Source organism: Marivivens donghaensis (genome assembly GCF_030410045.1).
In the GTDB taxonomy this organism is placed as follows: domain Bacteria; phylum Pseudomonadota; class Alphaproteobacteria; order Rhodobacterales; family Rhodobacteraceae; genus Marivivens; species Marivivens donghaensis.
Map to the genome: position 1 here is coordinate 170,387 of NZ_JAUFRA010000005.1, position 225,616 is coordinate 396,002.

General features: G+C 58.3%; 227 protein-coding genes, 1 tRNA gene, 1 other RNA gene and 2 pseudogenes (2 of these 231 cut by a window edge). 94 read left to right on the plus strand and 137 right to left on the minus strand.

Annotated elements, in window-relative coordinates; genetic code table 11:
* Together QWY83_RS06410 and lexA are read left to right on the plus strand one after the other, a co-directional pair.
* A protein-coding gene (locus QWY83_RS06410; RefSeq protein WP_249945599.1) for a molybdopterin molybdotransferase MoeA crosses the window boundary here: on the plus strand, positions 1-784 show its 3' portion. Its footprint begins 389 nt before the window's first position; the window shows 784 of its 1,173 coding nt (coding positions 390-1,173); its start codon lies off the left edge, out of view; its stop codon occupies positions 782-784.
* Positions 785-868: 84 nt separating this feature from the next.
* Positions 869-1,561 (plus strand): transcriptional repressor LexA, encoded by a 693-nt coding sequence (gene lexA, locus QWY83_RS06415; RefSeq protein WP_105234901.1) that lies wholly within the window; start codon positions 869-871, stop codon positions 1,559-1,561.
* Here lexA and QWY83_RS06420 read toward each other — a convergent pair.
* A pseudogene (locus QWY83_RS06420) lies at positions 1,555-3,630 on the minus strand (ComEC/Rec2 family competence protein). The gene lexA and the pseudogene QWY83_RS06420 sit on opposite strands and share 7 nt — an antisense overlap.
* 24 nt (positions 3,631-3,654) lie before the next feature.
* Between QWY83_RS06420 and gltX the strand changes: the two are divergent.
* Both gltX and QWY83_RS06430 read left to right on the plus strand, forming a co-directional pair.
* The gene (gene gltX, locus QWY83_RS06425; RefSeq protein WP_105234899.1) at positions 3,655-5,058 is read left to right on the plus strand and encodes a glutamate--tRNA ligase; all 1,404 of its coding nucleotides are present in this window, start codon (positions 3,655-3,657) and stop codon (positions 5,056-5,058) included.
* 91 nt (positions 5,059-5,149) lie between these two features.
* Positions 5,150-6,445 carry a citrate synthase gene (locus tag QWY83_RS06430; protein ID WP_105234898.1) on the plus strand — a complete coding sequence of 432 codons (1,296 nt, stop codon included), beginning with the start codon at positions 5,150-5,152 and terminating at the stop codon, positions 6,443-6,445.
* A 74-nt stretch (positions 6,446-6,519) separates the two neighbouring features.
* Here QWY83_RS06430 and QWY83_RS06435 read toward each other — a convergent pair whose 3' ends face one another.
* The 10 genes from QWY83_RS06435 to QWY83_RS06480 form a co-directional block, all read right to left on the minus strand.
* Positions 6,520-7,296 carry an enoyl-CoA hydratase-related protein gene (locus QWY83_RS06435; RefSeq protein ID WP_249945598.1) on the minus strand — a complete coding sequence of 259 codons (777 nt, stop codon included), beginning with the start codon at positions 7,294-7,296 and terminating at the stop codon, positions 6,520-6,522.
* A 66-nt stretch (positions 7,297-7,362) separates the two neighbouring features.
* A complete protein-coding gene (locus QWY83_RS06440) occupies positions 7,363-7,809 on the minus strand; it encodes a cytochrome c-type biogenesis protein (RefSeq protein WP_105234896.1) in 447 nt (148 codons plus the stop codon).
* A complete protein-coding gene (locus QWY83_RS06445) occupies positions 7,806-9,785 on the minus strand; it encodes a heme lyase CcmF/NrfE family subunit (RefSeq protein ID WP_249945597.1) in 1,980 nt (659 codons plus the stop codon). The genes QWY83_RS06440 and QWY83_RS06445 overlap by 4 nt, the downstream gene beginning before the upstream one ends.
* A gap of 86 nt (positions 9,786-9,871) precedes the next feature.
* Positions 9,872-10,081 carry a pseudouridine synthase gene (locus tag QWY83_RS06450; protein ID WP_105234894.1) on the minus strand — a complete coding sequence of 70 codons (210 nt, stop codon included), beginning with the start codon at positions 10,079-10,081 and terminating at the stop codon, positions 9,872-9,874.
* Positions 10,071-10,613 (minus strand): holin family protein, encoded by a 543-nt coding sequence (locus tag QWY83_RS06455; protein ID WP_249945596.1) that lies wholly within the window; start codon positions 10,611-10,613, stop codon positions 10,071-10,073. The genes QWY83_RS06450 and QWY83_RS06455 overlap by 11 nt, the downstream gene beginning before the upstream one ends.
* Complete coding sequence (locus tag QWY83_RS06460) at positions 10,604-11,215, minus strand: holin-associated N-acetylmuramidase (protein WP_249945595.1); 612 nt, start codon at positions 11,213-11,215, stop codon at positions 10,604-10,606. The genes QWY83_RS06455 and QWY83_RS06460 overlap by 10 nt, the downstream gene beginning before the upstream one ends.
* 44 nt (positions 11,216-11,259) lie before the next feature.
* A complete protein-coding gene (ccmE, locus tag QWY83_RS06465) occupies positions 11,260-11,718 on the minus strand; it encodes a cytochrome c maturation protein CcmE (protein ID WP_067546560.1) in 459 nt (152 codons plus the stop codon).
* 5 nt (positions 11,719-11,723) lie between these two features.
* Positions 11,724-12,752, minus strand: a complete 1,029-nt coding sequence (gene argC / locus QWY83_RS06470) for an N-acetyl-gamma-glutamyl-phosphate reductase (RefSeq protein ID WP_249945594.1) — start codon at positions 12,750-12,752, stop codon at positions 11,724-11,726.
* 68 nt (positions 12,753-12,820) lie between these two features.
* Positions 12,821-13,633: a glutamate racemase gene (locus QWY83_RS06475; protein ID WP_105234890.1), complete on the minus strand. Its 813-nt coding sequence runs from the start codon at positions 13,631-13,633 to the stop codon at positions 12,821-12,823.
* Positions 13,633-14,520, minus strand: coding sequence for a lysophospholipid acyltransferase family protein (locus QWY83_RS06480; RefSeq protein WP_105234889.1), 888 nt, complete (start codon positions 14,518-14,520; stop codon positions 13,633-13,635). The genes QWY83_RS06475 and QWY83_RS06480 overlap by 1 nt, the downstream gene beginning before the upstream one ends.
* Before the next feature lie 229 nt (positions 14,521-14,749).
* On the opposite strand from QWY83_RS06480, the gene QWY83_RS06485 reads away from it, so the two are divergent.
* The 5 genes from QWY83_RS06485 to grxD all read left to right on the plus strand — a co-directional run bounded on the left by QWY83_RS06485 (position 14,750) and on the right by grxD (position 19,266).
* Positions 14,750-15,658, plus strand: a complete 909-nt coding sequence (locus QWY83_RS06485) for a LysR family transcriptional regulator (RefSeq protein WP_105234888.1) — start codon at positions 14,750-14,752, stop codon at positions 15,656-15,658.
* Positions 15,659-15,911: 253 nt separating this feature from the next.
* Positions 15,912-18,071 carry a phosphoribosylformylglycinamidine synthase subunit PurL gene (gene purL / locus QWY83_RS06490; protein WP_249945593.1) on the plus strand — a complete coding sequence of 720 codons (2,160 nt, stop codon included), beginning with the start codon at positions 15,912-15,914 and terminating at the stop codon, positions 18,069-18,071.
* A 48-nt stretch (positions 18,072-18,119) separates the two neighbouring features.
* Positions 18,120-18,602 carry a hypothetical protein gene (locus tag QWY83_RS06495; RefSeq protein WP_249945592.1) on the plus strand — a complete coding sequence of 161 codons (483 nt, stop codon included), beginning with the start codon at positions 18,120-18,122 and terminating at the stop codon, positions 18,600-18,602.
* 57 nt (positions 18,603-18,659) lie between these two features.
* A complete protein-coding gene (locus QWY83_RS06500; RefSeq protein ID WP_067545563.1) occupies positions 18,660-18,896 on the plus strand; it encodes a BolA/IbaG family iron-sulfur metabolism protein in 237 nt (78 codons plus the stop codon).
* A gap of 10 nt (positions 18,897-18,906) precedes the next feature.
* A complete protein-coding gene (grxD, locus tag QWY83_RS06505; protein ID WP_105234884.1) occupies positions 18,907-19,266 on the plus strand; it encodes a Grx4 family monothiol glutaredoxin in 360 nt (119 codons plus the stop codon).
* Between the two features lie 46 nt (positions 19,267-19,312).
* Here the strand turns inward: grxD and QWY83_RS06510 are convergent, their stop codons facing one another.
* The 3 genes from QWY83_RS06510 to QWY83_RS06520 are packed head-to-tail and all read right to left on the minus strand — an operon-like array spanning position 19,313 to position 20,526.
* A complete protein-coding gene (locus QWY83_RS06510) occupies positions 19,313-19,648 on the minus strand; it encodes an MliC family protein (protein ID WP_249945591.1) in 336 nt (111 codons plus the stop codon).
* Positions 19,649-19,651: 3 nt separating this feature from the next.
* Positions 19,652-20,023 (minus strand): cell division protein ZapA, encoded by a 372-nt coding sequence (locus QWY83_RS06515; protein WP_249945590.1) that lies wholly within the window; start codon positions 20,021-20,023, stop codon positions 19,652-19,654.
* A complete protein-coding gene (locus QWY83_RS06520; RefSeq protein WP_249945589.1) occupies positions 20,023-20,526 on the minus strand; it encodes a hypothetical protein in 504 nt (167 codons plus the stop codon). Before QWY83_RS06520 ends, QWY83_RS06515 begins: the two co-directional genes overlap by 1 nt.
* Before the next feature lie 218 nt (positions 20,527-20,744).
* Here QWY83_RS06520 and tkt point away from each other — a divergent pair, with 218 nt between their 5' ends.
* On the plus strand, positions 20,745-22,766 hold the full coding sequence (gene tkt, locus QWY83_RS06525; RefSeq protein ID WP_249945588.1) for a transketolase: 2,022 nt from the start codon (positions 20,745-20,747) through the stop codon (positions 22,764-22,766).
* A gap of 73 nt (positions 22,767-22,839) precedes the next feature.
* Here the strand turns inward: tkt and QWY83_RS06530 are convergent, their stop codons facing one another.
* Positions 22,840-23,808 (minus strand): DUF808 domain-containing protein, encoded by a 969-nt coding sequence (locus QWY83_RS06530; protein WP_249945587.1) that lies wholly within the window; start codon positions 23,806-23,808, stop codon positions 22,840-22,842.
* A 213-nt stretch (positions 23,809-24,021) separates the two neighbouring features.
* Between QWY83_RS06530 and gap (QWY83_RS06535) the strand changes: the two genes are divergently transcribed.
* The 3 genes from gap (QWY83_RS06535) (at position 24,022) to gap (QWY83_RS06545) (ending at position 26,314) form a co-directional block, all read left to right on the plus strand.
* Positions 24,022-25,023 (plus strand): type I glyceraldehyde-3-phosphate dehydrogenase, encoded by a 1,002-nt coding sequence (gap, locus tag QWY83_RS06535; RefSeq protein ID WP_249945747.1) that lies wholly within the window; start codon positions 24,022-24,024, stop codon positions 25,021-25,023.
* 41 nt (positions 25,024-25,064) lie between these two features.
* Positions 25,065-25,205, plus strand: a complete 141-nt coding sequence (locus tag QWY83_RS06540; protein WP_105234878.1) for a glyceraldehyde-3-phosphate dehydrogenase — start codon at positions 25,065-25,067, stop codon at positions 25,203-25,205.
* 107 nt (positions 25,206-25,312) lie between these two features.
* On the plus strand, positions 25,313-26,314 hold the full coding sequence (gene gap / locus QWY83_RS06545; RefSeq protein WP_249945586.1) for a type I glyceraldehyde-3-phosphate dehydrogenase: 1,002 nt from the start codon (positions 25,313-25,315) through the stop codon (positions 26,312-26,314).
* 168 nt (positions 26,315-26,482) lie between these two features.
* Here the strand turns inward: gap (QWY83_RS06545) and QWY83_RS06550 are convergent, their stop codons facing one another.
* Together QWY83_RS06550 and QWY83_RS06555 are read right to left on the minus strand one after the other, a co-directional pair.
* Complete coding sequence (locus QWY83_RS06550; protein WP_249945585.1) at positions 26,483-27,028, minus strand: peptidylprolyl isomerase; 546 nt, start codon at positions 27,026-27,028, stop codon at positions 26,483-26,485.
* Positions 27,021-27,530, minus strand: coding sequence for a peptidylprolyl isomerase (locus QWY83_RS06555; RefSeq protein ID WP_105236333.1), 510 nt, complete (start codon positions 27,528-27,530; stop codon positions 27,021-27,023). The genes QWY83_RS06550 and QWY83_RS06555 overlap by 8 nt, the downstream gene beginning before the upstream one ends.
* 146 nt (positions 27,531-27,676) lie before the next feature.
* On the opposite strand from QWY83_RS06555, the gene QWY83_RS06560 reads away from it, so the two are divergent.
* The 6 genes from QWY83_RS06560 (at position 27,677) to QWY83_RS06585 (ending at position 34,244) form a co-directional block, all read left to right on the plus strand.
* Positions 27,677-28,852, plus strand: coding sequence for a phosphoglycerate kinase (locus QWY83_RS06560; RefSeq protein WP_249945584.1), 1,176 nt, complete (start codon positions 27,677-27,679; stop codon positions 28,850-28,852).
* Between the two features lie 148 nt (positions 28,853-29,000).
* Entirely contained in the window at positions 29,001-29,891 is an 891-nt protein-coding gene (locus tag QWY83_RS06565) for a fructose bisphosphate aldolase (RefSeq protein WP_249945583.1), read from the plus strand.
* Between the two features lie 149 nt (positions 29,892-30,040).
* Positions 30,041-30,343, plus strand: a complete 303-nt coding sequence (locus QWY83_RS06570) for an FtsB family cell division protein (protein ID WP_105234873.1) — start codon at positions 30,041-30,043, stop codon at positions 30,341-30,343.
* A 214-nt stretch (positions 30,344-30,557) separates the two neighbouring features.
* The gene (gene pdhA, locus QWY83_RS06575) at positions 30,558-31,547 is read left to right on the plus strand and encodes a pyruvate dehydrogenase (acetyl-transferring) E1 component subunit alpha (RefSeq protein WP_067545602.1); all 990 of its coding nucleotides are present in this window, start codon (positions 30,558-30,560) and stop codon (positions 31,545-31,547) included.
* A gap of 21 nt (positions 31,548-31,568) precedes the next feature.
* Complete coding sequence (locus QWY83_RS06580; RefSeq protein WP_249945582.1) at positions 31,569-32,933, plus strand: pyruvate dehydrogenase complex E1 component subunit beta; 1,365 nt, start codon at positions 31,569-31,571, stop codon at positions 32,931-32,933.
* A 12-nt stretch (positions 32,934-32,945) separates the two neighbouring features.
* The gene (locus tag QWY83_RS06585) at positions 32,946-34,244 is read left to right on the plus strand and encodes a pyruvate dehydrogenase complex dihydrolipoamide acetyltransferase (RefSeq protein WP_249945581.1); all 1,299 of its coding nucleotides are present in this window, start codon (positions 32,946-32,948) and stop codon (positions 34,242-34,244) included.
* Positions 34,245-34,292: 48 nt separating this feature from the next.
* On the opposite strand, the gene QWY83_RS06590 is transcribed toward QWY83_RS06585, so the two are convergent.
* Complete coding sequence (locus QWY83_RS06590) at positions 34,293-34,799, minus strand: GNAT family N-acetyltransferase (RefSeq protein ID WP_249945580.1); 507 nt, start codon at positions 34,797-34,799, stop codon at positions 34,293-34,295.
* Between the two features lie 148 nt (positions 34,800-34,947).
* Between QWY83_RS06590 and QWY83_RS06595 the strand changes: the two genes are divergently transcribed.
* On the plus strand, positions 34,948-35,295 hold the full coding sequence (locus QWY83_RS06595; protein WP_105234869.1) for a carboxymuconolactone decarboxylase family protein: 348 nt from the start codon (positions 34,948-34,950) through the stop codon (positions 35,293-35,295).
* On the opposite strand, the gene cysE is transcribed toward QWY83_RS06595, so the two are convergent.
* From cysE to fabF, 21 genes and pseudogenes are all read right to left on the minus strand, one after another.
* Positions 35,292-36,110 carry a serine O-acetyltransferase gene (gene cysE / locus QWY83_RS06600; protein WP_249945579.1) on the minus strand — a complete coding sequence of 273 codons (819 nt, stop codon included), beginning with the start codon at positions 36,108-36,110 and terminating at the stop codon, positions 35,292-35,294. The two genes, QWY83_RS06595 and cysE, sit on opposite strands and share 4 nt — an antisense overlap.
* 80 nt (positions 36,111-36,190) lie before the next feature.
* Positions 36,191-36,481 carry a DUF7742 family protein gene (locus tag QWY83_RS06605; RefSeq protein WP_249945578.1) on the minus strand — a complete coding sequence of 97 codons (291 nt, stop codon included), beginning with the start codon at positions 36,479-36,481 and terminating at the stop codon, positions 36,191-36,193.
* Positions 36,481-40,317, minus strand: a complete 3,837-nt coding sequence (locus QWY83_RS06610) for a baseplate multidomain protein megatron (RefSeq protein WP_249945577.1) — start codon at positions 40,315-40,317, stop codon at positions 36,481-36,483. The genes QWY83_RS06605 and QWY83_RS06610 overlap by 1 nt, the downstream gene beginning before the upstream one ends.
* Entirely contained in the window at positions 40,317-40,751 is a 435-nt protein-coding gene (locus QWY83_RS06615; RefSeq protein WP_249945576.1) for a C40 family peptidase, read from the minus strand. The genes QWY83_RS06610 and QWY83_RS06615 overlap by 1 nt, the downstream gene beginning before the upstream one ends.
* Positions 40,748-41,617 carry a phage/gene transfer agent baseplate hub protein gene (locus QWY83_RS06620; protein ID WP_249945575.1) on the minus strand — a complete coding sequence of 290 codons (870 nt, stop codon included), beginning with the start codon at positions 41,615-41,617 and terminating at the stop codon, positions 40,748-40,750. Before QWY83_RS06620 ends, QWY83_RS06615 begins: the two co-directional genes overlap by 4 nt.
* Entirely contained in the window at positions 41,614-42,246 is a 633-nt protein-coding gene (locus QWY83_RS06625; protein WP_249945574.1) for a DUF2460 domain-containing protein, read from the minus strand. The genes QWY83_RS06620 and QWY83_RS06625 overlap by 4 nt, the downstream gene beginning before the upstream one ends.
* A 10-nt stretch (positions 42,247-42,256) precedes the next feature.
* Complete coding sequence (locus QWY83_RS06630; RefSeq protein ID WP_249945573.1) at positions 42,257-42,916, minus strand: RcGTA-type gene transfer agent tail tape measure protein; 660 nt, start codon at positions 42,914-42,916, stop codon at positions 42,257-42,259.
* Positions 42,913-43,098, minus strand: coding sequence for a rcc01693 family protein (locus QWY83_RS06635; RefSeq protein ID WP_105234861.1), 186 nt, complete (start codon positions 43,096-43,098; stop codon positions 42,913-42,915). Before QWY83_RS06635 ends, QWY83_RS06630 begins: the two co-directional genes overlap by 4 nt.
* Positions 43,099-43,413, minus strand: a complete 315-nt coding sequence (locus QWY83_RS06640) for a gene transfer agent family protein (protein WP_105234860.1) — start codon at positions 43,411-43,413, stop codon at positions 43,099-43,101.
* Positions 43,413-43,829 carry a phage major tail protein, TP901-1 family gene (locus tag QWY83_RS06645; RefSeq protein ID WP_105234859.1) on the minus strand — a complete coding sequence of 139 codons (417 nt, stop codon included), beginning with the start codon at positions 43,827-43,829 and terminating at the stop codon, positions 43,413-43,415. Before QWY83_RS06645 ends, QWY83_RS06640 begins: the two co-directional genes overlap by 1 nt.
* A 23-nt stretch (positions 43,830-43,852) precedes the next feature.
* Positions 43,853-44,248: a tail completion protein gp17 gene (gene gp17, locus QWY83_RS06650; RefSeq protein ID WP_249945572.1), complete on the minus strand. Its 396-nt coding sequence runs from the start codon at positions 44,246-44,248 to the stop codon at positions 43,853-43,855.
* Positions 44,245-44,583 (minus strand): head-tail adaptor protein, encoded by a 339-nt coding sequence (locus QWY83_RS06655; protein ID WP_249945571.1) that lies wholly within the window; start codon positions 44,581-44,583, stop codon positions 44,245-44,247. Before QWY83_RS06655 ends, gp17 begins: the two co-directional genes overlap by 4 nt.
* Positions 44,580-45,173: a head-tail connector protein gene (locus tag QWY83_RS06660; protein WP_249945570.1), complete on the minus strand. Its 594-nt coding sequence runs from the start codon at positions 45,171-45,173 to the stop codon at positions 44,580-44,582. Before QWY83_RS06660 ends, QWY83_RS06655 begins: the two co-directional genes overlap by 4 nt.
* 132 nt (positions 45,174-45,305) lie before the next feature.
* Positions 45,306-46,487: pseudogene (locus QWY83_RS06665) on the minus strand (phage major capsid protein).
* Between the two features lie 24 nt (positions 46,488-46,511).
* Positions 46,512-47,042 (minus strand): HK97 family phage prohead protease, encoded by a 531-nt coding sequence (locus QWY83_RS06670; RefSeq protein ID WP_249945569.1) that lies wholly within the window; start codon positions 47,040-47,042, stop codon positions 46,512-46,514.
* 4 nt (positions 47,043-47,046) lie between these two features.
* On the minus strand, positions 47,047-47,235 hold the full coding sequence (locus tag QWY83_RS06675) for a hypothetical protein (RefSeq protein ID WP_249945568.1): 189 nt from the start codon (positions 47,233-47,235) through the stop codon (positions 47,047-47,049).
* Complete coding sequence (locus QWY83_RS06680; RefSeq protein WP_249945567.1) at positions 47,225-48,403, minus strand: phage portal protein; 1,179 nt, start codon at positions 48,401-48,403, stop codon at positions 47,225-47,227. The genes QWY83_RS06675 and QWY83_RS06680 overlap by 11 nt, the downstream gene beginning before the upstream one ends.
* Positions 48,404-48,508: 105 nt before the next feature.
* Positions 48,509-49,882: a DNA-packaging protein gene (locus QWY83_RS06685; protein ID WP_435404504.1), complete on the minus strand. Its 1,374-nt coding sequence runs from the start codon at positions 49,880-49,882 to the stop codon at positions 48,509-48,511.
* Complete coding sequence (locus tag QWY83_RS06690) at positions 49,788-50,117, minus strand: hypothetical protein (protein ID WP_249945565.1); 330 nt, start codon at positions 50,115-50,117, stop codon at positions 49,788-49,790. The genes QWY83_RS06685 and QWY83_RS06690 overlap by 95 nt, the downstream gene beginning before the upstream one ends.
* 133 nt (positions 50,118-50,250) lie before the next feature.
* Positions 50,251-51,405, minus strand: a complete 1,155-nt coding sequence (gene mltG / locus QWY83_RS06695) for an endolytic transglycosylase MltG (protein WP_105234851.1) — start codon at positions 51,403-51,405, stop codon at positions 50,251-50,253.
* Positions 51,405-52,664, minus strand: coding sequence for a beta-ketoacyl-ACP synthase II (fabF, locus tag QWY83_RS06700; protein ID WP_067545659.1), 1,260 nt, complete (start codon positions 52,662-52,664; stop codon positions 51,405-51,407). The genes mltG and fabF overlap by 1 nt, the downstream gene beginning before the upstream one ends.
* A gap of 133 nt (positions 52,665-52,797) precedes the next feature.
* On the opposite strand from fabF, the gene QWY83_RS06705 reads away from it, so the two are divergent.
* Positions 52,798-53,733: a PilZ domain-containing protein gene (locus QWY83_RS06705; RefSeq protein WP_249945564.1), complete on the plus strand. Its 936-nt coding sequence runs from the start codon at positions 52,798-52,800 to the stop codon at positions 53,731-53,733.
* Here the strand turns inward: QWY83_RS06705 and QWY83_RS06710 are convergent, their stop codons facing one another.
* From QWY83_RS06710 to QWY83_RS06735, 6 genes are all read right to left on the minus strand, one after another.
* Positions 53,734-53,967, minus strand: a complete 234-nt coding sequence (locus tag QWY83_RS06710; RefSeq protein ID WP_067545664.1) for an acyl carrier protein — start codon at positions 53,965-53,967, stop codon at positions 53,734-53,736.
* A 160-nt stretch (positions 53,968-54,127) separates the two neighbouring features.
* A complete protein-coding gene (locus QWY83_RS06715; RefSeq protein ID WP_290245766.1) occupies positions 54,128-54,418 on the minus strand; it encodes a hypothetical protein in 291 nt (96 codons plus the stop codon).
* Positions 54,419-54,499: 81 nt separating this feature from the next.
* Positions 54,500-54,718, minus strand: a complete 219-nt coding sequence (locus tag QWY83_RS06720; RefSeq protein WP_249945562.1) for a TetR/AcrR family transcriptional regulator — start codon at positions 54,716-54,718, stop codon at positions 54,500-54,502.
* 123 nt (positions 54,719-54,841) lie between these two features.
* Positions 54,842-55,579, minus strand: a complete 738-nt coding sequence (gene fabG / locus QWY83_RS06725) for a 3-oxoacyl-[acyl-carrier-protein] reductase (RefSeq protein ID WP_249945561.1) — start codon at positions 55,577-55,579, stop codon at positions 54,842-54,844.
* A 39-nt stretch (positions 55,580-55,618) separates the two neighbouring features.
* Positions 55,619-56,557 carry an ACP S-malonyltransferase gene (gene fabD / locus QWY83_RS06730; protein ID WP_249945560.1) on the minus strand — a complete coding sequence of 313 codons (939 nt, stop codon included), beginning with the start codon at positions 56,555-56,557 and terminating at the stop codon, positions 55,619-55,621.
* Positions 56,558-56,679: 122 nt separating this feature from the next.
* Entirely contained in the window at positions 56,680-57,267 is a 588-nt protein-coding gene (locus QWY83_RS06735; RefSeq protein WP_249945559.1) for a hypothetical protein, read from the minus strand.
* A gap of 291 nt (positions 57,268-57,558) precedes the next feature.
* Here QWY83_RS06735 and rpsF point away from each other — a divergent pair, with 291 nt between their 5' ends.
* From rpsF to rplI, 3 genes are read left to right on the plus strand one after another with little or no spacing between them, the layout of a single operon-like run.
* Complete coding sequence (rpsF, locus tag QWY83_RS06740) at positions 57,559-57,939, plus strand: 30S ribosomal protein S6 (protein ID WP_067545679.1); 381 nt, start codon at positions 57,559-57,561, stop codon at positions 57,937-57,939.
* 25 nt (positions 57,940-57,964) lie between these two features.
* Positions 57,965-58,192, plus strand: coding sequence for a 30S ribosomal protein S18 (gene rpsR / locus QWY83_RS06745; protein WP_067545682.1), 228 nt, complete (start codon positions 57,965-57,967; stop codon positions 58,190-58,192).
* 12 nt (positions 58,193-58,204) lie between these two features.
* On the plus strand, positions 58,205-58,786 hold the full coding sequence (gene rplI / locus QWY83_RS06750; RefSeq protein ID WP_067545686.1) for a 50S ribosomal protein L9: 582 nt from the start codon (positions 58,205-58,207) through the stop codon (positions 58,784-58,786).
* Positions 58,787-58,849: 63 nt separating this feature from the next.
* Here rplI and QWY83_RS06755 read toward each other — a convergent pair whose 3' ends face one another.
* From QWY83_RS06755 to QWY83_RS06765, 3 genes are all read right to left on the minus strand, one after another.
* Positions 58,850-59,323 carry a hypothetical protein gene (locus tag QWY83_RS06755; RefSeq protein WP_249945558.1) on the minus strand — a complete coding sequence of 158 codons (474 nt, stop codon included), beginning with the start codon at positions 59,321-59,323 and terminating at the stop codon, positions 58,850-58,852.
* Positions 59,324-59,468: 145 nt separating this feature from the next.
* A complete protein-coding gene (gene tig, locus QWY83_RS06760; RefSeq protein WP_249945557.1) occupies positions 59,469-60,794 on the minus strand; it encodes a trigger factor in 1,326 nt (441 codons plus the stop codon).
* A 239-nt stretch (positions 60,795-61,033) separates the two neighbouring features.
* A tRNA-Leu gene (locus tag QWY83_RS06765) sits at positions 61,034-61,118 on the minus strand.
* A 207-nt stretch (positions 61,119-61,325) separates the two neighbouring features.
* Here QWY83_RS06765 and QWY83_RS06770 point away from each other — a divergent pair.
* Positions 61,326-61,790, plus strand: coding sequence for a Hint domain-containing protein (locus QWY83_RS06770; RefSeq protein ID WP_249945556.1), 465 nt, complete (start codon positions 61,326-61,328; stop codon positions 61,788-61,790).
* Positions 61,791-61,841: 51 nt separating this feature from the next.
* On the opposite strand, the gene QWY83_RS06775 is transcribed toward QWY83_RS06770, so the two are convergent.
* Positions 61,842-63,386: an NAD(P)H-hydrate dehydratase gene (locus tag QWY83_RS06775; RefSeq protein WP_249945555.1), complete on the minus strand. Its 1,545-nt coding sequence runs from the start codon at positions 63,384-63,386 to the stop codon at positions 61,842-61,844.
* Positions 63,387-63,528: 142 nt separating this feature from the next.
* Between QWY83_RS06775 and QWY83_RS06780 the strand changes: the two genes are divergently transcribed.
* The 3 genes from QWY83_RS06780 (at position 63,529) to QWY83_RS06790 (ending at position 65,647) form a co-directional block, all read left to right on the plus strand.
* Positions 63,529-63,867: a P-II family nitrogen regulator gene (locus tag QWY83_RS06780; protein WP_067545695.1), complete on the plus strand. Its 339-nt coding sequence runs from the start codon at positions 63,529-63,531 to the stop codon at positions 63,865-63,867.
* Between the two features lie 35 nt (positions 63,868-63,902).
* The gene (glnA, locus tag QWY83_RS06785; protein ID WP_249945554.1) at positions 63,903-65,309 is read left to right on the plus strand and encodes a type I glutamate--ammonia ligase; all 1,407 of its coding nucleotides are present in this window, start codon (positions 63,903-63,905) and stop codon (positions 65,307-65,309) included.
* A gap of 155 nt (positions 65,310-65,464) precedes the next feature.
* The gene (locus tag QWY83_RS06790) at positions 65,465-65,647 is read left to right on the plus strand and encodes a hypothetical protein (RefSeq protein WP_249945553.1); all 183 of its coding nucleotides are present in this window, start codon (positions 65,465-65,467) and stop codon (positions 65,645-65,647) included.
* Here QWY83_RS06790 and QWY83_RS06795 read toward each other — a convergent pair whose 3' ends face one another.
* On the minus strand, positions 65,648-66,373 hold the full coding sequence (locus tag QWY83_RS06795) for a heme-dependent oxidative N-demethylase family protein (RefSeq protein WP_249945552.1): 726 nt from the start codon (positions 66,371-66,373) through the stop codon (positions 65,648-65,650).
* A gap of 8 nt (positions 66,374-66,381) precedes the next feature.
* Positions 66,382-67,266 carry an endonuclease/exonuclease/phosphatase family protein gene (locus QWY83_RS06800; protein WP_249945551.1) on the minus strand — a complete coding sequence of 295 codons (885 nt, stop codon included), beginning with the start codon at positions 67,264-67,266 and terminating at the stop codon, positions 66,382-66,384.
* Positions 67,267-67,463: 197 nt separating this feature from the next.
* On the opposite strand from QWY83_RS06800, the gene purB reads away from it, so the two are divergent.
* The 3 genes from purB to QWY83_RS06815 all read left to right on the plus strand — a co-directional run bounded on the left by purB (position 67,464) and on the right by QWY83_RS06815 (position 70,884).
* Positions 67,464-68,768: an adenylosuccinate lyase gene (gene purB, locus QWY83_RS06805; protein WP_249945550.1), complete on the plus strand. Its 1,305-nt coding sequence runs from the start codon at positions 67,464-67,466 to the stop codon at positions 68,766-68,768.
* A gap of 90 nt (positions 68,769-68,858) precedes the next feature.
* Entirely contained in the window at positions 68,859-69,890 is a 1,032-nt protein-coding gene (locus QWY83_RS06810) for a FliG C-terminal domain-containing protein (protein ID WP_249945549.1), read from the plus strand.
* A 67-nt stretch (positions 69,891-69,957) separates the two neighbouring features.
* Positions 69,958-70,884, plus strand: coding sequence for a lysophospholipid acyltransferase family protein (locus QWY83_RS06815; protein ID WP_249945548.1), 927 nt, complete (start codon positions 69,958-69,960; stop codon positions 70,882-70,884).
* On the opposite strand, the gene QWY83_RS06820 is transcribed toward QWY83_RS06815, so the two are convergent.
* Together QWY83_RS06820 and QWY83_RS06825 are read right to left on the minus strand one after the other, a co-directional pair.
* Positions 70,836-71,540: a DUF1223 domain-containing protein gene (locus QWY83_RS06820; RefSeq protein ID WP_105234835.1), complete on the minus strand. Its 705-nt coding sequence runs from the start codon at positions 71,538-71,540 to the stop codon at positions 70,836-70,838. The genes QWY83_RS06815 and QWY83_RS06820 overlap by 49 nt on opposite strands.
* Before the next feature lie 133 nt (positions 71,541-71,673).
* Positions 71,674-72,765: a Hint domain-containing protein gene (locus QWY83_RS06825; RefSeq protein WP_249945547.1), complete on the minus strand. Its 1,092-nt coding sequence runs from the start codon at positions 72,763-72,765 to the stop codon at positions 71,674-71,676.
* A gap of 219 nt (positions 72,766-72,984) precedes the next feature.
* Here QWY83_RS06825 and QWY83_RS06830 point away from each other — a divergent pair, with 219 nt between their 5' ends.
* A complete protein-coding gene (locus QWY83_RS06830) occupies positions 72,985-73,449 on the plus strand; it encodes a DUF7684 family protein (RefSeq protein WP_105234833.1) in 465 nt (154 codons plus the stop codon).
* Here the strand turns inward: QWY83_RS06830 and QWY83_RS06835 are convergent, their stop codons facing one another.
* From QWY83_RS06835 to yajC, 9 genes are all read right to left on the minus strand, one after another.
* Positions 73,450-73,989 carry a DsbE family thiol:disulfide interchange protein gene (locus QWY83_RS06835; protein ID WP_105234832.1) on the minus strand — a complete coding sequence of 180 codons (540 nt, stop codon included), beginning with the start codon at positions 73,987-73,989 and terminating at the stop codon, positions 73,450-73,452.
* Positions 73,982-74,131, minus strand: a complete 150-nt coding sequence (gene ccmD, locus QWY83_RS06840; protein WP_105234831.1) for a heme exporter protein CcmD — start codon at positions 74,129-74,131, stop codon at positions 73,982-73,984. The genes QWY83_RS06835 and ccmD overlap by 8 nt, the downstream gene beginning before the upstream one ends.
* Positions 74,128-74,859, minus strand: coding sequence for a heme ABC transporter permease CcmC (ccmC, locus tag QWY83_RS06845; protein WP_249945546.1), 732 nt, complete (start codon positions 74,857-74,859; stop codon positions 74,128-74,130). Before ccmC ends, ccmD begins: the two co-directional genes overlap by 4 nt.
* Positions 74,860-74,878: 19 nt before the next feature.
* The gene (gene ccmB / locus QWY83_RS06850) at positions 74,879-75,535 is read right to left on the minus strand and encodes a heme exporter protein CcmB (protein WP_105234829.1); all 657 of its coding nucleotides are present in this window, start codon (positions 75,533-75,535) and stop codon (positions 74,879-74,881) included.
* The gene (gene ccmA, locus QWY83_RS06855) at positions 75,532-76,149 is read right to left on the minus strand and encodes a heme ABC exporter ATP-binding protein CcmA (RefSeq protein ID WP_249945545.1); all 618 of its coding nucleotides are present in this window, start codon (positions 76,147-76,149) and stop codon (positions 75,532-75,534) included. The genes ccmB and ccmA overlap by 4 nt, the downstream gene beginning before the upstream one ends.
* A complete protein-coding gene (locus QWY83_RS06860; protein ID WP_249945544.1) occupies positions 76,149-76,502 on the minus strand; it encodes an Mth938-like domain-containing protein in 354 nt (117 codons plus the stop codon). The genes ccmA and QWY83_RS06860 overlap by 1 nt, the downstream gene beginning before the upstream one ends.
* Before the next feature lie 78 nt (positions 76,503-76,580).
* Positions 76,581-77,549, minus strand: coding sequence for a protein translocase subunit SecF (gene secF, locus QWY83_RS06865; RefSeq protein WP_249945543.1), 969 nt, complete (start codon positions 77,547-77,549; stop codon positions 76,581-76,583).
* A 3-nt stretch (positions 77,550-77,552) separates the two neighbouring features.
* Positions 77,553-79,214, minus strand: coding sequence for a protein translocase subunit SecD (gene secD / locus QWY83_RS06870; RefSeq protein WP_249945542.1), 1,662 nt, complete (start codon positions 79,212-79,214; stop codon positions 77,553-77,555).
* A gap of 15 nt (positions 79,215-79,229) precedes the next feature.
* Complete coding sequence (gene yajC, locus QWY83_RS06875) at positions 79,230-79,511, minus strand: preprotein translocase subunit YajC (RefSeq protein WP_105234824.1); 282 nt, start codon at positions 79,509-79,511, stop codon at positions 79,230-79,232.
* Between the two features lie 260 nt (positions 79,512-79,771).
* Here yajC and serS point away from each other — a divergent pair, with 260 nt between their 5' ends.
* A complete protein-coding gene (gene serS / locus QWY83_RS06880) occupies positions 79,772-81,064 on the plus strand; it encodes a serine--tRNA ligase (RefSeq protein WP_249945541.1) in 1,293 nt (430 codons plus the stop codon).
* A 40-nt stretch (positions 81,065-81,104) separates the two neighbouring features.
* Positions 81,105-81,809 carry a TspO-related membrane protein gene (locus QWY83_RS06885; protein ID WP_249945540.1) on the plus strand — a complete coding sequence of 235 codons (705 nt, stop codon included), beginning with the start codon at positions 81,105-81,107 and terminating at the stop codon, positions 81,807-81,809.
* Here the strand turns inward: QWY83_RS06885 and der are convergent.
* The 3 genes from der to QWY83_RS06900 are packed head-to-tail and all read right to left on the minus strand — an operon-like array spanning position 81,787 to position 85,287.
* Complete coding sequence (gene der / locus QWY83_RS06890; protein ID WP_249945539.1) at positions 81,787-83,259, minus strand: ribosome biogenesis GTPase Der; 1,473 nt, start codon at positions 83,257-83,259, stop codon at positions 81,787-81,789. The genes QWY83_RS06885 and der overlap by 23 nt on opposite strands.
* 48 nt (positions 83,260-83,307) lie before the next feature.
* Positions 83,308-84,615 (minus strand): PQQ-like beta-propeller repeat protein, encoded by a 1,308-nt coding sequence (locus QWY83_RS06895; protein WP_249945538.1) that lies wholly within the window; start codon positions 84,613-84,615, stop codon positions 83,308-83,310.
* 33 nt (positions 84,616-84,648) lie between these two features.
* Complete coding sequence (locus QWY83_RS06900; protein ID WP_249945537.1) at positions 84,649-85,287, minus strand: hypothetical protein; 639 nt, start codon at positions 85,285-85,287, stop codon at positions 84,649-84,651.
* A gap of 246 nt (positions 85,288-85,533) precedes the next feature.
* On the opposite strand from QWY83_RS06900, the gene QWY83_RS06905 reads away from it, so the two are divergent.
* Positions 85,534-86,631 (plus strand): efflux RND transporter periplasmic adaptor subunit, encoded by a 1,098-nt coding sequence (locus QWY83_RS06905; RefSeq protein WP_249945536.1) that lies wholly within the window; start codon positions 85,534-85,536, stop codon positions 86,629-86,631.
* A complete protein-coding gene (locus QWY83_RS06910) occupies positions 86,628-90,275 on the plus strand; it encodes an efflux RND transporter permease subunit (protein ID WP_249945535.1) in 3,648 nt (1,215 codons plus the stop codon). The genes QWY83_RS06905 and QWY83_RS06910 overlap by 4 nt, the downstream gene beginning before the upstream one ends.
* A gap of 59 nt (positions 90,276-90,334) precedes the next feature.
* On the opposite strand, the gene QWY83_RS06915 is transcribed toward QWY83_RS06910, so the two are convergent.
* Both QWY83_RS06915 and QWY83_RS06920 read right to left on the minus strand, forming a co-directional pair.
* Positions 90,335-92,152 carry an ABCB family ABC transporter ATP-binding protein/permease gene (locus QWY83_RS06915; protein ID WP_249945534.1) on the minus strand — a complete coding sequence of 606 codons (1,818 nt, stop codon included), beginning with the start codon at positions 92,150-92,152 and terminating at the stop codon, positions 90,335-90,337.
* A 63-nt stretch (positions 92,153-92,215) separates the two neighbouring features.
* Entirely contained in the window at positions 92,216-93,568 is a 1,353-nt protein-coding gene (locus tag QWY83_RS06920) for a LysM peptidoglycan-binding domain-containing protein (RefSeq protein ID WP_249945533.1), read from the minus strand.
* Between the two features lie 113 nt (positions 93,569-93,681).
* On the opposite strand from QWY83_RS06920, the gene QWY83_RS06925 reads away from it, so the two are divergent.
* Positions 93,682-94,227: an LOG family protein gene (locus QWY83_RS06925; RefSeq protein WP_249945532.1), complete on the plus strand. Its 546-nt coding sequence runs from the start codon at positions 93,682-93,684 to the stop codon at positions 94,225-94,227.
* Here the strand turns inward: QWY83_RS06925 and rarD are convergent.
* The 4 genes from rarD to QWY83_RS06945 all read right to left on the minus strand — a co-directional run bounded on the left by rarD (position 94,164) and on the right by QWY83_RS06945 (position 98,827).
* Positions 94,164-95,069, minus strand: a complete 906-nt coding sequence (rarD, locus tag QWY83_RS06930; protein ID WP_249945531.1) for an EamA family transporter RarD — start codon at positions 95,067-95,069, stop codon at positions 94,164-94,166. The genes QWY83_RS06925 and rarD overlap by 64 nt on opposite strands.
* 79 nt (positions 95,070-95,148) lie before the next feature.
* Positions 95,149-96,978 (minus strand): methyl-accepting chemotaxis protein, encoded by a 1,830-nt coding sequence (locus QWY83_RS06935; protein WP_249945530.1) that lies wholly within the window; start codon positions 96,976-96,978, stop codon positions 95,149-95,151.
* Between the two features lie 137 nt (positions 96,979-97,115).
* Positions 97,116-97,715, minus strand: a complete 600-nt coding sequence (locus tag QWY83_RS06940; RefSeq protein ID WP_249945529.1) for a superoxide dismutase — start codon at positions 97,713-97,715, stop codon at positions 97,116-97,118.
* Between the two features lie 83 nt (positions 97,716-97,798).
* On the minus strand, positions 97,799-98,827 hold the full coding sequence (locus QWY83_RS06945) for a glycosyltransferase family 2 protein (protein WP_249945528.1): 1,029 nt from the start codon (positions 98,825-98,827) through the stop codon (positions 97,799-97,801).
* A 262-nt stretch (positions 98,828-99,089) separates the two neighbouring features.
* Here QWY83_RS06945 and QWY83_RS06950 point away from each other — a divergent pair, with 262 nt between their 5' ends.
* From QWY83_RS06950 to QWY83_RS06960, 3 genes are read left to right on the plus strand one after another with little or no spacing between them, the layout of a single operon-like run.
* Complete coding sequence (locus tag QWY83_RS06950; protein WP_249945527.1) at positions 99,090-100,424, plus strand: glycosyltransferase family 25 protein; 1,335 nt, start codon at positions 99,090-99,092, stop codon at positions 100,422-100,424.
* A gap of 13 nt (positions 100,425-100,437) precedes the next feature.
* Entirely contained in the window at positions 100,438-102,606 is a 2,169-nt protein-coding gene (locus tag QWY83_RS06955; RefSeq protein WP_249945526.1) for a hypothetical protein, read from the plus strand.
* Positions 102,603-104,744: a sulfatase-like hydrolase/transferase gene (locus QWY83_RS06960; RefSeq protein ID WP_249945525.1), complete on the plus strand. Its 2,142-nt coding sequence runs from the start codon at positions 102,603-102,605 to the stop codon at positions 104,742-104,744. Before QWY83_RS06955 ends, QWY83_RS06960 begins: the two co-directional genes overlap by 4 nt.
* Here QWY83_RS06960 and QWY83_RS06965 read toward each other — a convergent pair.
* On the minus strand, positions 104,741-106,354 hold the full coding sequence (locus tag QWY83_RS06965) for a class I SAM-dependent methyltransferase (RefSeq protein WP_249945524.1): 1,614 nt from the start codon (positions 106,352-106,354) through the stop codon (positions 104,741-104,743). The genes QWY83_RS06960 and QWY83_RS06965 overlap by 4 nt on opposite strands.
* A 96-nt stretch (positions 106,355-106,450) precedes the next feature.
* Positions 106,451-108,742, minus strand: coding sequence for a glycosyltransferase family 2 protein (locus QWY83_RS06970; protein ID WP_353958943.1), 2,292 nt, complete (start codon positions 108,740-108,742; stop codon positions 106,451-106,453).
* Between the two features lie 215 nt (positions 108,743-108,957).
* On the opposite strand from QWY83_RS06970, the gene QWY83_RS06975 reads away from it, so the two are divergent.
* Positions 108,958-109,944: a phosphoadenosine phosphosulfate reductase gene (locus tag QWY83_RS06975; protein WP_290245795.1), complete on the plus strand. Its 987-nt coding sequence runs from the start codon at positions 108,958-108,960 to the stop codon at positions 109,942-109,944.
* A 2-nt stretch (positions 109,945-109,946) separates the two neighbouring features.
* On the opposite strand, the gene QWY83_RS06980 is transcribed toward QWY83_RS06975, so the two are convergent.
* The 4 genes from QWY83_RS06980 to QWY83_RS06995 are packed head-to-tail and all read right to left on the minus strand — an operon-like array spanning position 109,947 to position 115,049.
* The gene (locus QWY83_RS06980) at positions 109,947-110,510 is read right to left on the minus strand and encodes a sarcosine oxidase subunit gamma (protein ID WP_249945522.1); all 564 of its coding nucleotides are present in this window, start codon (positions 110,508-110,510) and stop codon (positions 109,947-109,949) included.
* Positions 110,503-113,466, minus strand: coding sequence for a sarcosine oxidase subunit alpha family protein (locus tag QWY83_RS06985; RefSeq protein ID WP_249945521.1), 2,964 nt, complete (start codon positions 113,464-113,466; stop codon positions 110,503-110,505). Before QWY83_RS06985 ends, QWY83_RS06980 begins: the two co-directional genes overlap by 8 nt.
* Positions 113,463-113,792 (minus strand): sarcosine oxidase subunit delta, encoded by a 330-nt coding sequence (locus tag QWY83_RS06990; RefSeq protein WP_067545822.1) that lies wholly within the window; start codon positions 113,790-113,792, stop codon positions 113,463-113,465. Before QWY83_RS06990 ends, QWY83_RS06985 begins: the two co-directional genes overlap by 4 nt.
* Before the next feature lie 12 nt (positions 113,793-113,804).
* Positions 113,805-115,049: a sarcosine oxidase subunit beta family protein gene (locus tag QWY83_RS06995; protein WP_249945520.1), complete on the minus strand. Its 1,245-nt coding sequence runs from the start codon at positions 115,047-115,049 to the stop codon at positions 113,805-113,807.
* A gap of 225 nt (positions 115,050-115,274) precedes the next feature.
* On the opposite strand from QWY83_RS06995, the gene ccmI reads away from it, so the two are divergent.
* Genes ccmI through QWY83_RS07010 form a run of 3 tightly spaced genes read left to right on the plus strand, consistent with a single transcriptional unit; the run spans position 115,275 to position 117,212 of the window.
* Positions 115,275-116,498, plus strand: a complete 1,224-nt coding sequence (ccmI, locus tag QWY83_RS07000) for a c-type cytochrome biogenesis protein CcmI (protein WP_249945519.1) — start codon at positions 115,275-115,277, stop codon at positions 116,496-116,498.
* Positions 116,495-116,965 carry a Holliday junction resolvase RuvX gene (gene ruvX, locus QWY83_RS07005; protein ID WP_249945518.1) on the plus strand — a complete coding sequence of 157 codons (471 nt, stop codon included), beginning with the start codon at positions 116,495-116,497 and terminating at the stop codon, positions 116,963-116,965. Before ccmI ends, ruvX begins: the two co-directional genes overlap by 4 nt.
* A 1-nt stretch (position 116,966) precedes the next feature.
* Positions 116,967-117,212, plus strand: a complete 246-nt coding sequence (locus tag QWY83_RS07010; protein ID WP_082959358.1) for a DUF1289 domain-containing protein — start codon at positions 116,967-116,969, stop codon at positions 117,210-117,212.
* On the opposite strand, the gene QWY83_RS07015 is transcribed toward QWY83_RS07010, so the two are convergent.
* The 4 genes from QWY83_RS07015 to QWY83_RS07030 form a co-directional block, all read right to left on the minus strand.
* A complete protein-coding gene (locus QWY83_RS07015; RefSeq protein WP_249945517.1) occupies positions 117,209-117,955 on the minus strand; it encodes a phytanoyl-CoA dioxygenase family protein in 747 nt (248 codons plus the stop codon). The genes QWY83_RS07010 and QWY83_RS07015 overlap by 4 nt on opposite strands.
* On the minus strand, positions 117,952-118,776 hold the full coding sequence (locus QWY83_RS07020; protein WP_435404511.1) for a sulfite exporter TauE/SafE family protein: 825 nt from the start codon (positions 118,774-118,776) through the stop codon (positions 117,952-117,954). The genes QWY83_RS07015 and QWY83_RS07020 overlap by 4 nt, the downstream gene beginning before the upstream one ends.
* Before the next feature lie 31 nt (positions 118,777-118,807).
* Positions 118,808-119,797, minus strand: coding sequence for a tRNA dihydrouridine(20/20a) synthase DusA (gene dusA / locus QWY83_RS07025; protein ID WP_249945515.1), 990 nt, complete (start codon positions 119,795-119,797; stop codon positions 118,808-118,810).
* 77 nt (positions 119,798-119,874) lie between these two features.
* Entirely contained in the window at positions 119,875-120,771 is an 897-nt protein-coding gene (locus QWY83_RS07030; RefSeq protein ID WP_249945514.1) for a LysR family transcriptional regulator, read from the minus strand.
* 135 nt (positions 120,772-120,906) lie between these two features.
* On the opposite strand from QWY83_RS07030, the gene ygiD reads away from it, so the two are divergent.
* The 6 genes from ygiD to QWY83_RS07060 all read left to right on the plus strand — a co-directional run bounded on the left by ygiD (position 120,907) and on the right by QWY83_RS07060 (position 129,207).
* Positions 120,907-121,731 (plus strand): 4,5-DOPA-extradiol-dioxygenase, encoded by an 825-nt coding sequence (gene ygiD, locus QWY83_RS07035; protein ID WP_249945513.1) that lies wholly within the window; start codon positions 120,907-120,909, stop codon positions 121,729-121,731.
* A gap of 69 nt (positions 121,732-121,800) precedes the next feature.
* Positions 121,801-122,625, plus strand: coding sequence for an arsenate reductase/protein-tyrosine-phosphatase family protein (locus QWY83_RS07040; protein ID WP_249945512.1), 825 nt, complete (start codon positions 121,801-121,803; stop codon positions 122,623-122,625).
* On the plus strand, positions 122,622-123,620 hold the full coding sequence (locus tag QWY83_RS07045) for an ArsJ-associated glyceraldehyde-3-phosphate dehydrogenase (protein WP_249945511.1): 999 nt from the start codon (positions 122,622-122,624) through the stop codon (positions 123,618-123,620). Before QWY83_RS07040 ends, QWY83_RS07045 begins: the two co-directional genes overlap by 4 nt.
* Positions 123,617-124,864: an organoarsenical effux MFS transporter ArsJ gene (arsJ, locus tag QWY83_RS07050; protein ID WP_249945510.1), complete on the plus strand. Its 1,248-nt coding sequence runs from the start codon at positions 123,617-123,619 to the stop codon at positions 124,862-124,864. Before QWY83_RS07045 ends, arsJ begins: the two co-directional genes overlap by 4 nt.
* Positions 124,865-125,030: 166 nt before the next feature.
* A complete protein-coding gene (locus QWY83_RS07055) occupies positions 125,031-126,002 on the plus strand; it encodes an efflux RND transporter periplasmic adaptor subunit (protein ID WP_249945509.1) in 972 nt (323 codons plus the stop codon).
* Complete coding sequence (locus QWY83_RS07060; protein WP_249945508.1) at positions 125,995-129,207, plus strand: efflux RND transporter permease subunit; 3,213 nt, start codon at positions 125,995-125,997, stop codon at positions 129,205-129,207. Before QWY83_RS07055 ends, QWY83_RS07060 begins: the two co-directional genes overlap by 8 nt.
* A gap of 47 nt (positions 129,208-129,254) precedes the next feature.
* Here the strand turns inward: QWY83_RS07060 and QWY83_RS07065 are convergent, their stop codons facing one another.
* The gene (locus QWY83_RS07065) at positions 129,255-130,382 is read right to left on the minus strand and encodes a zinc-dependent alcohol dehydrogenase family protein (protein ID WP_249945507.1); all 1,128 of its coding nucleotides are present in this window, start codon (positions 130,380-130,382) and stop codon (positions 129,255-129,257) included.
* A gap of 79 nt (positions 130,383-130,461) precedes the next feature.
* Positions 130,462-131,655: a glycerate kinase type-2 family protein gene (locus QWY83_RS07070; protein WP_249945506.1), complete on the minus strand. Its 1,194-nt coding sequence runs from the start codon at positions 131,653-131,655 to the stop codon at positions 130,462-130,464.
* A gap of 127 nt (positions 131,656-131,782) precedes the next feature.
* Here QWY83_RS07070 and QWY83_RS07075 point away from each other — a divergent pair, with 127 nt between their 5' ends.
* From QWY83_RS07075 to QWY83_RS07085, 3 genes are read left to right on the plus strand one after another with little or no spacing between them, the layout of a single operon-like run.
* A complete protein-coding gene (locus QWY83_RS07075; protein WP_105234790.1) occupies positions 131,783-132,400 on the plus strand; it encodes an ImuA family protein in 618 nt (205 codons plus the stop codon).
* Complete coding sequence (locus tag QWY83_RS07080; RefSeq protein WP_353958944.1) at positions 132,397-134,025, plus strand: Y-family DNA polymerase; 1,629 nt, start codon at positions 132,397-132,399, stop codon at positions 134,023-134,025. The genes QWY83_RS07075 and QWY83_RS07080 overlap by 4 nt, the downstream gene beginning before the upstream one ends.
* Positions 134,025-137,324, plus strand: a complete 3,300-nt coding sequence (locus QWY83_RS07085; protein ID WP_249945505.1) for an error-prone DNA polymerase — start codon at positions 134,025-134,027, stop codon at positions 137,322-137,324. Before QWY83_RS07080 ends, QWY83_RS07085 begins: the two co-directional genes overlap by 1 nt.
* Here QWY83_RS07085 and QWY83_RS07090 read toward each other — a convergent pair.
* From QWY83_RS07090 to QWY83_RS07110, 5 genes are all read right to left on the minus strand, one after another.
* Positions 137,321-138,280 (minus strand): LysR family transcriptional regulator, encoded by a 960-nt coding sequence (locus QWY83_RS07090; RefSeq protein ID WP_249945504.1) that lies wholly within the window; start codon positions 138,278-138,280, stop codon positions 137,321-137,323. The two genes, QWY83_RS07085 and QWY83_RS07090, sit on opposite strands and share 4 nt — an antisense overlap.
* Positions 138,281-138,345: 65 nt before the next feature.
* Positions 138,346-139,518, minus strand: coding sequence for an Aq_097 family APC-type transporter (locus QWY83_RS07095; RefSeq protein ID WP_249945503.1), 1,173 nt, complete (start codon positions 139,516-139,518; stop codon positions 138,346-138,348).
* 18 nt (positions 139,519-139,536) lie between these two features.
* Positions 139,537-140,088 carry a polyhydroxyalkanoate synthesis repressor PhaR gene (phaR, locus tag QWY83_RS07100; protein WP_105234787.1) on the minus strand — a complete coding sequence of 184 codons (552 nt, stop codon included), beginning with the start codon at positions 140,086-140,088 and terminating at the stop codon, positions 139,537-139,539.
* Positions 140,089-140,233: 145 nt separating this feature from the next.
* Positions 140,234-140,677 carry a phasin family protein gene (locus QWY83_RS07105; protein ID WP_249945502.1) on the minus strand — a complete coding sequence of 148 codons (444 nt, stop codon included), beginning with the start codon at positions 140,675-140,677 and terminating at the stop codon, positions 140,234-140,236.
* Between the two features lie 159 nt (positions 140,678-140,836).
* On the minus strand, positions 140,837-142,648 hold the full coding sequence (locus tag QWY83_RS07110; protein ID WP_249945501.1) for a PHA/PHB synthase family protein: 1,812 nt from the start codon (positions 142,646-142,648) through the stop codon (positions 140,837-140,839).
* Positions 142,649-142,752: 104 nt separating this feature from the next.
* Between QWY83_RS07110 and phaZ the strand changes: the two genes are divergently transcribed.
* Positions 142,753-144,024, plus strand: coding sequence for a polyhydroxyalkanoate depolymerase (gene phaZ / locus QWY83_RS07115; RefSeq protein WP_249945500.1), 1,272 nt, complete (start codon positions 142,753-142,755; stop codon positions 144,022-144,024).
* Positions 144,025-144,120: 96 nt separating this feature from the next.
* Here phaZ and QWY83_RS07120 read toward each other — a convergent pair whose 3' ends face one another.
* Both QWY83_RS07120 and QWY83_RS07125 read right to left on the minus strand, forming a co-directional pair.
* Entirely contained in the window at positions 144,121-144,828 is a 708-nt protein-coding gene (locus QWY83_RS07120) for an alpha/beta fold hydrolase (protein WP_249945499.1), read from the minus strand.
* Between the two features lie 124 nt (positions 144,829-144,952).
* A complete protein-coding gene (locus tag QWY83_RS07125; RefSeq protein ID WP_249945498.1) occupies positions 144,953-145,696 on the minus strand; it encodes an alpha/beta hydrolase in 744 nt (247 codons plus the stop codon).
* Positions 145,697-145,855: 159 nt separating this feature from the next.
* Between QWY83_RS07125 and thrS the strand changes: the two genes are divergently transcribed.
* Entirely contained in the window at positions 145,856-147,802 is a 1,947-nt protein-coding gene (thrS, locus tag QWY83_RS07130) for a threonine--tRNA ligase (RefSeq protein ID WP_249945497.1), read from the plus strand.
* 32 nt (positions 147,803-147,834) lie between these two features.
* Here the strand turns inward: thrS and QWY83_RS07135 are convergent, their stop codons facing one another.
* Together QWY83_RS07135 and QWY83_RS07140 are read right to left on the minus strand one after the other, a co-directional pair.
* A complete protein-coding gene (locus QWY83_RS07135; protein ID WP_249945496.1) occupies positions 147,835-148,203 on the minus strand; it encodes a hypothetical protein in 369 nt (122 codons plus the stop codon).
* A 59-nt stretch (positions 148,204-148,262) separates the two neighbouring features.
* The gene (locus QWY83_RS07140; RefSeq protein WP_249945495.1) at positions 148,263-148,589 is read right to left on the minus strand and encodes an arsenate reductase family protein; all 327 of its coding nucleotides are present in this window, start codon (positions 148,587-148,589) and stop codon (positions 148,263-148,265) included.
* A gap of 176 nt (positions 148,590-148,765) precedes the next feature.
* Here QWY83_RS07140 and QWY83_RS07145 point away from each other — a divergent pair, with 176 nt between their 5' ends.
* Positions 148,766-148,975 carry a cold-shock protein gene (locus QWY83_RS07145; RefSeq protein WP_067545895.1) on the plus strand — a complete coding sequence of 70 codons (210 nt, stop codon included), beginning with the start codon at positions 148,766-148,768 and terminating at the stop codon, positions 148,973-148,975.
* Positions 148,976-148,981: 6 nt separating this feature from the next.
* On the opposite strand, the gene QWY83_RS07150 is transcribed toward QWY83_RS07145, so the two are convergent.
* Both QWY83_RS07150 and thyX read right to left on the minus strand, forming a co-directional pair.
* Positions 148,982-149,479 (minus strand): BLUF domain-containing protein, encoded by a 498-nt coding sequence (locus QWY83_RS07150; protein ID WP_249945494.1) that lies wholly within the window; start codon positions 149,477-149,479, stop codon positions 148,982-148,984.
* A 219-nt stretch (positions 149,480-149,698) separates the two neighbouring features.
* Positions 149,699-150,607 carry an FAD-dependent thymidylate synthase gene (gene thyX, locus QWY83_RS07155; protein WP_249945493.1) on the minus strand — a complete coding sequence of 303 codons (909 nt, stop codon included), beginning with the start codon at positions 150,605-150,607 and terminating at the stop codon, positions 149,699-149,701.
* Between the two features lie 185 nt (positions 150,608-150,792).
* On the opposite strand from thyX, the gene QWY83_RS07160 reads away from it, so the two are divergent.
* From QWY83_RS07160 to QWY83_RS07175, 4 genes are all read left to right on the plus strand, one after another.
* The gene (locus QWY83_RS07160) at positions 150,793-151,767 is read left to right on the plus strand and encodes a thymidylate synthase (protein WP_249945492.1); all 975 of its coding nucleotides are present in this window, start codon (positions 150,793-150,795) and stop codon (positions 151,765-151,767) included.
* Between the two features lie 97 nt (positions 151,768-151,864).
* On the plus strand, positions 151,865-153,139 hold the full coding sequence (locus QWY83_RS07165; protein ID WP_249945491.1) for a hypothetical protein: 1,275 nt from the start codon (positions 151,865-151,867) through the stop codon (positions 153,137-153,139).
* Positions 153,140-153,197: 58 nt separating this feature from the next.
* The gene (locus QWY83_RS07170) at positions 153,198-153,626 is read left to right on the plus strand and encodes a VOC family protein (protein ID WP_249945490.1); all 429 of its coding nucleotides are present in this window, start codon (positions 153,198-153,200) and stop codon (positions 153,624-153,626) included.
* Positions 153,568-154,296 (plus strand): DUF1194 domain-containing protein, encoded by a 729-nt coding sequence (locus tag QWY83_RS07175; protein WP_249945489.1) that lies wholly within the window; start codon positions 153,568-153,570, stop codon positions 154,294-154,296. The genes QWY83_RS07170 and QWY83_RS07175 overlap by 59 nt, the downstream gene beginning before the upstream one ends.
* Here the strand turns inward: QWY83_RS07175 and QWY83_RS07180 are convergent.
* The 3 genes from QWY83_RS07180 to QWY83_RS07190 form a co-directional block, all read right to left on the minus strand.
* Entirely contained in the window at positions 154,290-154,742 is a 453-nt protein-coding gene (locus QWY83_RS07180) for a MarR family winged helix-turn-helix transcriptional regulator (RefSeq protein WP_074039062.1), read from the minus strand. The genes QWY83_RS07175 and QWY83_RS07180 overlap by 7 nt on opposite strands.
* A 163-nt stretch (positions 154,743-154,905) precedes the next feature.
* Positions 154,906-155,181 carry a succinate dehydrogenase assembly factor 2 gene (locus tag QWY83_RS07185; RefSeq protein ID WP_249945488.1) on the minus strand — a complete coding sequence of 92 codons (276 nt, stop codon included), beginning with the start codon at positions 155,179-155,181 and terminating at the stop codon, positions 154,906-154,908.
* A gap of 2 nt (positions 155,182-155,183) precedes the next feature.
* Positions 155,184-155,564 carry a helix-turn-helix domain-containing protein gene (locus QWY83_RS07190; protein ID WP_249945487.1) on the minus strand — a complete coding sequence of 127 codons (381 nt, stop codon included), beginning with the start codon at positions 155,562-155,564 and terminating at the stop codon, positions 155,184-155,186.
* A gap of 79 nt (positions 155,565-155,643) precedes the next feature.
* On the opposite strand from QWY83_RS07190, the gene QWY83_RS07195 reads away from it, so the two are divergent.
* On the plus strand, positions 155,644-156,846 hold the full coding sequence (locus QWY83_RS07195) for a pyridoxal phosphate-dependent aminotransferase (RefSeq protein WP_249945486.1): 1,203 nt from the start codon (positions 155,644-155,646) through the stop codon (positions 156,844-156,846).
* Positions 156,847-156,852: 6 nt separating this feature from the next.
* Positions 156,853-157,278, plus strand: a complete 426-nt coding sequence (locus QWY83_RS07200; RefSeq protein ID WP_249945485.1) for a hypothetical protein — start codon at positions 156,853-156,855, stop codon at positions 157,276-157,278.
* Here QWY83_RS07200 and QWY83_RS07205 read toward each other — a convergent pair whose 3' ends face one another.
* Positions 157,279-158,631, minus strand: coding sequence for an MATE family efflux transporter (locus QWY83_RS07205; RefSeq protein ID WP_249945484.1), 1,353 nt, complete (start codon positions 158,629-158,631; stop codon positions 157,279-157,281).
* An 83-nt stretch (positions 158,632-158,714) separates the two neighbouring features.
* On the opposite strand from QWY83_RS07205, the gene QWY83_RS07210 reads away from it, so the two are divergent.
* Both QWY83_RS07210 and QWY83_RS07215 read left to right on the plus strand, forming a co-directional pair.
* Positions 158,715-159,386 carry a DUF2461 domain-containing protein gene (locus QWY83_RS07210; protein ID WP_249945483.1) on the plus strand — a complete coding sequence of 224 codons (672 nt, stop codon included), beginning with the start codon at positions 158,715-158,717 and terminating at the stop codon, positions 159,384-159,386.
* Positions 159,383-160,270, plus strand: coding sequence for a LysR family transcriptional regulator (locus QWY83_RS07215; RefSeq protein WP_249945482.1), 888 nt, complete (start codon positions 159,383-159,385; stop codon positions 160,268-160,270). Before QWY83_RS07210 ends, QWY83_RS07215 begins: the two co-directional genes overlap by 4 nt.
* Here QWY83_RS07215 and QWY83_RS07220 read toward each other — a convergent pair.
* The gene (locus tag QWY83_RS07220) at positions 160,267-160,776 is read right to left on the minus strand and encodes a DUF2867 domain-containing protein (RefSeq protein WP_249945481.1); all 510 of its coding nucleotides are present in this window, start codon (positions 160,774-160,776) and stop codon (positions 160,267-160,269) included. The genes QWY83_RS07215 and QWY83_RS07220 overlap by 4 nt on opposite strands.
* A gap of 156 nt (positions 160,777-160,932) precedes the next feature.
* Between QWY83_RS07220 and parE the strand changes: the two genes are divergently transcribed.
* Both parE and QWY83_RS07230 read left to right on the plus strand, forming a co-directional pair.
* Entirely contained in the window at positions 160,933-162,891 is a 1,959-nt protein-coding gene (gene parE, locus QWY83_RS07225) for a DNA topoisomerase IV subunit B (RefSeq protein ID WP_249945480.1), read from the plus strand.
* A 15-nt stretch (positions 162,892-162,906) separates the two neighbouring features.
* A complete protein-coding gene (locus tag QWY83_RS07230; protein ID WP_249945479.1) occupies positions 162,907-163,683 on the plus strand; it encodes a hypothetical protein in 777 nt (258 codons plus the stop codon).
* Here QWY83_RS07230 and QWY83_RS07235 read toward each other — a convergent pair.
* Positions 163,674-164,042 carry a c-type cytochrome gene (locus tag QWY83_RS07235; RefSeq protein WP_249945478.1) on the minus strand — a complete coding sequence of 123 codons (369 nt, stop codon included), beginning with the start codon at positions 164,040-164,042 and terminating at the stop codon, positions 163,674-163,676. The genes QWY83_RS07230 and QWY83_RS07235 overlap by 10 nt on opposite strands.
* A 118-nt stretch (positions 164,043-164,160) precedes the next feature.
* Between QWY83_RS07235 and QWY83_RS07240 the strand changes: the two genes are divergently transcribed.
* Positions 164,161-164,595: a DMT family transporter gene (locus tag QWY83_RS07240; RefSeq protein WP_249945477.1), complete on the plus strand. Its 435-nt coding sequence runs from the start codon at positions 164,161-164,163 to the stop codon at positions 164,593-164,595.
* Here QWY83_RS07240 and QWY83_RS07245 read toward each other — a convergent pair.
* The 3 genes from QWY83_RS07245 to proS form a co-directional block, all read right to left on the minus strand.
* On the minus strand, positions 164,579-165,262 hold the full coding sequence (locus tag QWY83_RS07245) for an ABC transporter ATP-binding protein (protein ID WP_249945476.1): 684 nt from the start codon (positions 165,260-165,262) through the stop codon (positions 164,579-164,581). The genes QWY83_RS07240 and QWY83_RS07245 overlap by 17 nt on opposite strands.
* Complete coding sequence (locus QWY83_RS07250) at positions 165,255-166,556, minus strand: ABC transporter permease (protein WP_249945475.1); 1,302 nt, start codon at positions 166,554-166,556, stop codon at positions 165,255-165,257. The genes QWY83_RS07245 and QWY83_RS07250 overlap by 8 nt, the downstream gene beginning before the upstream one ends.
* 128 nt (positions 166,557-166,684) lie before the next feature.
* On the minus strand, positions 166,685-168,040 hold the full coding sequence (proS, locus tag QWY83_RS07255; RefSeq protein WP_105236323.1) for a proline--tRNA ligase: 1,356 nt from the start codon (positions 168,038-168,040) through the stop codon (positions 166,685-166,687).
* A gap of 227 nt (positions 168,041-168,267) precedes the next feature.
* On the opposite strand from proS, the gene QWY83_RS07260 reads away from it, so the two are divergent.
* Genes QWY83_RS07260 through QWY83_RS07275 form a run of 4 tightly spaced genes read left to right on the plus strand, consistent with a single transcriptional unit; the run spans position 168,268 to position 173,872 of the window.
* A complete protein-coding gene (locus tag QWY83_RS07260; protein WP_249945474.1) occupies positions 168,268-169,392 on the plus strand; it encodes an AI-2E family transporter in 1,125 nt (374 codons plus the stop codon).
* Complete coding sequence (locus QWY83_RS07265; protein ID WP_249945473.1) at positions 169,389-170,054, plus strand: P-loop NTPase family protein; 666 nt, start codon at positions 169,389-169,391, stop codon at positions 170,052-170,054. The genes QWY83_RS07260 and QWY83_RS07265 overlap by 4 nt, the downstream gene beginning before the upstream one ends.
* A 49-nt stretch (positions 170,055-170,103) precedes the next feature.
* A complete protein-coding gene (locus QWY83_RS07270; protein WP_249945472.1) occupies positions 170,104-172,272 on the plus strand; it encodes an RNA degradosome polyphosphate kinase in 2,169 nt (722 codons plus the stop codon).
* 46 nt (positions 172,273-172,318) lie between these two features.
* Complete coding sequence (locus tag QWY83_RS07275; protein WP_249945471.1) at positions 172,319-173,872, plus strand: Ppx/GppA family phosphatase; 1,554 nt, start codon at positions 172,319-172,321, stop codon at positions 173,870-173,872.
* Here QWY83_RS07275 and QWY83_RS07280 read toward each other — a convergent pair.
* Both QWY83_RS07280 and QWY83_RS07285 read right to left on the minus strand, forming a co-directional pair.
* A complete protein-coding gene (locus tag QWY83_RS07280) occupies positions 173,867-174,871 on the minus strand; it encodes an endonuclease/exonuclease/phosphatase family protein (protein WP_249945470.1) in 1,005 nt (334 codons plus the stop codon). The genes QWY83_RS07275 and QWY83_RS07280 overlap by 6 nt on opposite strands.
* Entirely contained in the window at positions 174,868-175,548 is a 681-nt protein-coding gene (locus QWY83_RS07285) for a molecular chaperone DjiA (RefSeq protein WP_249945469.1), read from the minus strand. Before QWY83_RS07285 ends, QWY83_RS07280 begins: the two co-directional genes overlap by 4 nt.
* Before the next feature lie 134 nt (positions 175,549-175,682).
* Between QWY83_RS07285 and nhaA the strand changes: the two genes are divergently transcribed.
* A complete protein-coding gene (gene nhaA, locus QWY83_RS07290) occupies positions 175,683-176,861 on the plus strand; it encodes a Na+/H+ antiporter NhaA (protein WP_249945468.1) in 1,179 nt (392 codons plus the stop codon).
* A 48-nt stretch (positions 176,862-176,909) separates the two neighbouring features.
* Here nhaA and scpA read toward each other — a convergent pair whose 3' ends face one another.
* On the minus strand, positions 176,910-179,036 hold the full coding sequence (scpA, locus tag QWY83_RS07295) for a methylmalonyl-CoA mutase (RefSeq protein ID WP_249945467.1): 2,127 nt from the start codon (positions 179,034-179,036) through the stop codon (positions 176,910-176,912).
* Positions 179,011-180,042 carry a hypothetical protein gene (locus tag QWY83_RS07300; RefSeq protein WP_249945466.1) on the minus strand — a complete coding sequence of 344 codons (1,032 nt, stop codon included), beginning with the start codon at positions 180,040-180,042 and terminating at the stop codon, positions 179,011-179,013. The genes scpA and QWY83_RS07300 overlap by 26 nt, the downstream gene beginning before the upstream one ends.
* A gap of 102 nt (positions 180,043-180,144) precedes the next feature.
* On the opposite strand from QWY83_RS07300, the gene QWY83_RS07305 reads away from it, so the two are divergent.
* Positions 180,145-180,612, plus strand: a complete 468-nt coding sequence (locus QWY83_RS07305) for a DUF4174 domain-containing protein (protein ID WP_249945465.1) — start codon at positions 180,145-180,147, stop codon at positions 180,610-180,612.
* Here the strand turns inward: QWY83_RS07305 and QWY83_RS07310 are convergent.
* The 3 genes from QWY83_RS07310 to QWY83_RS07320 all read right to left on the minus strand — a co-directional run bounded on the left by QWY83_RS07310 (position 180,602) and on the right by QWY83_RS07320 (position 183,072).
* Positions 180,602-180,772, minus strand: coding sequence for a hypothetical protein (locus QWY83_RS07310; RefSeq protein ID WP_290245834.1), 171 nt, complete (start codon positions 180,770-180,772; stop codon positions 180,602-180,604). The genes QWY83_RS07305 and QWY83_RS07310 overlap by 11 nt on opposite strands.
* Before the next feature lie 2 nt (positions 180,773-180,774).
* Positions 180,775-182,775: an acetyl-CoA carboxylase biotin carboxylase subunit gene (locus QWY83_RS07315; RefSeq protein WP_249945463.1), complete on the minus strand. Its 2,001-nt coding sequence runs from the start codon at positions 182,773-182,775 to the stop codon at positions 180,775-180,777.
* Between the two features lie 93 nt (positions 182,776-182,868).
* Positions 182,869-183,072: a hypothetical protein gene (locus QWY83_RS07320; RefSeq protein ID WP_105234751.1), complete on the minus strand. Its 204-nt coding sequence runs from the start codon at positions 183,070-183,072 to the stop codon at positions 182,869-182,871.
* 162 nt (positions 183,073-183,234) lie between these two features.
* Here QWY83_RS07320 and QWY83_RS07325 point away from each other — a divergent pair, with 162 nt between their 5' ends.
* Positions 183,235-183,387: a hypothetical protein gene (locus QWY83_RS07325; RefSeq protein ID WP_249945462.1), complete on the plus strand. Its 153-nt coding sequence runs from the start codon at positions 183,235-183,237 to the stop codon at positions 183,385-183,387.
* 10 nt (positions 183,388-183,397) lie between these two features.
* Here the strand turns inward: QWY83_RS07325 and QWY83_RS07330 are convergent, their stop codons facing one another.
* The 5 genes from QWY83_RS07330 to QWY83_RS07350 form a co-directional block, all read right to left on the minus strand.
* The gene (locus QWY83_RS07330; protein ID WP_105234750.1) at positions 183,398-183,766 is read right to left on the minus strand and encodes a hypothetical protein; all 369 of its coding nucleotides are present in this window, start codon (positions 183,764-183,766) and stop codon (positions 183,398-183,400) included.
* Positions 183,767-183,832: 66 nt separating this feature from the next.
* The gene (locus QWY83_RS07335; RefSeq protein WP_167668772.1) at positions 183,833-183,982 is read right to left on the minus strand and encodes a hypothetical protein; all 150 of its coding nucleotides are present in this window, start codon (positions 183,980-183,982) and stop codon (positions 183,833-183,835) included.
* 211 nt (positions 183,983-184,193) lie between these two features.
* Positions 184,194-184,565 (minus strand): DUF6497 family protein, encoded by a 372-nt coding sequence (locus tag QWY83_RS07340; protein ID WP_249945461.1) that lies wholly within the window; start codon positions 184,563-184,565, stop codon positions 184,194-184,196.
* A gap of 7 nt (positions 184,566-184,572) precedes the next feature.
* Complete coding sequence (locus QWY83_RS07345; RefSeq protein WP_249945460.1) at positions 184,573-184,926, minus strand: hypothetical protein; 354 nt, start codon at positions 184,924-184,926, stop codon at positions 184,573-184,575.
* A 22-nt stretch (positions 184,927-184,948) separates the two neighbouring features.
* Complete coding sequence (locus tag QWY83_RS07350; protein WP_249945459.1) at positions 184,949-186,481, minus strand: acyl-CoA carboxylase subunit beta; 1,533 nt, start codon at positions 186,479-186,481, stop codon at positions 184,949-184,951.
* Between the two features lie 216 nt (positions 186,482-186,697).
* Between QWY83_RS07350 and QWY83_RS07355 the strand changes: the two genes are divergently transcribed.
* Positions 186,698-187,924, plus strand: coding sequence for a multidrug effflux MFS transporter (locus tag QWY83_RS07355; RefSeq protein WP_249945458.1), 1,227 nt, complete (start codon positions 186,698-186,700; stop codon positions 187,922-187,924).
* Between the two features lie 47 nt (positions 187,925-187,971).
* Positions 187,972-189,369: a helix-turn-helix domain-containing protein gene (locus QWY83_RS07360; protein ID WP_249945457.1), complete on the plus strand. Its 1,398-nt coding sequence runs from the start codon at positions 187,972-187,974 to the stop codon at positions 189,367-189,369.
* A gap of 32 nt (positions 189,370-189,401) precedes the next feature.
* Here QWY83_RS07360 and QWY83_RS07365 read toward each other — a convergent pair whose 3' ends face one another.
* Positions 189,402-189,650 carry an HP1242/YdcH family protein gene (locus QWY83_RS07365; RefSeq protein WP_249945456.1) on the minus strand — a complete coding sequence of 83 codons (249 nt, stop codon included), beginning with the start codon at positions 189,648-189,650 and terminating at the stop codon, positions 189,402-189,404.
* A gap of 283 nt (positions 189,651-189,933) precedes the next feature.
* Here QWY83_RS07365 and QWY83_RS07370 point away from each other — a divergent pair, with 283 nt between their 5' ends.
* Positions 189,934-190,344: a hypothetical protein gene (locus QWY83_RS07370; RefSeq protein ID WP_245918131.1), complete on the plus strand. Its 411-nt coding sequence runs from the start codon at positions 189,934-189,936 to the stop codon at positions 190,342-190,344.
* A gap of 32 nt (positions 190,345-190,376) precedes the next feature.
* Here QWY83_RS07370 and betA read toward each other — a convergent pair whose 3' ends face one another.
* Genes betA through betI form a run of 4 tightly spaced genes read right to left on the minus strand, consistent with a single transcriptional unit; the run spans position 190,377 to position 195,633 of the window.
* Complete coding sequence (gene betA / locus QWY83_RS07375; RefSeq protein WP_249945455.1) at positions 190,377-192,035, minus strand: choline dehydrogenase; 1,659 nt, start codon at positions 192,033-192,035, stop codon at positions 190,377-190,379.
* Positions 192,035-193,495 carry a betaine-aldehyde dehydrogenase gene (betB, locus tag QWY83_RS07380; RefSeq protein ID WP_249945454.1) on the minus strand — a complete coding sequence of 487 codons (1,461 nt, stop codon included), beginning with the start codon at positions 193,493-193,495 and terminating at the stop codon, positions 192,035-192,037. Before betB ends, betA begins: the two co-directional genes overlap by 1 nt.
* A 45-nt stretch (positions 193,496-193,540) precedes the next feature.
* Positions 193,541-195,055 (minus strand): choline-sulfatase, encoded by a 1,515-nt coding sequence (gene betC / locus QWY83_RS07385; protein WP_249945453.1) that lies wholly within the window; start codon positions 195,053-195,055, stop codon positions 193,541-193,543.
* A complete protein-coding gene (betI, locus tag QWY83_RS07390) occupies positions 195,052-195,633 on the minus strand; it encodes a choline-binding transcriptional repressor BetI (RefSeq protein WP_156529503.1) in 582 nt (193 codons plus the stop codon). Before betI ends, betC begins: the two co-directional genes overlap by 4 nt.
* A gap of 92 nt (positions 195,634-195,725) precedes the next feature.
* Between betI and choX the strand changes: the two genes are divergently transcribed.
* The 3 genes from choX (at position 195,726) to choV (ending at position 198,611) form a co-directional block, all read left to right on the plus strand.
* Positions 195,726-196,640, plus strand: a complete 915-nt coding sequence (choX, locus tag QWY83_RS07395) for a choline ABC transporter substrate-binding protein (RefSeq protein WP_249945452.1) — start codon at positions 195,726-195,728, stop codon at positions 196,638-196,640.
* A 121-nt stretch (positions 196,641-196,761) separates the two neighbouring features.
* Complete coding sequence (choW, locus tag QWY83_RS07400) at positions 196,762-197,598, plus strand: choline ABC transporter permease subunit (protein WP_105236322.1); 837 nt, start codon at positions 196,762-196,764, stop codon at positions 197,596-197,598.
* Positions 197,598-198,611 (plus strand): choline ABC transporter ATP-binding protein, encoded by a 1,014-nt coding sequence (choV, locus tag QWY83_RS07405; RefSeq protein ID WP_249945451.1) that lies wholly within the window; start codon positions 197,598-197,600, stop codon positions 198,609-198,611. The genes choW and choV overlap by 1 nt, the downstream gene beginning before the upstream one ends.
* A 51-nt stretch (positions 198,612-198,662) precedes the next feature.
* On the opposite strand, the gene QWY83_RS07410 is transcribed toward choV, so the two are convergent.
* Together QWY83_RS07410 and QWY83_RS07415 are read right to left on the minus strand one after the other, a co-directional pair.
* Positions 198,663-199,571, minus strand: a complete 909-nt coding sequence (locus tag QWY83_RS07410; protein WP_245918130.1) for a DMT family transporter — start codon at positions 199,569-199,571, stop codon at positions 198,663-198,665.
* A gap of 45 nt (positions 199,572-199,616) precedes the next feature.
* A complete protein-coding gene (locus QWY83_RS07415) occupies positions 199,617-200,219 on the minus strand; it encodes a LysE/ArgO family amino acid transporter (protein ID WP_249945450.1) in 603 nt (200 codons plus the stop codon).
* Positions 200,220-200,288: 69 nt separating this feature from the next.
* Here QWY83_RS07415 and QWY83_RS07420 point away from each other — a divergent pair, with 69 nt between their 5' ends.
* Positions 200,289-201,152 carry a LysR family transcriptional regulator ArgP gene (locus QWY83_RS07420; RefSeq protein WP_249945449.1) on the plus strand — a complete coding sequence of 288 codons (864 nt, stop codon included), beginning with the start codon at positions 200,289-200,291 and terminating at the stop codon, positions 201,150-201,152.
* A 48-nt stretch (positions 201,153-201,200) separates the two neighbouring features.
* Here QWY83_RS07420 and QWY83_RS07425 read toward each other — a convergent pair whose 3' ends face one another.
* From QWY83_RS07425 to mgtE, 5 genes are all read right to left on the minus strand, one after another.
* Complete coding sequence (locus QWY83_RS07425) at positions 201,201-201,944, minus strand: YebC/PmpR family DNA-binding transcriptional regulator (protein WP_067546034.1); 744 nt, start codon at positions 201,942-201,944, stop codon at positions 201,201-201,203.
* 69 nt (positions 201,945-202,013) lie between these two features.
* The gene (locus QWY83_RS07430; protein ID WP_105234736.1) at positions 202,014-203,795 is read right to left on the minus strand and encodes an SLC13 family permease; all 1,782 of its coding nucleotides are present in this window, start codon (positions 203,793-203,795) and stop codon (positions 202,014-202,016) included.
* Positions 203,796-203,857: 62 nt separating this feature from the next.
* Positions 203,858-204,682: a TIGR00282 family metallophosphoesterase gene (locus QWY83_RS07435; RefSeq protein WP_249945448.1), complete on the minus strand. Its 825-nt coding sequence runs from the start codon at positions 204,680-204,682 to the stop codon at positions 203,858-203,860.
* A 124-nt stretch (positions 204,683-204,806) separates the two neighbouring features.
* Complete coding sequence (locus tag QWY83_RS07440) at positions 204,807-205,361, minus strand: 5-formyltetrahydrofolate cyclo-ligase (RefSeq protein ID WP_249945447.1); 555 nt, start codon at positions 205,359-205,361, stop codon at positions 204,807-204,809.
* Complete coding sequence (gene mgtE / locus QWY83_RS07445; protein ID WP_249945446.1) at positions 205,358-206,731, minus strand: magnesium transporter; 1,374 nt, start codon at positions 206,729-206,731, stop codon at positions 205,358-205,360. Before mgtE ends, QWY83_RS07440 begins: the two co-directional genes overlap by 4 nt.
* A 109-nt stretch (positions 206,732-206,840) precedes the next feature.
* On the opposite strand from mgtE, the gene guaD reads away from it, so the two are divergent.
* The gene (gene guaD / locus QWY83_RS07450) at positions 206,841-208,127 is read left to right on the plus strand and encodes a guanine deaminase (RefSeq protein ID WP_249945445.1); all 1,287 of its coding nucleotides are present in this window, start codon (positions 206,841-206,843) and stop codon (positions 208,125-208,127) included.
* On the opposite strand, the gene QWY83_RS07455 is transcribed toward guaD, so the two are convergent.
* The 5 genes from QWY83_RS07455 to QWY83_RS07475 form a co-directional block, all read right to left on the minus strand.
* Positions 208,124-208,603, minus strand: coding sequence for a CAP domain-containing protein (locus tag QWY83_RS07455; RefSeq protein WP_067546051.1), 480 nt, complete (start codon positions 208,601-208,603; stop codon positions 208,124-208,126). The genes guaD and QWY83_RS07455 overlap by 4 nt on opposite strands.
* A 25-nt stretch (positions 208,604-208,628) precedes the next feature.
* On the minus strand, positions 208,629-209,960 hold the full coding sequence (locus QWY83_RS07460; RefSeq protein WP_249945444.1) for an 8-oxoguanine deaminase: 1,332 nt from the start codon (positions 209,958-209,960) through the stop codon (positions 208,629-208,631).
* 58 nt (positions 209,961-210,018) lie between these two features.
* The gene (locus QWY83_RS07465) at positions 210,019-210,330 is read right to left on the minus strand and encodes a hypothetical protein (protein ID WP_249945443.1); all 312 of its coding nucleotides are present in this window, start codon (positions 210,328-210,330) and stop codon (positions 210,019-210,021) included.
* 150 nt (positions 210,331-210,480) lie between these two features.
* Positions 210,481-211,218: a Bax inhibitor-1/YccA family protein gene (locus QWY83_RS07470; RefSeq protein ID WP_105234729.1), complete on the minus strand. Its 738-nt coding sequence runs from the start codon at positions 211,216-211,218 to the stop codon at positions 210,481-210,483.
* 93 nt (positions 211,219-211,311) lie between these two features.
* A complete protein-coding gene (locus QWY83_RS07475; RefSeq protein WP_249945442.1) occupies positions 211,312-211,539 on the minus strand; it encodes a DUF1127 domain-containing protein in 228 nt (75 codons plus the stop codon).
* A 113-nt stretch (positions 211,540-211,652) separates the two neighbouring features.
* Between QWY83_RS07475 and QWY83_RS07480 the strand changes: the two genes are divergently transcribed.
* Complete coding sequence (locus QWY83_RS07480; RefSeq protein WP_105234727.1) at positions 211,653-212,510, plus strand: LysR family transcriptional regulator; 858 nt, start codon at positions 211,653-211,655, stop codon at positions 212,508-212,510.
* On the opposite strand, the gene QWY83_RS07485 is transcribed toward QWY83_RS07480, so the two are convergent.
* Positions 212,500-213,456 (minus strand): NADPH:quinone oxidoreductase family protein, encoded by a 957-nt coding sequence (locus QWY83_RS07485; RefSeq protein WP_249945441.1) that lies wholly within the window; start codon positions 213,454-213,456, stop codon positions 212,500-212,502. The two genes, QWY83_RS07480 and QWY83_RS07485, sit on opposite strands and share 11 nt — an antisense overlap.
* Before the next feature lie 271 nt (positions 213,457-213,727).
* Here QWY83_RS07485 and QWY83_RS07490 point away from each other — a divergent pair, with 271 nt between their 5' ends.
* Together QWY83_RS07490 and hisN are read left to right on the plus strand one after the other, a co-directional pair.
* Positions 213,728-214,096, plus strand: a complete 369-nt coding sequence (locus QWY83_RS07490; RefSeq protein ID WP_067546062.1) for a helix-turn-helix domain-containing protein — start codon at positions 213,728-213,730, stop codon at positions 214,094-214,096.
* A 59-nt stretch (positions 214,097-214,155) separates the two neighbouring features.
* Positions 214,156-214,968, plus strand: coding sequence for a histidinol-phosphatase (gene hisN, locus QWY83_RS07495; RefSeq protein ID WP_249945440.1), 813 nt, complete (start codon positions 214,156-214,158; stop codon positions 214,966-214,968).
* Here hisN and QWY83_RS07500 read toward each other — a convergent pair.
* The 3 genes from QWY83_RS07500 to rnpB form a co-directional block, all read right to left on the minus strand.
* Positions 214,965-215,465, minus strand: coding sequence for a GNAT family N-acetyltransferase (locus tag QWY83_RS07500; protein WP_249945439.1), 501 nt, complete (start codon positions 215,463-215,465; stop codon positions 214,965-214,967). The genes hisN and QWY83_RS07500 overlap by 4 nt on opposite strands.
* Before the next feature lie 77 nt (positions 215,466-215,542).
* A complete protein-coding gene (gene rpmG, locus QWY83_RS07505) occupies positions 215,543-215,710 on the minus strand; it encodes a 50S ribosomal protein L33 (RefSeq protein WP_007814563.1) in 168 nt (55 codons plus the stop codon).
* A gap of 124 nt (positions 215,711-215,834) precedes the next feature.
* Positions 215,835-216,205, minus strand: an RNA gene (gene rnpB / locus QWY83_RS07510) — RNase P RNA component class A.
* 102 nt (positions 216,206-216,307) lie between these two features.
* Here rnpB and QWY83_RS07515 point away from each other — a divergent pair.
* The 5 genes from QWY83_RS07515 to QWY83_RS07535 all read left to right on the plus strand — a co-directional run bounded on the left by QWY83_RS07515 (position 216,308) and on the right by QWY83_RS07535 (position 221,086).
* On the plus strand, positions 216,308-217,843 hold the full coding sequence (locus tag QWY83_RS07515) for an FAD-binding domain-containing protein (protein WP_249945438.1): 1,536 nt from the start codon (positions 216,308-216,310) through the stop codon (positions 217,841-217,843).
* A 71-nt stretch (positions 217,844-217,914) separates the two neighbouring features.
* A complete protein-coding gene (gatC, locus tag QWY83_RS07520; RefSeq protein WP_249945437.1) occupies positions 217,915-218,202 on the plus strand; it encodes an Asp-tRNA(Asn)/Glu-tRNA(Gln) amidotransferase subunit GatC in 288 nt (95 codons plus the stop codon).
* Complete coding sequence (gatA, locus tag QWY83_RS07525; protein ID WP_249945436.1) at positions 218,202-219,680, plus strand: Asp-tRNA(Asn)/Glu-tRNA(Gln) amidotransferase subunit GatA; 1,479 nt, start codon at positions 218,202-218,204, stop codon at positions 219,678-219,680. The genes gatC and gatA overlap by 1 nt, the downstream gene beginning before the upstream one ends.
* Before the next feature lie 33 nt (positions 219,681-219,713).
* Positions 219,714-220,424 (plus strand): hypothetical protein, encoded by a 711-nt coding sequence (locus QWY83_RS07530; RefSeq protein ID WP_249945435.1) that lies wholly within the window; start codon positions 219,714-219,716, stop codon positions 220,422-220,424.
* Between the two features lie 8 nt (positions 220,425-220,432).
* The gene (locus QWY83_RS07535; RefSeq protein WP_249945434.1) at positions 220,433-221,086 is read left to right on the plus strand and encodes an N-acetylmuramoyl-L-alanine amidase; all 654 of its coding nucleotides are present in this window, start codon (positions 220,433-220,435) and stop codon (positions 221,084-221,086) included.
* Here the strand turns inward: QWY83_RS07535 and QWY83_RS07540 are convergent.
* A complete protein-coding gene (locus QWY83_RS07540) occupies positions 221,083-221,532 on the minus strand; it encodes a nucleoside deaminase (RefSeq protein ID WP_249945433.1) in 450 nt (149 codons plus the stop codon). The two genes, QWY83_RS07535 and QWY83_RS07540, sit on opposite strands and share 4 nt — an antisense overlap.
* A 167-nt stretch (positions 221,533-221,699) precedes the next feature.
* On the opposite strand from QWY83_RS07540, the gene QWY83_RS07545 reads away from it, so the two are divergent.
* The 4 genes from QWY83_RS07545 to QWY83_RS07560 all read left to right on the plus strand — a co-directional run.
* Positions 221,700-222,506 (plus strand): pseudouridine synthase, encoded by an 807-nt coding sequence (locus QWY83_RS07545; RefSeq protein WP_249945432.1) that lies wholly within the window; start codon positions 221,700-221,702, stop codon positions 222,504-222,506.
* Positions 222,507-222,725: 219 nt separating this feature from the next.
* On the plus strand, positions 222,726-223,604 hold the full coding sequence (locus QWY83_RS07550; RefSeq protein WP_249945431.1) for a 5-bromo-4-chloroindolyl phosphate hydrolysis family protein: 879 nt from the start codon (positions 222,726-222,728) through the stop codon (positions 223,602-223,604).
* Positions 223,605-223,630: 26 nt separating this feature from the next.
* Positions 223,631-224,821 (plus strand): toxic anion resistance protein, encoded by a 1,191-nt coding sequence (locus QWY83_RS07555; RefSeq protein ID WP_249945430.1) that lies wholly within the window; start codon positions 223,631-223,633, stop codon positions 224,819-224,821.
* Positions 224,822-225,616 carry the 5' portion of a DUF2927 domain-containing protein gene (locus QWY83_RS07560; protein ID WP_249945429.1) on the plus strand. 153 nt of this gene lie beyond the right edge of the window, so the window shows 795 of its 948 coding nt (coding positions 1-795); it begins with the start codon at positions 224,822-224,824; the stop codon falls past the right edge of the window. It abuts the gene before it with no gap.

Here is a 225,616-nt window from a genome sequence, read left to right on the forward strand (position 1 = left end):
TCCGCTCGGCGTCGATTTCGCGGCCGATTTCACCCTCTCCGCTCCGCGCCGTTTGAAATCCGCGGACCTCGCGCTTTTGGCGGCGATGAACGTGCCGACGGTGACAGTGTCGCGCAAACCACGTGTGGCGTTCCTTGCCACGGGGGACGAATTGGTGATGCCGGGGCAGACCCCGACCGACGACCAGATCATCGCGTCGAACGTCTATGCGCTCAAGGCGATGGTCGAAGATGCAGGCGGTGAGGGCATCATCCTCCCCATCGCGCCCGACACCGAGGACGGATTGCGTGCAGCGATGACCGATCTATTCCAATACGATGTGGCCGTGACAATCGGCGGCGCATCGGTTGGCGATTATGATCTGGTGGGTAAGATCGGCGGCGAGTTGGGCCTCAACCGATCCTTCTACAAAATTGCCATGCGCCCCGGTAAACCACTGATCGCAGGCGATTTTCAGGGCCGCCCTTACCTCGGCCTACCTGGAAATCCCGTCTCTGCCATCGTCTGCGGGATCATGTTCCTGATCCCCTTGGTCCGAAAATTACAGGGCCTGTCCGATGTTCTACCAGAGACAACCCCTGCCCGACTTGCCGCCGACATCGGCAAAAACGGGCCGCGCGAACACTACGAACGCGGCACGCTGAAAAACGGCGCAGTCACGGCGGCGAGGTCCCAAGACAGCTCTCTTTTGTCGATCCTCGTGCAATCCAATTGCCTGATCGTGCGTCCGCCCAATGATCCGCCCCGCAAGGCAGGCGAAATGGTCGAGGTCATCGCCCTCTGACAGGTTCCCGTTGACACAAAATGAGAACACATGTAGAACAATGGCGAAACCTATGCGAACATTCGCTGCCATTGGGGACGAGCCATGCTGACAAAGAAACAGCTCCAACTACTCGAATTCATTCACGCTCGCGTTCAGAAAGAGGGCGTTCCACCGTCTTTTGACGAGATGAAAGAGGAACTTGGTCTTCGGTCGAAATCGGGCATTCACCGCCTGATCACAGGGCTAGAGGAACGCGGGTATATCACCCGCCTCGCCCACCGTGCCCGTGCGCTGGAAATCACCCGCCTGCCTGATGCGCTGGCGAAAAAATCGGGCGGGTTCCAACCACGCGTGATTGATGGCGACCGTCCCGACAGCATCCCGCCTGCCGCGAAATCGGTGGAAAGCGTGGGCGCTCTCGAACTGCCTGTCATGGGTCGCATCGCCGCTGGTGTGCCGATTGCCGCGATCCAAGAGATTTCCCACAACGTCGCTGTCCCGCAGAGCATGATTGGCCAAGGCGAACATTACGCGCTCGAGGTTAAGGGCGACTCGATGATCGACGCGGGCATCAATGACGGTGACATCGTGATCATCCGCGAAACCCAGACCGCATCGAACGGTGACATCGTGGTCGCTCTGGTCGAAGACGCCGAAGCGACGCTGAAAAAATTCCGCCGTCAGAACGGGATGATCGCGCTAGAGGCTGCGAACCCAGCCTATGAAACCCGCATCCTGCACGACCATCAGGTTAAGGTTCAGGGCCGTCTCGTCGGATTGATCCGCACTTATTGACGCCCATTACCAAAATTCCAAAGCCGCTCGCCAGTCACCTGTCGGGCGGTTTTGAGTTGCCCATCAGGCATAATCGCCGCGGACCCGACGTGCTGGAGCCTCTCTAGATCAAACACCTCACAAGGTCGCTCCACCTGATCACGTTGGTTCGTCACAACAATATCGGCACCATCGCAGCCCTCTAACTGGTCGAGCGCGGTTTGGCCTCGCACCAATAACACCTCCCACCCAGCGGCCTCGGTTCGATAAGTCCGCCCAATCACCTCGAACCCACCACGCACCGCCGCCCCCTGTTGGGTCGCCCCATCCCCATCGCCGCGCAACCATGCCTCCGCCGCGAAACCATCGCCTGTCCCGCGCGAAAGGCTCCGCCCGTTATCGGTCATCACGCCCAGCAACCCGCCCGTGTCCGAGATCATCAAGGCAGGTCGTTCGCCCCACGACCACAGTGCCAAACTGACCAACACTGGCACGCCGCCAAACCATCGCCAGCGTCCCTGCCAAAGCACCACGAAAATCGCACCAAACGCCAATAAGGGTAAAACAACGGGCGGCGGGCTGACCACAAACCCAACCGCATCAGGCCAGCCCGCGACGGTTGCGGACACCCATAGGATCCAGCCGATCCCCTGCTCCATCAGCCACAACCCGATCCAGTCGAACCCGAGCGGCGTTAGGACGACGGTCAGCACCACCGCAGGCATAACGACGATCCCCATCACGGGCACCGCCATCAGGTTCGCGATCAACCCATAGTGAGAAAATTGGTTAAATTGCGCGGCTGAGAACGGCGCCGTCGCCAGCCCCGCGACCAAGGACGACAGGAACACCGCACCGACACCGCGCAAGGCCCTTGGCAGCAAATACCCGCGTCCGCGCAAGGCTCCGAACACTGCGACCAATGCGGTGGTTGCGGCAAAGGACATCTAGAAACCGGGGCCTGCGATTTCCTCTGGTCGGGTAACGATCACGATGGTCGCGGCAAAGGCCACCGCCCGCAGCGTCACGGCCCGACGGTCGAGGAGCACCGCCACGAACATCACCGCGATCATGATGAACGCCCGTTCTGTCGCGACCGCCCGACCTGACAGCAGCAAATAGAATGCCCCAACGCAGAGCGCGGCGATGGCTGCAATTTTCTTCACGGGCAGACGCAAGGCCACAAAAGGGAACAGAGCCGCCCCCATGCGGATCGCGGCAAAGACAACACCCGTCAGCAGCCCCATGTGCAGCCCTGAAATCGCCAACAAATGCGCGAGATTTGTGGCCCTCAGACCTTCGACGACCTCTGCATCAATGGACGACCGATCGCCCGTGAGGATCGCCGCCGCAAAAGCACCGCTATCGCCTTCGAGCCGCGTTCGGATATGGTCGCCAACCCTCATGCGCAGCACATCAATACCCGGCCCGCGCGGGTCGTCATCCAGCGCCAAAACGGGCGTCCGCGTGTAACCGACCGCCCCCAACTGATCGAACCATGCTGAGAGGCGGAAATCGAATCCCCCCGGCTCGACCGGACCAGAGGGCGGCGAAAGGTGCCCTGTGAAGATCACAACCAGACCCGGCACGGGATCTATCCACCCCTGTTGACCATGCAGCGACACCCTGACACGGGCGGGCGTTCGATCTGGCGCGAGGTTCTCCAACACCAAATGATCGAGCGTCAGACGCACCGCATCGGACTGGGATCGGTCGATTTGCACGATACGCCCCTCTATCGGGCCGTAGTAGCGAAATCCCAATTGCGGGGCTGCGACCGCATTCGCCCGAACGCCTGCGATCAGAAAGCCAAACAAAATCAGCGCAATACCTATCCACACAACGCGCATCGACCGCCAGACCACAGCGCAAAGCACCGACAGAACGATCCCGCCGCAAACCATCGCCCAGTGAACCACGCTCGGCTCAGCCACCCCCGCGAAATATCCTGCGACGCCCATGCCCAGACCGACGGGCACCCAGTTCACGGAATGTCCACGCTGTAACGCGAGGTTTGCCCTCACCCATCCCATCACGCGCACTTGTCCTGCCCCCGTCCGGCCTATATCCCCTTCACTTGAGCCGACCATGGTTAGCGAAAGGTTAAATTGCCCATGTCCCAAACGCCCGTCGTCACCCGCATCGCGCCGTCTCCGACCGGATACATGCACATCGGAACCGCCCGCACTGCGCTGTTCAGCTGGCTCTATGCCCGTGGACGGGGTGGGAAATTCCTGCTGCGGATCGAAGACACCGACCGTGAACGCTCTACGCCCGAAGCGACCGAGGCGATCCTCAAGGGGATGGAGTGGCTCGGTCTAGACTATGATGGCGAGGCGATCAGCCAGTTTGAACGCGCGGACCGCCACGCTGAGGTTGCGCATGAAATGCTGGCCTCTGGTCACGCCTACAAATGCTTCGCGACCCAAGACGAAATTCAAGCCTTCCGCGATGCGGCCAAGGCCGAGGGCAAATCGACCCTCTACCGCAGCCCATGGCGTGACGCTGATCCGTCCACCCACCCTGACCTGCCCTATGTGATCCGTGTGAAGGCTCCGCTTGAGGGCACCACCGTGATCCACGATCAGGTCCAAGGCGACGTGACCATCCGCAACGATCAGCTCGACGATATGATCGTTCTACGTTCGGACGGAACACCGACCTATATGCTCGCCGTTGTGGTCGATGACCACGATATGGGCGTGACCCACGTGATCCGGGGCGACGACCACCTCAACAACGCGGCACGTCAGATGCTGGTCTACACCGCGATGGGCTGGCCACTGCCCGTCTACGCACACATCCCGCTGATCTTTGGTCCCGATGGTAAGAAACTGTCGAAACGCCATGGTGCAACGGGCGTCGATGAATATCAGACGATGGGCTACCCTGCCGCTGGTATGCGCAACTACCTCGCCCGTCTGGGGTGGAGCCACGGCGACGACGAATTCTTTACCGATGCTCAGGCTATGGAATGGTTCGATTTCAATGGAATCGGCAAATCCCCGTCACGCTTTGATTTCAAGAAACTCGAAAACCTCTGCGGCCAGCACATTGCTAACGCTAACGATGCCGCACTGCTGCATGAACTCGAGGCATTTTTGGCCTCCACAGGGGCAAACCCGCTGACAGACGACCAACGCGACGCAATGACGCGAGGGATGTATTGCCTCAAGGAACGGGCTAAGACTTTCCCAGAACTCCTTGAAAAAGCGCACTTTATCATGGCTTCGCGCCCACTAGAAATGGACGAGAAAGCGGAAAAGGCCCTCGATCCTGTATCCCGTGGTATACTGTCAGAATTGACGCCGCAGTTGCAAAATGCTAGCTGGGACCGAGACACGCTGGAGGGGATCGTCGCAGCAGTCGCAGAAGCAAACGACACGAAGCTGGGCAAACTTGCCGCGCCGCTTCGGTCGGTTCTCGCAGGCCGCGCAGTAACCCCTAGTGTTTTTGATATGATGCTTGTCCTGGGGCGGGACGAAACTGTTGCACGTCTGAAAGACGTGACCGCCTAACACGACGTTTACATTACGTCGTTATATACTGGGATTACGACCAACGTCTCGGCGCGACACGCGCGCCGAGCTCCTAAACAGGGGAAAGAGAATGGCCGAGAACACAAGAAACGCCACACTGACAATCGACGGGACCTCTTACGAGCTGCCGATCCTGTCGCCGAGCCAAGGTCCGGACGTCATCGACATCCGTAAACTCTATGGTCAGGCAGGTGTGTTCACCTACGATCCAGGCTTCACGTCGACCGCGTCGTGCGATTCCACCATCACCTACATCGACGGTGACAAAGGTGAACTGCAGCACCGCGGCTACTCGATCGAGGATCTGGCCGAGAACTCGCACTACCTCGAAGTGTGCTACCTCCTGCTCTACGGTAATCTCCCGTCGAAAGAAGAACTGGAAGAGTTCGAAACCACGATCACCCGTCACACGATGATCCACGAACAGATGCACATGTTCTTCCGTGGCTTCCGTCGTGACAGCCACCCGATGGCGACCATGGTGGGCGTTGTTGGTGCGATGTCCGCGTTCTACCACGACTCGACCGATGTGAACGACGAACGTCAGCGTGAAATCGCGTCGCACCGCCTGATCGCGAAAATGCCGACCATCGCTGCGATGGCGTATAAATACTCGATCGGTCAGCCGTTCGTGTATCCGCGCAACGACCTCGACTATGCGGCAAACTTCATCCACATGTGCTTCTCTGTGCCTGCAGAAGAATACAAGGTTGACCCGATCCTTGCTCGCGCAATGGACCGTATCTTTACCCTGCACGCTGACCACGAACAGAACGCGTCAACATCGACCGTGCGTCTGGCGTCGTCCTCGGGCGCAAACCCGTTCGCATGTATCGCAGCAGGCATCGCATGTCTCTGGGGTCCGGCCCACGGCGGCGCAAACCAAGCATGTCTCGAAATGCTCAAGGAAATCGGCACCGTTGACCGCATTCCTGAGTTCATCGCTCGCGCAAAAGACAAGAACGATCCGTTCCGTCTGATGGGCTTTGGCCACCGCGTTTACAAGAACATGGACCCGCGCGCGACCGTTATGAAACAGTCCGCAGACGAAGTTCTGGAACTCCTCGGCGTTGAAAACAACCCGCTCCTGCAGGTTGCCAAGGAACTCGAGCACATCGCTCTGAACGACCCTTACTTCAAAGAGAAGAAACTGTTCCCGAACGTCGACTTCTACTCGGGCATCATCCTCGAAGCGATGGGCTTCCCGACCTCGATGTTCACACCGATCTTTGCGCTGTCGCGCACCGTTGGTTGGATTTCGCAGTGGAAAGAACAGCTAGGCGATCCGCAGATGAAAATTGGCCGTCCGCGCCAGTTGTTCCTCGGCGAAACGCAGCGCAAATACGTTCCAGTCGAAGAACGCTAAGAACACAAAAGGCCACCCAATCGGGTGGCCTTTTTCTATGACGATCGGGCCGTCAAACGACGGCCCGTTTTTCGTTACCGTCCTTCGAATTTCGCGGGGCGCTTTTCGAGGAAGGCCACGACGCCCTCGCGGAAATCGCGGGTCTTACCGCATTTGCCCTGCAGCCGTGCCTCAACATCCAACTGCTCCGCCAGCGTGTTCGACTGGCTCGCCCGTAGTGCTTCTTTCAGGTGGCGGTAAGTCTCAGTCGGACCATTGGCAAGGTGCGCCGCACGCGCACGCCAATGCGCCTCAAACCCCTCCGCGGGCACCGCTTCATAGATCATGCCCCAGTCAGAGGCTTGCTGCGCGGTGATCTTATCCGCAAACATCGCCATGCCCATCGCCTTGGCCATACCGACCTGACGCGGCAGCAACCACGTGCCACCCGCATCGGGGATCAACGCGATCTTTGAAAACGCCTGCATGAAATAGGATGTGTCAGAGGCGATCACCACGTCCGCGCCGAGCGCAAGGTTCGCCCCTGCCCCAACAGCCCCGCCGTTCACCGCAGCGATCACAGGCACAGGGCAGTCATACATCGCGTTCAGCATCGGCACATATTCGTCGCGCAGCACCCGCGCGAGGTCGAGGTTCGCCGCATTGCCACCGTCGCCCAGATCTTGACCCGAACAGAACGCAGCCCCCGCGCCAGTCAGCACGATGACCCGCGCACGGGTTTCAGCGTCCTTGATCGCATGGGTGACCTCTGCCCGCATCTGCGCGTTCAGGGCGTTCATTTTGTCAGGGCGGTTCAGGGTGATCACCGCGATATTGTCGGTGATGTCCAGCGTGATGGCGGAATAATCCATGAGGGCTCCTCTGTGTCTCGGGCAGAGACTAGCAATGCCCAAGTTACAGAAAAGCAAAACCGTGCGTCACGACTTCATTATTTCCTCAAGACGCGCTTTTTCCGCGTCCGTCAGGGCATCAGATGATGCCGTGCCCTTGCGCCGCACCGTGGCAAAGCCAGCGCCAAGCGCGAGGATCAACATCCCAAGGGGCGCGACCCAGAGGATCATATTGAACCCGTCTTTCGTGGGTTCGAGCAGCACATATTCACCGTAACGGGCCACGATGAAATCCACGACCTCTTCGTTCGTGTCGCCCTCAATCAAACGATCCCGCACCAAAAGCCGCAGTTCGCGGCTGATGGCAGAGTTGGAATCGTCGATGTTTTCGTTCTGACACACAGGGCAGCGCAGCCCCTTTGAGATGTCTCGCGCACGTGTCTCTAGCACTTGATCGTCGAGCACCTCATCAGGTTGCACCGCCATCACAGGCGTCGATAGGGTCAGCAGAGCTGCAAGCAAAAGCCGTTTCATTCTGCCGCCACCATATTCGCTTTCGCCTTTGATTTCGCACCACCTGCGGCCACGCGCAAACGACGATCCGACAGCGAAATCGCACCGCCCAAGGCCATCAGCAACGACCCCGCCCAAATCCAGTTGGCAAAGGGTTTGATGTAGGTGCGCACAGCCCAGCCGCCGTCGTCCTGCGGATCACCGATGACAACGTAGATGTCCTCAAACACGCCGTTGCGAATACCCGCTTCGGTCGTTGGCATCGCTGCGACCTGATAGAACCGTTTTTCAGGATGCAAGGTGGTCAGGAACTCACCGTTTTCTTTGACGGTAAAGGTTCCCATTTGGCTCAGGAAGTTCGGCCCCTCAACACGGTCCACCGCATCCAAGGTCAGCTCCCATTTGTCGATGGTAAAGGATTCACCGACATTGAGCGTGCGAATGTCCTCTTGCTGCCACGCCATGAGCGTCGCGATTGCAAACATCGTGATGCCCAGTCCAGAGTGCGCCGTGAACTTGCCCCAATCGGCCCGCGGCAGATTCCGGATACGGCGCAGACGGTCAGCGACCGAGGCATTCCCTGCCCGCTGCCACAGGTCCATCATCGCACCGAACACGACCCACGCACCCAAGATCACACCAATCGGCCCCATCGCGGAATTGCCCGTTTGCACAGCAAAAGCCAAACCGCCCAAGGCCACGGCGAGGATCAGAACGGCCCACATCGGCTTCATCGCTTTGGCGACCGATCCGCGTTTCCACGCGAGAACCGCACCCGGCGGCAGGATCACCGCGAGCGCGACAAAGAACGGCGTGAAGGCCGCGTTAAAGAACGGCGCACCGACCGACAGGGTCCGCCCCGTTGTCATCTCAGCCACCAGCGGCCAAAGCGTGCCGACAAAGACCACGAATGCCGACACCGCGAGGAGGATGTTGTTCAACACCAGCGCACTTTCGCGACTAACGAGAGAGAACACGCCTTTTGCCTCTAGGCTGCCTGCACGGAACGAGAACAGCGTCAGCGCCCCGCCGACAAAGACGAACAGAATGGCGAGGATAAACACCCCACGCTCTGGATCGTTGGCAAATGCGTGGACCGATGTAATGACCCCAGACCGCACGAGGAACGTGCCCAAGAGCGAGAAGCCAAAGGCGAGGATCGACAGAAGGATCGTCCAGCTTTTCAGGCTTTCACGTTTCTCGGTCACGATGGCCGAGTGCAAGAGTGCCGCTGCGAGAAGCCACGGCATAAACGATGCGTTTTCAACAGGGTCCCAGAACCAGAACCCGCCCCAGCCAAGTTCGTAATAAGCCCACCACGACCCCAGACCGATGCCGATGGTCAGGAAAATCCACGCAGCCAGCGTCCACGGACGCACCCAACGCGCCCATGCCGCATCAACGCGACCTTCGATCAGAGCGGCCACCGCGAATGAAAACGCCATCGAGAGGCCCACATAACCGAGGTAGAGGAACGGCGGGTGGAACGCCAAACCTGGGTCTTGAAGCAGCGGGTTGAGGTCTTGACCATTGAACGGGGGCACCTGAAGCCGCAAAAACGGGTTCGAGGTAAAGATGATAAAGGCGTAGAACGCGACCGAAATCGTCGACTGAACCGCCAGAACCCGTGCCTTGAGCGTGTCGGGAAGGTTGCCGCCAAACCAGCTCGCGCACGCACCAAACAAGGTCAGGATCAACAGCCACAAGAGCATCGACCCCTCGTGGTTGCCCCAAACGCCCGACACTTTGTAGAGCATCGGTTTGTCGCTGTGAGAGTTCATCGTGACCAGTTTCAGCGAAAAGTCAGAGGTGACAAACGCATAGGTCAGGGCCGCAAAACTAAACCCCACAAGGATCAGTTGCGAGGTGGCCGCGGGGTCCGCGACCGCCATCCAGTTACGCCAGCCCTTTTGGGCGCCGATCATAGGGATCACCATCTGGATGATAGCGATGCCAAAGCCCAGAATCAGGGCAAAGTGTCCGAGTTCAGTAATCATGCGATCTTTCTAACGTATTCGGGCGGTCTGCCCAATCACAACGGGGCGATTGGGCGTCGTTTATGCTGATGCACCTTGACGCAGGGCTAGACGGACAAAGCCATGCCACCGGCAACAACATAGGCCACCATCGCCATGATCAACCCGCCCATCACCAAACGGATCAGCCATTTCAGCATATCCTCAATCGCATGGAGGCGAGATTCCACCGTTGCACGGACCACTTCATCCACCGCGTTCGACGTCTCCAACCGTGCAATCCGTTGGTCCACGAGCTGCGCCCATTCATCGGTCATGATCTGCCCTCCAATCCTCTAACGCGGGGTTCGGCTCTGCTGCGGGGGCGGAAAACGTAGCCCCCGCGCCTAACGCTTCGATCGCTTTGACCCGCGAGGTCACAACGGCGGCTTGGGCGGCGGTTTCTGCGACGGACTGCTGAAAATCCTGCGCCTTGGCCTGATGGCGGGCCCCGAAATAAAAGGACACAATCGCGCCCATCAACCACCAGAGTGGCTCTGGCACCAGTGCGATCCCCTGCATCCGACCCGCAAACCAGATCGGATCGACCATCGCCATAACGAACAGCCCCAGCGTTCCGAATGCCAACAAGGGACGGGGCAGACGGTTGAGCCCGTCTATCACCCGATCAAACAGTCCCTTGCGGTCCCCCCTGAACTCTGCTGCGAACTGGTCGCGCGCCTGAGCCTTGGCCGAGGCATCACGCACAGCGCCTGCCTCTGTGTTTTCCGCAAATATTCCAACAGTTTCCGTGACGATGTTGCGACCATTCCCGAACAGAGCATCCATGATGCGTGCGATTACCCCCATGCCGACACCCGTTGTTTATGTGCCTCATCCGAGAGGTGATACCGTGCGCTGACAAAGGCTTCGGCGCGGAGAATCCAGCCGCCTTTCCCACCATCCCTGCGCGTTGCGAATTTGCGCAACGACGGGCGTCCATCGGCCAAAGCGTAGTAATAATTGCGCCGTGCGATCCCATATGCATCGACGATATGATCAGGTGCAGCGTCATATCCGCGATGTGCCGCCGCAATCGTCTGCGGCCCAAGAACCCCGTCAATCGCAACAGGGATCCGCATATCGCACAAGAGCCGCTGCAGGATACGCACCGCCCCCGCGCCAGAGTTCACATACATATCGAACACGCTCGCTTGTAGCGGCTCTGGCAATTCGCCGATCCGTGGCTGGTTGAAGTAGTGTTCGACGAAAATATCGACGGCGTCCGTGTCGCGCAGCGCCCGCACATCGCGGTCGTCAATGCGCCCGTCCCCCGTCACATCACGCCGCAACCGTTGCAGCGTAGCGAGGGTCACACCGTATTTCGTGGGACCACCGGGATCGGCGGGATCGTTTACATAGCCACCCTCACGGGCGACGATGCCTTTGGCAATCTCTTGGACAGTTTGCATAGCTCGGCCTCTTTTTGATTGAGGCCAAGCATGACAGACAAAGGTTAACTCTCGCCTGCAGCAGCGTTCGGATCAACGTAGAGGCCCGAATCCTTGAGGCTGTCGAGCACTTCTTTGGGCATGTAATCCTCGTCGTGTTTCGCAAGGATTTCAGAGGCTTCAAAGGTGCCATTCACGTATTTACCCGTGCCGATCATCCCCTGATTTTCACCAAAGAGATCAGGCAGGATGCCCGTATAGGTTACTGGAATAACCTCTGCACCGTCCGTTACGTTAAAGGTGATTGTCTCGCTCTCACCACGGACCAACGACCCCTCTTCGACCAGACCACCGAGGCGGAACACTTCGTTAGCGGGGGGCGGTGCCGCGATCACATCGGTCGGATCGCGGTAGAAGTTGATGCCATCGCGGAACCCGTAGCCGATCAATCCAGCCGAGAGCGCAAGCGCGACAAAGGCCAGAACGATGATCTGGATACGACGTTTCTTTTTCAGGCTTTTCAGACCACTCATGGGAATACCGGTGCCAATAGCAGGCCTTCGGTCTCAGGCAGCCCCAGCATGAGGTTTGCGTTCTGCACAGCCTGACCCGACGACCCTTTGTTCAGGTTATCGAGCGTAGAGACAACCATCGCCCGTCCGGACTTGCGGTCGCCTACCACACCAATATGACAATAGTTCGAACCCGTCACATTGCCCATCGACGGAGCCGCGCCAAAAGGAAGCACCACGATGAACGGCTCGTCTTTATACTGTTCAACCAGCGCCGCATGGATCGCCTGAGCATCGCCGCGCACATAGCAAGACGCGAGGATACCACGGTTCACAGGCACCAGATGCGGGGTGAACATGATCTCGACAGGGCGACCAGCCAGCAGGCTGAACTCCTGATCGAACTCGCCCAAGTGACGGTGTTTGCCGCCTTGGCTATAGCCCATCACATCGGTCGACCGTTCCGCAAAGAGCATGTTCTCTTTGAGGCTCCGACCAGCGCCAGAGATACCGTTTTTCAGGTCACAGATGATATCATCAAGGTCGATCAACCCGCCAGAAATCAACGGACGCAGCGCAAATTGCACCGTCGCCGCGTTACAGCCCGTGCCCGCCACAAGACGCGCGTTTTTGATGTCGTCGCGGTAGAACTCTGTTAGACCGTAAACGGCCTCTTTCTGGAGGTCGGTCGCCACATGCGGTGCACCATACCATTTTTCATAAGCCGCAGGATCGCGCAGACGGAAATCCGCGCCGAGGTCCACGACCTTAACGGTCTTCGGCAAATCACGGACGAGCGCTTGGCTCAGGCCATGGGGGAGTGCTGCAAAGGCGAGGTCGATCTTGTCAAAGTCGATCTCATCAATCGTGCAAAGCGTCGGCAGGTCGAGATGGCGCAGGTGCGGGAACACGTCCGACATCTGCATGCCAGCCTTACGATCCGCAGAAAGAGCGGCAATCTGCAGGTTCGGGTGCGTTGCGATGATCCGCACGAGTTCGGCGCCTGTGTAGCCAGAAGCGCCAAGAATAGCGACGTTATAAGTCATAGGGGTCTCCCGTTTGAGGAGTGAGATAGGTAAGGATGAGCCCCACCGCAACCGGCGGGTTTGCCGAATTAGGCCGAAATGAATTCGACTTTTCGTCGCAAGAACTGTGTGGCGCGATCAGAGACTTTCGACGGATTGCCCGTGGTCAGGTAAACGGTATCCGTCCCTGCCCCCAACATTTCAGGCCGACGCTGCAGGTAATCCTCAAGGCTCGCCGCAACGAGGTTCGCTTGGGAGAAGACCTTCACATTCGGACCCAGCGCGTCTTGGAATTCTTTTTCCATGATCGGGTAATGGGTGCAGCCAAGGATCGCAGCATCAGGTTCGGGCATCTTGCGCTGAAGCGCCTCAACATGGCTCCGAACGAGAGCTTCGGCGAGGATCATATCCCCGTCCTCAATCGCATCCACAACACCGCCGCAGGCTTGGGCTTCCACGTCCACGCCGATGGCACGGAACGCTAGTTCGCGCTGGAACGCACGGCTCCGCACGGTTGCAGGGGTCGCAAAGAGCGCGACGTGTTTCACCTCAACCTCGCGCGGCGGCGAGTTATCACCCCACTGCCGTTCGGTCAGCGCCTCGATCAGCGGCACGAAAACGCCCAGCACACGTTTGTCACGCGGTACCCATGATTCTTGCATTCGACGCAGCGCAGCCGCAGAGGCTGTGTTACAGGCGATAATCACGAGGTCGCAGCCTTCGTCCCACATGCGGGCGACGGCTTTGGTCGTTAGGTCATAGATATCGTCGGCATCCCGCACACCGTAAGGCGCGTGGGCGTTATCCCCGAAATAAACAAAGGGAACATCAGGCAGGCGCTTCTGGCATGCATCCAGAACCGTTAACCCACCCAAACCACTATCAAAAACCCCGACCGCCATTAGCGTTTCCTGTATTTCGCCTCGAATTCAAAGCCCAGACGGTTGGTCCCATCGGGGCGTTCACTTAATGCATACGTCCGTTCCCGAAGGAAATCCATCATCGCTTTAGGGTCAGAGGCATATGGGGCGAGCTCCTGTGGCGAAATCGGCGCGCCCACGGCGACTTTGACCCGTGATCCGACGCGCGCACGAAATTCACGGATCAATAGCCCCATGCGCAGAGTGTAGTGCAAACGACTGGCAAGCTGGAACAGGCGGCTGTTCTGCCCATCGAAATAGAGCGGCACCACAGTCGCCCCCGATTTCGCGACCATCTTAGCGGTGAAATTGCGCCACATCGGGTCCAAAGGCCGATCAAACCCACGGTGCGCGGTCGAAACGGTGCCCCCTGGGAAAATCCCAATCGCCCCTCCCTGTTTCAGGTATCGGATCGCTTCAGCGCGGGTTTCGAGGTTCAGCCGCGCGCCCTCTTTGGTCTCGTCAAAGCTAATTGGCAGGATCACCCGTTCGAGGTCGGCAGAACGGCGAAACACCTGATGGGCCAAGACGCGGAAATCACCACCGCGCCGTTCGGACAGGATCAACCCCATCATCATCCCATCTAGGATACCGTAGGGATGGTTCGCCACAACGACCACTGGCCCCTCAGCGGGAATATCACTCAGCGATCCTTTGGTGACCTCTAGCCCCAGTCGATAGCGTTCGACCATCACCTGCCAGAAATCGCGACCCTCAGCGACCTCGCGGTCATAGCCCTTGGCCTGCCGAATGAGCTTTAACCGCCCAGTGACATTTTCCATCGTGCGAACGAGGACGCGGCCCCCTCTGTTCGCCACGGCGCTGGCATAACTGATATCGCGGGCCACATGGCGGTCGGAACGCTGCATTTTGGATCGTCTCGGCTGATTCCCTAAAAGTGAAACAGGTATATCCAGCGGCTCACCAAAAAGGCACCGGATATGGGCAAACTGCCTTTAATTTCGCATTTCCGTTACAAATTATCTGTTAGCGCACCTACTCCTATGTTTTTCATGGCCTATCAGGTTGCATAGCTGTTATGACCGTAGGTAATGGGCACATTGTAGTGAGCGGTAAAACAGGCGGGCACAGAGTACGATGGATTGGGATAAACTTCGGATATTTCACGCAGTTGCGGATGCTGGGTCGCTGACCCACGCTGGCGAAACCCTGCACCTGTCCCAATCTGCGGTCAGCCGTCAGATTCGCTCGCTCGAGGAATCTCTGAACACCACACTGTTTCACCGCCATGCCCGTGGTTTGATCCTGACCGAACAGGGCGAACTGCTGTTCGACGCCACCCGCGCGATGAACAAACGGCTCGAGGCTGCAGCGGCGCGTATCCGCGACAGCGAAGAAGAAGTGTTCGGTGAGTTGAAAGTGACCACCACCACGGGCTTTGGCACCATGTGGCTCGCGCCGCGTTTGCCGAAACTCTACGAGAAATACCCCGAGCTCAAAATCGACCTGATGCTCGAAGAGCGGGTGCTCGACCTGCCCATGCGTGAAGCCGACGTTGCGATCCGCATGAAAGAGCCGTCACAGGCCGACCTGATCCGCAAACGTCTGATGAACATTCGGATGCGTCTCTATGCGACTCAGGACTACCTCGACACGCACGCGCCACTCACCACGGTCGAAGAAATCTCTGCCCACCGTCTGATTTGCCAGAGCCCCAATTCGGCTCAGGTCTCGGCGGGCGCGACACTGGTGCAGCATTTGCTTGGCTATGATGTGCTTAGCACGCTCACCGTGAACAACTACTTTGGCGCATTGCAGGCCGTTTTGGCGAATTTGGGCGTCGGCGTGCTGCCCGATTACCTGACCGAAGACTTCCCGCAACTCGTCCGCGTGCTGCCAGAAATCGAATCCGGTGAGGTTCCTGTGTTCCTCGCCTACCCCGAAGAACTGCGCCAATCGAAACGCGTCGCCGCATTTCGGGACTTCGTTCAAGAAGAAATATTCAACCACCGCCGTAAGATACGCGATAACGAGACCCCCTCCTGATCCCAGCTATGCTGTGAGTGCATAACGGGCATGTCTCAAGTTGATAGGGTTTTTCCTTGATCGTTAACAAACTGCTGCCTATTTGAGCCTTCGAAGCCGATGATGCTTATACGCTCATCACTTCAACCTCCCTGTTGGACTTCGCCGGGCATCGTCCCGGCGATTTTTTTTTGCCCTCGCGTCACCTGCGGGCCTTCCCCCCAAAGCCTGCTTGCCCTAATAGGACGGCACTTCCAGCCTGCGGGGAAAGACCATGGACGATCCGAAAATCACCGAAGACCTGATTGCTGCTCACGGCCTCAAGCCAGATGAGTATGAACGTATCCTCGAGATTATCGGACGAGAGCCGACATTTACCGAGCTCGGCATCTTCTCTGCGATGTGGAACGAACACTGTTCTTATAAGTCGTCCAAGAAATGGCTCCGTGGTCTGCCGACCAAAGGCCCGCAAGTGATCTGCGGTCCGGGCGAGAACGCTGGTGTTGTCGATATCGGCGACGGTCAGGCGATCGTGTTCAAAATGGAAAGCCATAACCACCCGTCCTACATCGAACCCTATCAGGGTGCGGCAACGGGCGTTGGCGGCATTCTGCGCGACGTATTCACCATGGGCGCCCGTCCGATTGCAGCGATGAACTCGCTCTCGTTCGGTGCTCCGGATCACCCGAAAACCAAACAGCTCGTCAACGGCGTGGTTGAGGGCGTTGGCGGCTACGGCAACTGTTTCGGCGTTCCGACCGTTGGTGGTGAGGTTCGCTTCCACCCTGCGTATAACGGCAACTGCCTCGTGAACGCTTTCGCGGCTGGACTCGCTGACGCGGACAAGATCTTCTACTCGGCGGCCTCTGGCGTCGGCATGCCTGTTGTGTACCTCGGTGCGAAAACAGGTCGCGACGGTGTTGGCGGTGCGACCATGGCATCGGCTGAATTCGACGACACCATCGAGGAAAAACGCCCCACCGTTCAGGTTGGTGACCCGTTCACTGAAAAACGCCTGATGGAAGCCTGCATGGAACTGATGCGCACGGGCGCTGTGATCTCCATTCAAGACATGGGTGCGGCTGGCCTCACCTGTTCCGCCGTTGAGATGGGCGACAAAGGTCACTTGGGCATTAAGCTGGAACTGGACCGCGTTCCCCAGCGTGAACCCAACATGACCGCCTACGAGATGATGCTCTCTGAATCCCAAGAGCGGATGCTCATGGTTCTGAACCCAGAGCTTGAGGCCGAAGCCCGCGCTGTGTTCGAAAAATGGGACCTCGATTTCGCAATCGTCGGTGAAACCATCGCCGAAGACCGTTTCGTCATCCTCCACGGCAACGAAGTCAAAGCGGACCTGCCGCTCTCAGAATTGTCGTCCTCGGCACCTGAATACGACCGTCCGTGGGTTCCGACTCCAGCTGCGGCACCGATGGCAGACGTTCCTGGCGTTGACGCGATTGACGGCCTGAAGGCGCTGATTTCGTCCCCGAACTACGCTGGCAAACAGTGGGTCTACGAACAATACGACAGCCAAGTTATGGGCGACACCGTTCGCAAACCGGGCTTGGGCGCTGGCATCGTGCGCATCCACGGCACCAATAAGGCTGTCGCCTTCACCTCGGACGTGACCCCGCGCTACGTGAAGGCAAACCCTGTTGAAGGCGGCAAACAAGCCGTTGCCGAAGCCTACCGCAACCTCTCTGCCGTTGGGGCAAAGCCGCTGGCAACCACCGACAACTTGAACTTTGGCAACCCTGAGAAGCCAGAGATCATGGGTCAGTTCGTTGGCGCTCTTCAGGGTATCGGTGAGGCCTGTATCGCGCTCGACACCCCGATCGTTTCGGGCAACGTATCGCTCTACAACGAAACCGATGGTCAAGGCATCCTGCCGACCCCGACCATCTGTGCTGTTGGCCTGATCGAGAACCTCGATGATGCGATCCTCGGCACTGCACGTGACGGTCACGTTCTGCTCTTGTTGGGCGAAACCGCTGGCCACCTCGGTCAGTCGGCCCTGCTCGCTGAAGTGTATAACCGCGAAGACGGCGATGCACCGCATGTTGATCTGGCTGCAGAAGCAGCCCACGGCGATTTCATCCGCGCAAACCGCGCGCTGATCAACGCTTGCACCGACCTTGCTGACGGTGGTCTGGCTCTGGCTGCGTTCGAGATGGCCGAAGCCGCTGGCGTTGGCGTCTCTCTAGACGCATCCGACACCCCGACCCTCTTTGGTGAGGATCAGGGCCGTTACCTGATCGCTTGCAGCTTTGATAAGGCCGAGGCGCTGATGATCGCCGCAGGTCAGGCAGGTGTGACCCTGCAGACCGTTGGTAAATTCGGTGGCACGGACGTGAGCTTTGGCGGGTCCTCCGCTCCGCTCGCAGAACTGACCGAGACCTTCCGGTCGTCGTTCTACACCGCGATCCACTAAGTCCGATCAGGCCCGCCACCGCGCGGGCCTTTTCGCCTCTGCCCATTGATGACGCTCCCTGACCTGAAATCCGACTGCATGAACTGCGCAGCGCTCTGCTGCGTGAGCCTCGTCTTGGACAAAGGCCCGATGTTCGCCATTGATAAGGCCGCAGGCACGCCCTGCCCCAATCTGGGCAAACACCTCTGCACCATTCACGACGATCTGGAACCACGCGGGTTCAAGGGCTGCACGCTCTATGACTGCGCGGGCGCGGGTCAGCGCGTCACCCAAGAACGCTTCAACGGCGAAAGCTGGCGTGATGCACCCGAACTGTTGCCCGCGATGATGCGTGATTTCGCGAACCTGCGTCCCGTCCATGAACGCATGACGATGCTGGTTGCCGCTGAAACCTACAATCTACCGCCGGAATTAGAGGCCCGCCGTGCAGGCCTCTTGCGGAAACTCTCGCGCCTTTGGGCCGATACCGCAGAGCAAAAAGCCGCCTTTGACGCCTTCCTCAGCGACATGCGTGAATTTGTCGACCGCTAATCGCTTGCGGCCCGTCCCGCGCCGTCCTACATCTAAGGTAAGACAGGAGGCCCACGAATGGCGATCACCGCAGAAGAAATCGAAAGCCTAATCCGCGAAGCATTCCCTGCTGCCAAAGTGCAGGTTCAGGGCGACGACGGTCAGCACTTTGCTGCCTACGTCGAAGACGAAAGCTTCCGCGATATGAACCGCGTCCAGCAGCAGCGCGCTGTCTACGCGGCGCTCAAGGGCAAAATGGACGGATCACAAGGCGAATTGCATGCTTTGGCACTGACCACCAAGGCACCGGACTAAGGAAAGACAGATGTCGACAGCTGACAAAATCAAAGAAACCGTCACCTCCAATGATGTTGTGCTCTATATGAAAGGCACAAAAACCATGCCGCAGTGTGGGTTCTCGTCCCGCGTTGCTGGCGTCCTGAACTTCATGGGCGTTGATTATGCCGACGTGAACGTTCTGGCTGACGAAGAAATCCGTCAGGGGATCAAAGAATACTCCGACTGGCCGACCATCCCGCAACTCTACGTCAAAGGCGAGTTCGTCGGCGGTTGCGACATCATCACAGAGATGACCCTCTCGGGCGAACTGGATGAGCTGTTTGAAAAAGAAGGCGTTGCCTTCGACAAAGAGAAAGCGGACCAAATCCGCGCTGCGAACCAGTAAATCGCAGACGATCTAATAGAAAAGGCGCCCAGTGAGGCGCCTTTTTTCATTCCGTCGATACGCGACTACAGGATTGGTAAACGACCGCTTCGTTGCCCGTGCCCGCATCATACCAGCCGAGCATCGCCTCGCGGTCCTTGACCCACCAGACATAGTCAGAAGCCACTGGCGAATTGCGGTAGCGTTTGCCTTCAGAGCTTGGCACGGCAGAGAGCATCGCAATATGCCCTTCGGCCATCACAACGGCCTGATCGGGGCCATCGGATTGCACATAGACCACATCCAATTTGATCTCGCGGTCGCAAATATAAATCGAATGGCTCAGCCCTGCGGCCTGCCCTGTTGCTGGCAACAACGCCAAAAGGGCCGCCGCAATACGCATGAGTTATGCCTTTAGTTTGTCGTCCACTTCATCCGCCAACGCTTCGGCTCGCGCAGCGAGTTCCTTGAGCGTGTCGGTCACAGCTGTTGGAACGACAGGAACCGCAACTTCTTTAGGGTTCGCGACTTTAAGTTCCAATTCCGCGATCTTGTCCTCGGCCTCGCGCAGACGGTCCTCAATTGCGACGGTTTTATCCGCCAGCAACAACCCCGACATCAGAAGAAGCTGCGATTCAGGCATACGCCCCGCTTGCGCGGCAAAGCTTGATGCTTCGGCGTCCAACAACGCAGCAGCCGATTGCAGGAACGATTCCTCGCCCTCCTGACAGGCCACTTCAAACGAACGACCCCCGATTTTAATCTCGACTTGCGGCATTATTTCGCCTCCTCGATCAAAGGTTTCAATTCGGCCAAAATGGTCGCGACCTCAGCCGCCTCAGCAGCACGCAGCGCCCGCAGTGCATCCAGTTCGGCTTGCATCGCGCGGTTGATCATCGCGGCATCAATCCCATCCGCCTCTGCCGCCTTCCGCAGATTTTCGCTCACATCCCGAAGGGCGGCATTTTCTTCGCGCAATTTTTCCAGGTCGGCCTCAAACGATTGAAGCTGTTCTTTCGCACGCTCAGCGCCACTGTTCAGGTCCGCAATCACGGTGTCCTGACGGGATTTGAGCACCTTAACGCGCTCTTCCAGCTGGGCGTTCACGTCCTTTTGGGCCGCCAATTCCGCCTCAAGCTGGGCCACACGGTCATCCCCTACAGGCGCCGCCGCAGGTGCATCACCCGTTACTACCGCTTTGTTTTCCAAGGCAGAAACGCCGCTGCGAATCCGGTCGAGGGCAGCGGAAATGCGCCCTTCAAGCTCTGATATCTCGGTCATCTGCGCGTCCTCCTAGGGCTTCTATAGCGTCGTTGGGGTCCATTGCCCCCGCGACAGGCCCGAATCGTGATCTCTTCTCCAAAGCCTAAGTCAATCGAGGCCAAGGGCAAAGGCCCAGCCTACGAACATCGCCAATGACTTAACGGTCCTGCTTGATCTTGTAGGACACCCTGTTATGACGCTGTAAACCAATCGCCCAACAGCAAAGGACCGGACACTTGGATATTGCTGCCCTGCGCGCCGCGCACCCCGATCACTGGATGAAAGCTGCGGCTATCCGCACCCTGACGCTCGATGCCGTTACGGCTGCGAACTCGGGCCACTCTGGTATGCCGATGGGCATGGCCGACGTGGCAACTGTGCTGTTCGAAAAGCACCTGAATTTTGACCCCAAGGCTCCGCTCTGGCCGAACCGCGACCGTTTCATTCTGTCGGCAGGTCACGGCTCTATGCTGATCTACTCCCTGCTCTACCTCACAGGTTACGCAGAAGTATCGCTCGACGAGATCAAGAACTTCCGTCAGTGGGGCGCGAAAACCGCTGGCCACCCAGAGAACTTCCTGCTCGACGGCGTTGAAGTGACCACTGGTCCGCTCGGCCAAGGTATCTCGAACTCTGTCGGTTTCGCGATGGCTGAAGAAATCCAGCGCGCACGTTTCGGCAAAAAGATCGTTGACCACTACACCTATGTGATCGCTGGCGACGGCTGCCTCATGGAAGGCGTGTCTCAAGAAGCTCTCGGTCTGGCTGGCAAACACGAACTGTCGCACCTGATCGTGTTCTGGGACAACAACAACATCACCATCGACGGTACTGTAGAGCTCTCCGACAAAACCGATCAGGTCGCACGTTTCCGCGCGTCTGGCTGGCATGTCGTTGAAATCGACGGCCACGATCCTGTTGCGATCGACGCAGCCATCGTTGAAGCGAAAAAAGACCCGCGTCCGTCGATGATCGCGTGCAAAACCCACATCGCACTGGGCCACGCTGCGCAAGACACCTCTAAAGGTCACGGCGCACTGACCGACAAAGAGCAACTCGCTGCTGCCAAAGCAAACTACGGCGTCAACTGGGGTTCGTTCGAAATCCCAGCAGACGTTAAGGCACAGTGGGAATCCTTCGGTGAACGCGGTGCTGCGGCTCGCGCTGACTGGGAAGCTGCATTTGCTGCGCTCTCGGCCAACAAACAAGCTGAATTCAACCGTCAGCTCGCTGGTGAAGCGCCGAAGAAACTCGCTGCTACCATCCGCGCCCTGAAAAAAGAGATCAGCGAAAAAGCACCCTCCGTTGCGACCCGTAAGTCGTCGGAAATGGTTCTGGCTGCTGTGAACCCGATCATGCCTGAAACCGTTGGTGGTTCGGCTGACCTCACCGGTTCGAACAACACCAAAACGGGCGATCTGGGCGTATTCGATCCTGAAAACCGCGCTGGCCGTTATGTCTACTGGGGCATCCGTGAACACGGTATGGCTGCTGCAATGAACGGTATGGCGCTGCACGGCGGCGTGCGTCCTTACGGCGGCACGTTCATGTGCTTCACCGACTACGCCCGTGGCGCAATGCGTCTCTCGGCTCTGTCGCACCTGCCTGTTGTCTATGTCATGACCCACGACTCCATCGGTCTGGGCGAAGACGGCCCGACCCACCAGCCCGTTGAACACCTCGCGATGCTGCGCGCGACCCCGAACACTCTCGTGTTCCGTCCTGCAGATACCGTGGAAACCGCTGAGGCATGGGAAATCGCGCTCACTCAGGACAAGACCCCATCGGTCCTCGCCCTGTCGCGCCAGAACCTGCCGACCGTTCGTACCGAACACAAAGCAAAGAACCTCGTCGCTCAGGGTGCATATGTCCTGAAAGACGCAGAAGCTGGCAAACGTCAGGCGATCCTGATGGCTACGGGTTCCGAGGTCGAAATCGCGCTCAAAGCGCGTGACATCCTCGAAGCCGCTGGCATCGGCACCCGCGTCGTGTCCGTTCCCTGCATGGAACTCTTCGACCAGCAGGACGAAGCCTACCGCAAAAAAGTGCTGCCCGCTGGACCCGTCCGCGTGGCTGTCGAAGCTGCCGTGCGTCAGGGCTGGGACAAATACCTGCTCGGCGAACGTGGCCGCGAACAGAAGGCTGGCTTTGTTGGTATGGACAGCTTTGGTGCCTCTGCTCCGGCAGAGACGCTCTACGAAAAATTCGGCATCACTGCCGAGGCTGTTGCAGAAAAAGTCAAAGCTCTCTTGGGCTAATCTGCACATCCCCGAAAACAAGAACGCCGCGCAGATCCTGCGCGGCGTTTTTATTTGTCTGGGTCGCTTTGGATTAATGCGCTGCCGAGGATCCTGTGACCTTGGCAATCAGTGGCCCGACCACTTTGGTCGCCACAGGGATCAGCGCCATGCCGTAGATCACCCCGATCACACCGTCACAAGCCGCCGTCACTGCCCACGCGACAAAGCCCGTAGCGACGCCAACAGCCTCAGACGCCACCGCTGCCAAATGATGGATGGCGTCATACGGCGCGTGCAGACCCAGATCGTGCAGCCCGTGGATCATGATGTTCCCACCAACCCAAAGCATCGCAAGCGTCCCGATAAACGACAGCGCCTTTAACAGCGGCGGCATCGCCTTCACGATCCCACGGCCAAACCCACGCGTCACCGACAGCCGTGCGTTCTGCGCGATATGCAGGCCCACGTCGTCCGCTTTTACGATCAGCGCAACGGTGCCATAGACCGCAAAGGTGATCCCAACAGCGATCACAGCCAGCGTCGCGGCCTCCATCCAGATGCTGCTCGCCTCAAGCGTCGAGAGCGCGATGGTCATGATCTCAGCCGAGAGGATAAAGTCGGTCTTGATCGCCCCCGCGACCTTTTCCTCTTCGAGGTGGGCGGGGTCTTTGATGTCCATGTCCTCTTCGACGCTATGATCGCCGTGCGGGAAGAAATGGTGGAACACCTTCTCTGCCCCTTCAAAACACAGATACGACCCGCCCAGCATCAGCAATGGCGTGATCGCTTGCGGTAGGAAATTCGACAGCAACAGCGCGATAGGCAGCAAGAACACCAGTTTGTTCTTCAGCGACCCAAGCGTGATCTTTCCGATCATCGGCAGTTCGCGGTCGGGCTTGAAACCCGTCACATAGCTCGGCGTGACAGCGGCATCGTCGATCAAAACACCCGCCGTTTTCGTCCCCGCCTTTGCCGCCGCTGACGCCACATCATCAACGCTCGCTGCTGCGACTTTGGCGATACCCGCCACATCGTCGAGCAGTGCCAGTAAACCACTCATGCCCACACCCCTATAGATTCGTTCTTCAATTGGATCGTTATCCTCACGGTATGACAACCCCGCGCTGTTGGCGCAAACCGTTAGCGCCAACCCCTGCGCCAACCACACTTTTATCGCTAACATATTAAACGCATTGCAGATTTTTCTTTGCCGCAAGGCAGCATGCCAGTACAGACCCTGCAAACGCTGACGCTGCAGAGGATGAAAAACGACATGACCGTTACCATCGGCATCAACGGGTTCGGCCGCATTGGCCGCTGCACCCTCGCCCACATCACCGAAGCTGCCCGCAATGACGTGCAAGTTGTCAAAATCAACGCCACTGGCCCGATTGAAACCAACGCACACCTGCTGAAATATGACAGCGTCCATGGCCGCTTTGGCTCTCCGGTTAAGGTGAGCGGCAACACCATGGATCTGGGCCGCGGCCCAATCGAAGTGATGTCGACCTACAACCCCGAAGAACTGGACTGGTCTGGCGTCGACGTGGTTCTGGAATGCACTGGTAACTTCAACGACGGTCAAAAATCGGCTGTTCACCTCGATCGCGGCGCGAAAAAGGTTCTGATTTCGGCGCCTGCGACCAACGTTCAGCGCACCGTTGTATATGGCGTCAACCACCGCCAATTGCTGGCTGACGACCGCATGGTATCGAACGGCTCTTGCACCACCAACTGCCTCGCTCCGCTGGCAAAGGTTCTCAACGACGCGATTGGCATTGAATCGGGCATCATGACCACGATCCACAGCTACACCGGCGACCAACCAACGCTCGACCGTCGTCACAAAGACCTCTACCGCGCACGCGCTGCGGCAATGGCGATGATCCCGACCTCCACGGGTGCGGCTAAGGCGCTGGGTGAAGTTCTCCCTGAAATGAAGGGCAAACTGGACGGTTCCGCTGTCCGCGTCCCGACCCCGAACGTATCCGCCGTTGACCTGTCGTTCATCGCAGAAAAATCGGTCACCGTTGATGAAGTAAACGAAATCGTCCGCGAAGCCGCCCAAGGCTACATGGGCATGGTTCTGGGCTACGACGCAGAACAGAAGGTTTCCATCGACTTCAACCACACCACTGAATCGTCGATCTTTGCCCCCGACCAGACCAAAGTCGTCGGCCGCATGGTTCGCGTCATGGCATGGTATGACAACGAATGGGGCTTCTCGGCACGTATGGCCGACGTTGCCGCCGCAATGGGCCGCCTCATTCACTAATCAATTGCATAGCGTCATGGCTGCGGGGTAAACCCGTGGCCATGAACAGCACAACGACCTACACGCTTTTCGCGTTGATCGTGACGGGTTTCGTCATCGATATGGCTCTCGGCCTCGGGGGCACCCTGTTTATCCTCAAAGAACTGTTTGATCTGACAGAATGGTTGGCATTCTGGCGCTGATTGCGCTGGTTTTGCCCTATTCACTGTTGACCTTTGGCGAGAAATCGCAATGTTAGCGCCAACGGAGAGAGTTAGCGCCAACATTACCCCGTTCTGGAGGACATCTTATGGCAGTCAAAGTCGCAATTAACGGTTTCGGTCGCATCGGCCGCAACGTCCTGCGCGCAATCGTTGAATCCGGCCGCACCGATATTGAGGTTGTAGCGATCAACGATCTGGGTCCGGTTGAAACCAACGCACACCTGATCCGCTTCGATTCTGTTCACGGTCGTTTCCCGAGTGAGGTGACCACCACCGAGGACACCATCGACGTCGGTCGTGGCCCGATCAAAGTGACCGCAATCCGCGATCCCAAAGAATTGCCTTGGGGCGATGTGGACATCGCGCTGGAATGCACTGGCATTTTCACCGACCGTGAAAAAGCAGCGTTCCACCTCGAAAACGGCTCGAAGCGCGTTCTCGTCTCGGCTCCATCGAGCGGTGCAGACAACACCATCGTTTACGGTGTGAACCACAACTCGCTGAAAGCTGACCAACTGGTTGTCTCGAACGCATCCTGCACCACGAACTGCCTGTCGCCTGTTGCCAAAGTGCTCAACGACAAGGTTGGAATCGTCAAAGGCTTCATGACCACCATCCACTCCTACACGGGTGACCAGCCGACGCTCGACACCATGCACAAGGACCTCTACCGCGGACGTGCGGCAGCAATGTCGATGATCCCGACCTCGACTGGCGCTGCTAAGGCCGTTGGCCTCGTGCTGCCGGAACTGAACGGCAAACTCGACGGCGTTGCGATCCGCGTGCCGACCCCGAACGTTTCGGTCGTTGACCTAACGTTCGAGGCCGCTCGCACCACCACCGTTGCTGAAATCAACGAAGCGATCATTGAGGCCTCGAACGGCGGGCTCAAAGGTATCCTCGGCTACACCAGCGTTCCAAACGTTTCGATCGACTTCAACCACGACCCACATTCGTCGACCTTCGCGCTCGACCAGACCAAAGTTATGGACGGCACCATGGTCCGCATCCTGACATGGTACGACAACGAATGGGGCTTCTCGAACCGCATGGCAGACACTGCCGTCGCGATGGGCAAGCTGATCTAATCAGCCCCTCTCAGAATACCAAAGGCCGCCCCGTCAATCGGGCGGCCTTTTTCGTTGCCCCTTTGTGCCTGAAATATCCCGGGGGTTTGGGGGCAGCGCCCCCATCACTTCAAATAAAAACGGGGGCCACTGCCCCCCGCTCTCAATCTCTCAGGTCTGAAGAACCGATCACTCGGTAACAGTCACCGATGCCATCATGTCAGGCTGACCGATCACGGCGCCGTTTGCGCCTTCACCGCGCTTAATCGCATCAACGATCTCCATGCCTTCGGTCACAGTGCCCACGACGGTGTAATCCCCGTTGAGGAAGTAGCCAGGCTGGAACATGATAAAGAACTGGCTATTGGCCGAGTTCGGATCAGCCGCGCGCGCCATACCAACGACACCACGGTCGAATGGCAGGGCCGAGAACTCCGCCGGAAGGTCAGGCAGGGTCGATCCACCCATACCCGCCATCGACATATCGCCGCCCATACGGCCGAACTCTACGTCACCCGTCTGCGCCATAAAGCCGTCAATCACGCGGTGGAACACCACACCATTGTAGAGCCCTTGGTTCGCCAGTTCGGTGATCCGCGCCACGTGCTGAGGCGCGACATCGTCGAGAAGGTCGATATGGAACGTGCCGTTTGCTTGACCCGAAACGGTCACATCCAACCCAGTTGCCAGCGCAGGGCCAGCCACCAAAGTCAGAACACACGCGAGCTTATACATCTGCGGCTACTTTCACGCTGATCATTTTGTCGGGATCGACGGGCGGTTCGCCACGAACGATCTTGTCGACAAATTCCATGCCCGACAGCACACGACCGTAGACGGTGTATTGGCCATTCAGGAAATGGTTGTCTTTGAAGTTGATAAAGAACTGGCTGTTGGCCGAGTTCGGGTTCATCGAACGGGCAGCACCCAGCGTGCCGCGATCGTGCGGCAGACGCGAAAACTCTGCAGGAAGGTCAGGCAGATCCGAACCACCCGTGCCGGCGCGGTTTTTGTTGTAGGCATCGCTGTCGATGTTGCCGTGCTCTACGTCGCCAGTTTGCGCCATGAAACCGTCGATCACGCGGTGGAACACAACGCCGTCATATTTGCCAGCGCGTGCCAGCTCTTTCATGCGGGCGGTATGTGCGGGCGCAACGTCAGCCAGAAGTTCAATCACAACCTGACCGTCTTTGAGCTCGATGATCACTGTGTTTTCAGGGTCTTTGATATCGGCCACGGGGACCTCCTTGATTTCGCGTTCTTTGCACACTGACATAAGCCTCTTGCACGTCCTTGCCAAGGGATGCTCCCAGACCTTGCGTTGAAAGGCGATAACGAGGATACCGCTATCAGATATCAACCCAAGATTTGACGGAGGCGCAGATGGCTTGGAAAACACTCGACGATATGGACCTCAATGGAAAACGCGTTCTGGTGCGCGTGGATATCAACGTCCCCGTCGAAAACGGCGTTGTGACCGACACAACCCGCATTGACCGCATCGTGCCCACCGTCAAAGACATCGTTGCCGCTGGCGGTATTCCGATCCTCCTCGCCCACTTCGGTCGCCCCAAAGGCAAAGTCGTGCCAGAGATGTCGCTGCGCGTGACCCTGCCCGCGCTTGAGGCCGCACTGGGATCGTCTGTGACCTTTATCGAAGTGCCCAACGCGGACGAGATGAAAGCCCTCACCCACGGCACCATCGTGCTGGTTGAGAACACCCGCTTCACCCCGATGGAAGAAGAGAACAACCCAGAGATGGCGAAATACCTCGCGACCTTGGGCGATATCTACTGCAACGACGCCTTCTCTGCCGCGCACCGCGCCCACGCCACCACCGAAGGCGTGGCTCACCTCCTGCCCTCTTGCGCGGGTCGCCTGATGGCCGAAGAACTCAGCGCATTGGAAAAGGCTCTCGGCTCGCCCGTGCGTCCCGTTGTGGCTGTTGTTGGCGGCGCGAAAGTCTCGACCAAGCTCGACCTCCTTGGCAACCTCGTGGGCAAAGTCGATCACCTCGTGATCGGCGGCGGTATGGCGAACACCTTCCTCGCCGCCCAAGGCATCAATGTCGGCAAATCGCTCTGCGAACATGATCTGGCCGATACTGCCCGCGACATCCTCGCCAAAGCCGCCGATGCTGGCTGCGAGATCATCCTGCCCCGCGATGTCGTCGTCGCCCGCGAGTTCAAAGCCAACGCTGACAACGAAACCGTTGCGCCAGAGTCGGTCCCCTCTGACGCGATGATCCTCGACGCTGGCCCCGAAACCGTCGCCTACATCAGCGAAGTTCTCGACCGCGCCGAAACCCTGATCTGGAACGGCCCTCTCGGTGCCTTCGAAATCGAACCCTTTGACGCCGCCACCAACGCCGCCGCGAAAAAAGCGGCAGAGCTGACCAAGGCTGGCAAACTCGTCTCCGTCGCGGGCGGGGGTGACACCGTCGCCGCCCTGAACAAAGCCGGCGCCGCAGAGGCCTTTACCTACATCTCCACCGCTGGCGGTGCCTTCCTTGAATGGATGGAAGGCAAGGTCCTCCCTGGCGTCGCAGCCCTCGAATGAAGCATTTTGAAAGAAAGTGAACAGTGATAGCGTTATCCTAAAAATCGTTATCGCTATCACATTTGCAACCTGCGCCCCGCTTTCCTACAAGCGGGGCGCAGGCCGTTTAAGGCCTTAAAAATTCTTAATATTTCACGAGGATTTAGTAATGAACCCGCAGATGGCCGCTAAGGTATCCGAAGGCAAAGGCTTTATCGCAGCTCTCGACCAGAGTGGCGGCTCGACCCCCAAGGCCCTGCGCCTCTACGGTGTTGAAGAAAGCGAATACAACGGCGACGCCGAGATGTTCGACATGATCCACCAGATGCGGTCGCGGATCATCAAATCCCCCTCCTTCACAGGCGACAAAATCGTCGGCGCGATCCTCTTTGAAATGACCATGGACCGCGACATTGACGGCACCCCGACCGCTGAATTCCTCTGGAACGCAAAATCGGTCGTGCCCTTCCTGAAAATCGACAAGGGTCTCGCAGACGAGGCAAACGGCGTTCAACTGATGAAACCGATGCCAGAGTTGGACACCCTGCTCGCGCGCGCCGTGACCAAAGGCATCTTTGGCACCAAAGAACGCTCGGTCATCAACGCTGCCAACGCCGAAGGCATCAAAGCCGTCGTCGCGCAGCAGTTTGAAATCGGTATGCAGGTTCTCTCGCACGGCCTGATGCCGATCATCGAGCCCGAAGTGAACATCACCATCGCCGATAAGGCCGAGGCCGAAACCATCCTGCGCGACGAAATCCTCGCTCAGCTGGACGCTCTGCCCGCCGACAAACAGGTGATGCTGAAACTCTCGCTCCCTTCGGTCGAAAACTTCTACAAACCGCTCGTCGATCATCCCCGCGTGATGAAAGTCGTCGCCCTCTCTGGTGGCTACTCCCGCAAGGACGCAAACGACCTCCTGTCGAAACAAACAGGCATGATCGCCTCCTTCTCGCGCGGCCTGACCGAAGGCCTCTCGGCCAAACAGTCTGATGCAGAATTTGACGCCATGCTCGCCGCATCGGTTGGCTCGATCTATGACGCTTCGGTTGCAGGCTAAAGACAAAGCGGGGCGCCTTCGGGCGCCCTGTTTCTTTCCTGACTCTACTCAAAAAAACTTTGCGAAATAACCCTTTGGGGGATTCACAAAACGAATCAGATGTGCGAATCTAGCGTCAACACCCGTCAGAGGTGATTTTGAGGCATGTTATGAATCGCAGCGCACGGCCCGCTATGGGCTCTGTTATTTACTTTACTGTTTTGATCCTTCTGGGTCTCTACTTCACCTTTGCCGCTGTGCAGGGTGAATACGGTGTCTTCCGCCGCGCTGAAATTGATGCCCAAGCCCGTGAATTGCAGGCCGACCTCGACGCGCTGAACGTCGAAGTGGCGCATATGCAAAACCTCACCCGCCGTCTCTCTGACAATTACCTCGACCTCGACCTTCTCGACGAACGCGCCCGCGATGTTCTCGGCATGGTCCGCTCGGACGAGATCGTAATCACCCGATAATCCTGCCTTTGTGCCCCCAATATCCCGGGGGTGAAGGCGCAGCCGAGGGGGCAGAGCCCCCTTTTCGCCCTTTGTTTACAGGGGCGTAACGCTGCCTTGCACGCCGTGCAACCCACCTATCCAACTCTGACCGATATTGACACTCGCTTTATAAATCCCAATCCTGTATAGATAGTTTAACACTAAACTATCGCCATCACAGGACGGAGGACCTATGGCCGCTAGAAAACCAGCCGCACAGGCAAACGTGTCCAAGGAAGAGCTGCTGAGCTACTACCGTGACATGCTTCTCATCCGCCGCTTCGAAGAAAAGGCCGGCCAGCTTTATGGCATGGGTCTTATCGGCGGCTTCTGTCACCTCTACATCGGTCAAGAAGCGGTCGTCGTCGGCCTCGAAGCTTGCACCAAAGAGGGCGACAAACGCGTCACCTCCTACCGCGACCACGGTCACATGCTCGCATGTGGTATGGATGCAAACGGTGTGATGGCAGAACTTACCGGCCGCGAAGGTGGCTACTCCAAAGGTAAGGGCGGCTCCATGCACATGTTCTCCAAGGAAAAGCACTTCTACGGCGGCCACGGCATCGTTGGCGCTCAGGTGCCGCTTGGTGCAGGTCTGGCCTTCTCGGACAAATACCGCGGCAACGACAACGTCACCTTCGCCTACTTCGGCGATGGCGCTGCGAACCAAGGTCAGGTTTACGAGACCTACAACATGGCGGAACTCTGGGACCTTCCGGTGATCTTCGTCATCGAGAACAACCAATACGCTATGGGCACCTCGGTGGCACGCTCCACCAAATCGACCTCGCTCTACGGTCGCGGCGAAGCTTACGGCATCAAAGGCGAAGAAGTTGACGGCATGTCCGTCCTCGCCGTCAAAGAGGCTGGCGAACGCGCTGTTGCGCACTGCCGCGCAGGCAAAGGCCCCTACATCCTAGAGGTCAAAACCTACCGCTACCGTGGCCACTCCATGTCGGACCCTGCGAAATACCGGACCCGCGAAGAAGTGCAGAAAATGCGCGAAGAGCGTGACCCGATCGAACAGATCCGCGCGATGTTGCTCACGGGCAGCCATGCTTCCGAGGACGATCTGAAAAAGATCGACAAGGAAATCAAAGACATCGTGAACGAGTCCGCCGAATTCGCGAAAACCAGCCCGGAACCAGCTCTTGATGAGCTGTGGACCGACATTTACGCGTAAGATCGAGAGAGGACATCACACATGGCAACCGAAATTCTCATGCCCGCCCTCTCTCCGACAATGGAAGAAGGCACTCTGGCCAAATGGCTGAAAAAAGAGGGCGACACCATTTCTGCGGGTGACATCATCGCAGAGATCGAAACCGACAAAGCTACGATGGAGTTCGAGGCCGTCGACGAAGGCATCATGGGCAAAATCCTGATCGCTGAAGGCACCGAAAACGTCAAAGTGAACACCCCTATCGCCGTTCTCGTTGAAGAAGGCGAAGAGGTTCCTGCGGACGCTGGCCAATCGGCACCTGCGGCTGAGGCTGCGGCCCCTGTTGCAGCGGCCCCTGCCCCTGCGGCGGCTGCTCCTGCAGTACCGAAGGTTGACCAGTCCCCCGACTGGCCCGAAGGCACCCCAATGAAGACTCAGACCGTCCGCGAAGCTCTGCGCGACGCGATGGCCGAAGAAATGCGCCGCGACCCCGACGTATTCCTCATGGGTGAAGAAGTTGGCGAATACCAAGGGGCGTATAAAATCTCCCAAGGTATGCTGGACGAATTCGGCTCTAAGCGCGTCATCGACACGCCGATCACCGAACACGGCTTTGCAGGTATCGCAACGGGTGCTGCATTCGGCGGTCTGAAACCGATCGTTGAATTCATGACCTTCAACTTTGCAATGCAGGCCATCGACCACATCATCAACTCGGCTGCTAAGACGCTCTATATGTCTGGCGGTCAGATGGGTGCGCCGATGGTGTTCCGTGGCCCGAACGGTGCAGCGGCTCGTGTGGGCGCGCAGCACTCTCAGGACTACGCAGCATGGTATGCGCAAATCCCTGGCCTCAAGGTCGTCATGCCCTACTCGGCTGCTGACTACAAAGGTCTGATGAAACAGGCGATCCGCGATCCGAACCCAGTGATCTTCCTCGAGAACGAAATCCTCTACGGTAAATCGTTCGAGGTTCCGGTGCTCGACGATTTCACCATCCCGTTCGGCAAGGCCAAAATCTGCCGCTCTGGTAACGACGTGACCATCGTGTCCTTCGGCATCGGCATGACCTACGCCCTCGAAGCCGCTGAAAAGCTGGCCGAAGAAGGCATCGACGCCGAAGTCATCGACCTGCGCACCCTGCGTCCATTGGACTACGACACCGTGATTGCTTCGGTGATGAAGACCAACCGCATGATCACCGTCGAAGAAGGCTGGCCCGTTGGCTCTATCGGCAACCACCTGTCGGCATATGTCATGACACACGCGTTCGACTACCTCGACGCGCCTGTCCTGAACTGCACCGGCAAGGACGTTCCGATGCCCTACGCGGCAAACCTCGAAAAGCACGCTCTTGTCACCACGGCTGAAGTCATCGACGCCGTGAAGCAAGTCACCTACCGCTAAGGAGACAGAGAAATGGCTACAGAAATTCTCATGCCCGCCCTGTCCCCCACGATGGAGGAAGGCACGCTGGCCAAATGGCTGGTCAAAGAGGGCGACGAAGTAAAATCGGGCGACATCATCGCTGAGATCGAAACCGACAAAGCCACCATGGAATTCGAAGCCGTGGACGAAGGCGTCGTTGGCAAGATCGTCATCGCTGAGGGCACCGAAGGCGTAAAGGTCAACAGCCTGATCGCAATCCTCGTCGAAGAGGGCGAAGAGGTTCCAGCAGCGGGCGCGTCTGCACCTGCTGCGGCCCCTGCGGCGGCGGCTCCTGTCGCGGCGACGGCTCCTGCGGCTGCGGCACCTGCCCCAGCAGCACCTATCAAAGACGGCAACCGCGTCTTTGCATCGCCGCTCGCGCGTCGCATCGCTGGTCAAAAAGGTCTCGACCTGTCTGCTATCGCTGGCTCTGGCCCGCGTGGTCGCATCGTGAAATCGGACGTTGAAGGTGCCACCGCTGCACCCAAAACTGCCGCTCCTGCTGCCGCTGCGACCGAGGCTCCCAAGGCTGCGGCTCCTGCTGCTGCCATGGCCCAAGGCCCGTCCACCGATGCCGTGCTCAAAATGTACGAAGGCACCGATTTCGAGGAAGTCAAACTCGACGGTATGCGCAAAACCATCGCTGCTCGCCTCACCGAGGCAAAGCAGTCGGTTCCGCACTTCTACCTGCGCCGCGACATCGAACTGGACGACCTGCTTGCCTTCCGCGCCCAGCTCAATGCGAAACTCGGCGACCGTGGCGTCAAACTCTCGGTCAACGATTTCATCATCAAAGCCTGCGCATTGGCCCTGCAACAGATCCCAGAAGCCAACGCTGTTTGGGCTGGCGACCGCGTGCTGAAGTTAAAAAACTCCGACGTGGCTGTGGCTGTAGCCATCGAAGGCGGCTTGTTCACTCCAGTTCTCAAAAACTCGGACAGCAAATCGCTCTCGGCTCTGTCGGCAGAGATGAAAGACCTCGCCAAACGTGCCCGCGACCGCAAACTCGCGCCGCATGAATATCAGGGCGGCTCCTTCGCGATCTCCAACCTCGGCATGTTCGGCATCGACAACTTCGACGCCATCATCAACCCGCCGCACTCTGGCATCCTCGCCGTTGGCGCGGGCGTGAAGAAACCTGTGGTTGGCGCTGACGACCAGATCAAAGTGGCGACAGTCATGTCCGTCACCCTCTCCGTTGACCACCGCGTGATCGACGGCGCACTGGGCGCACAACTCCTCGAGGCGATCAAAGCGAACCTCGAAAACCCGATTGCAATGCTAGCTTAATCAGCAGTCGATTGATACGAAAACGCCCCCGATTTCGGGGGCGTTTTTTTATGGGGCGGGCCGATCATCCAAGGTCAGTTGCAAGAACAACATATCCAGCCATCGCCCGAATTTCTTACCGACCTGCGGCATCCGCGCGACCTCTACAAACCCCATGCGTTCATGAAGGAGGACGGACCCTGTGTTCCCCGCCTCAACACTCGCGATCATCGCATGGAGGCCCTGTTCCCGTGCCCGATCAATGATCGCCTGCATCAGTTTCGGCCCCAGTCCCTGCCTTTGATACTCTGGCAACAGATAGACCGAATGTTCGACGGTCAGATCATAGCCATCCTTGCCGCGAAACGTGCCGTAGGTCGAATATCCTGCCGCCACGCCATCAACCTCTCCGACAAACACGGGGAACCCCGCCGCGCGACGATCAGCCAGAAACGCCAGACGGTTCGCCTCATCCACGAGGATATCCGTCCAGAGAGCGGTGCCATTCAGAACCTCATGGTTATAAATCTGCGTGAGAAAGCCCGCATCGGCATCGGTGGCGTCGCGAATGATCATCTGGTGTCTCCGTCTTTTTCCCGAACTGAACCCCGTTTTCACCGCCCCCGCAAGGGCCGTCGAAAAACATTCCAACTCTTTGATCTATCGCAAGGTTTACCCCCACCAGACTGCTATGCATCGGGTGACCAATCAAATGAGGCGCGACATGGACTGGAAAGACTACCTAGCCAACACCACCAAACTGACCAAAGACTTCCGCAAGGCCCAACCCGACGTGGGCAAGGCCTTTACCGATATGCACCGCGCAGTGCTGCATGACGGCGCGTTGTCGGTAAAACATAAGGAATTACAAGCGATTGTCGTGGGCATCGTGACCCATTGCGCCGATTGCATCGGGTTCCACCTACAGGGCGCCGTCCGCGCAGGGGCAACCCGCGCAGAGCTAGAAGAAACGATTGCCACCTGCATCCTGATGGGCGGCGGACCTGCATATATGTATGGGATGAAGGCGCTAGAAGCCTACGACCAGCTGGTGGGTGAAGGAGAGGGTTAACCCTCTCCCATACATTTTTTCAGCAGTTGATCCATAGAGACGGAGGGCTGGTCACATCCAGCTTCTCCGACGATCTTGGCGGGGACACCCGCCACGGTCTTGCAGCAGGGCACATCGTTCAGCACGACCGACCCCGCAGCGATACGGCTACGATCCCCGATCTTAATATTGCCGAGCACAGACGCCCCTGCGCCGATCAGAACGCCATCACCGATTTTCGGGTGACGATCTTCGTCCTCTTTGCCCGTGCCGCCCAGCGTCACAGTGTGCAGGATCGACACGTTGTCACCAACGACCGCCGTTTCACCGATCACGATGGAGTGGGCATGGTCGATCATGATCCCACGACCGATGCGGGCCGCAGGGTGAATATCGACGCCAAAGGTTTCAGAGATGCGCATCTGAAGGAAATACGCCATATCCTTGCGCCCCTGCTGCCAGAGGTAATGGCCCAAACGATAGGCCTGAACCGCCTGATACCCCTTAAAATAAAGGAGCGGATGCAGGAAACGGTGGCAGGCTGGGTCGCGTTCGTAGGTCGCGACAAGATCCGCACGCGCCGCAGCGGTCAGATCGGGTGCGGCCTCATAGGCGTCATCCGCGATCTCGCGCAGCAATTGCTCCGACATCTCAGCCGAAGCGAGCTTCATCGACACGCGGTAGGCCAGCGCATCCTGAAACCGATGATGGTGCAGGATACATTGGTGCAGCAGGCTCCCCATCAGAGGTTCGGTTTTAATCGCCTCCTCTGCTTCCGAACAGATACGGTCCCAAACGGGATCGATTTCAGCCAGTTTTGTTTTCGGGTTTGCCATGGTCAGGCTCCTGCGTTTTCTCGCGTCAGACTATCCTACTTAGGACATTTCGTCCAAGAATAAACCCGTGATCGACCATATCACCGATTTTGATGGCGCGAGGCGATATAGGTTTGCAGCAAAACACTTAGCGCGTTGTGAAACCCTTCTGGGGTTGGGTAGCGGATAGGTGCGCGAGGCAATCGGATGGCGCGGTCATGGAGCGTCCCATTACCCCAGTCAGGATGCGCCCGCCCCGTGCGTTTTCGGTATTTATCGGCAAGGCGCGCCTGGGCGATCATCATAGCCGCGAGGTCTGGCCAATCGCAGTCAGGGCGCGCAAGCAATGCCCGCGCCCCCTGTTCCAGATCAGCCAGCAACACCGCCCGCATCACGCCACCCAAAGCGACCGATACGGCCCCGCGCCATAACGGTCCGACAGTTGCGCGACTTGCACGGTGTAGCCGCCTGTCACACCATCCGCGGCCTTATCAGCCGCGGAATAGGTGAACTCTGGCACAGTCACGATCACCTCGCGTTTCAACTCGCCAGAGCCAAAGACGCGCACCACATAGGCTTCGCGATCCTCGCCCAAGGGCACCTCAGCCGCGTCCCAGCTATCGCCATCCACCCGCGTTCGCCGCACCCAGGTCGTCACCTCTCCCGTCGAGGTCAGATGACACACGGGATAAGGCCTCAACCCCGCGCCCGCGAACCCGCTGGTCACCGTCTGATAGGTCGGGTCATCATAGCCACGGGTCGCAGGACCAAAGCGGTAGCTGCGTGTGACACCACGCAGGCTGCTCGGGTAATCAGGCTGAACGAGCGCCCCGTCCAAGAGCACCACCATTGACCCCGCAGGACGGAAAACCGCTTCGGTCCCTTGCTGCCCCCGCAGCCGCAGCCGCAGGTCATAGGTGTTTGGCGCAACGAGCACGGCCTCTTGGAACTGGAACACCTCCCAGCCGTCCGCGCTGCCATCCCCAATCGCAATCGCATTGCGGCCCGACAGAACGCCCAAGCGATCAGTCGAGGAAAGCTCCCCCCGCACCAATTGCACCCGCAGCGCCGCCCCATGATCCCACCGTCCGGCCATCGCGGGGTCCAGCGTGGTTAACGTGGTGCCAATCGTGGCAGGCCGCTCTGCCGTGGCAGCGAGCCTGTAATCACTGTCGGTTTCCGAATGATAGAGCGCGACTGCCCCCGGCCAATTAACCGCCGTCGCCGCAAAATGCGGGGCATGTACGATCTCTGTTCCCGTGAGCAATGGCAGATCGAGGAAAACGCCCGTCACAGGCAAAGGCGCCGTGATAGGTGCAACCGTCTCTGCCAGATAATCGACCAAGGGCGGGATGTAAGCGTCGGTGTCGATACGTGTCGCCTCCACCTCTTGGCCCAAGGATTGTGTCATCCGATCAATACGATAGCTGTCACCGTTCAACGTCACCACATCCCCCGCAGCGACATCAATCCGCGAAGGTGGCAGGGCAAATGTCACCGTGTCTCGCGCCATACGCTGTTCGGTCAACCAACGGTCGGTGATCTGGCTCGCCTCGGCTGAGGTCAGCACCACGCCCGCCTCTGACCGCGCAACGGACTGCGCCCCACCCGCAAGGCTCGCCTCGGCCAAACGGGTGTCATAGCTGCCGTCCGCCCCCACATAGGACAGACGGATTCTGCCCGCAACTTCGGCCTCGGGGGCACGGATATGTTCGATGGCAGAGAACCGATCGCCGATCACCAGATCATCAGAGGAAAGCGTCACCCCATGCGTCGGCGTGCGGGTGACAAAGGTCAGTTTCCCATCCCGTTCGGTCACATCAAACCCATAGGCCAGCATCAACGGCTGCAAAGCGGCCCGCGCCGTGTCGGTCTGGTCGATCATATAACCACGGAGCACACCATAGAGGCGGCTCACATCGACCTCTGCTACCCCTGCCCGCTGGCAGATGTCAGCCACCGCTTGGGCAAGGCTACGGGCCGACAAACGACCGTTCATCCAATGGCCACGGGCGTAATTCACCCCATCCGACCAGAGGTCGCGATTGTTGGGAAACGCAGGATAAGGCCGTGCGTCCCATGCCCAAAGGCATGCCAGCGACATATCCACCATCGTGCCACCGTAAACGGGCGACACAGGGTTCGCGGCAGGGTCCGCATAATGGTCGTGGATCGCGGTGATATAGGCCGCTTGCACGGCATCATCGCGCCCCCCTGTAGAATAATACGGCAGGCCCGACTCCGACGATTTCGGGTCGAGGAATTTGTTCGGCTGGTTCGTCCCCTTATCAATCGCCGCACAGCCGTATTCGGTAAAGACGATGGGTTTCGACATGGGCACCCAGTCGGTCGGAGTCTCCTGCTTAACGCCGCCAATTCGGTTGTAATGGGGGTTGGACCACCAGTTGCGAAGGTCCTTGGGTCGCCAAATCCAAGGCTCGCCCTCACCATCGGTGATCGGCGTGCGGATTTGCGCGGCGCGGGCCTCGGGCGAGTGGTAATACCAATCGTAGAGTTCACCGCCTTCGACGTTAGAACGCAGGTAATCGAGGTTGCGAATATCGCCCCAGTCGGCGTCGAGGTGATCCAACCCATCGCGCCAATCAGAGAGCGGCAGGTAGTTGTCGATCCCGATGAAATCGATGTTCGGATCGGCCCAGAGCGCGTCGAGGTGAAACACCTTATCCGCCGTGCCCGCAGGCTGCATCCCGTGATATTCAGACCAGTCGGCGGCATAGGTGATTTTGGCGTTGGGCAGGATCGCTTTGACCTCCGCCGCCAGTTGGCACAACTGTTCGACCGCTGGGAACCCGTTTGTCCCGCGAATTTCGGTCAGCCCCCGCAGTTCAGAGCCGATGCAGAACACGCCGACACCGCCTGCCGCTGCACAGAGATGCGCGTAGTGGAGGATGAAACGGCGGTAGCTCCATTCCGCTGGACCAGTGTAGGTGACCGACGTGCCGTTGATCGCAAAATCGCTGGCTTGCGCGGTGCCGAAAAACGTCGCAACCTCGCTCTCTGCGAGGGCGGTTTGATCGGGGGTTCCGGATTGTGTGGGCGCAAGCGAAAGCGTGATCCGACCGCGCCACGGCAGCGCAGGCTGGGTCGTAGCGCCCGACGGATCTGGCAACGTGTTATCCGACAATTGCTCCATCAGAACAAAGGGATAAAACACAGGACTAATGCCGCGTGCGGTCAGGGATTGGATCGCCTGCACCACGGATTGGTCGGTGGGCGTGCCGCCGTAAACGGGGCGGTCATCGGCATAAGGGACAAGGCCAGCGGTGGCGCGGTTGGCCCCGCTCACCTGCCACGGCATGTCGACAGGATCGGGGCCAAGCGTCTCTGCCCGTGGACCGATCCGACAGGACCCACAGCGCAGATCATCGCCAAACCACGACACGATGAGAGAGGCGGTCGAGAGGTTCGGGGCCTCGTCCGTTAGGGCATCCAGAGACACCTCAATATCCGCCTTGCCCGCCGCCGTATGGACGTTGAGCGACCGATAGGACCCTAGCCCTTCGTTCACCGTCACGGGCGTTGTGGCCAACGCGTATTCCCCCGTTCCAGGGATGAGGGCCACGCCACGGACCTTTTGCGCGATGTCGTCGGCGCTGGTCTTCACCACCTCGAACGAGAACTGCGGGATGCGGTTACCGAACAGGCCAAGGGGCAGGTCTTCGATCACCACATAGGCGGTGCCGCGATAGGCGGGCGCGTTGCCTGTGCCCTCGACCGCTTCGATTTTCGGATCGGGGAGCTGGTCCTCGCCGCCCTTATAAACCCGCAAGGTGAGGTCGTCCGCGGCGATCTCTACGCCGTCAGCCCAAATGCGCCCAATGCGGGTGATTGGCCCCTCGCAGACCGCGATGGCGAGGCTGACGGTATAGGCGTAGTTTGTCACGCTTGGCTGACGGGAACCCTTGCCGCTGCCGCCTGTGGTGGTCGTGCTCTCAAGGAACCGCGTGGCCCAAATGACCTGACCACCCACACGCATTTGCCCGTGGATTTGCGGGATGGCCGAACCCTCGGACGCACCCGTCAGACGGAAACGGTCGATGCGGCCTGTTTCGACCGCATCCGATCCGCCCATCACGCGCTGGTCGATGACGCGGCCCAAGGTCGCGCCGATGGCGCGGCCGATCACCGCGTTCGACAAGCCAAGCGTGGTGCCCCCGATGGACCCACCCAGCGCCATACCTGCCGCAGAAAGAACAATCGTCGCCATCAAAGCCCCCTTTCAGGAAAGGAAAACCGCGCCGCAATGCGACGGGCCCAAGGTAGGGTCAGGCGGCTCTCGATCACGCCGTGGCCCGTGTAGGAATGGATAAATGCAGGATGCGCCCCGATCTGCGATTGCAGACCGAGGTGTTTGGCAACCGATCCGTCGCGCATCCGAAACAGGATCAGATCACCGAGAGCGGCGTCTGTCACAGGTTTCGGTGTGAAGTGGCGCAGGGCCGCGTCAAAGAGAACCTCGCGCCCTTGGGGTTCGGACCAATCCGCGCTGTAGGCAGGCACGGGTTCAGGGAGCGGGCCGATATGCGCACGCCAAAGGCCAAGGATCAGCCCCAGACAATCGCAGCCCGCCCCCTTGCACGAGGCTTGATGCCTGTAAGGGGTGCCGATCCAATCGCGGGCGGTGGTGACAATCGGGTTCATCTCAGGCTCCCCCCATCGTTGCTGCCAGCACGGCGTGGGGTGGAGACCAGCCAGTCTTCGCCTGGGATGTCAGGGAAGCCGCGGAAATTCAGGAGGTTGTCGAACTTTGCCTGACAGGTCGCCATGCGTTTATCACAGCCCGCCTCAAGGCGGATCAAATCGCCCGCCGCGACCTCTGCCCCGAGGGGCTGCCATAGTTCGATCAGATGGCGGGGACCGTCGATACGGTTTGCCTTGATCAGACCAAAGAGGCCCGTGGCAGCCCCCGACATGACCGTCAGACGCCCCTTTTCGAACCACCGCTCTGCCTGTGGCAGCGGGTCGGTCCAAAAGACGCGGTTGCGTTCGACGGCATAGGCTGGGGTTTCATGACGAAAGGCGGGCGTGTTCAGATCAACACCACAGGCCGCATCGCCCAAGGTTGCGGCGCAAGCGCGCTGGAACACGCGGCCTTGGGGTTGGTTGAGGGCCTCGGCCAGCCCGCGCAGTTCGGCGCGGAACTCTGGCCCGTTGCGGCGCATTTCCCCGATGCTGCCGCGAAACAGCAAGAGCCGCTCTGAGGTGTCCGCCCAATTGATGATCCAGAACCGCACCTCTGCCCCGTCATAGCGGCCCGCGATGATGTCGGCCTCTGTGATGGCGGTGTCGGTCAAGGTGCCGATGGCTTCTGTGTTATCGACAGACAGACCCGTCGATTGTTCGATGGCCTGCGCGGACAGCCCCGTATCCGCGCGAAAACTGATCCCGTCGAATGACAGGTCGCGGTCGTGGTCGGTAAAGCCCAAGGTCACGCCATCGCTCCGCGTCACGGCCCATGCGCGGCAGGTGGTTGTCGTGCCTGTGGCAAGGTGCGTAAGGAGCGTCATTGGCGCACCTCCACCACGGGAATATCAGGCACCTCGCCCGCGTTGAAATTCGCAGCCGAGATGCGGATCGCGTCCGTGTCAAACCGCACAGGCACGTCGAATTCAAAGCCCGCACGGATGTCCACCCCAATGTCTGGCGGATGGGCAAAAGTGATCTCTCCGTTCGTGTAATCGACGGTGTAGTCGATGCTTTCTTGCTGGGGGATATTGCCCAGCGTCACCAGCACCGTGCCAAGGACGGGTTTCGTGATCGGACGCTCATAGCTGCCCGCGCCAGAGGTGTAGAGCTTGCGCAGGGCAAAGGTCGATGTGACCTCATCCCCGATGCCAAGCAGTTGGTCGATGCCAGAAGGCGCACGCGAGGGGGCGCAGGATTTGTAGTCGGCCCAGTCCTTCCAACGAAAGCCATAGAGCTGCCCTTTGCGGCCCTCAAAAAACGCGATCAGCGCGTCGATATCATCCATCGACCGCAGGCCCAGCCCAGCGTCATAGCGCCTACGCGAATGGGCCCACGGCGCGTTGCGTTCCTCGTGACCATTGGCGAGCGTGACGATTTCGGTGCGCCGTTCTGGACCGCCGACAGAGCCGAACGACAGCGAGACGGGAAAGCGGATATCATGGAACCCCATTGTGGCCTCCTTAGCGATTGCGTTGGCCACGGCTCATCACCCGCGACATTTGCGCGGCGATCTGGCTCTGGCTGCGTTGGAACCCCTGCACGTCGGGGGTGGTGATGTTCATCGTGACGTGGACCGTGCCGCCCCCCTGCGCCTGAACGCCCAGACGACCATCTGCGGAACGGGTCAGCGGCATGATCGCCTCTGGACCTGCCTCACCCATGAGGCCCGTGGCGCCGCGCATGGGGAATGTGGTCGGGCTGGTGACGACGCCGCCTTTGGCAAAGGGCATGACGCGGCCTTGGGTAAAGGCACCGCCCTGCGCGTAGGGCATGATCGACGACACAAGCGCGTTCAGCCCACCCGCGAGCATCCCGCCGAAATGATCGGTTACGGGCTTCATCGCGGCGTTGTAGACCGTGTTCGACATCGCCTTGCCCAGGGAGGACAGCGCGTCCGAGAGTTTCATACCGTCAAAGACCACGCCATCAAAGGCCTTGCGCAGCCCACGCGAAAACCCCGCATCCAGATTACCCAGATCGCGGGTCGTATCGCCCAAGGTTTGGCGGATATCGCGCAGTTGCGCATCAAAGGCGGCGGTCATCGTGGACGCCTCGCCCATGCTGGTTTCCAGCGATGAAAGCTGCGTGTCCAGATCATCCAAGCGGTCGAAATCGCTCATCTCGTGGTCCTTTCGTCAGGATAAAGGGAGGCCAGTTCGGCCAATCGGGCGCGGCCCATGGCGGGCGATGCAGCATCCAGCCCCGCGATGAGCAGGAGCTCTGCTGGCGTCAGCGCCCAAAATTCGCGCGGGGACAGGCGCAAACCGCGCAGGCCCAACCGCATCAGACCCGCCCAGTCCATTCAGGCCACCGGCGTGAACGCGCGGGCGAGCATGAGGGCCGCAGCCTGTGCCGCCCCCACGGGTCCGCCCGCGATATCGGCGGTGAGGAGGTCGGCGCTGCTGCCGCTCCACCCGCCCCCACGCAGGCCCGCAACGCACAAGGCCAACACATCGCGCGAAGAAAACGCGCCCGTGTCAAAGCGGTCGATCAAGTCGATCAGGGTTCCGGTCTGCAACTCTGCCTCAAGTTCAGCCAGCGCGCCGAGCGTCAGTTTGCACGGGTATGCGGTGCCGTTGAGGGTCAGGGTCACTTCGCCTGCATGGGGGTTCGCCATCAGACAGCCGCCGTAAAGGTCAACGCACCCGCAGAGGCGAGCGAAAGCTCATAGGTCGCCTCGCCGTTATGAGTACCTGCGTATTCGATGGCGGTGATTTGGAACGGGCCTTCGATGGTGCCGAAATCGGGGATGATCACCTGAAAATCGGGCATCTGACCATCGAAAAAGATCTGGCGGGCGCGTTCGTCGGTGGCGTCATCTTTGAACACGCCAGAGCCAGAGAGGCTCGCCGAACGGACACCAGCGCCCGCAAGGAGTTCGCGCCAGCCGCCTTGGCTGTCGAGGTTCGTCACATCCACGGTTTCCGCGTTGAAACTGATGCGCGTGGCCCGCAGGCCAGCGGTGGTTTGGAACTGACCGTCGCCAGTCATGTCCATCTTGATCAATAGGTCTTTGCCGTTTTGGGCTGCCATGGGATTTCTCCTGTCGTGAGGGGTCAGAGGTCTTCGACGCGGGCGCGGAAGATCAGGGTGATTTGGCGGATGCTGCTGCCATCCACGCGGGACGCGTTCGCCCGCAGAAAATTCAGCGCAACGATGCGGCCACGGGTGAGCGTCAGTGTCGTATCAAGGAGCGCATCAGACACCTTTGCAGCGGCCAGTTTCGCGGCGGCAAAGCCTGCGGTCTCCGTGGCGATCGTGACGCTGAAATCATGATCCGCCCCGTGGCCCGTTTGATCAGAGCGATCCTTGACCACCTCGGGACCGAGCGTGATGTAGAGCGCGGGCAGCGTGCCTGTGGGCAGCGCGTCATAGACGGGCGTGTCGGTGATCTGGTCGGTGAGCCTTGCGTAGACCGCCGATTGCAGCGCGGCAGAGAGGGCGTAGGTCATACGGCGACCTCCTCTGTCACATAGCAGGTCAGGAACCGCGCATCCACGTCGCGTTCCACCACCGCATCAATCGCAAAGAGGCGTGTATCAGCACGGAACCGCTGTTCAGGGCGCGGGCGCGAAGGCGATCCGATGGGGGCGGCACGCACGGTCATGGTGAACCGTGATTTCGACAGAGGGACCGCGACGCCCGACCCTTCGGCACCTGTACGGGCCTTCACCTCGGCCCAGAGCGTGCCCATGGGTTGCCAGTCGATGCTGTAGCCACCTGCCCCGTCCGCCACACGGATCGGCGTTTCGAGCGTGAGTTTGCGCGAAAGGATCGGCAGGGTCATTCCATGCCTCCCAACCGCAGGGTGCGATAGCGTTCCACGAGCGAGGCCACCATCGGCGGCATCAGGTCACGACCAGCGGTTTCGCCGTGGCGGAAGTCGTAGAAGTGGGCAGCGAGCATGAGGACGGCTTGGGCCAGGTCATCGGGGATGTCGGACCAGTTCGGGCCATAGCCTGCCACGAAATTCATCCGCGCAGAGCCGCCCGTTGCGATCATAGGCAAGGCCAGACCCAGCGCCACGAGGCGCGGACGATGGAGGTCAGCGACCAGCACCCACGACGACTGCGACACGGGCGTTTCAGCCCCCAGACGGTCGATCAAGGTCAGCGATGTGACGGCAGAGACAGGCCCCACAGGGAGCACCGCGTCAGAGGTCGACCGCCAGCGATAAACCGTCCAGCTAAAGTCGCGCTGGATCAGGATTTTCCCTGTGCGGGCCTCAATCGCGGCAAGGGCCGCACGGAGCGCCGCGACCAGCACGCCGTCTTGCAAACCATCGTCGGCAAAGCCCGACCCCAGTCGCAAATGGTCTTTGAATTCAGCGACCGGAAGCGCCGCGAGGGGCGCCGTGGTCTGTTCGACTAACATCATCACATCTCTCCGAAATTCCGGTCGGTTGAGGTCCGCGCGGTCACTGGCCCTTCTCGGGCGGGGACATGCTAGCGGGGTCAGTTGCCCCGCGCGGACCGTGGGGCGGCCTCCGCCGCCCGTGGATCAGCCCGCTTAGGCGGTGCCGAATTTCAGCAGTTTGATCGCGTTAAAGTCGCTCACCGCGCCGCCCACACGTTTGGTCGCGTAGAACAGAACATGCGGTTTCGCAGAGAACGGATCGCGCAGCACGCGCACGTCAGGGCGTTCGGCGATGGTGTAGCCGTTGGCAAAGTCACCAAAGGCAATCGCCATTGCGTCCGCCGCCACATCTGGCATGTCCTCAGCGATGAGCACAGGATAACCCATGAGACGCGCGGGTTCGCCTTGGCTCAGGCCATCGGACTAGAGGAAACGACCGTCGGCGTCTTTGAGTTTGCGGACGGTGCCCGCGGTTTTGGAGTTCATCACAAAGGTCGCGTTGGCGCGGTATTCAGCACCCAGCGCATAGACCAGTTCGATGATCGGATCGCCGTCATCAATCGCGCCAGCGGTGCCCGTGACCACGTAACCGATGTTGCCCCAGGTCCAGATCATCTCGTCCACGGTCGGGTAGTCGAGGAAACCCTTGGGCTTGTCCACGCCGTCACCGTTCACGAACGCGGACGCCTCAGAACGGGCGAATTTGTCGGCAATACGGCCTGCGAGCCAGCCTTCGATGTCAAAGGCGCTGTCGTCGAGGAGTCGTTGAGAAATCTTCGGCATGGCCGAGAGTTCGTTGACGGGAATGGTGATGCGGTCGATCTGCGGGGTGGCCGTCTCGGACAGGTTCGCGGCCTCATTCGCCCAGCCAGAGCCCATCTCTGTGTGGTCGATCAGCACGTCATAAGAGGTCGATTCAACGGTCACGATGTTGGCAATTGCGCGGATTGATGCGGTCGCGGTGAGCGCCGATTTGATCGTGTCAGAGGTCTGCGGATCAACGAGGTAGCCACCGTCTGCCGCCACGGCGGTCGACATCGCCTTGCCTTCAAGCGGCAAGTCACGAAGGCCCTCATCCTCGCCCGAACGGAGGTAGGCGGCAAAGGCTTTTTGGTGCGGGGCCTCGATCATCTCAGCGCCCGAAAGCGCGGGGCGCGACGCCATCAGGGATTTACGGTCATATTTGGTCATGCGGTCTTCCTGCTGCTGAAGTTTGGCGTGAACGCCGTTAGAAAACTGTTTGAATTCGCTTACGAAATCGGTGATCGCCGATTTCAGGTCTTGGACCGGAGACATGTCTTCTCCGGCCCGAGGAGTGGCCTCGGGTTTGGTCATTTTCGGTCCTCTCGGATGGGTCGGTTAGTCGGGGATCAGCGCGGCTCTCGCCTGCCGAAACGCATCGGCCAGATCGCGAAGATCAGTGGTCAGCGCATCGTCGGATTTACCAGCAACGCGCGCCTCGGGCAGCATCGGAAAGGTGACGAGCGACACTTCCCACAGCTCCACCTCGGTCAAGAGGCGCTGGCCGTGGTTGGTTTTCGTGGATTTCACCGTGCGATAGCCGATGGAAAGCCCGTCAATGGCGCCCGCTGCGATCAGCGCAGCCGCCTCGCGGCCCTTTTCGACATCGGTGAGGATGCGGCCTTTGACCCAGAGGCCACGGTCGTCCTCCCGGATTTCGTCCCAGATGCCGATGGGCTGCGCGGGGTCATGTTGCCAGAGCATTTTCACGCCCGACCGTTTCGCCAGCGACGCAGCATAGGCGCCACGGGCGACCACATCGTTGCCCTGATCGACAGCATCAAAGAGGGATGCGTAGCCTTCGATGATATGGCCATCTTTTAGCGCAATATCACCCGATAAACGGCTGAATTTATGTTCTAATTCCATCATTCTATCCTGTCACAATGCGGATGAGTTCCAGCCCAGAGATCAGCGCGAAGGACGCGATAACCAGCCACAAGAGGCCTTCGACTTTGGCCACTATGGCCTCAATTCGGCTCAGGCGGGCTTCGAGTTGAGCGAACCAAAAGTCGTTCACGGGGGCGGAGCGATTGGGGAGCGGCACGATGTTATCCTGCATCGCCGACCTCAATCGCGGGCAGGCCCAAGAGCGCCCGTTTTTCCGCCGCCGTCAGAAAGGTTGCATCGCCCACACGCCGCCATGCGGCCTCGCGTTCGGTGGCGAGTGCGGGGATCTGGTCGAGGTCGGGGCGCAGGTCGATCCGTTCGCCCGTAAAATCCGACAGCCAATCGGCAATGACAGAGGTCACGCGGGTGGCGAGCGGTAGGACGGTCAGGCGATAAAACGCGCGGTTGGCCTCTTGGTAATTGGCGTAGGTCGCGTCACCAGGGATACCGAGCAGCATCGGCGGCACGCCAAAGGCAATCGCGATCTCGCGGGCGGCGGCCTCTTTGGTTTTCTGGAACTCCATATCCGAGGGGCTAAAGCCCATCGGTTTCCAGTCCAGCCCACCCTCTAGCAACATCGGACGGCCTGCATTTCGCGCGCCTTGGTGCATGGTTTCCATCTCGTGCAAGAGGCGGTCGTATTGGTCACTGCTGAGGCTGCCCTGACCGTCCGCCCCTTTGTAGACAATCGCGCCAGACGGACGCGCCGCATTATCAAGGAGCGCCTTTGACCAGTTCGACGCCGCGTTATGCACGTCGATGGCAGAGGCCGCGGCCTCGAGCGGGGAAAACCCGTAGTGGTCGTTTTGCGGGTGGAAGGATTTGATATGGCAGATCGGGCTTGCACCCTCGCCCACGGTGAAACGGTGTTTCTTGCCCGCGACGGTGTAGTCGTAGCCGATGGGCCAGCCGTCCGCGCCTTGGACGATGGACATACGTTCGGGGCGCAGGGCGTGGAGTTCCACGGGGAGGCTGCCATCGCCCACGGCCTCTAGATACGCGTCGCCCGATAGGAGGAGGTAGCCATAGACCGCCTCGAGCAGTTCAGCGCGGCCTTGGGCTGCGTTCGGACGGGCGAGGAGGTCAGCAACAGGATGCGCGTCATAGCGGCGGTCGCGGTCTTGCAGGATCAAGGGCAGCGCGGCGGCAGCCTCTGCGATCATGCGCACCGCACGAAACCCCACAGGATTGCGGGTAAAGCCCGATTTGGTCAGCGTCACCGTATCGCGGGCGGACCAGACAGCGCGGCCAGCGCCCATCGCCAGCACCTTGCCCGTGGCCGAGGCTTTGGCCTCAACAGGGGCGTCCTGCGCCGTGCCACGCTTTAGAAAGTCAAACATCCATCGCTCCTTCGTTTCAGCCCCAATTGCGTCGTTGGAGCCAATATGCAGGAAAGGTGTTCACATCCCCCCAACGCAGCGTGCGCAGGGGGGCGCAACAGGGCGTCAAAGGTGACGCACACGGGGGGCTTGCCATGTTGCGGCGGGGGCAATCATCAGATCAAAGAGCGCCCAAACGAGGGCGTCGACTCGATCAGGAGAGCCCTGCCCCTGAAACCCATTGGCGGTCATCAGGCACATCTGATCCTCTAGCGCCCCCAAGGCACGCCCATGATGCACCCGCCCCTGTTCGTAGAGGGCAGCCACGGGTTCAGCGCGGGCAACCTTGCCCTTTGACGCACGAACGGGGCGATACGGGACAAGAGGGTCGATCTGGCGAACGACCTCTTCGACCAGAGCGCCGCCTTGGTTCACCTCGGCCACCATACGGTCGGCCCCATGACGGTGGAGCGCATCTACCGCCGCCTGCGCCCATTGCGACGGTGACGCTGCAGAGACGGTCGCGTCCTCAATCACATAGGCACGCCAGTTTTGCGGCGGGCCATCGGTGACAACGCCGGCCACGATGATCCCGCAGTCGTCTGACCCCTTATGCCCCGTGACAGGCGGATCGACGGCGACGACAACGCGTTCGCACTGCGGAATACGATCCACCCGCGAGGTTTCGAGCATCTGCGAGGTCCAGAGCGCCCCTTCGGCATCAGCCAAGAGCACGCCGTCCAATTCCTGTCGACCAAGCCGAGTGCCCGCATAGCGGCGCTGCACCTCGTCCAAAAACCCAGCGGCGAGGTTCGCACGGTTGGCAGAGGTCGGCGCGTGGGTGACGACCGTGCTATCGCGGTCGAGTATGCCCCGCAGCACTGACGCATTGCGCGGCGTGGTCGTCACACATGCCCGTGGATCATCGCCCAGACGCAGGCCAAACTGGATCATGTCCCATGTTTCCTGCCCCTTTTTCCATTTCGCGACCTCATCCGCCCAAACGGCATCGAACTGGGGTCCACGCAGGCTCTCTGGGTCAAAGGCGGAAAAGACCTGCGCGATGGCACCGTTGGGCCATTGCAGCATCTTGCGACCTGCGATCCATGTGGGGCGACGGTCGGGGGGCGAACAGGCCATGATCCCGCTGTCGCCAAAGATCATCACCTCGCGGGCCTGATCGTAAGTCTCTCCGACGATGGCGACACGGGCGGCGCGGCCTTTGTCCATCGGGCGCGAGCCTTCGATTTGGGACCTCACCCATTCGGCCCCTGCCCGCGTTTTGCCAGCCCCCCGCCCGCCAAGGATCACCCAAGTGCGCCAATCGCCTGATGGCGGCACCTGATGGTCCAAGGCCCAGAAGTCGAACAAAAAGGGCAGAGCGCGAAGCTCTGCCTGTGTGAGTTTATTCAGAAACTCCGTCTGCTCTGTGGGCGTTCCTGATGCGATCAAGTCTGCACCCGAGCGACACCCGCACGGCGTCAAAGTCGATTTCTCCATTCTCTGGACCCTCTTTGTATTTGTCGTGGAATGCCTCTTCGGCTTTGCGGACCCGCACGAACATCTCTTGCAAAACAGCAAGCTGTGCGGTGGCCTTTTTCGGCGCGTCGGTGTTGCCGACCTCTGCCTCTGCGATCAATTCATGCAGCAGTTTCAAGGTGCTGTCGTAGACCTCGCTCACCTCTGAGAGGCGTGATCGCTTTTGGTCTGCCTGTTGTTGGTCCCGATTTATCATTGGTTGTTCCCTATCGGTTGCCCCGCCAGATCGAGAAACGACAAAGGGCGGCCCAAAAGGACCGCCCTGCGTCTTCTAGCCTGTGATGACTTTACCCGAAGGGTGCGAAGGACCGGTTAACCGACCGTTCGCATCAATTCGCTGCGCGCTCCAATTCGCGGTAAGCGGCAACGTTGCGGTTATGCTCGTTCAGAGTGGCCGCAAAGACGTGACCGTCCGCAGGGTTCAGCGTTTTCGCGACAAAGAAGATGTAGTCGCTCTGTTCAGGGTTCAGGACCGCCTCGATGCTGGCCTTGCCGGGGTTGGCAATTGGGGTCGGCGGGAGGCCGTTGATAACATAGGTGTTATAGGGCGTTTCGCGCTGTAGTTCGCTCTGGCGCAGACCACGGCCCAAGGTGCCTTGGCCCTTGGTGATGCCATAGATGACGGTCGGGTCCGTTTGCAGGCGCATGCCCTGTTCCAGACGGTTGATAAAGACCGAAGCCACCAGCGGACGTTCCGACGCGATGCCAGTTTCCTTTTCCACGATAGAGGCAAGGGTCAGCGCCTCTTCGGGGGTGTCGAATGGCAGGTTATCTGCGCGGTTTTCCCATGCCTGCGCGAGGATGGTCGCCTGTGCGGCCTCCATACGGGACAGGATGTCGGCAACGCTTGCGCCCTTGGTGAATTCATAGCTGTCGGGCGACAAAGAGCCCTCTGCTGGGATCACATCCACATCACCGTCGAGCGTATCAATGGCATTAAGGCTGGTCATGATCTGCCAGCTGGTCACACCTTCGGCGATGGCGATACGGAAACGGGTGTCGTTTTGGCCCGCCACGGTGGTGTAAATCTCTGGCACGTCAGAGCCGAGTTCGAAATCCGCGACCTCATCGTAACGGGCGGTTTCGGGGTCCATCTGGCGGACCTCTACGGTCGCTGCGTTCACGCCGATACGGTAGAGGATTTCGGTGCCACAGGTGCTCTGCCCGCCGCGGGTGATGATATCGATGATCGATTCCATCGAGGCCGCTGCTGGCACGATAAAGCTGCCCGCCTTCAGCTGGCTGCCCGCACCTGTGTAATCCACGCCCATGTTGAAAATCATCTTGGACGAGATCGCGCCCTGCTGATCCAGATTGTCCGCAACGCGACGGAAGTTCGTCCCGCTCGGCACCTCAAGGCAGATCGCCTGCTCCAGAGGGCCTTCAGCGCGATACTGCGATTTGCCCCAGAGGACGATGCCCCCCAGAACAAACAGCAGAACAATCAGGAACGACAGCGCGTTGGACGCGATGTTACGCCACATTAGCTGATTTTCCCGAAGATCACGCTCGCGTTGGTGCCGCCAAAGCCGAAGGAGTTCGACAGAGCCACGTCAATCTTACGCTCGACTTTCTTGTTCGGCGCGAGGTCAACAGGGGTCTCTACAGCAGGGTTATCAAGGTTGATCGTCGGCGGTGCGACCTGATCGCGGATCGCAAGGATCGAAAAGATCGCCTCAATCGCGCCAGCAGCACCCAAGAGGTGACCCGTCATCGACTTGGTCGAGGACATGGTGACGTTGCCAGCGTGATCGCCGAGCATACGTTCGACCGCGCCCAGTTCGATGGTGTCCGCCATGGTCGAGGTGCCGTGTGCGTTGATGTAGTCAATCGCCGACGGTTCCAGACCTGCGTCCTTGAGAGCGGCAGCCATACAACGGCCAGCGCCTTCGCCATCCTCGGACGGAGCGGTGATGTGATACGCGTCACCCGACATGCCGTAGCCCAGCACCTCGGCATAGATTTTCGCGCCGCGTGCTTTGGCGTGTTCGTATTCTTCGAGAACGACGATACCTGCGCCCTCGCCCATTACGAAACCATCGCGGTCCGCGTCATAAGGGCGGGATGCTTTGGTCGGTTCATCCGCACGTTTGGTCGACAGCGCCTTACAGGCGTTGAACCCAGCGATACCGATTTTGCAGATCGCAGCCTCAGCGCCACCAGCAACCATCACGTCAGCCGCGCCGTATTTGATCAAGCGAGCCGCGTCACCAATGGCGTGAGCGCCCGTGGAACATGCAGTCACGACAGAGTGGTTCGGACCCTTAAAGCCGTATTTGATCGACACCTGACCTGAGATCAGGTTGATCAGCGCACCGGGGATAAAGAACGGCGACACGCGACGCGGGCCTTTTTCTTCGATCATCACGGCGGTGTCGGCGATGGATTTCAGACCACCGATGCCAGAGCCGATGAGAACGCCAGTGCGTTCTTTGTCGGCATCAGCCTCAGGTTTCCAGCCCGAATCCTCGACCGCTTGAAGCGCGGCAGCGTAGCCAAAGAGGATAAAGTCATCGACCTTACGCTGCTCTTTGGGTTCCATGTATTTGTCAGCGTTAAAGGTCGCATCAGAGCCGTCGCCGCGTTTGACTTCGCAGGCGTAGGTGGTGCCCAGTCCTTCGGGATCAAAGCCCGTAATACGGCCAGCGCCAGACTGTCCGTCCAACAGACGAGTCCAGGTTTCTTCAACCCCATCCGCCAACGGTGTGACAAGGCCCAATCCGGTTACGACGACACGGCGCATTTTCTGCCCTCAACTCTTGTTCTCAATTCCCCTCCAAATAGCGCGTTCCGCCCCCTTTGGGCAAGGCAACTCGCGCCATTCAGACCGCGTTATTTACTAAAACTTGGGGATTGAGGCGTATTTGATCAATATGATGTTCGTTTTCCGCCTCTTCTGCGTGGTCTTTATCACCTTGGCGCCCCTCCGTTCGGCCGATGCGGCTGAGGATGGGGTGGATTGCCGTGCGGTTCACGATCTTGCGACGATCATCGTAGCGCAGCAGATCGCGCTCACCGACCCGACCCAAGCGCGCGTGGCGCTGGATCATCTGGCGCGAAACGGCGGGCGGTTCGATGCGGCCTCTGTTCGGTGGATGATTGGGGATCGGGTGAATTCCGATGCGCAGGCGGCGCTGGCGAATGCAGCGCAACTGGGTGCCGTGATCGCTGGTCGATTGCAGACCCAGACAGAGGCACAACGGGAGCGGATCGGTGGCGCGCTGCTATCGCAGAACCGTGTGGTTGTAGAGGCTGCGATTGCCACCCTGCCCCGCCTCACCGACCTCTGCGACAGCCAAGCCCACGCGCAGTCCTTTTCAACCATGGACGAGCCGCTGATCACCCCGCGCACGGCAGCGGTAAACGGCGGTTTGGGGTTCCTTGCACTGATCACCGCTGGTGTGTTTTTCGGGCGTATCATCGCGCTCCGCCACGCTAAGGCGCGACGGTTCACTTGCAGCATTGAGACAACCATCCCCCATCAGGGCAAGGTGATTCCCGCCCGGATCATCGACATCAGTCGCTTGGGCGCAAAGATCACGATGACGGATACGCCCCCGTTTGAACGGCGTCAGAAGATCACGATCATGGTAAATGGGCAGCCTCGCCCCTGTCGGGTGGCGTGGTCAAATACGCATGTCAGCGGGATCTCGTTTCGCCGTGCGTTGACGGCAGCAGACCTCGTGGCAGCGTTGGGTCGTGGGCCGAGGGTCGAACAGATGCGCAAACGGTCCCAACGTGGCAAACCGATGCGCCAAAACGAAAACGGCACCCCGAGGGGTGCCGCAATCAATACCTTGAAATCCAGTTAATTACTGAGCTTCAGAGATGAATTTCACAGCGTCGCCGAAGGACTGAATGGTCTCTGCAGCGTCGTCCGGGATTTCGATACCGAATTCTTCTTCGAAAGCCATAACCAGCTCTACGGTGTCGAGGCTGTCTGCGCCGAGGTCATCGATGAACGATGCATTCTCGGTCACTTTTTCCTCTTCAACACCCAGGTGCTCAACTACGATTTTGCGCACACGATCAGCGACATCGCTCATATCAAGTCCTCACGTTCAATAGGGCTTTCGGCCCGTTCTTTTGTGTGCCCCGCGGGGCGGTTAACTGCCCGCATGGGGCGCCCACGGACGTAACGTCATCCGTCACATCCTGCAGGTATCACAGGGCCTATAGCAGAGAATTCCGCAGAGGCAAACGCTTTCAACTGTCATCTTCATCTAGCGTTTGCAAAGGATTGTTCAGGATCGCGCGACAGGATTTTCGCGCATAGCCCTCTGCAGCCGCAGGAATATCACCGCCAGGCAGGTATTTTTGCGCGATCGCTTTAGGAATTTGAAATATCCCGAGCTCAACTGACATCGCATCCACGCCAAACCGTTGGGCGTAATCGTTGATGGCAGCGTCCATTGCCGCCTCTTCGGTTACCACCATATCTTGAACACGGGCACTGATCCCACTTCGCACAAGGAACCGTTTTGAAACGGAATACATCAGAACCGCAGCGCGTGAATCTGTATGCGCAAACCGAAGCGCCCGAACCGCAGATCGCAACCCGCCCGCAAGTCCGTCGAGCTACAACGTGACCTGAACGGTTTCTCGGTATTTCCGATGCGCCCAAACCCATGCTTCGGCGAGGAGATCCTCCATCGAGCCAAAGCGGTGGTAGATCGAACCCACAGATACTTTCGTGCCTTTTGAAACTTGTTGCACCGTTACCCCCGGTGCTGTGGCGAGATGATCCGCCAACCACACAAAAACATCCTCATCGGTAAAGCCCGATTTGCGCCCCATCCAAAAATCTCCGTCGACGTTTTTTATTGTTGTGACAAGATTCTAATAAAAAGGGGCAGCCAATGGCTACCCCTATACGTGAAATTGGTGAGTTTACTTTACGTAAAGTTGCAAAGTGTCTTCTTAGAGCATCGCCATGCCGCCGTTGACGTGAACGGTCGCACCAGTGGTGTAGCCCGCCTCGTTCGACGCGAGGTAGAGAACCGCTGCTGCGATCTCTTCTGGGGTGCCCATGCGAGCGGCGGGGATCTGAACGTTGATTTTTTCTTTCTGATCGTCGGTCAGTTTGTCGGTCATTGCGGTCGCGATGAAACCCGGTGCGACGCAGTTCACGGTGATCCCGCGGCTTGCCACTTCGTATGCGATGGATTTCGACATGCCGACAATGCCCGCCTTAGACGCTGCATAGTTCGCCTGCCCTGGGTTACCTGTCGCACCAACGATCGACGAGATGTTCACGATGCGGCCCCAACGCGCCTTCATCATGCCACGGATCACGCCTTTGCACAGACGCATGGTCGAGGTCAGGTTGACCTCTAGCACGCTCGACCATTCGTCGTCGGACATACGCATAAAGAGGTTGTCTTTGGTGATGCCAGCGTTGTTGATCAGAATATCAACCGAACCCATCAGATCAGCGGCTTGTTTCGGCAACGCGTCAACGGCAGCCGCATCGCTGAGGTTACAGGTCAGCACGTGAACGCGGTCGCCGAGTTCAGCAGCCAGTTCATCGAGAGGCCCCTGACGGGTGCCCGACAGAGTGACCGTCGCGCCCGCACCATGCAGTGCCTTAGCGATTGCGCCACCGATACCACCCGAAGCGCCAGTGATCAGCGCATTTTTACCTGTGAGATCAAACATCTTATATCCTTTCTTCCGCCCGCGTAGGGGCAGGTTCAATTAGCTTTTGAGTGCTTCAACAGCGGCAGCAACATCGTCAGGGGTGCCGACGTTGTTGGTCGCGACATCCTTACTGATGCGTTTGATCATGCCCGACAGCGCCTTGCCTGCGCCGATTTCCCATGCCTCGGTCACGCCTTGATCGGCCATCCACAGCACGCTTTCGCGCCAACGCACGGACCCCGTGACCTGCTCAACCAAGAGCGAACGGATCATCGCAGGATCAGTGACCGCAGCGGCGCGCACGTTTGCAACAACTGGCACAGCAGGCGCATTGATCTGAACGTCGTCCAGCGCCTCTGCCATCACGTCAGCGGCGGGTTTCATCAGTGCGCAGTGGAACGGTGCAGACACAGGCAGAAGAAGCGCACGTTTCGCGCCTTTTTCCTTGGCGATGGTCAGAGCGCGTTCAACGGCCTCTTTGTGGCCCGATACAACAACCTGCGACGGGTCGTTGTCGTTTGCGGCCTGACAAACTTGGCCTTGGGCTGCTTCTTCGGCGACAGCGGTCGCAGCTTCGAAATCGAGACCGAGGAGAGCGGCCATAGCGCCAACACCAACAGGAACAGCGTCCTGCATCGCGGTGCCACGGGTGCGCAGCAGACGCGCGGCATCCGCAACCGAAATCGCACCAGCCGCAGCCAGCGCCGAATATTCACCGAGCGAGTGACCCGCGACGTAATCAGCCGCAGTGATCGACACGCCCTCAGCCTCGAGCGCGCGCATCGCCGCCAAAGAGGTCGCCATCAGCGCGGGTTGTGCGTTTTTGGTCAGCGTTAGGGTCTCAATGTCGCCGTCCCAGATCAGCGACGACAGGCTTTCGCCGAGCGCGTCATCAACTTCGTCGAAAATGGCTTTGGCTGCCGGATAAGCATCGGCCAGTGCCTTGCCCATTCCAATGGCTTGGGCGCCCTGCCCCGGAAATACGAATGCCCGCATGTGTCACTTCCCTTTTGTAACGTTTTCTCTGCCTTAGCGTGTCGCGGGCCACATCACAAGAATTCGTAAACGTGAAAAAGGCGACCCAATGGGCCGCCCGTTTAAGGAAATGACTTGAAATATTAGGCTGGTATTGCGATCAGGTCTTTGCCCAGACGATCGCGCAGCGCCTCAATCCGAGGGAGCGGACCATAGGCGACCTCTAACAGCGTGGTCGAATTGCGATAGCGGAGCATCAAGGCACCATGGCCCTTTTCGCCGCGCTCACGGTCGATGAATAGACCGCTGAAAGATTTGAAATCATAGCGCCCGATCAATGACGGACGGCCTGCGTGATTGCGAACAACCTCGCGCAGTTCGCGGACATTGGTGTCGAATTCTAGTTCGACCTCAGCGCCACGGGTCGCGTAGCGGAAACAAAAGGCTGACACGACGGCCAAAAACACCGTCAGGCCAATTTTGATGATCTGCACACCGTCTGACACTATGCTAGACGGCATGAGCCACAGACCCACCGCAGCCAGAGCAAACACCGCCCCGATAAACAGCGCAACGGCCTGTAGGGTTTTCACCAGCGGCGATGGCCCCTCAAGCGACCGAATGACATAACCCCAATACGTATCAGCGAGCATAAAACCAGCCTTGCTATAGCCCATCGGAACCTCGATTGCCCCGTTGTGGAATAATCTATCAGTTGTCAGCGCGTTCATTGTAGCACCTTTTTACCCTATGGTTGTAATCTTGTAGACCAAACATGGCGAAAAACAGGCGATGCCCTGACGTTGTTTTGACTTTCTCATATTCACCCCAAACACGATCTCGGTGCCCCACGCTGGTGCGTATATATAGAGAGTGTCATTCCACACTTGCCTTTGCAGGCGCGGCATGTATAAGGCCCCATCTTTCCGCAATTCGTTAGAACTGCGCAGTCTCTCGTGGGTGGAGGCGGAAAGATCTCATTGCCACCCTATGAAATGCGCTGAACAAAAACAGGAGTGCACATGCCGCTATACGAGCATGTTTTCATTTCGCGTCAGGACCTGTCGAACGCACAGGCTGAAAGCCTCGTCGAACACTTCTCGACAGTGCTTGCTGACAACGGTGGCAAAGTCATCGAAAGCGAATACTGGGGCGTCAAAACGATGGCCTACAAGATCAACAAAAACCGCAAGGGCCACTACGCTTTCCTGCGCACCGATGCACCGTCGTCGGCTGTTCAAGAGATGGAACGCCTGATGCGCCTGCACGACGACGTTATGCGTATCCTGACCATCAAGGTCGATGCACATGAAGAAGGTCCGTCGGTTCAGATGCAAAAGCGTGACGACCGCGGTGAGCGTGGCGAACGCGGTGACCGTGGCGAACGCCGCGAACGTCGCTAAGTTGATCAGGAAAGGACATTAAGTCATGGCTACCAAACCATTTTTCCGTCGTCGTAAGTCCGATCCGTTCGAGGGCGAGAACGCTCCGAAGATCGACTACAAAGACACTCGCCTTCTGCAGCGCTACATCTCTGAGCGCGGCAAAATCGTTCCCGCACGCATCACCGCTGTTGGATCCAAGAACCAGCGCAAACTGGCACAAGCCATCAAGCGCGCACGTTTCTTGGCTCTGCTGCCCTACGCTGTGAAGTAAGGAGTCATATCAATGGACGTTATCCTTCTCGAACGCGTTGCCAAACTCGGCCAGATGGGCGAAGTCGTATCCGTGAAAGACGGCTACGCTCGCAACTTCCTTCTGCCTACCGGCAAGGCTCTGCGCGCTAACGAAGCAAACAAAGCGAAATTCGAAGCTGACAAAGCTCAGCTCGAAGCACGCAACCTCGAAACCAAAAAAGAAGCCGAAGCACTGGCTGCAACCCTCAACGGTCAGCAGTTCGTTGTGATTCGTTCCGCTTCGGACTCGGGCGCTCTCTACGGTTCTGTCTCCCTGCGTGACATCGCCGAAGTTGCGACCGCTGGTGGTTTCTCGATCGACCGCAAGCAGGTTGTCCTGCAAGGCGCGATCAAAGAACTGGGCCTGCACAGCGTAACCGTTGTTCTGCACCCTGAAGTTGAAGCAACCATCACCATCAACGCTGCACGCTCTGCAGAAGAAGCTGAGATCCAGGCATCGGGTAAATCGATCCAGGAACTGGCTGCTGAAGAAGAGCAAGCTGCAGCTGACGAGATCGCCGAACTGTTCGACGACGTTGGTGGCGCTGCTGCGGACTCCGACGAAGACCTCTAAGGTTCCCGTCAGACCAAATAGAAAGGCCGCAGAGAAATCTGCGGCCTTTTTCTTATGCGGGGATCAGCGGCGGAAGGTTTCCAGCTCGAGGATCGCATCACAGTAATCCCCGTCGTAAGTGCCAACCCAAACGTCGAGATAGCCGTCGATCGGTCGCGTCAGAATGATCTTGGGGTCCATGTTGCCGTTGTCATCGTCATCGTAATACCAATTGGCCGACGCGGTGTTGATCAACAGCGCACTGTCGCATTTGCTGATAACGCTGATTTCCAGCTTCAGCCCCGACATCCCGCTCATATCAAAGGTGAAATCAGGCGCCGTGGTGAAATACCCTGCCCCCTGATCCGTTCCAGGGCGCACATTCGGACAGTTCCAAATGTAGTTTTCGCCACCCGCGACCACGTTAAAACGAACAGGGCTGCGCATCTGGGGACCAGTAACCGAATAGCTGTCCCCCCACTGAGAGTAATCAGGGCACGCCATCGCAGCCGTCGATAAACCAAACACAGCAAGAACAGATAAAATAATTTGCTTCATGGTTTAACTCCTCGGTTGAGACTTCACTGCCTTAAGCCTAGGCCTGTTATCCCAATGGATAAACCTTTTTCGGTCGAGGTGTTTCGTCGCACAAACAAAAAAGGCGCCCCAAAAGGGCGCCTTTCGATCAGGGATAAACCGCTGATTATTCTTCTTCCAGAGCCTCAACAGCCTTCTGGAGATCTTCTTTCGATACTTCTTTGTCAGTCACAGAAGCGACCGAGAAGATGTGATCGACTACTTTGTCTTCAAAGATCGGAGCCTGAAGCTGCTGACGGAACTGAGCGTTCTGCTGAACGAATTCAAAGAACTGACGCTCTTGGCCCGGGTACTGACGTGCTTGATTCATGACCGCTTGGGTCAGTTCAGCGTCAGAAACTTTCACTTCTGCTTTGTTGCCGATTTCAGCAAGGAACAGACCCAGTTTCACGCGGCGTGCAGCGAGAGCTTTGTGCTCGTCGGTTGCTTCGATCGAACCGTGGTTGTGATCGTGCACTTCTGGGTTTTCTTCGTGCCACAGCTGGTGAGCGATCTGGTCAGCTTCAGCGTTAACCAGCGATTCCGGCAGGTCGAATTCAACTTTGCCGTCCAGCGCGTCGAGGAGCGAACGTTTCGCAACTGCGCGTGCTGCACCTTGGTATTCAGCTTCAAGACGCTCAGCGACTTGTGCTTTCAGCTGAGCGAGGTCTTCGGAACCGAATTTCTTAGCCAGTTCGTCGTCGATCGCTGCGTCTTTCGCTGCCTTAACAGCTTTGATGGTGCAGGTGAAAACAGCCGCTTTACCAGCGAGATTTTCAGCGCCGTATTCCTCAGGGAAGGTTACGTCTACGTCTTTCACGTCACCAGCTTTTACGCCAACAAGGCCAGCTTCAAAGCCAGGGATGAAGGAGTTCGAGCCGAGAACCAGCGGGTAGTCAGATGCTGCGCCGCCGTCGAATGCTTCGCCGTCAACTTTACCGAGGAAGTCCATGACAACTTGGTCGCCGTCTTCTGCAGCGCCGTCTTTGTCTTCGTAGGATTTCGCGGTTTTCGCGAGGTTTTCGAGAGCTTCGGTGATCGATGCGTCGTCAGCCTTAACAACCAGACGCTCCAGTTTCACGTCAGAGAAGTCGACTTCCGGAATGTCCGGCAGGCGCTCGTAGGAAACTTCGACAACAACGTCGTCACCTTCTTTCCAGTTCTCGTTGGTCATTTTCATTTCCGGCTGTGCTGCCGGACGGTCACCCGAAGTTTCGAGGTGGTTGTTCATCGCGCCGTCGATTGCGTCTTGCATCGCTTCGCCCAGAACACGCGGGCCGAACTGCTTTTTCAGCATAGCCATCGGGACTTTGCCCTTGCGGAAACCCTTCATTTCAATGTCGGGCTGAGCTTCGATGAGCTTTTCGTTTACTTTTGCGTCGAGCTCTGCGGCGGTTACAGTGATAGTGTAGCCGCGCTTGAGGCCTTCGTTGAGGGTCTCGGTGACCTGCATCGTATGCGTCCTTTTACGTCTCGTTCAGGCCGCACAACGGCGGCCACCCTAAATCAGCCGTCCTTCTATTGGGGCATAGCGCCCCATGCAAGGCGAAATGGCACATTCCCCCCTATTCCATCAGGATGTTTTTCGGGTCCATTCTGGGGAAACGCGTCGAATTCGGGAAAATAAGGCCCTGAACAGGCTGAGAGGACCGGCCAAGGGCCAATCTAAAACGTCAGTTCATTCAGGATTTATGGTGCGGGTGGAGGGACTTGAACCCCCACGCCTTGCGGCGCTAGAACCTAAATCTAGTGCGTCTACCAATTTCGCCACACCCGCTATGACCGGCGGTCTAGCAAAGCCTTGCGCGGGCTTCCAGCGAAAAATGAACACGTATTAAATGTATGTAAACACGCATAAAGTGTGTCCAAAAGGTTAACAATCGGCGCATATGGGCAGTCGGGGGTGCTTTTTGACTGGTGTTAACCCAATGCTTGCTTAACCTGCCTAGCAATTGAGGCAGACACAGCAAGAGCGGGAACCGCCATGCACCCTGATATCGAGATTCGCCCGGCGCAAGCCGTGGGCGTTCGTAATTTGACTGGCCTTGTGGCCGGCACCACCCTTTTGACGCTGGATGGGGAACTCCCTGTTGAGACGCTCGCCGCTGGCGATCGTGTGATTACGCGCGATTCTGGTATGGCGATCCTCCGCGAAGTTCGTGCGTTTACTGTCACCGCAGAGTTGATCCGCATTAAGGCAGGCACGCTGGGCAACACCCGCCCTGACCGTGACATGGCCGTTTTCGCGCAAACCCCGATCCACATCCGCGATTGGCGTGCGCAGGCTCTCTATGGTCAGGCGACCGCGATGGTCAGTGCAGAGCGTTTGATCGATGGTGAGTTCATCACACGGTCCGAACCCCTGTCGGTGATGATGTTTGAACTGGTGTTTGACCGTCAGCACATACTTTATGCAGACGGGATGGAGGTCGGATCGGCGGCTGTCTGATCCATACCACATCGTTTTGATGCGCCGCCCCTTTCGGGCGGCGTTTTCGCTTTAGAGGCCTAAGTCGCGGAATACGGCGGGCAGCGCCTCTGGCAGATCCTCGGCAATCAGCCCTGCGCCAAAATGACGGGCGGCGGCGGTGTGGAGCCATGCAGCCGTCTCTACATCCTTAATCCCCGTGATGATCCCCGCGAGCACATCGCCCGCCCCCGCCGTCGCGAGCCAAGGGGTCGCATTATCATACGTCGCCGCATTCAGGACCGTCGGGCGATGGGGCGCCGCAATGACGGTATCGCGCCCTTTGTAGAGAACGGTGCAGCCAGTGCGGCTCGCGGCCTCCTCGGTCACGATGATTTTCGACGGGTGGTCGATGAGGTCAGGGAACAACCGCGCAAATTCGCCGCCATGCGGGGTGAGAACGCAGTGGGGGTGAAGTGAGCTCATCAGCGCGTCATCCAACGCCAAAGCCGTCAGCGCATCCGCATCAATCACCGTGAACCGCTCGGCCGCGAGGATCGTGGGCAAAAACGCCGCCGCACGGTCGACGCCAAACGCGGGGCCAATGCAGAGACGGTCGTAGCGTTTATCCTCTAAGAGAGCGGTTAGGTCATTGGGCGTGTCGCAGGGCACCAGCATCACCGCCGTTTCGTGGGCGGCGTATTCCGAGATGGCGTCACGTGGCACCGCGATCGTGACCAGCCCCGCCCCCGCCCGCAGCGCAGCCCGCGCCGCCAGTCGCGCCGCCCCCGTTTTGCACGCAGGACCACCGAGGATCAGCGCGTGACCGTGACTATATTTATGCGTCACCCGCCGCAGCCCACCTTTGAGCGAGGATAGGCGCGGTTCAGATAGGCGCACAGCGTCGGGACAAAGTGTCGTGACACCAATGTCAGCGACCACCAGATCACCGCACAAATCGGGACCAATGTTCAGGTGATGGCCCAGTTTAGCGCGGTGAAAACTCACCGTGAGGTCATAGAAAATCCGCACATCCTCGGTCAGGTGCGATTGGCCTGTGTCCGCGTCCAATCCGCTGGGCAGATCAACAGCGACCCATTGGCCGCCCTCGGCATAGGCCAGATCGGCAGGCCAGACGGACAATGCGCGGAAGCCTTCTGCAATCTCACCCGTCACCGCCCGCGACAAGCCCGTGCCGAACACCGCATCAATCCAGAGCGCGGGATGATGCGCATCGTCCCAGCCCCGCAAGGCCGCACCCAAGTCAGCCCAAGGCCGCACCTGCCCCATCGCAACCCAACGGTCATAATTGGCGCGGGCATCGTTTGACAAACGCGCCGCGTCACCCGCAAAGAAACACGCGACCTCCCATCCACGCTCTGCCAAAAGCCGCGCAATGACGAAACCATCACCGCCGTTGTTGCCTGGCCCGCAGAGCACAACGGCAAGGTCAGGCGCGGTGGCCATCACGGGCCATTTGTCTAAAATGGCATCAACAACGCCCTGCCCCGCACGCTCCATCAACTGGAGGCCTGTGACACGGCCAGACGACATCGCAGCACCTTCAACGGCGCGCATTTGGGCAGAGGTCAGGACTTCGATCATCGTTTCAGCACCAAAAGTTTTCAAACCGCACATCAAGCGCGCATGTTGCACAATTTTTAATCACACCCTATGGAATCATCCCGAAGGAATAGCCTGCGTCAGCCTACCCGATTGTGCCTGCCGTGCAGACATGGTCTGACGCCGAAGGAACACCAAAGCGAAGGGAGTCGCGTCAGTGAAAAAGATCGAGGCGATCATCAAACCGTTCAAACTGGACGAGGTCAAGGAAGCCCTGCAGGACGCTGGCGTACAAGGTCTCTCCGTGATCGAAGTCAAAGGCTTTGGTCGTCAGAAAGGCCACACAGAGCTGTATCGCGGCGCTGAATATGTTGTGGACTTCCTGCCGAAAGTAAAAATCGAGGTCGTCCTTGCTGACGATCAAGTCGATGCCGCCATTGAGGCAATCATCGGCGCTGCCAAAACCGACAAGATCGGCGACGGTAAAATCTTCGTATCGCCTGTCGAACAAGCGATCCGTATCCGCACCGGTGAATCTGGCGACGACGCGCTTTAATTCACTGACAAATTTCACCTCAAGAGGAATCAGGGATGAACAACCAAGAATTTCTTAAACTTATCGCGGACGAAGGCGTAGAATACGTCGACGTACGTTTCACCGACCCGAAGGGTAAGCTCCAGCACGTGACGATCGTCTCCGACCTCGTTGACGAAGACTTCCTCGAAGAAGGTTTCATGTTCGACGGTTCGTCGATTGCTGGCTGGAAGTCGATCGACCAGTCCGACATGAAACTGATGCCGGATGCGTCCTCTGCTTACATGGACCCGTTCTATGCTGAGAAAACCATCGCGATCCACTGTGACGTTGTTGAGCCGGACACTGGCGAAGCCTATGACCGTTGCCCGCGTCAGATCGCGAAAAAAGCAGAAGCTTACCTGAAGTCCTCGGGCATCGGTGACGCTGCATACTTCGGCCCTGAAGCTGAATTCTTCCTGTTCGACGACGTTCGTTACTCGGTTACTCCGGCGAAAGTATCCTACCAGATCGACGCTGAAGCAGCTGCTTGGAACACCGACGCAGAAATCGAAATGGGCAACCTCGCACACCGTGCAGGTCACAAGGGCGGTTACTTCCCTGTGAACCCAATTGACGAAGCGCAGGACATCCGTGGCGAAATGCTCTCCACCATGAAGCGCATCGGCATCAAAGTTGACAAACACCACCACGAAGTGGCGACTTGTCAGCACGAGCTGGGCATGATCTTTGGTGGTCTGGTCGAGCAAGCCGACAACATCCAGAAGTACAAGTACATCATCCACAACGTGGCTGCGTCCTACGGCAAAACCGCAACCTTTATGCCCAAGCCGATGGCTGGCGATAACGGTTCTGGCATGCACGTAAACATGTCCATCTGGAAAGACGGCAAGCCGCTCTTTGCAGGCGACAAATACGCTGACCTGTCGCAGGACGCTCTGTACTTCATCGGTGGTATCCTGACCCACGCAAAAGCACTGAACGCGCTGACCAACCCGTCGACAAACTCCTACAAGCGTTTGATCCCGGGCTTCGAGGCTCCTGTTCTGCGCGCGTTCTCCGCACGCAACCGTTCGGGCTGTGTCCGTATTCCGTGGACCGAATCGCCGAAAGCAAAACGCGTAGAAGCTCGCTTCCCAGATCCGGCAGCGAACCCCTACCTCGCTTTCGCAGCTCTGATGATGGCTGGCCTCGACGGCATCAAAAACAAAATCGATCCGGGCGCTGCTTCGGACAAAGACCTCTACGATCTGCCGCCAGAAGAACTGGCAGCAATCCCGACCGTATGTGGTTCGCTGCGTGAAGCTCTGGAAGAGCTGGAAAAAGACATGGACTTCCTGCTTGCAGGCGACGTGTTCACCAAAGACCAGCTTCAGGCTTACATCGACCTGAAATGGAACGAGGTTTACGCTTACGAGCACACCCCGCATCCGGTCGAATACCAAATGTACTACAGCTGCTAATTTTAGCAGTCGTCAGACAATCGAGAGGGCGCCCCATTCGGGCGCCCTTTTCGTTTACTGGAACGGCCCCACGACAATTTCATGTCTTTGCCCTGATTTTGCCATTATAAGTTGAGATGTTGTCGCTGAGTAAACCAGTTTTCAGGTCCAGTATCATGTTTAAGAGTGTCCAAGATTACCTCGCGCCAAAGCCGATCCACATTCCGGCCTCTGCGCAGCCAAAGCCGCAGATGCGCCTGCCGCATCAGGCTGGCGTCATGTCTCGGCAAACGCCGACCTCTCATAAAAATTGGGTGTCCGCGCTGTTGGAGCGGGTCAAATCGACCCTCAACCCCTAATCAAATCGCAACCATCGTGGTGTGGATCGCAAAGAGAACCGCACCCGTTTTCGGCAGCCGCATGACGGTCTGCCGTTCACTGCGTTCATAGAGCGGATTGATGTCCGTGTAGGGACGCGGGTTCGATTCGCTGCGCACATGGAACAGCGTCGCGTCCTCATAACTGTGCAAATTCGCCCGCCACATCGGACGTAGCGGCTGCGCCCCATCAAACAAACGCTGCACGCGTTTGCCGATGTCCTCAGTGTAGGACGGCACGGGCACATGGATGCGCAAGAGCGGACGCCCGATTTTCTCGGCCAAGGTCCACGCGGCGGGGAAACACAAGAGCGCCGCTGTCAGCACATGTTCGTCGCCCTGCTTTTGCAAAAGGCACAGGTCCTCTTGGACCAGTTGCGACAGGGTGAGGAAGGGATCACTCCGGTCGATGGTTACGATCTGTCCGTCAGGGCGCGTCACCTGATCCGCCGTCACCGTGAACCCCACCGATGGCAATTCGGCCAAGATGACGTCGAGGAGTTCCACAACAGCCTCTTCTGCCTCGGGCAGGACACCGCAGACAGCCGCGCGATGATCGCGCATCAGACGGGCCTTTTCGCCCAACTGCCCCGTATAGGCGCTATCCACAGTGATCCACGGTCCCGTCACAGGTCGCATTGCGGGCAATCGGGCCGCAGCAACAGCGCGTTGTTCGTCGGGCAAGTGGTCTTGAAGAATGGGCGTCATGGCGGGTCCTACGGTCCGAATGACAGCACCAGACCATAATGATCCGACCCAGCCAAGGGGCGAATATCGACGGCACCCTGCCAACCCTGTGGGATCAACGTATGATCAATCGCAAAGGGCAGATGCGCGCCAAATCCGGGGAAGGTCGACAGATAACCACCGACCCGCACTGCGCCCGCCGTTTCCGCGATCCGCCGCACGGAACTGCCCCACGGGATCATGTTGAAATCCCCAGCAATCACGATCGGACCGTCGAGCGTTTCCAACCCATGCAGGATTTTCGGCACCTGCGAGGCTTGGGTGAACGGATAGGGCCAGTTGAGATGGACCGATCCGACCCAGATCTGCCCGATCTCTGGCACCTCAGCTTGGGCAATAACGATCCCGCTCCCCAGACTACAGCCCGCACCAGAGGGCGTCAGTGGGTAACGGGACAACAGCGCGATGCCGCCGTTCCCTTGGCTCGCGCAGGCGAGGCGATGGGGAAAACGTTCCTCTAGCCCGTCGAGCACGAGCTGGTTGATCGATGAGGTTTCTTGCAGCGTTACGAAATCCGCGTCTGTCGACAGGATATCGGCCAAGATCGCCTCGGGCGTGGCACCGTTCCACAGCATGTTCTTTTGATAGAGCCTCAGCGGCCCCGATCCACGCACCGCACCGCCCGCGAAATCACCCCATGTGACCACGCCAGAGGCAATCACCGCGACCAAGACGCCAGCCGCCCACCGCTTTAGGCCAAAAAACAACAGGGCGATGACAATCACCAAACCCGCAGCCAGCAATATAGGGCGCCCCAAAGACAAGGAATCGGCCAGAGGAATCCACGTCCCAAGGTGCGTAAACGCCAAGAGCGTCACACCTAGAAACGTTATGAATTTCAGAACACTACGCATCGATCCTCTCGCCCCATCTCGGCGGGTTTCGCCTATAGTCCTGACGCATCATTCCCCCGAGTTCAATGCGCCAAGGGCATAGCCCCCACACCCTAGCGGCCTTTTGCCCAACAGTTATGGCTGTGCTGCTCTTGTTACGACACGTCATGCATCGTATGAGGCGCGTGAAACTTTCCACCGACGAAAGGCCGCTGCCAATGATCCCTCGCTATTCCCGCCCTGAAATGGTCTCCATCTGGGAACCTGCAACCAAATTCAAAATCTGGTACGAGATCGAGGCACACGCCTGTGACGCCATGGCCGATCTGGGCGTTATCCCCCGCGAAAACGCTGATGCGGTTTGGAAAGCCAAAGACGTAGAGTTTGATGTCGCCCGCATCGACGAAATCGAAGCAGTCACCAAACACGACGTGATCGCGTTCCTGACACACCTTGCAGAACATGTAGGCTCTGAAGAGGCTCGTTTCGTTCACCAAGGTATGACCTCCTCGGACGTCCTCGACACCTGCTTGAACGTTCAGTTGGTTCGCGCGTCTGACATCCTGATCAAAGACATGGAAGCCCTGCTCGCAGCGCTTAAGAAGCGCTCGATGGAGCATAAAAACACCGTTCGCGTTGGCCGCAGCCACGGCATCCACGCAGAGCCGACCACTATGGGTCTGACCTTTGCACGCTTCTACGCTGAGATGGACCGCAACCTTGCGCGTCTGAAACTCGCTCGTGAAGAAATCGCAACTGGCGCAATTTCGGGCGCTGTTGGCACCTTCGCAAACATCGACCCCCGCGTTGAAGAGCACGTCTGCGCGAAACTCGGCCTGAACCCAGAGCCGATCAGCACCCAAGTGATCCCGCGCGACCGTCACGCGATGTTCTTTGCAACGCTCGGCGTGATCGCATCCTCTATCGAAAACGTAGCGATCGAAATCCGTCACATGCAGCGCACCGAAGTTCTTGAGGGCGCAGAGTTCTTCTCGATGGGTCAAAAAGGCTCGTCGGCGATGCCGCACAAAAAGAACCCTGTTCTGACCGAAAACCTCACAGGTCTGGCGCGTCTGGTTCGTATGTCAGTCATTCCTGCGATGGAAAACGTCGCCCTCTGGCACGAGCGTGATATTTCGCACTCCTCCGTTGAGCGTGCGATTGGCCCAGATGCCACCATCACCCTCGACTTTGCCCTGAACCGTCTGACCGGCGTTGTCGATAAAATGCTCATCTTCCCGCAGAACATGCTGGATAACATGAACAAATTCCCGGGTCTGGTGATGTCGCAGCGCGTTCTGCTGGCCCTGACCCAAGCAGGCGTATCACGCGAGGACGCATATTCCATGGTTCAGCGCAACGCGTTGAAAGTCTGGGAAGACCGCGTTGATTTCCGTGAACAACTGCTCGCAGACGAGGATGTTGTGAACGCGCTTGGCGTTGATGCGATCAACGAAAAATTCGACATGGACTACCACACCAAACACGTGGACACGATCTTTAAGCGCGTGTTCGGCGCATAATCGGATCGGGGGCCTTCGGGCCCCCTTTTCATTTGGGGCTAACGGTTTTTTCACCTTTCCAACCGATCCTTGGGCGGAAAGGAGACCACAATGCCCGATGGATCACAGCTCCCCCCGATTGCGCATCTGACCCGCCGTCAAAAGGCGGCGCTGTTGGTGCAATATCTGATGGCGGACGGGCAGACGCTGAACCTCTCTGACATGCCAGAGGACGCGCAAATCGCCCTCACCCGCGAGATCGCCGATATCGGCATGGTGGATCGGGCAACGGTGGATCATGTGGTGATCGAATTCCTAGACGAGATGGACCGCCTCGGCCTCACGGGGCCCGGTGGTATCTCTGCCGCTCTTGATGCGTTGTCAGGACAACTCAGCGCAGGGACCACGGCGCGGCTCAACGACGAACTCTCTGGCACCGACCCGTGGCGGCAGATTTGCAAGCTAGAGGTCGATCAGATCGTCCCTCTGGTCAATGCAGAGGCAATAGAAGTCTGCGCGATCACCCTGTCGAAACTCCCCGTTGATAAGGCCGCCCAAGTGCTAGGCCGCATTGCGGGCGAACGGGCGCGGCGGATCACCTATACGATGTCGCTGACCACAGGCGTAGCGCCCGAAACCGTCCTGCGGATTGGCACCGCTTTGATTGGCGATTACGGCAAACCGCGCGAAACGGCCTTTGCCCAGCCTGCCCCACGGCACCTCGGTGCGATCCTCACGGCGAGCGGCGCTGACCTGCGCGACAGTCTTTTGTCCGATCTGCAGGACGATGATCCCGTTTTCACCGCGCAGGTTCGGCAGGCGATCTTTACCTTTGCCGACATCCCTGCCCGCCTGCCCCCGCCCGACGTGCCCAAAGTACTACGCGCTGCGGATCAGGCGGATGTGGTGGCGGCGCTGGCCCATGCGGTAGCGGCGGGTGGCGCGCTAGAGGCTGGGGCAGACTATCTCCTTGCGAACCTGTCGCAACGGGTGGCGGACCAGATCAAGGATGAGATGGCGGAGCGCGGCACCCCACGCAAGGCAGATGGCGAGGCAGCCCAGACCCGAATGACCGCCGTCATCCAGAAATTGGCCGAAACGGGCGATATAACGCTCTTTTCTACGGGAGAGGACGCTGCGTGATCCATCGTGCTGCTTGAGATTGCGGAGCCAGCCCTTTATCTGAGGGGCAGACCGCACAGGATGGCACATGGCCCAAACTCAAGAGACCGACCTCGGCACACGCGCCGATTGGATCATTGACCGCATTTTGCGCGGCATGATCGGTGGGCTAATGCGTCTGCCTTACGAGACGCGCGTGGCGCTCATGGGGGCCGTCACAAAGCGGGTCATCGGGCCTATCGCGGGCTACCGCAAACGGGCGCTGGCTAACCTGTCGTTGATTTTCCCTGACATGTCAGACGCCGAAAAATCCCGTATTGCTGACGGCGTGCTGGACAACGTGGGCCGCACCTTGATCGAAAACTATTCATGGCAGGAATTCGGTCAACGCCTTGCTCGGGCCGAGATCAGCGGCGATGGCATGGCGGCCGTCGAAGAGGCCCGCGCAACTGGCCGTCCGATCCTCTTTATCACGGGGCATTTCGGCAACCACGAGGCCCCGCGTCAGGTGCTCACGAACAAAGGTTACATCATCGGCGGCCTCTACCGACCGATGAAGAACGCCTATTTCAACGATCACTACGCCAGCACAATGACCGAACTCTCTGGCCCCGTCTTTGCCCAAGGGCGGCGCGGCACGGCAGGGTTTGCAAAACATCTGCGTGGTGGCGGCATGGGCACGCTGTTGTTTGATGTGGCCGTGCCTGATGGGGTTTTGTTGGATTTCGTCGGACATCCCGCGATGACCGCGACCTCTGCCGCCGATATTGCACTGCGGATGGATGCGCTCTTGGTGCCCTATTTCGGGATCCGACAGGCCGATGGTGTGAGTTTTGACGTAGCCGTTGAGACGCCCATCGAACACACGACCCCTGAACAGATGATGGCAGAGGCGACCGCTCGACTAGAGGCCCGCGTCAGGGCCAACCCCGAACAGTGGTTCTGGGTGCATAACCGTTGGAAGCCTCAGCGCACGCGCCCTGCCGATACGATCAACCCTGGCCCAGGTTCCTGAAGGATCACGACCGCTGGCGCGTCGCCTTCGATGGTCACAGAGAGCGACAGCGGCGTGCGCGTGTCCCATTCGCCCAGATCGTCCCACGACGTGACGATATTCGTGTAATCAACGGTTTTTCCAGCGTTTTCACCGCGTTCAATATCGACCTGCGCATTGGGTTGATAACGAACAAGTTGCACCGTCAGCGGTGTTGCAAAGCTCTGCAGGGACTCGGCGGTTAGGGTCAGCGTATTGCCCGACCGCTCAAGATCCAGATCAATGCCATCGGCCATGATGATGTGACGGCGCATCAGCTCCATCAGTTCCATCGGGTGTGCGCCAACCACATGGTCCACACCTCCGATCACGAACTGCGGCGTGTAGATGGTCCGCTCGCCTGCTTGGGCGGCGTAGCGTTTCTGGCGTTCGGTAAAGGCCGGATTGGCAAAGCTATCAGCCCAGCCGATGTAATCCCAATAGTCCACATGCAGCGCCAGCGGGATCACATCATCGCTCTGCGCCAATTCTGCGAGAATTTCATCGGCAGGCGGACAGGACGAACAGCCCTGAGAGGTGAACAATTCAACAATAATGGGGGGATGATCATCCGCATGGGCAACTGCAGGCAGGGTCATAGCCAAGCCACACATCACCGATCCCAAAAGCTGTCGCATGTTTACATCCGTGTTCGTTTCCTAAGACCGATTTAGCGCAACACGCTCACACTCTCCAATCAATGAATTGCGAGACTTTGACATGATTGCACAGAGGACACGATTTTTAGGGGCAACGTCTGTGCGAATACGCTCAGGCGGTTTCACGTTCCGGCCGACGGGACAGAGGCGATTTTCGGTCGAGTAGCCCCTCGCGCTCCATCGCCCACCGCAGGAGTTCCGCCTCTCGCGCGGTCAAGCACATACGGGCCGCAGGGCCATAATGTTCCCACCCGCCACGCAGCACAGGAAACACATCGAGGAGCGCGGCACGGTCGGCCTCTGAAATGGTTTTGATCGCTTCAGGTCCGGGCAAGAGGCTTTCACTCAGCAAACCATCCGCCATCACAATATCGTGCTGGTCGAGCGCGAAATGGACGTAATGCGCGAGCGCCCGTGGCTCTGACCGAATGAGGTCGCCATCGATTAAATGTTTCGCGGCGACGAGCACGTCCTCTTCGCCAAAGAGCAGTTCAACAAAGGGGCCGTGGATCATCAAACGGTGATTTGGCGAGACGTAGACTGGCACTTCGTTATCCAAGACACCCGTTGCGATCCGAACCGGCGCATTTTTCCCAACGCCAAGGATCGTGTTTTGCCCAACCCAGCGGATCGGTTGCAACCCGTGGTCCATGGTTTCGACCAGATCACCCACGCGCAATTGCTGCACAGGCACCCAGCCCCGCGCAGTCTGGATCGTTGTCCCAGCGAGGTAACAGACGAACATCTGATCAACGCCGGCGGTATAAATCCCTGTGTATTCAACGCCGTTCCATGTGCCTATGGTGACAGAGGAGACCGCGGAATAGTGACCCTGCGGGATCGACGAATCCATGAGGCGGTAACCCCATGTGCCATCAGTGAACAACGTGACCTCAATATCGAGGCCCGTGATCACCTGACCGTTCATCACAATAGACGAATTGGTGTAGAGCGCGATTTCCTGCGGGTAGAGGTTCTTCGTCGGGCCAATGATATAGTCGCCCGCGTATCGTAACGGCCCGCCGTCTAGGTCATCGTCGTTGACGACGCCGTCATTGTCGCCATCACGAATGGTATATTCGATGTAGTATGGGTTGTTGATCGTGTAGCCGTTCAGGCTCTCATCAAGAACGTCTTGAGAGAGAAACTCTGGGAAAGGGAACGACGTTGGAAAATACCAACCCCAACTGAGCGTGTCGACCATACCGCAAAAACCTCATGACTATACAGGATCTGTAACGGCAGCATCTGTGGCAAATTTAGTGCCAAGTTCGGCGAGGATCCCGAATGAGGTGCGCTTTGCGGTCGCAGCATTGAATACACAAATTATCCACAGGGTTGCCCACCCCTAAGTGGTTCTATCCACAGGCTTACCCCCTGAATCCGATTTGCCGAATCCACAGGGGGGTGGTCGATTTGGGGGATGGATATTCAACTCTCCCACCTGCGTCTTTCTGCCGACGACGCCTACCCGCCCCTGCCGGAAAACCGCGCCTACGCGCTGGTCATCATCGCGCATGAGGAAACCTCGGCCTACTGGCGTCGGGGTTTGGCGGAAAAGATGGCTGTGGGGGCCTGCGTTCAGGCGAATATCTGGGGCAGCGATGCCGAAGAGTGGTGCGCAGACATCGACGCCGCCAACGCGCTGTCGATCATGACCGAAGAACGGGCCGAATATTTCCCCGACATCGAGGTCTCTAGCCAGTCGTCGCGCGTGATTGACGATGTGTTCGACTTTGCCACAGCGCAGATGCACACGTCAGAGGCCGAAGAGCTCAGCCTCTTGATCGTGTTGGAAATTGGTGAACCTGCGTGGCGCTATGATCTGTCGGGCATGGCCTGCCGTGCCGCCCGCGATTGGGGCGCCATGGCGGCCTATGCCTGCTGATCAGTTCCCAAGCGCCTTTTGCAACTCTGGTAAAAACCGTTCTTCGTAGTCAGTGCCGATCAGCGGCCCTGCAAAACGGTAGAGAACCGTGCCGTCACCATCGACGATGAAGGTCTCTGGTGGGGCGGTCACACCCCAGTCGATGCTGCCGCGCCCTGTGGCGTCAAACCCCGTCGCAAAGAACGGATTGCCCAGTTCGGTCAGATAATCGCTCGCCGCGCCTTGGGTGTCGCGGAAGTTCACGCCAGCCACGCGGTAGCCCTGCTCGGCCAATTCATGCAGCACAGGATGTTCGGCACGGCACGGCGGGCACCAGCTTGCCCAGAAGTTCACCAGCGTCACTTCGCCCGACCGCAGCATCTCTGGCGTCAATTGGACGGTGCCCTCTAGCGCCTCTGTCGGCAGGGCCGGAGCCTCTTTACCGATAAAGGTCGACGGGAGTTTGTCGTCGTTGCCAAAATACATACCGCTGAAAAACAGCCCCGCGATCCCTGCAAAGATCACAGGGGGTAGGATTGCCAATACCGGAACCTTAGCCATGTTTCGTCTCAACCTCTTCAAGCCGTTTCTTTGCGGCGCGGCTCTGTTTCAGGCTCACCAGCGCGAGGGCGGCCAAAAGGCCGATCGTCACGCCGTAAGACAGCCAGATATGAAGCGTGTGTTTGCCGAAATCGACCATCATGCAGCCCTCCGAGCCCGCGCCTCAAGCGCATCAGCGCGCCGTAGACGGATATGTGTGTTGGTTCGGATCAAAACCAATGCGACAAAAAAGAGCCCAAAGCCCACCATCGAAATCACCGCAGGCCACCAGAACGACGCGTCGATGTTGGTTTCACGGTCGGCAGAGAATGTCGCGGTTTGGTGCAGGCCCTTGCCCCAGAACATCGCCGCATAGCGCGAGAGCACCGCAAAGACCGACCCCACGATGCAGAGGACCGAAGTCAGGTCGGCAGCGGTATCGTTGTCCTCAATCGCGGTCCAGAGGGCCATGTAGCCGATGTAGAACAGGAACAGGATCAGGAACGATGTAAGGCGCGGCTCCCATGCCCACCATGTACCCCATGTCGGTTGGCCCCAGATCGCGCCCGTTGCCAGAGCAATCACCGTCATGATCGCGCCAATCGGTGCCGCCGCCCGCGCCGCAAGCGCCGAGACGTGGTGACGGCGGATCAGCCAGATCAACGAGGCGACCAGCATCATCATCCAGCCGTTAATCGCCATTAGTGCGGAAGGCACATGGACGAAGAGGATTTTGACCGAGTGCTCGAACTGGTCGGCTGCTGGGGTGTTGAACAGGCCCCAGAGCAAGCCAACTATGATCAGCAGCATCGACCCGCCAAAGATCCACGGGATCAGTGGCGCCGTCGTGGCCATAAATTTCTTGGGGTTTGCATATTCCCAGATCGACATGATGTCCCCTTTTGTTGTCTTAGCGCAGGTTGACCCGCAGTGCCGCAGCACTGGCGAATGGCAATAGCGCAAAAGCCCCCGCAGTAATACCCGCCAGCATCACAAAGGGCGTTGTCACATCCATCCCAGCCGCGCCACGGCGCACCGCTTCGGCCCCAAAGACCAGCGTCGGGACATATAGCGGCAAAACCAGAAGCGACAGCAAGAGGCCACCACGCCGCAGTCCGACGGTCAGCGCCGCACCAAAGGTGCCGATGATCGACAGTGCAGGCGTGCCGAGTGCTAGCGAGATGAACAGATAGCCATAGGCCTCTGAATTCATGTGTAAAAGAACACCCAAGAGCGGCGCCGCGAGGGTCAGCGGTAGACCCGTGGTCAGCCAATGAGCAATCGCTTTGATTAATGCTGCGCCTTCAAGCGGCAGCGGCGATGTCGCGAGGAGCGCCAAAGAGCCATCTTCGTAATCCAGCGCGAAAATCCGGTCGAGTGACAGAAGGCAAGCGAGCAGTGCCGCGACCCATAGGATACCCGGCGCGATAGGCTCTAACACCGACGCATCAGGCCCCACGCCAAAGGGGATCAGCACCACGACAATCAAAAAGAACGCAAGGCCAAGGCCGAACCCGCCCCCTGCCCGCACCGCAAGCCAAAGGTCGCGTTTTAGGAGCGCGATCACAAGAACGCCTCGTCGCTGCCACCAGATTGATCAGCCGAGGCACGGAACGGCTCTAAGTCAAGTTCGGGCGCATCAAGGCCAAGGTCGATATGGGTCGCGATAACCGCGATGCCGCCTTTGGCCAGATGTTGATCACGGATGAAATCCGCAAAAAGGTTCACCGAGAACCGATCTAACGACACCGTCGGTTCATCCAAGAACAGCACCTTGCGCCCGATCACACCGAGCCGCGACAGACCTAGACGCCGCTTTTGCCCTGCGGATAAGGTGCCCGCCATGCGGTGGCGCAGATCAACCAGATCAAAGGCCTCGTAAATGGTGTCAGGCACAGGATTGCCGTAAACCTCGGCCCAGAAGCTCAGGTTTTCTTCGACGCTCAGCTGCGCTTTGATCCCGTCCGCGTGGCTGGCATAGGCGGCCTGATCGTCGGGCAGGTCAATGTCACCGCTCAATGCAGGTTGCAGCCCCGCGAGCGTCCGCAAGAGCGTGGTTTTCCCGATGCCATTAGCACCGCGCAGAACCAGCGCCTGCCCCGCCTCGACCGTGAACGACACGCCAGCGAGGACAGGAACCCCACCGCGCGCGCAGGCCAGATCAGTGACCGCGAGCCGCATCAGACGGGGATCAAGGCCAGCGCGACGCGGCGGCCTTCGGACAAGAGGACGTTATAGGTGCGGCAGGCCGCGGGCGACGACATCGGTTCAGCGCCGATACCCGCCTCTTCTAACGCGGTGCGAAGGGCGGCGGGCAAATGCGCGATCTCTGCGCCTGTGCCGACAAAGACCACATCAACCGCGTCTTTGAGCGCCAAGAGCGCCTCAACGTCGTCATAGCCGCCCCAAGAGGACACGCCTGTGGAGGTCACGACCAGCGGGCCCTCAAAGACCTCACCACCGATGCGGAAAAAACCGGGACCATAGCCATCAACGGGCTTGGCATCGGAATAAACGACCTCGTTCAAACGCATGTCTTATCCTCTTTGCTCAGTGCCTGTTACAGCGCCGTGTCCGCTTGGGGTTTGAGATAGCTCAATCCCCAAGAAAAATCAGGCATCAATATCCATGAACTGGTTGCCGGTAGGTTTCTTTTCCTTCGACCAGTCACGTTTCACACCGAGCATAAGCACGATGTTCTTTGCAACATAGATCGACGAATAGGTACCAACCAGAATGCCCCAAGTGATCGCAAAGACGAACCCACGGATCACGTCCCCACCCAGCACCAAGAGCGCGATCAGCGCCAAAAGCGTGGTGCCCGAGGTCATGATGGTACGGCTCAGCGTTTCGTTGGCCGAGAGGTTCAGCACGTCGATCAGCGGCATTTGCTTATACTTGATCAGGTTTTCACGGGCGCGGTCAAAGACAACCACGGTATCGTTGATCGAATAGCCCACGATGGTCAAAAGCGCCGCGATGGTCGCCAAATCGAATTTGAACTGGAACACCGCCCAAAGGCCAATGGTCACCGCAACGTCGTGGATCAAAGCCACAACAGCGCCCACCGCGAACTGCCATTCGAACCGCAGCCAGATATAGGCCACGATCGCGACAAGCGCCGCGAGAACGGCATAAACCGCCTTAGAGATCAGCTCGCCCGACACCTTGGGACCAACGGATTCAACAGAGGCAAACGTCACCGCTGGATCGACCGTTTTCAGAGCAGCCTCAACATTGCCCACGATGTCTTGGGAAATGCTTTCCTGCCCGTCTTGGGCCTGAATGCGGATCATCGCCACGTGCTGATCTGCGGCAAAGGTCGGGTCAAAGACCTGCGTGATCACCACATCGCCGAGGCCGAGCGGATCAATCGCCGCACGATACTCTGCAACATCCACAGCGTTTGTGCTGTCTGTGCGGATCGTGGTGCCGCCACGGAAGTCGATACCAAAGTTAAGCCCCATCACGAAAAACGCGATGACAGAGGCAATCACCAACACCACAGACGCCCCAAAGGTAGCGCGTGCGACGCGGAAGAAATTGAAGTTCGTGTTGTCAGGGACAAGACGCATCCGCATGGCTCAGACCTCGATGGTTTTGGGACGGCGGCGTTGGAACCACCAGACGATGAAAAGACGGGTCACAAAGAGCGCGGTAAAGACCGAAGTCACGATACCGATGCCCAGAGTGGTCGCAAAGCCGCGCACAGGGCCAGAGCCAACGAACCAAAGAATGGCTGCGGTGATGATCGTAGTGATGTTCGCATCCACAATTGCCGACATCGCGCGTTCATAACCCAGCTCAATTGCTCGCGCTGGCCCTTTCGCTGTTTTCAGCTCTTCACGGATCCGTTCAAAAACCAGAACGTTCGCGTCCACAGCCATACCCATGGTCAGCACAATACCCGCGATACCAGGCAGCGTGAGCGTCGCACCGAGGACCGACAATGCCCCAAAGATCATAGCAACGTTGATCACCAGCGCGAGGTTCGCGATCCAGCCAAAGAGGCCGTAGGTCAGCGCCATAAAGATCATGATCAGCGCGAAACCAACCAGCGCCGCAATTTGACCCGCCTTCACGCTATCCGCACCCAGTTCTGGGCCGATCGTGCGTTCTTCGAGGAAGGACAGACCAACAGGCAGCGCACCAGCCCGCAACAGAACCGCGAGGTTCGTGGATTCCTCAATCGAGAAGCTCCCCGAAATGATACCAGAGCCGCCCGTGATCGCCTGACGAATGGTCGGGGCGCTGATCACTTCGTTATCGAGGACAATCGCAAACGGCGCGCCCACGTTTTCCGAGGTATACTGACCAAAGGCCCGAGCCCCCGTCGGATTGAAACGGAACGATACAGCCGGCAGACCGTTCTGATCAAACGATGGCTGCGCATCAACCAGCTCTTCACCCGTGACAACGGGGGTCCGTTCAAGGATGTAATAGCTGCCCTCTTCGTTCAGAGACGGCGCGAGGATGTTACCCACACCCGGATTTGCATTCGCATCCGTGGTGCGACCAACGACCGAGTTAAAGGTCAGTTGAGCCGTCGTGCCGATCCAGTCTTTCAATTCTTGCGCCGATTTCGCGCCGGGAACTTGGATCAGGATACGGTTGTCGCCCTGACGCTGGATCGCAGGCTCACGTGTGCCCGCAGCGTCAATACGACGACGAATAATTTCAAGCGCTTGTTTGACCACACGGTCGTCAGAGGCCAGCTTTTCCGCCTCAGAGAGCCCGATGCTGATCACTTGGCCCTCAGCAGAGACAGTGATGTTCGATGCACCCGCGCCTGTCAGGGTCGCAACAGGCTGGCCCAAACCACGCACCAGTTCCAGCGCACGCTCCATGCCAGCGGCATCGGAAATACGCACGCGCAGCGCGTCAGCGGTGGACTCTTCGCGGGTCACAAACCCAACGGTGTCACGTTCTGCAGCCAGCACATCACGCACCTCAGGCCACATCGCGTCGAGCGTGGCGCCATAGGCCTCTTGCACCTGCACTTCGGCGAGCAGATGCGCACCGCCCCGCAGGTCAAGCCCGAGGTTCACCAAATTCGACGGCAGGAACGACGGCCAGAGCGCGACATCCGCCGCGATCTGATCGGAACTCATCCCCGCATCAACCAATTTAACCGCGTCGTTATGAGACTCGACGCGGCCGTAGAAAAAGTTCGGCAAGGTAAAGACAACCCCGGCCAGGCAGGCCAGTAGGATCATCAACTGGCGAAAGCGCGAAATATGCAGCATGTCCGGGGCCTTGTCTTATGCCTTAGCAGGTTCGGTCTTGCTCACAACCTGAGCAATGGTCGAACGCACGATGCGAACGTTGACGCCCGCAGCAATCTCGATCTCGATCTCATTGTCGTCTTTGACCTTCGACACTTTGCCGATGATCCCACCTTGGGTGACAACTTGATCACCGCGGCGCAGCGCAGCAACCATCGCCTGATGCTCTTTTACCTTTTTCTGCTGCGGACGGATCAGCAAGAAATACATGATCCCGAAGATCAGGATAAACGGTACGATACCTTGAATGGCCTCCATCAGGCGCTCCCCTTCGTGTTAAATATGCAGGTCTCGCCCCGCAAAAGTCGCGGCACGTTAATTCGCAGATGGGGGAATGGCAACCGGACCGCAACCCCATATCTTCGTGATAATGCCGCAGCCCGCCAAAAAATCCCCCTTGCCCCTATGTGCGACAAATATCCCGGGGGTGAATTGGCGCAGCCAAGAGGGGGCAGAGCCCCTTTTCACCCTTCCCCACCCATGCCATAAGCACCGCGTCATTAAGAAGGAGAAGCCCCATGCATGACATCCGCTTTATCCGCGAAAATCCGGCCGCATTCGACGCTGCCCTGTCGCGTCGTGGGGCCGAACCTATGTCGTCAACCGTTCTCGCTCTGGACGAGGCGCGCCGCGCCCTGATCCACGCGTCGGAAACCGCGACCGCTGAACAGAACAAAGCGTCCAAAGAGGTCGGTGCTGCCAAAGGTCGCGGTGACAAGGCTGAGTTCGAACGCCTCCGCGCACTGGTGGCTGAGAAAAAAGCCGACATCGCCCGCATGACCGAAGAGGCGAAACAAAAAGACGAGGAGCTGAACACGCTCCTCTTGACCATTCCGAACATGCTCTATGATGACGTGCCGGATGGGGCGGATGAAAACGACAACGTTGAGATCAACCGTTGGGGCACCCCGCGCAGCTTCGATTTCAAACCTGTTGAACACTTTGAAATCGCTGGCGTTCAGACGGGTATGGACTTTACCGCTGGCACCAAACTCTCGGGCAGCCGCTTTGTGGTGCTCTCGGGCGCTGTGGCGCGTATCCACCGTGCGCTGGCTCAGTTCATGCTGGATTACCACGTGGACGTTCACGGCCTGACCGAAGCGATCACCCCCGTCATGGTCAAAGAAGAGATGATGTATGGCACGGGCCAGCTGCCGAAATTCGGCGAGGACAGCTATCAAACCACCAACGGCTGGTGGCTGATCCCGACCGCAGAGGTCACGCTGACGAACCTCGTCAATGGCGACATCGTGGACGAATCCACCCTGCCCCGCCGTTACGCCGCGCATACCCAGTGCTTCCGCTCTGAGGCTGGCTCAGCTGGTCGCGATACCTCTGGCATGCTGCGTCAGCACCAGTTCGAAAAGGTTGAGATGGTCACCATCATCACCCCCGATCAGTCCGAGGCCGAACATGCCCGCATGACCCGTCAGGCCGAAGCGATCCTTGAGGCGCTCGAATTGCCGTACCGCACGGTTAAACTCTGCTCGGGCGATATGGGCGCTGGTATGAAGCGCACTCACGACCTCGAAGTTTGGCTGCCTGGTCAGGACAAATACCGCGAGATTTCCTCGGTTTCGACCGCAGGCGATTATCAAGCCCGCCGCATGAACGCGCGTTACAAACCCGCCGACGGTGGCAAGCCGCAGTTCGTCCACACCCTGAACGGCTCTGGCCTCGCGGTTGGCCGCACGCTGATCGCGGTTCTGGAAAACGGTCAGAACGCTGATGGCTCGGTCACGCTTCCGGCTGTCCTGCACCCCTACCTCAAAGGCAAGACCACGCTCACCGCAGCGGGCGATCTGGCCTAAGCACTTGATCCAAAGGGCGACTGTGCCACGTATAAGGGTTATGAAAAAATCCTTACCGTGGCTGGTCGCCCTTTTTGCATCTACGTTTATCCTCGCGCCTCTGGTGACAGAGCCGTTCACGGGATATCGCTCTGAACACCTCCCCGTTTTCATGGATCAACCGCCGATCCAGCCCGCAGGCTATGCCTTTGCGATCTGGGGCGTGATCTATTCGTGGCTTGTGGCCTCTGCGGTTTATGGGCTGGTGAAACGGCGCACTGATGGCGCGTGGGACATCGTGCGGGGGCCGTTGGCGCTGTCGCTCGCGCTCGGCACGCTGTGGCTATCGATTGCCAATGCCACGGCGATCTGGGCGACGGTGGTGATCCTCATCATGGCAGGCGTCACCGTCTTAGCGCTCTTACGCTCCCCGACCAAGGATTACTGGTGGCTGAAGGTGCCACTCGGCCTCTATGCGGGGTGGCTGACGGCCGCCTCTGTGGTGTCGCTGTCGATCACCCTCGCGGGCTTTGGCGTGCTGAGCTACGAGGCCGCCTCCATCGCAGGTCTGATCCTCGCGATGACTGCTGCCATTCTGGTGCAACTCATGCCCCCCAGCGGGCCAGCCTATGGCCTCGCTGTGAGTTGGGCGCTCTTTGGGATTGTGGTGCAGAACGGCACAGACATAATCGTGATGTCTGTTTTGGCCGGCGCGGGCATTGCCGCGCTCGGCCTGATTAACGTCACTCGCCGCGGTTCGACTTGAGGTGTTTCGCCAGACGTCCGGTCTGTTTCTTCTTCTTGTTCTTATAGGGGTTCTTTTCCCCCTGATCGCGCAAGAAGAGACGGATCGGCGTTCCCGGCATCTCAAAATCGTCACGTAAGCCTTTGATAAGATAACGGTTATAGCTTTCCGGAACCTTATCAGGGTGCGACGTCATAACGACGAATGCAGGCGGACGGGCTTTCACCTGCGTCATATACCTCATTTTAATCCGCTTACCCTGCGGTGCGGGCGGCGGGTGCTGCTCTAGCATACCAACCAACCAACGGTTCAACGCAGAGGTCGATACGCGGCGGTTCCAGATCGTGTAGGCCCGCATGATCGCGTTGTGCAAACGATCCAGCCCCTTGCCCGTTTTCGCGGACACGGTGACCATCGGCGCGCCACGAAGCTGCGGCAGCAGACGTTCGAATTTCTCGCGCAGGTCTTTGAGCTTGTCCTGCTTCTCGTCCTCAAGGTCCCATTTGTTGACGGCAACTACGACCGCGCGGCCTTCGCGCTCGGCAAGGTCGGCAATCCGCAAATCCTGCTGCTCGAACGGAATTTCAACGTCGAGAAGGACAACCAGAACCTCAGCAAACTTTGCAGCACGCAGACCGTCCGAAACGGAGAGTTTTTCCAGCTTTTCCTGAACCTTAGCCTTTTTACGCATCCCCGCGGTATCAAAGATACGCATTGGGATACCGTCCCATTCGGTCTTAACCGAAATCGCGTCGCGGGTGATGCCAGCCTCAGGTCCGGTGAGCAGACGCTCTTCTCCGAGGATTTTGTTGATCAGCGTCGATTTACCCGCGTTCGGGCGACCCACCACGGCGATTTGCAGCGGTTTATCCCACGTGGGCATCGGAACTTCGGGTTCATCGCCTTCTTCGAACTCGTCCCACTCTTCAATATCGACGTCGACTTCTGGCGCATCTTGGGCAGCGCGTTCTTCGAACTGCTCAGAGATCGGGAGGAGAACGTGATAAAGCTCGTCCATCCCTTCTCCGTGTTCCGCAGAAATCCGCAGCGGTTCACCAAGGCCGAGCGAATAGGCCTCAAGGAAACCGCCCTCGCCTGCCCGACCCTCGGATTTGTTCGCGCCAAGGATCACATTCGCATTCTTTTTGCGCAGGATGTCAGCAAAGACTTCGTCCGTCGGCGTGATGCCCACACGTGCGTCGATCAAGAACAGACAAACGTCCGCCATTTCCACCGCACGCTCGGTCAAACGACGCATACGGCCCTGAAGGCTGTTGTCGGTCGCGTCTTCGAGACCCGCAGAATCGATCACAGTGAATCGCAAATGGCCGAGTCTCGCGTCGCCTTCACGCAGGTCACGCGTCACCCCCGGCTGGTCGTCGACCAGCGCGAGCTTCTTGCCTACAAGGCGATTGAACAATGTCGACTTGCCCACGTTCGGGCGGCCAACAATGGCGAGGGTGAATGTCATGGCTAAAGCCCTTTCAGATCAAGATCGGGGCGATACACCATTCCCGCGTTAACGGAAAGCCAGCAATTGCCCGTTCTTTGACACGACATAGAGTGTATTTCCTGCAACGACGGGCGCAGAGGCCGCACCGCTTGGAATTTCGATTTGTCCAACGAGAGCGCCCGACACGGGATCGAACTGACGGATCAGCCCGTCCGACGAGGCCACAATCAGACGCCCGCCGGCAAGGATCGGACCGTAGTGAGCGACGGCTGAGCGGGATTTCCCGGCGCGGCGTTCGATCAGGTCAGGCAGCGCGACGCGCCAGATGACGGACCCGTCACGGTTATCCAAACGCACCAATTGGTTCAGGTCGTTCACGGCAAAGACCGAACCGCCCACAGGCCAGACAGGACCGACAGCGCCTTCGTGTGCGGACCATTTGCGGTCGCCCGATACAGCGTCCAGCGCAATGGTCATGCCCGAAGAGTTACCGAGGTAGATCGTGTCACCGCTGACCACAGGTCCACCGCTCAGCCCGTCAAAGGCATTGAGCGGACGGCCCAGACGTTCGCCGCCGATAAAGGCCGACCAACGCTGCAAGCCGCCATCGCGGAAGGCCGCAACCAGTTCACCGCCTGCAAACGGCATGAGCGCAAAGCGATCCGTCACGGCAACACCCGGACCGCTGCCATAGCTGGTGTTGGACGGTGCGCCATTGACAGTCCATTTGACCAAACCGTTGTCCGACTGGATCGCCCAGCCACGGTTGTCATGGCCCACAACATAAATGAAGTTGCCCGAAACGGTCGGCGTGGTCGCGCCAGAAGCATCCAAGGTCTGACGCCAGATCACGCCACCTGTGCTGCGGTCGATTGAGATGACCTCACCATAGCCCGTGGTCGCAACGAGACGGTTACCGTCTACAGCCAAACCGCCGCCAGAGGCAGACCCACCCTCGCCCGCAGGGGTCAGGTCGACGGACCAAAGCGTTGCGCCGTTGGTGCCTGTCGCCGTCACAGTCGTCGCGGCATCCATCGTGTAAATCGCATCGCCCGAAACGACAGGATCAGCGGTGATCCGTGCGCGGCGGCTTTCGCCCTCACCGATGTTTGCGGCAAAAACCAAGGTCGGAGTCGCAGAGAGCGCCAGATGCGGCATGGAGTGCGCGGCGTTGCCGCCACGATGGGTCCAGTCGGCGTTAGAAACCTGCTGGCCCAGAGAAATCTCGCGGGCCTCATTCACTTCAGCCACAGGGGCAGAGGCGAGGCCATCACGGATATCCAAGCGTTCGCCCGGAAGACGGACATCCTTTGATCCACAACCCGCGAGCAATGCCACAAGTGCAGCCGTGCCAAGGAAGGTAAATTTTGTCACTGCCCCGTCCTCCGACGTGTTTTCGTTCCTGCGTTACTGAGACGCGTCACCACCCAGCGCCACAATCAAGCCTTCGACCCGATTGCGCAAGCCCTGCGTGACCGTTGCATCGCCGCTGATCTCGCGCAGCGTGGCCAGTGCGGCCTCTGCATCGCCTGCTTCCAATTGTGCGACAGCGATCTGTTCTTTGGCCAAAAGCGCGAAAGTCGCACCCGGTGCTGCAAGGTTTTGGAACCCTGCGATCCGTTCGTCGGTGGACAAGTTTTCCGCATTGGCCAAAAGCGCCTTGAACGCACCGAGGTCACGATAGACCTGACGTGCGCCGTCCAAATTCGCGAGCGCATTAAATGCGTCAGCCGAAGCGGCGGTGTCACCTGCCTCTTGGGCCGCAGCACCTGTCATCAAAAGCGACATCACAGACGGCGGCAATTGTGCGAATGCAGCCTGACGGTCTGCCCATTCATTTTGTTCGAGAGCATCAAAAATCGCGTCACCCGCAGCCTGTTCAGCCGCACGGGTTTGAGCCGACTGATATTCGGTCCAGGCTGTCGCGCCGACTAGCCCCGTGACGGTCAAAGCAGCAATCCAGCCGTATTTACGGATGTAGGTAAAAAGCTGGTCGCGACGGACCTCTTCGTTGACTTCGTCGATGAAGCTTTCGTTATTGCTCATTGCGCGACCGGCCTTCTAAAACTGTTGGTGCCCCGTCTTAACTTGAACCTTCAGGAATTGCCAAGACCTTCGCAGATCACGGTTTTATTCAGTCAGCTTCGCTGCCTTGCAGAAAAAGGCAAAAATCACTAATCTGAACCAAATGGTTTAGCGTATACTGAACAAGATTCTTCCTTGCTCTGAACCTTTTCATGACTATTTCCGCGGTTAGTTGCGAACTGTGACCGTATTTCGAAAGGCCAAACCATGCGCGTAATGCCGCTTATTACAGCTGTCGTTGTAACTGCGTTTCTCTACTTCCTCGTTGCGGAACGCGACAGCCTGCTGGCGTTTGCTCAGGCTGACACCTCTGCTGAAGTCGAGGCCGAGGGGGCTGCAACCCCAGTTGACGAGCCATCGCTGATCAAAGTTGTCGTTCTGCGGAGCACTGAGCGCGGTATCGAAAGCGCGGTCATCTTGCGCGGTCGCACCGAAGCTGCACGTCAGGTGGATGTGCGGGCCGAAACCACGGGTCAGATCATCTCTGAACCGCTGCGCAAAGGGTCCTTTGTGAATACGGGCGATTTGCTCTGCGAGATCGACATAGGCAACCGCGAGGCGTCGCTCGCTCAGGTCGAAGCAGCGAAGCGCGAGGCGGAACTGAACCTCACCGCGGCTGAACGTCTGATTGGGGACGGTTACGCCAGTGAAAGCCGCCTGCGCTCTGCCGAAGCTGCGCTCTCTGCTGCTGAGGCTGCGGTCAGCGCTGCACAGCGTGAAATCGAAAACACCAAAATCATAGCGCCCTTCTCTGGCCTGTTGGAAACCGACACGGCGGAATTGGGCACCTACCTGTCAACGGGCGCGGCCTGCGCGACGATCATCCAGCTCGACCCGATCAAGCTCGTTGGTTTTGTGCCTGAGATCGAAGTGGGCAAGGTTCAGGTTGGTGCGCCCGCTGGTGCCCGCCTCGCCGCTGGTGGTGATGTGATGGGCCGCGTGACGTTCCTGTCCCGCTCCGCCGACGACACCACCCGCACCTTCCGCGTCGAGGTCGAAGTGCCGAACGCCGACATGGCGATCAGTGATGGTCAAACCGCAGAAATCATCATCGGAACCGATGGCCGCAAGGCGCACCTCGTCCCGCAATCGGCGTTGACGCTGAATGACAACGGCGATCTGGGTCTGCGCGTGATTGATGAAACGAACACTGTCCACTTTGCCAAGGTCGAAGTTGTCCGCGACACCATCGACGGCATCTGGGTCACGGGCCTTGAGACTGAGGCGAATATCATCACCGCTGGTCAAGAATACGTTGTCGAAGGCGTCACCGTCGCCCCGACCTTTCAGGAGGCTAAGGGATGACTGGAATGATTGACTGGGCGGCCAGCCGTGCGCGGATGGTCATTGCCTTTATTGTGCTATCGATCATCGCGGGTGCGGTCGCTTATGTGAGCCTCCCCAAAGAAGGTGAGCCGGATATCGAAATTCCGGCTCTGTTCGTGTCTGTACCCTTCCCCGGCATTTCCGCGACCGACGCGGAACGCCTGCTGGTCGAACCGATGGAAACCGAACTGTCGGACATCGACGGCCTGAAAACCATGACTGCCACCGCTGCCGAAGGTTATGCAGGTGTCGCGCTCGAGTTCGAATTCGGTTGGGACAAGACCCGCACCATGGCCGACGTTCGTGATGCGATGAACGCGGTTGAGGGGAAATTCCCCGATGGCGCGGATCAATATTCGATCAACGAGATCAACTTCTCTGAATTCCCGATCATCATTGTGAACCTGACGGGCGACGTGCCCGAACGCACATTGATTAAGGTTGCCAAAGACTTGCAGGACGAACTCGAAGGGATCGAAGCGATCCTTTCGGCCAACCTTGCAGGCACGCGCGACGAGATGGTTGAGGTGGTGATCGATCCTCTGCGGCTCGAGGCCTATAACGTCACCGCGGGCGAATTGATCAACGTTGTGACGATGAACAACTTGCTCATTGCTGCGGGTGAAGTGTCGACCGAACAGGGTAGCTTCTCGGTCAAAATTCCGTCCTCGTTCGACAGCCCCCAAGACATCTACAGCCTGCCCGTCAAAACCAACGGCGACCGCGTGATCACCTTGGGCGATCTGGCGACGATCCGTCTGACCTTTGAAGACCGCGAAAGCACCGCCCGTTTCAACGGCGTGAAAACCGTGGCGCTTCAGGTGGTGAAAGCACGGGGGTACAACCTCATCGACACCGCTGCTTTGGTGCGTGAAACGGTTGAAAATGCACGGGCGCAATGGCCTGCCGACCTTCAAGCCGCCGTCCACGTCGGCGCATCGAACGACCAAAGCCGCACGGTTGCGTCAATGGTTTCGCAGCTTGAGGGGTCGGTTCTGACCGCGATTGCGCTGGTAATGATCGTGGTTCTGGCCTCGCTCGGCACCCGCTCTGCGCTGCTGGTTGGCTTCTCGATCCCGACGTCGTTCCTGCTCGCGTTCCTTCTCTTAGGCATCATGGGCGTGACGATTTCGAACATCGTGATGTTCGGTCTGATCCTCGCCGTGGGGATGCTGGTCGACGGCGCGATTGTGGTCGTGGAATATGCGGACAAACGGATTTCCGAGGGCGCAGGCCCGATGTCCGCCTATACCGAGGCCGCAAAGCGCATGTTCTGGCCCGTGGTGTCATCGACCGCGACAACGCTCTGTGCGTTTTTGCCGATGTTGTTCTGGCCGGGTGTTCCAGGTCAGTTCATGGGGATGCTGCCTGTCACGCTGATCTTTGTTCTCTCGGCCTCGCTGATCGTGGCGCTGATCTACATGCCCGTTATGGGTGGCGTTCTGGGCCGCACCAGCCGTCTGTTTGGCCGCACCTCTGACGCGCTCAAGGCTCGCTTGCCGTGGGTCGTGCGTGCCCTGTTGGTCGTGCCTGCGGGTCTGATGGCCTTTGTCGGTGCGATGATGACTCTGAACCCTGCCTATCTGTCGGGTGAAGCGGTGCAAACCTCTGGCCTCATGGCGTCGCTTCCGGGGATGATCCTCTTTATGCTCGGCGCGGTCGGCCTATCGATCACCATCGGCGCGGCCAAGATTGAGCGTAAGCAGACCAAAATCCGTGCGGGTTATCACCGCAGTCCGTTTGGCTGGGTGATTTGGGGCGTGGCCGGTAACCCTGTCATGCCGCTTGTCACTGTGGGCGCGATCCTCGCCATCGTTATGTCGACCTTCACCTATTTCGGGGCGAACAATAACGGCGTCGAGTTCTTTACCGCGACTGAACCAGAGCAAGCGATCGTCTACGTTCAAGCGCGCGGCAACCTCAGCCTTTCGGAAAAAGACGTCCTCGTGCGTCAGGCCGAAGAGATCGCGCTGTCGGTTCCCGGCATCCAAACCGTCTTTGCTTTCGCGGGCGCAGGTGGCTTGAACGCGAATACCGCAGGCGCAGAGAGCCCGCGTGATGCCGTCGGTCAGTTGCAGATCGAATTGATCCCATGGGATGATCGCCCCGCCTTTGCCCGTGCCAATGACATTCCGCTGGAACAGTTGAACGGCAAAACGGTCATGGCGAACCTTCAGGCGAAACTGGACCAAATCCCGGGTGTTCACACCGAAACGCTCGACCTTGCGATGGGTCCTGCGGCGACGAAACCTGTGCACTTGCGGCTCAAGGGCGACGACTGGGAGCAACTTCTTGCGACCACCGCAGAAGCGCGCGCGTTCTTTGAAACCGTTCCGGGTCTGACCCAGATCGAAGACAGCCGCCCCCTGCCCGGTATCGATTGGGAAATCTCGGTCGATGTGGAAAAAGCAGGTCGTTACGGCGCTGACGTGGCGACCGTGGGTGGCATGGTGCAGCTCGTGACACGGGGGATCCTGCTCGACACGATGCGAGTGGATAGCTCTGACGAAGAGATCGAAATCCGCGTCCGCCTCCCCGAAGAAGACCGCGTTCTGTCCACCCTTGATAACCTCAAGGTGCGCACCTCTGCGGGCCTCGTTCCGTTGTCGAACTTCATCACTCGCACCCCTGTGCCGAAACTGGCGCAGATCGACCGCATCGACCAAAAGCGCTACTTTGACATTAAGGCAGGCGTGGCCGATGGGCTGGTGAAACTGACGGCTGAGGATGGCACGTTCACCATCGTGGCCGAGGACGCGATGACCAATGCACAGCGCGATGCCGTCACAAACGGTAGCCTGAAACGCGAAGTCGTGAACGGCAACGAACGGATCGCCTTTGTCGAAAGCTGGCTCAACGATGGCAATTTGCCTGCGGGGATCAGTTTTGAATGGGCGGGCGATATGGCGGACCAAGAGGAAAGCTCTGCTTTCTTGGGTCAGGCCTTCTCTGCCGCGCTGATGCTGATGTTCATCATCCTTCTGGCACAGTTCAACAGCTTCTATAACTCTGTGCTGGTGCTTCTGGCAGTGATCCTGTCAACGACGGGCGTTCTGATCGGGATGCTTGTGATGGATCAGTCCTTCTCGATCATTATGACGGGGACAGGGATCGTGGCGCTGGCGGGGATCGTGGTGAACAACAACATCGTTCTGATCGATACCTATCAGGAATATAACCAGTATATGCCGCGTCTCGAGGCGATCATTCGCACCGCCGAAGACCGCATCCGTCCGGTTCTTTTGACCACCATCACCACGATGGCGGGCCTTGCGCCGATGATGTTCGGCCTCAGCCTCGACTTCATCAACGGGGGCTATTCGATCGACAGCCCGACGGCGCTCTGGTGGAAACAACTTGCGACGGCGGTTGTCTTTGGCCTTGGCATCGCGACGGTTCTGACGCTGGTGTTCACCCCCGCGATGTTGGCCGCACGGGTTTGGTTCACGACCTACCTGCACTGGCTCGGCCGCCTCTTGGCCCGCCTGTCGATGGGTCGCGGTAGCCGCGCGGCACAAGACTGGGCACTGGCCCGCGAGGCCCGCAAGGTCAAAGCGCCAGAGATCATTTGGGAAGACACCGAAGAACCCGCTGCCCCATCCACACTACGGGCTGCAGAATAAACAAAACGGGCGCGATGAGAGATCACCGCGCCCGTTTTCTATTTCGCCTCTGGTGGCTGTTAAGCCGCATCTTCTGAGGCTTGCTTCTGCCAAAGCTGCGCATAGCGCCCAGATTGTGCCAGCAGAGCATCGTGGCGCCCCTGTTCGACGATATGACCGTCCTCTAACACCACAATGCGGTCCGCATCCGCGATGGTCGACAGACGGTGTGCGATGGTGATCACCGTGCGGCCCTGACCCATCGCCCGAAGCTGGGTCTGGATGTCCCGCTCTGTTTCCGTATCGAGCGCCGATGTCGCCTCGTCCAGCAATAGGATCGGCGGGTTTTTCAGGATCGTGCGGGCAATCCCCACGCGTTGCTTTTCCCCGCCCGAGAGTTTCAGCCCGCGTTCACCCACCTGGGTGTCGTAGCCCTTGGGCAAAGACAGGACAAAGTCGTGGATTTGCGCGGCCTTTGCGGCCTCGACGATCTCGGCCTCTGACGCATCGGGGCGCCCGTAGGCGATGTTGTAGCGGATTGTGTCGTTGAACAGCACCGTGTCCTGCGGCACCACGCCAATTGCTGCATGAAGGCTGTCTTGGGTCACGTCCCGCACGTCTTGACCGTCGATAGTTAGCGAGCCGCCCGTCACGTCATAGAACCGGAACAACAGACGCCCGATGGTCGATTTGCCCGACCCAGAAGAGCCGACGATAGCCACGGTTTCGCCCGCGGCCACGTCAATCGACACGCCCTTGAGGATCGGACGCTCTGCGTCATAGGCGAACTCTACCGCGTTCAGCGATACCGCCCCGCCGTTCACCACCAGCTCGGTCGCGTCGGGTTTATCCGTGACCTCGGACGGCTGGTCCAAGAGGTCAAACATATCACCCATATCAATCAGCGCCTGACGGATTTCGCGATAGACCGACCCGAGGAAGTTCAACGGCATGGTAATCTGGATCATGTAGGCGTTCACCATGACGAAATCGCCGACGGTTAGGACGCCACTTTGGACCTCCATCGCGGCCATAACCATCACAGCAACAAGGCCACTGGTGATCAGAACGGACTGACCAAAGTTCAAAAAGGCCAGCGAATACGAGGTCTTAATCGCCGCTTTTTCATACTGCGCCATGGCGCCATCGTAGCGGTCGGCCTCCCATTTTTCGGCGCCGAAATACTTCACAGTTTCAAAGTTCAACAGGCTGTCGATAGCCTTTTGGTTCGCATCCGTGTCCTGTTCGTTCATCTTTTTGCGGATTTTCACCCGCCATTCGGTGACGCGGAAGGTGAACGCGATATAGAGCCCAATGGTCAGCACAACGACCGCCACATAGCGGATGTCAAAGAGATACATCAGCATCCCTGCGATCATCAAAAGCTGGAGCATCAGCGGCCCCATATTGAACACGAGGAACCGCAAGAGGAATTCCACGCCCTTCACCCCGCGTTCCATAATGCGGCTTAGGCCCCCTGTTTTGCGGGTGATGTGATAGCGCATCGACAGACGGTGAATATGGGTGAACGTCTCAATCGCGAGCCGCCGCAACGCGCGCTGTCCGACCTTAGCAAAGATCGCGTCGCGGAGCTGGTTGAACCCCACCTCCATCAGGCGCGCCATCCCGTAGGCGAGCGTCAGACCCACAGCACCCAACGCAAGGAAGGTCGCAGGGCTACCGTCAGGCGACAGAGCATCCACGGCTTGCTTGTAGAAAATCGGTGTCACAACGGCGATCAGCTTTGCCGCCAAAAGCACCGTCAGCGCGATCACAACCCGCCGTTTGACCCAAGCCTGACCGTCAGGCCAAAGATAAGGCACCGCACGGCGCAGCACCCGCATGCCTTGCACGCGGTCGTTGTTAAGGTTCGCATCTGTTTTGGAAAGGCGGCGCATGGAGGCTCCGTTCTGGCTGTACCAGTGGAACCTATGCGCCGCCGAAGTAGATTGCCAGTAGGGTTACTCGCTAATCTCGGGCAGGACGAAAACCTGTCCGGGGTAGATCAGGTCAGGATCGCGGATCAGATCGCGGTTGGCCTCGTAGACGTAGACATATTTAATGCCGTCCCCATAGGTGTCCGACGCAATCGCCCAAAGGGTATTGCCCGGCTGAACCGTGCGGACCGCAGCGCGGGTTTCCTCGGTCACTTGATCCGCCATAGTCGCTGCCACTTCGGTCGCGACCTCACGTTTGAACGGGGTTTCCATGCGGCTGACAACTTCGCCCTGAGCCGACACTTCGTCCAGTCGCAGGGTGTAAACGCCAGGTTCAACGTCGACGAGGTCAATCTGCCAAGACCGGTCCGCTTGGATCGTTGCGGTGCCGACAGAGGCGCCATCCAGATAAGCCTGAACAAAGCCCTCGCCCGTGGCACGGCCAGCCAGCTTCACCTCACCATTGTCGTCATAGGTGATCGTGTCGAGCGTCAGCGCCTCAAGTGCGGCCCCATCCGCCAAGACACGCACACCCTCTGCATCCGCGACGAGGAGTTGCGGAGCTTCGGCAGGTGCGGGTTCTGCGACTGGCTCAGCAACGGGTGCAGCTTCGACAGGTTCAGCTTCAGCAACGGGTTCGCTTGCGGGTTCTGCGGCTGTTGTCGGTTCTGCCGCGGTTGCAACCTGCACATCTTCTTGGGCAGCTGGCTCAGCGGCAGTTTCCTCTGTTATTGGTTCTGCGGCGGCAACGACGGGCTCTGCGTCTTGAACAGGTTCTGTGGTATCTGGCGCTTCAGCAACCTCTGTGTTGGCCTCAGCAACCGCGACTTCCGCAGTTTCCTCGGCGGCAACCTCTTCAGCAGCAACCTCTTCAGCAACACCCGCAGCCATCTCAGGCTCTGCCATACCGAACGGTGCGATGATCACAGTCTCTGCCGCCTCAATCGCATCGCCATCGGGATCACCGACCAGCGACAGGACGCGCGGCTGATCAGACGGAGCAATCGTCAGGAACGCGGCAAAGGCACCGTCAGCGCCCGCCTCAATCCGTTCAATCACCTCACCATCAAGGCGCAGTTCCACCGCGCCACCACCGTCAAATTGCCCTGCAATCACGGCAGTGCCGTCCGCTTCGACCCGAACAGTGTCAAAGATCGGCGCAGCGCGGGTCAATTCGACAACAGGTGATGGCTCTGCTGCGGATGCTGGTTCAGGCGCTGCTTCAGTGGCAACCGCGGGCACCTCGGCCAGATTAGCAGGTGTTGCAGTTTCCGCCCCGTCGGAGCCTTGTCCAATGAAATAAGCCCCAAGCGCAATTGCAGCTACTACAACCACACCCCCGAGGACCAATGTCCCCTGACTAGATTTTGTCGTCACTCGTGTTCCTTCCCCAGCAGCAAATTGCCGCCCCTCTTGATCAAGGGTTGTTGGACCATATCAACCGCCCTATTCAGGGTCAAAGCTATCTAATGGCTATTTTGGGGGCCACGATGAAATCAGTCTGCGTTTACTGTGGGTCACGGTCGGGCAACCGCCCGTCTTATGAACAATCCGCCGTTGATACAGGCACGATGCTGGCCGCGAATGGCTGGCGTCTGGTCTACGGTGCGGGCGATGTGGGTCTGATGGGCACTGTCGCACGGGCGACCCAGTCAGCGGGCGGTATGACCTTTGGCGTCATTCCCGAACACCTCGTCAAATGGGAAGTCGGCAAACGTGACCTCGACAGCTATGTCGTCACCGAAACCATGCACGAGCGCAAAAAGATCCTGTTTATGAACGCCGATGCGATTGTCGTTCTGCCAGGTGGCGGCGGGTCGCTTGATGAGTTCTTTGAGGTTCTGACATGGCGGCAACTGGGTCTGCACTGCAAACCCATCTACCTCGTCAATATTGAGGGCTACTGGCAAAAGCTCTTCGACCTGCTCGATCATATCGTGGACGAAGGCTTTGCAGGTGAAACGCTGCGGTCCTACGTCACCGTGGTCGAGGATACGACAGCGCTGGAAACGGCTCTGCGGGACGCCCTGTCCTGACGGATGGCCGCGACCGAATAAAGGACGAGCGCAACCCAAATCATCGGGAATGCGATCCCGTGCCAGAGGGTGAACGGCTCTAAAAACACGGTTGTCGCCACGACGAACTGCAGCGTCGGGTTCACGTATTGTAGGATTCCAACCGTAGAGAGCCGCACCCGCCGCGTCCCATAGGCGAAAAAGATCAGCGGTGAGGCCGTCAGCGGGCCAGAGAGCGCGAGCAAGATTTGCGTGCCCCAGTCCTTGTCTGGTGTGCCAAAGAGGAACAGATAGGTGAGCGCAAAGGGCGCGAGCGTCAGCACCTCTGCCGTCACGGACAAAACAGGACCAAGGTCGAGCTGTTTCTTCACCAACCCATAGCCGCCAAAGGTGAACGCCAACCCGAGTGCGATCCACGGCGGAACCCTGAGCCCCACGGCCAAGATCAACACCGCAAAGGCCGCGAGAGCCACAGCGCCCCATTGCCAATTCGACAGGCTTTCCCCCAGCACAAAGCGGCCCAGCATCACCACGACCAGCGGGAAGATGTAGTAGCCCATTGAGGCCTCAACCGCGTAGCCGAATTTGATCGCAAAGATGAACCCGAACCAATTGGCCCCAATCAGTGAGGCCGCCAAGAAGATCACTCCGAATTTGCGAGGCGTGCCCAACGCGCCGCGCAACTGGCCCAAACGCCCCTGAAACGTCAGGATGACCCCAAAGAACAAGAGCGACCAGAGCGACCGATAGCAGAGCACTTCGAGAGGCGGCAAATGGCGAAGCTGTGCGTAATAGAGGGACGACAACCCCCAAACAATCGCCGCAACAACGAGCGCGACGATCCCTTTGACTGCTTCGGTCATGTTGGCTGCCTTTGGTGAACGTTGACCCGTTTAGGTCACAGCCGTTCGCCAAAGACAAGAGCCCGTTCTAGGGGCGCAGTTAGGCTTGGGTAAATTCCCGTGCCAACGCCTGCATTTCGTCGTCCAGACGCCCCGTCGCCGCGCTGACTTCATTGAGCGACCGCGACTGTTGGCGGCTCATCTCAGTGATCGTATCGATCAGGCCAGCGATCTCTGTCGCGCCATAGGCAATCTCGGCCAAGGTGACGCCACTGGTTTCCACGATTGCGGCACCGTTGCGGACCTCGCAGGCGGATTGTTCGATCAGCTCAGAGACATCGCTCGCTGCGCGGGCAGAGCGTGCTGCAAGCTGCTGAACCTCGGTTGCGACCACCGCAAAACCACGACCCACATGACCCGCACGTGCGGCCTCTACCCGTGCGTTCAGCGCGAGGAGGTTCGTTTGGAATGCGATTTCATCAATGATCTTAATGATCGACGTAATTTTGTCCGAGGCCGCACGGATCCGTTCCATCGCCGCATTCGCGTTCTGAACAACGGTGTTGCCCTCGTTCGCGCTCAGCTGCATCTCATTGGCGAATGTGTTCGCCATCTCAGTTGTCTTGAGCGATGATGACACGGAATTCGCAAACTCTTCAACGGTTTGCGCCGTGTTCTCAAGGTCATTCGAAATCCGTTCGGACCGCGCCTTGGACTGCTCTGTGCGGGCGACCAACTCGTCCAAACGTTGTTTTTCTTGCTGCGCGCGAACGGCGTCGGCATCGCGGGTATCGCGGATCGTGTTGCGGAAAATTTCAACCGATTTGATAAGTGTCGAAATGCCGTTGTTGCCGACCTTCGGGAAAGTCACGTCCAGATTGCCATCAATCATCTGCAAAGCATTACCAACGACCTCACCCAAGACCTCCTGAACGGTGCGTGCCATCATGTAGATCAGGTGGGCCACAAAGGCGATCAGCAGAACCGAGATTGCGGTCACAAGAATTAGGTTCTTTGTCGCTTCTGCTTTGGACTCTACGATAACGACATCCAAAAGATCCCATGTTTCTTGGATATGATGTTCCATCATTGCCAAGCTTGCATCGTAAGCCGCACTCACGTCTGAGACGGAAATCGAAAAATCCCCGTGAACAGCCTGTTTCTCAATTTCGGTAACAGCCTGATACTCTGGCGAGGCCAAAAGCGAGCGACCGTGCTCCGCAAATGCGGGGAACGGCGATAGCGTCAAATGGTTCAGACCGATATCCACCATCGTCCGCAATTCGATCAGACGACGCAGATCATCCCCGACCATCGCCCGCTTCGAAAAAACCCGCAGCGCCGCTGCCTTTTCATCGTTGGCTGCTTCTTGGGCCCGCAGAAAATTATTCAAAGATTCGAGAATAAGCGATGTCTCACCGCTGCTCAACGCGCCAGAGGCGTGATCGGCAATATTGATCAGGCTCTTGTTGATACCCGAGTATTGTTCAATCACTGCTTCCGTCGTGACGTTGCGCTGCTCGACATCATCTCTAAGTTCTTGAAAGAGTTTGATTTCTTCCGAGAGATCAAGCAGCATTCGCGACAGTTCAATATCTGACCACATGCTGCCTGCATCAGCAAAGTCATGAAGGCCAGCATCGACGAGAGCGTGTTGTGCCATCAGTTCCTGTTTGCCGATGGAGCCTTCCCCCTCAAGGTACTGAACGCTCAACCACCGTTCTTTCTGCAGCTCAAGAACCAGATTGCTGGTTTGCTCTACGGTCTCAACAACAACTTCAAGACGATCAACGTCGCGCACCTCATTCAGGCGCTGGATGCCAAGGATACCCGAAAAGACCACAGCCAAAAACAATGGCGCGCCACCGACCAACATGTAGATGCTGATCGTCTGCCAGCTGAGGAACCACTTGCGGAGAGTTTTTTTCATGATGCCGTTCTTTGTCACAGGTCTTTGCGTCACAAACGGCGTAGTCTTCTGTTCTGTTAGCGCACCGCGCGCTTAAAAAAGGAAAAGGCGCGAAAGTATCCTTTCGCGCCCAAACCAATCGTCGTGAGTGCCTGAAATCAGAGGCGCGATGCCACGTTTTCCCAGTTCACGAGGTTGTCGAGGAAGTTGGTCAGGTAGGCCGGACGCTTGTTACGGAAGTCGATGTAGTAGGAGTGTTCCCACACGTCACAACCCAACAGAGCGGTCTGACCAAAGCACAGCGGGTTCACGCCGTTTTCGGTTTTGGTCACTTTGAGGCCGCCGTCGGTGTCTTTCACCAGCCAGCACCAGCCAGAGCCGAACTGACCTGCGCCTGCAGCAGAGAACTGCGACTTGAATTCGTCAACCGAACCGAACGACTCAACGAGAGCTTTTTCCAGCTCGCCCGGCATCGCCGACGAACCCGGTCCCATCATTTCCCAGAACTGGTTGTGGTTCCAAAGCTGCGAGATGTTGTTGAAGATACCGTTCTGGGCAACTGCGGTTTTGTTGTAGGTGCCTACAATGATCTCTTCGAGGGATTTACCCTCCCACTCGGTGCCTGCAATCGCTGCGTTACCGTTGGTGACGTATGCGTTGTGGTGCAGGTCGTGGTGATATTCCAGCGTTTCTGCCGACATGCCTTTAGCGGCAAGAGCGTCATGTGCGTAGGGAAGATCGGGAAGTTGAAATGCCATCAGAGAAATCCTCTTGGTCTGGTTACTGTTCGCTGCCCTGTAACAAAGCGCAAGCGCGCCTGAGGTCAAGCCCAATCCGCGCCCTAGGCCCCCTCTTGCCGATGGACAGCCTGCAAAAAGGTAAAATAGCTGCGGGCGGTGTCAGCATCGGGCTCATGCGACGATCCCGCAAGCTGAAGTTGCCAATAGAGATCAACAGTCTCTGCCTCGGTCATCACCTGCGCGAACCGCTCTTGATGCCACGCAACGGCCTTTTGGTGCAGATCGCGCAACGCGTCCGTTTCGATCTCGGCCCACATCGCACGGGTGGCGGGCGCATGGTGGCTGATCGCCCAATCCTCAACCGTGTTCCAATTGCGGGACACCCAGTATTTCAGGCCAAGGTCGAGGTGCATCTTATTGGGCAACCCTCGCCGCGTTTTCAGCACATATTCCGCAACCGACCGCACCGAATAATGGTTCAACTGAACCAAGGGTTTCGCTGGGACATGACCAAAGCTGTTGATGCGGTTCGGCATCTGCGCAATCGCGTCAGGCAACGGCCCTCCCGCTGCATCCGCCCAGCGCGCGGTGCCATTGGCGAGCGATTTGGGACGATGTACGCCCATCTCACCAAACACCGAACGGCGATAGATCGTTTTAAAGAAATGCCCAAGGGGCACAGGAATGGACCGTGTCGCCGCCGTCGTGAACCGTTCGGTCACGGGCGCATCCGTAAAGCTGCTCTGCCCACCATGGCCGAACAACCGCCACGGCAGGATCATTGCGTCCATGTCTCTATAGAGCAGTGCCTTTAGGTCAGGCACAGACGGGTCGAGCGCGATGAATTCGTCCACGTCAAAGAACAGCACCCATTCCGCCGCCGAATAGTCAGTATGCCCATAGGCTGTCCGCAGCGCCTGCCATTGGATCGTCTTTTTGCCCTGCTGGCTGTGGCGCACATGGGTCACCCACCCTGCCCGCGCCAGTTGGTCGAGCATCACATCGGTCCCGTCCTCACAATCATTCGAGAACACGAGGAAATGGTCGACGCCCAGCGCACGGTGATGCGACAGCCACTCTAACAAATAGGGGGCTTCGTTCTTTACGCAGGTGACGGCGAGGATGGACATCAATTCGGACCTGTTTCTTCGACGGCTCCCTATACCCATAACGGTCCAATGCCGTTTAGGGAATAAGTCTAACCTGTTGATGCGCCGCAAATCTCCACTTTTAAGTTTGGCGCTAATTTCAGAAACAATCTTGAGGGATGATCAAAATTATATGATATTCGTCAATTATGTAGAGGGCGATAGGGTCAGAGCACGCCATTCGTTCGCGTAAGAGGGCAAAGGTGATGACACGACCGTTCCGTTTTGAACCAAAGGCCCAATTATGACCGAAGCGTCCCAGACCAATGCCCCCTCGGCTGAACGGCTGCGCAAGGTCAACCCGTTCTCGCGTCATGTCTGGCAACGTGGGCAGGATATGTATCCCGCGCTTCGCCAACAATTGATCCATGATGACTGTGACGGGCTGGAGGATCTGGGCTTTCGGATCTCTATGTGCCTAAGGATGACGGCGGCCTTTCAGACGGGCGACGCACTGGACAAGGTTCGGACCGCCCTCGTGCGGAGATATGATCCGACCCACGTTCATGTTCCTTATGTGGCCTCCCTCAACCATCTGCGCCGTTTCGACGATGCCCTGCGCTATGCGGGACAATTGGCGCGGAGTGAGCCCAACTCGGTTGGCGCGAAACTGCTGCTCATCGATCAGTTCTTCATTGCGGGCTTTCCAGGCAAAGGCATCCAGACGATTAAACGGTCCTTGGGCGATGTGATCCAACACAACCGCCAACAAGCCCACAAACTGGTGCGGATTTTGATCGAGGCGGGTCAACTGGACTGGCTGCGGACACATTTCCCACAACTGGCCGATCGTCAGCCCCGCAGCGCACAGGCTGACCGTCTGTCAACGGGTCCGTGCGAGGTGCCTGTCTACTGTATTTCTCTGCCTTCGGATCATCGTCGCCTCGCGACCACGCGGCATTTCACGGACTTTGGCAGCCCCTATCACGTGGTCGAAGGCATATTGGGACGCACCCTCCCTGAGGGGATCAAGACCAGCGTCACCCGTGGTGACCGCTCTGTGATCACCGATGCAGAAATTGGCTGTAGCCTCTCGCATATGAAGGCATGGGAAATGGTCGCTCGTGATATTGGGCCAAACGACTATGCCCTTATCATTGAGGACGACGCCCGTTTCATGTTTGGTGCGCCTCGTGGGATGACAGCCACAATCACGGCAGCGCGTGAGGTCGGTGCGGAACTGGTCTTTATCAATCGCCGTTCCTGTGATGCGACAATCCAGAACTTGCCCTCTCGTGATGTAGAGTTGGCCAATGTCGATGCGGGTCTTTATCCCGATCCCGAACAATGGAAGCCCCAAGACCCCGGTTGGGGCGGTGACGGCTATCTGGTGACGGGTGCAATGGCGGCACGCCTTGCCGATATGTGGCTCAAGGTCGGCGTTCTGGGGGCTTTCGATTGGCAGCTGAGCATGATGTGCCACAAACGGCTCCAGCCTTGGCACGACGTTCGGGCACTGAAAAACATTTACCGCATACTCGACGGGTCCAAAGATTTGCCGATGATCACGGGCTACACCACCAATACGCCGCTGATCGACACCCGCGACCACGGGTTCAGTAGCATTAACGCAGGATGAAAGAGGCCACCACGTGAGCGACGACGACCATAACCGCGTCCCCAATTGGTATCGCGAGATTTTCCCTGCGGGCCCCTCTGACGGTTTCTACCAAAAGATGGGCTACCACGCGGCGTCGTTTGTGGATCGCGGCTCTGATCGGTTGATCGTGTCCTTTGACAACCTCTCTGACGCAGGGAACCCCTACCTTGATGTGCAGCCTTGGGCGGCGAAGTTCGTTCAAGACCACGGTTGGTCCCACCTCGGTATCTATTCGCGCGGGCCGTCATGGTATCGCGATGCTCGGGTGAACGAATTCTTTGACGACCTAAGGGATCGCAAGTTCTTTGCGCGTTTCAAATCCGTGACCTTTACGGGCACCTCTATGGGGGGCTTTGCTGCCCTCGCCTATTCGAACCACGCGCCTGGTTCGATTGTGATGGCGCTCAGCCCTCAATCGACACTCGATCTGAAAAAGGTGCCATGGGAAAATCGGTTCACTAAGGCACAGGGCTTTGACTGGACCCTGCCCTATTCCGACGCGGCCAAGACGATCTCTAAGGCGCAGAAGATTTACGTCCTCTACGATCACTTCCTCGAAAACGACCGCAAACAGGTTGAACGGCTGAAGAGCGATAAGATCATCCCGCTCAAGGGCTTTGGTCTGGGACACAAGACAGCGGTTCTCTTGCGCCGCATGGAAATGCTGAAACCTGTGATGGAAAAGGCCCTTACGGGGACGCTGACCCAGCAGGATTTCTACAGCATGATCCGCAATCGCAAGGACCTGCTGCTCTATCGCAAGGTCATGGAAGCACACCTGATCGCACGCGGCAAAGACCACCGTGTACCTGCGCTCCAGCACTCGTTCCGTGCCCGTCGTCGCAAACTTGCCGCTGCGGCGACTGCTGCGGGCGATCCCAAAACCTCCTCCGACCCTGTCCCTGTCGTCACAGTAGAGGCAAAGACAAAGCCCAAAACCGTCGCCGCACGATCAACGCCCAGCAGTATCCGCCACCCCGGTGGGAACGCATGGATGATTGAAGAGCGTGAAGGCGTCATTCGCTATATGTCCGACCGTTACGCTGACCGTGTTATAGGGTTCGAGGAACGCGGCGGTATCACCCTCGCCCAGACGCCAGAGGTGGTTCTGGGGCATATCGCCTTTGGTGGCGCACCCAGTTCGGATCGTCCAACGCCGCAGGATTTCCGCTACCATGTGGTTGACGCCCAACTGAACGGCACTGGCCGCACGGCGGGCGCCCGTGCTATGGGGATCGCCACTAATCTGGTAAAGGACGCCCACAAACGCGGCCTGCGCACTGTTATTGCGACTGACGTCCTAAAGGCGGGCGTCACAATGACCGAGGCCATGCCTGACGGACCTCTCTTTGACAGGCTAGAGGACGGGCTCTCGACCGCCGTTGATGCGCTTGATGGCTGGGATAAGACGCTCTTTGTCGATCGTATCTCTCTGCGCCTGCTCACAGGGGCCCCAGACACAACACAGGCTGAGGCAGCGAGCCATTACGTGCATACGGCGCGGGCGCTCCAACGGGCGATCCCAACGGTTACGGGACAAAAGAGTTTCCCAAAGGTGGTGATCAGCCAGACCTTTGGTACGCGGACCGATGGGCGGTCGGCGGTTGCCTTAGCAGAAGGGATGCTCGACCTCGACAATCCTGCAACGGGCTTCATCGTTGCGACACCCACGTATCCCTTTGCCCTCATGGACGGGATGCCCGCGACACTGGACGGCAGCGCACAAATGCTGGTTGATGAACTAGAGGCGCGTGCGGTGGCCGAGGTGCAGCAAGGACGCGAATGGCGGTGTCCGTCGCTGCGCTATGCGCTGATCCGTGGATCGGAGATCACATCAGAATTCACCGCGATGTCGGACCTGATCCTACAGGACGGCGACCACGGGTTCCGCATCCATGATGGCGATGACATCATCATGCCCAAGGTCAAAGAAGTCACAGGAACCACCGTCACCTTGACCTGTGACAAGGCCCGCCCGACGAAAGACGCCTATCTGACCTACGCATGGGGCATGACCGCAACGGACGATAGCCCCTACCCTGCAAATACAGGTGCACTTCGGGACGGTTGGCAGGCGCAGAGCGTGTCTGATCCAAAGTCCGTCTTGCACCGCTACGCCCTCTCTGGGCGGGTGAAACTGGTAGAGGCCAAAGACGGATGACCGACCGCAAGAATATCCTGTTGATCGGCATGGACGATGCCTTTGCCTTTTGGCGTTTCAAATCCTGCTTTGGCGCACAGCTTCAGACGCCAAACCTCGACCGGATATGCGAGGTCTCGTCGGCCTTTACCGCGGCTTATTGCCAGATCCCCGTCTGCGGCCCCTCCCGTGCGAGCGCAATGTCGGGCCTGTCCCCCTATGAGACGGGGATTTTCGACAACTACACCAACATTTTTGAGGTGCTCCGCCCCGAACAGATGTGGCAGTTCCGCCTGAAACAAGACGGCTATTACTGTTCGACCGCTGGCAAAATCCACCACGGTTACAAGCCGCTCCCGCCTGACATCCACAACACGCTCTATTCCCACCCCAGCCGCCGCGTGCACTTTGGCCCAAAACCCGAGGCCGAGTTCATCAATTTCGGTGGACGCATGGGCGGCGGCGGCACAACGAACGCCAAAGAGGACCGTCAGTATTACGATTACAGATCGTCCCAAGACGCGATCCGTTTCCTGAATTCCTACGACAGTGACCAGCCGTTTTATCGTGAGGTCGGATTTCACCACCCTCACCCGCCGTTCCGTACCCCTGTGCGGTTCAAAGAGCTGTATAACATGGATGATTTCATCCGCCCCAACGAATGGGCGCAGGGGTTTGATCTGTCCGCCTTTACCAATGTGTTCATGTCCGAAAACATGGATACCCAAGAGGCGATCGAGGATTGGCAGAAGTCGATCCGCAATTATTTCTCGGCCTTTAGCCATGTCGATTATCAGATCGGACGGGTCTGGGACGCGCTCAAGGCCTCGCCCCATGCGGACAACACCGTCGTCGTGATCTTTTCCGACCACGGCTACCACATGGGCGATAAGAACAGGTTCCGTAAATTCACACTGTGGGAAGAAGCGACCCGTATCCCCTTTATCATCCATGACCCACAATCGCAGGGCCAGATGGTCGATGATCCTGTGGCGCTGGTGGATATGGGGCCGACGATCCTCGACTATGCGGGGGCACGGCCGATGGAACATTCGGTCGGACAGTCGCTCCGCAATGTGGTTGCAGGGACCCGCGACACGGACCGCGCGGTGCCGACCTTCTGGTATGGCAGCGCGTCGATCCGCAAAGGCGACCATCGGATCACCCTATACCAAGACGGCAGTTCCGAGTTTCACAACGTCCATAGTGATCCGTGGCTCACAACGAACGTCGCGGGCAAAGACCCAGCCTATGACGGGATGCATAAGGCGCTCATCGACACCTGCCGCGACTATGGCGTGCTGATCGTTGAGGATGGGAAATCCGCGACCGAAGCCGCGCATTATGTGTCGGTCCACAAGGGCGGCGTTCAGCCGGACCGCCTCCCCTCTGATGGGATTATCACCGTGGGCGATGCCCTGCCTGATCACGTCGAACCGGGTCACCGTAAACACTTTGCGACCTTGGCAGAGAACGGCACGCTGACACTGGCCCCAGGGTTAAAGGAACTGCTCTTTGCCTCCGATACCAACGGCGGCGTGACCCATTTCCGCGTGGCCTGTAATGACGAAGGCAATCGGATTTATATCTTTGGAGGGCATAACCGTTTTACCCTCGACGTGGTGGGCGGTGCGGGCCACGACCACATTGAAACCCAATCGGACAGCCTGATTGCGCGGCTCGGGTCGGGAAGTTCGATGGTCAAAGCGGGCGCCTCGGACGCGGAAATCTATGGCGGCACGGGCCTTGCCACGATCCACGCCATCGCGGGCAACAACCTTATCCACGGCGGCCAAGGCTGCGCGACAATTTACGGCGGCAAAGGCAACGACACGATCTATTCGGGTGCGGGATCGAACATCATCGACACAGGCGCAGGTGACAACCGCGTTATCATCGACGGTGGCACCAACCGTGTGATCCTTGGCGACGGGGCGAATACCATCGTTATCGAACGCACCGCCCTGCCCCAAACCATTGAAGGCGTCAGCGCGACGAGCATCCTCGACCTATCACATTGGGCCCCTATCGCGCCTGTGACCCTCGACCAGATCGGTGATGACGTTGCGATCACTTGTAAAACAGAACGCGTCCTGATCCTGAACATGGACCAGAACGCGCTCAAAGCAGTTCTCAAAGGGGTCAGCGTCGCGGCTTAACGCTTGTGGAAGACCGCGACCTGATCTTTGCGCTTTTTGTCAAAGAGTGCTTGGAACATGAAACAGCCCGAAATATCGATCCGCTGGGCGTTGAACCCTTCGGCGATGCTGGCGTCCTCGTGGGTAAAGACACCATCCCGTAGGTAGCCTTGGATGAAATCCGCGGTCTTTGTGATGCCGGGGCGTTCATAGGGTTCAGGCTGCCAACGCAGGTCTTCGATGATATAGAGCCCGCCCGATTTCAATTTCGGGAACAGCTCAATAAAGGCGTATTGCTGGTGGTGCGAGGCATGGCTGGCATCGTCGATGATGATATCGAACTCTGGCAGGTCCTTCGTTGCCTCAACGATATTCTCACGCTTATCCATGTCACAGCGGACAAAGTTAAAGCGCTCATTCTCGAACCAGCTAAAGTCCGAAATATCGAGGCCCGTGATCTTCGCCTTCGGGAAATACTCGAGCCACATCCGCACGGACGGAAGGTCGGTGGTCTTGCGGTCTTCGCTCTTCCCATGCTCGGGCCCACCGATCTGCAATCCCATCTCAAGGAAGTTGATCGCGCGGTCACGATGCGGCTGGAACAGCATTTGATAGAGTTCCGTGTAGCGGTGTTTGGTCGACCCTTTGTCCGACCCATAGGCATCGGCCATATCCGTGAGGTTCAACTGCCCACGGCCATATTTCGCAGAGGCTGGGATCGGCGCCGCCATAGCCGTCGGTGCTGGCGTTGCAACGGGTTTCGACACTTTCACTGGCTCCACGGCTTGTTTCTCTTCGGGTTTTGGTTTGCGGATGATCGGGGCCTTTTCAGGGTCGATCCCATGTTTTACCAGCAACTTACCCAAGAGGCTCTTGGGGTGCGGTGCGCCGCCTTCTTTCTCAACCAAACGCGCCCGCATACGACGCCCGTAGAGGTGCACCGAGAACGTGTTTTCCGTGATATAGCCCGTGGTATCAAAGTTACGGCGCAGCATAAGACGGCGGTCTTTGAACGTGAACGGATAAAGCCCCTCTTGTGGCAGGGCATATTGCACTTCGCCTGTTTCATGCAGGAAATGCGTGACCGCATGCGGCCCCCAAACGCCCCAAGGCTGTTCGCTGGCATGAACGGGGTTTCCATCGGCGCGTTTCTGTTCCAACTCGGCCACGTAGTCGGGGCCGTAATAGGTCGGGATCGCGAATTCGTCCGAGGTGAAATCCAACAGCGCGTTGAGCGTATCGCTGTCATGCGGGAGGCCCAGAACACCGCCGTTCACATGGGTTTTCGATTCCCATCCGTAGAAGTGGCCGTTCGGGGTTTCGAACTTCTTCATGCAATAGGCGTCAGTATCCGCCCAAATCATATTCCGCTGCGTTTTCAACATTTTATAGCGGAACAGATCGGAATGCAGCGCGGGGCTGCCTGTGCGTTCGTGGGTCAGGAAATTGTCGCGAGACATAATGTCGTTCGCATCTGCCAACTCGATCCCCTCGGGGACGTTTTGCAGCGGGCCGTAGTGGTAAAGCACCACGCGATGCCCAGCATCGACAAAGGACTTCAAACAAAGTTGTTCCAGAAAACTCAGGGCGCCTTCCATCCAAAGTGCGCCAATCGTGTAGTTCGTGCTCATTGTTTACCCTCTGTCCCCGATCCTTATTCAACCGGACGATTATGCAGGTTTAGGAAATTAAACATTCTACGTGTAAAAACCATTAAATTTAACAGACTAGTGCTGCGTTTCTCCCGCCTCGACGGTGAAAAAGAACTCTTCCTCGGGATCACGGAACGCCACCTCGTCGGGCACACAGGTCGGCCCCGTGAGGAAAACGTTCGCGCCAAAATGCCCATGGAGCCGTGCCAGACGACGCATACGTTCGCTTTTCAGCTCTTCAAAGAAGTTCGAATAGTTCTCTGTAGCGCGTAGCTCGTCGATCTTTTCGCGGTGCTTGCGGACAGAATACTCATGCGCAGCCTTAATATCGGGATCAGCCAACATGCGCGCCATTTCTGCCTCAACGCGCGGTATCATCCGTTGGATCGACGTCTCTTCGACCGCGTTGTTGTTCATGCGGAACCAATAGGCGAGGCCCTGATCGCGGTCCACATGGTTCACCCGCCCACGGTCCCGTTTTACAAGGAAACTTTCAGCCGAGCGCACAGCGTAGTGGTTCAACTGCACGAGGTCATAGCCATAGGTCGCCATCGTCGACCGCCACGCGTTGCGATACATGTTCTCGGGTAGGTTTTTGCCCGACCCGTTCACCCAATTCACATGATCGACCAGCTGGGAATTCAGCCCCTTGGGTCTGTGCACGCCGAGCTTCTTAAAGATGCCCGTATTCTGGAACAGGGTCTTGAACCCCCAGGCTTGGTGCGGTTTCGGCGAAAACTCTGGTGCGCATCGGGTGAAATTCCGAATGATCAGATCGTCAGTGAAATCCGCGACATCGGCATTCCCGAACAGCCGCCACGTCATTGAAATCAGGTTGGCATCAGGCACCGCCGCAAAGAGCGCGTCGAGCGTGCCGTCGCCCACCTTAATGTCAACGAACTCGTCCACGTCGATACAAACGGCCCAAGTCGCCTCTGTGATGATCGGCTCGTTGCCCGCAGCGGCAAGCGCCGCGTGCTGCGGCTTTAGCCCGCTTTCCCGAAATGGGTTATCGCGGTGCTGCACATAGCCTTTTTCCTGCAATAGATCGAAAAACGTCTCTGTCCCGTCCGAACAGTCGTTTGTATAAACCAGAAAGCTGTCGAACCCGATCACGCGGTGATAGGCGAGCCATTCTAGAATAAACGGACCTTCATTTTTCATCGTGGTGACGATGGCACGGCGGCCCTTTTGCGGTTCTTGCGATTTATGCGATTTTTCGGGGACACGGACGGGTTTGTGGTCGAACTCTGTCTCGGCCAGAGCCAACAGTCGGTCGTCCTCAACCAGAGAGCTTTTGGGGATGATCAGGGACACCGCATCGGCGCGGTGACGCAGGTTCATGAAACGGTAAAACGTTGCCGCGTCAGCGTCTTGCATCGCGACGTTGCCGATGCGGTTCATCCGCCAAACGGCATTCGCTGCGGCCTTTGATGGCGCAATGCACCAACGACGGCGCGGGGCTTCGGCGTCGAACTGAACGCAGATATGATCGGCAAAGCGGATCGGTTCGTCATTGCGCACGCGCCACGGATAGGCCTGCGTGCCGAGCATCGGGATTGCCCCCGTTTCAGACGCAACCGCACGGTCGAAAATCGTGCCCTCGCCGGTGTCGGTGATCAGATCGAACACATCAATGTTCGCCACCGCCCGCGCAGAGCCGAGGAACCGTTCGCGAATGATTTCATAGGCATGCATCGCGCCCAAAGGCGATTTCCAAGTGTCAGCGGCTGGGATCTCCATCCGATCCTTGCCGGGTGCACCAGGCGCGCAGAACGGGTGGCTCTCATCGGGGAGGTCGAGCTTGCCCAAGGGCGTGGGCGAACGAAGGATCACGACCTCAACATCGGCCTCCATCGCGGCCAGCCCTGCCAGAAATGCCTCATCGAACTCTAGGCTATCGCCCAGACGATCCCGATCAAGGATCACCGCCGTTTCAACGCCCTGATGTTCGGCGTTGAACTCTAGCCAGCGCAGCACCGTCGCCGCTGTTTCCCCGTTTCGGATCGCGGCGAGCGCATTCGTCCCCGCAAAGATCGTCAGTTCTGGATCAGCAGGCGTGATATCAGCCACCGCGCCGCCAAATCCGACGCGCAATGGGACACCCTCTGGCAGACGCAGTTTGACGATCGGGCAGCCGCCAATGGTGACCTGAGACAGCACTTCGGTGCCGCGCGGCAACCCGATACGATCCATCGGCGCATCCGCGCGGAAATACAACGTGACGAGGTTTTCCGAGTTTTCCGACGGCACGCGCACCGCATCGATCAAGGCGATGCCATTTGCAATCATGCCGTGTAGATTACGGTAATGAACCTTGCCTGCCATCTGTCCCGTCTGCCCCGCGCGTCGTTTAATCACAGGCACCTGTGGTCGATGCCTTTTCGTTTTCTATTACGGCAACTCTAGTCAAAGCTGTATCCCCTTTCCAGCGTTTGCCCCAACAGACCCCGATTTTGACGAGCGATGTGACCAAAAATAGCTGAATTGTGGCACAAAATGCCCAGATTTCTTCTGGTTATGGCCTTAAACCGAGCCTAGTGTCCGCCCAAAGGCCCCGTCACCAGCGGGGGATAGTATGTTTGAGACGTTTGAATAAAGGTGGGTCTGTCGTGCACCGCAATAACCAGAAACTGCGTGATCCTCTGACTGGATTGGACTTTGCCGCATGGCGCGCGAAGGTCGAAAAGATCAGCAATGACATTGGCCAGTTTCAGGCAATCGGCGACAAACATTTCAGCACCTTTGTTGAGGCGGGATCGACGCTCTTTGTTACCTTTGAAAGCGCGGAAACCGCGATGGAAGGTTTAACCGATGGGCGTCCTCTGGGCTGGGACTATGTGATTGAAAACGGTTGGTCGCACCTCGGCCTGTTTTCCGTCGGTGATACGTGGTTCCGCCATGACGATGTCTATGCGTTCTTTGACGAACTCCTCGATGATTACTTCTTTGACGACTTCGATCAGGTGATCTTTTTTGGCGCTGGCCCCGGTGGGTATGCCGCCTGCGCCTATTCGGTCTGCGCCCCTGGTGCAAAGGTCCTCGCCCTCAATCCCCAAGCAACGCTGTCGCCCGATGTGACCCGCTGGGACGACCGTTTCCCGCAGGCGAAGAAGCTCGATTTCATCGAACGCTACGGCTACGCGCCTTATATGGTTGAGGCGGCAGAGGATGTGACGATCCTCTATGATAGCTCTTCAGAACTAGACGCTCTACATGCTGCGATGTTTGAGGGCCCAAATGTCACCCATCACCGCGTGCGGATGTTCGGCATCGACCTGCGCCGCGCCTTTATCGAGATGGGAATTCTCAAGAAACTCTTGGCCCAAGTCGCCGCTGGCACCCCCACCGACGAAGGGTTCGGGACGCTCATGCGGGCACGCCGTAACCATGGTGGGTACCTGCGTGGGCTTTTGGCAGAGCTGGTCGCATTGGACCGCCCTTACCTGACTGCACTGCTGTGTCGGAATGTGTTGTCGCGCATGCCTGCGCCGCGGTTCCGTCAGCGGCTCGATGCACTGGAAAAGGCAGAGCGGGAGGGGCTGGTTAAGCTCCCCCCCGACGTCTGATTTTAGTAAACGCCAACTGGGCCAGCTGTGGCCGAAGTTGCGATCAGGCCGAACACGTATTCAGCAACAGAGCGGAAGCACACGACGCGGAAGCTACCGTCGTCGAGTTTCCAATAGGCCGCTGCCACCTGCCCTACGCGGGAGCGGCGCACCATACCTGCAACAAACTGCGATGCTTCGAAATCGACGGGCGCGTTTTTGCCCAGAACTTCGGTCGCGAACTCGCCCGACACGCTAAAAATCGCGCGCGCATCAGACACATTCGCCACGAGGTAATGCGATCCCGCCAGCGCATCGTTCATCGCCGTAACAAAGGCATTCACCTCTGTATAGGGCAGAACAACGAGCAGTTCGTCGGGCGACATCCAGAGGACGGTTTTCACGCCATCGGTCTGGAACTGACGCACGTCGGGGATTTGCAGACCTGTCAGCTGCGTTACCGCAGCCGCAAAGCCTTCGTCCTCAAAATCGCCGCGCAGGGTGACCATGCCGGTCAGGCCCAGCTCTTGGACCGTTACAGGGCCGGTCGCAGTTTTGCCGTTCAAGGCGCTGACAGCATTAGACATTCTGCTTCTCCCCGTCTTTGTCGTAGAACACCGGATCGACAATCTTTGCCTTAACCATGGTGCCATCTTCGCGGTTGAACTCGATCACTTCACCCATGCGATCTGGACCGTGTTTAACCAGACCCATCGCGATGCCACGCTTGAGCGTTGGCGAATAATAGGTCGAGGTGACACGCCCCTGAACGTTGCGCTGGCCGTTGGGGTTATACCCGGGTGCAGGCACGTATGAGCCGTCAGGAATGACCGACCCGTCGAGTGTTTCCAGACCAACCAGTTTCCAGCGATCAGGCGACGCCATGAACGACCGCTCTTGCGCGCGTTTACCCAGATAGTCCTCTTTCTTCTTGGAAATCGCCCACTGAAGGTTGAGGTCTTGCGGGATAATCGTGCCGTCGGTTTCGTCGCCGATCATGATAAAGCCCTTCTCAGCACGAAGGATGTGCATCGCTTCGGTACCATAAGGCATCACGCCGAGGTCCTTGCCCGCCTCTTGCAGCGCCGCCCAGAGGGCCGCACCTTGGGATGCAGGAACCGAGACTTCGTAGGACAATTCGCCCGAGAACGAGATACGGAAGATCCGTGCATCGAACTCGCCCAGCTTGCCCTCGACGTAGGTCATGAACGGGAAGCCCTCTTTGGAAAGGTCCATGTTGCCGCCCAGTTTTTCCAAGAGCTGGCGTGCCTTGGGACCAGCAACCGCGATCTGCGCGAATTGTTCGGTCACGTTTGCGGTGTAGACTTTCCAGTCCCACCATTCGCACTGAAGCCAGTCTTCCATCCAACCGTGGATACGGTCCGCACCGCCCGTGGTGGTGTGGCAGAGCCATGTATCCTCAGCCAGACGTACAACAACGCCGTCGTCCGAAAGGAAGCCGTTTTCGTTACACATCAGACCGTAGCGGCATTTGCCAACGCCCAGAGTGCTCATCATGTTGGTGTAGAGCATATCGAGGAATTTGCCCGCATCCGGCCCCTTCACGATGATCTTACCGAGGGTCGACGCATCCAGCGTGCCCACGTTTTCACGAACGTTCAGGATCTCGCGGTTGACCGCATCATGCACCGTTTCACCGTTGCGGACATAAGCATAGGTCCGGCGCCAGTGGCCCACAGGTTCCCAATCCGCACCATTGGCGTCATGCCAATCGAACATCGGGGTTTTGTGGATCGGCTGGAACAACTCGTCGCGTGCCGCACCCGTGATTGCGCCCATCGAAATCGGCGTGTACGGCGGACGGAAGGTCGTGGTGCCCACGTTCGGGATCGACGCATCGAGCGATTTGGACAGGATAGCCAGACCGTTGATGTTCGACAGTTTACCCTGATCGGTCGCCATACCAAGCGTGGTGTAACGCTTTGTATGTTCAACGGATTCATAACCTTCGCGTGCAGCGAGCTGAACGTCAGAGACCTTAACGTCGTTCTGATAGTCGAGCCATGCTTTCATGCGCAGTTTTGGACCAGCGCCCTGCGGCATCAGCCAAACAGGTTCGAGCGGAGCCGCTGCAACCTCGTTCGTGGTAACCTCAAGGCCCGCATCTTTGAGAACATCAGCAGTGCTGAGATAGCCAGAGGCCGACCCAACGGTGCTGACGAATGCCTTACCGTCGGCACCTGTCGGGGCGCGGGACGGATCGGGGCGGAACATCGCGAGGTCTTCGTCCCAGTTCAGTTTGCCACCACAGTGCGACCAGAGGTGCACAACAGGCGACCAGCCACCCGACATCGCGACGCAATCACATGCGATCTCTTCGATGACCGAACCTTCGCCCGCTTGCAGACAGACCTTCACGCCAGTGACGCGGGTTTTGCCTTTGACCTTGGCGATCGCTTTGCCTTTGAGCACGCGAATACCGAGCTTTTCAACTTCAGCCGCGATTGGGCCAGCGCCAGAAGCGCGAGCGTCAATGATCGCAGGAACAGCGAGGCCCGCGTTTTTTAGAATGATTGCAGTGCGGTATGCGTCGTCGTTGTTGGTGACAACAACGGTGCGATCACCGACCGACACGCCCCAGTTCACTACGTAGTCACGCACCGCAGCGGCCAAGAGGACGCCTGGAATATCGTTGCCAGCAAAGGACAGCGGACGTTCAATCGCGCCAGTAGCTGTGATGATGTGACCAGCACGGATGCGCCACAGGCGGTGACGCGGACCTGATTTGTCGGACAGATGGTCCGTCAGACGCTCGTAACCCAGAACATAGCCGTGGTCGTAAACGCCCGACGCCATATTGCGGTTACGCACTGTGACATTCGGCATCGCGTTCAGCGCTGCGAGCGTGTCCTGCACCCAAGCCTCTGCCGACTTGCCGTCGATTTCGACGCCATCGACAACAGCACGACCACCAAAGTCAGCGGTTTGTTCAAGAAGCAGAACCTTCTTGCCGGCTTGACCTTCTTTCAGTGCAGCCGCCAGACCAGCGATACCGCCACCGACAACCAGCACGTCACAGAAGTAGTAGAAATGTTCGTAGGTATCCGCGTCTTTTTCCTGCGGCACCTGACCCAGACCAGCCGATTGGCGGATGAAGGGTTCATAGACGTGCTTCCAGAACGGACGCGGGTGGATGAACATTTTGTAGTAGAAGCCAGCAGGCAGCCAACGGGCGAACAACTGGTTCACAGCACCGATGTCGAACTCAAGGCTCGGCCAGTGGTTTTGCGAACGGATCGTCAGACCGTCAAACAGTTCCTGTGTGGTGGCGCGTTGGTTCGGTTCAAACCGACCGCCCTCGCCCATGTTAAAGAGCGCGTTCGGCTCTTCTGCGCCAGAAGCCACAACACCACGCGGTCTGTGGTATTTGAACGAACGGCCAACCATCATCTGGTCGTTTGCGAACAAAGCAGACGCGAGCGTGTCGCCCTCGTAGCCTTTGAAACGCTTACCGTTGAATTTGAATTCGACAGGTTTCGAACGGTCGATCAGACGACCGGAATTTGCCAGACGGGTGCTCATGCGGTTTCCTTCCACGACCAGTCGGGATACTTTGCACGGATGTTTTCAGTCACATCCGCAGGCGGTTCGGTGGTCTGGGCCGGATAGGTCCCGAACACCTCGAGCGTGGCGGTATCCCGCGCTGCAAGGAACCACTTCCCGCAGCCATAGGCATGACGCCAGCGTTCCAGATGTACGCCTTTTTTGTTTTCACGCATAAAGAGGTAGCCTTCAAAAGCCTCATCGCTGTCACCAACGGTCGCGCGCTTCAGGTGCGCTTCGCCGCCAGCGGCCAGTTCAGTCTCTTCGGCATTCACGCCGCAATAGGGACACTGCAATAAAAGCATCGTCTTCCCTCCTTAGTGCGCCACGCCAGCGGCGACAGATTCATCGATGAATTTGCCTTCGCGGAAGCGGAACATATCAAATTCTTGCGTCAGCGGGCTGTGACCTTTGGCCATCAGTTCCGCCATCGCCCAACCAGAGCCCGGGATCGCCTTAAAGCCGCCGGTGCCCCAACCGCAGTTGACGAAAATGCCATCCACAGGGGTTTTCGACAGGATCGGCGAACGGTCACCAGTCATATCCACGATACCACCCCACTGGCGCAGCATCTTCAGACGGCTGACCATCGGGAAGGTTTCGACGAGCGCGCGAACGGTTTCCTCGATGTGGTGGAAGCTGCCGCGCTGTGTGTAGTTGTTGAAGCTGTCGGTGCCACCACCGATCACCATCTCACCCTTGTCCGACTGGGACATGTAGCCGTGAACGGTGTTCGCCATAACGACAACGTCCATGCAAGGCTTGATCGGCTCGGAGACGAGAGCCTGCAGAGCAACCGATTCAATCGGCAGACGGAAGCCAGCCATTTCGGCCAGAACCGAGGTGTGACCCGCAACGACCATGCCCAACTTATCGCAGTCAATGTCGCCTTTGGTGGTCAAGACGCCAACAACCTTGCCGCCTTCGGTGCGGACACCTTTGACTTCGCACTGCTGGATGACGTCCATGCCCATGTCGGAACAGGCACGCGCATAGCCCCACGCCACCGCATCGTGACGGGCTGTGCCGCCGCGTTTCTGGTAGAGGCCACCCATGACAGGATAGCGCGGGCCATGAATGTTGATGATCGGGACCAGCTTTTTCAGCTGCTCAGGGGTCACCCACTCCGTCGCAACGCCCTGCAGTTGGTTCGCCATAACGGTCCGCTGATAGCCGCGCACCTCGTGGTGGGTCTGCGCGAGCATGATCAGACCACGGGGCGAAAACATGACGTTGTAGTTCAGATCTTGGGACAGGTTCTCATAGAGCTTGAGAGCCTTGTCGTAGATCGCCGCAGAGGGGTCCTGCAGGTAGTTCGAACGGATGATCGTGGTGTTACGACCTGTGTTACCACCGCCGAGCCAGCCTTTTTCGATAATTGCGACATTGGTGATGCCGTAATTCTTACCGAGGTAATAGGCGGTCGCGAGGCCGTGGCCACCCGCACCAACGATGATCACATCGTATTTCTTCTTCGGCTGGGGCGAACGCCAAGCACGCTCCCATCCTGTGTGATAGCGTAGACCCTCGCGGGCGACGGCAAATACTGAATAGCGTCTCATAGGCTGCGAATCCCCCTATTCTGGTCGCGGGCATCCTTTGGTCCTAACTGGACAAAAACTGCGAAGCAAAGACGATTGGACACGCCTGATTTTTGCAGTTTTGCGACATGCGACAAAGAAGCGTTACGAATGAGACCTGATCACAAACGGGTCATCGGGCCGCAGGGGCTTTTCTCAGGGGGTTGGGAAGGTTAGGTAGGGCGAAACGTTTAAACGGGAGGCCCCATGACGTTCTGGATCATTGCGACCGCATTGGCAGTTATTGCCGCAGGTCTTCTTGTGCTGCCGCTTTTGCGCTCCGGAACCGACACGGATGTCGATCCTCGCAACGACATCGCGATCTACAAGGATCAATTGGCCGAAGTGGATCGCGACCTCGCCCGTGGTGTTCTCGATCAGGCAGAGGCCGAACGGACCCGCACCGAAATTGCCCGCCGTTTGCTGGCCGCTGATAAGGCTGAAACCGACACATCGACTGACGCGCCCAAAACCTTGGGTCGGGTTGTGATGATTGCTGCGGCAGCGGCGACCGTGGTTGGGGCGCTTGCGCTCTATTACCGTGTGGGTGCGCCTGGTTATCCCGACATGCCCCGCGCCGTTCGTCTGGCAGAGGCCAAAGACGCCTACGACAACCGCCCCACACAGGCCGAGGCCGAAGCCGCCCAGCCGATCCAAGAGCCAGTCACCCTGCCCGATGATCTACAGGCGACTGTGGACCGTGTGCGCCAAACCGCAGAAGCCAACCCTGATAACCTGATCGCGCAGCGTGATCTGGTGCGGCTTGAGACGGCTCTGGGCAATGTCGACCGCGCCGCCCATGCGCAAGTGAAGGTCGTGGCGATCCTTGGCGATGATGCGGAACAGGCCAATCTGGAGGTTCTTCTGGAACTCCTCGTCGCGGCGGCTGGTGGCGATGTCACCCCCGAAGCGGAACGCGTTCTCAAAGCCATCCTCGACAAAGATCCTGAAAGCATTTCAGGGCTTTACTGGGCGGGCGTGATGTTCAACACCTATGGCCGTCCCGACCGTGCCTTCCCCTATTGGCGCAAGCTTCTAGAGGTCGCGCCAGAAGGTGCCGAATGGTTCGATCAAGTGGCCCAAGCCACCATCGAACTGTCGTGGTTCGCTGGCGTCGACGACTACACCCCGCCAATGCAAAACGGTGGTCTGCGTGGCCCGAATGCCGCCGCCATGGCCGCAGCAGGCGACATGAGCGAAGAAGACCGCTCTGCCATGATCGAAGGCATGGTTGGCAACCTCATGGATCGCCTCGCGACCGAGGGTGGCACACCGCAGGAATGGGCACAGTTGATCCGCGCGCTTGGCGTGCTGGGCGATACGGACCGCGCTACTGCGATCTGGGGTGAGGCTCAGCAAACCTTTGCCAGCGATGCAAACGCGATGTCGATCATCCGTGAGGCCGCTGTAGGTGCAGGTGTCGCGGAATGATCTGCAACGACGCCGAAACCTTTGCCGCCGCCCTGCCCCCGTACCGCGCAATTTGCGGGCTGGATTTGGGCACCGTAACCATTGGCGTTGCCGTCTCTGACGGCCTGCGTCAGGTCGCGACCCCGCTCGAGACGATCAAACGCAAAAAATTCACGCTCGACGTGGAACGCCTGCTTGAAATCGTGAAGAAGCGCGACATCGCCGGAATCGTTCTGGGCCTGCCCCTGAACATGGACGGATCAGAGGGGCCGCGCGTGCAATCGACCCGCGCCTTTGCTCGCAACCTCGAAAAACTGACCGGCCTTCCGATTGCGTTCTGGGACGAACGGCTGTCTACCGTTGCCGCAGAACGGGCGCTGTTAGAGGCGGATACGTCCCGAAAACGTCGCGATGAGGTCATCGATCACGTTGCTGCGGGGTATATCTTGCAAGGCATGCTAGACCGCCTGCGCCACCTCGGAGCCTGAAGTGACCGAACAATTGAACACGGATGCCATTTGGCAACGGGCCGAAATCGAAAGCCCCTGCGTCAAACTCTGCTCGATCCATCCCGAGACAAAAACCTGCATAGGCTGTCACCGCACCCTGCAAGAAATCGGTATGTGGAGCCGCATGACCCCAGAGGATCGCCGCGCCATCATGGCTGATTTGCCGAACCGTTCTGGCGCGCTGAAAACCCGCCGTGGCGGACGGGCGGCGCGGCTCAAGGCTTAATCCCTGAGCCAATCCCGCATGTTGTCAAACTGCGGTCTGAAAAACGCGAGCCTGCGCCCTGCGGCAGGCACCTTATCCTTGCCCTCTGGCGCAGTGCCATGGATCACCATCCGATCCAAAAGAACCGACTGCCCCGCTTTCATCGGTAGTTCGACACGTTCGCAGCACTCAAACACCTCGTTGCGGGCGTCCGTGTAAATCTCGGTCACGTCGATATCCGACCACATGGACGGCGGCATCCCCGCAAAGGCCACGGTAAAGGCCTCGCGCATAATCTCTTCGCTACCGGGCCAAACGACCAAGGGTGCTGCGGTGCAATCGTTCAAAGCCACGGCGAGGATGTAGGCATGTGGTTCGCGCAGGAACCGACGTTTCTGCGGCCCTTCGCCCATCAACCCATCGAGATGCGCTGCATCCTTGACCTTGCGATAGCGGTGCGCCTTATCCGTCTCATCCGCGTCCTTTTGCGGGTAGCCCGAATAGATCACCGACAGTTGCCCCTGATGCAGCGGCATCTCGGGCACCATTCCATCCCACGGACCGCGCAGCGGAACGCCATCAATCGCCCCCGTGTCATCGTTGGGCAAAACATCCACGCCCACAAACCACGTCTGACCATGCCGCAGCCACTTCGCCTGCATCGCAGGATCAGCGAGAACCGCATCTGCCGCCACATTCGCGGCCTTAGCCCACGCCGTGGCCTTTGGCGTGGCGTCGAACTGGATGAAACCGCCTTCGATCATGACAAAATGGCCTTACGCAGCATGTTCAGCGCGATGAGGATCAGGAACATGCCAAAGAACTTCTTTAGTTTTCCTGCGTCCGTCTTATGCGCAATTGCAGCACCAATCGGCGCGGTAAACGTCGTCATCGCAATCACCACGAGGAAGGCCGCAATATTGACCGCGCCGATGCTAAACGGCGGGGCGACACCTTCTGGCAAAGAGGTCATCAGGAACCCAGCCACCGATGGCACCGCGATGATGAACCCAAAGCCCGCCGCCGTTGCTACAGCGCGGTGAACGGGCACGCCAAACATGGTCAACAAAGGCACGCCGAACGACCCGCCACCGATGCCCATCAGGACCGAGAGGAACCCGACAAAAGGCGAAAACACGCGGCCTTTCAAACCTTTGGGCAGTTCATTAGCGACGCGAAAGTCTTTGTTCCCGAAGGTCATGTAGAGGCCGATGAACACCAGCAATCCACCAAAGATATACTGCAACACGGTCGTGTTCAAGGCCGAGACGGTCATCTTGCCCGCGATTGCGCCCAGCACGATCCCGGGTGCCCAGATTTTCAGGATACCCCATTCCACCGCACCCTTTTTGTGGTGCGACATGACCGAACGGGCCGAGGTGACGATAATCGTGGCGAGCGAGGTCGCCAGACAGATTTGCATCAGCTGCGGGGTTTCATACCCCAGCGACGAAAACGCGTAGTAAAAACCGGGGACAAGGACGACACCGCCGCCGACTCCCAACAAACCTGCCAAAACACCTGCAAGCGCACCAATCACCAGCAAAATAGCTGCCATTTCAATCAACAGAACGCTATCCATCAGGGCCTCCCAAATGATGTTGCCCTGATCAGTATCAGCCGCCCGTCACGTAGGAAAGCGCCTCTAGCACCGTCTTTGGCCCAGCGCCGTCGAGATGCGCGTTTTCCGACAGATACCGCCGCCAGCCCCGCGCCCCTGCCTTGCCTGCAAAAAGGCCGAGCATATGGCGCGTGATCTGGTTCAAACGTCCACCCGCAGCGATGTGATTTTCGATGTAGGGCAGCATGTCATGGACGACCTGCACAGGGTCAGGCCCCGCCTCTTTGCCGTAAATCCGCGCGTCTGCCATTTGCAGAATATCGGTCGGTTGGTGATACGCCGCCCGCCCAATCATCACGCCATCCAGCCCAAGGTCCAGTTGCGCCACGGCCTCGTCCAAGGTCGCGATGCCACCGTTGATCGAAATATGCAGATGCGGATAGGCAGTTTTGATCTCGTGGACCAAAGCATAATCGAGCGGCGGAATATCGCGGTTTTCCTTGGGCGATAGCCCCTGCAGCCAAGCCATCCGCGCATGGATGGTAAAGCGGGTCACGCCCGCCGCGCTGACCTTTTCGATGAACTCTGGCAGGATATCGCGAGGCACCTGTTCGTCGACACCGATGCGGCATTTGACAGTGACCTCAACCGGCGACGTTGCGATCATTGCAGCCACGCACTCCGCCACCAGATCGGGCGATTTCATCAGCACCGCGCCAAAGGCTCCCGATTGCACACGGTCCGACGGACAGCCGCAGTTCAGGTTCACTTCGTCATAACCATAATCCCCGCAAATCGCGGTCGCCTCGGCCAGTTGCACAGGATCAGATCCACCGAGCTGCACCGCAACAGGATGTTCGGCCTCATGGTAGCCTAATAGCTTTTCCCGATCGCCATTGATCACCGCAGGCGCGGTCACCATCTCGGTATAGAGCAAGGTCTCACGGCTCAGCAGACGGTGCAGATAGCGACACTCTCGCGTCGTCCACTCCATCATCGGGGCCACGGACAGGCGGGCCGCTGATTTTGCTGTGTTCTCCACCATGGGGTTCGCCATCGCTTACTAGATCGGGTCAGTATCGCGGTCGCATAGCGGATGCCGCAGGGAATTTCCACCAATCGCTAGAGGATTTCTGCCCCGCCGATATCATTCACCGCAAAATCTATCAGCGCACGGATTTTGCGCGGCAGTTGTCGTCCCTCTAGGTAAACCGCGCTCAGTGGCCACGTTTCGCAATCATACCCCTGCATCACAGGCACCAACCGCCCAGCGGCCAGCGCATCCCGCACGGCAAAGCGCGGCGCATAGGCGATCCCGAGGTTCGATGCCGCAAGCTCGGTCGCGGCGCGGGCGGAATTGACGTGAAACCGCCCTTGGACCGTGGCGATGACATCGCGGCCATCCTCAAAGAACCGCCAGCGTTTGGGTTGGTGACGGTTGGTGTCGACGATACAGGCGTGGGCTTGCAGGTCGGCGGGATGACGTGGCTCGCCATGCTCTGCGATATAGGCGGGACTGGCGACAAGGACTGACCGAAAGTCCCCCAGCTTGCGGGTTTTCAGCGATAGCATCTGCGATTGCCCCAGCCTGAACGCCAGATCGATCCCGTCGCTCGCCAGATCGGCAAAGTCGTCGGTCAGCCGCAGATCAAACGTCAGCCCCGGATTGGCCTGCGCGAACCGCCCGAGCATTGCGCCCACATAGACCTCGCCAAAGGTGACAGGGGCAGAAATGCGGATCACACCCGTCAGCCCCTTGGACCCATCAGCCACCTGCCCCAAAAGATCATCGAGGTCATCCAAAACCGCAGGCGCACGGGCCAAGAGGTCCTCGCCCGCGGGCGTCAGCCCCACCCTGCGCGTGGTGCGTTGGAACAGACGAACACCCAGCCGCGCCTCAAGTTCGGCCACGTATTTCGACGTGAGACGGTTCGACACGCCCAGCGCCTCTGCCGCCGCCGTGAATGATCCCGTCTGCGCGGTCGCCACAAAGGCACGGAGTTCGTCGGTAATATCCATCGTCGGCTCATTTGGAATAAAACGGTAACAGTCAATCAACAAAGTCGCCATTTCATTGATTATAATCAAGCCCTATCTCAATCCCAGACAGAGGCGGTGCCCGACGCAGGCGCCGCAGATGAAGAGGATGCGCGAATGACAACGATTACATCTCTCCAAGCCCTCCGCGATCGGCTTGCCCCCTCTGACCGTATGCCCGTGGTATTCCTCGGTCATGGCAGCCCGATGAACGCGATTGAGGATACCGAATACAGCCGCTCGTGGACCGAACTGGGCCGTAACCTACCCCGCCCTCGGGCGATCCTCGTGGTGTCGGCGCACTGGATGACCAAAGGCACAACACTCGTGGATGTCTCAGCCCTGCCCAAGACGATCTATGATTTCTACGGCTTTCCTGATGCGCTCTATGCCGAAAAATATCCGGCGCAGGGTGATCCCGCCCTCGCCCGCGAGGTCGTATCGCTTTTGGCCAGCCACCATGCCGAAGAGGATGACACTTGGGGCCTCGACCACGGCGCATGGACCGTGCTGAAATTCCTCTACCCAGAGGCCGACGTACCCGTGTTCCAAGTCTCAATCGATATGAGCAAAGGGTTGGACTACCAGCTCGAGATCGGCAAAACCCTGTCCGACTTGCGAGATCGTGGTGTGTTGATCCTCGGCTCTGGGAACGTGGTGCATAACCTGCGTGCCCTGCGGTTCGACGGCCATGTGCATGACTTTGCAACGGAATTCGACAACCTGTTCGAGACAAAGCTGACCGACCGTGACTTTGGCGGGTTGGCCGATGCCAATAAACTCGGGCCGCTTCTACGGATGGCCCACCCTTCGGTCGATCACTACCTGCCTGCCCTGACCATCGCGGGCGCCTCTGATGCGGGCGATGATCTGACCTTTATGACGGGTGCCATTGACCTTGGCGCCGTGTCGATGCGTTCGTTTGTGTTCCACCCTCGTTAACGAGTAACGGGGATCGCTGTTACAAAACCTTCACTTTGCGGGAGGGTATATTTCATATATTCATGAAATATGAAAACAGCGATTCCCGATCTATTATCGACCCTTGGCCACCCGCAGCGTTTGTCGGTGTTCCAACTTCTCATGCGCCGTTACCCCGACCATGTCCCAGCGGGGGAAATCTCGGACGCGCTGGGGATCAAAGGCAGCACGCTGTCGAACTACCTCTCTGCCCTGCAGACCGCAGACCTGATTGACCAAGAGCGGTCAGGCACCTCTCTACGGTACTGCATCAATATGACAACCGTTCAACAGATGTTTGACGGTCTGCTGGTCGACTGCTGCCGTGGTCGGCCTGATCTGTGCCTTGCCCCACAGCCCAAGCCACCGAGCCGCCCCTATACCGTGCTCTTTATCTGCACGGGCAACTCTGCCCGTTCTATCTTTGCCGAAACGATCCTGCGGGATTTGGGTGGGGATCGGTTCAACGTCTATTCGGCAGGGACCAAGCCTTATTCGGAACTGAACCCCTTTGCGCTCGAAGTGCTCGGGACCAAAGGGCATGACACCAGCCAATTGCGGGCTAAGAACGTCTCCGAATTCACGGGCCCCAATGCGCCAGACCTCGATTTTGTGTTCACCGTCTGTAATCAGGCCGCGAACGAGGAATGTCCCGCATGGGACGGTCAGCCGATCAGTGGCCATTGGGGAATGCCTGATCCTGTCAAAGCTACAGGCACCGACGCCGAAAAAAGCCTAGCGTTTCAAGAGGCTTACGGGGCACTTCGTAACCGCATCGAACAATTCATCGCGCTGCCGATCACAACGCTTGATCGGATTGCGCTGCAAAAGGCCGTGGACACCATTGGCCGCCAGACCTCTGAGGATCACCTATGACCACATACGCACTCAACGGCCTTGGCCGCATCGGTAAACTCGCTCTGAAACCTCTGCTGGAAAGCGGCGCAAAGATCGCGTGGATCAACGATGCCGTTGGCGACACAGAGATGCACGCGCACCTGCTAGAGTTCGACACCGTGCATGGGCGCTGGAACGCGGCGTTTTCTTATGACGATGACAGCGTCACCATCGACGGCAACCGCCTACCCTTTATCGGGACCAAGGACCTGAGCGCACTGCCTCTCGACGGTGTAGACGTCGTGATCGACTGCACGGGCGTTTTCAAATCCGAAGCCGCCCTTGCCCCCTATTTTGCCGCTGGCGTGAAAAAGGTCGTCGTCTCGGCCCCAGTGAAAGACGGCCCAACCGCGAACATCGTTTATGGCGTGAACAACGACACCTATGATGCAGCCATCCATCAGATCGTCACGGCGGCGTCTTGCACGACGAACTGTCTCGCCCCTGTGGTGAAGGTGATCCACGAAAACCTCGGCATCAAACACGGGTCGATCACTACGATCCATGATGTAACGAACACGCAAACCATCGTGGACCGCCCCGCAAAGGATCTGCGCCGCGCCCGCTCTGCCCTGAATTCGCTGATCCCGACGACCACAGGGTCGGCCACCGCGATCACGCTGATCTATCCCGAACTCAAAGGCCGCCTGAACGGTCACGCCGTCCGCGTGCCCCTGTTGAACGCCTCGCTGACTGACTGCGTGTTCGAGGTCGAGCGTGAAACCACCGCCGAAGAGGTCAACGCCCTGTTCAAAGCAGCCTCCGAGGGCGCGCTGAACGGCATCCTCGGCTATGAGGAACGCCCGCTTGTGTCCACCGATTACACGAATGACGTGCGATCCTCGATCATCGATGCGCCGTCAACGATGGTGATCAACGGCACACAGGTCAAAATCTACGCGTGGTATGACAACGAAATGGGCTATGCGCATCGTCTGATCGATGTGGTCCGCATGGTCGGGGCATCGCTGTGAGCCAGAAACCAGAAGGTTTATCGGCCTATATCGCGGTCACTGCCGCCTATTGGGCCTTTATGCTGACGGACGGAGCCTTGCGGATGTTGGTGCTCCTGCACTTCCACACGCTCGGCTTTTCGCCTGTGCAGCTGGCGTACCTGTTCATCCTCTATGAGGTCGCAGGGATGGTGACGAACCTCTCTGCGGGCTGGATCGCGGCGCGGTTTGGCCTGACGACAACCCTCTATGCTGGACTGAGCCTTCAGGTCGTAGCCCTCCTCGCGCTGGCCCAACTGGACCCGAGCTGGTCGATCCCCGCATCTGTCGCCTTTGTCATGTGCGTCCAAGGTGCATCGGGCGTGGCCAAAGACCTAGCCAAGATGTCGTCGAAATCGGCGGTCAAACTCCTCGCGCCAACGGGCGATGGTGGGTTGTTCCGTTGGGTGGCGATCCTCACAGGGTCCAAGAACGCGGTCAAAGGCGTGGGGTTCCTCATGGGCGCCGCGCTCCTCGCTGCGTTCGGGTTTGTGGCGTCGATCTGGGCGATGACGATTGTCCTTGGCGTCATCCTCATCGCAGTTGCGCTGTTTATGCCGTCGGGCCTTCCGAAAGGCCGCAAAGGGGCAAAGTTCTCTGAGGTCTTTTCCAAGTCCCACAACGTGAACTGGCTCTCTGCGGCGCGGGTGACACTGTTCGGCGCACGGGACGTGTGGTTCGTCGTCGGCATCCCGATCTATTTCTACGCAGTGCTCTCGGACGGGTCCGAGGCAGGCAACCGCGCGGCGTTCTTTATCATCGGCGTGTTCATGGCCGCGTGGATTATCCTCTACGGCATGGTCCAAGCCGCCACCCCGCGCATCCTCCGCGCGGCCACCCGCCCAGAGGCAGAGATCATCGGCGCGGCCCGCACATGGGCATGGGCGCTGTTCATCGTGCCTGCCGCGCTGACGGTTGCGGTTACCCTATCGCCTGCCCCGCAGATGTGGCTAACAATCACCTTGGTCATTGGGCTACTGGCCTTTGGCGGAATATTCGCGGTGAACTCCTCGCTTCATTCCTACCTGATCCTCGCTTTCACGAAATCAGAGAGGGTCACGATGGATGTGGGCTTCTACTACATGGCCAATGCGCTGGGGCGTCTGATCGGGACGCTCTTGTCCGGATTGACCTATCAGATCGGCGGATTGCCAATGGTGCTGGGCACCGCTGCGGTGATGGTCGCACTCTCGGCCCTGACCACCGCGAAACTGCGAACGGTTTAAACTCGCCCCATATCTTAACAGATCAGAGCGCAACCGAACGGTCGGTTTGCGCTCTTTTCATGTGGCTGCGGCAAACTGATTGGGACACGGGCCAAAGAATCGCTTGGCTTTTATATTAGCATGTTTATATATGTCGCAAATTAAATGTTTAACCAGAGAGGCCCCCATGCGCGCGCTCCTACTCACGGCCTGCATCGCTGCGACCGGATTTACCGCTGCGGCGGACACGATCACCCTCCGTCCTGAGCCTGTTCAGGAATGGAAGCCCGTCTACGGCACCGTCGAAACCCGCGACCGCGTGCCTGCTCGGGCTCGTATTCCGGGCACCATCACAGAGCTGCTGGTGAGCGAAGGCGATCAGGTCACCTCTGGTCAGGCCATCGCCCGCATCGAAGACGATAAACTTCTGTTGCAGGTCGAGGCGTTAGACGCCCGTCTTGAGGCTCTAGCCTCGCGTCTCGCAACCGCACAGGCCGACCTCGAACGTGGTCAGCAACTATCGGAAAACGGCGTGATCACGGGGCAGCGCCTTGAGGGGCTGCAAACCGCGGTCGACGTGCTGAACGGCGAAATCGCTGGGACTGAGGCGGAAAAGCTGGTCGTCAAACGCCAGATCGAAGAAGGCAGCGTACTCGCGCCTGAAACGGGTATCGTCCTTGATGTTCCTGTCTCTCTGGGTTCCGTGATCAACCCAGGTGAACCTGTGGCGGTCATCGGCGGTGGCGGCGTGTTCCTGCGTCTGTCGATCCCCGAACGCCACGCCCTGTCATTGACCCAAGGCGATCCAATTTCCATCGAGGGTTCCGACGGCGAAATCGAAGGCCGTCTGGCCAAGATCTACCCGCAAATCTCTGGCGGTCGCGTTGAGGCCGATGTTGAGGTTGATGGCCTCTCTGACACCTTCGTGGGCCTGCGTGTGCCAGTGCGCCTGACCGTTGGCACCCATGACGCGCTGATCGTTCCTGCGACTGCCGTGACCCAAATCGGCGGCATTGATTTCGTTGCGGTCGAACATGACGGCCACACCATCGAAAAAGCCGTCGTTCCGGGTGGCACGATGCTGCGTTACGGCGTCGAGTGGGTTGAAATTTTGACTGGCCTGAATGCTGGCGACGTAGTGGTGACTGACCATGAGTAATCCGAACCAAACAGGCAGCCTCGGCATTGCGGGTCACCTGACCCGTATGTTCCTGCTGTCGCCGCTGACCCCCCTCCTGCTGATGGCGTCTCTGGCCGTTGGCCTGATTGCGCTGGGCGCTCTGCCCCGCGAAGAAGAGCCGCAAATCTCTGTGCCGCTCGTCGATATCTTCGTCGAAGCCCAAGGCCTGCGTGTCGAAGACGCGGTGAAACTTATCACAGAGCCGCTTGAGACGATCATCAAAGGCATCGACAACGTCGAACACGTCTACTCTGACACCCGCGACGACCACGTGATGGTCACCGCACGGTTCGAGGTCGGCATCCCCTCTGACACTGCGATCCTGCGCGTGCGGGACAAGATCATGGCGAACCTCGACCGTATCCCTGTGGGCATTCCGCAGCCGATGGTTGTGGGCCGTGGCATCAATGATGTGCCGATCCTCTCTGTCACCTTTAGCGCCGCTGAGGGCCATGAGGACATCACCGCCGCTGACCTGACCCGCATTGCCCGCGAGGTCGAAGTTGAGGCCGCGACGATTGAAAACGTGGGCCTAACCTACCTGATCGGCGCCACCGACGAGGCGATCCGCGTTGCCCCAAATCCTGAAAAACTGGCGCTTTACGGAGTGACGCTCCAGCAGCTTGCAGGCAAAGTGCAGAGCGCGAACAGCGCGGTTCCTGCGGGCACGCTCCGTGATGGGGGTGAACAGATCGGCCTCGTCGTCGGTCGCACGCTGACCACCCCTGCGGATATCGGCAATCTTGAACTCACCACCCGCGACGGTCGCACGGTCTATGTCCGTGACGTGGCCGATGTTGCGCTGGTCAATGACATCGACGAACGCCATGTGGCGACCCTCACCCGCGATGAAAATGGTGAGGTCACCCGCCGTCCCGCCGTCACCCTCGCTCTGGCGAAACGCGCTGGTTCGAACGCTGTGATCGTGGCCGAGGAAATCCTGCATCGCATTGAGGGCATGCACGGCAAACTGATCCCTGAATCCGTCGATATCGAAATCACTCGTGACTACGGTGAAACCGCCGACGAAAAAGCGAACGAACTTTTGTTCCACCTCGCTTTGGCGACCATCTCTATCGTGATCCTCGTCTGGCTCGCCATCGGTTGGCGCGAAGCCATCGTGGTCGCCATCGTGATCCCTGTGACGATCCTCCTGACGCTCTTTGCGGCTTACATCATGGGATATACGCTCAACCGTGTGTCGCTCTTTGCGTTGATCTTCTCGATCGGGATCTTGGTGGATGACGCGATTGTGGTCATCGAGAACATCGCCCGTCACTGGGGGATGAAGAAACCGGGGCAGAACCGCTTTGGCGCGACCATCGCGGCTGTGGCTGAGGTCGGCAACCCGACCATCGTTGCGACCCTGACCGTTGTGGTTGCCCTTCTGCCGATGCTCTTTGTGTCAGGTCTGATGGGCCCCTACATGAGCCCGATCCCTGCGAACGCTTCCGCCGCGATGATCTTTTCGTTCTTTGTCGCGGTGATCCTGACCCCGTGGCTGATGCTGAAAATCGCAGGCCGTGCGGAACTGCACCACGATGATGGGCATGGGTTCCCCGGTGGCAAACTGGGTCGCATGTATGACCGCATCGCGCGCCCGCTGTTGTCGGGTAAGAAGTCGTCGCTGATCTTCCTCTTGGTCGTGGTTGTGCTGTCCTTCGGGTCGCTCGGCCTCCTCTACACCAAGGACGTGACGGTTAAACTTCTGCCGTTCGACAACAAATCGGAACTGGCGATCATGATCGACCTGCCCGAAGGCTCGAGCGTTGAGGCCACCGATGCCGTTGCCCAAGCCGCTGCACGTATCGCGATGGATATGCCCGAGGTGATCTCGGCCCAGACCCACGCGGGCACTGCGGCACCGTTCAACTTTAACGGCCTCGTGCGTCACTACTACCTGCGTCAGAACCCAGAGATGGGCGAGGTGCAGCTGAACCTTCTGCCGAAAACAGAACGTGACCGCACCAGCCACGACATCGCACTGGACCTGCGCGCACGCCTTGCCACGCTGAACCTGCCCGAAGGCACGGTCGTCAAAGCGGTCGAACCCCCTCCGGGTCCGCCAGTGATCGCGACCCTCTTGGCAGAGGTTTACGGCCCTGATGCTGACACCCGTCGCGAAGTTGCTGAAAAGGTCCGTGCCGCGTTTGAGGACATCGACTTTGTCGTGGACGTAGACAACAACTACGGCGTCCAGCCGCGTCGTCTGCGGGCAGAACTGATGACCTCTGACCTCGATTTCTACAACGTGCTGGAAAGCGATGTCACACAGACGCTGCAACTCCTGAACGGGTCGTCGATTGTGGGCTATTCCCACCGTGGCGAAGGCCGTCGTCCGCTGCCGATCGTGATGACACGTGACCACGGCGACAACACTTTGGACGCGATGGCGCTCTCTACTCCGGTTCCGGCGAATGCCCTGCCCGGTGGTCGTGGCGTGGTCGAACTGGGTGACGTTGTGCAGATCACCGAAGAACGCGCGTCGTTCCCGATCTTCCGCCACAACGGTCGTGACACCATCATGGTCATGGCAGAAATGGCGGGCGATTATGAGGCACCGCTCTATGGTATGCTCGCCGTGCAGGAACGTCTGGACGCGATGGACTGGCCCGAAGGCATGAAGCCCGAGATCAGCCTGAACGGTCAGCCATCCGAGACAGACACCCCCGTCATCCTTTGGGATGGTGAATGGGAAGTGACTTGGGTCACCTTCCGCGACATGGGCGCTGCTTTCGGTGTGGCTCTCTTGGGGATTTACATCCTCGTCGTGGCCCAGTTCGGCAGCTTCCGTCTGCCGCTGGTGATCCTGACACCTGTGCCGCTGACGTTCCTCGGTATTATGGGTGGTCACTGGCTGTTCGGCGCGCCCTTCTCGGCGACCTCGATGATTGGTTTCATCGCGCTTGCAGGGATTATCGTGCGGAACTCTATCCTACTGGTGGACTTTATCCGCAACGCCAATGACGACGGCGAGGTGACCGTGGATGTTCTGATCGAAGCAGGCGCGACCCGTTTCAAACCGATCCTTCTGACCGCGCTTGCGGCGATGATCGGCGCGGCGGTGATCCTGGTTGACCCGATCTTCCAAGGTCTCGCGATCTCGCTCTTGTTCGGGTTGTTGTCCTCAACCGCTCTGACGGTTCTGGTGATCCCAGCGATCTACCGGATCTTCAAAACCTAAACGCAACTTGCGCCCGCCCTCAACAGCGGGCGCAAAACTTTTAGAGGTCAGTCAAACACGACAACCTGACGGATCGCGGCCCCTTCGGCCAAACGATCAAAGCCCTCGTTGATGTCATCAAGTTTGATCTGGTGGGTCATCAGCTTTTCAATCGGCAACTGCCCCCGCATCATCATAGACGCAAAGCGCGGAATATCCCGCAGCGGCACGCATGATCCCACATAAGACCCCTTGAGCGTTTGTTCGTTCGCGGTGAGCGACACGGCAGGGATTTTCAACTCGTGCTGCGGGTTCGGCAGGCCAGCGGTGACAGTCGTCCCACCACGGCGCGTCACGTCATAGGCGTATTTCAACGCAGGCACCGCGCCCGCTACCTCGACCGCGAGGTCCACACCACCACCCGTCATATCGCGCAGCTTTTGAACCGCGCCTTCCTCGGACGGATCAATCGCGGCAGTCGCGCCCAGTTCCAGCGCAAAGGCGCGTTTGTCGGCGGCAAGGTCAACCGCGATGACTTCACGTGCGCCACCCGCAATCGCGCCCAAGAGCGCGGCAAGGCCAACACCGCCCAAGCCCACCACCGCGCAGGTCTGCCCTGCCCGCAGGTTGCCAGAGTTCAGCACAGCGCCAACGCCCGTCAGAACCGCACAGCCCAAAAGCGCCGCACGATCCAGCGGAATGTCTTTGTCGATCTTCACGCAAGACGCCTCGGACACCACGGCGTAGTCTGAGAACGCTGAGACGCCGACATGGTGGTTCACAGTGTGACCCTCGTGGCTGATCCGTTTGTCACCCCCGATCAGGCTTCCCTTGCCCGCTGCCGCCGCCGCAGGAATGCAGAGCGCGGGGCGGCCTTCGGCGCAGGGCACGCAGTGACCACAGGACGGCGCAAAGACCAGAACCACGTGATCGCCCTTGGCAAAGCGGGTGACGTTCGGGCCGACGGATTCGACCACGCCAGAGGCTTCGTGACCGAGAGCCACAGGCATATCGCGCGGACGGTCGCCGTTGATGACTGAGAGGTCAGAGTGACACAGACCCGCCGCCGCCATTTTGATCAGGAGTTCCCCACTGCCAGGCTCGGACAGCTCTGCCTCAACGATTTCAATGGGTTTTGTCTCTGCATAGGGGCGTGCATTCCCCATTTGTCGCAGCAAAGCGATCCGCGTTTTCATCAGGTCCTCCGTCTCTGTTTACACCACTTTCGGGCGAGAGCGGAGTTGAGGCAAGAGAAATTGAAGGATTGTTCAATTCTTATCGAATGAGGACACCCAGATCGGCCACATTGGTCCCAGTGCCGCCTGTCATCAACAAATCCCCCGCAAGGCCCAGTGCAGCGTAGCTGTCGTTATTGTCCAAGAGCGCCGCCAGATCACCGCCCGCCGCCGCGATCCGCGCAAGCGTGCCCTCGTCGACCAAACCACCCGCAGCGTCCGTCGGTCCATCACGCCCGTCCGATCCGCCCTGAAGGCAGGTCCAGTTGGTCCAACCCCGTGCCTGTGCCTCAATCGCGATGCGCAGGGCAAGCTCTTGGTTACGGCCACCGCGCCCTGTGCCCTTGAGCGTCACGGTCGTTTCACCGCCCCAAATGGTTACGCCCTCACCTGCCGCATCACAGATTTCACGGGCCGCATCGGCAACGTCCCCTTCGATGGCGGTGGGAATGACATGCGCCACGCCAGCCTCTGCGGCCATTGCGGCGACCGATTGGGCGTTTGATCCGATCAGGATGTTCTGCGCCTCTGCAATCGGCTGGTCAGCGTCAGAACGGGTGAGCCAATCGCGCACCGACTGCGTCACACGGTCCCAGATGTTCAGGCGTTCCAATACGGCAATCGCATCCTCGCGTGTGCCCAAAGGCGCAACGGTTGGCCCGCTGGCAATTGTAGAGAGGTCATCGCCCACCACATCCGACAGGATCAGCGCCCGCAGGTCGCGCCCCGCACAGAGCCGCGCCAAACCGCCCCCTTTGATCAGAGACAGTTGCTGGCGCAGCAAGTTCATCGTCCGAATATCCGCCCCCGACGCCAAGAGGAGCCTGCTGACCTCGGCCTTATCGTCGAGCGTGATGTTCCCCGCAGGTGCAGGCAGCAGCGCCGACCCACCGCCCGAGACGAGCACCAGAACGGGACCCGTGGTGGATTGGATCGCCTCGATAAAGGCGCGCGCGCCAGCGGCACCGCCCTCGTCTGGGACGGGGTGGCCTGCGGTGATCACGGTCGCGCCGTCTAGCGGAGACGCGTTTTCAGCGTTGGTCACCACGATGGTTGGCACGCCCGCGAAACGGTCCAACGCCGCCTCGGCCATACGGCGGGCGGCTTTACCAACCGAGAGGATCAGCGCGGGGGCTGTATCGGGCAATGCGCCTTGGACGCCGGTAAAGGGATCAGCGGCAGCGACGCCTGCGTTGAAAATTCGGGTAGCCATTTGGCGCATATCTTGGGTCATGGGCGGATCGTTACCTAGCCGTTTTCCAAGGGCAAGGCATTTTCAGATCTTTGCCCCTCTGCCCATCAGGATATTTGACGGAAGGTGGCGACTCGATGTAGAACAAAAAGAGAACAAAGAGTCTGCCATGTCCCGTCCAACGCCCAAAGATGCCACCCTGTCAGAGGTGTTTAGCCCCCGCGCTATTGATGCAGCAGCGGTGGGTTTTGTGCTGGCCCATCTGGACACGGCCAAACCCGTTCTGTGGATTCAGGACCGTCTATCGCGCAAGGAAACAGGCCGCCCACATCTGCGCGGGTTGCCTCGCCCGATTGAGATCATCCATGTGGACGCCAACCGCCCCGTCGATGTCCTTTGGGCGATGGAGGAAGGGTTACGTTGCCCTGCCTTTGGCGCCGTGTTGGGCGAGGTCTGGGGTGATCCTGCCGTCCTCGATTTTACCGCGACGAAACGGCTGGCCTTGCGGTCAGAGGCGCATCGTATTCCCGCGTGGCTCATTCGGCGGGCGGCCACTGCGGGGTTGAGTGCGGCGCGCAATCGCTGGCGCGTGGCCTCTTTGCAATCGCTCAAACACCCGTGGGACAGCCGCGCCCCCGGTGCGCCCGTCTGGGAGGCTGATTTATTCCGATCCCGCTGGGGCAAAACGGGGCGTTGGGTGGCACAGTATGATGGCACCCGATTGACCTTTGACCACGGCGTTGAGGCAGACGCCTATGACGACCAGCGGAGGGAGGCTGAAGGGTGAGCCGCCTGTCATCACGGGACATGGACCTCGCTGCCGCCCTGAAACAGTTAGAAACGGGGCTACAGACCCCTGCGCCAGACTGGGCCAAACCGAAACCATCGGGGCGGCGCATTCTGTCCCTCCACCTACCCCGCTTTGCGATGGACCGCTGGCAGATCATGGCGGATCGGCGCGGCGATAGCCCACCTGCGGATATGCCCTGCGCCTTGGCCGTGGATAGCGCACGGGGCGCGATGATCCATGCCACCAACCACGCAGCCGAAGCCGCGGGCGTCTATATCGGTGCCCGCGTTGTCGATATGCGGGCGATCTGCCCTGCGCTGCACCTCGACCATGCGGATGTGGACAGCGATGCCCGTGCGCTGGAACGGCTGATGCTATGGTCGCGGCGATGGGCGCCTTGGACCGCGCGGGATGGGGCCGATGGGATCGTGATGGACATCACGGGCTGCGCTCACCTCTTTGGTGGAGAGGACGCGATGCTCTTGCAGATCGAGGACCGTCTGGCGGGCCTCGGCCTCAACTCTGCGAGCGCGATTGCCCCGACCCATGGCGCGGCATGGGGGCTGGCTCGCTTTGGCGCGGTGCGGGCGGTCTGCCCGCCGGATCAGCTAGAGACACAGATCAGCGCCCTGCCCGTGCGAGCCTTGCGGATCACGGATGACACGACGCTGTTGCTCAATCGGTTGGGGCTAAAGACCATCGGCGATCTGATTGCGGTGCCGCGTGTGCCTCTTGCCCGTCGGTTTGCCCGTGCGCCGCTGGCGGAAAACCCGCTGATGCGGCTCGACCAGATGGTGGGGAAATTGGCAGAGCCGCTGGATGCGCCAGATGATCCACCTCGGTTCATCACCCACGCCCGCCTGCCCGAACCCGTCCAAGATCCGACCGAATGGATTCCCCAACTGGCCCAAGACCTCTGCGCCGATCTAGAGGCCGCAGGGTTTGGCGCGCGGCGGATCACGCTGACCGTGTATCGCACCGATGGGGATGTGTCCTCTGTCACGGTCGCGACCAGCCAGCCCAGCCGCGATGCCGCCCATCTGGCCAAACTTTTTGACGGGAAGCTGGACCGCATCGACCCTGGCTATGGGTTTGACCTGATCACCCTCGCCGCGCCCTTTGTCGAACAGATGGGGAAGCTACAGCACCGCTTGGACCGCCGCGCCACGGATGGCAGCGAACTCGCGCAGACCATCGACCGTCTCACCGCGCGGTTTGGGCCGCGTGGGGTGCTGCGTCCTGCCTCGTTAGAGCGGCATATCCCCGAACGTTCGGAACAGTGGCGACCTGCGATGGCGGGCACCCCTGACCCTGCCGCCACCCATCCACGGCGGCCCATTCGCCTGCTCGAACACCCAGAGGAAATCCGCGTCCTCTATGCCGTGCCCGAAGGTCCGCCCGCCCAGTTTGTCTGGCGGCGGCAGGTGCACCGCGTCGGCCGCTTTGACGGGCCAGAGCGGATTGCCCCCGAATGGTGGGCCGACAAACCCGGCACGCGACTGCGCGATTACTACAAGGTCGAGGATCAGCACGGCCTGCGCCTGTGGATTTACCGCGAGGGCGTGCTGGGCGATCTGCGTGGGGCAGAGCCGCGTTGGTTCCTGCATGGGCTCTTTGCCTGATGCCCGACATTACGCCCCATCACCCGAAACGGAGCCTGCCTGACGACAGCGACTTCCCCCCCAATCCGCGCAGCGCCTATGTGGAACTGGGCCTCACGAGCTGCTTTTCCTTTTTGCGTGGCGCGTCAGAGGCCTGCGATCTGGTGCAGACCGCGTGGGAGGCGGGCTATGATGCGCTTGGCGTGGCGGATCACAACACGCTTGCGGGGGTCGTGCGGTTCTATGTGGAGGCGGAAAAGGCGCATATCCGCCCGCTGATCGGCTGTCGAATTGTGCTGACCGAGGGCGATATGATCCTCGCCTATCCCACGGATCGGGCCAGCTATGGCCGCCTGTCTACGCTGTTGTCCAAGGGCAAACGCCACACGCCCGATGGCACGTGGCAGGATAAAGGGGCCTGTGACATTCCGCTGGCCGACCTGCGCGCTGCGGCAGAGGGATTGCGGCTGATTGTGATCCCGCCCGACGATTTGACCACATGGGAACCACGGCTCAAGCACCTCAAACGCAGCGTGCCGCAGATCACCCATATCGCTGCGGCCTACCTCTATCGCGGGGCGGATCGCGCACGGATCAACCATCTGGATGCGCTGGCCGATCGCAACGGGCTGTCGATCCTTGCCACCAATGACGTGCTCTATCACGCTCCCGACCGCAGGCCCCTGCAGGATGTGATGACCTGCATCCGTGAAAAACGACGGCTGAGCGATGCAGGCTACCTGCTAGAGCCGAACGCCGAACGGCACCTGAAAACGCCCGCAGAGATGTGCCGCCTGTTTGCCGAATGGCCCCATGCGATCCGCGCCACCCGCGAGGTGGCCGATAGCATCCGTTTTGACCTGCGCGAACTGTCCTATGAATACCCCAAAGAGGTCGTGCCAGAGGGACAAAGCCCGCAGGCCTACCTAGAGCAATTGACGTGGAAAGGTACCGCTGAGCGTTATCCTGACGGGATACCCGATGAGACGGTCAAAGTTATACAAAAAGAACTTCGTATGATCGAAAAGCTCGATATTGCGCGGTATTTCTTAACTATTCACGACATCATCTGTTTCGCCCGCGACCAGAGCAGCCCTCCGATCCTGTGTCAGGGGCGCGGATCGGCGGCGAATTCGGCGGTGTGTTATGTGCTCGGCATTACGGCGGTGGACCCCGCGCAGCACCAGCTTTTGTTCGAACGTTTCATTTCTGAGGAACGTAAGGAACCGCCCGATATCGACGTCGATTTCGAACACGAACGGCGCGAGGAAGTGATCCAGCACATCTATGCCAAATACGGGCGGGATCGGGCGGGGTTATGTGGGACGGTGATCCACTACCGCCCCCGCTCTGCCATCCGCGAGGTGGGCAAGGTCATGGGCCTGTCCGAGGATGTCACCAGCGCCATCGCCAAAACCGTTTGGGGATCGTGGGGCACCGATGTTGAAGAAAAACGCGTCACAGAGGCGGGATTGGACTTGAGCGACCCGTTGTTGCGTCGCACGCTGACCGTGGCCCGCCAAATGATCGGGATGCCGCGTCACCTCTCGCAGCATGTGGGCGGGTTTATCCTGACCGAACGGCCCCTGACCGAAACCGTTCCCATCGGCAATGGCGCGATGGCGGATCGGAGTTTCATCGAATGGGATAAGGACGACATTGATGCGCTGGGGATCCTCAAGGTGGATATCCTCGCGCTTGGCATGTTGACCTGCATCCGCAAGTGTTTCGATTTAATTTCAGCGCATTACGGAAAACACCTCACCCTCGCCACTACGCCCAGAGAGGACCCGAGGGTCTACGATATGCTCTGCCGTGGGGACAGCATCGGGGTGTTTCAGGTGGAAAGCCGTGCCCAGATCAACATGCTGCCGCGACTGCGGCCGCGTGAATTTTACGACCTCGTGGTGCAGGTCGCGATTGTGCGGCCGGGGCCTATTCAGGGCGACATGGTACATCCCTATTTGCGACGGCGGAGCGGTGAGGAACCCGTGATCTATCCGTCCCCCGCGCCGCCCCATCACCCCGAAGAACTGCGGCAAATCCTTTGGCGGACATTCGGTGTGCCGATCTTTCAGGAACAGGCGATGAAGATCGCGATTGAAGCGGCAGAGTTTTCGCCCGCCGAGGCCAATGAACTGCGCAAGGCGATGGCGACCTTCCGCAGCCGTGGCACCATTGGGCGGCTTGAGGAAAAGATGGTCGGGCGGATGGTGACGCGCGGCTATGACGAGGAATTCGCCCGCCGTTGTTTCGACCAGATCAAGGGCTTTGGCGAGTACGGGTTTCCCGAAAGCCACGCGGCGAGCTTTGCCCAGTTGGTCTATGTGTCGAGTTGGCTCAAATGCCATTACCCCGCGGCCTTTTGCGCGGCCCTGCTGAATGCGCAGCCGATGGGATTTTATGCTCCTGCGCAGCTGGTGCGTGATGCCCGCGAGCACGGCGTGATCGTACGCCCGCCCGATGTGAATTACTCGGACTGGGACACCACATTGGAACCCGTCAGCGGGGGCTTTGCGCTGCGATTGGGGTTCCGTCAGATCAGCGGGTTTCCACAGGCGGCGGCCCTGCGGTTGATGGCGTCCCGCGACAAGCCGTTTCGGGATGTCAAATCGCTCCAAGAGGTTGGGATCAGCGCGGCCCACATCCGCAAACTGGCGGAGGCAGACGCGATGCGGTCGCTGTTTATTGACCGCAGACAAGCCCTCTGGGAGGCAAAATCGCTCCGCGACGCGCCCGATCTGCCACTGTTTGCCGAGACGCGCGATGAGGGCGCCGAACCCGCTGTCGCCCTACCCCAGATGCCCAATTGCGAACAGGTCGTGGCGGATTATCAGACGCTGCATCTGTCGCTCAAGGCGCATCCGATGGGGTTCTTGCGCGCAGGCATGCGGAAAAAGGGCTATGGCGCGACCCGCGATCTGATGCAGTCCCGCCCGTGGCAAAAGGTCAAACTGGCGGGGTTGGTGCTGATCCGTCAACGGCCTGGATCGGCCAAGGGCGTGTGCTTTATCACCATTGAGGATGAAACTGGCGTCGCCAATATCGTCGTTTGGCCCAAGATGATGGAGGCCTATCGCAAGGTGGTAATGCAGTCTCGGCTCTTGTCCGTCGAGGGGTATATCCAGCGCGAGGGCGACATCATCCACGTTGTGGCGCAGCATCTAGAGGATCGGTCGGATGCGCTTTTGCGATTGGCGCCCGAGGCGATGGCACCCCCGATGGCCCGCGCGGATGAGGTCACAAAACCCATTCCCGCAGGCGCCGCCCGTCACCCCCGCAACGTCCGCGTCATCCCCAAAAGCCGCGATTTCCACTAGAGCGTGGTGAGCTGTCCCTTGAGCCACGGATAGGCAGCGACGGCAGGACCGACGATCAAATCGTCGATCAACGGACGCAACCGATCTGCCACTTGGGTCGGCGTGTCCGCCAGCGCGCCGCGTCGTGCGGTCAGGGCAATCTGGCGAGACAGTGGCGCGAAGGGCAGCGGGATCAGGTCGAGCTGATCATGCACCCGTTCCGCCCGAAGCCACGCCATCGGTGTCAGGATCGACCATCCCGCCCCGCCCGCAACCATCGCAAGGATCGCGTGGTAACTGTCCAACTCGAACCGATGGGCCAACGGGAAGTTTTCGCGTGCCAAATGCGCGGCAATCACCTGCCCCATGAAATGGCGAGTGGTGTATTGGATCATCGGCAAACGGCGCAGATCAGGCAGCGGTGCCGCCACATCCACGGCCCCTTTGGGCGCTGCGATGACAAAGGGTTCTTGCATGAGCGCGTGACGCTCCAACCCTTCGGTCATCGTCGGCAGGTCCGCCGCCACGATCATATCGAGCGCCCGTGCGTCCAATAGGTCATGCAACTGATGCGATGGGCCTGTCCCTAACAGGAACTGGCAGGATTTCAGAACATCGGCGATCTCACCCAAGAGGCGCGGCGTCACGTCAGTCTCAAAATCCTCAATCATCCCGAGGCGGAGCCGCGTCAGCCCCGAATTGTCGCCCGAGAGTTCCAAACGCGCCTGATCGGCCTCGTTTAGAATGGCATTGGCGCGGCGTAGGAATTTCTCGCCCGCTGAGGTCAGCGTGATGGGTCGTTCGTTGCGGTTCAACAGGACCGCGCCGATGCTGGTTTCCAGATTGGTCAATTGCTGGCTCACCGTTGCGGCGGACGATCCCAACCGCCGTGCCGCCGCCGAAATGGAGGCCTCTTGCGCGGTGGCCACAAAGACCTCAACGCCCCAGAGGGTAATTCGACCTGATGATGGTGCCATGAACCGGCCTCCTGTTCGCTGCGGCTACGCTAGGGGGTCAACCGCGATGCCGCAACGGCGAATGATTAGCCTTCGACCGATCGACCAAAGATCGCGATGCCCGCGCCCAAAACAGCCAGCACCCAATAGATCGGACGCCCGCGTTGGGCGGCGATGGCAGCTTGGACGGCGTAATAGGCGGCAAAGGCGCGGCTGGCGTAGGCGATGATGGCAAAGACATCCGCGCCCCACGTCAGCGCCAATCCTACGGCGACCAGCACCGCATAGGATTGCCCCGTACCGAGCCGCCCTTTGGTCAGTTCCGTCACCAATCCGCCCGATCCGCCCGTATCCGCCACAGCCGCGCTGAACTGGGCCGACAGGGCCGCGACGATCAGCAGCGGCGGCAAAACGGGCGCAACGATGGCCATCATGTCGATCACTGCCGTTTCCGACAACGGCACATGGCCTGCGGGGAAGAGATACACCAAAAGGCATATGTAAATCATATAGATAGCAGCAGAAATCAGCTGCGCCCACCGCATCGATCGCACCCGCATATCGGCGGAATACGTATCGCCGAGGTAGCGCGAGGTTTCGAACCCTTGGACAGTGACGATCAGGCCAAAGGCCAATGTGACAGCGCCCCAGCCTGAGACGGTCACGGGGTTTATAACCAAACCGCCCGCAATCGCTTGATCGGTGAAATGTACCGCCAAACCTGCGAGCAAGCCTGCGATGATCGCGAGTTTGAGGGTGACGGAGGCTTGCTCCATCCGTTCCATCGCGTGAAATCCGTAGACCCAGCCGACCAAGAGGATGACCGCATAAGTCACGGTCGTGATGATCCGTGCGGGCATGGCGCCGCCCCACGGGGTCAGGGTCGCGGCGAAGGCGCCAAAGAGGTTCAGGTAGTAGGCAACCGAGATGAAATAGGCACCCGCGAGCAGCCATGAAGCCACGGTTTCAAGCCGCGCAATGCCACGGCCACGGTCAGGGTTTGCGTCGATGTCGTGGATGTTCGCGCGGATCGCACCGCCAAAGGCATAAGCCACAGCGCAGAGGCCCAGCATCACAACGGGGGCAAAGGCACCAAAACTGTCGTCGAGAACAGGACCGAGGACCAGAAACCCGCTACCGATGATAGAGGCCAGTGGCGTGACCGTGGCCCGCCACCCTGTTGCGCGTCTGAGCCTTGGGTAAAACAAAACCGCCCCCGCGAGGACCGTCACAATTAAAATCGTGAGATCGGTCAGCACAGAGGCGGCTTTCGTAGATTACTTACCAATTTTGGACAGTTTGTCCTGAAGCTCGGCAAGTTGTTTTTTAATCGTATCGAGGTCGTCGCCGCCTTTGGGCTCTTCTTCTTTTTCGGGACCAGATGATCCGACCAGACCACCTGTCATCGCCTTAAAGAATGCGGCTTGCTGCGCCTGCATCGCCTCTAGACCCGGAATAGCGGGCATCGAGGGCTGCGATTTGGTCATCTTTTCCATCATCGACGACTGGCTCTGACGGAGCATTTCGAACGACGCAGCGAGGAACTGTGGCACCACAGAGGTCGCTTGGGTCGTGTAGCTGCGCACCAGATCGGTGAGCACATCCACCGGAAGCACGCTTTCCCCGCGGCTTTCATGTTCTGCAATGATCTGAAGGAGATACTGACGAGTCAGATCATCCCCAGACTTCAGATCTACAATCTGAACTTCACGGCCTTCACGAATGAACAGCGCGATATCCTCAAGCGTCACGTAGTCGCTTGTTTCAGTATTGTAGAGGCGGCGGCTTGCGTACCGTTTGATGAGCAGTGGTTTGTTTGTTTCGGCCACGGGTCCCTCCCCGAACGTTTGCGGCAATGCAGCGAGCCTATGCTGCATCTGATTAAAAAGAAAGAATAAAGAAAGGGCGAGCTGTTTTCACAGCTCGCCCATCATTTCCGACCTAAAGGGAGGAGGATCAGGTCGGTAAGTCGAATTACTTCGCAGCAGCTTTTTTCGCAGCAGCAGTAACTTCGGTGGTTGCTTTTTTCGCAGCAGCGGTCAGGTCTTCCTGAGCGGTTTTGCCAGCAGCCATCATCAGTTCCAGAGTGTCTGTCTGAACTTTTTTCGCGATTTCAGCGAAAGCAGCCATGTGCTCTGCAGCAGCTTCAGCAGCAGTCGAAGCGAAATCGGTAACCGATTTTGCGTAGTCAGCAGGCTCTGCTTTAACGGTCGACAGCTCGGTCAGTTTTGCCAGAGTGTCTTGAGCCCATTTTGCCGACAGTTCGGTCGATTTCTGAGCAGCGTCGATCGCAACAGCCGACATTTTTTCAGCCAGAGTGGTTTGCGATTTGTAAGCGTCTTCCATCGATTTGGTGTCGATCGGGAATGCGCCCATCATGTCTTTGAATACAGCGGTAAAATCAGTAGTAGCAGTCATCGGTAATACCTTTCAGGGTATGTGCGGCGCTTGCCGCTGGGTCATTTGTCTTACCGACAATATGCATGCTGCGCTGCAGCATTTCAAGTTTTTTCTGCACTGCAGAATATGAAATTTCTGCGACACAGCAAAATCAGTAGGTTAGACCCCACCAGAAGGTTATTCCCCCTCTGGTGGTGCTGCCGCTACGTAAGTTCCAGGGGCCGAACAGAGCACTGGATGGGTCGAATCACCCGGCGTTCTGGCGGGAACCATCTCGCCCGATCGTTCAGCGAGCCACGCGCCCCAACGTGGCCACCACGACCCATCATTGCGCACAGCGGCCGCTTTCCATGCCTCCGCAGGGCCTGACATGTCAGGATTGGTGTAGTGTCCGTATTTGCCTTTGGACGGTGGGTTCACGATGCCCGCGATGTGACCGCTCTCTGACAGGATAAAGGTCTTATCCGTCGATCCCATCTGCTGAACACCAGCATAAGAGGCATGCCATGCAGCGATATGATCGGTTTCACACGCAATCGCACAGAGCGGGACATCCACCTCATTGATCTTCAGCACGTCGCCAGCGAGTTCAAACCCGCCATCCGCAAATTTGTTCTTTTGACAGAGGCCACGCAGGTATTCGATCGCCATCTTTGCAGGCAAGTTCGTGCCGTCCCCGTTCCAATACAGCAGATCAAAGGCTGGTGGGGTCTCGCCCATCATGTAGCTCTTGATCGCGGGCTGATAGATCAGGTCACGCGAGCGCAGGTAGCTAAAGGTGCGCGCCATATAGAAGGACTCGAGCACGCCCGTGCGGTTCACCTCGGCCTCAATCCCGTCAACAAAGTCGTCGGTCAGAAAGACGCTAAACTCGCCCTGATCCGAGAAATCCGTCAGCGTGGTAAAGAAGGTCGCAGAGCTGACAGAGGTATCCCCCTGCTGTTTCATCCGCGACAGCGTCAGCGACAATGTGGTGCCCGCGATGCAGTAACCCACCGCATTGATCGACTCGGTACCGCAGATGGATTTCACCTCACGCATCGCGGTGCGGTAGCCGTCCTCGATATAGTCGTTCAGGCCCGTATCGCGCATCGCAGGACCAGGGTTGACCCAAGAAACGATGAACAGCGTGTAGCCTTGATCCACGATCCATTTCACAAGGCTGTTCTTTTCCTTGAGATCGAGAATGTAGAATTTGTTGATCCACGGCGGGAACAGAACAATCGGAATATCACGCACCTGATCGGTCGTCGGCGTGTATTGGATCAGTTCGAACATATGGTTGCGGAATACAACCTCGCCTTTGCTGGTCCCAATATTTTCGCCCAGCTTAAAGGCAGACCCATCCGCGAGCGACACTACCAGTTCACCGTCATGCGCTTCTAGGTCGCGCACTAGGTTTTCCAGCCCGTCGATCAGGCTCTGCCCTTCGGTTTCGATCGCGCGTTCCAGTGCGTCGGGGTTGGTGGGCAGGAAATTCGTCGGGCACATCATGTCGACGACCTGCGCGCCGAAATACTTCAGACGTTTGCGTTCAAGGTCAGAAATCCCCTCGATCTCTTCGACACCTTTAGCCAGAGCCTCAGCGTTGATCAGGTATTGCTGCTTGACCATATTGAAATAGGGGTTCGTCTTCCACATCGGGTTGCTAAACCGACGATCATCGGGCGTGTGATCCTCTGGCGCTTCTAACGTACCCTTTGCCAAGGCCGCCTGAGCCTCTGCAAAATGGGTCAGCGTTTTGCCCCAATATGCGATCTGTTGCTCAAACAGCTTTGCTGGATTCGCGGCCGCCTCGTTCCAATAGGCCATCGCCGCTTTCATATAGAGCTCTTGCGATGGACCTTGTAATGCCTCTGGCACATGACGTTTATGAGCGAAAGCGGCCATAACGCGCTGCGTCAAAGCCTCAATTCGCGCCATGTTTTGTTCGAGTTTCGCGAGCTGCGGATGCCCTGCGGCATCTTCGACCAAATCATTAGTTGTCATATGTGCGTCCTCCCCTTAACCTTCGCACATGCAGCATCGCCCTGTCTGCAGAGTTTGGGGACGTTGCATTGGCTGCATCGTTCCGCGAACAGGAGACGTTACAAGTGAAGTATATGTACACTTACGACCTTATGGAAAGCGTTCGTAACACTAATCAGTGGTTAGGTGCGACAGCGCGTGCATTTGCCGCGTATCCAGCATTGGCCGCGACCTCCAATCCAATGGTCGAATGGCTCGGTGCTTGGGGCGAAGTGACTGAACGGACCTTCTCTCGCATGGTTGCGAAACCTGACTGGGGTATTCCTTCGGTTCAGACGGGCGACGGCAAAGACCACATCGTTCAGGTGCAAAAGGTCATCGAACGTCCTTTTGGCGATCTCGTGCACTTCAAGGTCGCAGGCCGCAAGCCGATGAAACGCCGTGTGCTGCTCGTGGCACCAATGTCGGGCCACTACGCGACCCTCCTGCGCAAAACCGTGATGAGCCTCCTGCCCGATTGCGAGGTTTACACCACCGATTGGCACAACGCCCGCGACATTCCCGTCAGCGAAGGCAAGTTCGACGTTGAGGATTACACCCTCTACCTCGTTGATTTCATGAAACACTTGGGCAGCGACATCAACGTGATCGCCGTTTGCCAACCTGTTCCCCTGACCTTGGCCGCAACTGCCTATCTGGCAGAGCTTGACCCTAAGGCGCAGCCAAAGACCCTCACCCTGATCGGTGGCCCCGTTGATCCCAGCGCTGCCCCGACCGAAGTGACCGACTTTGGCCATTCGGTCACCATGGGCCAGTTGGAACAGACAATGATCCAGCGCGTTGGCTTTAAATACGCAGGCGTTGGCCGCAAGGTCTATCCGGGCCTTCTGCAGTTGGCTTCGTTCATCTCGATGAACGGTCAAACCCACGCTGAAGCATTCCAGAACCAGATTTTCCGCGCCGCGAAGGGCGAGTCTTCGGATCACGACAAACATAACGTGTTCTACGACGAATACCTCGCCGTGATGGATATGACGGCAGAGTTCTATCTGTCGACCGTTGAGCGCGTGTTCAAAAACCGCGACATCGCCCGCAACGCGTTCACCGTGAACGGCCATAAGGTCGACATCTCTAAGATCACGACCGTTGCTGTGAAAACTGTCGAAGGCGAAGAGGACGACATCTCGGCACCCGGTCAATGCAAAGCCGCACTGGACCTCCTGACCAACCTGCCAGACGAGAAAAAAGCTTGGCACGTTGAACCGGGTGCAGGTCACTACGGTATCTTTGCTGGCGGCAGCTGGCGCAACAACATCCGCCCGCTCGTGCTCGACTTTATCGATGCGAATGCTGGCACAGCGCCCGCGAAACCCAAGGTCGTCGCGGTTAACGGCTAAACGAACAAAGGGGCCTCAGGGCCCCTTTTTGCTGCCTTTGTGCTGTAAATATGACGGGTGAATTGGCCGCAGGCCAAGAGGGCAGCGCCCTCCACCTTACTGCAGAACCAAGGGCTGCTTCATCCACGACCGCAGGGTTTCCCCAAAGGCGGCGGGGGCCTCTAGGCTAGGCAAATGACCAACACCTGGCAGCACAGCAAGTTGCGCGTAGGGGATCAACTGCGCCATAAATTCGTGGCGTTTGACTGGGAAAACGGTGTCCTCTGCCCCGCAGATCAAAAGCGCAGGCTGTTTGATACGGCGCAGGGTGCTTTGTTGATCGCGGCGGCGCTGCATGGCGCGGCATTGGCGGACATAGGTTTCTGCCCCGCCCGCTTTGCCCATGGTTTGCAACTTGCCCCAAACGTCCTTGCGATGGGCGGCACCGATGGCTTCCATCGGGACTTCTTTGGCTAAGATATCCTCAAACCGCCCTGCCCGCGCACCGACGATCCGCAGTTCCCTTTCGGCGGAATCCTGTGGCGTCTCGGGTAAGGGCGAGGTCGAGATCAACGCAACCCGCGTAACACGCTCAGGCGCGCGGCGCAAAATCTCCATCGCGACCATGCCGCCAAATCCATGCCCCGCGAGGGCAAACTTCTGAGGCAAACCGGGCAAGAGGTTCGATGCGATTTCGTCAATCCGCTCGCCTTGGCAGGTCGGTGCGACCATCACGGGGCGCTCTCGGCCTAATGCCGTAAGCTGCGGTAAAAACAGTCTGATATCCGACAAAATGCCGGGTAAAAGAACCATTGGTTCGGTCATTGGTGTCCTGCCCCCGCGTCATCCGCGGAATTGCCTGCGTCAGTCTTTCGCGAGTGTTTTCACCCGTCTTAACCGCATCATGGCGCAACTCTCCTTTTGAGGGAAGAGGGCAAAGGATCACAATTTAGCCGATACGTTCCAAAATATCACAGACCGACTTTTCGATCAGCGCCAGACAGGCCGGATCAGAGAACCGATGGTCCGCGCCTTTGACGACCGTCAGTTGGATATCGTCGCCCTGCGCATGGGCAAAAAGGCGTTCCGCGACGTCCTGCGTGACCACATCATCCGCGCTGCCTTGCAGAATGCGCGCGGGGAATGGGAATGTCAGCGGGCTGCGCAGGATCAGGCGCGTGCGGCCATCCTCGATCAAGCGGCGGGTGATTACATAGGGCTCAACATATTCGTTCGGAATTTCGATGCGGCCCACCGTCATGATGGTTTCGCGTTCTTCGTCAGTGAACCCCGCCCAATAGCCGTCTTCGGTAAAGTCGGGCGCACCTGCGATTGTGACCAGACCCGCAACCTTATCCGCGCGTTCGCGGGACAAGAGAAGCGACACCCAGCCACCCATAGAGGAGCCGACCAATACGACCTGACCGTCGATCAAGTCGATCGCTGCGCTGGCGTCTTCGAACCAATCACCGATGCAGCCGTCCTCAAAGTCACCATCGCTGATGCCATGGCCAGAATAGTCGAACCGCAAGAACCCCTGCCCCGATGCCTTGGCCCATTCTTCGAGAGCGAGCGCCTTGGTGCCTTCCATGTCGGACTTTAGACCACCACAAAACACGACATAGGGCGCGCGACCTTTGGTGAGGTTATAGGCGATGCGGCGGCCCTCTGGGGTGGTCAGATACTCGGTCATGGCGGTTCTCTCTTTGATTTTTTCGCCACATTTGCCCCGATGACCCAGAATGGCAAGCCTGCGGGCTTGACGTGTCAGCAATCGAGGATCAAAACGCGGCTCGAACCATATACCCGCAACCGGGCGTTCCGTGGGCGCCAAACTGACGAGGAGACGGCCATGAGCCAGATTTCCCTTACCTTCCCCGATGGCAATTCGCGTTCTTATGATGCAGGCGTAACCCCTGCTGAAGTCGCGGCATCTATTGCCCCTTCGCTGGCTAAAAAGGCCATCTCTGCTACTGTGAATGGTGCGCATTGGGACCTTCAGTGGCCGATCAACGAGGACGCAACTGTTGCGATCAACACAATGCAGGACGATGAACCTGCGCTGGAACTGATCCGTCACGACCTCGCTCACATCATGGCCCGCGCTGTTCAGGCGATCTGGCCAGATGTCAAAGTGACCATCGGCCCCGTTCGCGATTACGGCTGGTTCTATGACTTTGACCGCGAAGAGCCGTTTACCCCCGAAGACCTCGGTGAAATCGAAGCGAAGATGAAAGAGATCATCAACGCTCGCGAAGAGGTAAAGACCGAAGTGTGGGACCGTGCTCGCGCGATCAAACATTACGAGGACACCAACGAGCCCTATAAGGTCGAGCTGGTGAACCGCATCCCCGAAGGCCAAGACCTGCGGATGTATTGGCACGGAGACTGGCAGGACCTCTGCCGCGGTCCGCACTTGCAGAACACTGGTCAGGTTCCCGCTGACGCGTTCAAACTGACCCACGTGGCGGGTGCATATTGGCTCGGTGATAGCTCGCGTCCTATGTTGCAGCGTATCTACGGTATCGCGTTCAAAAACCGCAACGACCTGAAGGCGCACCTCAACATGCTTGAGGAAGCGGCAAAGCGGGATCACCGTAAGCTCGGTAAAGAAATGGACCTCTACCACATGCAGGAAGAGGCACCGGGTCAGGTGTTCTGGCACCCGAACGGCTGGACCATTTACACCACGCTGCAGGACTACATGCGCCGCCAGCAGCGCCGTGACGGCTATGTCGAGGTGAACACCCCGCAGGTCGTGAACCGCAAACTGTGGGAAGCCTCGGGTCACTGGGAAAACTACCAAGAAAACATGTTCATCGTTGAAGTTGACGAAGATCATGCCCGTGAAAAAACCGTCAACGCGCTGAAACCGATGAACTGCCCTTGCCACGTTCAGGTGTTCAACCACGGTCTGAAATCCTACCGAGACCTGCCGCTGCGTATGGCTGAATTTGGGTCGTGCAACCGTTATGAACCCTCGGGCGCTCTGCACGGGATCATGCGTGTGCGTGGCTTTACCCAAGACGACGCGCACATCTTCTGCACCGACGACCAGATCGAAGCCGAAACGAAGAAATTCATCGACTTCCTCGCTGGGATTTACGCGGACCTTGGCTTCCACAATTGGAAGATCAAACTCTCTACCCGTCCTGAAAAACGTGTTGGTTCGGATGAGAGCTGGGATCGTGTAGAGGCCGCTCTGGGTGATGCGTGTAAGGCTGCGGGCTACAACTACGAAATCCAAGAAGGCGAAGGCGCGTTCTATGGTCCGAAGTTGGAATTCGTTCTGACCGACGCGATTGGCCGTGATTGGCAGTGCGGCACCCTGCAGGTTGACCCGAACCTGCCAGAGCGTCTGGATGCGGTTTACGTTGGCACCGACGGCGACAAACATCGCCCCGTCATGCTGCACCGCGCGGTTCTGGGATCGTTCGAACGCTTCATCGGTATTCTGATCGAAGAGCACGCAGGCAAACTGCCGTTCTGGCTCGCGCCGCGTCAGGTGGTTGTGGCGTCGATCGTGTCGGATGCAGACGGTTACGTGGCTGAGGTCGTTGAGGCGCTGCAGGCACGCGGTATCCGCGCTGAAGCCGACACCCGCAACGAAAAGATCAACTACAAGGTCCGTGAACACAGCCTTGGCAAGGTGCCTGTCATCCTCGCCATCGGCGCACGCGAGGTCGAGGAACGCACCGTGTCCGCCCGCCGTCTGGGTGAAAACAAGACCGAGACCATCGCTCTTGACCAGATCATCGCTGATCTAGCTGTTGAAGCGACACCGCCCGATCTGCGGTAATCAAAACATTCTAAGAATTTGGAAAGGCGCGCTTAAAAGTGCGCCTTTTCTTCGTCTGGTTTACCCGCTGCAATCGCGAGGATCCCGCCGACGCCTGCCATGCCGATTGGGAACATGGTGGCAAAGTTAAAGCCGAACGCGGCATACATCATCACCGCCGACACCATCAAAAGCCCCCCTCCCCAGAGCGCACGGTATTTCGCCATACCAGACCCCGTGATCGCGAGGATCGGGCCGAGGAAGCTCGCCGCTTTGATAAAGGCAGGATTGGTTACGACGCCAAAAATTTCTCCGACTTCGGAATGGGTTTCGGTCAGGGACACATAGCCAAAGCTGAAAATCCCGATGATCATACCGATCACCCCGCCGAAAATACCCAATGCTTTGGCTGCGCTCCGCATGGCGTGCTCCTGTTTATTGCTGACCCTACATAGGCACGGCACGACCGCGCCACAACACCCTAGCCCAGAACGCTGGCTTTAACGGCGGCAGACCAGCCTTGATACCAGACGCCGTCAGAGACGATCACGGGACGCTTAAGGAGCGTCGGATGTTCGGCGAGCAAATCGGCAGGATCACGTGCCTTATCCTCGTCCGACAGTCCGCGCCATGTGGTCGAGGCACGGTTCACCGACTTTTCCCCAAAGGCCGACAAAATCGCCGCGATATCATCGCCAGACAACCCATCCGCGCTCACGTCTTGAACCTGAGGATCGAGCCCCGCTGCCGTCATTTCTTTGATCGCCTTGCGACAGGTGTCGCAGGACTTCAGGGAATAGACCTTCATTTCGCCTCCTTTTTCGGCATTTCGCGCAAGATGTCGCCTCAATGCAAGGTTGTCATTTGTCTTTTGAAAAATCGTGTTACGCTTTGAGTCGCAGATCGGTGGGTGCCACAACCTAATGCGCACTCATCGTGACGGCCACGCCCAAACGGGCAACCGACGACGAAGGAGTTACGACAATGGCTAGCGGTACTGTAAAATGGTTCAACACAACCAAGGGCTATGGCTTTATCGCCCCCGATGGTGGCGGCAAGGATGTGTTTGTCCATGTATCAGCTGTTGAACAAGCCGGCATGACCGGATTGGCAGACAATCAGAAGGTCGAATTCGACCTGATTGAAGGCCGTGATGGACGCCAAATGGCAGGCAACCTCAAGGCGGCAGGCTAACCGGCGTTAGCCCTCGGACCGCTCAGCAATCAGCGGATACCACTGCCCATCCTGACTGAACCCTCGCACCAACCGTTGCGAGGCCTCTTTGGCGGTGCTCACTTTTTCACGCGTCAGCGCCGCATCAACGCTTGAATGAAGCTCTGGATCGTTGATTTCCCGCACGTTTCCAGGTGTTCCCATGCGGAACGTCTTGAACTCGCGATTGGCGATATCCTCGGTCACGAGAGTGGTGACATCAGAGTGACGTTTATCGGAACGGATATCATCAAAGGTCGACATAACGGAGTCGAGCGGCCCCTCGAGAACCTGCCAGAACTGCCCCTCGTCATAGATCAACATGCCAGTGAGACCTTTGATCTCATTACGCTTGGAAGCCTTGACCAAAATGTGTTCGATCTGCTCGCTTCCCATATTGGGTGCAGCAACGCTCACGTAGATCAAACGTATCAATTGTTGGCTGTCTTCCGGCACACCTATCTCCAGCATATTGGTCTTTGACATGGATAACGACCGATGACTGTTTCGCTTTACGCCAAAACAAAGACTTACCCAACGTCAACTTCTACCAAATATTCTTTTGTGACAGGAATGCAAGTCACCGCCAAAGATCACATGACACTTTAGCGTGTAGTATATCAGAAAATCTTAAAAGAGTAACATATGTAAAAGCCTACCCCGTGAAACAGGGTAGGCTTTGACTTTAAAAAGCTAAAAGTAGCGTTAGTTTTCTAGAACGGTTTGGAACTCGCGCCACTCACCTGCGCTCATGCCACTGTTTTCCTGAGTCACAGACTCGCCTTTAAGCATACGACGCACACAGTCGAGAGCTTTACCCGAGAGCGTTGCGCCACCCATGCGGTAATCCTCGAACGCTTGATACGCGGCAGGCACCCAATCCGCGACGACCTTGCAAATTTCGTCCGCATAGACGCGGATTTCGTATTGCGCGTGGCTATCCGCCCGCAGACGCAAGAAGTGGAATAGGTTGTGAAGGTCCACCTTCCAGTACCACTGGGTATAGATGTTCGCAGGCAGGTTCATCCGCGCCAATTCACGTGCAAGCCCCTGCTGCCCCTCTTGAGAGATCATTTCCTGATAGTGGTCGTAGCAACGTGCCGCATCACCCTTGAGATATTCTAGAACGCGCGCCGCTTCTTCACCCGTCAGAACCTCACCGCGGCCTTGGTTGTTGATCACCGACTGGGCGGCCAGAACGTCGGGCTCTGGGATGTAGAATTCACGATCCATAATCGAATAGCGGGCGGAGTATTCGTTCACGTTCGCCGTCCGGTGACGGATCCACTGGCGCGCGACAAACACAGGAAGTTTGACGTGGAGTTTGATCTCGCACATCTCGAACGGGGTCGAGTGCCAGTGGCGCATCAAATAGCGGATCAGACCTGCGTCGTTCTGAACGGATTTGGTGCCCTTACCGTAAGACACACGCGCCGCCTGACAGATCGCAGCGTCATCGCCCATGTAGTCCACAACCCGAACAAAGCCGTGATCCAGCACGGGTTTGATGGTGTAGAGGTGGCTTTCCATCCCCTCGGAAACAGCCCGCAATGTTTGACGCGGTGTCGCGCGAAGTTCGGCAACCTCGGCCTCTTGTTCGGGGGTAATGGACATTTTGCTCTCCTCGGGGACTGGTGACTCGCGCGTCACTATATATGGCAGACGTCAGAGGCAAAACCTCCATATTCCGTGTCAGCAGCGCGACAGGCACAGATTTAACCTAGCCGAATGGTTGACAGAGACTAACCTAAAGTCGATTGTCGCCCTCAATATCCAAGAACGATTTTCAGAGTCCGATAATGCAGAAATCCATTTTGACTTTCGCCCTCCTGACCGCCCTCGCGGCCTGCGGTGGAAGTGGGACCAATCCGTTTCAGCGAGCGGAGGTGGATACTGGCACAGGCACAGGTGCGGACGAAGAGAGCACCACCGATTTTTCGAAGCTGACCGATGACATGCGCGGGGTGGTTTTTGATCCTGATGCGGGCACCCTATCCGTCGACATCTACGGCCTCGATCAAACGAACCAAGACTACGCGCTGGCCGCCTATAACCGGACGCCTGTCCTTGATATTCCTGGGTACCTCGCCTTTACCTATCAGGACGACCCTCTTGATAGGCATTTCACGGCCTTTGTTGCGCAAGATTTTGCACAAACGGTTCAAGGGGCCGTGGCCGCGGATGGTGGGCAGTTCAATATCTACCTTTCTGGTGCGACCTTTATCGCGCTTGAGGCATTTTCGAACCCAACCTCGTCATTGACGGGCACCCAGACGGGCCTTGTGTCCTATGCAGGCAACTATGCGGGCGTCACGAATATGGGGGCTGTTGGTGATCTCTTGCTCACCCCTACGACGCCAGTGGACTCGGGTTTGTTGCCGCGTCAGACACTGACCGTTCAGGGCCAGATTTTCCTCAACGTCGACTTTGGCGATAACTCGATCAACGGTCGCATTTACAATCGCGAATGGGGCAACACGCCACTGCCGCACTATACTCCGACCTACGACGACGAAGGCTATCTGCCCGATATCGTCCTCACCGTGACCTCTATTAACGATGTGGGCGAATTCTATGGCGATGCACAAAATCCGGCCCAAGCGGGCATCGGCAATTACGGTGGTGTCTTTGGTGGAGCAAACGCCGAAGGTGTCGCGGGTGGCATTTTCGTTGAAAACCACGTGGGGGTCGACAACGCCGATGAATATGGCGTTTTCGTTCTTACGCAGTGCGGATTGACTGGGGCGGACCCCATCTGTGCGACGGTTAATTAACGTCTTTACCACATCAGTTTTCGCTCTCGGGGTTAGCCTAGCGCCGTCCGTGGGGCGGGCCGAAACCGCCGAAATCTCCCTCGCTCAGGGGCACGTCATGGCACGACAAGCGCTATTGTCGGGCGATTTTGGGTTCGCGATGGACTTGGCGCTCGCGCTTTTGGATGCGGACCCAGACGACGCAGATGCCTTGGCAATCTTGGCGACGGGATTGATACGGGTGGGCGATTACCCATTGGCCCGCAGCACCGCTCGCCGCGCCTACCTGCAGGCCGAGGCAGGGTTGCAATCCTACGAGGCCGCCCGCATTGCGGCCCTCGCGGCCAAGCTCGACAATCGGTTCACCCTCTCACAACTCTGGCTGAGGCGCGCCGCGAACCATGCGGAACTGCCGAACCTCGCCGCGCAAACGGCTCAAGATTACAAACAGGTCGCCGCGCAAAATCCGCTTTGGTTTCGCGTGAATGCATCAGTCAGACGATCCGACAACGTGAACGGCGGCAGCGATACGGCGCTGAACGTGATTGACGGTGTGCCTTGGGTTGGGACCCTCAGTGCAGAGGCGCAGGCGCTCTCTGGCACGGTGGCCTCGGGGCAGATATCTGCGCGCTATCGGATTGACCAATCGTCAGAGCACCTGACCGCTTTGACAGCGCAGTTGCTGACGCAAAATGTGTTCTTGTCTGATGCGGCCCAAGCCAGCGCACCCGATTTAACCAACGCGGACCTCAGTTCCTATTCCCTGACCGCTGGCATTGAACATCGGCAAAAATGGGACAACCTCACGACGACCATCAGTGCAGAAGTTGGGCAAGTTTGGTCGGGGGATGCAAAGTCCTATGATTTGGCACGCTTGGGCGCAGGGCTGAGCTACGGGCTAAATGACAACGCAGCAGTTTCCGCGACGCTCCGCCATGAGATGCGGTTCGATCGGACGGGCGGGCGAAACGACGACACAGTCACAACGTTCGGCGCAGGCATCACTGCAATTGCGCAGACGGGCATCGCCCAAGGGCGTTGGAGCGCGGGCGTCAATCATACGATGACCGAAAGCCCAACCACCAACCGCGCCAATACCGCCTCAAGCCTCTACGCGAGTTTTGCCCCGAACATGCAGGGCAAGCCAGTGCAACTACAGGCATCGGTTGGCCGCGCGGTCACGCTTTATGACGATTACGCCCTGCCACCAGTGTTTTCGGGCGAACGGCGGGACGAGACGTCCTTTGCCGTGATAGAGGCTGCGTTTCCGAACATGACCTATGCGGGTTTCATGCCCGTGATCAGCCTTCGGTCCGTTCAAACCGATAGCAACATCAGCCGCTTTACCCGATCTGAGACGGGGATCGAGATCGGCTATCGTTCTTCTTTCTAACTGGTCTTCGTCGGCTGGAGTGCTAGGGTTTGACCAAAGCAGTTTCGGGAGAAAACCTATGACCCTACGGTATTTGCACACAATGGTCCGCGTGAAGGATCTGGAAGAGAGTATGGCGTTTTATGCGCTTTTGGGTCTGCGTGAAACGCGTCGGATCGACAATGAGGCGGGGCGGTTTAGCCTTGTGTTCATGGCGCCAGAGGGCCAAGAGGAGTGCCCGATTGAGCTGACCTATAACTGGGATGGCGACGAGGGGCTGCCATCGGACGGACGGCATTTCGGGCACCTCGCCTATCAGGTGCCGAATATTTACGAGACCTGCCAGCACCTTATGGACAATGGCGTGACGATCAACCGCCCACCGCGCGATGGGCATATGGCCTTTGTGCGTTCGCCCGACAACGTGTCGATTGAACTGCTGCAAGCGGGTGAACAGCTCGCACCTGCGGAACCTTGGGTCAGCATGGACAATGTCGGTCACTGGTAAGTCGCTCGTCGCCGCGGCATTGATTGGGGCGGGCCTCCCTGCCGATGCGGAGTGTCGTCAGGCCTTGGCCTTGGGACTCGATGTGTCGGGGTCTGTGGACGCGGTGGAATATCGTCTCCAGCTCGATGGATTGGCGGCGGCACTTTTGGCGCCAGAGGTCAGCGCAGCCATATTGTCAGACCCGATGGCCCCAATCAGGCTGTCAGTTTATCAATGGAGCGGGCCAGACACGGCGACCATCCTGTTGCCGTGGACCGAGGTCGCCTCGGCCTCTGACCTCTCTGCCATTGCCGCACGATTAACCACGGTTTCGACGGCGCCCGGTGATCTAACCACGTCGATTGGATCGGCACTGATGGCGGGCAAAGCGTTGCTCGACCAGCAGCCTGACTGCTGGCGGCACACGCTCGACCTATCGGGGGACGGCGAGAACAACACAGGCCCCCGCCCCCAAGACATCCCAGAGGACGACCGCATGACCGTCAACGGGCTGGTGATCCTCGGTGGTGAGGATGACGAAGGGCTGCTATCCTACTGGAAAACATACGTCATTCGTGGACCAGAAGCCTTTGTCGAACCTGCCGCGGGCTTTGACGATTACGAGGCCGCGATGCGCCGCAAGTTATTGCGGGAATTGCGCAGCCTCGCTCTCGGCTCACTGGATCAGTAGATATAGCGGATTTGATCGGTCCAATACCGTTCGATCCGTTTGAGCGAGCCAGATATCATATCCATACCGTCATGATCCACCACGCCCCGTTTTTGCAGCCCTTCGGAATGGGCCGCGAACAGTCGGGACACGATATCGCGCACGCGGCGGCCTTTTTCGGTCAGACGGACACGGACAGACCTGCGATCCGCGTAGCAGCGCTGATGGTGCATAAAGCCGCCATCCACCAACTTCTTCAGGTTATAGCTGACATTCGACCCCTGATAATAGCCGCGCGATTTGAGTTCGCCCGCAGTCACCTCATTGTCGCCCACGTTAAACAAAAGGAGCGCCTGAACAGGGTTCAGCTCCAGAACGCCCAAGCGTTCAAATTCGTCTTTGATCACATCCAGAAGCAGCCTGTGCAGGCGTTCGACCAGCGACAGGGATTCAAGATAGTTGTTCATAAAGGCAGCATTCTGCGCCGTAATTGCGGAGGTTTCCTTCTGGACCCCGAGTTCGGAAATCAGGCTCATGCCTCTTACTCCTCTTTCGGTCAGTGGGACCATCTAGGGGTAAGAATCAGAAGATTTGGTTAAAGGTGGCGACGAATTTTCGTCACCACCGATATTACTGGCGCGGCGCCGTCAGGCCTTTGGCCGAAACGGAAATGCGGGCCACCAGGTCTTTGAATTGATCCGGTGCCTCGGTTTGGCCGCTGATCCACTGGTAGAGGTCGAGATCGGCCTCCTCCATGAAGATCTCGTAATGATCGAGCTCCGCGTCGGACATGGTGGAAAGTTCGCGGCTCGCGAAATCCGACAGGATCAAATCCATCTCTTTGATGCCGCGACGCATAGAGCGCATCGCCAAACGTTTGATCCGAATGTCACGCGGTTCAGTCATTGTTACTCCTTCAGCGCGGCGCGCAATTGCCGTTCCAGCTGGCCCATCTTTTTGACGTTGTCCTGCATTTGCACCCGCAATTCGCGGATTTGGGACAGAATGTCAGCGACACCAGGTGAAATTTCATCCTCAGTCGGTTCTGTGGGGCCTTCGCCCTGCCCCGTCAAGAGCCAGGTTATCGAAACGCCCAGCAAACCTGCCAGCATCTGGAGTTTGTTTGCTCGGGGTTCAGTGAGGTCATCCTCCCATCCGCGCAGGGTCGTCAATTTGATCCCGATTTTTCCTGCGAGTTGTTTTTGGGTCAGGCCAGCCGCCTCTCGCGCCCCTGCCACTCGATCACCAAAAGTTGCCTGATCTTCGCTAAACCATTCTGTAGTTTCCACCGTCCGCGCTCCTTGCCGCTTGATTGGGTTACTGGGCCATCTTATGACACATCAGATCCAAATGACCACCGGAGGCGTCATGTCCGTTCTGTCAACGACACTTTCCCGCGTAAAACCTTCGCCCACGATCGCGATGACGACCAAAGCGCAAGAGCTGAAGGCCGCGGGACGCGATGTGATCGGGCTGTCCGCAGGCGAGCCAGACTTTGACACGCCGCAGAACATTAAGGACGCCGCGATTGCAGCGATCAACGCGGGCAAGACGAAATACACGGCTGTCGATGGTATCCCTGAGCTAAAGCAAGCGATCTGCGATAAGTTCCGCCGCGAAAATGGACTGTCCTATGAACCTGCTCAGGTGACTGTCGGCACAGGTGGCAAACAGGTGCTTTATAACGCGTTCATGGCGACCCTGAACGCGGGCGACGAGGTGATCATCCCCGCGCCCTACTGGGTGTCCTATCCTGACATGGTTCTCTTGGGCGGCGGCACGCCTGTGATTGTCGAATGTAGCCTCGAAAACCAGTTCAAACTGACGGCCGAGCAGCTAGAGGCCGCGATCACGCCAAAAACCAAATGGTTCCTCTTTAACTCTCCATCAAACCCGTCGGGTGCTGGCTATTCATGGGACGAGCTCAAGGCGCTAACGGATGTTCTGATGCGTCACCCACATGTCTGGGTGATGACTGATGACATGTATGAACACCTTGTTTTTGACGATTTTAAATTCTGCACCCCTGCGCAGGTCGAACCAAGCCTTTATGACCGCACGCTGACCGTTAACGGCGTGTCCAAGGCCTATGCGATGACCGGCTGGCGGATTGGTTATGCCGCTGGTCCTGAAGAGCTGATTAAGGGCATGCGCAAGGTTCAGTCGCAATCCACATCGAACCCCTGTTCGATCAGCCAATGGGCGGCGGTTGAGGCGCTCAACGGTCCGCAAGGCTATATTGAGGACAACAAGGCCCTGTTCCAGCGTCGCCGTGATCTGGTTGTAGGCATGCTCAACGATGCGAAGGGTGTGAACTGCCCGACGCCCGAAGGTGCGTTTTATGTCTACCCCGATATCTCGGCCTGCATTGGGAAAACCAGCGCGGCGGGCACGTTGATCGACACGGACGAAGCCTTTGCGACCGCCCTTCTCGAAGAGACTGGCGTTGCGGTTGTCTTCGGGTCGGCCTTTGGGCTTTCACCCAATTTCCGCATCAGCTACGCTACCTCGGACGAGGCCTTGGCAAAGGCCTGCACGCGCATTCAACAGTTCTGCGAAGGCCTAAGGTAAGCGACAATGAGTTCTGAATTACCCGAGTATTACTTTCGCGTGCGCGACAATGGCGCGGCCGTGTTCAAAGTGGATACCGAAAACCGTCAGCGCCGAATTGAGATGGACCAGATCGCCGTTGCGAACATCCGCAATGGCGAGATTAAGGCCCAAGGCGCACGGGAGCTAAGCCCCGAAGACCTAAAGGTAATTAGGGACTGGATGGAAGCGCGCATCGCCCTTTTGGCGGCGCGTGATATCGACGACATCCACCGAGCGGTGGACTACATGAACCTGACGACCCATTGGGCGCAGACCAAAGCGACCGATGACCAGTTGGAAGACGTGACAGACGCGCTCTTGATGGCGATGCACGACCTGCGGACGGTTCTGATCCGTAAGAAAGCCGACCGTTTGATGAAGGGTCGCGAGGACGCGTCCGACGACGATTGATCAGCCGATCCTGACCGACCGCGCCCAGAACCGCCACATCAGCGTCAGCGCCGCCATGCCGAGGCCGATACAGAGGCCGAGCCATAGGCCAACCTCGTTCAAGCCCAAGACAAACGCCAGAACGTATCCTGCAGGCAGACCGATCAGCCAATAGCTGATCGTCGCCAACCACATTGGCACAGCCGTATCCTGCACCCCACGCAAGAGCGACAAGGCGATGATCTGCCCCGCGTCGACGAATTGGAACAGAGCGGCAAATATCAGAAGCTTTGCGGCGATGCTGATCAGGGCAACGCGCTGCGGCTCTGACGGATCAACAAAGAGACCGACGAGCGTTTCGGGGAAAGAGAGGAACGTGCTGACAACGATCACGCCAAAGCTCAGCCCGACGATGACAGAGGCCCATGCCGTGCGACGCAGACCCGCTTGATCCTTGCGGCCATAGTCACCGCCAGCGCGGATGGTTGAGGCTTGGCTCATGCCGACGTGGAACATAAAGGCAAGCGCGGCGAGTTGGAGCGCGATGCCATGGGCCGCCAGTTCCAACTCCCCGATCCAGCCCATCATCACAGCACTGGCCGAGAACAGACCGCTTTCGGCCAATGACGTCAGGCCAATCGGCACGCCCATGCGAAAAATCTGCGAAAGGGCTTCGCCATCGGGTTTCCAGATACGCTGGAACAGTTTGATATCTGGCAGTTTGAAATTCGAATAGATCGCGAGAACCAGCAAGGTGATCGTCTGGATCAGGACAGAGGCCATCGCCGCCCCGCGAATGCCCAGCTCTGGCGCGCCAAAGTTACCGAAGATCAGGATGTAATTCACGCCCGCGTTAAAGACGACACCGCCCAAGGTCACCCACAGCAAAATCGCCGTCATATGCTGCGCCGACAGATAGGACCGCAGCACGACAACCAGCAGCCCCGGCGCGATACCAAAGCCCGCGATACGCAAGTATTTCTGGGCCTCTAGGGCGATGATTTCATGTTGCCCCATCCACAGGAAAATGGTCCCCGACCACCACAAGAGCGGCAAAACCACCGCCGCAAAGGCGAGGCTCAACCAGAATGCCATGCGGGTCACACGACGGGCGCGGGTATCATCGCCTTCGGCAGCAGCCGCAGCGACAAGCGGCATCACGGCAAAGCCGAAGCCAGCCCCGAAAATATAGAGGATAAACCACCACGACGACCCCAACGTCACCGCCGCAAGCGCGGTCACGTCATACCAGCCCAACATGATCGTATCGGTCATATGGATCGCAAAGGCCGCAATGCTGCTGCCGACCAAGGGCATGCCGAGGCGGATCAGGGGCAGGACATCCTGACGAAGGGTGGGACGCGTGTGATTCATTGCACCAGCATTACGGCAAGTTGCAATTTTCGTCCATATGATCAAATTCCGTTTGTCAGTAGACACCCCTCGCCCGACACCGCATGATCCCCGCGAACGACAGTGGTGCTGCTATGACTTTCGAGACATTTATTGAGACTGCCCAACCGTTTTATCGGACGCTGGCGGCGAACAATTCCAAAGACTGGTGGGCCGCAAACCGCGCCACCTATGACAAAGAGATCAAGCCAACCGCGCTTGCTCTGCTGGATGAAATTGCACCACGACTGAGCGACCTATTGGGTGATCCCGTCACCACCAAACTGTTCCGCCCGCACCGTGACACCCGGTTCTCTAAGGATAAGACGCCCTACAAGACCCACCTGCATGTGCTCTGGCAAGTGAACGAAGGACGCCAGCCCGTGGCCTATTTCTTTGGCATCGAACCAGATCAAGTGCGGATCGGCGGCGGGATGATGGCGATGGAGAAAGACGTTCTCGACGATTGGCGCAAATTTGTTGATCTCGACGCCACTCGGGTAGCGCGGATTGTGGACGGGGTGAAAACGGCAGGCTTTAGCTTGCGCGAACCAGAACTGGTGCGCGTGCCGCGTGGCTTTGCGCCTGACCACCCGAATGCGGACCTCTTGCGCCACAAGTCGATGATTGCGACCCGACCCTTGGGCGGCTCTGGTCCCCTTTGCGATCGGATCATGGACGGGTTAAAGGAGTTCAAACCCCTTGGGGACCTATTGCTTTCGGTGGCCTGCGCATGATCGACAAATTGGAAATGTTCATCGCCCTCGCCCGCGAGGAACATTTCGGACATGCATCGGAAAGTTTGGGGATCACCCAGCCGACGCTCTCTGCGGGGATCAAGCAGCTTGAGAACCAGTTGGGGGTTCAGCTGGTCTATCGCGGGTCGCGCTACGGTGGCCTGACGCCCGAAGGTGCACGCGTGTTGGATTGGGCGCGGCGGATCGTGGGCGATGTGCGCGTCATGAAACAAGAGATGCGCGCCGCCCGTGAGGGTCTATCTGGCGACATTCGTTTGGCCGTGATCCCGACGGCACTGCCGATGGTGGCCGATCTGACCTCGGCCTTTTCCAAAGAACACACCAACGTGCGTTTCACGATCCTATCGCGGTCGTCGATTGAAATCCTCGACATGCTTGAGGGATTGCAGATCGACGGTGGGATTACCTACCTCGACAACGAACCTCTGGGCCGCGTGGCGACTGTGCCCTTGTATGAGGAAGACTACGCCGTCATCTGCCACAAGGGGTCCGACCTTGCGAAACGGTCGAAATTGGAATGGTCCGATCTTGCAGATGCGCCCCTCTGTCTGCTGACACCCGACATGCAGAACAGACGGATTATCAACCAAAACCTCGCGGCGGCGGGCATCACCCCTGCCCCAACTGTCGAAAGCAACTCGACCTTGGTTTTGGTAAGCCACGTGGAAACGGGGCAATGGGTGACGATCCTGCCCCTGCGGATTGCCGCGTTCCTAACGACAGGCAAAGACCTCACGTCTGTTCCACTCTCCGCACCAGAGCGGAGCCATAGCATCGGGTTGATTGCAGCAGACCGCGACCCACAGACCCCTGTGATGGCCGCGCTATTGGGCTACGCATCCCGTATCGCGAAACGCCGCTAGAACCGCGCGGCAGCGGAACGGATGATGCGAATGATCATCTTTCCAAAGATCACAATATACCACCGCATATACCTTTTGTGCAAAATAGCCGATCCCGTCAGGACAACGTCCTCTTGGTCTGCGGACATGGTGATGCAGAGCATGCCCCTGCGGACCTTATCATCCAAGATCAAACACAGTTTATGATCGCTAATGGTTTCGACGGTGAAGCTACCGATCTTAGTTCCTTGTTTCGGGGGATAATCGATATCCATCTCGGCGGGTTTGAAGGGCTTCGTCCCGAACGGCAACAGAACGAGGTTGCGAACCTTGAGAATGAAATGCGACCACCATGGTAGCGAAGCGTTCGCCTTTGCCCAAACCTCCCACGCGGTCATGGGATGAGGCAGCGGCTGCGCCAATGACAGAAAGAAATCGAGATCTTCCAACGGCGCAATGATAGAGGCTGGATTAGGTCGAACCTGTCCATTTGTCTCTAACGTTAATGTGGTGATCCGCGACGGCATTGTCCCCCTTCATACCTAAAGTATAACACAAGTTCTAATTTTCAACTCGCCCAAACGACGATCTTTTCGATCATCATGTGGATAAAGCAAAACCAGAGATTGCCCCCCCGCGTCGGTTAGGCCACTATATGCGGCAACAAAGCAAAGAGCAGCGATATGGCCGACGACCTTCTATCCGGCGCAGAGCCGACCGATTACGACGCATCTTCTATTGAAGTCCTCGAAGGGCTCGAACCTGTCCGCAAACGTCCGGGCATGTATATTGGCGGCACGGACGAACGGGCGCTGCACCACATGGTCGCGGAAATCCTCGACAACTCCATGGACGAGGCCGTTGCAGGTCACGCCAATCGGATTGAGGTCGAACTGCACGCGGACTACTCAATTTCGGTGCGCGATAACGGTCGCGGGATGCCCGTCGATCCCCACCCGAAGTTCCCAGGTAAATCCGCGCTCGAGGTTATCCTAACCGTTCTGCACGCAGGCGGTAAATTCTCGAACAAGGCTTATTCGACCTCTGGCGGTCTGAACGGCGTGGGCTCGTCGGTCGTGAACGCGTTGTCGGATTCGATGATCGTGCAGGTCGCGCGGAACAAAGAACTCTACGAACAGAAATTCTCGCGCGGAGTGCCTCTTGGTCCGATTGAGAAAATCGGCGCGGCTCCGAACCGTCGCGGCACGACTGTGACGTTCCACGCAGACCCTGACATCTTTGGCTCGCAGAAACTGAAACCTGCCCGCCTGTTCAAGATGACACGGTCCAAGGCCTATCTGTTCTCGGGCGTTGAAATCCGCTGGAAATCCGAAATCGATGACGGGGAAACCCCGACTGAGGCCACGTTCCGTTTCCCGAACGGCCTGTCGGACTTCCTTAATGAATCGCTCGAAGGGGTCAGCACCTATTCCGAAAAACCCTTCTCTGGCAAAGTCAGCTTTGAGGATAAATTCGGCGTACCCGGCTCGGTCGAATGGGCGATCAACTGGACACCGTCGCGCGATGGCTATCTCCATTCCTACACAAACACCGTTCCCACGCCCGAAGGTGGCACCCACGAAGCGGGGTTCTGGGCTGCGATCCTCAAGGGTATCCGCGCCTACGGTGAACTGGTCAGCAACAAAAAGGCCGCACAGATCACCCGCGAGGACCTGATCACAGGCGGCTGTGCACTCTTGTCGATCTTCATCCGCGAGCCCTCTTTCGTCGGCCAGACCAAAGACCGCCTCTCGACCGAGGAAGCCGCGAAGTGGGTGGAAAACTCCGTCCGCGACCACTTTGACAACTGGCTCGCTGCCGATACCAAATCGGCGGGCGCGATCCTTGATTTCCTTGTCCTGCGCGCCGAAGAGCGACTGCGCCGCCGTCAGGAAAAAGAGACCCAACGCAAAACCGCGACCAAGAAACTCCGCCTGCCGGGGAAACTGGTGGACTGTTCTGCCACCAACCGCGAGGGCACCGAACTTTTCATCGTGGAAGGTGACTCTGCGGGTGGCTCTGCCAAGATGGCGCGGGATCGCAAAACCCAAGCCCTCCTGCCGCTGCGTGGTAAAATCCTGAACGTCCTTGGCGCCGCGTCGAACAAGCTCGGCACGAACCAAGAGATCAGCGACCTGACCCAAGCGCTCGGCGTTGGGCTCGGCACGAAATTCAACGTCGACGACCTGCGCTATGACAAGGTCATCATCATGACCGACGCGGACGTGGACGGGGCGCACATTGCCTCGCTCCTCATGACGTTCTTCTTTACGCAGATGCGCCCGATGATCGACCACGGGCACCTCTACCTCGCCTGCCCGCCGCTGTTCCGCGTCACCCAAGGGGCGAAACGCGTCTACTGTCTGGACGAGGCCGAAAAGAACGCCGTGCTGGAAAAAGGGCTTGGCGGTAAGGGCAAAATGGATGTGTCCCGCTTTAAAGGCTTGGGCGAAATGGACGCCAAAGACCTCAAAGAAACCACCATGGACCCCGCCTCCCGCAAACTCATCCGCGTCACCATCGACGAGGACGAACCGGGCGAAACCGGCGATCTGGTCGAGCGCCTCATGGGCAAAAAACCCGAGCTAAGGTTCCAGTATATTCAGGAAAACGCGCGGTTTGTTGAAGAGTTGGATGTTTAAACTTACGCGGAATGAATGGACGAATTAGAGCTTTCAGTTAAATCGATTTTAGGTAACCGGCTATTAACCTCAATCGAATGCAATGGATTATACATACCCTCTAGCGAGATCACAGAATATTGCGGTCGTTATTCAAACCCCGCGCTTTATTACGATGAAAACTTTGGAACATTTGGATTATCGAGAGGTGGTAGCGCTACATATGTGACATACAGGTCGCGCTATTTTGTAATCACCTCCAAACACCAACAAAGAAAATTAAATGCTGATTATAAGACTTTTTGCGTCCACAACACTGAGCGCTCGAATTTTATCACCTCACATTCAGTCCACTTTCCTCTGAACGACCCAGAAGAAAATCACGATTTTTTAGTTTATGAATTCACTGATGCTGTAAATGATGGTGCACTTAGTCAGCATATTTGGTTTGACATAAATCGACAAGATTTCGCTCAACCAACCATCAAACCAAATTTTGTGATTACTGTTGGATTTCCAGCTCACAGAGCTTCCATAATTTACGAGGAAGACCGATACACAAGAGCGCCAAATGCAGTAATCGGCAAAGAGTGTCCACCAACTATTTCAAACCGATTGTGCTTTGCTCCAATAGAACAAATCAAATTCGACCCCAAAGGAATGTCTGGCGCTCCCGTCTTCGGGATAGTCCTGGAAGACCTAAAATATAGTCTTTTTTTCGCTGGGATTGTAACCGAAGCAAATACTAAGAAATTTCACTTCTACAAAGCTCGGCACATACTAAGAATGGTTGAAAAGGCCTCTCACTCCTGAATGCTCTCCAGATACCCTGCGAGGGCCAGCAGCTCGGCGGGCACGGGGGTGCGGTCGACCATGACGATCTCGCCCATGTCGCCCGCTCCGAACTCTGGCATCGGGTTGTCGGGGGAGTGGTGGAGGCCGTCGATGGTGCTCATCACCGCGTTCACGTCAAAGATACCGCCGTTGCGGGCTGCGATCTGGGTCAGATCGGGCGGCGTTTTGGCGAGGCCAGCGGCGGCAAAGCCGTTGCCCTTGGCGTCCTCACCGTGACAGGCAGCGCATTCGTCGGCAAAAATCTTGCGGCCATCCGCGACCTCTTCGACGCAGGCGGACAGACCAAAAGCGGCAAGAAGGATAAAGGCGGGTTTCATGACTGCTCTCCCCAATGTTTGTTGCCCCCATTGTCCCAAAGCGCGGGGCAAAGGTAAACAGGAATTGCGCGTCCCTGTCCGATCGGTCTAACGTCCCGCAGGGGCAGGAGGAATTTTCATGAACAGTTCGTATGTTGTGATGCTACTCGCAGGGATCGGCGTGCCCGTTTTGGCGGCATTGAACGCGGCCTTGGGGCGCACAATCGGGTCACCTGCAGCGGCAGGATCGGTCCTGTTCATCGTAGCCTTCTGCGTGGCGCTGGTGGTGGCGCTGTTCACGGGGCCAGAGGGCTATGGCAAGCTGCTGAGCGCGCCAAAGCACCTGTTCCTCGCAGGGTTCCTGATCGCGTTTTACCTGCTGTCGATCACGTGGATCGCGCCGAAAATCGGCATCGGCAACGCGGTGTTTCTGGTGCTGATCGGCCAGTTGATTTCCGCCGCAGCGATTGACCATTTCGGGCTGTTTGGCGCGAACCAGACGCCGATCTCCCTGACCCGCGCGGCAGGGATCGCGATCATGGCGGTGGGTGTTTTCGTTACGCAGAAGGTGTAACCGCGCCCGCGTCGAGCCGCACGATACGGTCCATCCGCGCCGCGAGGTCGTGGTTGTGCGTGGCGATGAGCGCCGAGAGGCCCGTGGCACGAACGAGCGTCATCAGAGCATCAAACACGCGGTCAGAGGTATCAGGGTCGAGGTTCCCCGTCGGTTCATCCGCTAAGAGGAGCGCAGGCCCATTGGCGAGTGCCCGACAGAACGCCACACGTTGCTGTTCGCCCCCCGATAGCGCGGCAGGACGGTGCGCAGCGCGTTCCGCAATCCCAACGGTATCGAGTAGTTCGAGCGCCCGCGCCTTGGCCGCGCGTTCGCTGACGCCATTGGCGAGCTGCGGGAGCGTGATGTTTTCGAGAGCGGTAAATTCGGGCAGCAAGTGGTGGAACTGGTAGATAAAGCCGACCCCTGCCCGTCGGATCGCGGTGCGCCGCCGATCAGAGAGGCCCGTCATATCCTCGCCCCCGATGGACACCATGCCCGTGTCCGGCGTGTCGAGTAGCCCCGCGATATGGAGAAGCGTCGATTTCCCCGCACCAGAGGGCGCGACAAGAGCGACAACCTCGCCCTCACCCACAGTCAGATCAACGCCACGCAGGACCTGCACTTCGTTTGGTTTGCCGTGGTTGTAGCCTTTAGTGATGCCTGACAGGGTGAGGGTGTTATTCATAGCGCAGCGCCTCCACCGGGTTCATGCGGGCTGCACGGCGTGCAGGCAAAAGGGTGATCGTCCACGACAGGCCGAGCGATAGCGCGACCGCCGAGACGACATTCGACAGGCGCAGTTCGGCGGGCAGATGATAGATGCCACGGATCGACGGGTCCCAGACGCCGCCGCCAGAGACATAGTTAATCAGGCTAAAGATCGGGTCGATGTAGACCGCGAACAGGCACCCGAGGATCACGCCCGCGATGGTGCCAACGGTCCCGATGCTCGCCCCGCAGATAAAGAACACGCGCAGGACGGACCCTTCGGTCAGGCCCATGGTGCGCAGGATTCCAATGTCGCGGCCCTTGTTCTTTACCAGCATGATCAGGCCCGAAATGATGTTCATCGAGGCAATCAGGACAAGGATCGCCATGAGAACGAACATCACGTTATCTTCGACCGTGAGGGCACGCAGGAATGCCCCAGCACTGTCGCGCCACGTCCAGATCAGGGCCCGATCGCCAGCAGCAATCAGGATGGGGGCCAGCAGATCATCGACGGCTTCTGGGTTCTCGACCATCACCTCGATCTCGTCCGCGACACCGTCTTTGTTAAAGAACAGCTGCGCCTGCGCCATAGGCAGATAGACCCGCGTGCGGTCGATGTCCCAACGACCAGCGGTAAAGATATAGACCACCTCATAGGCACTCACCCGCGGACTGGTGCCAAAGGCCGTGCGGGTGCCATTCGGTGAAATCAGCTTGATCGTGTCACCAATGGTCACGCCCAGTTCACGCGCTACGCCAGAGCCAATCGCGATACCGTCGCCAAAGCGGGCTATGTCCCCCAAGGCAACCTCGGGTTCAACAATGCGCGGGATGGTCAGAAGGTCGTCGTAGGCGATGCCGTAAACCTCTACCCCTGCGTTTGCGTTGGTGAAATTCGCCATAACCTGACCGCGCACCAATGGCGCAGCGCGGGTCACGCCCTCCACCCCGCGCAGGGCAGCGGCCATATCGGTGGCATTGGAAATCGTGCGGCTCACCTGCCCGTTTTGATCGACTTCCATCGTTTGATAGACGGTCACATGGGCATTCGCGCCAAGGATGGTATCCACGAAATCAGAGCGGAACCCAGACCGGATGGCCATCGTCGCAACCAGCGCAAAAACGGCGAGCATAATGCCGATGAGGCTGATCCAGGTCATCACCGAAACGCCACCCTCTGCACGGCGGGCGCGAATGTAGCGCCATGCGATCATCCACTCAAAGCGGGAAAACGGTGCGGTGGATCGTGCCTTAGGCAGTTCGGTCATAACGGCTCCTGTCTGTCGGAACGGACCTTATGGAAAGGGCACAAAGGGTCAAGTCACTCTCCCGTGGCTTGCGCGCCTTTGTGCCCATAATAGTCAAAATAGCGCGGGTACTGCGCCCCCGCCCCAGATTACGCGCCTTTTGGATGCGGATGCTTTGCGTAGATCTCTTTGATCTTCGCGATAGCCTCAGCGGGCGCCATCTCAACGCTTTCGCCTGTGCGGCGCGAGGTCAATTCAACAACGCCATTCGCCAGACCACGCGGACCAACGGTGATGCGCCACGGTAGACCGATCAGGTCCATTGTCGCGAATTTGCCGCCAGCGCGTTCGTTGCGGTCGTCATATAGCGGTTCAAACCCAGCAGCGGTCAGTTCCGCATAGAGGCTTTCACAAGCCGCATCTGCCGCATCATCACCCTGCTTCAGGTTCACGATACCAACGTGGAACGGGGTCACGCCTTCAGGCCAGATGATGCCCTTTTCGTCATGGCTTGCCTCAATGATCGCACCCAACAGACGCGATACGCCGATACCATGCGACCCCATGTGGACAGGAACCTTGTTGCCTTCGTTGTCGACAACGGTCGCGCCCATGGCGTCCGAATATTTGGTGCCAAAGTAGAAAATCTGACCCACTTCGATACCACGAGCCACACGACGGCGTTCTTCTGGCACTTCGTTAAAGACCGCCTCATCGTGGGTCTCATCGGTGCGCGCGTAACGGCTGGTAAACTCTTCCAGAACCGCCTGACACTGTTCGCGGCTATCGTAGTCAATCTCACGATCACCAAAAGTCAGATCGGTGATCTGGCTATCGTAGAACACCTCGGACTCACCCGTTTCCGCGAGGACGAGGAACTCGTGGGTGTCATCGCCGCCAATCGGGCCAGAGTCCGCACGCATCGGGATCGCCTGCAGGCCCATGCGCTCGTAGGTGCGCAGGTAGCTGACGAGGTGACGGTTATACGCGTGCAGCGCGTCCTCTTTGGTGAGGTCAAAGTTGTAGCCGTCTTTCATATAGAACTCGCGGCCACGCATCACGCCGAAACGCGGACGCACTTCGTCGCGGAATTTCCACTGGATTTGATAGATAGTCAGCGGCAGGTCTTTGTAGCTGTTCACATGAGCGCGGAACACGTCCGTGAACATTTCCTCCGCGGTCGGAGAGAACAGCATGTCACGGTCGTGACGGTCCTTCATCCGCAGCATTTCCGGGCCGTATGCGTCATAACGACCAGACTCGCGCCATAGGTCCGCTGGCTGCAGCGTCGGCATCTGCATCGGGATGTGACCCGCTTTGATCTGTTCATCATGAACGATGTTCTCGATCTTACGGAGAACTTTGAACCCGAGGGGCAGCCAAGAATAAATCCCCGCTGCCTGCTGCTTGATCATACCAGCACGCAGCATCAGGCGGTGCGATACAATCTGCGCTTCGGCAGGGTTTTCTTTCAGAACAGGAAGGAAGTAGCGGGAAAGGCGCATATCACGGTCCAGCAATTTAATGACAAGGTTACCCCTTCCGCTATCGGAAACCACCCCCATGGGCAAGTCAGACCTCGCGATCCCTGCCTTTGTGCCGCAAATATCCCGGGGGAGGCCACCGCAGGTGGACGGGGGCAGCGCCCCAAAACCCGCCCTAACCCCGCGCAGGACTTGATTTATCTGACCAGAAGGCTGACATAGACCTAACGCGACGATAGGGGCATGGCATGGGACTTCCGGTCAAAGAACAGGTGAAATACTGGGGCATCGCCACAGCTATTTTGGTGTTTTTGCTCTATTTCCTCGGCAACGTGATCCTGCCCTTCGTTCTAGGTGGAGCGGTCGCCTATATGCTCGACCCCGTTGCAGATCGGTTGGAGCGGGCGGGCTTTAGCCGTGCGGCCTCTGTCGGCGTGATCAGTATCGGTGCAACGATCCTCTTTGTGATCGCGGCTCTCTTGATCATCCCCGTGCTGATCCAACAAACAGCATCGCTCTTTAATTTCATCGGCACATCGGTCGATACCGCGCCTACAGTTCTGCGCGATCTCGATAAATGGCTCACGGATACCTTCCCTGCCCTTGCGCAAAATGACATCACGCTCTCGGGTAGCCTCAAAAACGTGGCCTCCACCGTACAGAGCAAGGGCGGCGATTTCCTAAATGGTCTGCTCTCTTCGGCGATGAGCCTGATCAACGTGATCGTCCTATTGGTCGTCGTGCCTGTTGTGGCGGTCTACTTGCTCTATGATTGGGACAATATGGTCGCTGAGATCGACAGCCTCTTACCGCGCGATCACTTGGGCCAAATCCGCAGCATCGCGACCGAGATCGACAAAACGCTCGCCTCCTTCATCCGTGGGCAAGGCACCGTCTGCCTCATCCTTGGCATTTTCTACGCGGTAGGCCTCATGATCGTTGGTTTGCAGTTCGGCCTCGTCGCTGGTGCCATTGCGGGGCTTTTGACCTTTATCCCTTACGTTGGCGCTCTGGTCGGTGGCCTTTTGTCGATCGGCCTCGCGCTGTTTCAATTCTGGAATAGCGTTGAGGTGATTGACGGTGCAACCACGACCTTTGCCACGGATTGGTTGAGGATCGGGCTTGTCGCTGCGATCTTTGGCCTTGGCCAGTTCCTCGAAGGCAATTTCCTGACACCAAAACTCGTCGGTAGCTCGGTCGGCCTGCACCCTGTTTGGCTGATCTTTGCGCTGTCCGTCTTTGGCACCTTGTTCGGTTTTGTTGGGATGCTCGTTGCAGTTCCAGTTGCCGCGATGATCGGCGTTGTGGCCCGTCACGCCATCCGAAGCTACAAGAACGGACGCCTCTATCGGGGCTTTAGCGATACCGAATGACCCCGCGCCAGCTGTCCTTTGATCTACCCCCTAACGTCGCGTTGGGCCCTGACGATTATTTCGTGTCAGAGGCCAATGCCCACGCCTATGTCATGGTAACAAACCCTGACGGCTGGGCCGATGGCAAGCTCGCCCTAATCGGCCCTAAGGGGAGCGGCAAAAGCCATCTGTCGCGCGTGTTTCAGCACCTTACAGGTGCCACCGTTTGGAAAGCTGGGCAGATTGGCGCGACGCTCGACCTGCCCTCTTGCCCGATTGTGATCGAGGATCTAGAGGCCCTACAGCCTCAGTCCGAGGAACCTCTGTTCCACCTGCACAATCACCTTCGCGCGCAGCGCTTGCCCCTGCTGCTGACCGCCACAACACCGCCGAGCCGTTGGAGCATCACCCTCCCCGACCTCGCCAGCCGTATGCAAGCAGCACCCACCGTGCATATTGCGGACCCTGATGATCGCCTCCTGAGCGCCGTGTTGATGAAGCATTTTGCCGACCGCCAACTCACGCCGAAACCCGCACTGATCTCTTACCTTGCGGGTCGGATTGAACGGTCATTTTCTGCCGCTGACGACATCGTATCAGCGCTGGACAAAGAGGCTCTCGCGACGGGGCAACCGATTGGAATTAAACTAGCTGGTAGGTTGCTGGACAATCCATCAGATTAGGCGCGATAATGGTCACATAAACGTTGCAATTGCGCAGCATAAGGCCGCCATGACACTCGCAAATTTCCTGACCGCAAAGTTCCCCGAAGCCGTTGAGGCCGATTTTGACCTCTCCAGCCCATCCCGTTTCTATAACCGAGAGTTAAGCTGGCTTGGCTTCAACTGGCGTGTCTTGGAAGAGGCCGAAAACCTGCGGGTTCCGCTGTTGGAACGCCTGCGGTTTTTGTCCATTTCGGCAACCAACCTCGACGAGTTTTATACCGTGCGCGTTGCGGGTCTGCGGGAACTGGCACATGCGGGCAACATGACCCCTGCGCTCGACGGTCTTACACCTGTCGAACAACTCGCGCTGATCAACGCGGACGCCCGCGATCTGATGATGCGCCAACAGTCGACGTTTAACGCGCTCAAGGCTGAACTAGCGCAAGAGAAAATCCATATCCTGTCACGCACTGACCTGATCGAAGGTGACGCAGAGTTTCTGGAAAATGTGTTCCTGAACAACGTGTTCCCCGTTCTTTCTCCACTGGCTGTTGACCCTGCACACCCCTTCCCGTTCATTCCGAACACGGGCTTTGCGCTGGCGCTGCAGCTGGAGCGGACCGCTGACAAACGGTCCATGCGCGCGCTCCTGCCCGTGCCGCATCAGATCGACCGCTTCATCGCGCTGCCGACAGTTGACGGGGATCGGTTCCTGCCGCTCGAAGAACTGCTTTTGTTGCACATCCACCGCCTCTTTCCTGGCTACAAGGTCAAAGGCGACTGTGCGTTCCGCGTGCTGCGCGACAGCGACCTTGAGGTCGAAGAAGAAGCCGAAGATCTGGTGCGCGAATTTGAGGTCGCCCTCAAACGTCGTCGTCGCGGTGAAGTCGTCCGGATGAAGATGACCGCAGGCGCGCCTGACGGGCTGCGCGACATGATCATGCACGAACTGCACGTTGACGAATCCGAAGTGGTGATTGTGGACGGTATGCTCGGTATGGCCGACCTCAAACAACTGGTCCTCGACAGCCGTCCTGACCTTTTGTGGTCGCCTTACACGCCGCGCGTTCCCGAACGGGTTCAGGACCACGGCGGCGACATGTTCAAATCGATCAAACAAAAGGACATGCTGCTCCACCACCCCTACGAGACCTTCGACATGGTGGTGCGGTTCCTCAAACAAGCGGCCGCCGACCCGAATGTGGTCGCGATCAAACAGACACTATACCGAACGTCCAAGAACTCCCCAATCGTTGAGGCGCTCTGTGAGGCGGCAGAGGACGGCAAATCCGTGACCGCGCTGGTCGAGCTTAAGGCCCGCTTTGACGAGGCCGCGAACATCCGTCAGTCGCGCCGTTTGGAACGGGCTGGCGCGCATGTGGTGTATGGCTTTACCACACTGAAAACTCATGCGAAAATCTCGACCGTAGTGCGCCGCGAAGGAGATCAACTGGTCACCTATACCCACTACGGCACAGGCAACTATCACCCGATCACCGCAAAGATTTACACCGACCTGTCGTTCTTTACCTGCGATGCGGCCTTGGGTCGGGACGCGACGAAAGTGTTCAACTACCTGTCGGGCTATGTGCAGCCAGACGGACTAGAGAACCTGACGATTGCACCAATGGGCCTGAAACAGCGCCTCATCGAAATGATCGATCTAGAGATCGAACATGCCCGCGCGGGCCGCCCTGCTGCGATCTGGGCCAAGATGAACAGCCTCATCGAAGAGGACGTGATGAACGCGCTTTACCGCGCGAGCCAAGCGGGCGTGAAGATTAGCCTCGTCGTGCGTGGCATCTGCGGCATTCGTCCGGGGATCAAAGGACTGTCGGAAAATATCCGCGTCAAATCCATCGTCGGTCGGTTCCTCGAACATTCGCGCATCGTCTGTTTCGGCAATGGCGGCGGACTTCCGGGCAAAGAGGCACGTGTGTTTTTCTCGTCTGCGGACTGGATGGGGCGTAACCTCAACCGCCGTGTTGAGACACTGGTTGAAGCTAAGAACCCGACCGTCAAAGCGCAGATCGTCGATCAGATCATGTCGGCCAACATGGCGGATATCGCGCAGAGCTGGATCATGGGGCCGAATGGCAAATTTACGCGTGTCGCCGTGCCCGAGGATAAATTCGCCTTTAGCTGCCATAAGTTCTTTATGGAGAACCCATCGCTGTCTGGTCGCGGATCGGCCGGGGCCACGGGTGTCGTGCAACTAACGCACACCGAAGATTGACACCGCCCCCCTCCCCGTCCAAAGGTCTGGGAGGACCGGAGAATCCATGACGACCACGACCCAGACAGACGACACCGACTGGGGCCCCTTTGGGCGGCCTTTGTTTGACGATCCTCAAGCCAAAGCGCTCGCGCGTGTCGGCGTGTTGGACGTTGGCTCTAACTCTGTTCGTATGGTGGTCTTTGACGGCGCTGCCCGTAGCCCTGCCTATTTCTATAACGAAAAAGTTATGTGCGCTCTCGGCGCTGGACTTCGTGAAACGGGTCGGTTGAACCCGACAGGCCGCGCCCGTGCGCTGGCTGCCATCCGCCGCTTTGCGGCTCTCGCCGAAAGCATGGATGCACCTTTGACCGCTGTTGCCACGGCTGCCGTGCGCGAAGCCGAAGATGGCGATGAATTCAGCCGCGAAGTTCTGGAAAAAGCAGGCGTCAAGCTGCACATCATTGATGGTCGCGAAGAGGCCCGCCTTTCGGCGCAAGGTGTTCTGCTGGGGTGGCCCGGCAGCTTTGGCATGGTCTGTGATATTGGCGGCTCGTCAATGGAGTTGGCGGATATCAAAGATGGCAAGGTTGGCCACCGCCTCACCTCGCCCCTCGGTCCACTGCGCCTCAAAGGGTTCACCTCAAAGCGCGACCTCAAGGCCCATGTCAAAGAGATCATGCAGGGCATGCATGCCGAGATGGACTATGAGACAGGGATGCGGCTATTTCTGGTCGGCGGCTCATGGCGTGCCATTGCGCGCATTGATATGGAGCGGCGCGGCTATCCCCTGACCGTTCAACACGAATACCGAATGACCGCCCGCAACGTCTCCACGACGGCGGATTACATCGGCTCTGCAAACCTCGACGATCTGCGCAGCCGTTGTGGTATTTCGTCCGAGCGTATGGCGCTGGTGCCCATCGCAATCCACGTGCTCAAGGAACTGGTGAAAACCTTCCGCCCCAAAGATATCGCAGTGTCGTCCTACGGTATCCGTGAGGGTCTTTTATACGAACAAATGCCTCAAGAGCTGCGTGACCGCGATCCGCTGATTGAAGCCAGTCGTTATGCGGAATCAAAAGACGCGCGTTTGCCCGGATTTGGCAAAGTTCTCTACGATTTCGTGACGCCGCTGTTCCCCAATGCAAATTGGCAGAAACTGCGCATCATCAAAGCCGCCTGCCTCTTGCACGATGTGACATGGCGCGCCCACCCCGATTACCGCGATGAGGTGGCATTCGATAACGCGACCCGTGCGAACTTGGGCGGGTTGAAACACGAAGAACGAGTGTTGCTCGGTCTCTCGCTGTTTCATCGCTATTCCAGCAAGCGTCAGGGGTCTCGTCTGGAACCTCTGTTTGCCCTGCTCGATGAACAGCAAATCCGTGAGGCAGAGATCCTAGGTCGGGCGATGCGCTTGGGCGCGATGCTGTGGCTCAAGGCCGAGGGAAATCCGGGGCAGTTTATTTGGAAGCCCAAGAAGCGCGAGCTGGAACTGGTGCTGAACGCAGAGACAGAGCCGCTATGGGGTGAAGTGTCTGAGGCGCGGTATAACTCACTGGCCAAGGCGATGGACGCGGTTTCGGCAACCGTCCGCATCCTGCCAAAACAGTCATAAATTAAGGTCGATCGTGACGGGAAAATGGTCCGACGCGGTCAATAAGGCCTCGCGCAGTTCGGGCGTGCCGTAGCAGACTGGATTGTCGAACGGATGCCAAATCCGCCAGCGCGGATCATGGTCCAATAGTTCTGGCGACACCATGACATAATCGAGCAACGCACAGAGGTAGTTGTCATCCCCCCCCATCCGAAACCGCGATGTGGTCGGCACAGCGCCGAGTTTTTGGGTTAGAGCCGCCCGTGCATGAGGATCAAACAGACGCGGTTGGTCGCCCTCGCCCATCACAATCTCAATGCTGGACCGACCAAAAAGCTTTTCATATTCGTCGAGCCCAGGGCCATCGTTGAAATCACCCAAAACGATCAGGTTATTGCCCTGCGCCAAATGGTAATCAATCCGACGGCGCAGCCAAAGGCACTGTGCCAATTGCTTGCGTCTGTTCTCAATCGCGATCCGCATTTGTTCATGGATATTGCGGGCACCGTGCGGGGCCTTTGATTTCGCGTGAACGCCAATCAGCCGCAAATCATGCCCTGCCTTTGTCCGCAATGCGACCTCATTCGGGGGTTTGGACCATTGCACAAGATCGAGATCAGCATCGACATCGAGATCAATCTCGAACGCCGCATCGAACCGCGGGGCGTCGGGGTGAGACAGGGGATCATGTCGCGCCTCAAATACATCGGGATCATAGAGCAGCGTGATTTCTTGCTGCGTATCATTCGAAAACCCAATCAAAGCCTTTCGCGCCCGCAACCCATATTCGGCGGCAAAGTTCTGGAGGGCGATGACCCCGCTCCGCCGACGATTGTCGTCTGGAGCCTCAATCACCATCACGGCATCGGCGTCGAGTGCAGTGAACACGATCCCCAAGGCATCGAGCTGCTCACCCCGCTTTACATTCAATCGCCCCGACCAGCGATGATCGTGCAGAAGCCGCCCATTATCGTCGAATAAGTTGGTAAACCATTCGACGTTATAGGTGGCTATCCTCATGCGGCTTTGCCGTTAATCTGATCCCACGCGGTATTCACGGCTATGAGACGCGCTTCGGCGAGTTTGATCGCCTCCTCGGGAAGGCCACGCGCTATCAGACGGTCAGGATGGCTTTCGCGCACGGCATCGCGCCAGACCTTACGAATGTCATCAATCGGCATATCGGGCGAAACGCCCAGCACGTCATAAGGATCACGCTCTGCATCGGGGACGAACTGCGCGCGGATGGTGCGGAACCGACGCTCATCGAACCCAAGTATCTCTGCCACACGCCGCAAAAACGCGTCCTCAGCCTCGTGATATTCACCGTCCGCCATCGCAATATGGAACAAACCTTCCATAAGGTCGCAGAGCGGTGCGCGGTCATCACCGAACATCTTTGCGACGCGAGCCGCGTAATCCTCAAACCCTGCAACGTCTTGTCGCGCAAGGTTAAATAGCTTTGCCGCCTGTGCCTCATCTTCGGGCGCGATGGTGAACACTTCGCGGAATGCGGCCACTTCATCGCGGGTCACGAGGCCGTCGGCCTTGGCCATTTTGGCGCCTAAGGCAATCACCGCGATGGTAAAGGCTACCGATCGTTCGGGCGGCGTGCGGAATTGTTCAAACACAGCCGCCAACCCCTCGCCCTTGCGAAGAGCGGCCAGAGCATCAGCGATACGTGTCCAAATCGACATCGACGGGCTTCCCGTTGTGCTAGAATCGACAAAGTCACCTGCAATTATGCACAGACAAACCGTGTTCAACTGGTTGATGCAAGCGCCTGAGTGCTTACCTGACTTTAAATTAACTATAATTGTCGGGAATTACCATGTCTCTTGCCTCTGCCCTCGATCGCTTTTTCCGCCATGAAGCGGCGGGAGGGATCGTTCTCATGCTGTCCGCAGCCTTGGCGCTCATCGTCGCCAACTCTGGACTGACGGATCTCTACCACGGTGTTCTCAACACATATTTCGCCATCACCTTTGACGGCGAAGGGCTGCAGAAACCGCTGATCCTCTGGATCAACGACGGTTTGATGGCGGTGTTCTTCTTCCTAATCGGGCTAGAGCTAAAGCGCGAGATGTTAGAGGGAAAGCTGAAAAACCCGCGCGACGTGATCCTGCCGGGTATGGCGGCGGTCGGCGGCATGGTCGTGCCTGCGGCGATCTATGCGGCGATCAACTGGGGCAATCCCGAAACCATCCGTGGCTGGGCTATTCCTGCTGCCACCGACATCGCCTTTGCGGTGGGTGTGCTGGCGCTGCTCGGCACGCGGGTGCCGTCCGCGCTCAAGGTGTTCCTGCTGACGCTCGCGATCCTCGACGACCTCGGCGCGATCATCATCATCGCGCTGTTCTATACGGCGGATTTGAAAATCGATTACCTCTGGCTGGCGCTGATCCCTCTCGCAGGTCTGTGGTTCCGCAATTACATGGGCTTCCACCGCGTGGCGCCGTCGGTCCTGCTGGGCATCATCCTGTGGTTCTTCGTTCTGAAATCGGGCGTGCATGCGACGCTGGCTGGTGTGATCACCGCGTTCTTTATCCCTCTCAAGGATAAATACGGAAAATCGCCGCTGCATTCGGTCGAACATGGCCTGACGGACTATGTGTTTTTCCTGATCGTGCCGATCTTTGCCTTCGCAAACGCGGGTGTTGTCCTCAAAGGGATCACGATTGACCAGATGTTCGCCCCGCTCCCCATCGGTATCGCGCTCGGCCTCTATCTGGGTAAGAAAATCGGCGTGTTTGGCCTGACGTGGCTCATGGTGAAAGCAGGTCTGGCGAAACTGCCCTACGGCGTCAACTGGCGGCACATCTACGGTGTCAGCTGTCTGGCGGGCATCGGGTTTACCATGTCGCTCTTTATCGGCGGCCTGAGCTTTGGCGAAGGTGGTGTGCTGATGAACGAGGTGCGGATTGGCGTTCTGCTCGGTTCTATCCTCTCCGCGATCACGGGGTATCTGGTGCTGCGCAATGCAGGCAATCCAGAGGTCGAAAAGGCCTAACGCAAAAGGGGGCCTCGCGGCCCCCTTTTTTCAGTCTGATCGCTGATCTTAACCGCGAACGTCGCGGATGATCTGCAGGATATCTTCGGCAGCTTTGGGGATGTTTGTCCCCGGACCAAAGATCGCCTTAACGCCAGCTTTGTAGAGGTAATCGTAGTCCTGCTGCGGGATAACACCGCCGCAGATCACGATGATATCTTCGGCATCAGCGGCCTTGAGTTCTTCGATCAACTGCGGTGCAAGGGTCTTGTGACCTGCCGCCTGCGACGAAATCCCGATCACATGCACGTCGTTGTCGATCGCATCCTGTGCAGCCTCAGCAGGGGTTTGGAACAGCGGGCCTACGTCCACGTCGAAACCAATGTCCGCAAAGGCGGTCGCGATGACCTTGGCCCCACGGTCGTGCCCGTCCTGACCCATTTTCACCACGAGCATACGCGGGCGGCGGCCTTCTTCTTCGGCGAATTGTTCGACCGACTTCTGAATGGCGGCAAAGCCTTCGTCGCCTTCGTAAGCTGCGCCATACACACCAGCGAGCGTTTTCACTTCGGCGCGGTGGCGACCGAACTCTTTTTCCATAGCCATGCTGATCTCCCCTACGGATGCACGGGCGCGTGCGGCTTCGACCGCAGCAGCGAGAAGGTTTCCACCCTCTTTTGCGCGGCGGGTCAGTTCGGTCAGAGCAGCCTGACAGGCGGCCTCGTCACGGGTGCCACGGATTTTTTCAAGACGTGCAACCTGCGATGCGCGCACCGCGTTGTTGTCGATGTCCAGAATATCGATCGGGTCTTCTTTGGCGAGGCGGTATTTGTTCACGCCAACGATCACTTCGTCGCCACGGTCGATCATCGCCTGACGTTTCGCAGCCGACTCTTCGATGCGGAGTTTTGGCATACCCGAGGCCACAGCCTTGGTCATGCCGCCCATTTCTTCGACCTCTTCGATCAGCTTCCATGCCTCTTCGGCGAGCTGAGCAGTGAGGCTTTCGACGTAATACGAACCAGCGAGCGGATCGACGACCTTGGTCACGCCTGTTTCCTCTTGGAGGATCAACTGGGTGTTCCGCGCGATACGGGCCGAGAATTCGGTCGGCAGCGCAATCGCTTCGTCGAGCGCGTTGGTGTGGAGCGACTGCGTGCCGCCCAGTGCCGCCGCCATCGCCTCGTAAGCGGTGCGGACAACGTTGTTGTAAGGGTCTTGCTCTTGGAGCGACACACCAGAGGTCTGGCAGTGCGTGCGGAGCATCAAAGACCCCGGTTTCTGCGGGTTGAACTCTTTCATGATGCGGGTCCAGAGAAGACGCGCAGCCCGCAGTTTCGCGGCCTCCATGAAGAAGTTCATGCCAATCGCAAAGAAGAACGACAGACGCGGTGCGAACTGGTCAACATCCATGCCCGCAGCAATCGCAGTGCGCACGTATTCGCGACCATCGGCCAGCGTGTACGCGAGTTCCTGAACGAGGTTCGCGCCCGCCTCTTGCATGTGGTAGCCAGAGATCGAGATCGAGTTGAACTTTGGCATCTCGGTCGAAGTGTATTCGATGATGTCCGAAATGATCCGCATCGACGGCTCTGGCGGGTAGATGTAGGTGTTGCGCACCATGAACTCTTTCAGAATGTCATTCTGAATGGTCCCCGACAGGACCGATTTATCGTGGCCCTGCTCTTCGCCCGTGACGATAAAGTTTGCCAGAACGGGGATAACCGCGCCGTTCATGGTCATTGAAACCGAGACTTTATCCAGCGGGATACCGTCAAAGAGGATCTTCATGTCCTCAACGCTGTCGATCGCAACGCCAGCCTTGCCCACATCGCCGACAACGCGCGGGTGATCCGAGTCATAGCCACGGTGCGTCGCGAGGTCGAAGGCTACCGACACGCCCTGCTGACCCGCAGCGAGAGCCTTGCGGTAGAACGCGTTCGATTCCTCAGCAGTCGAAAAGCCCGCATATTGGCGGATGGTCCAAGGACGGCCAGCATACATCGTTGCGCGCGGACCACGGGTGAAGGGTTCGATCCCGGGCAGCGAGCCGAGGTGCGGCAGGTCTGCAGTGTCCTCTTCGGTATAAAGAGGTTTGACCGTGATGCCTTCGAGCGTGGTCCAGTTCAGGTCATCTAATGGGCGATCACGCAGTTCTTTCTGCGCGAGCTTAGACCAGGTATCTTTGTCTGCCATGATCGGGTCCTCCGATTGCCGAACGCCAATGGGCGTTGGTCACTTCTGTCTGTCTAATATGGGTCGTGTCCAACCCGTGCTGGGTTGGTATTTCGATAAGCCGCGCCTGAGCGATTGCGCCCTCGCGCAACTCTGTCAGGTCGTCAGCATATGTGCGTTGCATCGTGGCGCGTTGATCGGCGTCAAACGGCATCCAAGCGCCACTGCCCTGCCCCAAACGGATCGCCCCGTCGAGGTCGCCACGGTTCACCAATTCCTCGCGCAGTTTGCGCAGGCGGGGCGACGGGTTGCGCCAATCATCCGCCTCGGACAGCGAAACGCGCTGGCCGATCAAATGCGACAGTTCCGCGTCGGGATGGCTGACCATCGCCTCGAACGGGAAGACAACGATGTCGGTCTGCGGGAACACCCGTGCGATGTCGCGGATCACATCACCCCATCTGCGCGACTGTATTGCCAGACGGTCGATCAGGTCGGGCTGTGGCATCGTGTGGCCGTTCATCACCGCATAGGCGAGGACAGAGGCCCAGTATCTGTCGTAGTTGCGGATGCTGATCGCGATACGGGCTACGGGCGCGGCCAGTGCTGCACGAAACCGTAACAGCCGTTCGAGGACATCGGAATAAAGCGCCCCATCGCGCAGGTTATTGCGGGCCGAGCCAAGAAGGTTCTCTTCGGTGATCATCAAGCGGTCATAGCCAGCCTCGGTCAATCGTCCGACCTCGCGGCGAATGGCAACGCGGGACCGTTCAGAGCGACGTGCGATCTCAGCCGTCACGCGGTCGGGACGATGAACCAAGCCATCAAACAGCCCTGCCCGCGTTTGTTTCGGCGTCCAAACGGCCGTGCCGCCATGGGACAGCGCCCCGCGATGACGTTGGACATGACATTGGAACGATGTTGTGCCCGTACGATGGGCCCCCAGATGAAGACAAATTTCCACGGCGCGATCACCTTTTCGGCGTTGGGCCGCGCGTTGGTGCGCGGGATGGACGATAGCGATCATGCTGCGTCCTCCAGTCTCACCAGAGGCTTAATGCTAAAATTGTTCGCACCGAGGGTGTCTGCCCCCTTAGAAACCGTAAATTCCAACCCTATATTGATAGGCATGAAACCAATTCTTCGCGCCAGTTTTACGTTCTTATTCATGGCTTTGGCAGGCATTCCTGCCGCTGCACAATCCGTCACGCCTGACGACTGGATTGCCGCGCCCGACCAATTTGTCGACGCATCAGAGATAAATTTGAACGATTTTCTCTGGCGTGCGCGGGCCATTGTTGTGTTTGCCGACACGCCCTTTGATCCGCGATACATCGAACAGATGGACAATCTCGGCGCGGACATCCCTGCGCTCGTCGAACGCGGTGTCATCGTGATCACCGACACCGACCCGACCGCAGAGACCGCGTTACGTGAACGGCTGCGGCCACATGGGTTCATGCTCGTGTTGATCGATAAGGATGGCACGGTTGCGTTCCGTAAACCTGCCCCTTGGGACATGCGCGAAATCGGGAGGTCGATTGATAAATCCCCTCTCCGCCAGCAAGAAATCAACGCGCGGCGCATCACGCAATAATCCCCTCAACAAGGGCATAGAGCCCAACTGCCAAAGCAGGTGCCGCGAGGGCGATCACAGGGGCGACATCGCCGCCCCCATGCAGCACAACCGCCCACCAGCCCGCATAGGCGACCACAAAGGCCGCCATCTGCGTAAGAACTGTGTGAGCGTCGCGCATCATTATTCGAACTCAATGATGACTTCGTCGACGGCCATGCTGTCGCCAGCCGCTGCCTTCACCGCCTTGACGATGCCCTTACGTTCAGCGCGGAGGATATTTTCCATCTTCATCGCTTCAACGGTGCAGAGTGCCTGACCCTCTTGGACTTCGTCGCCTTCGGCCACGTTGACCTTAACGATCAGACCCGGCATGGGGCAGAGCAGCAGTTTCGAGGTATCTGGCGGCAGTTTCTCTGGCATCAGTTTCGCAAGTTCAGCCTGACGCGGGGTGCGCACGTGCACCTTGATGTCTGCACCGCGGAAACGAATGCGGAAGCCGTGGGTAATCTTATCGACCTTCAGAACCAGCGGTTCGCCGCCAACGCTCAGACGTGCAAGGCTATCGCCCGGTGTCCAATCGCTCTCAACCCGCAGAACTGCGCCGTCGATGGTGACGTTCGAGCCGTCACGATCTGCCGCGATTGTGGTCGCAAAGTCTTCGCCCTGCAGCGACACAATCCAATCGGTGCCAACACGACGTTCGTGGTTACCCAGACGACCCGACACTTGGGTGCGACGGATTTCGGCCACGCGGTTCATCGCAGAGGCTGCCGCCGCAACCTTAACCAGCGCATCTTTCGGCAGGGTCACACCGTCGAACCCTTCGGGGTATTCTTCGGCAATGAACGCAGTGGTCATATTGCCCGAGGTGAAACGCTCGTGGTCCATAACAGCCGCGACGAACGGCAGGTTGTGGCCGATGCCTTCGACCTCGAACGTGTCGAGAGCAACGCGCATCTCTTCGATCGCAGCCGCACGGGTTTCACCCCAAGTGCAGAGCTTTGCGATCATTGGGTCGTAATACATGCTGATCTCGCCGCCTTCGTAGACGCCAGTATCGTTACGCACGATGCCACCCGTAGTGGTCCGCCCTTCAACAGGCGGACGGTAGCGGGTTAGGCGACCGATCGACGGCAGGAAGTTGCGATATGGGTCTTCTGCATAAAGACGGTTTTCAATCGCCCAACCGTTGATTTTCAGGTCTTTCTGTTCGAACGGCAGCTTTTCACCAGCCGCGACGCGGATCATCTGTTCAACAAGGTCGATGCCCGTGATCAGTTCGGTCACAGGGTGTTCCACCTGCAGACGGGTGTTCATCTCGAGGAAGTAGAAGTTCCGTTCGCCATCGACGATGAATTCCACGGTGCCTGCGGATGCGTAGCCCACAGCCTTGGCCAGAGCGACCGACTGTTCGCCCATTGCCTTGCGGGTTTCCTCGTCGAGGAACGGCGACGGAGCCTCTTCGACCACTTTCTGGTTACGACGCTGGATCGAACACTCACGCTCGTGCAGGTAAACAGCGTTGCCATGGCTATCAGCGAGAACCTGAATTTCGATGTGACGCGGCTGGGTGACGAATTTCTCGATAAAGATACGGTCGTCGCCGAAGGAGTTCGCTGCTTCGTTCTTGGAGGACTCGAACCCTTCGCGGGCTTCGGTGTCGTTCCATGCGATGCGCATACCCTTACCACCGCCACCAGCGGAGGCTTTGATCATGACCGGATAACCGATCTGGTTCGAAATTTTGACGGCCTCTTCGGCGTCCTCGATCAGACCCATGTAACCGGGAACGGTGTTCACTTGTGCGTCCTGAGCGATCTTTTTCGACGTGATCTTGTCGCCCATCGCTTCGATTGCGCCAACCGGCGGTCCAATGAAGGCAACGCCAGCAGCCGACAGGGCCTCAGCAAATTTCGAGTTCTCAGAGAGGAAGCCATAGCCCGGGTGCACTGCTTCGGCCCCGGTTGCTTTGATCGCTTCCATGATCTTGTCGATCACGATGTAGGACTGGTTCGCGGGCGGCGGGCCGATGTGGTAGGCTTCGTCCGCCATCTGCACATGCAGGGCGTGACGGTCAGCGTCCGAATAGACAGCAACCGTTTTGATGCCCATCTTGCGGGCGGTCTTGATGACACGGCATGCGATCTCGCCACGGTTGGCGATCAGGATCTTCTTGAACATGTGCTGGGGTCCTTTGAATGCAAAACCGCCGTGGGGGCGCAATGCACCCCACGGCGGTTCAGGTGGTTTAGACGCCCCGAAGGGCAGAATGGGTTAGCGGCAGACGGTTGCGTAGTTGTCGCACGTTGCGCCAACGAGCGCGCCGCCAGTAGCGCCGATGATCGGATCGACACCGAGCGCATCTGCCGTGACCGCGCCAGCGGCAGCGCCGGCAAGCCCACGTTCGAGGTCGGTATCAAGGCAGGCCGAGAGACCTGCGAAAGCGACAAATGCGACGATCCAAATTTTGTTGACCATGAGTGACTGCCCTTTTCGTTTTTATTCTGCGCCAAAAGACCACGAGCAATTCGCGGCGCGGCCAAAGTAACAAATAGGTCGAGACGGACCTCTCCCGAAGTCGATCCGGTCTGGGGAAAGCCGGACCGACAAGGGGAAGGGTAACAGTCTTGACTGCTTGTCTTGGACGACCTGCTGGTTACGTCCTCAACACAGGCAGCGTGGCACGAAGTTTCGCCAGAGCCAAAGGCGAAATCTGTCAGGGCAGCCGCATGGGCTGTTTCCTGCCAAATCGCTGCCTTCATGGGCAAAATCGTGCCGATCCGTGTCATCTAACCCAGCACCCTCACTCAAAGAAATCGCTGTCAGGGTCAAAGACCGCCGGGAAACTGATCATCGCCTTATCGACGTCGATACGCAGAACGGCGTCATAGCTCTCTGGATCAAAGTCTTCAGGATATGCAGCAACAACCTCGCGGCCAAAGAGCCAGCTCAGACGGCCAGCATCCAGATTGCCGCGCTCAAACGGTTGGTCACCAAAGTGGTGCCAAAGGGCAGCCATAAACGCCTCGTCCACACGTTTATCCATGGCCTTACGGTCACGGAAACGTTCGCGGCGGGTCAGAGGGGTGACGCCACGCGGATTTGCACGGCGAATAACAAATTGGAATTCAGAACCAGGGAAACGACCTGGGAAACCACGATGTTTCAGCATCACACGCGCCCTCCAACGACGGGCGCGAGGGTCAGGACAGCCCCGTGGGACTGTCCCATTTGCGCATTAGTTACCGTATTTGCCGGTGAAAACAGGCTCTGTTGAGAGCGGTGCAGGCTCAACATAGACGGTTTCAGTGGGGTGTTGGCGGGCAGAACAGGCTGCGACGACAACGAGTAATCCAAGCGCACAGAGCGCTTTGATGGAATGAGACATGATATGCTCCAGACACTGCCTATGGGGTTTGTCCGGTATTTGTTCCGGCTTTCCCCTAACTTGTTACGGGCTACCTTTTGGTAACCTGCTGTCAGGATAGCAGAAATGCCGTTTCCAGCATATCGGGAGCTATGCAGATTTGCGCCCTGTGTCGGGCCTGCATCAATTCGGGTCATGATGAGTTCGAGCCTCGCAATATATTGTGGAGTCATCAGAATGGCTCCCACATGCAGCGACCGTCTTCAATCACGAAAGGGTCAAAGAACTGGGTTATTTCGGGTGCAGTCTCTCCAAACGGGACAATTTCCGCCGAAAGCGAGATCACAACCTGCTCTACACCCCCATCGAGTGAGGGAATCGCGACCGTTTCGCAGAGCGTCGCAATGTCAGCAGACACGTCAGCGTAATCGAGGTCGGCAATCGCAGGCGCGATAAAGCGGAACCGCGTCAGGCCCTCTTCGGCAATCACCTCATGCAGGGTCACGGACAGGCCAGACGGCATAGCGAAGTCTTCCGCTACCGCTGGAACTGCGAGGTTCCCTGCTAAAATGAGTGCACCAAAGATCACCTGTTTCCCTCCCATGGTCGGATCACACCTCCGACTGAGTGATTTGCGACCGCGCCACCCAGCGCGCTCTTTTCGTCGTATCGGCCAAGAGATCAGCGATGACCGTTTGAGTGGTGGTGGCGGGAAACGGTCCCGCCACCGATCCTCCGGCCCGCACAACAAGTCCTCCCTCTTGTGTGCGGACCTCGACAACCGGGGAAAAGCCGCGAAGCCCTTTTAGCGCGCGCCACAAATCCTGACGGATTTGAGTGGCAAGCCGGCCGCGTCTCAGCAACGGGAACGTCGTCTCTGCCGATACATCGAAATGTGCGGGCAGGCGGCGGGCGTGAGTAACCACACCTTCGTTGCGGATCGTATGCCAGCGGCTTTGCGCCATATCCCCTACTTCCGCCCTAAAATCAGAGCGGAATGTTGTCGTGTTTCTTCCACGGGTTCGTCAGCTTCTTATTGCGAAGCGAAGCGAACGCGCGGGTCACGCGGCGGCGGGTCGAACGCGGCTGAATAACCTCGTCGATAAAGCCCTTTTCTGCAGCCACGAATGGGTTCGCGAAACGGTCCTCGTAGTCTTTGGTCCGTGCCGCGATTTTGTCAGGATCGCCCAGTTCGTTGCGATACAGGATCTCAACCGCGCCCTTCGCCCCCATCACCGCGATTTCTGCAGTCGGCCAAGCGTAGTTGAAGTCACCGCGCAGGTGCTTCGACGCCATAACGTCATATGCGCCGCCGTAGGCCTTACGAGTGATAACAGTCACTTTCGGGACGGTTGCTTCGCCGTATGCAAACAGCAGTTTCGCGCCGTGTTTGATGACGCCGTTGTATTCTTGGCTGGTGCCCGGCAGGAAGCCTGGAACGTCGACCAGCGTCAGGATCGGAATTTCGAACGCATCACAGAAGCGCACGAAACGCGCCGCTTTGCGGGACGAGTCAATGTCGAGGCAGCCCGCCAGAACCATCGGTTGGTTCGCAACGACGCCCACGGTCTGACCTTCCATGCGGATAAAGCCCGTCAGGATGTTTTTCGCGTAATCCGCCTGAATTTCAAAGAAATCGCCTTCGTCCGCGATTTTGCCGATCAGCTCTTTCATGTCGTAAGGCGTGTTCGGGTTATCGGGGATCAGGGTGTCCAGCGATTCCTCTACACGATCCACTTCGTCAAAGAACGGACGAACGGGCGGCTTTTCGCGGTTGTTGAGCGGGAGGAAGTCCACCAGACGGCGCACTTCAGCCAGTGCCTCAACGTCGTTTTCAAACGCGCCATCCGCGACCGACGATTTCTTGGTGTGAGTCGATGCACCGCCAAGCTCTTCTGCGGTCACAACTTCGTTCGTTACGGTCTTAACCACGTCAGGGCCAGTTACGAACATGTAAGAGCTGTCACGCACCATAAAGATGAAGTCGGTCATCGCAGGCGAATACACCGCACCACCTGCACACGGCCCCATAATCACAGAGATCTGCGGAACAACGCCCGAGGCCATGATGTTACGCTGGAACACGTCCGCATAACCCGCGAGCGAGGCAACGCCCTCTTGGATACGAGCACCACCAGAATCGTTCAGACCGATGACAGGAGCGCCGTTCTGCATCGCCATATCCATGATTTTGCAGATTTTTTCAGCGTGGGTTTCAGAGAGCGAACCACCAAATACAGTGAAGTCCTGAGAGAACACATAGACCATACGGCCATTGATGGTGCCCCAACCCGTGACAACGCCATCACCCGGCATTTGCTGTTCCTGCATACCGAAGTCGGTGCAGCGGTGCGCTTTGAACATGTCAAATTCTTCAAAGCTACCTTCGTCTAGCAGTAACTCGATACGCTCGCGCGCGGTTAGCTTGCCTTTAGAATGTTGTGCATCAATCCGCTTTTGACCACCACCAAGCCGCGCAACTTCGCGACGGCATTCGAGTTCTTGCAGGATATCTTTCATCTGGGGTCCCCTCCGACAGGTCGTTAGCGGGACCGTATGTGAAAGATTATTGCGCGACAAATGAAATCGGGCAAATTTGCAAATAGTTGGATTAGCAAGACTTTGCATTTGCAAATCAGCTAACTTTACTCAACCGATCTGCTCGTCCCTTTTGCACAGATCATCCGTCAACTTTGCAGATAGACAGGGGCGGGTTTTGGGCGTAGCCAAACCATCATGAGCATTGATCAATCGGTCAAGATTTTGGACCGCACCACCCCGCCCCATACGCTGACGCTAGTTTTATTGGCTGGCATGTCCGCGCTCACCATGTCGATCTTTCTGCCATCCCTGAACGGTATGACAGTGTATTTTGGCACGGATTACAGCGTGATGCAGTTCGCCGTTTCAGGCTACTTTATCATGACGGCGCTTTTGCAGCTGATCATCGGACCGATGTCGGATCGTTACGGGCGGCGGCCTGTTCTGCTCATCTCTCTCGGCCTGTTCGTCATCGCGACCTTCGGCGGCATTCTCGCGTCGAACGTCTGGGTGTTCTTGGGCTTCCGTATGCTCCAAGCCTCTGTCGCATCCTGCATGGCGCTCAGCCGCGCGGTCGTGCGTGACATTTACCCTGCGGATCAGGCGGCATCGAAACTCGGCTATGTGACGATGGGCATGGCGTTGGTGCCAATGCTCGGCCCTGTGATCGGTGGCGTCTTGGATCAAGCCTTTGGCTGGCAATCGGCCTTTGCCTTCCTTTTGGCCGCTGGCATCGGCGTCTTTACCCTGACCTATTTCGACCTCGGCGAAACCGCCAAGGGCACAGGGATGAAGTTCAGCGACCAGATTAAAACCTACCCCGAACTGTTCCGCTCTGTGCGGTTCTGGGGCTATGTCGCTTGCACTGCGTTTTGCGCAGGTGCGTTCTATGCGCTCCTCGGCGGGGCGTCGTTTGTCGCGGGTACCGTGTTTGAACTGTCACCCTCCATGACAGGTGTCGCCCTCGGTGCGCCGTCGATCGGATATCTCTTTGGGAACTTCCTGTCGGGTCGCTACTCGGTCAAACTGGGGATCAACAAGCTCGCACTCTTTGGCTGCTCGATCACCGTTTCAGGCCTCATGGCGGCGTTGATCGTCACAACGACAATAGCCTCACATCCTTTCGTGTTCTTTGGGTTTACAACCGTTATGGGCCTCGGCAACGGATTGACGATGCCGAACGCCACGTCGGGTTCGCTCTCGGTTCGACCGCACCTCGCTGGCACGGCCTCGGGCCTTGGCGCTGCGATTATGATGGCGGGCGGCGCGGGCCTGTCGGCGCTTGCGGGTTCACTCCTTGACCCCGCACAACGCGAAGTACCCTTGCTGATCATCATGCTTATCAGCGCCTCGCTTTCGCTGCTGTCGATCATTCTCGTGATTTATCGCGACCGCCGCATCGGTTCGGACTTGCTGGATTGAGTTTGCAAACGTAACTTTGCAAGAACTCTATTCTGCAAAGGTGCCCTATGGCTGTCCAGAAACTCTATGCTGGTGTGAAACTGCGTGAATTGCGCGGACGACTGGGGCTGACGCAAAAGACCTTTGCCGAAAAGCTGGGCGTGTCTCTGCCCTATCTGAACCAGATGGAAAACAACAACCGCCCTGTGTCGACAGCAGTGGTTTTGTCACTGGCCCAAGAGTTCGGTTTTGACGTGACCGAACTGCAATCGGGCGATGAGGCGCGCCTGATCTCTGACATGCGCGAGGCTTTGGCCGACCCTGTGTTCACGGGTTCTGCCCCGTCGGTCGCTGACCTGCGACTGGTTGCCTCCAACGCTCCGACAATGGCGCGGGCACTGCTGGACCTCCACGCAGCCTACCGCCAGACCCACGAACGGCTTGCCTCATTGGACGAGGCCTTGGGCCGCGAAGATGCCCGCTTGCAGCCCTCCCCGTGGGAGGAAGTGCGGGACTTTTTTCACTACTGCGACAACTACATCGACGCCGTGGACCGCGCGGCAGAGAACTTCGCGCTCAACGCGGGCGACATACCCGTGCGTGACGCTGCAATCAAAACGCTTGATGGGCGCGGCGTCACTGTGCGTTTTGATGATACCGAGGTCATTCGTCACTATGATGCTGCCACCCGCACCCTGACCCTGTCCCGACGCGCTGCCGAAGGCACGCAGACGTTCCAATTGCTCTTGCAACTCGCGCTTCTAACCAAAGATCAACTGATCGAGGCCACGCTCGACCTTGCGCGGTTCCAATCGCCAGAGGCACGCTCTATCGCCAAGGTTGGCCTTGCGAACTATTTCGCGGGCGCTGCGCTCATGCCCTACGGACGGTTCCTTGAGGCGGCCCAAGAAACGCGGCACGACCTCGAACGGTTGGCGGATTGGTTTGGGGCCTCGCTGGAACAGGTGGCGCACCGTCTATCGACCCTGCAACGACCAGGGGCCAAGGGCATCCCGTTCTTCTTTGTTCGTGTGGACCCCGCAGGCACGATCACAAAACGCCACTCTGCCACTACGCTGCAATTCGCACGCTATGGCGGGGCTTGCCCGTTGTGGAACGTGCATCGCGCCTTTGAGAACCCGAACCGCTGGCTGCGCCAGTTGGCGGAAACGCCCGACGGTGTTCGCTATTTCTGCCTCGCCCGTGACACAACAAAATCTGGGGGATCGTTCCACGCGCCAACCCGCCGCTTTGCAATCGGCCTCGGCTGCGAGGTGAAACACGCGCGTGCGCTCGTCTATGCCGATCACATGGATATCGACACGGCCGCCGCGTTTGAGCCTATCGGGATTTCCTGCCGGATTTGTGACCGTCGCGATTGTCACCAGCGGTCCGTTCCACCGCTTGAACGTCGCCTGACGGTCGATCCAGACCACCGCGCCGTTCTACCCTATCAGGTCGAATAAAAAGGGCGGCACCCTCGCGCCGCCCCATCTAATTAGGCTGTTGCTGCGGACTTGAGCGCCGCTGCGATCTCGTCCTTGAGCTTCATCCGTTCTTTGCGCATCTCGATGATGAACATATCATCGGCAGGCTCAACGTTGGTTTCTGCAAGGTGGATTTTGTCATTCACCTCTTCATACCGATCAACCGTTTTCGCGAAATGCGCGTCAGACTGTTTCAGCGCATGGAGCGCATCGATCTGGGCTGGAAATTCTTCGTTCAGGCGGTGCGGAGTGTTCGACATATTGGTCCCTTTCCTCAGGTTTCGATTAAACCTAGGCCCCGCGCAGCCCCATCACTTTGACTAAAATCAATAAACGGGGGCGAGTTTACCTTTCCGCTGCATTTTGCAATCTCAGGCTGCTTTTTGAGACTTTTCTCAACCTTTTTGACTGAAATCACTACAAAATAACGAATTCTCGCGTAGAGTTGTCCCAAGGATGGAAATGACCCTCATAAGGTCCAACGAACGGAGAAGACCTGTGCAACACCTTGGAACGCTTATCAGAGCCGCGATTTTCACGGCCGTGTCGACTGCAGCTTCGGCATGTCCTGACTACAACCAATACGGCGCCGAATATCGGTATTCCGGTTCGGATCTGTATTCCGCGCGTCAGTTCAGCGTCGTCGCAGGTGGTGACAACAATCTGCAGTCCTGCGGTTTCAAGAACAACTCTGGCTACGTGATGACCGCGCCAGACTTTAGCTTCGACCTCTATAAGATGGGCGGCTTCGATGTTGAAATCAGCGTTCTAAGCAATTGTGATTCCATGCTTTTGGTCAACGATGCCAATGCGAATTGGTATTATGACGACGACAGCAACGGTCAGGCTGATCCCAAAATCCGGATCAGCGGCAGCGATGGCTACCTCGATGTTTGGGTCGGCACCTATAACGGGGAATATTGCGACGCGACGCTCTACCTCGAAACGTTCTAAGACAAAGGGCCGCGTGATGCGGCCCTTTCCTTTTAACGCTGGGATGTTTCCCAATTCGGGTTGATCCAAGGCTCTACGTTCTCAGCAGGGAGCGGTGTCCGACCAAGGATATGATCCGCCGCCTTTTCGCCCGTCATGATCGACGGAGAGTTCAGGTTGCCGTTGGTGATCCGTGGGAAGATCGAGCTATCCGCCACGCGCAGGCCATCGACGCCGATCACGCGACATTCGTGATCCACAACTGCCATCGGATCGTTCCGGTCACCCATTTTACAGGTGCCGCACGGATGGTAGGCTGATTCAACATGTTCGCGGGTGAACCCGTCCAGTTCGTCATCGGTCTGACAGTCTTTGCCTGGTTGGATTTCCTTGCCCGCGTAGGGTTTGAATGCATCCTGAGCGAAAATCTCGCGCGTGAGGCGGATCGCGGTGCGGAAGTCAGCCCAATCCTTTTCGTGCGACATGTAGTTAAACAGGATCTTCGGCTTATCTTTCGGATCAGCAGACCGCAGTGTAACCGACCCGCGTGACGGCGACCGCATGGGGCCAACGTGTGCTTGGAAGCCGTGCCCTTCGGCAGCGGCCTTACCATCGTAGCGCACGGCGATGGGCAGGAAGTGATATTGGATATCGGGGTAATCCACGCCAGCCGCCGACCGCACAAAGGCCGCGCTTTCGAACTGGTTCGACGCGCCCAGACCCTTTTTCGTCAGCAGCCACTGTGCGCCAATGATACCCTTCCAGAACAGGTTCCAGTATTTGTAGAGGCTCACGGGTTGGGTCGCGGCCACCTGAATGTACATCTCAAGGTGGTCCTGAAGGTTTTGACCAACGCCCGCACGATCCGCGACCGCATCAATGCCATGTTCGGCGAGGTGCGCGGCAGGCCCGATGCCCGACAACATCAGCAGCTTTGGCGAGTTGATCGAGGATGCCGCAATGATCACTTCGTTCGTGGCAGAGATCACTTCGGATCCGTTGCCTTTGTTGATCTGAACACCCGTCGCCCGACCGTTTTCGATCACGACCTTTTCGGCCAGACCTTTGACGACCGTCACACGTCCCGTCGCCATCGCGGGTTTGAGGTAAGCGTTCGCCGCCGACCAACGACGGCCTTGCCAGATGGTGCTGTCGAACGGGCCAAAGCCCTCTTGTTGTTCGCCGTTATAATCGCCCGTCACAGGATAGCCCGCCTGACGACCTGCCTCGACAAAGGCGCGGGTCAGTGGGTTCGTGCGCGGACCACGGGTCACATGCAGCGGGCCAGAGTTCCCGCGCCATGACGCGTCACCACCGTGACCACCGTCATGCCAGTTCTCCATCCGCTTAAAATAGGGAAGCACATCGGCATAAGACCACCCATGCGCACCGCTTTCGGCCCAGTGATCGTAGTCTTTGGCGTGGCCGCGCACATAGATCATCCCGTTGATCGAGGACGATCCGCCAATGACCTTACCGCGCGGCGTTGCCATGACGCGACCGCCCAGATGCGGTTCAGGCTCTGTCTGAAAGCCCCAGTCATAAAGCCCCATGTTCATCGGGTAGGACAGCGCCGCGGGCATCTGAATGAACGGACCCGCATCGGTGCCGCCGAATTCCACAACGATGACTGACTTGCCTGCCTCGGCCAAACGGTAGGCCATGGCGCAGCCAGCGCTGCCCGCGCCAACGATTACATAATCAGCCTGCATTAGAATGGAGCCTCGCATTTGTTCATGGACACGTAGACGGTCTTCACTTCGGAATAGTGATTGATCGCCGTTTTCGAGTTCTCGCGCCCAACGCCAGACAGTTTAGAACCGCCGAACGGAGCCTCCACTGGTGCGAGATTGTAGGTATTGATGTAGCAGGTGCCTGCCTCGAACCCTGCGACGACACGGTGCGCACGGGTCAAATCAGACGTAAAGACGCCAGCCGCCAGACCAAATTCGGTGTCGTTGGCACGGGCCATGACTTCTTCCTCGGTGTCGAAATCAAGGACCGACAGCACAGGGCCAAAGATTTCCTCGCGGGCGACGGTCATATCGTCAGTCACATCGGCAAAGAGTGCGGGTTCGATGTAATACCCTTCGTTGCCAATGCGTTTGCCGCCTTTGACCAAACGGGCGCCCTCTTCGATGCCTTTCTGGATATAGCCCTCAACGATCCCCAACTGGCGTTCATTGGACATCGGCCCAATTGTGGTTTCGATTTGCAGTGGATCGCCGATCACAGCGTCATCCATGCGTTCCGCCAGACGTTTCAAGAACGCCTCTTTGATTCCTTTTTGAACGAACACGCGGGTGCCGTTCGAACAGACCTGACCTGTCGAATAAAAGTTCGCATTGATCGCGCCAGAGATCGCGCTTTCCAAATCGGCATCGTCAAAGATGATCAGGGGCGATTTGCCGCCCAGTTCCATGGTGACATGCTTCATGCCAGCGGCAGCGGCGGCATATACCTTTTGCCCCGTCGGCACAGAACCAGTCAGCGACACTTTTGCCACGCGCGGATCAGTGACGAGCTGCGCACCGACGGCACCCAGACCTTGGATCACGTTGTAGACGCCCGCAGGTGCGCCTGCCTCATGCAGAATCTCCGCAACTTTGAGCGCGCAGAGCGGTGTGGTTTCCGACGGTTTGAACACCATCGTATTTCCGCAGGCCAGCGCAGGTGCGCCTTTCCAGCAAGCAATCTGGGTCGGATAGTTCCATGCACCGATGCCGACACAAACGCCCAGAGCCTCGCGGCGGGTATAGACGAAATCACCGCCACCCAGCGGGATGTGTTCGCCCGTCAGCGCCCCAGCCAGACCACCGAAATATTCAAACGCATCCGCGCCAGAGGTCGCGTCCGCAATCGTCGTCTCGGACAGGGGTTTGCCCGTGTCATAGGTTTCCAGAACCGACAGATCGTAGTTCCGATCCCGCATGATATCCGCCGCGCGACGCAGGATGCGGCCGCGTTCTGTGCCTGTCATTGCGGCCCAATCTGCCTGCGCCCGTTTTGCCGAGGCAATCGCACGTTCGACAATCGCAGGTGTCGCCGCATGAACACGGGCAATCACCTTGCCGGTGGCGGGATAGATGACTTCGATCAGTTCGCCTGCGGTGTCTTCGACATATTGGCCATCGATGAAATGGCTTGCGGTGGGTTGGGTATCATAGGGCATTATTTGGCCTCCGTTGGGAGTATTTCGGTAGCAAAGAAAAAGCGGTTATTCCCCACGGGGGAAGCGCTTGTTCTCTTCGAGGACGTTCAGGTCCATGTGGTTGCGCATGTATTGTTCAGACGCGAGCCGCAGCGGTTGGTAATCCCACGGGAAGTAGGCCCCATTGCGCAGCGCCTCATAGACGACCCAACGGCGGGCTTGGCTTTCGCGCACAGCGGCGTCGAACCGATCAAGGTCCCAACGCGCCAGCGATTTCGCCTTTAGGTCCGCAAGGGCATCCGCATGGGCCGGATCATCGGCGAGGTTGGTCAGCTCGTTCGGATCGGTCGCGAGGTTGAACAGCTGATCGGGGTCCAGCGCACATCGGGTGTATTTGTAGTCGCCTTCTCGGATGGACACGAGGGGCGCATAAGATCCTTCGGCGGCATATTCCATCAGGACAGGCTCAGTGCGCTGACCACCCTGCCCCAAGGACACAAGGCTCTGCCCGTCGGTCCACGGCATCACCTCGTCCATGCTGACGCCTGCGAGGTCACACATCGTCGGGCATACGTCGATGGTGGAAACAGGCGTTTCAACGAGACCCGGCTCCATCTGCGGGGCGGCGATCATCAGTGGCACGCGCGCGGAGCCTTCGAAGAAGGACATTTTGAACCACATACCGCGTTCACCCAGCATATCGCCGTGATCCGAGACAAAGAACACGATGGTGTTGTCATCCATGCGGGTGCGTTTGAGCACGTCGAGGATTTCACCGATCTTATCGTCGAGATACGAGATGTTCGCGAAATAGGCGCGGCGCGACCGACGGATATTGTCGTCGGTGATATCAAAGTTGCGCCAATCGTTCGCGTCCATCAGGCGTTTGTTGTGCGGGTCGAGGTCCTCGTAGGGGATCGTCGGAACCGTCGGTTCCAAATGCTCGCAATCCTCGTAAAGGTCCCAGTATTTCTTGCGCGCTACATAAGGGTCGTGCGGGTGTGTGAACGACACGGTCATCATCCACGGACGATCATCGAGTCCCCGCGACAGGTCATAGAGTTTCTTGGTCGCGTTAAAGGCAACCTCGTCGTCATATTCCATCTGATTGGAAATCTCGGCAACGCCCGCGCCCGTGACGGAGCCCATGTTGTGATACCACCAGTCAATCCGCTCACCCGGTTTGCGGTAGTCAGGGGTCCAGCCAAAGTCGGCGGGATAGATGTCGGTGGTTAGGCGTTCCTCGAACCCGTGCATCTGGTCGGGACCGACAAAGTGCATCTTCCCCGAGAGGGTCGTTTGATAGCCCGCGCGACGTAGGTGGTGCGCATAGGTCGGGATGTCCGACGCATATTCGGCAGCGTTGTCATAAACACGGGTGCGGCTCGGCAATTGGCCTGCCATGAATGATGCCCGCGCAGGTGCGCAGAGCGGAGAACCTGTGTAAGTGTTTTTGAAACGCGTGGACCGTGCAGCGAGCGCCTTGAGGTTCGGCGCATGGAGCCACTCTGCGGGGCCGTCAGGGAACAAGGTACCGTTTAACTGGTCGACCATGATGATCAAAATATTCGGCTTGGTCATTTCGTTTTCCCTAGTTCGAGATCAAGTGCAGCAAGCACATGTTTGGTCGCGGCTTTGCTGCTGGTTTTCGTTATGGTGAGGGCTTCGCGCAGATAGATACCGTCGATCAATCCGCCGATCCGATAGGCTGCGTCCTGCGCGTCATCACCCAAAAGCGGACGCAGGTTAAACATGAGATTCGCGTGCAAACGGCGCTGATAGATCGTCAGCAGCCTTTTCGCTTCGCTCGAAGTTTGGGCAAGAACGTAAAAATTAAGCCAAGCCGCAATCACCTCGCGGCGAAAGTTTGACGTTCCGAATCCAGCCCGAATGATCGCCTCCAACCGTTCGCGCGGCGTGTCAGCCATAATCAGCGCACCGCGAACTTCCGCGGCGTAAACGGATAAAGTGTGTCGCATTGCAGCCAGAAATATCTGTTCTTTTCCACCGAAGTAGTGGTGTGCAAGTGCAGATGACATACCCGCACGTTTCGCGATCTGGCTAACTGTTACATCCAACGACCCGTTTGCCCCGATTTCATCAATCGTGGCTTTAACCAAAGCGGCGCGGCGTATAGGTTCCATCCCGAGCTTGGGCATCTTTTCATCCAAAATAGCTTGCCAAGTGAAACTAGGTGGTTGTTTATTGACTCGTCAATCAACAAAAAACCATCACCAACGGGAGACCATACATGAAACTCAAATCTGCTATGTCCGTGCTTGCCATTTGTGCAGCTGCACCTGTGCTTGCTGATTGCGGCACCGTAAACATGTCCGATGTGGGCTGGACCGACATCACCACCACCACTTCTGCGTCCAAGCACGTTCTCGAAGCACTGGGCTATGACGTAGACGTAAAAATTCTCTCGGTTCCAGTGACCTACGCGTCGCTGTCGTCGGGTGATCTGGACATCTTCCTCGGCGCTTGGATCCCTGCTCAGTCGGGCGTTCTGGACCCATATCTGGCTGACAAAACCATCGACGTTCTCGCAACGAACCTCGAAGGCACCGTCTACACATTGGCAGTTCCGACCTACACCTTCGAAAAAGGTCTGCAGTCGTTCGCCGACATCAACAAATTCGCTGAGTCGCTCGACGGCAAAATCTACGGCATCGAGCCGGGCAACGAAGGTAACACCTACCTCGTCTCGCTGACCGAAAAAGCTGGTTCTGGCCTCGAAGGCATGGAAGTCGTCGAATCCTCCGAACAGGGCATGCTGGCTCAGGTTGCTCGCGCTTATGACAAGCAAGAAGACGTTGTCTTCCTCGGCTGGGCACCGCACCCGATGAACGCAAACTTTGAACTGTCCTACCTGCCGGGTGGTGAAGAGTTCTTTGGCGGTATCGGCACCGTTCAGACTCTCGCACGCGCTGGCTACGCCGAAGAATGCCCGAACACTGGCAAGCTCTTCAGCCAAATCTCGTTCACCCTCGACATGGAAAACGGCATCATGGGCCAGATCCTTGACGAAGGCGCTGATCCTGATGAAGCAACCATGGCTTGGCTGCAGGCAAACAAAGATGCCGTAATGGCATGGGTTGACGGTGTGACCACCGCTGACGGCGGCGACGCTGCTGCGGCTGTATCGGCTGCATTCGGCTACTAATCCCGACCAAACGAAAGGCCCCGTTGATCGGGGCCTTTCTGTTTCCCTCAAACAGGCACAGACCTGTCGCTGCATTTTAAAGGAGGTTTGGGTGATTAGTTTAGGTGAGTTTTGGCAATCGATGGCGGACGGAGAGCTGGGCAGCAAAATCCCTGTGGGGAAAGCTGCAAAGACCGTTTTCGATTGGATGCAAGACAATTTCGAATTCGTATTTGATTGGATTTCTGCGGTGATGGAATGGCTGATCGACGCTATCCTTGCCGTTCTGGAATACCCGCACCCCATCGTGATCATCGGGGCCTTTATGGCGCTGACATGGGTGCTTCAACGTAACTGGAAAACCTGCGTGCTGATCGCTGTCGGGTTCCTCTTTATTCTGAACCAAGAATATTGGGACGAAACCCTTGAGAGCCTCACACTGGTCTTGTCGTCTTGCCTCGTCTGCATGGCGATTGGTGTGCCGCTCGGTATTTTTGCCGCTCACAACCCCAAAGCCTACCGGTTCATGACGCCAGTGCTCGACCTGATGCAGACACTTCCTGCGTTCGTCTATCTGATCCCCGCGATCGTGTTCTTTGGCATCGGCACCGTTCCGGGCCTCTTGGCGACCGTGATCTTTGTTCTGCCTGCCCCGATCCGTCTGACCCACCTTGGTATTTCGTCGACGCCGCAAGCGCTCCTCGAAGCGGCGCGTGCCTTTGGCGCGACCAACCGTCAAGTTCTGTGGAAGGTCGAACTCCCCTCTGCCCTGCCGCAGATTATGGCAGGTCTGAACCAAACCATCATGCTGTCGCTGTCGATGGTTGTTGTTGCCGCGCTCGTGGGCGCAAATGGTCTGGGCGTTCCAGTGCTGCGCGCGCTGGGTCAGGTGCGCACCGACCTCGGCTTTGAATCTGGGTTCGTGATCGTGGTCGTGGCCATCATCCTAGACCGCATGCTGCGGATGGAGCGTAAATAATGGCTAAAACCGCAGTAGAATTCGACAACGTATCCATCGTTTTCGGGGATCAACCCGACCGCGCCCTGCCCCTCATGGACGAAGGTCAGACCCGTGGTGACATTCAAGCGAGCACAGGTCAGGTCCTCGGCGTGCATAACTGCTCGCTCACGGTGGCTGAGGGGGAAATCCTCGTTCTGATGGGCCTCTCTGGCTCAGGTAAGTCCACGCTTTTGCGCGCTGTGAACGGGTTGAACCCCGTGGTGCGTGGCTGCGTTCGGGTGTCGGACGGCAATGGCCTCGTTGATGTGACCCACGCCAAACCCGCAGACCTGCGCCATATCCGCCAGACCCGCGTTGCGATGGTGTTCCAGCAATTCGGCCTTCTGCCGTGGCGGACCGTTCGTGAAAACGTCGGCCTCGGGCTAGAGCTCGCGGGGCAAACCCCTGCACAGCGTAAGGCTGCTGTCGATGCTCAGCTAGAGCTTGTCGGTCTGGCAGACTGGGCCGAACGCAAGGTGGGTGAATTATCGGGCGGTATGCAGCAGCGCGTCGGCCTCGCCCGTGCCTTTGCGACCGAAGCGCCGATCCTGTTGATGGACGAACCCTTCTCGGCACTCGATCCGCTGATCCGTGCGAAGTTGCAGGACGAACTCCTCGACCTGCAGGCCAAGCTGAAACGGACGATCATCTTTGTGTCGCACGACCTTGATGAAGCGTTCAAAATCGGCAACCGCATAGCCCTGATGGAAGGCGGCCGCATCGTTCAGATCGGCACCGCACGCGAGATCATCGCGAACCCTGTCGACGACTACGTTCAGGACTTTGTCGCGCATATGAACCCGCTCGGCGTTCTGACCGCGCGTGATGTGATGACCACTGGGTCGGGCGATGGCGTTAAGATCGACGCGGAACTGCCAATCCGTCAGATCATCGCACAGCTACAGACAGACAAGGTGCTGACGGTCGTTGAGAGTGGCACCCCCATCGGGCAAGTGACCGAAGCCTCGGTTCTGACGCGCCTCAGCCGCTAAGAGACTCTGCAAAACAGCAAAACGCCGGTCCCTTGGGCCGGCGTTTTTCGTTTAGACTTTGGTTTGGTTCACAACCGGTGTCACCTTGCGACGCAACTGCGCCTCCCGCCATGTCATATAGCTGATCGCCCCGATGATGAGCGCCCCACCCGCCAGAACAAAGGGATCAACCGCCTCACCAAAGAGAACCGCGCCAAAGATGCTTGCCCAGACAAGCTGGAGGAAGGTCACAGGTTGCGTGACCGTCATGGGCGCAGAGGCGAACGCCTTGGTCATGCAATAATGCGCAGCAGAGGCAAATACCGCCACGCCGCCCAGCCACATGACCTGATGCAGCTCTACGGGTTCCCAGACTACAAACGCAATCGGAGCCAGACAAATCGTCACCACGCCCGACAGCATCGCCACAACGACACCTGCAGGAGCGATCCCGCTAAGCTGTTTGGCCACGAGGTAAGACAGGCCAAATGACAGCGCCGCGCCCAACTGGGACAGGTGGCCGATTTGGATTTCACGCATACCAGGGCGGATTACGATCAACGCGCCGATCAGCGCCACGCCAATCGCCAACATCCGACGCCGCGCAAACCCCTCGCCCAAGAGGAGCGCCGCACCAACCGTCACTACAATCGGGTTGAGGTAACCAATCGCCGTAACCTCGGCCATCGGGATGCGGGCCATCGCAAAGAACCAAAGGATAATCGCGACCGTATGGAGCGCCCCGCGCAGACCAAAGAGCTGCCAAGCCCGCGCACCAATCCCGCCCCGAAGGTAAGGTCCGAGCGTTGGAACGAGGAACACAAAACTCCACGCGAAACGGATGAATGCGCTTTGTGCGGCGGGGAGGTCCTCGCCCAGATAGCGCACGATCACGTTCACCACGACAAAGCAAAAGCCAGTGGCGAGCATCCACAACACGCCCTGAACGGGCCGATCCTGAGAGGGTGATGAAACAGTCATTGCACCTTCATGAACCTGAGCGCTTGCCGCCGCAAGTGGATTTGATCACATTTCAGCGAAGACCAGAGTTGCAGCTACAGACCACATCAAAAGCCCCACGCAGGTATCGAGGATACGCCACGCGATGGGCCGTTCGAACACAGGTGCCAGTAGCCGCGCACCAAAGCCAAGCGTGGTGAAAAAGATCACAGATCCCGACATTGCACCCGCGCCAAAGACCCATTCGCGGCCTTCGAACTGCGCCGATAGGCTACCGATCAGGACCACCGTGTCGAGGTAGACATGCGGGTTCAGCCACGTAAACGCGAGGCAGGTCAGCATGACCTTGACCAGCGGAACACGGTCGCCTTCGCCTGCGGTCATGACCGCCCCTCCGCGCCATGCGGACAGGAACGACCGTGCGCCATACCATCCCAGAAACGCAACACCACCCCAACGCAGCAGCGGCATCAGCCACGGCAAGGCATCCACCGCCGCGCCGATCCCCGCAACACCCGCCGCGATCAACACAGCATCCGACAAAGCGCAGGTCGCAACCACCGCCAAGACATGTTCCCGCCGCAGTCCTTGCCGCAGCACAAAGGCATTCTGCGCCCCGATCACGAGGATGAGCGCGATACCTGTTCGAAGTCCGATCCAATATTCCATGGGGTTGACCTAGCGCGGCACAACAGGATTAATCAAATTAAATAAACTGAGTTAGAATTAGAGTTTCTAATGTATGATCCCGCTCAACTTTCCGCGCTTTCTGCCGTGATCCGACTTGGAGCCTTTGACGCGGCGGCCCATGCGTTGGGCGTCACGCCATCCGCGATTTCCCAACGGATCAAGGCACTTGAGGACCGTATTGGAACCACATTGATCCAACGCGGAACGCCCTGCACCGCGACGCCGACGGGCGCACGATTGGCGCGGCACTATGATGACCTCACGCTACTTGAGACGGCATTGGCGGCGGACATCGGGCAAACGGCGGCCCCTGCGCGGCTGCGGGTTGCGGTCAATGCGGATAGCCTTGCCACGTGGTTTTTGCCCGCTATTGCCGACCATCCCATACTGTTCGACCTTTTGATCGACGATCAGGATCACTCTGCCGATTGGCTGCGCAAAGGCGAAGTTTCTGCTGCCATCACAGGCGAGGCTGGCCCCGTTCAGGGCTGCGATAGCTTTGCCCTCGGTGCGTTGACCTACCGCGCAACCGCGAGCCCATCCTTTGTCCGTCAGCATTTTCCGAACGGCATTACGGCAGAGGCGCTGGCGACCGCCCCTGCCCTGACCTTCAACGCAAAGGACGCGCTGCAAAACCGCTGGGTCGAGATGATGGTCGGGAAACGGGTGCCGCTGAACACTCACCTTGTCCCATCGTCGAGCGCCTTTGTTGAGGCGAGCCTCTTGGGCATGGGGTGGGGTATGAACCCTGCGGCGTTGGTTGATAGGCTGATCGCAGAGGGTAAACTGGTCGATCTATCGCCAGAACGACCCCTTCTTACCCCGCTGCATTGGCAGGTTAACCGTCTGGTTGCGAAACCTCTGGCGGGGCTGACGGCTTCGATCCGCGCGGCGGCGAAACAAACGCTCTAAATGAAAACGGCGCCCGAAGGCGCCGTAAATCAGGGATGATCCCAAGGATTAGCCGAGCTGAGCCGCCACATCCTCTGGCACGTCAAAGTTCGCGGTGACGGTCTGAACGTCATCGTCGTCTTCGAGCGTGTCGATCAGCTTCATCAGCTTCTGAGCGGTTTCGAGATCCACATCGGTGCGGTTCTGCGGCTTCCAGATCAGTTTTGCTTCGGTTGCTTCGCCGAGTTCGGCTTCGAGAGCTTCGGACACCTCAGAGAGGTTTTCCATCGCGCAATAGACCCAGTGGCCGTCCTCATCGGATTCCACATCGTCAGCGCCCGCTTCGATTGCGGCCATCATCACGGTGTCCGCATCGCCAACGGATGCCGGATAGGTGATTTCGCCCACACGGTCGAACATGAAGGAAACCGAACCCGTGGTGCCGAGGTTTCCACCACCTTTGGTGAAGGTCGAACGCACGTTCGATGCGGTGCGGTTCACGTTGTCGGTCAGTGCCTCAACGATGATCGCGATACCGTTCGGGCCATAGCCTTCGTAACGGATTTCGGTGTAATCGTCGCCGTCACCCATCTGCGATTTCTTAATCGCGCGTTCGATCACGTCCTTAGGCATAGACTGCGATTTCGCAGCTTTGATCGCCAGACGCAGACGCGGGTTCTTATCGGGATCAGGGTCGCCCATCTTTGCGGCTACGGTGATCTCTTTGGAAAATTTGGAGAACATTTTGGACCGCGCAGCGTCTTGACGCCCTTTGCGGTGTTGGATGTTAGCCCATTTACTATGGCCGGCCATGGGGACCTCTTTTCAGTCTATCGGACAGTTCGCGTCTCTATATGTCAGTCGGGCGGCTGGCTGCAAGCCTCAGAGCGGCCAGATCAACGGGATGATGGCTGAACATAGGAACGCAAGCGATGCATTGAGCGGTACGCCGACCTTTAGGAAGTCCGAAAACTTATACCCACCTGGGCCGTAAACGAGCGTGTTGGTCTGGTATCCGATGGGTGTTGAAAAGCTCGCCGAGGCAGCGACCATGACCGCGACGACCAAGGGCCGAGGGTCCACACCAATCGCATTGGCAAGCCCTATCGCAATGGGCGTCATCACCACGCCGACCGCGTTGTTCGACACCAATTCGGTCAGAACCATCGACAGTGTGTAGACTGCAAAGACCACCACATAAGGCGGCAAGTCGGTCATGAACGGCGCTAGGCCATTACCGATCAGCGCCACAGCCCCCGAATGATCCAAGGCCGCGCCGACGGCAAGCATCCCAAAGATCAGCGCCAGTAGGCTACCATCCACATGCTCGAAAGCTTCTTCGGCATCGATACAGCCCGTGAGCAAAACCACAGCCACGGCCACAATCGCCAACAACAAAATCGGCGCCACATTGAACGCCGCCAAAATCACCACACCAAACATCGCAGCAATCGCAATCGGCGCATGGCTACGACGATAGGCACGGACCGAGGGTTTCGACACATCGCCAAGGCTCATATCAGCAGCAAGTTTCTGAATGTCCTCGGGCGCGCCTTCCAACAGGAGCGTATCCCCCACCCGCACAATCAAATCTTCGATCTGGTTGCCGATGTTTTTGTCACGACGATGCACAGCAAGCGGATAGACGCCATAGCGACGGCGCAAACGCATCTGGCCCAGCTTGCGCCCAACCATCCGCGATTCAGGGGTAATCAGCACTTCGACCGTGGTGGTTTCAATGGCAGACAACTGGTCCATCCGACGGAGTTCTTTGTTCCGCTGGAGGCCCAGCAGCTCTGCCATCGGTGTCCGCAGCACAACGCGGTCCCCGACTTGAAGTGTCACCCCTGTCAGATCGCGCCGCAGCGACTGGTCGCCACGCACTACGTCAATCAACCGCACGCCTTCGCGTTTGAACAACTGAACGTCGAGCACTTCACGACCAATAAGGTTCGATTCAGGTGGAATGACCGCTTCGGTAAAGAACCGCATGCGCGACCGATCTGACAAAAGCGAAGCCATGCTCGTGCGATCAGGCAGCAGCTTACGCCCGAAAATCAAAAGATAAGCCATCGTCCAAAGCGAGATCACGATACCAATAGGCGTGATTTCAAAGATCGAAAACGGCTCCATCCCAGACTGACGGGCTACACCATCCACCAACAGGTTGGTCGATGTACCGATCAGCGTCATCGTGCCGCCCACAATCGCGCCATAGGACAAGGGGATCAGCAACTTCGAGGCAGAGACACCCAAGGTCCGCGACAGCTGCACAAAAACGGGCAACATCACAACGACCACAGGGGTGTTATTCACAAAGGCCGAGGAAACGATGACAAAGCCCATCAACCCCGCCAGCGCCAATTTGGGGCGCTCCTCAGCATGAGCTTGCGCAAATTCCGTCATCCGCGCGAGGGCACCTGTCCTCACCAACGCTCCCATAACGATAAACATCGCCGCAATGGTCCAAGGTGCAGGGTTCGACAACGACGACACCGCCACGTCATAGGGCAAAATGCCCAAAGCCAACATGATCGCAACGCCTGTGATCGCCACAACTTCGGTCGGGTAGGTTTCCCGCAGGAACATGACGAACATGCCGACAACGATCATCAACGCGACGATGGCCTGACCTGTCTGCGACAGGTGTATTAGGTCGACCATGAAATTCCCCAAGCTATTGGCACTCTATAGTTGCCGCGCCGCATGTTCGGACGCAAGCCCCCTCAACTCAAAGGCGACGGGCCACTTTGTGACAATCGGCCTCCATGGCGGACCATTTCCACGCGGGTTGCTTTGCCTGTGCGGTCATCGGTTTCCACATATAGGCCCGATACCGTCACATCGCCCATCGCGGGTTCAAAACGGTTCTTCGCCATGCCCGTGATAAACCGACGCAGTGGTTCCGACTTGGTCATACCAATCACGCTGTCATAATCGCCGCACATCCCCGCATCCGACTGAAACGCCGTGCCCGCTGGCAAAATCTGCGCGTCGCCGGTCGGCACGTGCGTGTGCGTCCCCACAACAACCGAAGCCTTCCCATCGCAAAAGTGACCCATCGCCATTTTCTCTGATGTCGCCTCGCAGTGCACATCCACCAAGGTCGCCTGCACCAACCCACCCAAGGGAAACTGACGCAGCACCTGATCCACGGCAGAGAACGGGTCATCAAACGGGCGCTTCATGAACACCTGACCCAGCACTTGCGTCACAAGTACCTTCTGCCCCCGCCGCGCCGTAAACACCCGCGCCCCTTTGCCTGGTGCCACCTTGGAGAAATTCAACGGACGAATGATCCGCGGCTCTTGCTCGCAAAAGGCCATCATGTCCTTTTGGTCAAAGGCGTGATCGCCCAAGGTGATCACATCTGCGCCCGCGTCCAGCAACATCTTGGCGTGTTCGCCCGACAATCCCATGCCGCGCGTTGCGTTTTCGCCGTTCACCACAACGAAATCGAGCCCCCACGCGTCCCGCATTTTCGGGATCGCATCCACCACAGCCGCGCGTCCGCCACGACCCATTACATCGCCAAGAAAGAGTATTTTCATGAAATACCTCTAGGCCCGTGCCAATAAATGCGCAACCTCCGCCGCTCTCTGCGCTGCCTTTGTGCTTCAAATATCCCGGGGGTGAATGGGCCAAAGGCCCAGAGGGGGCAGCGCCCCCTGCCCTTTACCCGACCTCGATCACACCGTTTTCGGTCACGATCAGGTTCAATGGCTGGTCTACGGGTTCGAGTGGGATATTGGCATCCTCTTGGGCACTATAGGCAAACCCAATCGCCAGCGTTGCGCGTTTGGCACGCAGCTGCTCTAGCGTGCGATCATAGAAACCACCGCCATACCCCAGACGACCGCCTGTCCGCGAAAACGCGACGAGGGGCACGATGAGGATCTCTGGCTCGATCCAGTCGCCGCTTTCGGGGATCATTGCGCCGAACTCTCCCGCGATAAGGGCGCAGTCTGGTTCCCACTGGCGGAACTTGAGCGGCGTTGCAGCCCCCATGATCACAGGCACCCCGACAGGGCCGTGCGCTGCGGCCTCGGCCATTGCGGGCAGCGGATCAATCTCGGTCCGCATCGGCATGTAACCCGCGAGCGGCACGCCACGATACCCCGCGAGGACCTCTGACAGATGCGCGGATGTGCCAATGCCCGCTTGATGAGCCTCTTTGCGGCGGGCAAAGGCGGCAACGCGGGCCGCAGCCTTCTGTTCATCAAGCGTCATAGGAGCATCCATCCAGCCAAGCCAAGGAAAGCAAAGAACCCGACGACATCTGTCACCGTGGTCACAAAGGCACCAGAGGCCAGTGCAGGGTCGACACCAGCACGTTCGAGCGCGACAGGCACCATCGTGCCAGCAAGCCCAGCGACCACAAGGTTGATAACCATCGCCAGCGCGAGGACCACACCCAGCATAGGCGTGCCGAACCAGACGTAACCGACCAAGCCCATGAGCACCGCAAAGACCAATCCGTTCAAAAGACCGACCATCATCTCTTTGCGGATCACGCGCCAGACGTTCGATCCTGTCAGGTCGCGTGTCGCCATCGCACGCACCGCAACGGTCAACGATTGTGTGCCCGCATTGCCGCCCATCGACGCCACAATCGGCATCAACACAGCCAAAGCCACGAGCCCCGAAATCGTCGTCTCAAACAGGCTGATCACCATGGATGCGAGGATCGCCGTCACGAGGTTCACGCCGAGCCACGGAAGGCGCTGGCGCGTGGTCTCGAGCACGCTGTCCGACAGGCTACCTTCGCCCACACCCGCAAGACGCAGGATGTCTTCTTCGTGTTCTTCGTCCAGAAGGGTCATCGCGTCGTCGATGGTAATCACACCGACGAGACGGTCATCTTCGTCCACGACAGGCGCCGAAATGAGGTGGTAGTGGTTGAACGCATGGGCCACATCCGCCGCCGTATCGTTCACGTCAAAGACGCGGAAACTTTCCTCGCAAATGTCACGCAGCTTGGCGCTGCGGGGAGAAGACAGGATACGGCCAAGGGTCGCATAGGCCACGGGTTTGATCTTGGGATCAACCAACACGACATGGTAAAACTGATCCGGCAGATCGATACCCGACCGCATGAAATCAATCGTTTCACCAACCGTCCAATGTTCGGGCGCACGGACGATCTCCACCTGCATGTGGCGGCCAGCGGATTCTTCGGGATAAGCGAGCGCCTTTTCGACAACGACCCGTTCTGGTCCCTCAAGAACATCCAGAACCGCTTCTTGTTGGTCCTCATCGAGGTATTCAACAAGGTCAACAACGTCATCGGATTCGAGTTCACGGAAAGCTTCAGCCAATTCCGCAGGCGCGAGGCTTTCGATGATCTCTTCGCGGATACCTTCGTCAAGTTCGGACAGGATTTCCCCATCCATCCCGCCCTTCCAGACATCCAGCAGGTCCCGCCGTTCGCGCGGCGAGATCTGCTCGATCACATGGGCGATGTCCGCAGGGTGCAAGGGATCGAGCAGGAAATCGACCTGCTCGGCATCGCCCGCATCAACAGCCTCAAGAACCCCGTCAACGAGACTTTCTGTGACACCAAATGCCTCTTCTTCGTGGTCTTCGATCAGCTCGGCCATAACGCCCCCGTTTGTTGCCCCCAAAATACGTATTTGCCGTGCGGTCACAACACATAGAGGCTGCTTTTCTGCGATTTACGCAAAGGTTTGATCAGATTAGCATGACAGTATGACAAAACATCTCCTCATCGGGCAAACGCTCTCCTATTCGGGCAATCCTTTTTCCTCAGCGTGGGAAGAAGTTAGCCATCATTCTTCTCGCGGAGCGGTGCTGATCGACGGCGATACAATCGCTGCCGTGGGCGAAGCAGATGACCTGCGCTGCGCCCATCCCGACGTGCCCGTGACTGATTATGGCGATGCGTTGATCACCGCAGGTTTTGTTGATGCCCATATGCACTACCCCCAAACGGGCATTATCGCGTCTTGGGGCAAACAGCTGATTGATTGGCTGAACACTTACACCTTCCCTGAAGAATCGCGGTTCCATGATTTGGCTTATGCAGAGGAGGTCGCGGGACGGACGCTCGACCTCGCCTTGGCGCATGGGACGACGACCCTGACGAGCTTTTGCACCATCCATCCAGAATCGGTGGATGCGTTTTTCGGGGCGGCGACGGCACGCGGGATGGCGGTTGTTGCGGGCAAGACCTGCATGGACCGCAACGCACCAGACACGCTGCGCGATACGGCGCAGTCCGCTTATGACGACAGCAAGCGATTGCTGGAAAAATGGCACGGCGTCGGGCGCAACACCTATGCGATCACGCCACGGTTTTCGCCAACCTCGACCCCTGAACAGCTAGAGGCGCTGGGTGCCCTGTGGGCCAAACACCCTGATTGCCTGATGCAAACACACCTGAGCGAACAGCTCCCCGAGATTGAGTGGGTGAAATCGCTCTTTCCTGAATGCCGCGATTATCTGGACACCTACGAACGGTTCGGACTGCTGGGCAAAGGTGGCCTTTATGGTCACGCGATCCACCTGACTGAGCGTGAGATTGCCCGTTTGTCCGAGGTCGGCGCCTCAGTAGTGCATTGTCCGACATCCAACACCTTTATCGGGTCTGGCCTGTTCGACCTAATGGGCCTTGCGCAATCGACGATCCGTATTGGACTTGCCACGGACACAGGCGGCGGGTCGAATTTCTCAATGCTGCGCACGATGGCTACGGCCTATGAGATTGCCCAATTGCGCGGAGTTGCCGTGCATCCTAGCCAGTTGATGTGGCTTGCAACCGAGGGGTCCGCCTCAGCCCTGCATATGTCGGGGCAAATCGGTCATTTGGGCATTGGCGCAAAAGCTGACATCACGGTGATTGATTTAGCCTCAACCCCTGTGATTACGCAGCGCAGCGCCCGCGCAAATGACATTTGGGACGCACTTTTCCCGACCATCATGATGGGTGATGATCGGGCCATTCGCGATGTTTGGGTGGCAGGTCGGGCCGTTTAACACGGCCCACCAAGCACCAGAACCCATTCGTTCTGATACCGACCAAGGCCAAACCGCGCGATCCCGTCGAGCAGCATATTCGCCCGATGCCCTGGCGATGAGAGCCACGCGTTGAACACCTCGGCCTCGGACCGCTGGCCCCATGCGATGTTTTCAGCGACATAGCCGGAACAATAGCCCTGCGCTTTGGCGCGATCCCAAGGCATAGACCCATCTGGCCCACGGTGTTCGTGCGAACCCGCCTCGACCAAGGTGCGCGCATAGGCATTGGCCGTCGCTGTCAGTACCGCGTTTTCCTCAACCGGACCCAGCCCGTTCTGTGCCCGAAAATCCACCAGCATTTTGCCAAAGCCCGTGGTCGCGGGGGTGATGGTGATACTGCTCATGTCAGGTGTCGCAGGGCCGAGCGGGATCGGCACCACGACGCAGCCAGACAATGCGGCAATCGATGCAGCGGTGAGTAATGTGTAACGCATGGCAATGCCCCCAAAGCCGTTTCGTTTATTGTATAAGCGCCTTTGCCAAACGGTTTTGCCGTCCGATCATCTGCTCAAGGTCAATCGACACCAAATGGCCGCCCTGAACAATCTGACGCCCTTCTACAAAGAGTTCCTTAACACGAGTTGGCCCTGCAAGCAAAATCGCAGCCTTATCCCAGCTGCCTGCGGCCTCAATCCCGTTCATGTCCCAGATCGCAATGTCGGCCCGTTTACCAACCGCGATTTGACCGCAGTCGTGACGGCCCAGAACCTCTGCACCGCCGCGTGTCGCGATCCACAGCGCCTCGCGCGATGACATAGCGTCTGCCCCGCGTGCAACTCGTTGGAGGAGCATCGCCTGACGCGCCTCGGCAATCAGATTGCCCGCATCGTTGCTCGCCGATCCATCAACGCCAAGACCGACAGGCACGCCCGCGTCCCGCATATCGCGGAGCGGTGCGATCCCAGACCCAAGGCGACAGTTAGAACAGGGGCAATGGGCGACGCCTGTGCGTGAACGGGCGAACATATCAATTTCGGACCCGTCGAGCTTCACACAATGCGCGTGCCATACGTCCGATCCGGTCCAGCCGAGGTCTTCGGCATATTGCCCCGGACGGCAGCCAAACATTTCGAGGCTATAGGCAATGTCCTCATCATTTTCGGCAAGGTGCGTGTGCAGCATCACGCCCTTATCCCGCGCAAGGATCGCCGCGTCCCGCATCAGATCACGCGTCACCGAGAACGGCGAACAGGGTGCAATCCCCACACGAACCATCGCCCCGTCGCGGGCATCATGAAAGGCGTCCACAACGCGAATGCAGTCCTCTAGGATCGCGGGTTCTTGTTCCACAAGGCTATCGGGCGGCAGGCCACCGTTGCTTTCGCCAATGCTCATCGCACCACGTGTCGGGTGGAACCGCATCCCGATGTCTTGGGCCGCTGCGATGGTGTCATCCAACCGCGACCCGTTCGGATAAAGATAGAGGTGATCCGAGGTCAGCGTGCAGCCCGAGAGCGCCAGTTCCGCAAGGCCAATAGAGGCCGAAACATACATTTCCTCTGGGCCGAACCGCGACCAAATCGGATAGAGCGTTTTCAGCCACCCAAAGAGCAACGCATCCTGTCCACCAGGCACTGCGCGGGTCAGCGTTTGATAAAGGTGGTGGTGCGTGTTCACCAAACCGGGCGTCAGAAGGCATCCCTCTGCATGGACGACCTTTGCGTCCCCTTGCGGCAGATCGGGACCAACTGCGGTGATCACACCGCCATCGATCAAAACATCGCCCGTAAATTCACGCGCATCATCATCCATCGTCAGGATGGTTGCGCCTTTGATCAGTGTTTGTGTCATGTTTGTCCCGTCTGGAGTGTCCGCCTTAGTCTACAGTGCTTTGGCAGACCCGTCAGTCTTAAAGAGCAACGGGCGCGTTCTGGCGTTCATATTTGAACACTGAGATCGTCGAGTATTTTTCGACCTTGCAGGTAAAGCTGTGCCTCAGTTGTTCAATCAGCGCGTCGCCATAGCGGGTGAACTTGTTCATGTCATTCACCGAGGCGCAGCGAACTTGGAGAATAATGCTGCCTTCTGCGTCAAAGAGGATTTCTGCGGTCAGGATTGGTAGACGATCACCGTCTTTTTCCAAGGATTCTGTAAAGAACGCAGCCGCGAGTTTTGACGTCGGCTGGGACCCAAATTTGATGGCATAAATTCTGTAAAACATCGTGCCGCGCGAGCCCTTGACTGGTGATCTGTTACCATCAACGACTCTTCAACCTGAATTTGCACCACGTTTAACCAAATGATCGTGGGACCTATCCAAACGAAAAGGCCGCCCTGAGGCGGCCTTTGAGTGTTTTGTGTTCAGGTGCGATTAATCGCGATTGCCGAAAAGTTGCAGCAAGAACATGAACATGTTGATGAAGTCGAGATAGAGGTTCAGCGCACCCATGATAGCGGCTTTCCCTAGCCATTCCTGATCCATCGCATACGCGTGCTGGATGTAATCGTTTTTAATCTTCTGGGTGTCATATGCAGTCAGACCAGCAAAGATCAGAACGCCGAGGATCGACACTGCGTATGCAATCGCAGGCGACTGCAGGAACATATTGACGATCATCGCGACCAAAAGGCCGATCACACCCATCACAAGGAACGAGCCCATACCGCTCAGGTCTTTTTTGGTGGTGTAACCAACCAGCGACAGACCCGCAAAGGCGATCGACGTGATCAAGAAAACCTGCGCGATCGATACGCCTGTGAAGGCCATAAAGATCCACGACATCGACAGGCCCATGACGGATGCGTAGGCGTAGAAGTAAAGCTGCGCACCCGCAGCCGACAGGCGATTCAACGCAGCGCCAAAGAAGAACACCATGCCCAGCGGCGCGAACATAACGATCCAGCCCAGAATGTTGGGCTGCAGGGTCCGCGGGTCACGCAGGATCGAGAAGAGCGCATCGCTCGTCCCGAAGGCCCAAGCAACGATAAAGGTCAGCAGGGTGCCGACAGACATCGTCGCATAGACTTTGTTCATGTGGGTACGAAGACCCTCGTCAATGGCAGCGGTGCGGACACCGGCATTGGCGCGCATCGTGCGGAAATCAGCCATAAAATCCTCCAAGAGTAGCTGTGGTGGTGCCCCAATGGGGCTTTGGTATCCATATTGGCATGGAGGTGCGAGGATTCAAGGCTTTATGCCCGATCAAAATGTCGAACGTGTCCAATGATCTTGCGCGTCCCAAACGGAGCGCTCTGCTTCGGCCATCGCGTCCTGACGCGTCACACCAATATCGGCCAGCATATGATCATCGAGAGCACTGAGCTGGCGACGACTCCGTCGCAGACCAATGGCATGGAGGATCGCGCTCCAGAACCGACGGAAGGCAGGGCGGTTATCTGCGAGGGCGGGGTTACAGCACAGGTCAGACATGTCATTTCCTTTCGTGATACAAACATGGGGTTTATCATTTTCCTTGATACTGCACGCCAGAATTGCATAATGAAAATGAATGTATTTGAAGCAAATCATCACGGATTGTGATCATGGCCCGAAATCTCGACCTGACTGCCCTACGCGCCTTTGCCACCGTTGCAGAAACAGGCGGTGTGACCCGTGCGGCGACCCTGCTGAACCTGACGCAATCGGCCGTGTCGATGCAGCTCAAACGGCTTGAGGAAAATCTGGGCCTCTCGCTCTTGGATCGGTCAGAGCGCACCATTCGCCCGACCTCCGAAGGCGAACAACTGCTCGGCTATGCGCGAAAGATGCTCGACCTGAATGACGAAGCCTTGGGCCGTTTGACGGCTGATAGCTACGAGGGAGAGATCACCTTGGGCGTGCCGCATGATATCGTCTACCCTGTGCTACCGCCTGTTCTGCGCCAGTTTTCGATGGATTTCCCACGGATGCAGGTGCGACTGATTTCGTCCTACACAAAACAGATGAAAGAGCAGTTCGAACGGCACGAGATCGACGTGCTGTTGACCACCGAATACGGAACGCCCGAAGATGCAACGCTGTTGCGGTCAGTGCCTCTGGTCTGGATTGGCGCGCCCGAGGGGACTGCCTATCGCAATCGACCACTACGGTTGGCACACGAGGCCCATTGCATTTTCCGCCAAATCGCCCAGCGCAGTTTGGACGAGGCAAACCTACCTTGGCAGATGGCACTCGACACAGATTCTACGCGGACCGCAGAGGCGACGGTCGCCGCCGACCTCGCCATTCATACGATGCTCAAAGGGACGGAGCCGCCGCAACTGGCAGAGATCGACCACAATGGCGCCCTGCCCGATCTGCCTGTGACGAACATCAACCTCTACATTCAAAAGGGTCGCAATTCGCCAGTGATCCCCAGCCTCGCGGACCTTCTGACCAAGGCCTACAGCGTCACGGCGTAATCACGACCTTGCCTGTCGATTTGCGAGAGGCGAGCAGGTCTATCCCCTCCGCCGCTTGATCGAGGGGGAGGACATGGCTCACATGTGGCTTTAGCCGCCCCTGCGCATACCAGTCGAGCAACTCGGCGAGGCTTTCGGTCAGAGCCTCAGGCGCAAATTTCAGATAGCCACCCCAATAGACGCCAATCACATCGACGTTTTTGACCAAGAGGTGATTGGCGGGCACTTGCGGCACGTCCCCACTGGCGAATCCGATCGCCAAGAGACGAGCCTCGCGCTTGGCGGCCTTGAGCGCGGCGGTAAAGCTTTCGCCCCCAACCGCGTCATAGGCCACATCAATACCGCCCAGCGCCTTTAGCTCTGCCGCCAGATCGGCGTCCGCGTCGATCAGGTGATCCGCGCCCGCCGCCTTTGCCACCGCCAGCTTATCGGCCCCACGCGCCACAGCAATCACCCGCGCACCGAGTTGTTTGCCAATTTCGACCGCCGTTAGACCGACGCCCCCTGCAGCGCCCAAGACAACGAGCGTCTCACCCGCCTTTAGCCGTCCCCGCCGCGTGAGCGCGAGGTGCGAGGTGCCATAGGCGACCATGAATCCTGCCGCCTGTTCCGAGGGCATCGCATCGGGCACGGCGATACAACGGCCCGCAGGAAATACGCCGTGTTCCGCCAGACCGCCCTGCCCGCCAAAGACGGCCACGCGTTGGCCGACCTCTGGCCAGGTGACACCCTCACCCTGCGCCGTCACCACACCGCAGACCTCAAGCCCCAGAGTGAACGGCGGTTTTGGCGTGTCCTGATATTTGCCCTTGGTCATGAGCATGTCGGCGAAATTCAACCCACAGGCTTCTATCCGCAAAGAGACCTCTCCAGCCGCTGGTTGCGGCACGTCGATCTCGACCAACTGGGCGGGGCTGTCAAAATCGACGACTTGAAAGGCTTTCATACGGCGGGACTCCTTGAAGTTAACGGCTTTTTCCATAGCCTAAAGGATCAAATCCTTCTCGCCAACATGTGCGTTGGTGTGGACTATCGCACAGTCACTGAGCGAAAGAGCGATACAACCTGTCCTAAAGGTCAGGTTCAAAACGCAACCGTTACGTGTTTACTATCAGGCGTCAAAACAAAAAATCGTCGCGCACGAAAACGGCCTTCGACTGTTGATGGGGCAACAGTGCGAAGTGTGAGTGCTAGGCGAAAACCCGAGAGGAAACCCTATGAGCCATCCCGTTGATATCCATGTCGGTAAACGCGTCCGGCATCGTCGTTGGATGATCGGCACCACGCAGCAGCAGCTTGCCGAAAAAGTCGGCATCAAGTTCCAGCAGATCCAGAAGTACGAAACCGGTATGAACCGCGTTTCCGCATCCCGTCTTTGGGACATCGCCCATGCGCTGGGCGTCGATGTGTCGTTCTTCTTTGAAGGTCTGGAAAGCAATGCTCCGGTCTCTGAAGGCAACATGCCCAACGACATTCTATCGGACAAAGAAGCATTGGAACTTCTGCGGTCGTACTATGCGATTCCCGAAGCACAGCGCCGTCGTTTGTTCGATCTGGCCCGCGTCCTGAGCGACGCTGCCGCCTGAGCACTTGACCGATAGGCGCACCCCGCGTTACCGCAGCAGCGGAACAAAGGGGACGCGTCATGTCGAATACTATTGATACAGCTACTATGGGCGATCTTATCAGGGTCGCCCATTTGCTTGCCGATGCTGCGCGTCCCGAAACCCTGCGATACTTCCGCAGCGCAGGGCTGGATGCCGACAACAAACGTCCCGCCGATTTTGATCCCGTGACCGAAGGCGACCGCGCCGCAGAACGTGCAATGCGCGATGTATTGGCACGCGAACGCCCCGATGATGCGATCTTTGGCGAGGAATACGGCAAAAAGGACGGCACCACGGGGCTGACTTGGGTTCTGGATCCGATTGACGGCACGCGGGGCTATTTGTCAGGCACGCCGACGTGGGGCGTTTTGATCGCCGTGGGACCGGAGAGCGGCCCTGTGGTTGGCGTGATCGATCAGCCCTATATCGGCGAGCGTTTTATCGGTGCACCGACACTGGCCGAAGTGACAGGCCCTATGGGCACCTCTGCACTGTCGACCCGCTCTGCCCGTCCGCTGGCAGAGGCGATCGTCTTTACCACCTTCCCAGAGGTTGGCAGCACTGACGAGCGCGACGGGTTCACCGCTGTCGCATCAAAGGCGCGATTGGTCCGCTATGGCTGCGATTGCTATGCTTACGCTCTGCTCGCCGCAGGTCAGATTGATCTGGTGATTGAGGCGGGCCTACAGCCCTATGACATCCAAGCGCCTATCGCCGTGATTCAAGCCGCTGGTGGCGTTGTCACCGATTGGCAGGGCAACCCTGCGCATAACGGCGGCCGTGTGATTGCTGCGGCAAATGCAGAGATCCATGCAGAGGCGCTGGCGATCCTCAAAAACATCGCGGGCTAAAAATCAAGCTTCAGCCAAATCACGGGAAACAGAATCGATCCATCCCCACTGAGGTCGAGCATATCGTCGCCTGAAAGAACAAAACCTTTGTTCCGGAAGAACCCGACAGAGTTGCGCGTAGCAGGCCCGTAGAGCCCCTTGAGGCCTGCAAGCCTGCTTGCCGCTATGATCTGGTTGAACACTTCAGAGGCACAGCCGTGCCGCACGTGGTCTGGATCAGCGACAAGCATCCTGACGGTGCCATAGCCTTTGGGCATCTTTGACGTATCAGGCCCTTCACGCGACCACCCGCCAGCGGCGTAGATCGCACCATCCTGTTCGTAAACGTAATACTGTCCGCGGATGATCAGATCGACGGGCGGCCTCGCCATATAGGGCACAGCCTGTTCGATAAGGGACGGCGCATAATCGTCCGTCAGAAGAAGATTAAAGCTACGATTACAAAGCTGCGTGATCGCGGCGAGGTCCGATAGGACCGATTCACGGACAATACCCATAATAGAACGATACAACGAAAAAGGCCGCGCTGGTGTCGCGCGGCCTACAATCGATGTCGATTAGACAAAGGGTAAGATTACTTAATCTTACCTTCTTTGTATTCGACGTGCTTGCGAACAACCGGGTCGTACTTACGGACAACCATTTTCTCGGTCATTGTGCGTGCGTTTTTCTTAGTAACGTAGAAGTGGCCAGTACCCGCGGTGGAGTTCAGGCGGATTTTGATAGTGGTCGGCTTCGCCATGTCTCATCTCTCCTGATCGCGGGCCGTTATTAGAACGGCACATCGCGTGAATTCGTATGAAGCCCGCCTTTTACAGCCGCCCGCCCCCGAGTCAACCGCAATTGTAATGGGAAACGTAAAGATTATGCGCGGACGGCCTATAAGCCGGATTTTGTCCAAGGGTTTCCCCTCTGGATGACCATTCATCTAGACGATCTGTTACCAGACCGCCTCTAGCTGCCAACCCGGACCTCTCGGGGTTAGGCGTCCCTGCCCCATAAGAGGCGCGAGGTCCCTATTTGGCATTGCACCCGGTGGGGCTTGCCGTGCCGGTCCTGTTGCCAGTCCCGCGGTGGGCTCTTACCCCACCGTTTCACCTTTTCCCTGCATGCAGGGTAGTCTGTTCTCTGTGGCGCTTTCCCTGGGGTTACCCCCGCCGGGCGTTACCCGGCACCGTGCCTTCTGGTGTCCGGACTTTCCTCGGACCCAAAGGCCCGCGGTCATCCAGCCATCCGCGCGGCGTCGTCGCTATGCGGTTCTGCGCCATCGGTCAACGGGAAAGGTTGTTTAGCGCGCGCCAAAGACTAGCTCTGCGCTCTAAGCAACAGAAGTCTAGCGATGAAAACAGCAGTTCATGTCGTTTGGTTCAAACGCGACTTGCGGGTCGAAGATCACGCCCCGCTGTATGCGGCATCGCAGCTTAGCTTGCCCGTCGTGCCGCTGTACATCGTCGAGCCTGACCTATGGCGCCAACCCGACGCATCTCGCCGACACTGGCACTTTGTCAACGACTGCCTGAGCGAACTGAACGAACATCTCACCGTGCTCGGCCAGCCGCTGATCATTCGGATCGGATCAGCGGTCGACGTCTTAGCCCAATTGCACGCCAAACATGGCATCGCGCGGATTTCATGTCATGAGGAGAGCGGGAATGACTGGACCTATCGGCGTGACCGAGCCGTGATCCGCTTTTGCCGTTCTCAGGGGATTACCCTGCAAGAGATGCCATCGAATGGCGTAGTTCGCCGACTCGCCTCACGCGACGATTGGGCTGCGATCCGCAACCGCCGTATGGCCGATAAAATCATCCCAAAGCCGAAGCGCCTTGCGCCTGCACCATATGTGCACTCATCACCTTTGCCTAAAAAAGACGACCCAATGTTCGGTCCGCCCCTAAGCGGTAGAACACAAATTGGCGGTCGTCGTGCCGCCGTCGCGGACCTGAGATCATTTCTGACAAACAGGTCACGCGGTTATTTGCGCAATATCTCTTCCCCCCTTGTGTCGGACTATCATTGCTCTCGCATGTCGGCGCATCTTGCGTGGGGTACGATGTCGGTTCGCGAGGTCGTCCAATCCATCGGCAAACGGCGCAACCAACTCACCACGGCTGATACGGCGTCTTTTGGTCGAAATCTCTCCGCCTTTGGATCGCGGCTCGCGTGGCGGTGTCATTTCGTCCAGAAAATCGAGGACCAGCCCTCGATTGAGACACACTGTATGCATCCTGCGTTCGAAGCGCTTGACCGACACGACGCCAGCCATCCCCATTTCGCAGCTTGGGCCGAAGGACGCACCGGTTTCCCCTTTGTCGATGCCTGCATGCGGAATTTGACGGCAACAGGCTGGATCACCTTTCGCATGAGGGCGATGTTGGTCAGTTTTGCCAGCTACCAACTCTGGCTCGACTGGAGGGTTACGGGACAACATCTCGCGCGTCTGTTTACCGACTATGAGCCGGGGATTCACTACAGCCAACTGCAGATGCAATCGGGGGTTACGGGGATCAATACGATGCGGGTCTATAACCCCATCAAACAGTCCCAAGAGCACGACCCAGAGGGTCGCTTTATTCGAAAATGGGTTCCTGAATTGGCTCACCTTCCACGCGAAGCAATTCATACCCCATTGACGTGGGAAAAAACGTTTCTAGATCGGTCGGATTTTGTACTGGGCCGCGATTACCCAATGCCGATTGTCGATCTTGCGTCGGCAACCAAATCCGCCAAAGACAAGATCACGTCGATCAAACGCGGCATGGGGTTCAGCGATGTGGCGCGGGGGGTGCACCAAAAGCTAGGTAGTCGGAAGCGCCCAACGACCTGCCGAAAAACGGCAAAACGCGCAAACCCTGACCAACTTAGCCTGTTCTAAGCCCCGAGAGCCTTGCGGGTTCTGGCCTGCGGCGTTAAACGCGACAACGACCCAAATATTCGGAGAGGCCCATGTCGATCGACACGGATACCGCCCGCCGCGTGGCCAAACTGGCCCGCATCAAGGTGGAAGAAGACGCACTGCCCGCACTGGCGCAAGAATTCAGCGCCATCCTCGGCTTTATCGAGCAACTGGAAGAAGTGGATGTAGACGGCATCGAACCGATGACCTCTGTCACGCCACAACGCCTGAAACGCCGCGACGACGTCGTGACCGATGGCAACCAGCAGCCAGCCGTGCTGAAAAACGCGCCCGATGCGCGTGAAGGGTTCTTTGCTGTGCCGAAGGTGGTGGAATAATGACCGATCTGAACAAACTCACCATCGCCGAGGCGCGTGATGCGCTGAAAAAAGGCGAAACGACCTCTGTCGCTCTGACCGAAGCCTGTCTGGCTGCCATCGACGCCCAAGGCGTTCTGAACGCTGTGGTTCACAAGACCCCAGAACTGGCGATGGAACAGGCCAAAGCAGCGGATGCGCGCGGTTACGCGGACGCCCCTGCCCTGTCGGGTATCCCTCTCGGGATCAAAGACCTGTTCTGCGTCAAAGGTGTCGACACCCAAGCGGCGTCGGACATCCTGAAAGGTTTCAAACCCGAATACGACAGCACCGTCACAACCAAGCTGTTTGAAAACGGCGCGGTTATGCTCGGCAAGACGAACATGGACGAATTCGCCATGGGTTCGTCGAACGAACATTCGGCTTACGGCCCGTCCGTGAACCCGTGGAAGGTCGATGACCGTCAACTGACACCGGGTGGGTCCTCGGGTGGTTCGGCGTCGGCTGTTGCCGCTGACCTTTGCATCGGTGCGATCGGCACTGACACAGGTGGTTCGATCCGTCAGCCTGCGGCCTTCACTGGTACCGTCGGTATCCGCCCAACCTACGGCCGTGTGTCGCGCTATGGCATCGTCGCCTATGCGTCCTCGCTGGACCAAGCTGGCCCGATGACCAAAACCGTCCGCGATACCGCGATCATGCTGACCGCCATGTCGGGCCACGACATGCGCGACAGCACCAGCGCCGATATCGCCGTTCCTGATTTCGAAGCCGCCCTCACAGGCGACATCAAAGGCAAGACCATCGGTATTCCGCGTGAATACCGTCTGGACGGCCTGAACGCTGAGATTGCAGGTCTTTGGGACAAAGGGGCAGACATGCTCCGCGACGCAGGCGCTAAGGTCGTTGACGTGAGCCTGCCGCACACCAAATACGCGCTGCCTGCCTATTACGTGATTGCCCCTGCAGAGGCCTCGTCGAACCTCGCTCGCTATGACGGCGTGCGGTTTGGTCACCGCGCCACGCTCGGCGCTGGCGACGGCATCAACGAGATGTACGAGAAAACCCGCGCTGAAGGGTTTGGCGCCGAAGTGCAGCGCCGCATCATGGTCGGCACCTATGTGCTCTCAGCTGGTTTCTACGACGCCTACTACAACCGCGCCCGCAAGGTCCGCACCCTGATCAAGCGCGACTTTGAAAACGTGTTTGCAAGCGGCGTTGACGCGATCCTCGCCCCGACCACCCCATCGCCCGCCTTTGGCATCGGCGAAGTGTCGGATGCTGATCCAGTGCAGATGTATCTCAACGACGTGTTCACCGTAACGTTGAACCTCGCGGGTCTTCCGGGTGTGTCCGTGCCTGCGGGTCTGGATACCAATGGCCTGCCGCTTGGCCTGCAGCTGATCGGCAAACCGTGGGAAGAGGCTGATCTGCTGAACATCGCCTATTCTCTCGAAGGGTCCACTGGATTTGTAGCCAAGCCACAGAAGTGGTGGTAAACGGCGGTAAATCTGGGATTAGAGGTTCACGGTATGCGTGTGAATAAACTGTGGTTGGTTGGATCGGCACTTTCGGTGCTTGTCGCATGTGGAGAGACCGTTCCGGCCAGCAATGGTCCCGGTTTTGGTGATCCGCTAGATTGGCAGCGTGAAAACGCGCTGACAGGTGCGCCTGTGCAGTCGACAACGCTGTCGTCGACCACCAACACGTCCCAAGCAATCCCGACGGGTCAGCTGATCTCTGCTGGTATTCTGCCTGAAACCTCTGGTGACGGCACTGCCACCTATGTGCGCAGCACAGGTGTTGAGGCCTCGCCGAGCAACGCAGCCCCGACCCTGATCGGTGCAAACCTATCGGACGAACAAGATTTCCAAGCCGTCTCTGCCCGTGAAACCATTCAGTCCGACGCAGAGCGCCGTGCAGCTCTGGCCTCGCAATACGAAGTGGTGCAGCCAACTGCGCTGCCGACCCGTGTCGCCTCTGGCCCGAACATCGTGGAATACGCGCTCACTGCGCCCAACACCAAAGGTCAGGAATGGTATAGCCGTTTCATGCTCTCTGGCGAAGGTCGGTTCCTGCGCAACTGCGCCAAATACGCCAGCGCAGATGAGGCACAGCGTGACTTCCTCGCCCGTGGTGGCCCTGACCGCGATCCGCGCGGGCTCGATCCTGATGGCGACGGCTTTGCCTGTGGCTGGGATCCGGCCCCCTATATCGCCGCAGCTCGTTCGAGCGGCAACTGATCCGCAAGGTGACATCCCCCAATTTCGGGCCGCGACGTGACAACGCGCGGCCCGACCTCGTTGTGATCCACTACACCGCGATGGCCGATTGCGATGCGGCAGAACGGGTGCTGTGTTCCCCGGAATACGAAGTCTCCGCCCACTACCTCATCACGACCCAAGGCGAGGTGATCCAACTCGTCGATGAGGCAGACCGCGCATGGCACGCAGGCGCTGGCGCATGGGGGAGCGTCACGGATGTGAACTCTCGGTCCATCGGGATCGAACTCTCCAATATCGGCACGGCCCCCTTTGCCGCCGCCCAAATGGATGCGCTCGAAACCCTGCTCAGCGGTATCATGGAGCGTTGGGCGATCCCGCCCGAACGGGTGATCGGCCACTCTGACCTCGCCCCTGGCCGCAAAATCGATCCGGGTGCACGGTTCGATTGGACCCGCCTTGCCCGTCAGGGTCTCGCTATTCGCGCCACGGCCACGCCAACAGCCCCAGTAAACCCCGCCACCTTCGACGCGCTCCTGACGACGATCGGCTATCCACAAGTGCCTGCTGATACGCGCCTCTCGGCTTTCCGCCTGCGCCACAGGCAACATCACACAGGACCGCTCGACGGAACGGACATGGCACTAGCGCTCGATCTGGCGAAACGGTTCCCTGCGGCCTAACGCTTTGCTGCAAAAAACGATTTGAGCATCTCTTCGGCCTCACGCGCCGCGATGCCATCGTAGACCTCAGGCGCATGATGACACTGAGAATGTGAAAACACCCGCGGCCCCTGCGCCACACCACCTGATTTCGGATCCGCCGCCCCATAATAAAGCCGCCCGATCCGCGCAAAAGAAATGACCGCCGCACACATCGGGCACGGCTCTAACGTGACGTAGAGGTCATGCCCCACCAAACGCTCGCTCCCCAATGCGGCACATGCCTCGCGGATCGCCAGCGTTTCCGCATGGGCCGTGGGGTCCGACAATTCACGCGTCCTATTCCCCGCCCGCGCCACGACCGATCCATCAGGTGCAACAATTACCGCGCCCACGGGAACCTCACCGCGCGTGGCGGCCAATCGCGCCTCGTCTAGCGCCTGATCCATGTAGCTCGTGAATGTCATTCCTTCTTTTGTGCCGCCACAGCCCAATGCGCAAGCCCCCTGCCTTTGTGCCGCAAATATCCCGGGGGGTCTAAGGGGGGCGGCGCCCCCCTTGCCCGATCAGTATTTTCGTACCTGCCCTTCAGGGATGATTGCGCCGCAGCCCGCTTAGGCGCTATGGGACAGGTATGAGCACGCAAACACCGGACGGCGACCGCATCGCCAAAGTTCTTTCTCGCGCAGGCGTCGCATCCCGACGCGAAGCCGAACGTATGATCGCGGAAGGCCGCGTAAAGGTGAACGGGGTCGTCATCGACAGCCCCGCCCTAAACGTGAGCAGTAGTGACCGCATCATCGTGGACGGCAAACCCGTGTCGGAACCCGAACCCGCGCGTCTGTGGCTCTATCACAAGCCCGCTGGTCTTGTGACGACAGAACGTGATGAGAAAGGCCGCGATACGGTCTTTGGTGCGCTCCCCGAAGACATGCCGCGCGTGATGAGCGTGGGACGCCTCGACTTGAACTCCGAAGGATTGCTTCTTCTGACCAACGACGGGGAACTGAAACGCAAGCTGGAATTGCCCGCCACGGGCTGGCTGCGCCGCTACCGCGTCCGCGTCAAAGGCGATGGGTCGAAAATCGACATCGACGCGCTGCGCCGTGGTATCACCGTGGACGGCGTGAAATACGCGCCAATGGAAGTGGGCTTTGACCGTCAGCAAGGCGCGAACGCGTGGTACACCATCGCGCTACGCGAAGGCAAAAACCGCGAAATCCGTAAGGCGATGATGGCCGTCAACGCCACCGTGAACCGCCTGCTCCGCGTCTCCTACGGTCCGTTCCAATTGGGCAACCTCAAAGCCGGCGAAGTCGAAGAAGTCAAACGCCGCGTTCTTCGGGATCAGATGGGCTGGGACAACGACCAAAACCCGACCGAGACGCCGAAACCAAAACCCGTGCGCAACCGCAAACCACGTCCGCCACGCAAACCATAACATTCAAGGCCTTGCTACCGACAGTTGCAGGGTCCATGTTACGTATTGGGAACTTGGGGGCTACCACAGGCGCAGCGTCATGCGGATGTTGCGTTAAGGGGCTAAACCTCCTGATTACGTGTGGAAGGTTTTGATGCCCAAATCTGTTAAGAACATCGCGTTCGCGCTTTTGATCATGCTGCTCTTCGGCACAACCTTTGGCTGGATCGGAGGTCTGTGATGGCGCAGAAATACGGCGGCAAAAACAGCCCACAATCGCAACAGTCCCCCTCTGCCCCCGCAGCCCCTGATCATCGGGTCAAAGACGCGGCGGGTGCGCGTGCGAATGTTCTCTTTATCCCTGCGGCCATGCTCGGTTTTGTGTCGATCCGCGAAGGGGCGACCTTGATGATCGTAGGCCTCTCGGCTGCCGCTCTCATGTTGCTCGGCGCGTGGCTCACCCGTGAAGGGCTCCGCGCGGAGGCCGCTTATAACGCCCGCGCCATTGCCCGCCGCCCTGCTCTACCTCGTAAAATTATCGGGTCGGTTCTGATCGGGGTCGCGGTGGCCTTGGCGTCGATCCGCAGCGGATCGCCTGTCCTGGCCGCACCTGCCTTTGGGATCGTGGCGACAGCGCTCTACCTCGTCGCTTTTGGCCTCGATCCGCTTAAAAACAAACGTATGGAAGGCATTGATGACTTCCAGCAGGATCGCGTCGCCCGTGTCGTAGATGACGCCGAAGATTACCTCGCCGCGATGGCTGACCACATTTCCACGCTTAAGGATCGTGCCTTGGACGGTCGGATTGCGACATTCCAATCTATCGCCCGCCGCATGATCCGCACCGTCGAAGAAGACCCCCGCGACCTCACAGGTGCCCGCAAATATCTGGGCGTCTATCTGATGGGAGCACGCGATGCTTCGGCCAAGTTTGCAGACCTTTACAAGAGAACGGGCGATCAGAGCGCCCGCGCAGATTACGAACAGTTGCTCATCGACCTCGAACAGAATTTTGCGGCTCGCACCGACAAGATGCTGACCGACGATCGCAGCGATATGGATATTGAAATCAAAGTGTTGCGCGACAGACTGCAACGCGAAGGCGTAAAGCCGCTTTAATAAAGTCAATGTGACGGAGAACCATTATGTCCCAAGATATTCGCACCAAAGCCGAGGCCAGCTTGGCCAATGTTGAAAAAGTAACTGCCGTTGTTCTGGCAGAACCGGGCACAGAGATTGTGGCCTTGGATCAGGCGGACGCGACCATCAGCGCGGAAATCACCAAACGCATTTCCGAACTGGATATGAGCGATACCAACTCCATCGTGCGCTTTGGTTCGTCCGCTCAGGCGGAATTGCAAGAAATCTCGCAGTCGATGCTACAAGGCGTCCGTAACAAGGACGTTGGCCCCGCAGGTGACAGCCTGCGCAACATCGTGACCACGATCCGTGGGTTCTCGGTCTCTGAACTGGATGTGCGCCGCGAACGCACCTTCTGGGAAAAACTGCTGGGCCGCGCCGCGCCGATGGCGAAATTCGCGGCTCGTTTTGAAACCGTGCAGGGCCAGATCGACAAGATCACCGATGATCTGTTGATGCACGAACATACCCTGCTCAAGGACATCGAAAGCCTTGATGTGCTCTACGAGCGTACGCTGACCTTCTACGACGAACTCGCGCTCTATATCTCTGCGGGCGAGGCAAAGCTGAAAGAACTGGACGAGGATACCATTCCCGCCAAAGAAGCCGAAGTTGCCGCAGCCCCCGAAGGTGACGGCGTTATGGTCGCCCAAGAACTCCGCGACCTGCGCTCTGCCCGCGACGATCTGGAACGCCGTGTGCACGACCTGAAACTCACCCGTCAGGTCACGATGCAGTCGCTTCCGTCGATCCGTCTGGTTCAGGAAAACGACAAATCGCTGGTGACAAAGATCAATTCGACTCTCGTGAACACCGTGCCGCTCTGGGAAACCCAATTGGCGCAGGCTGTCACCATCCAACGCTCTGCCGAAGCGGCCAAGGCCGTGCGCGAGGCAAACGATCTGACCAACGAACTTTTGACCGCAAACGCCGACAACCTGCGTCAAGCGAACAAAGTCGTTCGAGAAGAAATGGAACGCGGCGTGTTCGATATCGAAGCGGTCAAAAAGGCCAACGCAACCCTTATCGCGACAATCAACGAAAGCCTCGAGATTGCCGACGAAGGCAAGCGTAAACGTGCCGAAGCAGAGGTTGAACTGCAGCGTATGGAGTCCGAACTCAAAGAGACCCTTGCCAGCGCCAAGGCACGCGGCAATGCTACTGGGTATAACATCGGCACTTCGACAGGCGCATAAATGAACGGATGGGGACGGCGATTTTCTATGGCAGCGGCTGGGCTTATGCTCGCTGCATGTGTGGACATGCCGTCCCCACCTCCGACAATTGCACCGCCTGAACCCGTAGCCCCTTCGCCAGAGGCGGAGTTGGACGGCCCATCGCAGCAGAGCCAACTGTTGTCGCTCTACTATCAGCGCCTCGAACGAAATGCGCTGGCCCAAGGGTTGATGCGGACGGATGACGGGCACGTTGACGCGCCCTTTACCGACACACAACTGACCGCGAATTTCATCCGCATTGCGCTGTTTGATGAATACACGACCAGTGGCGGCTCGCTTCGGGCACGTGCCACGTCGTCGGCCCTGCGGCGCTGGGATCAACCGATCCAGATGAACGTGCAGTTTGGCGCAAACGTGCCGTCTGACATCATCGCGTCCGACCGTCGTTATATCGCGTCCTTTGCATCGCGGCTGGCCTCCATCACGGGCCTACGCATCAATCAAGTCAGCAACGGCGGCAATTTCCACGTCCTGATCCTGAACGAAGATGACCGACTCGCGGCGGGTCCCCTGATCCGCAGCTTGATCCCGTCGATCGACGACAGTTCGCTGCGCTATGCGGTGAACCTGCCACGCGATCAGTTATGCGTCGTGATTGGCACCTTCAAACCCGACGGCCACACCTACCAAAGCGCGGTTGCGATCATTCGCGCCGAACATCCTGAATTGATGCGACAGTCATGCTATCACGAGGAACTGTCGCAGGGGCTTGGCCTTGCCAACGATAGCCCGCGTGCGCGCCCGTCGATTTTC

What these genes read in the sequence shown, in the direction of transcription:
- lexA (WP_105234901.1), top strand. Translation starts at nt 869, where the DNA reads ATGCTGACAAAGAAACAGCTCCAACTACTCGAATTCATTCACGCTCGC.
- gltX (WP_105234899.1), top strand. Translation starts at nt 3,655, where the DNA reads ATGTCCCAAACGCCCGTCGTCACCCGCATCGCGCCGTCTCCGACCGGA.
- QWY83_RS06430 (WP_105234898.1), top strand. Translation starts at nt 5,150, where the DNA reads ATGGCCGAGAACACAAGAAACGCCACACTGACAATCGACGGGACCTCT.
- QWY83_RS06435 (WP_249945598.1), bottom strand. Translation starts at nt 7,296, where the DNA reads ATGGATTATTCCGCCATCACGCTGGACATCACCGACAATATCGCGGTG.
- QWY83_RS06440 (WP_105234896.1), bottom strand. Translation starts at nt 7,809, where the DNA reads ATGAAACGGCTTTTGCTTGCAGCTCTGCTGACCCTATCGACGCCTGTG.
- QWY83_RS06445 (WP_249945597.1), bottom strand. Translation starts at nt 9,785, where the DNA reads ATGATTACTGAACTCGGACACTTTGCCCTGATTCTGGGCTTTGGCATC.
- QWY83_RS06450 (WP_105234894.1), bottom strand. Translation starts at nt 10,081, where the DNA reads ATGACCGATGAATGGGCGCAGCTCGTGGACCAACGGATTGCACGGTTG.
- QWY83_RS06455 (WP_249945596.1), bottom strand. Translation starts at nt 10,613, where the DNA reads ATGGGGGTAATCGCACGCATCATGGATGCTCTGTTCGGGAATGGTCGC.
- QWY83_RS06460 (WP_249945595.1), bottom strand. Translation starts at nt 11,215, where the DNA reads ATGCAAACTGTCCAAGAGATTGCCAAAGGCATCGTCGCCCGTGAGGGT.
- argC (WP_249945594.1), bottom strand. Translation starts at nt 12,752, where the DNA reads ATGACTTATAACGTCGCTATTCTTGGCGCTTCTGGCTACACAGGCGCC.
- QWY83_RS06475 (WP_105234890.1), bottom strand. Translation starts at nt 13,633, where the DNA reads ATGGCGGTCGGGGTTTTTGATAGTGGTTTGGGTGGGTTAACGGTTCTG.
- QWY83_RS06480 (WP_105234889.1), bottom strand. Translation starts at nt 14,520, where the DNA reads ATGCAGCGTTCCGACCGCCATGTGGCCCGCGATATCAGTTATGCCAGC.
- QWY83_RS06485 (WP_105234888.1), top strand. Translation starts at nt 14,750, where the DNA reads ATGGATTGGGATAAACTTCGGATATTTCACGCAGTTGCGGATGCTGGG.
- purL (WP_249945593.1), top strand. Translation starts at nt 15,912, where the DNA reads ATGGACGATCCGAAAATCACCGAAGACCTGATTGCTGCTCACGGCCTC.
- QWY83_RS06495 (WP_249945592.1), top strand. Translation starts at nt 18,120, where the DNA reads ATGACGCTCCCTGACCTGAAATCCGACTGCATGAACTGCGCAGCGCTC.
- QWY83_RS06500 (WP_067545563.1), top strand. Translation starts at nt 18,660, where the DNA reads ATGGCGATCACCGCAGAAGAAATCGAAAGCCTAATCCGCGAAGCATTC.
- grxD (WP_105234884.1), top strand. Translation starts at nt 18,907, where the DNA reads ATGTCGACAGCTGACAAAATCAAAGAAACCGTCACCTCCAATGATGTT.
- QWY83_RS06510 (WP_249945591.1), bottom strand. Translation starts at nt 19,648, where the DNA reads ATGCGTATTGCGGCGGCCCTTTTGGCGTTGTTGCCAGCAACAGGGCAG.
- QWY83_RS06515 (WP_249945590.1), bottom strand. Translation starts at nt 20,023, where the DNA reads ATGCCGCAAGTCGAGATTAAAATCGGGGGTCGTTCGTTTGAAGTGGCC.
- QWY83_RS06520 (WP_249945589.1), bottom strand. Translation starts at nt 20,526, where the DNA reads ATGACCGAGATATCAGAGCTTGAAGGGCGCATTTCCGCTGCCCTCGAC.
- QWY83_RS06530 (WP_249945587.1), bottom strand. Translation starts at nt 23,808, where the DNA reads ATGAGTGGTTTACTGGCACTGCTCGACGATGTGGCGGGTATCGCCAAA.
- gap (WP_249945747.1), top strand. Translation starts at nt 24,022, where the DNA reads ATGACCGTTACCATCGGCATCAACGGGTTCGGCCGCATTGGCCGCTGC.
- QWY83_RS06540 (WP_105234878.1), top strand. Translation starts at nt 25,065, where the DNA reads ATGAACAGCACAACGACCTACACGCTTTTCGCGTTGATCGTGACGGGT.
- gap (WP_249945586.1), top strand. Translation starts at nt 25,313, where the DNA reads ATGGCAGTCAAAGTCGCAATTAACGGTTTCGGTCGCATCGGCCGCAAC.
- QWY83_RS06550 (WP_249945585.1), bottom strand. Translation starts at nt 27,028, where the DNA reads ATGTATAAGCTCGCGTGTGTTCTGACTTTGGTGGCTGGCCCTGCGCTG.
- QWY83_RS06560 (WP_249945584.1), top strand. Translation starts at nt 27,677, where the DNA reads ATGGCTTGGAAAACACTCGACGATATGGACCTCAATGGAAAACGCGTT.
- QWY83_RS06565 (WP_249945583.1), top strand. Translation starts at nt 29,001, where the DNA reads ATGAACCCGCAGATGGCCGCTAAGGTATCCGAAGGCAAAGGCTTTATC.
- QWY83_RS06570 (WP_105234873.1), top strand. Translation starts at nt 30,041, where the DNA reads ATGAATCGCAGCGCACGGCCCGCTATGGGCTCTGTTATTTACTTTACT.
- pdhA (WP_067545602.1), top strand. Translation starts at nt 30,558, where the DNA reads ATGGCCGCTAGAAAACCAGCCGCACAGGCAAACGTGTCCAAGGAAGAG.
- QWY83_RS06580 (WP_249945582.1), top strand. Translation starts at nt 31,569, where the DNA reads ATGGCAACCGAAATTCTCATGCCCGCCCTCTCTCCGACAATGGAAGAA.
- QWY83_RS06585 (WP_249945581.1), top strand. Translation starts at nt 32,946, where the DNA reads ATGGCTACAGAAATTCTCATGCCCGCCCTGTCCCCCACGATGGAGGAA.
- QWY83_RS06590 (WP_249945580.1), bottom strand. Translation starts at nt 34,799, where the DNA reads ATGATCATTCGCGACGCCACCGATGCCGATGCGGGCTTTCTCACGCAG.
- QWY83_RS06595 (WP_105234869.1), top strand. Translation starts at nt 34,948, where the DNA reads ATGGACTGGAAAGACTACCTAGCCAACACCACCAAACTGACCAAAGAC.
- cysE (WP_249945579.1), bottom strand. Translation starts at nt 36,110, where the DNA reads ATGGCAAACCCGAAAACAAAACTGGCTGAAATCGATCCCGTTTGGGAC.
- QWY83_RS06605 (WP_249945578.1), bottom strand. Translation starts at nt 36,481, where the DNA reads ATGCGGGCGGTGTTGCTGGCTGATCTGGAACAGGGGGCGCGGGCATTG.
- QWY83_RS06610 (WP_249945577.1), bottom strand. Translation starts at nt 40,317, where the DNA reads ATGGCGACGATTGTTCTTTCTGCGGCAGGTATGGCGCTGGGTGGGTCC.
- QWY83_RS06615 (WP_249945576.1), bottom strand. Translation starts at nt 40,751, where the DNA reads ATGAACCCGATTGTCACCACCGCCCGCGATTGGATCGGCACCCCTTAC.
- QWY83_RS06620 (WP_249945575.1), bottom strand. Translation starts at nt 41,617, where the DNA reads ATGACGCTCCTTACGCACCTTGCCACAGGCACGACAACCACCTGCCGC.
- QWY83_RS06625 (WP_249945574.1), bottom strand. Translation starts at nt 42,246, where the DNA reads ATGGGGTTCCATGATATCCGCTTTCCCGTCTCGCTGTCGTTCGGCTCT.
- QWY83_RS06630 (WP_249945573.1), bottom strand. Translation starts at nt 42,916, where the DNA reads ATGAGCGATTTCGACCGCTTGGATGATCTGGACACGCAGCTTTCATCG.
- QWY83_RS06635 (WP_105234861.1), bottom strand. Translation starts at nt 43,098, where the DNA reads ATGGACTGGGCGGGTCTGATGCGGTTGGGCCTGCGCGGTTTGCGCCTG.
- QWY83_RS06640 (WP_105234860.1), bottom strand. Translation starts at nt 43,413, where the DNA reads ATGGCGAACCCCCATGCAGGCGAAGTGACCCTGACCCTCAACGGCACC.
- QWY83_RS06645 (WP_105234859.1), bottom strand. Translation starts at nt 43,829, where the DNA reads ATGGCAGCCCAAAACGGCAAAGACCTATTGATCAAGATGGACATGACT.
- gp17 (WP_249945572.1), bottom strand. Translation starts at nt 44,248, where the DNA reads ATGACCTACGCCCTCTCTGCCGCGCTGCAATCGGCGGTCTACGCAAGG.
- QWY83_RS06655 (WP_249945571.1), bottom strand. Translation starts at nt 44,583, where the DNA reads ATGACCCTGCCGATCCTTTCGCGCAAACTCACGCTCGAAACGCCGATC.
- QWY83_RS06660 (WP_249945570.1), bottom strand. Translation starts at nt 45,173, where the DNA reads ATGATGTTAGTCGAACAGACCACGGCGCCCCTCGCGGCGCTTCCGGTC.
- QWY83_RS06670 (WP_249945569.1), bottom strand. Translation starts at nt 47,042, where the DNA reads ATGGAATTAGAACATAAATTCAGCCGTTTATCGGGTGATATTGCGCTA.
- QWY83_RS06675 (WP_249945568.1), bottom strand. Translation starts at nt 47,235, where the DNA reads ATGCAGGATAACATCGTGCCGCTCCCCAATCGCTCCGCCCCCGTGAAC.
- QWY83_RS06680 (WP_249945567.1), bottom strand. Translation starts at nt 48,403, where the DNA reads ATGTTTGACTTTCTAAAGCGTGGCACGGCGCAGGACGCCCCTGTTGAG.
- QWY83_RS06685 (WP_435404504.1), bottom strand. Translation starts at nt 49,882, where the DNA reads ATGGAGAAATCGACTTTGACGCCGTGCGGGTGTCGCTCGGGTGCAGAC.
- QWY83_RS06690 (WP_249945565.1), bottom strand. Translation starts at nt 50,117, where the DNA reads ATGATAAATCGGGACCAACAACAGGCAGACCAAAAGCGATCACGCCTC.
- mltG (WP_105234851.1), bottom strand. Translation starts at nt 51,405, where the DNA reads ATGTGGCGTAACATCGCGTCCAACGCGCTGTCGTTCCTGATTGTTCTG.
- fabF (WP_067545659.1), bottom strand. Translation starts at nt 52,664, where the DNA reads ATGCGCCGTGTCGTCGTAACCGGATTGGGCCTTGTCACACCGTTGGCG.
- QWY83_RS06705 (WP_249945564.1), top strand. Translation starts at nt 52,798, where the DNA reads ATGTTCGTTTTCCGCCTCTTCTGCGTGGTCTTTATCACCTTGGCGCCC.
- QWY83_RS06710 (WP_067545664.1), bottom strand. Translation starts at nt 53,967, where the DNA reads ATGAGCGATGTCGCTGATCGTGTGCGCAAAATCGTAGTTGAGCACCTG.
- QWY83_RS06715 (WP_290245766.1), bottom strand. Translation starts at nt 54,418, where the DNA reads ATGTATTCCGTTTCAAAACGGTTCCTTGTGCGAAGTGGGATCAGTGCC.
- QWY83_RS06720 (WP_249945562.1), bottom strand. Translation starts at nt 54,718, where the DNA reads ATGGGGCGCAAATCGGGCTTTACCGATGAGGATGTTTTTGTGTGGTTG.
- fabG (WP_249945561.1), bottom strand. Translation starts at nt 55,579, where the DNA reads ATGTTTGATCTCACAGGTAAAAATGCGCTGATCACTGGCGCTTCGGGT.
- fabD (WP_249945560.1), bottom strand. Translation starts at nt 56,557, where the DNA reads ATGCGGGCATTCGTATTTCCGGGGCAGGGCGCCCAAGCCATTGGAATG.
- QWY83_RS06735 (WP_249945559.1), bottom strand. Translation starts at nt 57,267, where the DNA reads ATGAACGCGCTGACAACTGATAGATTATTCCACAACGGGGCAATCGAG.
- rpsF (WP_067545679.1), top strand. Translation starts at nt 57,559, where the DNA reads ATGCCGCTATACGAGCATGTTTTCATTTCGCGTCAGGACCTGTCGAAC.
- rpsR (WP_067545682.1), top strand. Translation starts at nt 57,965, where the DNA reads ATGGCTACCAAACCATTTTTCCGTCGTCGTAAGTCCGATCCGTTCGAG.
- rplI (WP_067545686.1), top strand. Translation starts at nt 58,205, where the DNA reads ATGGACGTTATCCTTCTCGAACGCGTTGCCAAACTCGGCCAGATGGGC.
- QWY83_RS06755 (WP_249945558.1), bottom strand. Translation starts at nt 59,323, where the DNA reads ATGAAGCAAATTATTTTATCTGTTCTTGCTGTGTTTGGTTTATCGACG.
- tig (WP_249945557.1), bottom strand. Translation starts at nt 60,794, where the DNA reads ATGCAGGTCACCGAGACCCTCAACGAAGGCCTCAAGCGCGGCTACACT.
- QWY83_RS06770 (WP_249945556.1), top strand. Translation starts at nt 61,326, where the DNA reads ATGCACCCTGATATCGAGATTCGCCCGGCGCAAGCCGTGGGCGTTCGT.
- QWY83_RS06775 (WP_249945555.1), bottom strand. Translation starts at nt 63,386, where the DNA reads ATGTGCGGTTTGAAAACTTTTGGTGCTGAAACGATGATCGAAGTCCTG.
- glnA (WP_249945554.1), top strand. Translation starts at nt 63,903, where the DNA reads ATGAACAACCAAGAATTTCTTAAACTTATCGCGGACGAAGGCGTAGAA.
- QWY83_RS06790 (WP_249945553.1), top strand. Translation starts at nt 65,465, where the DNA reads ATGTTTAAGAGTGTCCAAGATTACCTCGCGCCAAAGCCGATCCACATT.
- QWY83_RS06795 (WP_249945552.1), bottom strand. Translation starts at nt 66,373, where the DNA reads ATGACGCCCATTCTTCAAGACCACTTGCCCGACGAACAACGCGCTGTT.
- QWY83_RS06800 (WP_249945551.1), bottom strand. Translation starts at nt 67,266, where the DNA reads ATGCGTAGTGTTCTGAAATTCATAACGTTTCTAGGTGTGACGCTCTTG.
- purB (WP_249945550.1), top strand. Translation starts at nt 67,464, where the DNA reads ATGATCCCTCGCTATTCCCGCCCTGAAATGGTCTCCATCTGGGAACCT.
- QWY83_RS06810 (WP_249945549.1), top strand. Translation starts at nt 68,859, where the DNA reads ATGCCCGATGGATCACAGCTCCCCCCGATTGCGCATCTGACCCGCCGT.
- QWY83_RS06815 (WP_249945548.1), top strand. Translation starts at nt 69,958, where the DNA reads ATGGCCCAAACTCAAGAGACCGACCTCGGCACACGCGCCGATTGGATC.
- QWY83_RS06820 (WP_105234835.1), bottom strand. Translation starts at nt 71,540, where the DNA reads ATGCGACAGCTTTTGGGATCGGTGATGTGTGGCTTGGCTATGACCCTG.
- QWY83_RS06825 (WP_249945547.1), bottom strand. Translation starts at nt 72,765, where the DNA reads ATGGTCGACACGCTCAGTTGGGGTTGGTATTTTCCAACGTCGTTCCCT.
- QWY83_RS06830 (WP_105234833.1), top strand. Translation starts at nt 72,985, where the DNA reads ATGGATATTCAACTCTCCCACCTGCGTCTTTCTGCCGACGACGCCTAC.
- QWY83_RS06835 (WP_105234832.1), bottom strand. Translation starts at nt 73,989, where the DNA reads ATGGCTAAGGTTCCGGTATTGGCAATCCTACCCCCTGTGATCTTTGCA.
- ccmD (WP_105234831.1), bottom strand. Translation starts at nt 74,131, where the DNA reads ATGATGGTCGATTTCGGCAAACACACGCTTCATATCTGGCTGTCTTAC.
- ccmC (WP_249945546.1), bottom strand. Translation starts at nt 74,859, where the DNA reads ATGTCGATCTGGGAATATGCAAACCCCAAGAAATTTATGGCCACGACG.
- ccmA (WP_249945545.1), bottom strand. Translation starts at nt 76,149, where the DNA reads ATGCGGCTCGCGGTCACTGATCTGGCCTGCGCGCGCGGTGGGGTTCCT.
- QWY83_RS06860 (WP_249945544.1), bottom strand. Translation starts at nt 76,502, where the DNA reads ATGCGTTTGAACGAGGTCGTTTATTCCGATGCCAAGCCCGTTGATGGC.
- secF (WP_249945543.1), bottom strand. Translation starts at nt 77,549, where the DNA reads ATGCGGATGCGTCTTGTCCCTGACAACACGAACTTCAATTTCTTCCGC.
- secD (WP_249945542.1), bottom strand. Translation starts at nt 79,214, where the DNA reads ATGCTGCATATTTCGCGCTTTCGCCAGTTGATGATCCTACTGGCCTGC.
- yajC (WP_105234824.1), bottom strand. Translation starts at nt 79,511, where the DNA reads ATGGAGGCCATTCAAGGTATCGTACCGTTTATCCTGATCTTCGGGATC.
- serS (WP_249945541.1), top strand. Translation starts at nt 79,772, where the DNA reads ATGCATGACATCCGCTTTATCCGCGAAAATCCGGCCGCATTCGACGCT.
- QWY83_RS06885 (WP_249945540.1), top strand. Translation starts at nt 81,105, where the DNA reads ATGAAAAAATCCTTACCGTGGCTGGTCGCCCTTTTTGCATCTACGTTT.
- der (WP_249945539.1), bottom strand. Translation starts at nt 83,259, where the DNA reads ATGACATTCACCCTCGCCATTGTTGGCCGCCCGAACGTGGGCAAGTCG.
- QWY83_RS06900 (WP_249945537.1), bottom strand. Translation starts at nt 85,287, where the DNA reads ATGAGCAATAACGAAAGCTTCATCGACGAAGTCAACGAAGAGGTCCGT.
- QWY83_RS06905 (WP_249945536.1), top strand. Translation starts at nt 85,534, where the DNA reads ATGCGCGTAATGCCGCTTATTACAGCTGTCGTTGTAACTGCGTTTCTC.
- QWY83_RS06910 (WP_249945535.1), top strand. Translation starts at nt 86,628, where the DNA reads ATGACTGGAATGATTGACTGGGCGGCCAGCCGTGCGCGGATGGTCATT.
- QWY83_RS06915 (WP_249945534.1), bottom strand. Translation starts at nt 92,152, where the DNA reads ATGCGCCGCCTTTCCAAAACAGATGCGAACCTTAACAACGACCGCGTG.
- QWY83_RS06925 (WP_249945532.1), top strand. Translation starts at nt 93,682, where the DNA reads ATGAAATCAGTCTGCGTTTACTGTGGGTCACGGTCGGGCAACCGCCCG.
- rarD (WP_249945531.1), bottom strand. Translation starts at nt 95,069, where the DNA reads ATGACCGAAGCAGTCAAAGGGATCGTCGCGCTCGTTGTTGCGGCGATT.
- QWY83_RS06935 (WP_249945530.1), bottom strand. Translation starts at nt 96,978, where the DNA reads ATGAAAAAAACTCTCCGCAAGTGGTTCCTCAGCTGGCAGACGATCAGC.
- QWY83_RS06940 (WP_249945529.1), bottom strand. Translation starts at nt 97,715, where the DNA reads ATGGCATTTCAACTTCCCGATCTTCCCTACGCACATGACGCTCTTGCC.
- QWY83_RS06945 (WP_249945528.1), bottom strand. Translation starts at nt 98,827, where the DNA reads ATGTCCATCCTCGCCGTCACCTGCGTAAAGAACGAAGCCCCCTATTTG.
- QWY83_RS06950 (WP_249945527.1), top strand. Translation starts at nt 99,090, where the DNA reads ATGACCGAAGCGTCCCAGACCAATGCCCCCTCGGCTGAACGGCTGCGC.
- QWY83_RS06960 (WP_249945525.1), top strand. Translation starts at nt 102,603, where the DNA reads ATGACCGACCGCAAGAATATCCTGTTGATCGGCATGGACGATGCCTTT.
- QWY83_RS06965 (WP_249945524.1), bottom strand. Translation starts at nt 106,354, where the DNA reads ATGAGCACGAACTACACGATTGGCGCACTTTGGATGGAAGGCGCCCTG.
- QWY83_RS06980 (WP_249945522.1), bottom strand. Translation starts at nt 110,510, where the DNA reads ATGTCTAATGCTGTCAGCGCCTTGAACGGCAAAACTGCGACCGGCCCT.
- QWY83_RS06985 (WP_249945521.1), bottom strand. Translation starts at nt 113,466, where the DNA reads ATGAGCACCCGTCTGGCAAATTCCGGTCGTCTGATCGACCGTTCGAAA.
- QWY83_RS06990 (WP_067545822.1), bottom strand. Translation starts at nt 113,792, where the DNA reads ATGCTTTTATTGCAGTGTCCCTATTGCGGCGTGAATGCCGAAGAGACT.
- QWY83_RS06995 (WP_249945520.1), bottom strand. Translation starts at nt 115,049, where the DNA reads ATGAGACGCTATTCAGTATTTGCCGTCGCCCGCGAGGGTCTACGCTAT.
- ccmI (WP_249945519.1), top strand. Translation starts at nt 115,275, where the DNA reads ATGACGTTCTGGATCATTGCGACCGCATTGGCAGTTATTGCCGCAGGT.
- ruvX (WP_249945518.1), top strand. Translation starts at nt 116,495, where the DNA reads ATGATCTGCAACGACGCCGAAACCTTTGCCGCCGCCCTGCCCCCGTAC.
- QWY83_RS07015 (WP_249945517.1), bottom strand. Translation starts at nt 117,955, where the DNA reads ATGATCGAAGGCGGTTTCATCCAGTTCGACGCCACGCCAAAGGCCACG.
- dusA (WP_249945515.1), bottom strand. Translation starts at nt 119,797, where the DNA reads ATGGTGGAGAACACAGCAAAATCAGCGGCCCGCCTGTCCGTGGCCCCG.
- QWY83_RS07030 (WP_249945514.1), bottom strand. Translation starts at nt 120,771, where the DNA reads ATGGATATTACCGACGAACTCCGTGCCTTTGTGGCGACCGCGCAGACG.
- ygiD (WP_249945513.1), top strand. Translation starts at nt 120,907, where the DNA reads ATGACAACGATTACATCTCTCCAAGCCCTCCGCGATCGGCTTGCCCCC.
- QWY83_RS07040 (WP_249945512.1), top strand. Translation starts at nt 121,801, where the DNA reads ATGAAAACAGCGATTCCCGATCTATTATCGACCCTTGGCCACCCGCAG.
- QWY83_RS07045 (WP_249945511.1), top strand. Translation starts at nt 122,622, where the DNA reads ATGACCACATACGCACTCAACGGCCTTGGCCGCATCGGTAAACTCGCT.
- QWY83_RS07055 (WP_249945509.1), top strand. Translation starts at nt 125,031, where the DNA reads ATGCGCGCGCTCCTACTCACGGCCTGCATCGCTGCGACCGGATTTACC.
- QWY83_RS07060 (WP_249945508.1), top strand. Translation starts at nt 125,995, where the DNA reads ATGAGTAATCCGAACCAAACAGGCAGCCTCGGCATTGCGGGTCACCTG.
- QWY83_RS07065 (WP_249945507.1), bottom strand. Translation starts at nt 130,382, where the DNA reads ATGAAAACGCGGATCGCTTTGCTGCGACAAATGGGGAATGCACGCCCC.
- QWY83_RS07070 (WP_249945506.1), bottom strand. Translation starts at nt 131,655, where the DNA reads ATGACCCAAGATATGCGCCAAATGGCTACCCGAATTTTCAACGCAGGC.
- QWY83_RS07075 (WP_105234790.1), top strand. Translation starts at nt 131,783, where the DNA reads ATGTCCCGTCCAACGCCCAAAGATGCCACCCTGTCAGAGGTGTTTAGC.
- QWY83_RS07085 (WP_249945505.1), top strand. Translation starts at nt 134,025, where the DNA reads ATGCCCGACATTACGCCCCATCACCCGAAACGGAGCCTGCCTGACGAC.
- QWY83_RS07090 (WP_249945504.1), bottom strand. Translation starts at nt 138,280, where the DNA reads ATGGCACCATCATCAGGTCGAATTACCCTCTGGGGCGTTGAGGTCTTT.
- QWY83_RS07105 (WP_249945502.1), bottom strand. Translation starts at nt 140,677, where the DNA reads ATGACTGCTACTACTGATTTTACCGCTGTATTCAAAGACATGATGGGC.
- QWY83_RS07110 (WP_249945501.1), bottom strand. Translation starts at nt 142,648, where the DNA reads ATGACAACTAATGATTTGGTCGAAGATGCCGCAGGGCATCCGCAGCTC.
- QWY83_RS07120 (WP_249945499.1), bottom strand. Translation starts at nt 144,828, where the DNA reads ATGACCGAACCAATGGTTCTTTTACCCGGCATTTTGTCGGATATCAGA.
- QWY83_RS07125 (WP_249945498.1), bottom strand. Translation starts at nt 145,696, where the DNA reads ATGACCGAGTATCTGACCACCCCAGAGGGCCGCCGCATCGCCTATAAC.
- thrS (WP_249945497.1), top strand. Translation starts at nt 145,856, where the DNA reads ATGAGCCAGATTTCCCTTACCTTCCCCGATGGCAATTCGCGTTCTTAT.
- QWY83_RS07135 (WP_249945496.1), bottom strand. Translation starts at nt 148,203, where the DNA reads ATGCGGAGCGCAGCCAAAGCATTGGGTATTTTCGGCGGGGTGATCGGT.
- QWY83_RS07140 (WP_249945495.1), bottom strand. Translation starts at nt 148,589, where the DNA reads ATGAAGGTCTATTCCCTGAAGTCCTGCGACACCTGTCGCAAGGCGATC.
- QWY83_RS07145 (WP_067545895.1), top strand. Translation starts at nt 148,766, where the DNA reads ATGGCTAGCGGTACTGTAAAATGGTTCAACACAACCAAGGGCTATGGC.
- QWY83_RS07150 (WP_249945494.1), bottom strand. Translation starts at nt 149,479, where the DNA reads ATGTCAAAGACCAATATGCTGGAGATAGGTGTGCCGGAAGACAGCCAA.
- thyX (WP_249945493.1), bottom strand. Translation starts at nt 150,607, where the DNA reads ATGTCCATTACCCCCGAACAAGAGGCCGAGGTTGCCGAACTTCGCGCG.
- QWY83_RS07160 (WP_249945492.1), top strand. Translation starts at nt 150,793, where the DNA reads ATGCAGAAATCCATTTTGACTTTCGCCCTCCTGACCGCCCTCGCGGCC.
- QWY83_RS07165 (WP_249945491.1), top strand. Translation starts at nt 151,865, where the DNA reads ATGGCACGACAAGCGCTATTGTCGGGCGATTTTGGGTTCGCGATGGAC.
- QWY83_RS07170 (WP_249945490.1), top strand. Translation starts at nt 153,198, where the DNA reads ATGACCCTACGGTATTTGCACACAATGGTCCGCGTGAAGGATCTGGAA.
- QWY83_RS07180 (WP_074039062.1), bottom strand. Translation starts at nt 154,742, where the DNA reads ATGAACAACTATCTTGAATCCCTGTCGCTGGTCGAACGCCTGCACAGG.
- QWY83_RS07185 (WP_249945488.1), bottom strand. Translation starts at nt 155,181, where the DNA reads ATGACTGAACCGCGTGACATTCGGATCAAACGTTTGGCGATGCGCTCT.
- QWY83_RS07195 (WP_249945486.1), top strand. Translation starts at nt 155,644, where the DNA reads ATGTCCGTTCTGTCAACGACACTTTCCCGCGTAAAACCTTCGCCCACG.
- QWY83_RS07200 (WP_249945485.1), top strand. Translation starts at nt 156,853, where the DNA reads ATGAGTTCTGAATTACCCGAGTATTACTTTCGCGTGCGCGACAATGGC.
- QWY83_RS07205 (WP_249945484.1), bottom strand. Translation starts at nt 158,631, where the DNA reads ATGAATCACACGCGTCCCACCCTTCGTCAGGATGTCCTGCCCCTGATC.
- QWY83_RS07210 (WP_249945483.1), top strand. Translation starts at nt 158,715, where the DNA reads ATGATCCCCGCGAACGACAGTGGTGCTGCTATGACTTTCGAGACATTT.
- QWY83_RS07215 (WP_249945482.1), top strand. Translation starts at nt 159,383, where the DNA reads ATGATCGACAAATTGGAAATGTTCATCGCCCTCGCCCGCGAGGAACAT.
- QWY83_RS07220 (WP_249945481.1), bottom strand. Translation starts at nt 160,776, where the DNA reads ATGCCGTCGCGGATCACCACATTAACGTTAGAGACAAATGGACAGGTT.
- parE (WP_249945480.1), top strand. Translation starts at nt 160,933, where the DNA reads ATGGCCGACGACCTTCTATCCGGCGCAGAGCCGACCGATTACGACGCA.
- QWY83_RS07230 (WP_249945479.1), top strand. Translation starts at nt 162,907, where the DNA reads ATGGACGAATTAGAGCTTTCAGTTAAATCGATTTTAGGTAACCGGCTA.
- QWY83_RS07235 (WP_249945478.1), bottom strand. Translation starts at nt 164,042, where the DNA reads ATGAAACCCGCCTTTATCCTTCTTGCCGCTTTTGGTCTGTCCGCCTGC.
- QWY83_RS07240 (WP_249945477.1), top strand. Translation starts at nt 164,161, where the DNA reads ATGAACAGTTCGTATGTTGTGATGCTACTCGCAGGGATCGGCGTGCCC.
- QWY83_RS07245 (WP_249945476.1), bottom strand. Translation starts at nt 165,262, where the DNA reads ATGAATAACACCCTCACCCTGTCAGGCATCACTAAAGGCTACAACCAC.
- QWY83_RS07250 (WP_249945475.1), bottom strand. Translation starts at nt 166,556, where the DNA reads ATGACCGAACTGCCTAAGGCACGATCCACCGCACCGTTTTCCCGCTTT.
- proS (WP_105236323.1), bottom strand. Translation starts at nt 168,040, where the DNA reads ATGCGCCTTTCCCGCTACTTCCTTCCTGTTCTGAAAGAAAACCCTGCC.
- QWY83_RS07260 (WP_249945474.1), top strand. Translation starts at nt 168,268, where the DNA reads ATGGGACTTCCGGTCAAAGAACAGGTGAAATACTGGGGCATCGCCACA.
- QWY83_RS07265 (WP_249945473.1), top strand. Translation starts at nt 169,389, where the DNA reads ATGACCCCGCGCCAGCTGTCCTTTGATCTACCCCCTAACGTCGCGTTG.
- QWY83_RS07270 (WP_249945472.1), top strand. Translation starts at nt 170,104, where the DNA reads ATGACACTCGCAAATTTCCTGACCGCAAAGTTCCCCGAAGCCGTTGAG.
- QWY83_RS07275 (WP_249945471.1), top strand. Translation starts at nt 172,319, where the DNA reads ATGACGACCACGACCCAGACAGACGACACCGACTGGGGCCCCTTTGGG.
- QWY83_RS07280 (WP_249945470.1), bottom strand. Translation starts at nt 174,871, where the DNA reads ATGAGGATAGCCACCTATAACGTCGAATGGTTTACCAACTTATTCGAC.
- QWY83_RS07285 (WP_249945469.1), bottom strand. Translation starts at nt 175,548, where the DNA reads ATGTCGATTTGGACACGTATCGCTGATGCTCTGGCCGCTCTTCGCAAG.
- nhaA (WP_249945468.1), top strand. Translation starts at nt 175,683, where the DNA reads ATGTCTCTTGCCTCTGCCCTCGATCGCTTTTTCCGCCATGAAGCGGCG.
- scpA (WP_249945467.1), bottom strand. Translation starts at nt 179,036, where the DNA reads ATGGCAGACAAAGATACCTGGTCTAAGCTCGCGCAGAAAGAACTGCGT.
- QWY83_RS07300 (WP_249945466.1), bottom strand. Translation starts at nt 180,042, where the DNA reads ATGATCGCTATCGTCCATCCCGCGCACCAACGCGCGGCCCAACGCCGA.
- QWY83_RS07305 (WP_249945465.1), top strand. Translation starts at nt 180,145, where the DNA reads ATGAAACCAATTCTTCGCGCCAGTTTTACGTTCTTATTCATGGCTTTG.
- QWY83_RS07310 (WP_290245834.1), bottom strand. Translation starts at nt 180,772, where the DNA reads ATGCGCGACGCTCACACAGTTCTTACGCAGATGGCGGCCTTTGTGGTC.
- QWY83_RS07315 (WP_249945463.1), bottom strand. Translation starts at nt 182,775, where the DNA reads ATGTTCAAGAAGATCCTGATCGCCAACCGTGGCGAGATCGCATGCCGT.
- QWY83_RS07320 (WP_105234751.1), bottom strand. Translation starts at nt 183,072, where the DNA reads ATGGTCAACAAAATTTGGATCGTCGCATTTGTCGCTTTCGCAGGTCTC.
- QWY83_RS07330 (WP_105234750.1), bottom strand. Translation starts at nt 183,766, where the DNA reads ATGCTGAAACATCGTGGTTTCCCAGGTCGTTTCCCTGGTTCTGAATTC.
- QWY83_RS07335 (WP_167668772.1), bottom strand. Translation starts at nt 183,982, where the DNA reads ATGTCTCATTCCATCAAAGCGCTCTGTGCGCTTGGATTACTCGTTGTC.
- QWY83_RS07340 (WP_249945461.1), bottom strand. Translation starts at nt 184,565, where the DNA reads ATGGGAGGGAAACAGGTGATCTTTGGTGCACTCATTTTAGCAGGGAAC.
- QWY83_RS07345 (WP_249945460.1), bottom strand. Translation starts at nt 184,926, where the DNA reads ATGGCGCAAAGCCGCTGGCATACGATCCGCAACGAAGGTGTGGTTACT.
- QWY83_RS07350 (WP_249945459.1), bottom strand. Translation starts at nt 186,481, where the DNA reads ATGAAAGATATCCTGCAAGAACTCGAATGCCGTCGCGAAGTTGCGCGG.
- QWY83_RS07355 (WP_249945458.1), top strand. Translation starts at nt 186,698, where the DNA reads ATGAGCATTGATCAATCGGTCAAGATTTTGGACCGCACCACCCCGCCC.
- QWY83_RS07360 (WP_249945457.1), top strand. Translation starts at nt 187,972, where the DNA reads ATGGCTGTCCAGAAACTCTATGCTGGTGTGAAACTGCGTGAATTGCGC.
- QWY83_RS07365 (WP_249945456.1), bottom strand. Translation starts at nt 189,650, where the DNA reads ATGTCGAACACTCCGCACCGCCTGAACGAAGAATTTCCAGCCCAGATC.
- betA (WP_249945455.1), bottom strand. Translation starts at nt 192,035, where the DNA reads ATGCAGGCTGATTATGTAATCGTTGGCGCGGGCAGCGCTGGCTGCGCC.
- betB (WP_249945454.1), bottom strand. Translation starts at nt 193,495, where the DNA reads ATGCCCTATGATACCCAACCCACCGCAAGCCATTTCATCGATGGCCAA.
- betC (WP_249945453.1), bottom strand. Translation starts at nt 195,055, where the DNA reads ATGACCAAGCCGAATATTTTGATCATCATGGTCGACCAGTTAAACGGT.
- betI (WP_156529503.1), bottom strand. Translation starts at nt 195,633, where the DNA reads ATGCCCAAGCTCGGGATGGAACCTATACGCCGCGCCGCTTTGGTTAAA.
- choX (WP_249945452.1), top strand. Translation starts at nt 195,726, where the DNA reads ATGAAACTCAAATCTGCTATGTCCGTGCTTGCCATTTGTGCAGCTGCA.
- choW (WP_105236322.1), top strand. Translation starts at nt 196,762, where the DNA reads ATGGCGGACGGAGAGCTGGGCAGCAAAATCCCTGTGGGGAAAGCTGCA.
- choV (WP_249945451.1), top strand. Translation starts at nt 197,598, where the DNA reads ATGGCTAAAACCGCAGTAGAATTCGACAACGTATCCATCGTTTTCGGG.
- QWY83_RS07410 (WP_245918130.1), bottom strand. Translation starts at nt 199,571, where the DNA reads ATGACTGTTTCATCACCCTCTCAGGATCGGCCCGTTCAGGGCGTGTTG.
- QWY83_RS07415 (WP_249945450.1), bottom strand. Translation starts at nt 200,219, where the DNA reads ATGGAATATTGGATCGGACTTCGAACAGGTATCGCGCTCATCCTCGTG.
- QWY83_RS07420 (WP_249945449.1), top strand. Translation starts at nt 200,289, where the DNA reads ATGTATGATCCCGCTCAACTTTCCGCGCTTTCTGCCGTGATCCGACTT.
- QWY83_RS07425 (WP_067546034.1), bottom strand. Translation starts at nt 201,944, where the DNA reads ATGGCCGGCCATAGTAAATGGGCTAACATCCAACACCGCAAAGGGCGT.
- QWY83_RS07430 (WP_105234736.1), bottom strand. Translation starts at nt 203,795, where the DNA reads ATGGTCGACCTAATACACCTGTCGCAGACAGGTCAGGCCATCGTCGCG.
- QWY83_RS07435 (WP_249945448.1), bottom strand. Translation starts at nt 204,682, where the DNA reads ATGAAAATACTCTTTCTTGGCGATGTAATGGGTCGTGGCGGACGCGCG.
- QWY83_RS07440 (WP_249945447.1), bottom strand. Translation starts at nt 205,361, where the DNA reads ATGACGCTTGATGAACAGAAGGCTGCGGCCCGCGTTGCCGCCTTTGCC.
- mgtE (WP_249945446.1), bottom strand. Translation starts at nt 206,731, where the DNA reads ATGGCCGAGCTGATCGAAGACCACGAAGAAGAGGCATTTGGTGTCACA.
- guaD (WP_249945445.1), top strand. Translation starts at nt 206,841, where the DNA reads ATGACAAAACATCTCCTCATCGGGCAAACGCTCTCCTATTCGGGCAAT.
- QWY83_RS07455 (WP_067546051.1), bottom strand. Translation starts at nt 208,603, where the DNA reads ATGCGTTACACATTACTCACCGCTGCATCGATTGCCGCATTGTCTGGC.
- QWY83_RS07460 (WP_249945444.1), bottom strand. Translation starts at nt 209,960, where the DNA reads ATGACACAAACACTGATCAAAGGCGCAACCATCCTGACGATGGATGAT.
- QWY83_RS07465 (WP_249945443.1), bottom strand. Translation starts at nt 210,330, where the DNA reads ATGTTTTACAGAATTTATGCCATCAAATTTGGGTCCCAGCCGACGTCA.
- QWY83_RS07470 (WP_105234729.1), bottom strand. Translation starts at nt 211,218, where the DNA reads ATGGCTGATTTCCGCACGATGCGCGCCAATGCCGGTGTCCGCACCGCT.
- QWY83_RS07475 (WP_249945442.1), bottom strand. Translation starts at nt 211,539, where the DNA reads ATGTCTGACCTGTGCTGTAACCCCGCCCTCGCAGATAACCGCCCTGCC.
- QWY83_RS07480 (WP_105234727.1), top strand. Translation starts at nt 211,653, where the DNA reads ATGGCCCGAAATCTCGACCTGACTGCCCTACGCGCCTTTGCCACCGTT.
- QWY83_RS07485 (WP_249945441.1), bottom strand. Translation starts at nt 213,456, where the DNA reads ATGAAAGCCTTTCAAGTCGTCGATTTTGACAGCCCCGCCCAGTTGGTC.
- QWY83_RS07490 (WP_067546062.1), top strand. Translation starts at nt 213,728, where the DNA reads ATGAGCCATCCCGTTGATATCCATGTCGGTAAACGCGTCCGGCATCGT.
- hisN (WP_249945440.1), top strand. Translation starts at nt 214,156, where the DNA reads ATGTCGAATACTATTGATACAGCTACTATGGGCGATCTTATCAGGGTC.
- QWY83_RS07500 (WP_249945439.1), bottom strand. Translation starts at nt 215,465, where the DNA reads ATGGGTATTGTCCGTGAATCGGTCCTATCGGACCTCGCCGCGATCACG.
- rpmG (WP_007814563.1), bottom strand. Translation starts at nt 215,710, where the DNA reads ATGGCGAAGCCGACCACTATCAAAATCCGCCTGAACTCCACCGCGGGT.
- QWY83_RS07515 (WP_249945438.1), top strand. Translation starts at nt 216,308, where the DNA reads ATGAAAACAGCAGTTCATGTCGTTTGGTTCAAACGCGACTTGCGGGTC.
- gatC (WP_249945437.1), top strand. Translation starts at nt 217,915, where the DNA reads ATGTCGATCGACACGGATACCGCCCGCCGCGTGGCCAAACTGGCCCGC.
- gatA (WP_249945436.1), top strand. Translation starts at nt 218,202, where the DNA reads ATGACCGATCTGAACAAACTCACCATCGCCGAGGCGCGTGATGCGCTG.
- QWY83_RS07530 (WP_249945435.1), top strand. Translation starts at nt 219,714, where the DNA reads ATGCGTGTGAATAAACTGTGGTTGGTTGGATCGGCACTTTCGGTGCTT.
- QWY83_RS07540 (WP_249945433.1), bottom strand. Translation starts at nt 221,532, where the DNA reads ATGACATTCACGAGCTACATGGATCAGGCGCTAGACGAGGCGCGATTG.
- QWY83_RS07545 (WP_249945432.1), top strand. Translation starts at nt 221,700, where the DNA reads ATGAGCACGCAAACACCGGACGGCGACCGCATCGCCAAAGTTCTTTCT.
- QWY83_RS07550 (WP_249945431.1), top strand. Translation starts at nt 222,726, where the DNA reads ATGGCGCAGAAATACGGCGGCAAAAACAGCCCACAATCGCAACAGTCC.
- QWY83_RS07555 (WP_249945430.1), top strand. Translation starts at nt 223,631, where the DNA reads ATGTCCCAAGATATTCGCACCAAAGCCGAGGCCAGCTTGGCCAATGTT.